This window comes from Nitrospira tepida, assembly GCF_947241125.1.
GTDB classification, from domain to species: Bacteria; Nitrospirota; Nitrospiria; order Nitrospirales; family Nitrospiraceae; genus Nitrospira_G; species Nitrospira_G tepida.
Genome location: NZ_OX365700.1, coordinates 4,513,278 through 4,731,961, shown reverse-complemented (window position 1 = coordinate 4,731,961; position 218,684 = coordinate 4,513,278). Strand labels below are relative to the sequence as shown.

222 protein-coding genes, 2 tRNA genes, 3 pseudogenes and 4 riboswitches (1 of these 231 only partly in view) are annotated in these 218,684 nt (G+C 61.0%); of the genes and pseudogenes, 143 read left to right on the top strand and 84 right to left on the bottom strand.

From position 1 onward, the window contains the following. Positions 1–335: 335 nt before the first annotated feature. From QWI75_RS22530 to hisS, 4 genes are all read right to left on the bottom strand, one after another. Complete coding sequence (locus tag QWI75_RS22530) at positions 336–605, bottom strand: hypothetical protein (RefSeq protein WP_289271622.1); 270 nt, start codon at positions 603–605, stop codon at positions 336–338. Between the two features lie 4 nt (positions 606–609). Beyond that, positions 610–954 (bottom strand): hypothetical protein, encoded by a 345-nt coding sequence (locus QWI75_RS22525; RefSeq protein WP_289271621.1) that lies wholly within the window; start codon positions 952–954, stop codon positions 610–612. A 27-nt stretch (positions 955–981) separates the two neighbouring features. Continuing rightward, positions 982–1,302, bottom strand: a complete 321-nt coding sequence (locus tag QWI75_RS22520; protein ID WP_289271620.1) for a DsrE family protein — start codon at positions 1,300–1,302, stop codon at positions 982–984. 107 nt (positions 1,303–1,409) lie between these two features. Then, the gene (gene hisS / locus QWI75_RS22515) at positions 1,410–2,666 is read right to left on the bottom strand and encodes a histidine--tRNA ligase (protein ID WP_370693662.1); all 1,257 of its coding nucleotides are present in this window, start codon (positions 2,664–2,666) and stop codon (positions 1,410–1,412) included. Positions 2,667–2,961: 295 nt separating this feature from the next. Here hisS and QWI75_RS22510 point away from each other — a divergent pair, with 295 nt between their 5' ends. Beyond that, a complete protein-coding gene (locus QWI75_RS22510) occupies positions 2,962–4,458 on the top strand; it encodes an FAD-dependent thymidylate synthase (protein ID WP_289271618.1) in 1,497 nt (498 codons plus the stop codon). 6 nt (positions 4,459–4,464) lie between these two features. Next, complete coding sequence (locus QWI75_RS22505) at positions 4,465–5,508, top strand: tetratricopeptide repeat protein (RefSeq protein WP_289271617.1); 1,044 nt, start codon at positions 4,465–4,467, stop codon at positions 5,506–5,508. 440 nt (positions 5,509–5,948) lie between these two features. Here QWI75_RS22505 and QWI75_RS22500 read toward each other — a convergent pair whose 3' ends face one another. Further along, positions 5,949–6,320 carry a helix-turn-helix domain-containing protein gene (locus QWI75_RS22500; protein ID WP_502890241.1) on the bottom strand — a complete coding sequence of 124 codons (372 nt, stop codon included), beginning with the start codon at positions 6,318–6,320 and terminating at the stop codon, positions 5,949–5,951. 246 nt (positions 6,321–6,566) lie between these two features. On the opposite strand from QWI75_RS22500, the gene QWI75_RS22495 reads away from it, so the two are divergent. Both QWI75_RS22495 and QWI75_RS22490 read left to right on the top strand, forming a co-directional pair. Continuing rightward, positions 6,567–6,806, top strand: coding sequence for a hypothetical protein (locus tag QWI75_RS22495; protein WP_289271615.1), 240 nt, complete (start codon positions 6,567–6,569; stop codon positions 6,804–6,806). Continuing rightward, positions 6,803–7,195, top strand: coding sequence for a putative toxin-antitoxin system toxin component, PIN family (locus QWI75_RS22490; protein WP_289271614.1), 393 nt, complete (start codon positions 6,803–6,805; stop codon positions 7,193–7,195). Before QWI75_RS22495 ends, QWI75_RS22490 begins: the two co-directional genes overlap by 4 nt. A gap of 223 nt (positions 7,196–7,418) precedes the next feature. On the opposite strand, the gene QWI75_RS22485 is transcribed toward QWI75_RS22490, so the two are convergent. From QWI75_RS22485 to QWI75_RS22465, 5 genes are all read right to left on the bottom strand, one after another. Then, positions 7,419–7,688 (bottom strand): hypothetical protein, encoded by a 270-nt coding sequence (locus QWI75_RS22485; RefSeq protein WP_289271613.1) that lies wholly within the window; start codon positions 7,686–7,688, stop codon positions 7,419–7,421. A gap of 92 nt (positions 7,689–7,780) precedes the next feature. Next, the gene (locus QWI75_RS22480; RefSeq protein ID WP_289271612.1) at positions 7,781–8,122 is read right to left on the bottom strand and encodes a P-II family nitrogen regulator; all 342 of its coding nucleotides are present in this window, start codon (positions 8,120–8,122) and stop codon (positions 7,781–7,783) included. Between the two features lie 49 nt (positions 8,123–8,171). Further along, entirely contained in the window at positions 8,172–11,390 is a 3,219-nt protein-coding gene (locus QWI75_RS22475) for a DUF2309 domain-containing protein (protein WP_289271611.1), read from the bottom strand. Continuing rightward, a complete protein-coding gene (locus QWI75_RS22470; RefSeq protein ID WP_289271610.1) occupies positions 11,378–12,670 on the bottom strand; it encodes a proton-conducting transporter transmembrane domain-containing protein in 1,293 nt (430 codons plus the stop codon). The genes QWI75_RS22475 and QWI75_RS22470 overlap by 13 nt, the downstream gene beginning before the upstream one ends. 29 nt (positions 12,671–12,699) lie before the next feature. Continuing rightward, positions 12,700–14,400, bottom strand: a complete 1,701-nt coding sequence (locus QWI75_RS22465) for an NADH-quinone oxidoreductase subunit 5 family protein (protein WP_289271609.1) — start codon at positions 14,398–14,400, stop codon at positions 12,700–12,702. Positions 14,401–14,842: 442 nt separating this feature from the next. Here QWI75_RS22465 and QWI75_RS22460 point away from each other — a divergent pair, with 442 nt between their 5' ends. From QWI75_RS22460 to QWI75_RS22395, 14 genes are all read left to right on the top strand, one after another. Next, positions 14,843–15,226, top strand: coding sequence for a Na-translocating system protein MpsC family protein (locus QWI75_RS22460; RefSeq protein ID WP_289271608.1), 384 nt, complete (start codon positions 14,843–14,845; stop codon positions 15,224–15,226). A gap of 109 nt (positions 15,227–15,335) precedes the next feature. Beyond that, on the top strand, positions 15,336–16,082 hold the full coding sequence (locus QWI75_RS22455) for a 2OG-Fe(II) oxygenase (protein ID WP_289271607.1): 747 nt from the start codon (positions 15,336–15,338) through the stop codon (positions 16,080–16,082). A 74-nt stretch (positions 16,083–16,156) separates the two neighbouring features. After that, positions 16,157–17,635, top strand: coding sequence for a protein adenylyltransferase SelO (locus QWI75_RS22450; protein WP_289271606.1), 1,479 nt, complete (start codon positions 16,157–16,159; stop codon positions 17,633–17,635). 70 nt (positions 17,636–17,705) lie between these two features. Continuing rightward, entirely contained in the window at positions 17,706–18,428 is a 723-nt protein-coding gene (locus tag QWI75_RS22445; RefSeq protein ID WP_289271605.1) for an alpha/beta hydrolase, read from the top strand. After that, positions 18,425–19,177, top strand: a complete 753-nt coding sequence (locus QWI75_RS22440; protein ID WP_289271604.1) for an alpha/beta hydrolase — start codon at positions 18,425–18,427, stop codon at positions 19,175–19,177. Before QWI75_RS22445 ends, QWI75_RS22440 begins: the two co-directional genes overlap by 4 nt. A gap of 737 nt (positions 19,178–19,914) precedes the next feature. Then, positions 19,915–20,682 carry a tetratricopeptide repeat protein gene (locus QWI75_RS22435; protein ID WP_289271603.1) on the top strand — a complete coding sequence of 256 codons (768 nt, stop codon included), beginning with the start codon at positions 19,915–19,917 and terminating at the stop codon, positions 20,680–20,682. A gap of 15 nt (positions 20,683–20,697) precedes the next feature. Continuing rightward, on the top strand, positions 20,698–21,471 hold the full coding sequence (locus tag QWI75_RS22430) for a hypothetical protein (protein ID WP_289271602.1): 774 nt from the start codon (positions 20,698–20,700) through the stop codon (positions 21,469–21,471). A gap of 110 nt (positions 21,472–21,581) precedes the next feature. Next, positions 21,582–23,264, top strand: coding sequence for an energy-dependent translational throttle protein EttA (gene ettA / locus QWI75_RS22425; protein WP_289271601.1), 1,683 nt, complete (start codon positions 21,582–21,584; stop codon positions 23,262–23,264). A 160-nt stretch (positions 23,265–23,424) separates the two neighbouring features. Beyond that, on the top strand, positions 23,425–24,258 hold the full coding sequence (locus tag QWI75_RS22420) for a hypothetical protein (RefSeq protein ID WP_289271600.1): 834 nt from the start codon (positions 23,425–23,427) through the stop codon (positions 24,256–24,258). A 289-nt stretch (positions 24,259–24,547) separates the two neighbouring features. Continuing rightward, entirely contained in the window at positions 24,548–25,024 is a 477-nt protein-coding gene (locus QWI75_RS22415) for a hypothetical protein (protein WP_289271599.1), read from the top strand. 131 nt (positions 25,025–25,155) lie between these two features. Further along, positions 25,156–26,067: an SDR family oxidoreductase gene (locus QWI75_RS22410; protein WP_289271598.1), complete on the top strand. Its 912-nt coding sequence runs from the start codon at positions 25,156–25,158 to the stop codon at positions 26,065–26,067. After that, complete coding sequence (locus tag QWI75_RS22405; RefSeq protein WP_289271597.1) at positions 26,067–26,861, top strand: DUF1295 domain-containing protein; 795 nt, start codon at positions 26,067–26,069, stop codon at positions 26,859–26,861. The genes QWI75_RS22410 and QWI75_RS22405 overlap by 1 nt, the downstream gene beginning before the upstream one ends. Before the next feature lie 29 nt (positions 26,862–26,890). Continuing rightward, complete coding sequence (locus QWI75_RS22400) at positions 26,891–28,354, top strand: TldD/PmbA family protein (RefSeq protein WP_289271596.1); 1,464 nt, start codon at positions 26,891–26,893, stop codon at positions 28,352–28,354. After that, positions 28,351–29,661 carry a TldD/PmbA family protein gene (locus tag QWI75_RS22395; RefSeq protein ID WP_289271595.1) on the top strand — a complete coding sequence of 437 codons (1,311 nt, stop codon included), beginning with the start codon at positions 28,351–28,353 and terminating at the stop codon, positions 29,659–29,661. Before QWI75_RS22400 ends, QWI75_RS22395 begins: the two co-directional genes overlap by 4 nt. 58 nt (positions 29,662–29,719) lie before the next feature. Here QWI75_RS22395 and QWI75_RS22390 read toward each other — a convergent pair whose 3' ends face one another. Further along, positions 29,720–30,577 (bottom strand): hypothetical protein, encoded by an 858-nt coding sequence (locus tag QWI75_RS22390; protein ID WP_289271594.1) that lies wholly within the window; start codon positions 30,575–30,577, stop codon positions 29,720–29,722. Between the two features lie 331 nt (positions 30,578–30,908). Here QWI75_RS22390 and QWI75_RS22385 point away from each other — a divergent pair, with 331 nt between their 5' ends. Beyond that, positions 30,909–31,226, top strand: a complete 318-nt coding sequence (locus QWI75_RS22385) for a PilZ domain-containing protein (protein ID WP_289271593.1) — start codon at positions 30,909–30,911, stop codon at positions 31,224–31,226. Between the two features lie 146 nt (positions 31,227–31,372). On the opposite strand, the gene QWI75_RS22380 is transcribed toward QWI75_RS22385, so the two are convergent. After that, a complete protein-coding gene (locus tag QWI75_RS22380; RefSeq protein WP_289271592.1) occupies positions 31,373–32,470 on the bottom strand; it encodes an IS5 family transposase in 1,098 nt (365 codons plus the stop codon). Between the two features lie 354 nt (positions 32,471–32,824). Here QWI75_RS22380 and QWI75_RS22375 point away from each other — a divergent pair, with 354 nt between their 5' ends. From QWI75_RS22375 to QWI75_RS22365, 3 genes are all read left to right on the top strand, one after another. Further along, positions 32,825–33,262 (top strand): PilZ domain-containing protein, encoded by a 438-nt coding sequence (locus QWI75_RS22375; RefSeq protein ID WP_289271591.1) that lies wholly within the window; start codon positions 32,825–32,827, stop codon positions 33,260–33,262. A 461-nt stretch (positions 33,263–33,723) separates the two neighbouring features. Then, complete coding sequence (locus tag QWI75_RS22370; RefSeq protein WP_289271590.1) at positions 33,724–34,197, top strand: TIGR00725 family protein; 474 nt, start codon at positions 33,724–33,726, stop codon at positions 34,195–34,197. Between the two features lie 399 nt (positions 34,198–34,596). Continuing rightward, on the top strand, positions 34,597–35,610 hold the full coding sequence (locus QWI75_RS22365) for a zinc-binding alcohol dehydrogenase family protein (protein WP_289271589.1): 1,014 nt from the start codon (positions 34,597–34,599) through the stop codon (positions 35,608–35,610). Between the two features lie 233 nt (positions 35,611–35,843). On the opposite strand, the gene QWI75_RS22360 is transcribed toward QWI75_RS22365, so the two are convergent. From QWI75_RS22360 to QWI75_RS22350, 3 genes are all read right to left on the bottom strand, one after another. After that, on the bottom strand, positions 35,844–37,118 hold the full coding sequence (locus QWI75_RS22360; RefSeq protein WP_289271588.1) for an IS256 family transposase: 1,275 nt from the start codon (positions 37,116–37,118) through the stop codon (positions 35,844–35,846). A 228-nt stretch (positions 37,119–37,346) separates the two neighbouring features. Continuing rightward, positions 37,347–37,796, bottom strand: a complete 450-nt coding sequence (locus QWI75_RS22355; RefSeq protein WP_289271587.1) for a DapH/DapD/GlmU-related protein — start codon at positions 37,794–37,796, stop codon at positions 37,347–37,349. A 409-nt stretch (positions 37,797–38,205) separates the two neighbouring features. Continuing rightward, entirely contained in the window at positions 38,206–38,568 is a 363-nt protein-coding gene (locus tag QWI75_RS22350; protein ID WP_289271586.1) for a hypothetical protein, read from the bottom strand. Positions 38,569–39,056: 488 nt separating this feature from the next. On the opposite strand from QWI75_RS22350, the gene QWI75_RS22345 reads away from it, so the two are divergent. After that, positions 39,057–40,430: a YhjD/YihY/BrkB family envelope integrity protein gene (locus tag QWI75_RS22345; protein WP_289271585.1), complete on the top strand. Its 1,374-nt coding sequence runs from the start codon at positions 39,057–39,059 to the stop codon at positions 40,428–40,430. A 336-nt stretch (positions 40,431–40,766) separates the two neighbouring features. Next, positions 40,767–41,444: a lytic transglycosylase domain-containing protein gene (locus tag QWI75_RS22340; RefSeq protein ID WP_289271584.1), complete on the top strand. Its 678-nt coding sequence runs from the start codon at positions 40,767–40,769 to the stop codon at positions 41,442–41,444. 54 nt (positions 41,445–41,498) lie between these two features. Here the strand turns inward: QWI75_RS22340 and QWI75_RS22335 are convergent, their stop codons facing one another. The 4 genes from QWI75_RS22335 to QWI75_RS23050 all read right to left on the bottom strand — a co-directional run bounded on the left by QWI75_RS22335 (position 41,499) and on the right by QWI75_RS23050 (position 45,375). Next, positions 41,499–42,857, bottom strand: coding sequence for an APC family permease (locus QWI75_RS22335; protein ID WP_289271583.1), 1,359 nt, complete (start codon positions 42,855–42,857; stop codon positions 41,499–41,501). 143 nt (positions 42,858–43,000) lie between these two features. Next, entirely contained in the window at positions 43,001–43,222 is a 222-nt protein-coding gene (locus QWI75_RS22330) for a tetratricopeptide repeat protein (protein ID WP_289271582.1), read from the bottom strand. A gap of 93 nt (positions 43,223–43,315) precedes the next feature. After that, the gene (locus QWI75_RS22325) at positions 43,316–44,878 is read right to left on the bottom strand and encodes a SulP family inorganic anion transporter (protein WP_289271581.1); all 1,563 of its coding nucleotides are present in this window, start codon (positions 44,876–44,878) and stop codon (positions 43,316–43,318) included. 176 nt (positions 44,879–45,054) lie between these two features. Beyond that, positions 45,055–45,375 carry a transcriptional regulator gene (locus tag QWI75_RS23050; protein ID WP_441946978.1) on the bottom strand — a complete coding sequence of 107 codons (321 nt, stop codon included), beginning with the start codon at positions 45,373–45,375 and terminating at the stop codon, positions 45,055–45,057. A 55-nt stretch (positions 45,376–45,430) separates the two neighbouring features. Here QWI75_RS23050 and QWI75_RS22320 point away from each other — a divergent pair, with 55 nt between their 5' ends. After that, positions 45,431–45,931 carry a hypothetical protein gene (locus QWI75_RS22320; protein WP_289271580.1) on the top strand — a complete coding sequence of 167 codons (501 nt, stop codon included), beginning with the start codon at positions 45,431–45,433 and terminating at the stop codon, positions 45,929–45,931. A 47-nt stretch (positions 45,932–45,978) separates the two neighbouring features. Here the strand turns inward: QWI75_RS22320 and QWI75_RS22315 are convergent, their stop codons facing one another. The 5 genes from QWI75_RS22315 to leuC all read right to left on the bottom strand — a co-directional run bounded on the left by QWI75_RS22315 (position 45,979) and on the right by leuC (position 50,121). After that, positions 45,979–46,737 carry a DUF748 domain-containing protein gene (locus QWI75_RS22315; protein ID WP_289271579.1) on the bottom strand — a complete coding sequence of 253 codons (759 nt, stop codon included), beginning with the start codon at positions 46,735–46,737 and terminating at the stop codon, positions 45,979–45,981. Between the two features lie 13 nt (positions 46,738–46,750). Beyond that, entirely contained in the window at positions 46,751–47,533 is a 783-nt protein-coding gene (locus tag QWI75_RS22310; RefSeq protein WP_289271578.1) for an inositol monophosphatase family protein, read from the bottom strand. Positions 47,534–47,633: 100 nt separating this feature from the next. Next, entirely contained in the window at positions 47,634–47,999 is a 366-nt protein-coding gene (locus tag QWI75_RS22305) for a DUF8785 domain-containing protein (protein WP_289271577.1), read from the bottom strand. An 83-nt stretch (positions 48,000–48,082) separates the two neighbouring features. Next, positions 48,083–48,700, bottom strand: coding sequence for a 3-isopropylmalate dehydratase small subunit (gene leuD / locus QWI75_RS22300; protein WP_289271576.1), 618 nt, complete (start codon positions 48,698–48,700; stop codon positions 48,083–48,085). Further along, positions 48,700–50,121, bottom strand: coding sequence for a 3-isopropylmalate dehydratase large subunit (gene leuC, locus QWI75_RS22295; RefSeq protein ID WP_289271575.1), 1,422 nt, complete (start codon positions 50,119–50,121; stop codon positions 48,700–48,702). Before leuC ends, leuD begins: the two co-directional genes overlap by 1 nt. A 148-nt stretch (positions 50,122–50,269) precedes the next feature. On the opposite strand from leuC, the gene QWI75_RS22290 reads away from it, so the two are divergent. From QWI75_RS22290 to QWI75_RS22280, 3 genes are all read left to right on the top strand, one after another. Continuing rightward, on the top strand, positions 50,270–50,497 hold the full coding sequence (locus QWI75_RS22290) for a hypothetical protein (RefSeq protein WP_289271574.1): 228 nt from the start codon (positions 50,270–50,272) through the stop codon (positions 50,495–50,497). Between the two features lie 190 nt (positions 50,498–50,687). Next, entirely contained in the window at positions 50,688–51,164 is a 477-nt protein-coding gene (locus QWI75_RS22285; RefSeq protein WP_289271573.1) for a hypothetical protein, read from the top strand. Positions 51,165–51,237: 73 nt separating this feature from the next. Then, the gene (locus QWI75_RS22280) at positions 51,238–51,741 is read left to right on the top strand and encodes an MEKHLA domain-containing protein (RefSeq protein WP_289271572.1); all 504 of its coding nucleotides are present in this window, start codon (positions 51,238–51,240) and stop codon (positions 51,739–51,741) included. Here QWI75_RS22280 and QWI75_RS22275 read toward each other — a convergent pair. Beyond that, positions 51,723–51,941, bottom strand: a complete 219-nt coding sequence (locus tag QWI75_RS22275; RefSeq protein WP_289271571.1) for a DUF1653 domain-containing protein — start codon at positions 51,939–51,941, stop codon at positions 51,723–51,725. The two genes, QWI75_RS22280 and QWI75_RS22275, sit on opposite strands and share 19 nt — an antisense overlap. Before the next feature lie 524 nt (positions 51,942–52,465). On the opposite strand from QWI75_RS22275, the gene QWI75_RS22270 reads away from it, so the two are divergent. The 6 genes from QWI75_RS22270 to xth all read left to right on the top strand — a co-directional run bounded on the left by QWI75_RS22270 (position 52,466) and on the right by xth (position 57,142). After that, complete coding sequence (locus QWI75_RS22270) at positions 52,466–53,872, top strand: dihydrolipoyl dehydrogenase family protein (protein WP_289271570.1); 1,407 nt, start codon at positions 52,466–52,468, stop codon at positions 53,870–53,872. Beyond that, the gene (locus tag QWI75_RS22265; RefSeq protein WP_289271569.1) at positions 53,869–54,618 is read left to right on the top strand and encodes a tetratricopeptide repeat protein; all 750 of its coding nucleotides are present in this window, start codon (positions 53,869–53,871) and stop codon (positions 54,616–54,618) included. Before QWI75_RS22270 ends, QWI75_RS22265 begins: the two co-directional genes overlap by 4 nt. 57 nt (positions 54,619–54,675) lie before the next feature. Next, complete coding sequence (locus tag QWI75_RS22260; protein WP_289271568.1) at positions 54,676–54,912, top strand: hypothetical protein; 237 nt, start codon at positions 54,676–54,678, stop codon at positions 54,910–54,912. Positions 54,913–54,942: 30 nt separating this feature from the next. Further along, positions 54,943–55,383 carry a hypothetical protein gene (locus QWI75_RS22255; protein ID WP_289271567.1) on the top strand — a complete coding sequence of 147 codons (441 nt, stop codon included), beginning with the start codon at positions 54,943–54,945 and terminating at the stop codon, positions 55,381–55,383. Positions 55,384–55,474: 91 nt separating this feature from the next. Then, complete coding sequence (locus QWI75_RS22250) at positions 55,475–56,326, top strand: mechanosensitive ion channel domain-containing protein (RefSeq protein ID WP_289271566.1); 852 nt, start codon at positions 55,475–55,477, stop codon at positions 56,324–56,326. A gap of 42 nt (positions 56,327–56,368) precedes the next feature. Beyond that, positions 56,369–57,142: an exodeoxyribonuclease III gene (gene xth / locus QWI75_RS22245; protein WP_289271565.1), complete on the top strand. Its 774-nt coding sequence runs from the start codon at positions 56,369–56,371 to the stop codon at positions 57,140–57,142. A gap of 90 nt (positions 57,143–57,232) precedes the next feature. Here xth and QWI75_RS22240 read toward each other — a convergent pair whose 3' ends face one another. After that, positions 57,233–57,403, bottom strand: coding sequence for a hypothetical protein (locus QWI75_RS22240; RefSeq protein ID WP_289271564.1), 171 nt, complete (start codon positions 57,401–57,403; stop codon positions 57,233–57,235). 154 nt (positions 57,404–57,557) lie between these two features. Here QWI75_RS22240 and QWI75_RS22235 point away from each other — a divergent pair, with 154 nt between their 5' ends. Continuing rightward, positions 57,558–58,844 (top strand): BaiN/RdsA family NAD(P)/FAD-dependent oxidoreductase, encoded by a 1,287-nt coding sequence (locus tag QWI75_RS22235; RefSeq protein WP_289271563.1) that lies wholly within the window; start codon positions 57,558–57,560, stop codon positions 58,842–58,844. On the opposite strand, the gene QWI75_RS23035 is transcribed toward QWI75_RS22235, so the two are convergent. Continuing rightward, positions 58,777–59,274 (bottom strand): cupredoxin domain-containing protein, encoded by a 498-nt coding sequence (locus tag QWI75_RS23035; protein ID WP_370693603.1) that lies wholly within the window; start codon positions 59,272–59,274, stop codon positions 58,777–58,779. The two genes, QWI75_RS22235 and QWI75_RS23035, sit on opposite strands and share 68 nt — an antisense overlap. A 48-nt stretch (positions 59,275–59,322) precedes the next feature. On the opposite strand from QWI75_RS23035, the gene QWI75_RS22230 reads away from it, so the two are divergent. From QWI75_RS22230 to QWI75_RS22195, 8 genes are all read left to right on the top strand, one after another. After that, on the top strand, positions 59,323–60,033 hold the full coding sequence (locus QWI75_RS22230) for a DUF429 domain-containing protein (RefSeq protein ID WP_289271562.1): 711 nt from the start codon (positions 59,323–59,325) through the stop codon (positions 60,031–60,033). A 351-nt stretch (positions 60,034–60,384) separates the two neighbouring features. Then, on the top strand, positions 60,385–60,900 hold the full coding sequence (locus QWI75_RS22225) for a PilZ domain-containing protein (protein WP_289271561.1): 516 nt from the start codon (positions 60,385–60,387) through the stop codon (positions 60,898–60,900). A gap of 93 nt (positions 60,901–60,993) precedes the next feature. Then, on the top strand, positions 60,994–62,601 hold the full coding sequence (gene murJ / locus QWI75_RS22220) for a murein biosynthesis integral membrane protein MurJ (protein WP_289271560.1): 1,608 nt from the start codon (positions 60,994–60,996) through the stop codon (positions 62,599–62,601). Next, positions 62,598–63,158, top strand: a complete 561-nt coding sequence (locus tag QWI75_RS22215; protein WP_289271559.1) for a methylated-DNA--[protein]-cysteine S-methyltransferase — start codon at positions 62,598–62,600, stop codon at positions 63,156–63,158. The genes murJ and QWI75_RS22215 overlap by 4 nt, the downstream gene beginning before the upstream one ends. Then, positions 63,155–63,652 carry a D-aminoacyl-tRNA deacylase gene (gene dtd, locus QWI75_RS22210; protein ID WP_289271558.1) on the top strand — a complete coding sequence of 166 codons (498 nt, stop codon included), beginning with the start codon at positions 63,155–63,157 and terminating at the stop codon, positions 63,650–63,652. The genes QWI75_RS22215 and dtd overlap by 4 nt, the downstream gene beginning before the upstream one ends. Positions 63,653–63,727: 75 nt before the next feature. After that, positions 63,728–64,294: a hypothetical protein gene (locus QWI75_RS22205; protein ID WP_289271557.1), complete on the top strand. Its 567-nt coding sequence runs from the start codon at positions 63,728–63,730 to the stop codon at positions 64,292–64,294. Next, positions 64,291–65,232, top strand: a complete 942-nt coding sequence (locus QWI75_RS22200) for an isoaspartyl peptidase/L-asparaginase family protein (RefSeq protein WP_289271556.1) — start codon at positions 64,291–64,293, stop codon at positions 65,230–65,232. The genes QWI75_RS22205 and QWI75_RS22200 overlap by 4 nt, the downstream gene beginning before the upstream one ends. Positions 65,233–65,235: 3 nt before the next feature. After that, positions 65,236–65,667 carry a VOC family protein gene (locus QWI75_RS22195; protein WP_289271555.1) on the top strand — a complete coding sequence of 144 codons (432 nt, stop codon included), beginning with the start codon at positions 65,236–65,238 and terminating at the stop codon, positions 65,665–65,667. 34 nt (positions 65,668–65,701) lie between these two features. Here the strand turns inward: QWI75_RS22195 and mtgA are convergent, their stop codons facing one another. After that, positions 65,702–66,442, bottom strand: coding sequence for a monofunctional biosynthetic peptidoglycan transglycosylase (mtgA, locus tag QWI75_RS22190; protein WP_289271554.1), 741 nt, complete (start codon positions 66,440–66,442; stop codon positions 65,702–65,704). A gap of 40 nt (positions 66,443–66,482) precedes the next feature. Here mtgA and yihA point away from each other — a divergent pair, with 40 nt between their 5' ends. Beyond that, a complete protein-coding gene (gene yihA / locus QWI75_RS22185; protein ID WP_289271553.1) occupies positions 66,483–67,085 on the top strand; it encodes a ribosome biogenesis GTP-binding protein YihA/YsxC in 603 nt (200 codons plus the stop codon). Here the strand turns inward: yihA and QWI75_RS22180 are convergent. The 3 genes from QWI75_RS22180 to mfd all read right to left on the bottom strand — a co-directional run bounded on the left by QWI75_RS22180 (position 67,075) and on the right by mfd (position 72,657). Further along, the gene (locus QWI75_RS22180; RefSeq protein ID WP_289271552.1) at positions 67,075–68,079 is read right to left on the bottom strand and encodes a peptidylprolyl isomerase; all 1,005 of its coding nucleotides are present in this window, start codon (positions 68,077–68,079) and stop codon (positions 67,075–67,077) included. The genes yihA and QWI75_RS22180 overlap by 11 nt on opposite strands. A 115-nt stretch (positions 68,080–68,194) precedes the next feature. After that, complete coding sequence (locus QWI75_RS22175) at positions 68,195–69,157, bottom strand: peptidylprolyl isomerase (RefSeq protein ID WP_289271551.1); 963 nt, start codon at positions 69,155–69,157, stop codon at positions 68,195–68,197. A 32-nt stretch (positions 69,158–69,189) separates the two neighbouring features. Continuing rightward, a complete protein-coding gene (mfd, locus tag QWI75_RS22170; RefSeq protein ID WP_289271550.1) occupies positions 69,190–72,657 on the bottom strand; it encodes a transcription-repair coupling factor in 3,468 nt (1,155 codons plus the stop codon). Between the two features lie 33 nt (positions 72,658–72,690). Here mfd and QWI75_RS23030 point away from each other — a divergent pair, with 33 nt between their 5' ends. Both QWI75_RS23030 and QWI75_RS22165 read left to right on the top strand, forming a co-directional pair. Continuing rightward, a complete protein-coding gene (locus QWI75_RS23030) occupies positions 72,691–73,227 on the top strand; it encodes a winged helix-turn-helix domain-containing protein (protein ID WP_370693602.1) in 537 nt (178 codons plus the stop codon). Next, positions 73,223–73,744, top strand: a pseudogene (locus QWI75_RS22165) (transposase); the annotation flags it as partial. The gene QWI75_RS23030 and the pseudogene QWI75_RS22165, both read left to right, overlap by 5 nt. Positions 73,745–73,768: 24 nt before the next feature. Here the strand turns inward: QWI75_RS22165 and rfaE2 are convergent. Both rfaE2 and QWI75_RS23025 read right to left on the bottom strand, forming a co-directional pair. Further along, positions 73,769–74,254 carry a D-glycero-beta-D-manno-heptose 1-phosphate adenylyltransferase gene (rfaE2, locus tag QWI75_RS22160; RefSeq protein WP_289271549.1) on the bottom strand — a complete coding sequence of 162 codons (486 nt, stop codon included), beginning with the start codon at positions 74,252–74,254 and terminating at the stop codon, positions 73,769–73,771. Then, positions 74,251–75,078, bottom strand: coding sequence for a SprT family zinc-dependent metalloprotease (locus tag QWI75_RS23025; RefSeq protein ID WP_370693601.1), 828 nt, complete (start codon positions 75,076–75,078; stop codon positions 74,251–74,253). Before QWI75_RS23025 ends, rfaE2 begins: the two co-directional genes overlap by 4 nt. Positions 75,079–75,341: 263 nt before the next feature. On the opposite strand from QWI75_RS23025, the gene QWI75_RS22150 reads away from it, so the two are divergent. Both QWI75_RS22150 and QWI75_RS22145 read left to right on the top strand, forming a co-directional pair. After that, positions 75,342–76,973, top strand: coding sequence for a putative Ig domain-containing protein (locus QWI75_RS22150; RefSeq protein ID WP_289271547.1), 1,632 nt, complete (start codon positions 75,342–75,344; stop codon positions 76,971–76,973). Positions 76,974–77,261: 288 nt separating this feature from the next. After that, positions 77,262–78,941, top strand: coding sequence for a putative Ig domain-containing protein (locus QWI75_RS22145; protein WP_289271546.1), 1,680 nt, complete (start codon positions 77,262–77,264; stop codon positions 78,939–78,941). A 71-nt stretch (positions 78,942–79,012) separates the two neighbouring features. On the opposite strand, the gene QWI75_RS22140 is transcribed toward QWI75_RS22145, so the two are convergent. From QWI75_RS22140 to QWI75_RS22125, 4 genes are read right to left on the bottom strand one after another with little or no spacing between them, the layout of a single operon-like run. Beyond that, a complete protein-coding gene (locus tag QWI75_RS22140; protein ID WP_289271545.1) occupies positions 79,013–80,005 on the bottom strand; it encodes a GSU2086 family protein in 993 nt (330 codons plus the stop codon). Next, positions 79,986–80,567, bottom strand: coding sequence for a D-sedoheptulose-7-phosphate isomerase (locus QWI75_RS22135; RefSeq protein WP_289271544.1), 582 nt, complete (start codon positions 80,565–80,567; stop codon positions 79,986–79,988). Before QWI75_RS22135 ends, QWI75_RS22140 begins: the two co-directional genes overlap by 20 nt. A 40-nt stretch (positions 80,568–80,607) precedes the next feature. Further along, the gene (locus QWI75_RS22130) at positions 80,608–81,555 is read right to left on the bottom strand and encodes an SPFH domain-containing protein (RefSeq protein ID WP_289271543.1); all 948 of its coding nucleotides are present in this window, start codon (positions 81,553–81,555) and stop codon (positions 80,608–80,610) included. Positions 81,556–81,589: 34 nt separating this feature from the next. After that, positions 81,590–82,021 carry an NfeD family protein gene (locus tag QWI75_RS22125; RefSeq protein WP_289271542.1) on the bottom strand — a complete coding sequence of 144 codons (432 nt, stop codon included), beginning with the start codon at positions 82,019–82,021 and terminating at the stop codon, positions 81,590–81,592. 74 nt (positions 82,022–82,095) lie between these two features. Here QWI75_RS22125 and QWI75_RS22120 point away from each other — a divergent pair, with 74 nt between their 5' ends. From QWI75_RS22120 to QWI75_RS22110, 3 genes are all read left to right on the top strand, one after another. Beyond that, the gene (locus QWI75_RS22120) at positions 82,096–83,508 is read left to right on the top strand and encodes a TIGR02710 family CRISPR-associated CARF protein (protein ID WP_289271541.1); all 1,413 of its coding nucleotides are present in this window, start codon (positions 82,096–82,098) and stop codon (positions 83,506–83,508) included. Positions 83,509–83,511: 3 nt separating this feature from the next. Then, positions 83,512–83,916, top strand: coding sequence for an acyl-CoA thioesterase (locus tag QWI75_RS22115; protein WP_289271540.1), 405 nt, complete (start codon positions 83,512–83,514; stop codon positions 83,914–83,916). Positions 83,917–84,232: 316 nt separating this feature from the next. Then, positions 84,233–85,792 carry a DEAD/DEAH box helicase gene (locus tag QWI75_RS22110; RefSeq protein WP_289271539.1) on the top strand — a complete coding sequence of 520 codons (1,560 nt, stop codon included), beginning with the start codon at positions 84,233–84,235 and terminating at the stop codon, positions 85,790–85,792. On the opposite strand, the gene QWI75_RS22105 is transcribed toward QWI75_RS22110, so the two are convergent. From QWI75_RS22105 to QWI75_RS22090, 4 genes are all read right to left on the bottom strand, one after another. Further along, positions 85,781–86,200 carry a hypothetical protein gene (locus QWI75_RS22105; protein WP_289271538.1) on the bottom strand — a complete coding sequence of 140 codons (420 nt, stop codon included), beginning with the start codon at positions 86,198–86,200 and terminating at the stop codon, positions 85,781–85,783. The two genes, QWI75_RS22110 and QWI75_RS22105, sit on opposite strands and share 12 nt — an antisense overlap. 50 nt (positions 86,201–86,250) lie before the next feature. After that, positions 86,251–86,676, bottom strand: coding sequence for a hypothetical protein (locus QWI75_RS22100; protein WP_289271537.1), 426 nt, complete (start codon positions 86,674–86,676; stop codon positions 86,251–86,253). A 21-nt stretch (positions 86,677–86,697) separates the two neighbouring features. After that, complete coding sequence (locus tag QWI75_RS22095; protein WP_289271536.1) at positions 86,698–87,126, bottom strand: META domain-containing protein; 429 nt, start codon at positions 87,124–87,126, stop codon at positions 86,698–86,700. Positions 87,127–87,363: 237 nt separating this feature from the next. Beyond that, a complete protein-coding gene (locus tag QWI75_RS22090) occupies positions 87,364–88,113 on the bottom strand; it encodes a methyltransferase domain-containing protein (RefSeq protein ID WP_289271535.1) in 750 nt (249 codons plus the stop codon). Between the two features lie 509 nt (positions 88,114–88,622). Between QWI75_RS22090 and QWI75_RS22085 the strand changes: the two genes are divergently transcribed. Both QWI75_RS22085 and QWI75_RS22080 read left to right on the top strand, forming a co-directional pair. Beyond that, positions 88,623–89,264, top strand: a complete 642-nt coding sequence (locus QWI75_RS22085) for a hypothetical protein (protein WP_289271534.1) — start codon at positions 88,623–88,625, stop codon at positions 89,262–89,264. Between the two features lie 46 nt (positions 89,265–89,310). After that, the gene (locus QWI75_RS22080) at positions 89,311–89,700 is read left to right on the top strand and encodes a hypothetical protein (protein ID WP_289271533.1); all 390 of its coding nucleotides are present in this window, start codon (positions 89,311–89,313) and stop codon (positions 89,698–89,700) included. Positions 89,701–90,006: 306 nt separating this feature from the next. Here the strand turns inward: QWI75_RS22080 and QWI75_RS22075 are convergent, their stop codons facing one another. The 10 genes from QWI75_RS22075 to QWI75_RS22030 form a co-directional block, all read right to left on the bottom strand. Next, a complete protein-coding gene (locus QWI75_RS22075; RefSeq protein WP_289271532.1) occupies positions 90,007–90,825 on the bottom strand; it encodes an alpha/beta fold hydrolase in 819 nt (272 codons plus the stop codon). A gap of 32 nt (positions 90,826–90,857) precedes the next feature. After that, positions 90,858–91,073 carry a hypothetical protein gene (locus QWI75_RS22070; protein ID WP_289271531.1) on the bottom strand — a complete coding sequence of 72 codons (216 nt, stop codon included), beginning with the start codon at positions 91,071–91,073 and terminating at the stop codon, positions 90,858–90,860. A 1-nt stretch (position 91,074) separates the two neighbouring features. After that, positions 91,075–91,575, bottom strand: a complete 501-nt coding sequence (locus QWI75_RS22065) for a nucleotidyltransferase (protein WP_289271530.1) — start codon at positions 91,573–91,575, stop codon at positions 91,075–91,077. Between the two features lie 406 nt (positions 91,576–91,981). Next, the gene (locus tag QWI75_RS22060) at positions 91,982–92,380 is read right to left on the bottom strand and encodes a putative toxin-antitoxin system toxin component, PIN family (RefSeq protein WP_289271529.1); all 399 of its coding nucleotides are present in this window, start codon (positions 92,378–92,380) and stop codon (positions 91,982–91,984) included. After that, a complete protein-coding gene (locus tag QWI75_RS22055) occupies positions 92,377–92,598 on the bottom strand; it encodes a CopG family ribbon-helix-helix protein (RefSeq protein WP_289271528.1) in 222 nt (73 codons plus the stop codon). The genes QWI75_RS22060 and QWI75_RS22055 overlap by 4 nt, the downstream gene beginning before the upstream one ends. Positions 92,599–92,880: 282 nt before the next feature. Beyond that, positions 92,881–93,123 carry a hypothetical protein gene (locus QWI75_RS22050; RefSeq protein ID WP_289271527.1) on the bottom strand — a complete coding sequence of 81 codons (243 nt, stop codon included), beginning with the start codon at positions 93,121–93,123 and terminating at the stop codon, positions 92,881–92,883. 296 nt (positions 93,124–93,419) lie between these two features. Then, positions 93,420–93,692 (bottom strand): BrnT family toxin, encoded by a 273-nt coding sequence (locus tag QWI75_RS22045; RefSeq protein ID WP_289271526.1) that lies wholly within the window; start codon positions 93,690–93,692, stop codon positions 93,420–93,422. A gap of 972 nt (positions 93,693–94,664) precedes the next feature. Continuing rightward, complete coding sequence (locus tag QWI75_RS22040) at positions 94,665–95,441, bottom strand: integron integrase (protein WP_289271525.1); 777 nt, start codon at positions 95,439–95,441, stop codon at positions 94,665–94,667. After that, positions 95,386–95,901, bottom strand: a complete 516-nt coding sequence (locus QWI75_RS22035; protein WP_289271524.1) for a site-specific integrase — start codon at positions 95,899–95,901, stop codon at positions 95,386–95,388. Before QWI75_RS22035 ends, QWI75_RS22040 begins: the two co-directional genes overlap by 56 nt. A gap of 103 nt (positions 95,902–96,004) precedes the next feature. Beyond that, the gene (locus QWI75_RS22030; RefSeq protein WP_289271523.1) at positions 96,005–96,583 is read right to left on the bottom strand and encodes a thermonuclease family protein; all 579 of its coding nucleotides are present in this window, start codon (positions 96,581–96,583) and stop codon (positions 96,005–96,007) included. 260 nt (positions 96,584–96,843) lie between these two features. Here QWI75_RS22030 and QWI75_RS22025 point away from each other — a divergent pair, with 260 nt between their 5' ends. Continuing rightward, positions 96,844–97,074, top strand: a complete 231-nt coding sequence (locus tag QWI75_RS22025; RefSeq protein ID WP_289271522.1) for a hypothetical protein — start codon at positions 96,844–96,846, stop codon at positions 97,072–97,074. 332 nt (positions 97,075–97,406) lie between these two features. Here the strand turns inward: QWI75_RS22025 and hemL are convergent, their stop codons facing one another. After that, positions 97,407–98,690 carry a glutamate-1-semialdehyde 2,1-aminomutase gene (hemL, locus tag QWI75_RS22020; protein WP_289271521.1) on the bottom strand — a complete coding sequence of 428 codons (1,284 nt, stop codon included), beginning with the start codon at positions 98,688–98,690 and terminating at the stop codon, positions 97,407–97,409. Between the two features lie 127 nt (positions 98,691–98,817). Between hemL and QWI75_RS22015 the strand changes: the two genes are divergently transcribed. The 3 genes from QWI75_RS22015 (at position 98,818) to QWI75_RS22005 (ending at position 100,992) form a co-directional block, all read left to right on the top strand. Then, the gene (locus tag QWI75_RS22015; protein WP_289271520.1) at positions 98,818–99,414 is read left to right on the top strand and encodes an endonuclease/exonuclease/phosphatase family protein; all 597 of its coding nucleotides are present in this window, start codon (positions 98,818–98,820) and stop codon (positions 99,412–99,414) included. A gap of 10 nt (positions 99,415–99,424) precedes the next feature. Beyond that, entirely contained in the window at positions 99,425–99,799 is a 375-nt protein-coding gene (locus QWI75_RS22010) for an endonuclease/exonuclease/phosphatase family protein (RefSeq protein ID WP_289271519.1), read from the top strand. Between the two features lie 992 nt (positions 99,800–100,791). Next, positions 100,792–100,992, top strand: coding sequence for a hypothetical protein (locus QWI75_RS22005; RefSeq protein WP_289271518.1), 201 nt, complete (start codon positions 100,792–100,794; stop codon positions 100,990–100,992). Between the two features lie 51 nt (positions 100,993–101,043). Here the strand turns inward: QWI75_RS22005 and QWI75_RS22000 are convergent, their stop codons facing one another. The 3 genes from QWI75_RS22000 to QWI75_RS21990 form a co-directional block, all read right to left on the bottom strand. After that, positions 101,044–101,457: a YidB family protein gene (locus QWI75_RS22000; protein WP_289271517.1), complete on the bottom strand. Its 414-nt coding sequence runs from the start codon at positions 101,455–101,457 to the stop codon at positions 101,044–101,046. Between the two features lie 369 nt (positions 101,458–101,826). Continuing rightward, positions 101,827–102,300 carry a barstar family protein gene (locus tag QWI75_RS21995; protein ID WP_289271516.1) on the bottom strand — a complete coding sequence of 158 codons (474 nt, stop codon included), beginning with the start codon at positions 102,298–102,300 and terminating at the stop codon, positions 101,827–101,829. A gap of 7 nt (positions 102,301–102,307) precedes the next feature. Continuing rightward, complete coding sequence (locus tag QWI75_RS21990; protein ID WP_289271515.1) at positions 102,308–102,823, bottom strand: guanyl-specific ribonuclease; 516 nt, start codon at positions 102,821–102,823, stop codon at positions 102,308–102,310. Positions 102,824–102,977: 154 nt separating this feature from the next. Between QWI75_RS21990 and pyk the strand changes: the two genes are divergently transcribed. The 20 genes and pseudogenes from pyk to QWI75_RS21895 all read left to right on the top strand — a co-directional run bounded on the left by pyk (position 102,978) and on the right by QWI75_RS21895 (position 125,076). Next, on the top strand, positions 102,978–104,429 hold the full coding sequence (gene pyk / locus QWI75_RS21985; RefSeq protein WP_289271514.1) for a pyruvate kinase: 1,452 nt from the start codon (positions 102,978–102,980) through the stop codon (positions 104,427–104,429). Between the two features lie 251 nt (positions 104,430–104,680). Continuing rightward, complete coding sequence (locus QWI75_RS21980; RefSeq protein ID WP_289271513.1) at positions 104,681–105,190, top strand: hypothetical protein; 510 nt, start codon at positions 104,681–104,683, stop codon at positions 105,188–105,190. A 2-nt stretch (positions 105,191–105,192) separates the two neighbouring features. After that, the gene (locus QWI75_RS21975) at positions 105,193–105,837 is read left to right on the top strand and encodes an HAD family hydrolase (RefSeq protein WP_289271512.1); all 645 of its coding nucleotides are present in this window, start codon (positions 105,193–105,195) and stop codon (positions 105,835–105,837) included. A gap of 44 nt (positions 105,838–105,881) precedes the next feature. Next, positions 105,882–107,471: an insulinase family protein gene (locus QWI75_RS21970; RefSeq protein WP_289271511.1), complete on the top strand. Its 1,590-nt coding sequence runs from the start codon at positions 105,882–105,884 to the stop codon at positions 107,469–107,471. Continuing rightward, positions 107,468–108,952 (top strand): M16 family metallopeptidase, encoded by a 1,485-nt coding sequence (locus QWI75_RS21965; RefSeq protein ID WP_289271510.1) that lies wholly within the window; start codon positions 107,468–107,470, stop codon positions 108,950–108,952. Before QWI75_RS21970 ends, QWI75_RS21965 begins: the two co-directional genes overlap by 4 nt. Before the next feature lie 292 nt (positions 108,953–109,244). Continuing rightward, positions 109,245–109,382, top strand: a pseudogene (locus QWI75_RS21960) (type II toxin-antitoxin system HicB family antitoxin); the annotation flags it as partial. A gap of 532 nt (positions 109,383–109,914) precedes the next feature. After that, positions 109,915–110,208, top strand: a complete 294-nt coding sequence (locus QWI75_RS21955) for a GYD domain-containing protein (RefSeq protein ID WP_289271508.1) — start codon at positions 109,915–109,917, stop codon at positions 110,206–110,208. A 35-nt stretch (positions 110,209–110,243) separates the two neighbouring features. Then, a complete protein-coding gene (locus QWI75_RS21950; protein WP_289271507.1) occupies positions 110,244–110,771 on the top strand; it encodes a macro domain-containing protein in 528 nt (175 codons plus the stop codon). Beyond that, positions 110,761–111,603 (top strand): MBL fold metallo-hydrolase, encoded by an 843-nt coding sequence (locus tag QWI75_RS21945; protein ID WP_289271506.1) that lies wholly within the window; start codon positions 110,761–110,763, stop codon positions 111,601–111,603. The genes QWI75_RS21950 and QWI75_RS21945 overlap by 11 nt, the downstream gene beginning before the upstream one ends. A gap of 9 nt (positions 111,604–111,612) precedes the next feature. Next, positions 111,613–112,605, top strand: a complete 993-nt coding sequence (locus QWI75_RS21940; RefSeq protein WP_289271505.1) for a site-2 protease family protein — start codon at positions 111,613–111,615, stop codon at positions 112,603–112,605. Positions 112,606–112,658: 53 nt separating this feature from the next. After that, a complete protein-coding gene (locus QWI75_RS21935; RefSeq protein ID WP_289271504.1) occupies positions 112,659–113,096 on the top strand; it encodes an Lcl C-terminal domain-containing protein in 438 nt (145 codons plus the stop codon). Between the two features lie 12 nt (positions 113,097–113,108). After that, complete coding sequence (locus QWI75_RS21930; RefSeq protein WP_289271503.1) at positions 113,109–113,678, top strand: hypothetical protein; 570 nt, start codon at positions 113,109–113,111, stop codon at positions 113,676–113,678. Between the two features lie 464 nt (positions 113,679–114,142). After that, positions 114,143–115,351, top strand: a complete 1,209-nt coding sequence (locus QWI75_RS21925; RefSeq protein ID WP_289271502.1) for an outer membrane beta-barrel protein — start codon at positions 114,143–114,145, stop codon at positions 115,349–115,351. Between the two features lie 197 nt (positions 115,352–115,548). After that, complete coding sequence (locus tag QWI75_RS23020; RefSeq protein ID WP_370693600.1) at positions 115,549–115,638, top strand: potassium-transporting ATPase subunit F; 90 nt, start codon at positions 115,549–115,551, stop codon at positions 115,636–115,638. Continuing rightward, positions 115,638–117,446, top strand: coding sequence for a potassium-transporting ATPase subunit KdpA (kdpA, locus tag QWI75_RS21920; RefSeq protein ID WP_289271501.1), 1,809 nt, complete (start codon positions 115,638–115,640; stop codon positions 117,444–117,446). The genes QWI75_RS23020 and kdpA overlap by 1 nt, the downstream gene beginning before the upstream one ends. A 19-nt stretch (positions 117,447–117,465) precedes the next feature. Continuing rightward, positions 117,466–119,580 (top strand): potassium-transporting ATPase subunit KdpB, encoded by a 2,115-nt coding sequence (gene kdpB / locus QWI75_RS21915; RefSeq protein ID WP_289271500.1) that lies wholly within the window; start codon positions 117,466–117,468, stop codon positions 119,578–119,580. Between the two features lie 5 nt (positions 119,581–119,585). Next, positions 119,586–120,164 (top strand): potassium-transporting ATPase subunit KdpC, encoded by a 579-nt coding sequence (gene kdpC / locus QWI75_RS21910; RefSeq protein ID WP_289271499.1) that lies wholly within the window; start codon positions 119,586–119,588, stop codon positions 120,162–120,164. 103 nt (positions 120,165–120,267) lie between these two features. After that, positions 120,268–122,970: a DUF4118 domain-containing protein gene (locus tag QWI75_RS21905; protein ID WP_289271498.1), complete on the top strand. Its 2,703-nt coding sequence runs from the start codon at positions 120,268–120,270 to the stop codon at positions 122,968–122,970. A 44-nt stretch (positions 122,971–123,014) separates the two neighbouring features. Then, the gene (locus QWI75_RS21900; RefSeq protein WP_289271497.1) at positions 123,015–123,713 is read left to right on the top strand and encodes a response regulator; all 699 of its coding nucleotides are present in this window, start codon (positions 123,015–123,017) and stop codon (positions 123,711–123,713) included. 145 nt (positions 123,714–123,858) lie between these two features. Further along, the gene (locus tag QWI75_RS21895; protein ID WP_289271496.1) at positions 123,859–125,076 is read left to right on the top strand and encodes an outer membrane beta-barrel protein; all 1,218 of its coding nucleotides are present in this window, start codon (positions 123,859–123,861) and stop codon (positions 125,074–125,076) included. Between the two features lie 22 nt (positions 125,077–125,098). Here the strand turns inward: QWI75_RS21895 and QWI75_RS21890 are convergent, their stop codons facing one another. Continuing rightward, positions 125,099–126,052, bottom strand: a complete 954-nt coding sequence (locus QWI75_RS21890) for an NAD(P)-dependent oxidoreductase (protein WP_289271495.1) — start codon at positions 126,050–126,052, stop codon at positions 125,099–125,101. A 200-nt stretch (positions 126,053–126,252) separates the two neighbouring features. On the opposite strand from QWI75_RS21890, the gene QWI75_RS21885 reads away from it, so the two are divergent. Together QWI75_RS21885 and QWI75_RS21880 are read left to right on the top strand one after the other, a co-directional pair. Further along, positions 126,253–126,765 carry an SET domain-containing protein gene (locus QWI75_RS21885; RefSeq protein WP_289271494.1) on the top strand — a complete coding sequence of 171 codons (513 nt, stop codon included), beginning with the start codon at positions 126,253–126,255 and terminating at the stop codon, positions 126,763–126,765. Between the two features lie 133 nt (positions 126,766–126,898). Further along, complete coding sequence (locus tag QWI75_RS21880; RefSeq protein WP_289271493.1) at positions 126,899–127,786, top strand: hypothetical protein; 888 nt, start codon at positions 126,899–126,901, stop codon at positions 127,784–127,786. 32 nt (positions 127,787–127,818) lie between these two features. On the opposite strand, the gene QWI75_RS21875 is transcribed toward QWI75_RS21880, so the two are convergent. The 3 genes from QWI75_RS21875 to QWI75_RS21865 form a co-directional block, all read right to left on the bottom strand. Continuing rightward, complete coding sequence (locus QWI75_RS21875; RefSeq protein ID WP_289271492.1) at positions 127,819–129,327, bottom strand: TM0106 family RecB-like putative nuclease; 1,509 nt, start codon at positions 129,325–129,327, stop codon at positions 127,819–127,821. Positions 129,328–129,656: 329 nt separating this feature from the next. Next, positions 129,657–130,268 (bottom strand): lytic transglycosylase domain-containing protein, encoded by a 612-nt coding sequence (locus QWI75_RS21870; protein ID WP_289271491.1) that lies wholly within the window; start codon positions 130,266–130,268, stop codon positions 129,657–129,659. Between the two features lie 321 nt (positions 130,269–130,589). Next, the gene (locus QWI75_RS21865) at positions 130,590–131,087 is read right to left on the bottom strand and encodes a hypothetical protein (RefSeq protein ID WP_289271490.1); all 498 of its coding nucleotides are present in this window, start codon (positions 131,085–131,087) and stop codon (positions 130,590–130,592) included. Positions 131,088–131,240: 153 nt separating this feature from the next. On the opposite strand from QWI75_RS21865, the gene QWI75_RS21860 reads away from it, so the two are divergent. From QWI75_RS21860 to QWI75_RS21840, 5 genes are all read left to right on the top strand, one after another. Continuing rightward, on the top strand, positions 131,241–132,614 hold the full coding sequence (locus QWI75_RS21860) for a M20/M25/M40 family metallo-hydrolase (RefSeq protein ID WP_289271489.1): 1,374 nt from the start codon (positions 131,241–131,243) through the stop codon (positions 132,612–132,614). Positions 132,615–132,967: 353 nt separating this feature from the next. Next, positions 132,968–133,201, top strand: a complete 234-nt coding sequence (locus QWI75_RS21855) for a FitA-like ribbon-helix-helix domain-containing protein (RefSeq protein WP_289271488.1) — start codon at positions 132,968–132,970, stop codon at positions 133,199–133,201. After that, positions 133,198–133,629 (top strand): type II toxin-antitoxin system VapC family toxin, encoded by a 432-nt coding sequence (locus QWI75_RS21850; RefSeq protein WP_289271487.1) that lies wholly within the window; start codon positions 133,198–133,200, stop codon positions 133,627–133,629. Before QWI75_RS21855 ends, QWI75_RS21850 begins: the two co-directional genes overlap by 4 nt. An 84-nt stretch (positions 133,630–133,713) precedes the next feature. After that, a complete protein-coding gene (locus QWI75_RS21845) occupies positions 133,714–133,866 on the top strand; it encodes a hypothetical protein (RefSeq protein ID WP_289271486.1) in 153 nt (50 codons plus the stop codon). Between the two features lie 61 nt (positions 133,867–133,927). Next, positions 133,928–134,659, top strand: a complete 732-nt coding sequence (locus QWI75_RS21840; protein ID WP_289271485.1) for a hypothetical protein — start codon at positions 133,928–133,930, stop codon at positions 134,657–134,659. Positions 134,660–134,690: 31 nt separating this feature from the next. Here the strand turns inward: QWI75_RS21840 and QWI75_RS21835 are convergent, their stop codons facing one another. Beyond that, the gene (locus QWI75_RS21835; protein WP_289271484.1) at positions 134,691–134,939 is read right to left on the bottom strand and encodes an AbrB/MazE/SpoVT family DNA-binding domain-containing protein; all 249 of its coding nucleotides are present in this window, start codon (positions 134,937–134,939) and stop codon (positions 134,691–134,693) included. 229 nt (positions 134,940–135,168) lie between these two features. After that, the gene (locus QWI75_RS21830; protein ID WP_289271483.1) at positions 135,169–136,200 is read right to left on the bottom strand and encodes a hypothetical protein; all 1,032 of its coding nucleotides are present in this window, start codon (positions 136,198–136,200) and stop codon (positions 135,169–135,171) included. 223 nt (positions 136,201–136,423) lie between these two features. On the opposite strand from QWI75_RS21830, the gene QWI75_RS21825 reads away from it, so the two are divergent. Further along, on the top strand, positions 136,424–136,978 hold the full coding sequence (locus QWI75_RS21825) for a hypothetical protein (protein WP_289271482.1): 555 nt from the start codon (positions 136,424–136,426) through the stop codon (positions 136,976–136,978). Between the two features lie 76 nt (positions 136,979–137,054). Here the strand turns inward: QWI75_RS21825 and QWI75_RS21820 are convergent, their stop codons facing one another. The 9 genes from QWI75_RS21820 to istA all read right to left on the bottom strand — a co-directional run bounded on the left by QWI75_RS21820 (position 137,055) and on the right by istA (position 146,181). Continuing rightward, positions 137,055–138,755 (bottom strand): ATP-binding cassette domain-containing protein, encoded by a 1,701-nt coding sequence (locus QWI75_RS21820; RefSeq protein WP_289271481.1) that lies wholly within the window; start codon positions 138,753–138,755, stop codon positions 137,055–137,057. Between the two features lie 75 nt (positions 138,756–138,830). Beyond that, a riboswitch (Fluoride riboswitch) is annotated at positions 138,831–138,906 on the bottom strand. Between the two features lie 396 nt (positions 138,907–139,302). Further along, complete coding sequence (locus QWI75_RS21815) at positions 139,303–141,060, bottom strand: tetratricopeptide repeat protein (RefSeq protein ID WP_289271480.1); 1,758 nt, start codon at positions 141,058–141,060, stop codon at positions 139,303–139,305. Between the two features lie 100 nt (positions 141,061–141,160). Further along, positions 141,161–141,592 (bottom strand): c-type cytochrome, encoded by a 432-nt coding sequence (locus tag QWI75_RS21810; RefSeq protein WP_289271479.1) that lies wholly within the window; start codon positions 141,590–141,592, stop codon positions 141,161–141,163. Further along, positions 141,582–142,103 (bottom strand): PH domain-containing protein, encoded by a 522-nt coding sequence (locus QWI75_RS21805; RefSeq protein ID WP_289271478.1) that lies wholly within the window; start codon positions 142,101–142,103, stop codon positions 141,582–141,584. The genes QWI75_RS21810 and QWI75_RS21805 overlap by 11 nt, the downstream gene beginning before the upstream one ends. Then, positions 142,100–142,558, bottom strand: coding sequence for a cupredoxin domain-containing protein (locus QWI75_RS21800; RefSeq protein ID WP_289271477.1), 459 nt, complete (start codon positions 142,556–142,558; stop codon positions 142,100–142,102). The genes QWI75_RS21805 and QWI75_RS21800 overlap by 4 nt, the downstream gene beginning before the upstream one ends. A gap of 99 nt (positions 142,559–142,657) precedes the next feature. Next, entirely contained in the window at positions 142,658–142,969 is a 312-nt protein-coding gene (locus QWI75_RS21795; protein WP_289271476.1) for an anti-sigma factor family protein, read from the bottom strand. A gap of 9 nt (positions 142,970–142,978) precedes the next feature. Beyond that, the gene (locus QWI75_RS21790; protein WP_289271475.1) at positions 142,979–143,638 is read right to left on the bottom strand and encodes an RNA polymerase sigma factor; all 660 of its coding nucleotides are present in this window, start codon (positions 143,636–143,638) and stop codon (positions 142,979–142,981) included. 426 nt (positions 143,639–144,064) lie between these two features. After that, positions 144,065–144,847: an IS21-like element helper ATPase IstB gene (gene istB / locus QWI75_RS21785; protein ID WP_289266911.1), complete on the bottom strand. Its 783-nt coding sequence runs from the start codon at positions 144,845–144,847 to the stop codon at positions 144,065–144,067. After that, positions 144,844–146,181 carry an IS21 family transposase gene (gene istA, locus QWI75_RS21780; protein ID WP_289266912.1) on the bottom strand — a complete coding sequence of 446 codons (1,338 nt, stop codon included), beginning with the start codon at positions 146,179–146,181 and terminating at the stop codon, positions 144,844–144,846. The genes istB and istA overlap by 4 nt, the downstream gene beginning before the upstream one ends. A gap of 62 nt (positions 146,182–146,243) precedes the next feature. Between istA and QWI75_RS21775 the strand changes: the two genes are divergently transcribed. After that, positions 146,244–147,335 carry a hypothetical protein gene (locus tag QWI75_RS21775; RefSeq protein ID WP_289271474.1) on the top strand — a complete coding sequence of 364 codons (1,092 nt, stop codon included), beginning with the start codon at positions 146,244–146,246 and terminating at the stop codon, positions 147,333–147,335. Between the two features lie 216 nt (positions 147,336–147,551). On the opposite strand, the gene QWI75_RS21770 is transcribed toward QWI75_RS21775, so the two are convergent. From QWI75_RS21770 to der, 3 genes are all read right to left on the bottom strand, one after another. Beyond that, complete coding sequence (locus QWI75_RS21770; RefSeq protein ID WP_289271473.1) at positions 147,552–148,595, bottom strand: hypothetical protein; 1,044 nt, start codon at positions 148,593–148,595, stop codon at positions 147,552–147,554. 172 nt (positions 148,596–148,767) lie between these two features. Next, a complete protein-coding gene (locus QWI75_RS21765) occupies positions 148,768–149,127 on the bottom strand; it encodes a hypothetical protein (protein WP_289271472.1) in 360 nt (119 codons plus the stop codon). 475 nt (positions 149,128–149,602) lie between these two features. Further along, the gene (gene der / locus QWI75_RS21760) at positions 149,603–150,964 is read right to left on the bottom strand and encodes a ribosome biogenesis GTPase Der (RefSeq protein ID WP_289271471.1); all 1,362 of its coding nucleotides are present in this window, start codon (positions 150,962–150,964) and stop codon (positions 149,603–149,605) included. 131 nt (positions 150,965–151,095) lie between these two features. Between der and QWI75_RS21755 the strand changes: the two genes are divergently transcribed. Then, positions 151,096–151,743 carry an HAD family hydrolase gene (locus QWI75_RS21755; protein ID WP_289271470.1) on the top strand — a complete coding sequence of 216 codons (648 nt, stop codon included), beginning with the start codon at positions 151,096–151,098 and terminating at the stop codon, positions 151,741–151,743. 20 nt (positions 151,744–151,763) lie between these two features. Here the strand turns inward: QWI75_RS21755 and QWI75_RS21750 are convergent, their stop codons facing one another. Further along, positions 151,764–152,330 carry a class I SAM-dependent methyltransferase gene (locus QWI75_RS21750; protein WP_289271469.1) on the bottom strand — a complete coding sequence of 189 codons (567 nt, stop codon included), beginning with the start codon at positions 152,328–152,330 and terminating at the stop codon, positions 151,764–151,766. Between the two features lie 228 nt (positions 152,331–152,558). Here QWI75_RS21750 and leuS point away from each other — a divergent pair, with 228 nt between their 5' ends. From leuS to holA, 3 genes are read left to right on the top strand one after another with little or no spacing between them, the layout of a single operon-like run. Then, a complete protein-coding gene (gene leuS, locus QWI75_RS21745) occupies positions 152,559–155,000 on the top strand; it encodes a leucine--tRNA ligase (RefSeq protein WP_289271468.1) in 2,442 nt (813 codons plus the stop codon). 59 nt (positions 155,001–155,059) lie between these two features. Then, complete coding sequence (gene lptE, locus QWI75_RS21740) at positions 155,060–155,746, top strand: LPS assembly lipoprotein LptE (protein ID WP_289271467.1); 687 nt, start codon at positions 155,060–155,062, stop codon at positions 155,744–155,746. A 59-nt stretch (positions 155,747–155,805) separates the two neighbouring features. Continuing rightward, positions 155,806–156,801 carry a DNA polymerase III subunit delta gene (gene holA, locus QWI75_RS21735; protein WP_289271466.1) on the top strand — a complete coding sequence of 332 codons (996 nt, stop codon included), beginning with the start codon at positions 155,806–155,808 and terminating at the stop codon, positions 156,799–156,801. 180 nt (positions 156,802–156,981) lie between these two features. Here holA and rpsT read toward each other — a convergent pair whose 3' ends face one another. Then, a complete protein-coding gene (gene rpsT, locus QWI75_RS21730; protein ID WP_289271465.1) occupies positions 156,982–157,257 on the bottom strand; it encodes a 30S ribosomal protein S20 in 276 nt (91 codons plus the stop codon). A 154-nt stretch (positions 157,258–157,411) separates the two neighbouring features. Between rpsT and pyrF the strand changes: the two genes are divergently transcribed. The 3 genes from pyrF (at position 157,412) to QWI75_RS21715 (ending at position 159,106) form a co-directional block, all read left to right on the top strand. Next, positions 157,412–158,158 carry an orotidine-5'-phosphate decarboxylase gene (gene pyrF, locus QWI75_RS21725; protein WP_289271464.1) on the top strand — a complete coding sequence of 249 codons (747 nt, stop codon included), beginning with the start codon at positions 157,412–157,414 and terminating at the stop codon, positions 158,156–158,158. Between the two features lie 214 nt (positions 158,159–158,372). Continuing rightward, positions 158,373–158,449 (top strand) — tRNA-His (locus tag QWI75_RS21720). Positions 158,450–158,662: 213 nt separating this feature from the next. Continuing rightward, positions 158,663–159,106, top strand: a complete 444-nt coding sequence (locus QWI75_RS21715; protein ID WP_289271463.1) for a hypothetical protein — start codon at positions 158,663–158,665, stop codon at positions 159,104–159,106. Here QWI75_RS21715 and QWI75_RS21710 read toward each other — a convergent pair. Then, positions 159,090–159,308: a hypothetical protein gene (locus QWI75_RS21710; RefSeq protein ID WP_289271462.1), complete on the bottom strand. Its 219-nt coding sequence runs from the start codon at positions 159,306–159,308 to the stop codon at positions 159,090–159,092. The genes QWI75_RS21715 and QWI75_RS21710 overlap by 17 nt on opposite strands. Positions 159,309–159,726: 418 nt before the next feature. Here QWI75_RS21710 and QWI75_RS21705 point away from each other — a divergent pair, with 418 nt between their 5' ends. Next, the gene (locus tag QWI75_RS21705) at positions 159,727–160,134 is read left to right on the top strand and encodes a hypothetical protein (RefSeq protein ID WP_289271461.1); all 408 of its coding nucleotides are present in this window, start codon (positions 159,727–159,729) and stop codon (positions 160,132–160,134) included. Between the two features lie 100 nt (positions 160,135–160,234). Here QWI75_RS21705 and QWI75_RS21700 read toward each other — a convergent pair whose 3' ends face one another. After that, positions 160,235–160,852, bottom strand: coding sequence for a Tgt2/MlaC family protein (locus tag QWI75_RS21700; RefSeq protein WP_289271460.1), 618 nt, complete (start codon positions 160,850–160,852; stop codon positions 160,235–160,237). 173 nt (positions 160,853–161,025) lie between these two features. Continuing rightward, entirely contained in the window at positions 161,026–161,238 is a 213-nt protein-coding gene (locus QWI75_RS21695) for a YtxH domain-containing protein (protein WP_289271459.1), read from the bottom strand. A gap of 404 nt (positions 161,239–161,642) precedes the next feature. Between QWI75_RS21695 and QWI75_RS21690 the strand changes: the two genes are divergently transcribed. The 14 genes from QWI75_RS21690 to QWI75_RS21625 all read left to right on the top strand — a co-directional run bounded on the left by QWI75_RS21690 (position 161,643) and on the right by QWI75_RS21625 (position 176,534). Beyond that, entirely contained in the window at positions 161,643–162,209 is a 567-nt protein-coding gene (locus QWI75_RS21690) for an NAD(P)H-dependent oxidoreductase (protein ID WP_306417613.1), read from the top strand. Between the two features lie 171 nt (positions 162,210–162,380). Next, a tRNA-His gene (locus QWI75_RS21685) sits at positions 162,381–162,457 on the top strand. Between the two features lie 444 nt (positions 162,458–162,901). After that, positions 162,902–163,057 carry a hypothetical protein gene (locus QWI75_RS21680; RefSeq protein ID WP_289271458.1) on the top strand — a complete coding sequence of 52 codons (156 nt, stop codon included), beginning with the start codon at positions 162,902–162,904 and terminating at the stop codon, positions 163,055–163,057. Continuing rightward, positions 163,054–164,883: an anti-phage protein ZorA-like protein gene (locus QWI75_RS21675; protein WP_289271457.1), complete on the top strand. Its 1,830-nt coding sequence runs from the start codon at positions 163,054–163,056 to the stop codon at positions 164,881–164,883. Before QWI75_RS21680 ends, QWI75_RS21675 begins: the two co-directional genes overlap by 4 nt. Positions 164,884–164,927: 44 nt before the next feature. Continuing rightward, positions 164,928–165,614, top strand: coding sequence for an OmpA family protein (locus tag QWI75_RS21670; RefSeq protein WP_289271456.1), 687 nt, complete (start codon positions 164,928–164,930; stop codon positions 165,612–165,614). 25 nt (positions 165,615–165,639) lie between these two features. Further along, positions 165,640–167,022, top strand: coding sequence for an EH signature domain-containing protein (locus QWI75_RS21665; RefSeq protein WP_289271455.1), 1,383 nt, complete (start codon positions 165,640–165,642; stop codon positions 167,020–167,022). Between the two features lie 181 nt (positions 167,023–167,203). After that, a complete protein-coding gene (locus tag QWI75_RS21660) occupies positions 167,204–170,482 on the top strand; it encodes an SNF2-related protein (RefSeq protein WP_289271454.1) in 3,279 nt (1,092 codons plus the stop codon). 304 nt (positions 170,483–170,786) lie between these two features. Continuing rightward, on the top strand, positions 170,787–171,485 hold the full coding sequence (locus QWI75_RS21655; RefSeq protein ID WP_289271453.1) for a DUF3644 domain-containing protein: 699 nt from the start codon (positions 170,787–170,789) through the stop codon (positions 171,483–171,485). 185 nt (positions 171,486–171,670) lie between these two features. Beyond that, the gene (locus QWI75_RS21650) at positions 171,671–171,961 is read left to right on the top strand and encodes a hypothetical protein (RefSeq protein ID WP_289271452.1); all 291 of its coding nucleotides are present in this window, start codon (positions 171,671–171,673) and stop codon (positions 171,959–171,961) included. Between the two features lie 94 nt (positions 171,962–172,055). Beyond that, on the top strand, positions 172,056–172,646 hold the full coding sequence (locus tag QWI75_RS21645; RefSeq protein WP_289271451.1) for a DUF4433 domain-containing protein: 591 nt from the start codon (positions 172,056–172,058) through the stop codon (positions 172,644–172,646). A gap of 9 nt (positions 172,647–172,655) precedes the next feature. Then, positions 172,656–173,780 carry a type II toxin-antitoxin system antitoxin DNA ADP-ribosyl glycohydrolase DarG gene (darG, locus tag QWI75_RS21640; protein ID WP_289271450.1) on the top strand — a complete coding sequence of 375 codons (1,125 nt, stop codon included), beginning with the start codon at positions 172,656–172,658 and terminating at the stop codon, positions 173,778–173,780. A 300-nt stretch (positions 173,781–174,080) separates the two neighbouring features. Then, complete coding sequence (locus QWI75_RS21635; protein ID WP_289271449.1) at positions 174,081–174,374, top strand: nucleotidyltransferase family protein; 294 nt, start codon at positions 174,081–174,083, stop codon at positions 174,372–174,374. Continuing rightward, entirely contained in the window at positions 174,375–174,716 is a 342-nt protein-coding gene (locus QWI75_RS21630; RefSeq protein ID WP_306417612.1) for a HepT-like ribonuclease domain-containing protein, read from the top strand. 660 nt (positions 174,717–175,376) lie between these two features. Next, positions 175,377–176,534, top strand: coding sequence for a Fic family protein (locus QWI75_RS21625; RefSeq protein WP_289271448.1), 1,158 nt, complete (start codon positions 175,377–175,379; stop codon positions 176,532–176,534). A 407-nt stretch (positions 176,535–176,941) separates the two neighbouring features. Beyond that, a riboswitch (cobalamin riboswitch) is annotated at positions 176,942–177,039 on the top strand. A gap of 88 nt (positions 177,040–177,127) precedes the next feature. Here QWI75_RS21625 and QWI75_RS21620 read toward each other — a convergent pair. After that, positions 177,128–177,553 carry a type II toxin-antitoxin system VapC family toxin gene (locus QWI75_RS21620; protein ID WP_289271447.1) on the bottom strand — a complete coding sequence of 142 codons (426 nt, stop codon included), beginning with the start codon at positions 177,551–177,553 and terminating at the stop codon, positions 177,128–177,130. Further along, the gene (locus QWI75_RS21615) at positions 177,550–177,783 is read right to left on the bottom strand and encodes a hypothetical protein (RefSeq protein WP_289271446.1); all 234 of its coding nucleotides are present in this window, start codon (positions 177,781–177,783) and stop codon (positions 177,550–177,552) included. Before QWI75_RS21615 ends, QWI75_RS21620 begins: the two co-directional genes overlap by 4 nt. Before the next feature lie 233 nt (positions 177,784–178,016). Continuing rightward, a riboswitch (cobalamin riboswitch) is annotated at positions 178,017–178,206 on the top strand. A 91-nt stretch (positions 178,207–178,297) separates the two neighbouring features. Between QWI75_RS21615 and QWI75_RS21610 the strand changes: the two genes are divergently transcribed. The 16 genes and pseudogenes from QWI75_RS21610 (at position 178,298) to QWI75_RS21535 (ending at position 194,056) form a co-directional block, all read left to right on the top strand. Further along, positions 178,298–179,233 carry an ABC transporter substrate-binding protein gene (locus QWI75_RS21610; protein WP_289271445.1) on the top strand — a complete coding sequence of 312 codons (936 nt, stop codon included), beginning with the start codon at positions 178,298–178,300 and terminating at the stop codon, positions 179,231–179,233. Beyond that, on the top strand, positions 179,230–180,417 hold the full coding sequence (locus QWI75_RS21605; protein WP_289271444.1) for a FecCD family ABC transporter permease: 1,188 nt from the start codon (positions 179,230–179,232) through the stop codon (positions 180,415–180,417). Before QWI75_RS21610 ends, QWI75_RS21605 begins: the two co-directional genes overlap by 4 nt. Then, positions 180,414–181,328, top strand: coding sequence for an ABC transporter ATP-binding protein (locus QWI75_RS21600; RefSeq protein WP_289271443.1), 915 nt, complete (start codon positions 180,414–180,416; stop codon positions 181,326–181,328). The genes QWI75_RS21605 and QWI75_RS21600 overlap by 4 nt, the downstream gene beginning before the upstream one ends. A gap of 157 nt (positions 181,329–181,485) precedes the next feature. Then, positions 181,486–181,761: riboswitch (cobalamin riboswitch) on the top strand. A 27-nt stretch (positions 181,762–181,788) separates the two neighbouring features. Then, entirely contained in the window at positions 181,789–183,717 is a 1,929-nt protein-coding gene (locus QWI75_RS21595) for a TonB-dependent receptor plug domain-containing protein (RefSeq protein WP_289271442.1), read from the top strand. 9 nt (positions 183,718–183,726) lie between these two features. Next, entirely contained in the window at positions 183,727–185,124 is a 1,398-nt protein-coding gene (locus QWI75_RS21590; protein WP_289271441.1) for a cobyrinic acid a,c-diamide synthase CobB, read from the top strand. Next, a complete protein-coding gene (gene cobO / locus QWI75_RS21585) occupies positions 185,121–185,720 on the top strand; it encodes a cob(I)yrinic acid a,c-diamide adenosyltransferase (RefSeq protein ID WP_289271440.1) in 600 nt (199 codons plus the stop codon). The genes QWI75_RS21590 and cobO overlap by 4 nt, the downstream gene beginning before the upstream one ends. Before the next feature lie 35 nt (positions 185,721–185,755). Further along, positions 185,756–185,983 carry a cysteine-rich CWC family protein gene (locus QWI75_RS21580; RefSeq protein ID WP_289271439.1) on the top strand — a complete coding sequence of 76 codons (228 nt, stop codon included), beginning with the start codon at positions 185,756–185,758 and terminating at the stop codon, positions 185,981–185,983. An 84-nt stretch (positions 185,984–186,067) separates the two neighbouring features. Then, positions 186,068–186,661: pseudogene (gene bluB, locus QWI75_RS21575) on the top strand (5,6-dimethylbenzimidazole synthase); the annotation flags it as partial. A 103-nt stretch (positions 186,662–186,764) separates the two neighbouring features. Continuing rightward, positions 186,765–187,301, top strand: coding sequence for a bifunctional adenosylcobinamide kinase/adenosylcobinamide-phosphate guanylyltransferase (gene cobU / locus QWI75_RS21570; protein ID WP_289271438.1), 537 nt, complete (start codon positions 186,765–186,767; stop codon positions 187,299–187,301). 7 nt (positions 187,302–187,308) lie between these two features. Then, on the top strand, positions 187,309–188,373 hold the full coding sequence (gene cobT / locus QWI75_RS21565; protein WP_370693599.1) for a nicotinate-nucleotide--dimethylbenzimidazole phosphoribosyltransferase: 1,065 nt from the start codon (positions 187,309–187,311) through the stop codon (positions 188,371–188,373). Continuing rightward, the gene (locus QWI75_RS21560; protein WP_289271436.1) at positions 188,367–189,221 is read left to right on the top strand and encodes an adenosylcobinamide-GDP ribazoletransferase; all 855 of its coding nucleotides are present in this window, start codon (positions 188,367–188,369) and stop codon (positions 189,219–189,221) included. Before cobT ends, QWI75_RS21560 begins: the two co-directional genes overlap by 7 nt. Beyond that, positions 189,218–190,168, top strand: coding sequence for an adenosylcobinamide-phosphate synthase CbiB (gene cbiB, locus QWI75_RS21555; RefSeq protein ID WP_289271435.1), 951 nt, complete (start codon positions 189,218–189,220; stop codon positions 190,166–190,168). Before QWI75_RS21560 ends, cbiB begins: the two co-directional genes overlap by 4 nt. Continuing rightward, positions 190,165–191,250: a threonine-phosphate decarboxylase CobD gene (gene cobD / locus QWI75_RS21550; protein ID WP_289271434.1), complete on the top strand. Its 1,086-nt coding sequence runs from the start codon at positions 190,165–190,167 to the stop codon at positions 191,248–191,250. Before cbiB ends, cobD begins: the two co-directional genes overlap by 4 nt. Then, positions 191,243–191,983: an adenosylcobinamide amidohydrolase gene (locus tag QWI75_RS21545; RefSeq protein ID WP_289271433.1), complete on the top strand. Its 741-nt coding sequence runs from the start codon at positions 191,243–191,245 to the stop codon at positions 191,981–191,983. Before cobD ends, QWI75_RS21545 begins: the two co-directional genes overlap by 8 nt. A gap of 103 nt (positions 191,984–192,086) precedes the next feature. Further along, positions 192,087–192,410: a PilZ domain-containing protein gene (locus QWI75_RS21540; RefSeq protein WP_289271432.1), complete on the top strand. Its 324-nt coding sequence runs from the start codon at positions 192,087–192,089 to the stop codon at positions 192,408–192,410. Between the two features lie 227 nt (positions 192,411–192,637). Next, a complete protein-coding gene (locus QWI75_RS21535; RefSeq protein ID WP_289271431.1) occupies positions 192,638–194,056 on the top strand; it encodes a glycoside hydrolase family 140 protein in 1,419 nt (472 codons plus the stop codon). Positions 194,057–194,088: 32 nt separating this feature from the next. Here QWI75_RS21535 and QWI75_RS21530 read toward each other — a convergent pair whose 3' ends face one another. After that, complete coding sequence (locus tag QWI75_RS21530; protein WP_289271430.1) at positions 194,089–194,745, bottom strand: outer membrane beta-barrel protein; 657 nt, start codon at positions 194,743–194,745, stop codon at positions 194,089–194,091. A gap of 448 nt (positions 194,746–195,193) precedes the next feature. On the opposite strand from QWI75_RS21530, the gene QWI75_RS21525 reads away from it, so the two are divergent. The 7 genes from QWI75_RS21525 to traT (QWI75_RS21495) all read left to right on the top strand — a co-directional run bounded on the left by QWI75_RS21525 (position 195,194) and on the right by traT (QWI75_RS21495) (position 200,935). Beyond that, positions 195,194–195,811 carry a hypothetical protein gene (locus tag QWI75_RS21525; protein WP_289271429.1) on the top strand — a complete coding sequence of 206 codons (618 nt, stop codon included), beginning with the start codon at positions 195,194–195,196 and terminating at the stop codon, positions 195,809–195,811. Positions 195,812–195,824: 13 nt separating this feature from the next. Next, positions 195,825–196,487 carry an MlaC/ttg2D family ABC transporter substrate-binding protein gene (locus QWI75_RS21520; protein WP_289271428.1) on the top strand — a complete coding sequence of 221 codons (663 nt, stop codon included), beginning with the start codon at positions 195,825–195,827 and terminating at the stop codon, positions 196,485–196,487. Between the two features lie 51 nt (positions 196,488–196,538). Continuing rightward, entirely contained in the window at positions 196,539–197,240 is a 702-nt protein-coding gene (locus QWI75_RS21515) for a phosphoribosyltransferase (RefSeq protein WP_289271427.1), read from the top strand. A gap of 59 nt (positions 197,241–197,299) precedes the next feature. Next, positions 197,300–198,190, top strand: a complete 891-nt coding sequence (locus tag QWI75_RS21510; protein ID WP_289271426.1) for a universal stress protein — start codon at positions 197,300–197,302, stop codon at positions 198,188–198,190. Positions 198,191–198,413: 223 nt separating this feature from the next. After that, positions 198,414–199,409, top strand: a complete 996-nt coding sequence (locus QWI75_RS21505; RefSeq protein ID WP_289271425.1) for a CapA family protein — start codon at positions 198,414–198,416, stop codon at positions 199,407–199,409. A gap of 96 nt (positions 199,410–199,505) precedes the next feature. After that, complete coding sequence (traT, locus tag QWI75_RS21500) at positions 199,506–200,207, top strand: complement resistance protein TraT (protein WP_289271424.1); 702 nt, start codon at positions 199,506–199,508, stop codon at positions 200,205–200,207. Continuing rightward, positions 200,207–200,935 carry a complement resistance protein TraT gene (gene traT, locus QWI75_RS21495; protein ID WP_289271423.1) on the top strand — a complete coding sequence of 243 codons (729 nt, stop codon included), beginning with the start codon at positions 200,207–200,209 and terminating at the stop codon, positions 200,933–200,935. Before traT (QWI75_RS21500) ends, traT (QWI75_RS21495) begins: the two co-directional genes overlap by 1 nt. Before the next feature lie 788 nt (positions 200,936–201,723). Here the strand turns inward: traT (QWI75_RS21495) and QWI75_RS21490 are convergent. The 3 genes from QWI75_RS21490 to QWI75_RS21480 form a co-directional block, all read right to left on the bottom strand. Next, a complete protein-coding gene (locus QWI75_RS21490; RefSeq protein WP_289271422.1) occupies positions 201,724–202,968 on the bottom strand; it encodes an ABC transporter permease in 1,245 nt (414 codons plus the stop codon). A gap of 33 nt (positions 202,969–203,001) precedes the next feature. Next, positions 203,002–204,330, bottom strand: coding sequence for an efflux RND transporter periplasmic adaptor subunit (locus QWI75_RS21485; protein ID WP_289271421.1), 1,329 nt, complete (start codon positions 204,328–204,330; stop codon positions 203,002–203,004). A 217-nt stretch (positions 204,331–204,547) separates the two neighbouring features. Continuing rightward, a complete protein-coding gene (locus tag QWI75_RS21480) occupies positions 204,548–205,201 on the bottom strand; it encodes a dienelactone hydrolase family protein (RefSeq protein ID WP_289271420.1) in 654 nt (217 codons plus the stop codon). Between the two features lie 241 nt (positions 205,202–205,442). Between QWI75_RS21480 and QWI75_RS21475 the strand changes: the two genes are divergently transcribed. The 12 genes from QWI75_RS21475 to QWI75_RS21420 all read left to right on the top strand — a co-directional run. Continuing rightward, entirely contained in the window at positions 205,443–206,633 is a 1,191-nt protein-coding gene (locus QWI75_RS21475) for an SGNH/GDSL hydrolase family protein (protein ID WP_289271419.1), read from the top strand. 40 nt (positions 206,634–206,673) lie between these two features. Further along, positions 206,674–207,429 carry a class I SAM-dependent methyltransferase gene (locus QWI75_RS21470; RefSeq protein ID WP_289271418.1) on the top strand — a complete coding sequence of 252 codons (756 nt, stop codon included), beginning with the start codon at positions 206,674–206,676 and terminating at the stop codon, positions 207,427–207,429. 10 nt (positions 207,430–207,439) lie between these two features. Then, positions 207,440–208,282 (top strand): class I SAM-dependent methyltransferase, encoded by an 843-nt coding sequence (locus QWI75_RS21465; RefSeq protein WP_289271417.1) that lies wholly within the window; start codon positions 207,440–207,442, stop codon positions 208,280–208,282. Beyond that, entirely contained in the window at positions 208,279–209,388 is a 1,110-nt protein-coding gene (locus QWI75_RS21460) for a hypothetical protein (RefSeq protein WP_289271416.1), read from the top strand. The genes QWI75_RS21465 and QWI75_RS21460 overlap by 4 nt, the downstream gene beginning before the upstream one ends. Before the next feature lies 1 nt (position 209,389). Then, positions 209,390–211,279, top strand: coding sequence for an asparagine synthase (glutamine-hydrolyzing) (gene asnB, locus QWI75_RS21455; RefSeq protein ID WP_289271415.1), 1,890 nt, complete (start codon positions 209,390–209,392; stop codon positions 211,277–211,279). Between the two features lie 4 nt (positions 211,280–211,283). Beyond that, positions 211,284–212,642 (top strand): phenylacetate--CoA ligase family protein, encoded by a 1,359-nt coding sequence (locus QWI75_RS21450; protein ID WP_289271414.1) that lies wholly within the window; start codon positions 211,284–211,286, stop codon positions 212,640–212,642. 267 nt (positions 212,643–212,909) lie between these two features. Beyond that, positions 212,910–213,989 (top strand): glycosyltransferase family 2 protein, encoded by a 1,080-nt coding sequence (locus QWI75_RS21445; RefSeq protein ID WP_370693661.1) that lies wholly within the window; start codon positions 212,910–212,912, stop codon positions 213,987–213,989. Next, positions 213,986–215,833 (top strand): NAD(P)/FAD-dependent oxidoreductase, encoded by a 1,848-nt coding sequence (locus QWI75_RS21440; protein ID WP_289271412.1) that lies wholly within the window; start codon positions 213,986–213,988, stop codon positions 215,831–215,833. The genes QWI75_RS21445 and QWI75_RS21440 overlap by 4 nt, the downstream gene beginning before the upstream one ends. Before the next feature lie 24 nt (positions 215,834–215,857). Beyond that, positions 215,858–216,166 (top strand): hypothetical protein, encoded by a 309-nt coding sequence (locus QWI75_RS21435; protein WP_289271411.1) that lies wholly within the window; start codon positions 215,858–215,860, stop codon positions 216,164–216,166. Between the two features lie 199 nt (positions 216,167–216,365). After that, a complete protein-coding gene (locus tag QWI75_RS21430) occupies positions 216,366–217,127 on the top strand; it encodes an O-methyltransferase (RefSeq protein ID WP_289271410.1) in 762 nt (253 codons plus the stop codon). An 84-nt stretch (positions 217,128–217,211) separates the two neighbouring features. Beyond that, a complete protein-coding gene (locus QWI75_RS21425; protein ID WP_289271409.1) occupies positions 217,212–218,198 on the top strand; it encodes a glycosyltransferase family 2 protein in 987 nt (328 codons plus the stop codon). Further along, positions 218,195–218,684 carry the 5' end (the start) of a Gfo/Idh/MocA family protein gene (locus tag QWI75_RS21420; RefSeq protein ID WP_289271408.1) on the top strand. The gene runs 593 nt beyond the window's last position, so the window shows 490 of its 1,083 coding nt (coding positions 1–490); its start codon is at positions 218,195–218,197; the stop codon falls past the right edge of the window. Before QWI75_RS21425 ends, QWI75_RS21420 begins: the two co-directional genes overlap by 4 nt.

Here is a 218,684-nt window from a genome sequence, read left to right as displayed (position 1 = left end):
ATCAACCTGGCTTTCCGTGCTATTCACAGAATTATTCACACCTGTGGATATCTGCCCCAGCTCATCAATCCTGTGTATAGCCTGTAGATAACCTTTCCAGATCTGTTCATGGCCATCGCCGGACAAACTTTCCTCTCATCTCCCACGCTGCGCGTCCCCAAGTTGTCCCGTTGCCTTCCACGACTCGCCCTGATCCGATACAGATTCTCACCCACAGGTCAAATGATTCATAAGAGAGTGTTTTCGTTTTGCCATTTCGCTTTTCACATGATTCACACGACCTACGACTGCTCCTACTTCGACGACGATCTTCTTCTTTCTCTCTAAAAAAACCGTCAGAGCGTGATCACCGTGTCAGCGGAAAAAATCTTCTCCACGAGATCCTCGTACCCAATCGTCTTGCCCGCGAATGTCACATCCCGGCTCCGAAGATCATCTTCAAGCGCCGAGACCGGTATGGAGTTCGGGGACGAGTCGAGGCGGGCGCGAACGCCTTCCTCCAGGAGCACCATCTCCGGTTGGAGATTCGGTTCCGGCTGTGATGGCAACAGAGGATCCCGGCAGAGGTCGATGTTTTTGGTTACAAGATAGAGCACCTTCGGCATGGCGTTAAAAGACCAAGACACGTCGGGAGGCCGTGAGATGTCGCCTCAGCGACTCCATGGCCGCTTCCCGAATGCGAAAGCCAGGCTCGATCGAAAAGTCCTTGATCGCTCCGGGAGGCACAAGGAACTCCGTTTCCAAATGCTGAAACGAAGGAAGGTACTTTTCGAGAATCTCGAGATCCACGACGTCGTCGCGGTCTTCCGAAAGAAGACGTGGCGCATTATCCAAGAGTACAACGCTGATCGGTCGGCTGCCGGCTCCCAGACCGAGGGCGATGCGAAGCGCTTCGACGGCGCGTCCGGATCTCAACGGGTCTTCTCGGATCACCACGGTGGTCGTGTCGGACATGGGAGGTTGTGCCGGGGAGCACGTGGCTCAGTTGAAGGACACGAACTGATCACAACCTTCGACCATGTTCGAGAGAATCACCAATCCACAGAGGGTGATGCGAGGATCAAGCGACTCCGTGGGAACCCCGTGCTGTTGGCATCCGTATGCGCAGACAAAATACTTCATCCCCTGACCGGCCAACGCCAACATGCGGGCGTCCCGGAGGTTCTTTACGCCCTCGTCGATCAGGTAGAGGTAGACATCGGCTCCTTTGCGAGTCGCGGCTTCCGAGAGGGAAAGAACCGTCTCCACATGCGGGTGTCCGGGGGGTGTGGATAACAAGATACCGAGCTTTCGCTTTTCCACAGGGAAGGATACTGATTCCTATAAAATTATCAATCAGTTAGATTGATATTACCCTGGCAAGACTATGCTCTTTAACGCGCAAAGTCAATAAGGACTTTTTTCTGAAATCAGACCTTCAAAAGACGGGCTGCCACGTCGTTAACGAGCGAGGAGAAGGGTATCTCTTCCTGTACCTTCGAGACCATGTTTCGGAGGATGGCCATCCCCTTGGTAGCTTCATCGTCGCCGATAATCAAGGTGTGAGAACAGTGGAGTCGATCGGCCTGACGAAGGTGAGCCTTGAGGGTGGTTGACCGATAATCACAGGTGGCTTCGACTCCGGCTTGGCGGAGCGAGTCGAGCAGGGGATAGGCCGCTCGAGTGCCGTCGCGACCGAACCCGGCGACATATAAGGACGGCGAAGGCTGAGGAACGAGGTCTCCCGGCAGCAAGAGGGCAATGCGCTCGAGCCCCACGGCAAACCCGATTGCAGGAGTGGGCCCTCCTCCGAGCACCTCGACCAGCCCATCGTAGCGCCCGCCCGCCCCCACCGCGTTTTGGGCTCCCAGGTGTGTGCAGGTGACCTCGAAGGTGGTCGACGTGTAGTAATCCAGTCCCCGCACGAGTCGAGGGTTGAGGCTGAAGGGAATGTTGACCGCGGAAAGCCCGGCCTTCACCTCCTCGAAATGCTCGCGAGCCCTGGGTGAAATATGGTCAATGATCGAAGGGGCATCAGCGGTCGCTTCGCGGCAGCCTGGAACCTTGCAATCCAGGACCCGGAGCGGATTGGTCTCTAGACGGCGCTGGCAATTGGCACAGATGGCGGATTTCTTGGTTTCCAGAAAATCTCGGAGGACCTTCTTGTAGCGAGGCCGGTCCTCGGTTTCCCCAAGCGTGTTGAGTTCCAATGTCAGGCCTGGGAGACTCAGAGCGTGGAAAAACCGCCAGAGGAGCGAGAGCACTTCCGCGTCCGCTTCCGGTGCCGCCACCCCTAACAGCTCGACCCCGAATTGGTGAAACTGTCGGAGACGGCCCGCTTGAGGGCGTTCGTGCCGAAACATCGGCCCGAGGTAGAACAGCTTTTGCGGAAGGGGCGAGGCACCCAGATTGTGTTCGATATAGGATCGTACGGCGCCGGCCGTTCCCTCCGGACGCAAGGTCAGGGAGGTCCCGTCACGGTCGGCGAACGTGTACATTTCCTTCTCAACGATGTCGGTCGTCGCGCCGATTGATCGGGCAAACAGGTCGGTCACCTCGAAGATCGGGAGCCGGATCTCGCGGAATCCGTAGAGCCGGGCATACCGGCGCGCGCTGTTCTCGATGAGGAGCCAGCGGTCGATCTGGTCCGGGAGGATGTCTTTGACGCCTTTGATGCCCTTGATCATAGTCGGCTTGCGCGTGGGGCTCGAGGAATGGGTCGCCACGTTCCGGCCCGCGGCATCATAGCGCGCCGAGGGAGGGACAAGTCAACGCAACGGACAGGACCTTGAGTTGTGAAAGCAGGGCTGGTCGTATTGACAAGCGTGACGGCGGTTCTGCATGCTGCGCGATGCATGACATGACCTCGTTGCTCTCCATAAGTCCTGACCTAATGGCCACGGGACCGATTGCTTGCCCGCTGCGGTTTAGTACGAGCCTGGCTTCATGCCCCGTCGGGCCTCCTCGCGCAAGGTCCTCCTCATGATGACCGACGGCCCCAGCCGGCGCGTGGTCGCCGTGGCCCCGATGCCGCCCGAGAAGGCGGCCTATGCGCTTGCGCGGTACAGCCGGTCTCCCGACTCCATCGAAGACAGCATCCGCTGGGTGCACGGGCATTCGTCGGAGAAATTCTGGGACCAGTATTACTTTGCCTACGGGCACGCCTCCATCGCCGACCTCGGCCACGCGATCGTGTGTTTTGAACACATCTCCGAATTGGCCGCTATTCGGATCGAGGACGAGCCGCTCTGGGACGGCCAGGCGAAATCGAGCCGCTACCAGAACTTCGGTCCCGGCGGTTGCTATACCCCCAACAACATTCGGGGATCGGAAGTCGAAGGACTGTACCAGGGCATCATCGGCAGTTTGGCCAATGCCTATCGGCTGCTCCATGATCCGGTGAAGCGGTTTCTTTCCGAGCGAACCACGCGCCCGTCCGAGATGAAAGAAGCGGACTATGAGCGGACGATGGCGGCGCGTTCGTTCGACGTGACCCGGTACCTGTTGCCGCTCGCAGCCCGGACCAATGTCGGTCAGGTCGTGAGCGTGAGGACGTTGGAAAAGCAGATCACCCGGTTCCTGTCGGCCGCCTTGCCGGAGCTTCAGATGATTGGAGACGACCTCAGAGATGCCTGTCTCCGCCCCCCGGTCAACGTCTGGGGGGAACTGTGCGGACAGACGGCCGGGCTCGCCGAACCCCTGGCCCCAACCTTGGCGCGACATGCCAAGGCCAGTGCCTATCAGAGCCAGGTCTACCAAGAGACCGGCCGGTACGCACGGGAGATCCTCAAACGGGCCGGGCTGGATGACCCTTCTTCATGGGGCGATCCGGACGAGGCCTCGTCCGTGGACCTGATCGAGCCGCATGACCCGCTGGATGAACTGGCCGCCACCTGGCTGTACCGCGGGGGGCAGGCTCCCTATCGAAAGATCCTGGAACTCGTTCGAGGCTGGACCGAGAAACAGAAACAGGAAGTCATCGACCTGGCGCTGGTCAAGCGGGATCCGCACGATGAGTTGCCCAAGGAATTCCGGAGCGGCTACGCCTTCATCTTCGACATCCTCATGGACATCGGCGCCTGGCGTGATCTGCATCGCCACCGCCGCTGCCAGCAGATTCAACAGAACTTTACGACGGTCCATGGCTATGACATACCGCCGCTGCTGACGGAAGCCGGATTGGATCGCGAGTACCGGGATGCCATGGACGCCGTCAAACGGGACATCGAGACCATCCGCAAGAGCAGCCAGGAAGCGGCCCTCTACGCCATTCCGTTCGGCTTCAAGGTCCGTTGCCTGTTCAAGATGGATTACGCGGAAGCGGAATACATCTCTCGCCTGCGGTCCGGCGTCAAGGGCCATTGGTCGTACCGGACCGTCGCCTGGCAGATCAAAGAGGCCATGGCCGCCCGCTATCCCTTCCTCGCCGGCCACATTCACGCGACGCCTCCGGATGTCGAGGACCGTCTCACCCGCTGAGCCCCCGTGACTACCCAGGATTTCGCGGCAGAGATCGAGGAGGCCTTCGTCGCCGACGACTGGACGACGGTCGAGCGTGCGGCGTCGGCATGGCAACAGGGCTCCGGCGAGTCGGTCCGCGATCCGAGGCCGGCTTTCGCGCTCAACATCGTCCACCTCCTGCGAGGCGAGATCGCGCAGGCCTGGACTTTTCATGCCGCGTCGCTGGCCGAGCCGGAGGATATTGAACGGGTGCGGGCCTGGCTGAACGAGATTCGTGCCCGCCGGGGCGACAACGGCTCGCTCCATCTGGTGATGGGTCTGTTCCTGTCCCAGTCGGGACAATCGGAGGAGTCAATCGCCAGCTTCAAACAGGCCATGACGTTGCTTCCGGCCTCGCCCCTTCCGCACTTTTTTTATGGCCAGATCATGGAACGGGCCGGCCGCTCCGACATGGCGATCAAGGCCTATCGCGAGGCGGTGCGGCTCGGGCCGGAGTTTACGGCCGCACGAACCAGCCTGGGCGCGCTCTATCAACTGCAAGGCCAACTGGAACAGGCGCTGCCGCATTTCCGCGAGGTGGTGAAACAGCGCCCGAAGGACGCAGTGGCCAGGGCCGCGCTGGCCTGCGCGCTCGCGGCGCAGGGCAAATTCGAGCCGGCGCTCACCGAATACAAGGAAGCCGTGCGGTTGGACCCGACCAACGCCGAATTGCACTGCGGGCTAGGCAAGTTCTACGAAGATCGGGGCCGAACCGAGCTTGCCATGCAGGAGTACCGGGCCGCGGTCCAACAGGACCCGGATTTCGCGCCAGGCCACGTCGCGATCGGGTGGTTGTTGCTCAACAAGCGGAAGTTGAACGACGCCATGGAAGCCTTCAATCGGGCTCTACGGGCCGATCCGAATCAAGGACGGGCCTATCTCGGGATCGGCAAGATCTACGCCGCCCACGGGAAGACGGAAGTCGCCGTGGAAAACTACACCAAGGCGCTCAGACTAGAGAAGGACCCGGACGCCAAGAACCGGATCATGAACGAGCTGTATATGGAAGGGACGACCTGGGACACGTAAGAGAGCGCCGGGACGGGGCTCCCGCTTTTGTCCCTCAGGAAGAGCGCCGCGTCAGGACTGATCGGAAAATCACGGCGACAGACGGGCGTCGGCTTCAGCCGCCCTGGAATGCACTGATGGTCCGCAGCCTTTGGTGTTGTACTCTTGGCCGCCTCTGCCTCTGAAGCTGCGGCTGTTGGCCGCGATGCCAGCAAAGCCGGCATCTCATGTGTCTATCAAACCGGGTACCCGCTCCAGGGCCTGCCTCAGCCGACCACCCATCCCGCCATGAAATGGAGTGTCAAACACGGAGGTAAGAGAGCCAGATGAAATCAATAGGACCTCGTCAGACCTCTGGCCAAAAACAAGAGTCTCGCGCTTGCTTTGCTCGGATTTTGTTGCAAATCGTCACCATGGTTCTGGTTGAATAGACGGCAGTTATGGGCTTGGAGTGAGGTCGGTTACGCGGCTGTGCCGATCAGGCTTTCCAGGGGAATATGCAACGTACGATGAATTCGGCGGATCATTTCGAGGGATAACCCACGCTTCCCGTTCAAAATTTCCGAAACCCTGCCGCGCCCGCCGAGCAGCGCTTCGAGATCCTTTCGAGTCATGCCGAGCTGTTCCATCCGAAATCTGATCGCTTCGACCGGATGGGGAGGGCTCACGGCATGGTGTTTGGACTCATAGGCCTCGACCAGCGTCGTGAGGATATCCAGCTCATCTCCAGCCTTGGTACCCGGCTTTGCGTCCATCAATTGTTCGATGCGGAGCAAAGCGCGTTCATAATCCTGTTTGGTCTTGATGGGGAAAATGTTCATGGCGCTTTCCAGGAACGTACTCGGCTCTTAGCAAATTTTAGAACCCGATCAAGTTCTTCTTCAATATGGCCGCAGGGAGTCTGGACGATGGGAAGGAAACCGCGTCATTGGTCAGAACTCAATTGCCGCGCGGCGTCGCCGCCTGACGAATAACGACTGGCGATTGACGGTCTGAGCACCGGTGTCTGATCGCCATTACATCGAGTTGGGTCATGCCCTCGCAGCATGGTAGGATGTGATACGCAAAGGGGGACGACCATGGCAACCGCAGCCAAACGACAATTGGCGCTTCCTGAAGCGCTCTCGCGGGACCTGAATCGACTGGCTCGACGTAGAGGGAAGAGCCCACTCGCCCTGTTGCAGGATCTGATCGCAGAGACGAAGCAGAACCGGTTCTCACAAGATTATCAGGCCATTCAAGGCTACTGGACGAAGAAGGCAAAGGCCAAAGGCATTGTGACGGCCCGTGATCTTCGACGATACCTTGCGAAGCCGTGAGGGTCGTCTTTGACACCAACATTTATGTCTCCGCCTTGACGTTCCCCGGATCGTCTGCTGATCGGGCGATCCGGCGCATTCTCGACGGTCGCGATACGCTACTGATCTCCAAACCTCTTCTCGATGAACTGCTGACCGTTCTCGCTAGAAAGTTCAGCCGTGACGCTGATGCCCTGAGCCGCACCGCGCTCTTCCTCACCGAACTGGCCGAGGTTGTTCATCCCAAGGACCCCGTCAATGTATTCAAAGATGAGCCGGACAATCGGGTGCTGGAGTGCGCGATTGCAGGTCAGGCAAGGGCTATCGTGACCGGTGATAAGGCCATGCTGGCCGTAGAGATCTCACACGGCGTTCGGATCATGTCGTTGAGCGCGTACCTGCATCGCTAGAAGACAGACAATTCCACAAAACTTTGCTGGGGGATCGTCTGAGGCCCGCGTCAGTCGCGGCGAAGCATCACCGATTGACCAATGACGACTGACGGTTAACTCACAGGTTGCTCAAAAAGGTGAGCCAACGAGGTCGCACGGAGTCTGAACGCCGGGAAGGGAATTGGTCGACCGTGCGCGAGGCTTCGCCGGTTGTCGAATAACGAATGACGTTTAACGTCTTTTAGAGTTCGCGAAGCGCGCCTTGCAGGACGGTGATCTGCGTGATCGGATCGCCCGCGGTCTTGAGTTCGCTTTGGATCTGGTCGCGGAGGTAGGAGGAATACCCGACCTTGTCGAGGAGGACGTGCAAAAACCGCTCGGGCGGCAGCAGGCTCTGGGCCTTCAATTCGTCGATCGTCTCGTCGCTGACCGGCACGTAGGTGCTCCCGACATGGAACACCACGTTGTAGTGCTGGTCTTTCCTGATGCGCTCGAACCGCAGCCCATTCACCGATCTCCCTCCGATTTACGGGAAAGGCGATTGTAGTCAAACACGCCCCGGAAGACAAGGTGGGAATGACGGAGAACGGGGTCCCTTCTGTATCAGGACTCGCTTGATTTCTTTCCGAAATATTCCCGCCGGCTCACGGCGACGTCCGTGACAAACATGACGCCCGAATGTCGCTCGAACAGGGGCCGGAGCCCGGCCAGGATGGGCTCGACCTTTTCTTCCGGCACGACGGTCATGATCATGACCAGGCTTTCCAGCTCGCTGAACATGAAGTGGGCTTCCCGCACCCCATGGTGTCCCTTGCCGGACACATTGCCGATGATGGTGTACCCAGTGGCCTGGACCTTGTCGAGCAACTCGGTCACAAACGGCCGGTTGTCACCCGAGACGATCACGCGAATCTCCTTCATCGGGTGCAGTGTCAATGTGCTCATGTTTCAACTCCTTTCGGCTCGGCCGGCCGCTCCGTCTGAGTGCGCCCGCTCAGACCTGCCGCCAGTCCTTCGTCGGCAGATAACGATAGAGCTTCCCATCGGCCGGCTCGAGCGCCACCAAATGGACCCACTCGTTCAGATAAAAATGCTGCAACAGTTCGTGCCGCGCGATCAACTTGTCCAGCTTGGCCCTCGGCGCCTCGACGACCGTGAGGAGGCGCATCGGCTCGTGATAGGGGACCGTGCCATTCATCACGGTCTGCCAGGCCAGTCCCAACCGAAGGTCGGACCAGGGGCCGGACATGATTCCAAGCCGGCCGACCACATTATGATAGATTTTGCTCCCCGCGCCATACACCTCGTTGTCCACGGTCGAGAAATAATGTTCCATGTTGATCCACTGGGCCACCAACTGCGGCCCCGTCAACAGCACTTCCAGCAGGCGGTCCGTCGGATCTTCCCGATAGTCGTAGGAATGGAGGAACACGCGGCCGCCAAGATTGAGCCCTTTGGTCAGTGCGCGCCGGCCGATGATGAAGGCCGTGTTCCCCGAGAGGCCCCATTCCGGGCGAACCTGGCTCCAATCGGCGCTACGCTCGCGCACGTGAGCCGCCGCCTGCTCAGCCGGGAGCAAGCGGTTCCCATCCGGGAACCGGGCGCACCGTTCCTGGCTGGTCAAACGCGCCGCTTCGCGGAAATCGGCGACCAGCCGCGCGATGTCCTTGCGATGGGTCGGCGGCACGTCTTCGAGGTCGAACAGCGTGACCTCATCCGTGGTCGTATCCATCTGACCGGCCAGAAAATGGGTATCGGACGGAATGTCGATCCCGCGTTTGGCCAGGCGTTCACGGACCGGCGGTTTGTTCGCCATCGCGGCTAAGACGCGGGCATTGGGGTTCCCTTGGTTGCCGCCGCAGGCCCCACAGTCCAACGCGGACTCGAAGGGGTTGTTGTCGGACGTGCTGCCGTGCGCGCAGAAGACGACGAGGCGGGCGAAGTTTCCGGTCAGCCCCATCATCCGGAGCGCCGTTTCCACGGTGACCACCTGCTCCTCGAGCGTGAAGCCGGCGCGGGTGATGCGCTCCTTTTGCCGGGAGGCGGCCCGGGGGTTGATGCGATAGACCCGGCGAAGGTCCTCGATAAAGCCGGCCAACTGCTCCGTGGAGAGGTTCACGGCTCGCGCGGCCTCGCTCAGGAAGGGCTCGACTGGCGCGTCCTGGTCCAGGGCTCGCCTGCGCAAGGCTTCGACGAACTCCTGCTCCACCCGCGACCCGTGAAGGCCGAACCGGTCGCGCAACGCCTTCCAGATGAGCGCCCGCTGCTCGGCGGCGATCATCTCCTCGGTTTCGGACGGAGGCAATTTGTCCACGGTCACGCTGGTCGCGATCGGCGGGACGAAGAGGCGCCGCAGCCATCCGGTCACGCGACGGGACCAGGCGGGGAGCACCGTCTTCATGATGAGCGGAACACTGTAGAACCAGCCGAGCGACTCGACCATGACGTAGGGGGTCACGACGTTTTCCTTGAGGTCGTGCAGGAGCGTATGGCCTGCATGGACCAGCTTGACCCGTGACTCGTGCTTGGCGACGAAATGGTCGAGATAGCTGCGGGGGATCTCCCGCACCTCGTTCTTCGCGCGCATGATGACGGGAAACTGTTCGGTCTCATGCTCCTTGTCCCAGGCGCGATATTTGATGAACACCGCGAAGAACCCGGCGAAGCCGTAGGTCTCATTTGCGCCGGTCGACTCCAAATGACGGCGGAACGGCTCCGACCGCACATCGAGGCAATAGACGGATTGGGAGTGGGGCCGCACGGGCGGGCCGGCCTCTCGGGCGGTCCGATCCGGTTTGGCCGCCGCGCGCACCACCATGCCGAGCAACTGGTCCTGGTAGGAGGCCTCGAACGCTCGAAGCCAGATTGATCCATGGAGGGATTCCGGAAAGGTCTCCATCCAGTCCACGAGCTGCCGAAGATCCGCCGGAGCCGTCTCCAGCAGAGCGCTCGGGACGATCTCCAGCGCCTGGGTGAGCGTGATCAACCGTCTGGCCATCGACCGCCGCGCCGCCCGGTGGTGCAGAGGCCCAACCTCGGTCTGGTAACGGTCGGCCAATTGGTACCACGCCTGCTCAGTTCCGCCGGCCTCGACCAGCCGATGGGCCTGTTCCGCATACAGCGGAGGGAGCCGGCCCGCAACCCGTTCTTTGCGAAGAAAATACTCATAGGGCCGTTGCCGCATGTAGTCGGACACCGACTGAAAATGACCGTCGATACCGAGGCGGTCCCGGCAGGTCTGTTGGACCAGCTCCCGCACGTACCAGAGGCGGACGGCGAGGAACTTGACCAACCCGGCCTCGTAGGCTTCCTGCCAGGCATAGCCGGTGGTTTCCGCGCGCCATTTGATGAAGCCGGCCCAACCCGGGAGGGCGGCGAGCTGGAGAGAGAGGTAGTCCAATCTCAGGGATTCGGGAATCCCCAGGGCTTCCAAACTGCCGAGCACCGCGTCTTCCGGATGATCGGGCAGCGCCGCGATCTTTCTCCGGCTGTCCGCGATGCCGCAGGGGGACCATTCCCTGGCCGCCAACGCCTTCCACGCGGCGTAAAAGCCCGCCTCCCGTCCCGGCATCGGCCAGGTGGCGTGGCCTTCGTCGAGGAAGGCCTCGCACCACTTGATCAGTTCTGCGTTGATCTGCGCCCCGATCTGCGTGCCGAGGGTCTGATCGCACCAGCCCGACAGGGTCAGATAGCGGCCCAGCACCGCCCGGTCCTTCTGGAGGGTGGCTGTCAGGCGATCCTGGAAGGTCGGGGCGGTCCAGAGGGAGAGATGTTCGGCGACGGTCTCGACTTGTTCTTCGCCAGGCCCCTGGTCGAGCAGGGCATCGAGCGGCTCGTCGATCGGCGCCGACAGTCCGTGGGTGAGACAGGCGCGCAACACTTCGTGGTGGGAGATGCGGCAAGGCCCGAGCGTGATGGATTGGCGAAGGGCCAGGGGCGTGAGCGCCTCATCAAGGTGGTGGAGCTGGATTCGGCCTGAACGGAGATAGTCGCGATATTGCTCCCCGGAGAGGTAGCCCGCGCCTCCCAGATACTGCCGGCCTCGTTGGACCGTTTCGTCGAACGGCAGATATTCGAGACTGTGCAGCGGGTTGTGGTGGACGAATGTCCGCATCGGCCAATATTGCCCGATGACCTCGCTTGCGAGCCGGATGGTCCCGCGCAATTCCATCCGGCGGACGTCGAGGTCCGGGGACTTTTTCAGCGGTTCCATGCCGATGACTCCAGCGAAGGCGGCACCGGTACGGCCGTCGTGCCGGCATCGAACCACTTGGACGGCATCACGCCGAGGACCGCCAAGAGGACGAGCAGCAAGGCCAGCGCGGCCGATTCCGTCTCGCGGACATCCTTATAGCGGAGATCGGTCCGGGGCTTGCCGAAGAGCAGGCGCTGCATGAGATCGAGGAAGTACCAGGAAGCGGCCAGCCAGGCGAGGGCCACCAGGGCGAACGAACCAGGGAGCTTCACATCGGGATGGAGCACCATGCCTATGAAGCCCGAGAAGACGCCGAAGGGCGGGAACCCCAAGGCGGCCAGGGCCAGCAGGGAAAACAGGCCGGCGAATCGCGGCATGGGTTGAACCAATCCACCGATCGCCCGGAGATCGAGATCGCCGTGTCGGACCCGAACCGCATACCAGCCGAGGTAGAGCCCGCCAGTGGTCAACCCGACGGCTGAGAGGAACAGGGCAGCTTGGGACGAGAGGATTCCGCTGATCGCCACATACCACCAGAAGACCGAGAAGAAGGCCAGGCTGGCATGGGCGAGGAGGGATAGCGGCCGAGGCTGCGCGAGCGCCCGGACCGACCCGTAGACCATGCTTACGAGCGCCCAACCCCCAATGGCGTCGCGGACCGGTTCCGGGATAGCGGGGAGCACCGTGAGCAAGTGGGTCACTCCGGCCCCCGGCAGCACGAGCATGAGAAGGGCCGGCAGGCTTCCGGGCAGTCTGGTCAGGCAGGCGACATGGCCGGCCTGGAGCGGAAACAACGGGATGAGGATCAGCGAGACGAGCAAGCCGGCCCAGGCCGAGAGCGGCGCCGGGGCGAAAGCACTCACCAGCGCGGCCCCGGCGCCGGCTCCATAGGTCGCCAGGCCCCAGGTGGGAGAGGGAGCAGAACCATGTCGAGATCGAGCCAGCAGACTCAGCAGAAAAATAAGAAGCAAGCTCAGCCACAACGATCTTGACGAATTGGAAGCGCTCACGGCGGCCAATCCGATCCCCAACAACAGGACCGTCGTCAGCCAGGCCTGGCGGTTGTCCCGATGCAGCGGCTGGCCCAGCAGCGAGGCGAACGCCGCCACCGGCAACAGGCAAAGGAGCGCCATGCCCGACGGCAGCCTACCGATCGCCAGAGCCGTCCCGATGACGCTCAGGAAACTCGCGGCGGTGGTCAGGAGGAGACCGGTTTTGAACTCCCTGGGCCTCGACCAAGCCAACAGGCTCAACAACGCCCCGGCAAAGGGAACGGCGAGCAACAACCAGGGTGTCATCCAAGTTTCCATCCGATCCTCACGAGATCCTAGCCCCGCCGCCCCGCCGCGAGCCGTTCAAAGCGGGACGCGACGTGCAGGAGGGCCTGCCCGAGTTTGGCGTAGATCACATCCACATACAGGCGATTCATGAACAGCACATACAGCGTGGCAAACAGGCTCTCGACCCACATCGGCATCCGGATGGTCCGGCCATGCGCGCGCGCGTAGAGGTAGACCCAGCCGAGAATGGTCAACGACGTCATGCCCACCACCATGAGGTCGAAGAGCCGGCCGGGAAGCGCCGCTGCCTTGAAGTAACCCGCGACCTCATCCGGATTCGGATACAGGAAATGGGTGAAGCGTTCCGCCGCAAACAAATAGGTGAAGAGAACCAGCACCAAGGTCATCAGCATGGCCAGCGACACCTTCCAAGACGCAACCTCATGAATGCGGGTCAGCGAGAGGATGGCCTGCGACGAGGTCACCCAGATGAAGAACAGGAAGATGACGGTGCCCTGGGATTCAAGGAGCGGAATGCGCAAGATGCCGTGCGTGCCCAGGAGGATCACCAGGGGAAGGAACAGCGTGGTGAAGAATCCTGTGGACCAGGTCAGGGGCGAGAACGGCCGGTCTTCTTCCTCCCGAGCGGGGTGGGGGAACGACGGCTCTTGCCGGGCCTTATGAATCACGTTGCCGCAGTTGAGAAACACCGTCGCCTTGAAAATCCCGTGGGCGATCAGATGGAACACGGCCAAGGAAAACGCGCCGAGGCCGCATTCCATGATCATGTAGCCCATCTGTCCGATCGTGGAGAATCCCAGCGTCTTCTTGATGTCGTTCTGCGTCAGCATCATGGTGGCGCCTAGGATGGCCGTGAGCGTGCCGATGACAAAGGCCACGTGCAGCGCCGTCGGGCTCAGCCCGTACAGCGGCGCGAGCCGGTTCATCAGGAAGCCGCCCGCATTGATGATCCCGGCATGGAGGAGCGCGTGGACCGGGGTCGGCGCGTAGAGCGAGCTGGGCAGCCAGACATGGATCGGGAACTGCGCCGACTTGCTCATCCCTCCGAAGAAGATGAGCAAAGCCACGGCGGTGGCGCCGTCGATGTCCAGTCCAGGCAGGAACGCAAGAGCGACGGGGGCGGCAGCCGCGCGGGCGAACAGCTCCTGGAACTCGATGGTGCCGTACAGGGAAGAGGCCAGCGCGATCCCCGCCAGGAACGCCACATCGCCGACGCGGAGGAACCAGAAGGTCTTGCAGGCGCCCTCCAGGGTGGCCGCATGCGCATGGTTGTGCGCCAAGAGGAAGAGCAGCCACGAGAGGATCTGCCAGAAGACGAACAGCATGAGGAGATTGGCGCTGGACACCATGCAGAGCAGCACGAAGGTCGTGAAGGCGATCAAGCCCATGTATCGGCGATAGTGGCGATCCTGATACATGTAGCGGCTGGAGTAGAGATAGATGATCGTCGAGACCAGGCTGATCAGCGCCATCATCACGGCACTGAGCCGGTCGATGTGGAAGCCCAGCGGCAGCGTGAACCCCGCGAGCGCCGTCGGGTCATACAATCTAATGGTGAGCGGTCCATCGGCGGAGACCAGTCCCAGGGTCGCGATCGATCCCAGGAAGGCCGCCACGATCGGCAGGGCCCCGAGCCTGACGTGCTGTTCCTCCTGCGCGCGGTCGCCGGCGGCGATCAGCAGGACCGTCAGCAGGGGCAGCAGCGGGACGGCAATCAACCAGACCATCGGCGGTTCCAGCCCCTGTTGCGGCAGAGGACGGTCATGGGGCGGCGGAGGTCCATAGGCTTGAGGGTACTCTCATCGCAGGGCGATTGCCCCATAAACACAACAAGCCAGCCTCCCTTCCGCGAAAGGAAAAGGAGCGGGCTGGCTTGTACTGCGACCGGCCTCTCCTAACTAACGGCAGGAGAACCGGCTGCCCTACAATCTCAGGCGATCGGCCCCGTCGCACGGCTCCCTCTGTCTCGCGCCCTGATCATAGGGCAAGAAACGGATGGCACCGCCGACTCGCGCGGTCACAAACAGGCACCGTTATATTCTTCCGCCTCTTTCAGGGTCAAGGGAGCCGGCTCAACAGTCAGGTCGAGCCGCCGATCGACAGCAGGCACCGTTGTGCTCTCCGGGACGCCTCTGCATAATGCGCCAATCCAGCCGGAAAGGATCGGTCATGCCGAGTCATCAGAAGGGAAGAGTGACCAAAGGCGAGGTAGAGGCGGCCGTCAGGAATGCCATCATTAAATTCGAGCAGGAATTCATGGGACGGGGACCGGACGATGTCCGGGCATTCATCGTCCGAGACATTCTCCTGGTCCGGTTGAAGGGGGTGCTGACGCCGGCGGAACGCCAGCTCGCGAAAACCGTCGAGGGGATCGACATGGTGAAACGGCTCAGACAGAATCTTATCGCCCAAGGACGGGATCGGCTGTGCGAGCAAGTGGGCGAGATCACCGGTGCGAAGGTGATCGCCCTCTTTACGGACATCGACACCTACGTTGGCGAACGGGTCCTGGTCTTCACGCTGGACCGCGATATCGAAACGGCCTTCCAATAGCCCGCCAAGCGCGAGACCTTCGTTTCCTGGACAAGATGGCGGTCTGACAGAGGCCAAGCACCCGCCCCGTACCTGGTTGGAGGGAGGGGCGGCATGGTACAAGGGGTTCATGGTCACCCTTACTGCCCCAGCATCAACCGGGTCACCTCCCAGCATCGCGGACCGGGTCGGAACGATCGAATGGGCACATCTGGCGCGTGAGCTCGACGCGCAAGGAAGCGCGGTCCTGGCCGGCCTCCTTTCACCGGATGAATGTGAGACATTGATCGCGCTCTACTTCCGTGAGGAACTGTTCCGCAGCCGGGTCGTGATGGAACGGCATGGCTTCGGGCGGGGCGAATACAAATATTTCGCGTATCCGCTGCCGGCCATCGTCGCGGACCTCCGGGCGCTGTTGTACCCGCAACTCGTTCCGATCGCGAACCGATGGAACCGAGACCTGGGCCTCGATATCCGCTATCCGGCAAGACACGTGGCCTTCCTTGATCGCTGCCATCGGGCCGGACAAACCAAACCGACGCCGCTCTTGCTTCGGTACGAAGCGGGCGATTACAACTGCCTGCATCAAGACCTTTACGGCGAGCAGGTGTTTCCGCTCCAGGCGACGATTCTCCTCTCCGAGCCGGGACGAGACTTTGAGGGCGGGGAGTTCGTGCTCACCGAGCAGCGCCCGCGCAGGCAGTCCCGGCCGGAGGTGGTGCCGCTTCGCCAAGGGGACGGCGTGCTGTTCGCCGTGCATACCCGTCCCGTGCAGGGGACCCGCGGGTTCTACCGGGTAACCCTGCGGCATGGCGTCAGCCGCGTGCGCTCGGGCCGGCGGTACACGCTCGGCATCATTTTCCACGACGCGCAGTAAAATCGGTACGTGGCAACAACCGTCCTTCGGGGCATATTGGCCAACCGGGAAAGCGGGAACGAAGGATCACTCAGATGACAACGCTCCGAGCGCTTGAAGACCTGCGATTCGACAACACCTACGCGCGGTTGCCGGAGGCCTTCTACGCCAAGCTCACCCCGACCCCGTTTTCGACGCCGCCCCAGCTCGTCAGCTTCAATCCTGCGGCAGCTGCGCTGATCGATCTCGATCCCGAGCAAGCGGCCAGGCCGGAATTCGCCGGCGTCTTCGGTGGGAGTCTGCTCGTGCCGGGTATGGAACCCTTGGCGACGTTGTACGCCGGCCATCAGTTCGGCGTGTACGTGCCGCAGCTCGGCGACGGGCGGGCGATTCTGCTGGGCGAAGCGGTGAGCGACTCCGGCATGCGGTGGGATTTGCAGCTCAAGGGGGCGGGGTTGACGCCGTTTTCCCGCGACGGCGACGGGCGAGCTGTGCTCCGCTCGACCATCCGAGAGTACCTCTGTTGCGAAGCGATGCAGGGGCTGGGCATTCCGACCACGCGGGCCCTCTCGATCGTCGGCAGCGACGACCGTGTCTATCGCGAGCAGATCGAAACCGGCGCGATGCTGCTGCGCATGGCCCCGTCACATGTCCGGTTCGGCACGTTCGAGGTGTTTTACTACCGCCAACAGTATGACCAGCTCAGGATTTTGGCCGACTACGTGATCGAGCAGTTCTATCCACATTTAATGACCCGCTCCGAGAAGTATGCCGAGTTCTTCGCGGAGGTGGTCTCCCGGACCGCGGAGTTGATCGCCCGATGGCAGGCGGTCGGTTGGGCGCACGGCGTCATGAACACCGACAACATGTCGATTCTCGGGATCACGCTCGATTACGGCCCCTACGGGTTCATGGACGACTATGAGCCGGGGTTCATCTGCAACCACTCGGACCACAACGGCCGTTATGCGTTCGACCAGCAGCCCTATATCGGCCTTTGGAATCTCAGTTGCCTGGCGCAGGCACTGCTGCCGCTTGCTCCGAAGGAGGCGCTGAAACAATCGCTCGACAGCTACTCCTCCATCTTCGACCGGCACTGGTTGACGCGCATGCGACGCAAACTGGGCTTTGAACAGGAGCGGGCCGACGACGCGGCGCTCGTTTCCGACCTGTTGAGCTTGATGGCGGCAAGCCGTACCGACTACACGAGGTTGTTCTATTCGCTGTGTGAATGTTCGCTAAGCGACACCGGACGCAATGACTCGATCCGCGACCAGTTCCTGGATCGAGAGGGATTCGACCGCTGGGCGGAGCGGTACCGGGCCCGGTTGCGCGATGAGGAGAGCCGGGATGAGGACCGGCGGCGACGCATGCGACGGGTGAATCCGAAATACGTGCTGCGGAATTATCTGGCGCAGGTGGCGATCGAGAAGGCGCAACAGAAGGAGTATGCCGAGATCGATCGCCTTCTGACGATTCTCCACCATCCCTTCGACGACCATCCAGGCATGGAGTCCTATACACTCCCTCCGCCCCACTGGGGCAAGCACCTCGTCGTGAGTTGCTCGTCCTAGCCATACCGCTGGCCGCGTCAATGCGAGGGCTTCCATGGACCTTGTCGCCAACTCGATGCTAGGCTGACGCATGCTGCGCAAAGAACGACTGGCAGGGGTGACCATCCGCCTAACCGGTGGCACCGACGGCAAGGGCGGAGGAGACGGGCCGCTCGTCATCCTGCTCCACGGCTTCGGCGCGCCCGGGGACGACCTGGTGTCCTTGGCCGGCGCGATAGATCCGCCGGCCGGTACCAGATTTCTTTTCCCTGAAGGACCGCTCTCGTTGAATTTCGGGTTTGGCGACGCCCGCGCCTGGTGGATCATCGATATGAACAAGATTGCCCAGGACCGGGCGGCCGGCCGCTTTCGTGATCCTCGGATGGAAGTTCCCAAGGGGCTCGCGCCGGCCCGCGAGCAGGTCTTGGCGCTGTTGGATGAGGCGGAGCGGAGGCTGGACGTCGATCCGGGCTGGACCGTGATCGGCGGGTTTTCCCAGGGGGCGATGCTGGCCTGCGATGTGGTGTTACGCACGCGCCGGCCCTTTGCCGGCCTGGTCATGCTGTCGGGGACGCTTTTATGCCGGCACGAGTGGGAGCCGCTCATGCCGGCCCGCCGAGGCCTGTCCGTGTTCCAGAGCCATGGGACGCACGACGATCTCCTCGCCCATCGGTTTGCCGAAGAGTTGCGCGACAGCCTCATTGATGCCGGCCTCTCCGTGGAGTGGACATCATTTCGCGGCGGGCATGAAATCCCGGAGCCGGTCGTGAGGCGGGCCGGGTCCTATCTGCGCAAGGTGCTCCCGAAGCTATGAGCGATCTCCAGACGGTTCATCTCGCCGGATCGGACGGCAAGCTAATACGGGGCGATCGGATTGAAGGGGCGGATCGCCAAATCCTGTTCATCACCGGCTTTCTCTCCAAACGTTGGGGCAGCAAGAGCCAGGCGTTGGCTAAGTGGTGTCGGGAGCAGGGGTGGGGCTTTTGTTGTTACGACGTGCGGGGGTTCGGGGACTCTGAGGGCACGTTCTCGGACTATTCGCTTTCCGATTGGATCGCCGATGCACGGACAGTTGTTTCCCTGCTCCAGGGCGGGCCGAGGCTCACGATCGTCGGTAATTCGATCGGCGGCTGGATCGCCTGGTTGATCGCGCAGGACCGTTCGATCGTGGAGAGACTTGTGCTGATCGCGCCGGCCTTCAACATGATGGGTGAACGGGCGAAGGAGATTTCCGTCGAGCGGTGTGACCGATGGAAGACGACCGGCTGGATGCCCTGGGACGACGATCCGCTCCACAAGGACTGGCCGCTCGCCTGGCAATGGGTCGAGGAGAGCGAACGGTATTGGGCTGAGTCGTTCCTGAAGCTCCGGCAGGTCAAGACGACGATTCTCCACGGACTACAGGACCGGGTGATCCGGCCGGCCGGCAGTTGGCGTTTCGTCGAAGAAGTCTTGCGGCGCGATCCGGAATTTCCGATTGAGCTGCTACTCAAGACCGGGGACCATCGGTTGAGCAGCCCGGAGCACTTGGCGACGTTGCGTCGCTTGGTCACCGGCGAATAGTAAGAGAATCATGTTGGTCCTGATCCATAAAGCCAGTGACGGCCCAGCGTTGGAAACCGATTCAACGGTCGGTGAAGTCTGCGCGATGCCTGTCACCGGCTCCCCGTTGCCTGCTTCAGTTGCCTCGAAGGGTTTACCGACGGATTGGAGGTGCGCCTGTCGGAAGAACTGGGGATCTGATTCCGGCTGTCGAGTTGAAGGGGCCGCTGAGTCCGCGCCGGAGCGCCAGGCCGGCGAGGCGACACCCAGTCAGACATCTGACATGTCTGCCCCACCAGCGCCACGACCCTTCGTACGCCACCCTTCCAGCCTCGCATTCCACAGATCGGTGGAATAGAGGGAATACCCCCTCGCTCGTGCCAAGAGACTGGATGTCATGAGCAAGCCACACGAAAGCCGGAAGAGCGATGACCCCTGCTGATCAAGGGTCGACAGGGCCGGCTCGCTCCGGGTGATCTCGGACCTCCTTTTGCTTCCTGGTTGCATGACACCCCTTCCAGGGTTTTCAAAAAGTCTTTATGCCAGTACGCAACTATGTAGAATGTGGCGGTCGGTTCACTTCGTAGGTCTGCGAATCCCGACTGTCGAAATGAGTGTGGTCGGACGCGTTTCCGTGCGTCGGGACGAACTGCTTCTTCGAGAAGACCGTTCCATTGATGAGCCTCTGCGATAGCCCCTCGCTTCGAATAACCCTAGCCCTCGCGCTCCTTGTCATGCCGGTCAGCGGGTGCTCGCCTTTGAAGAAAGTCACAGACAGGAGGGCGCTTCCAAATTCTGATGGATCTATAACCTACGATCAAGATAGACAAGCATTTTGGTATGACCACTCCATCAGGGCATACCGTTATGGACCGAAGAGCACAGAGAAGGCTGCCCTCCAACGGGAGGGGATTGTCAGGGATCGTGGCGGGAAGAAGGTACGGAGTGAGGAAGAACTGATCGCGCTGACCAACGAAGTGCAAAAGCCTCACCTAGGGGCGGGCCAAACAGTTGGCGCGGCGACGGCCATCGTTGCCGGTATAGGCGCACTCATTGCGGAAATCGTGATCCTGTGGCCCTGCTCGTTGGCGTTCGGAGTAGTGGAAGGAGTGCTGGCGATCCCTTTTCTGCCGCTCGCCGCTCACTTGGACAGCACCTATACTCAGGAAGCCGAGCATGCGTACGTGCAAGGGCGGCATCACTACGAGGCCGGCTCATTCGATTCGGCACTGGTAAGCTGGGAGTATGCGCTCTATGTGATGCCGTCTCTTCAAGCATATTCCGATGTGGAATTCTGGCGTGGACGGACCTTCGAGGCGCTGAATCGCCCTGACGACGCGGCGCTGGCGTACGCCACTTTTCTCAGCTATTCGGAATCATCCACGCCATCCTATTTTGTAACGGGTTATCCGAACGATCCGTCCTGGAAATGGAAAGCCGATCAGGCCGAAGCCAAAATCGCCGAGATCCATGAAGCGGGGAGAAGAGGAACTCCGCCGCGCTTCTCCGAGAGTGTCAATCCGTAGCGGGTGCCCGCCAAAATGACGACTCTCCCTGAGCCGAACTCATCTGAGTCTGATCGTAAGGTGAAAGTGCGGGCGGCACTTGCTCAGGTCGGGCTGGTTCTCGTGCTTGCCGGATGCGCGGATTTGCCGACATTTTCCGACCTGAATCGCTTACCGGGGTTTTCTCGGTCTCTTGTCAAAATGGAGACGCACTACGACCCAACCATTCTGGGCTATCGGACCAAAGGAGAAGACGTGTCCGGCAGTCCGGCCTTGCGGAGCGTCACAGGGAAGAAGATTCAAACCGAGCAAGAACTGGACCGGTTGATTGCAGCCTCCGAGCAAGCAGTCATCGGTTCAGGTACAAAGTACACAGCCTACGGCCTCGTCGGCCTCTATGCCCCCATTAATCTTGTCGATACCTTGGTCGCTGTCTTGCCGAACGTCCCTCTCTATTTTGCATCATCCACTCTCAATGAGGCGCACCAAACTGCCTTGGAAGCGGCCTATCTCTCCGGACGTGAGCATTTCGACCGGGGTGAGTTTCGCGAGGCGCTGGCCGATTGGGACAGTGCCAAGGCGGCCGCATCAAATCTCCACTTCTACTCGGATGTGGACTACTGGAGAGGCCGAGCATTGGAAGCAAGTGGAAAAAGCTCCGAGGCGTTCATAGCCTATCGCACATTCCTGAGTTACTCCGAAAGCACTCGACCACCGTACTTTAAACAGCAGGTCACGAGTGACATGACCTGGGCAGAGGTGGCATCCGACATCAAAAAGCGCCTGCACGGCGTCCCGGCAGCCCCCTAGCAGGGTGTAAATAGATGGTCAGGAACCGTCATCGTACGGTTGTGCATGATCGCCGGCTTTTGCTATCGTGAGCTTTCCGTCATCCCCATCGCGATCACAACCGAGGAACCATGGCCACAAACGATAAGCAGGTGATCTTCTCTTTGGTCGGGGTCGGCAAGGTCTACCCGCCGAAGAAGCAGGTGTTGCGAGATATTTATTTGGGCTTTTATCACGGCGCCAAGATCGGCGTGCTGGGCCTGAACGGCGCCGGGAAGAGCAGCCTGCTCCGCATCATTGCAGGCGTGGATCAGAACTACACCGGGGAAGTGGTCCGATCGAAAGGGTACAGCGCCGGGCTGCTCGAACAGGAACCGCAGCTCGACCCCAAGAAAACGGTCAAGGAGGTCGTCGAGGAGGGCAAGGCCGAATTGGTGGCGCTGCTCCATGAATACGAGACGATCAGCAACCGGATGGGCGACGCCTCGCCGGAGGAGATGGAGAAGCTGCTCGACAAGCAGGCGCAGTTGCAGGAAAAGATCGAGGCGGCCAACGGCTGGGAGCTGGAGAATCAGCTCGAGGTCGCGATGGACGCCCTCCGCTGCCCGCCCGCAGACCAGAAGGTCGGCGAGCTCTCCGGCGGCGAGAAGCGCCGGGTGGCGCTCTGCCGGCTGCTCATTCAGGAGCCGGACATTCTGTTGCTGGATGAGCCGACCAACCACTTGGACGCCGAGTCGGTGCAGTGGCTCGAACAGCACCTCCAGCAATACAAGGGCACGGTCATCGCGGTCACGCACGATCGCTACTTCCTGGATAACGTGGCGGGCTGGATTCTCGAGCTCGACCGGGGCCACGGCATTCCGTTCCAAGGCAATTATTCGTCCTGGCTGGAGCAGAAACAGGAACGGTTGGAGAAGGAAGAAAAGGCGGAATCCAAGCGCCGAAAGACCCTGGAGCACGAATTGGAATGGATCCGGATGTCGCCGAAGGCCAGGCAATCGAAAGGCAAGGCGCGGTTGAACCGCTATGAGGAGCTCGTCAATCAGAAGCAGGACGAGCGGGCGGAGGATCTCGAAATCTACATCCCGCCCGGGCCGCGGCTCGGCGATGTGGTCGTGGAAGCCGAAGGCGTCAGCAAGGCGTATGGGGACCGGTTGCTCTACGAAAACGTGAACTTCAGCCTTCCGAAGGGCGGGATCGTCGGCGTGATCGGTCCGAACGGCGCCGGCAAGACCACGATGTTCCGCATGATCATCGGCAAGGAGAAGCCGGACATAGGGACGATCAAGATCGGCGACACAGTCAAGCTCGGCTATGTGGATCAGGATCGCAGCCTCGACGGAAACAAGACCGTATACGAAGTCATTTCCGACGGGCAGGAGACGATCAAGCTGGGCAAGGTCGAAGTCAATGCGCGCGGCTATTGCGCCCGCTTCAATTTCGCCGGGACGGATCAGCAGAAGAAAGTCAAGGAGCTGTCCGGCGGCGAACGCAATCGGGTGCACTTGGCCCGCATGCTGAAAGAAGGCGCCAACCTCATCATTCTCGACGAGCCGACCAACGATCTCGACGTGAACACGCTGCGCGCGTTGGAAGAGGGATTGGAGAATTTCGCCGGCTGCGCGGTGATCAGCAGCCACGACCGCTGGTTTCTCGATCGTATCGCCACGCATATCCTCGCGTTTGAAGGGGAGAGCCGGGTCGTCTGGTTCGAAGGGAACTATAGCGACTACGAGGCCGACCGAAAGAGGCGCCTCGGCAAGGAAGCCGATCAGCCGCACCGAATTCGATACCGGAAGCTGACCCGGGGGTAAGTTGAGCCACCCTCCGCGTAGAAGCGCCGCCCCGCTCGTCCGCGAAGCGAAAGCCGCCTCTGAAACCTACCTACCGAAGAGGGCTTGAATGCCGCAAGGCGACCTTGTTAGCGTGCAGCCGCGCGCATGAGTAAAAGGATCAGGAGGTAGGGTGGTGTCGGTGTCGCTTCCACTGTGGCGCAATCGCTTGTCGATGGAGCCGCCGTTTCGCTTTCTCACCAGGGCTTTGCTGAAGATATTGCCAATCTCTGTCAGGGCCAGGGAACTGTGGGGCATTTCGTCTCGGCCCGGATACCTCTTAGGCCTGCTGAACGGGGCGGACCTCGCCCGTTACCAAGGGATTCCCGAGATCTGCGCGCTGGAATTCGGAGTGGCCGGGGGACAGGGCCTGATTGCACTTCAAGCCGAGGCCGAGGCGGTGGAGCAGGAAACCGGCGTCAGGATCAAAGTATATGGATTCGACCGCGGGACCGGCTTGCCGGACACAACCAACGATTACCGGGACCATCCGGACTATTGGAAACCGGGGGACTTCCCGATGGACGAACACCTGCTCCGGTCGAAGCTTCAACACCGCACCCAACTGATTCTGGGTGATGTGGAGGCTACCACACAACAGTTCGTCGAGCACATCCAGGACTGTCCGATCGGATTCATCTCCTTCGATCTCGACCTCTATTCTTCGACGACCCACGCGTTCACGGTGCTCAGTCACCCGAAAAAGCGGATGCTCAGGCAAGTGCCCCTCTATTTCGACGACGTCGTCGAAAGCTTCGTCAGCCATCGATTCGCCGGAGAGCTTCTGGCTATCGATGAGTTCAATGAACGGAATCAGACCGTCAAGATTGATCAGTGGCGAGGCGTGAAATGCGGGCGGCCGTTCCCCGGCGAAGCCTATCTCGATAAGATGTATATCGCCTATGATCTCGATGCGATCAGTTCGGCCAGGCTGGAGAGGGAGGCCAGGCGGTTGCCGCTCGAAGGCCTCCTGTGATCGAGACGCGCCAGCCGGCTGAGGCAGGAGACATTCCGCTGAGTCGGATGGCCAGCGCGGACCAGCCTGTTATGTTCCCCACTCGATGATCCTCCGCAGTGTGGATGTCTGATATCCACGTTCAAGGTCTGCCTGTTTAAGCGCTCCCTGCCATCTTCGCCGATGAGCCAGGGTTTCTCACAGGTTTGTGTTTCTATTGCATGTTGTACAGAGTCAAGGTAAGTATGCGGGTAGCGACGGCGGGCATAAGAAGAAAGATCGTTATGTGGCCTGCTTGTGTGAGGAGTTCATGAAACGAGACCGGTCCGGACTCTGGATGATGGGCGCGTTCCTGCCGCTGATCAGTTCGTTGCTGACCGGCTGTTCGCAGATCCCCCAACAACCTGTGTTGCCACCAGCCGCTTCCGTCATAGAAGGAGAGCCGGCGTTCTCCGTTCTCGCCGGCTCGTGGGAGTATGAGGAAGGGACGGCTGTTGTTCCGCTGGAGATCGACCGTAGCGGGGTCGGGACCTATCCCTATAAGGGTGGGCGGTTAATCACCGATCGCTTGGACGATCATCACTGGCGCGGGCGCTGGCATCAACCGGAGAATGATCGGGAAGGAGGATTTGAAGTCACCCTCGCGCCGGATTTTTCGGAAGGGGACGGGCGTTGGTGGTACACCCGCATCGGTCACAACCAAACGCCGACTGAGAAGGGTGGCACGTTTCACCTCACGCGATCCGAACCCCCCTCCGGGCCCCTTCCAGCCTTGACCGCCCGATAAACCTTTTCTCCCCACTATTGTTCCGGTATCATCGTGCTGCGCGCTGATCCGTTTATCCAACGCGCATCTCTTCATGACTGGCGGGTAGGACCACACGACAGACGAGCAAAGGTTCGATCCAAGGCTGAGCCATGAGCACCGTATCGTTCAACTCTGTTCGGACCGTGGTGGTAACGGGGGCGGGCGGCTTGATCGGGAGCTATCTGGTCGGCAGTGCGTTCCGATGGGTGGCAGGTTGGCGGGTCGTCGGTCTCACAAGGCACGAGCTTGACCTCACGGACCGATCGGCCGTAGAGGAATTGTGGCAACGGCTCAAGCCCGAGGCGATCGTCCATTGCGCCGCGATCAGCAAGGCCGTCGCCTGTCGGGACAATCCGGAACTGGCGAGGCGTGTGAATGTCGAGGTCACCGGCCATCTGACGGACCTCGCGTCCGCTTCGGGCGCCCGGCTGGTGTTCATCTCGACCGATCATGTGTTCAATGGACAGCAGGGGGCCTATACCGAAACAGATCCGGCGAGTCCGCTGACCGTCTACGGGGAGACCAAGGTGGCCGCAGAGCGCCTGGTCCTTGCGCACGAGCGGCATCTTGTCCTGCGCACCTCGCTCAACGCCGGGCTCTCGCCAACCGGTGATCGAAGCTTCGTGGAGGAACTGATCCTGGCCTGGCGGGCGCGACGGCCTCTTACCCTATTCACAGACGAATATCGATGCCCCATTCCCGCCGCCGTGACAGCGCGGGCCATCTGGGAACTGATCCGCACGGCGCCGTCGGGGCTGTATCACCTCGCCGGCCAAGAACGGTTGTCGCGCTGGGACCTTGGTCAGCTTATGGCATCGTTCTACCCGGAACTGGAACCGTCGCTCAAGCCCGGGACGCTTCGCGATTATGGCGGTCCCGCGCGTGCGCCAGATCTCTCATTGAATTGCGATAAAGTCCGGCGGCATCTGTCGTTTCAACTTCCCGGGTTTCGGGGCTGGTTGCAGCGACAACGTGGAATCCCGGTAAAGGATCTCTGGCGTCCTGACAATGAGGCGATCTGATGACCATGGATCCATTGGCCCTCGTCCTTTGGGCCTATCTGGCTTCCATGGTCGTCATGGCGCTGCTCTGGTGGATACAACGGATCGTGCGGAATGCATCGATCGCGGATGTGGGGTGGTGTATGACCCTGTTCGGTGTGGTGGTGTGGTATGCGGTGCAGGTGCCGGGGGTGCCGGAGCGCCGGTTGTTGCTGGCGCTGTTGGCTGCTGGCTACGGGCTGCGGCTGGGGCTGGCCATCCTATTCACGCGGGTCTTGGGACAGCCCGAAGACCCGCGCTATGCGCGGCTCAGGCAGCAATGGGGAGCGGACAGCGAGCGGAACCTGTTTCTCTATTTTCAGCTCCAAGCTGCGGCCGTGCCATTGTTTTCCCTGCCCTTCCTTGTGGTCATGCAGAATCCTCGGCCGACCTTCAGTCTGTGGGAGTATGCCGGCGTGGGCCTCTGGCTGGTCGGAATCATCGGAGAAACCGTCGCGGACGCGCAGTTGGCCGATTTCAAACGGCAGCCGTGGAATCGCTCCCACGTCTGCCGGACAGGTCTGTGGTACTATTCGCGACATCCCAACTATTTCTTCGAGTGGGTGCACTGGTGGAGCTACGTGGTCATGGCCGTCGGTCTCTCCAACGGATGGCTGACATGGGTCGGGCCCGCCGCCATGGGCTGGGCGCTGCTCAAGGTGACCGGGGTGCCCTATGCGGAGGCTCAGGCGTTGCGCTCTCGGGGTGACGAGTATCGGCACTATCAGCTTACGACTAATGTCTTCATCCCCTGGTTTCCGCGGCGCCACGGATGAAACGGACAAGCGTGAAATAGGAGCGGTGTATGGGGCAGCCGAATTGGGATGAATTGGCCGAGTTGGCGCTTGCGCGTGTTCGAGCCGCCGGGGCCGAGTATGGAGACATTCGCATCGTAGAGAGTCGGACGGAGACGGTCCGGGGCGAAGATCGACGGCTTGCCGAGGTTCGCGATAGTCGCGATGGCGGTTTCGGCGTCCGAGTGCTCTATCACGGCGCCTGGGGGTTCGCCGCCAGCGCGATCCGTTCGCTGGAAGAGGTCCCGCGGGTGGCGGAGCTCGCGGTCGACATCGCCAAAGGCTCGGCCAGCTTGGCGAGGGATCCTGTGAGACTGGCGGAAGAGCCGGTTCATCGTGATACCGTCGTGACGGCCCGGAAAGCCGATCCCTTTGCGGTTCCGCTTGAGCAGAAGACCGCCATGCTGATGGAGACGATGGAGGTGCTGCACCGGCAGTCCGGAGTGGTGAGAAGTCGCGCGCAGTTGTGGGCGCGTCAGGACGTGAAGTTGTTCGTCTCGACGGAAGGTTCACGGATCCATTTCGATTTGTTGGCCGTGCAGGGCGAGATGGAGGTGACCGCGGTCCATGACGGTCGCTTCGCTTCCCGGAGCTACAATACGCCCCATCTTCGGACGGGCTACGAATTGATCAACCAGGCCAACTTCGTCGCCGAAGCCCCGCGGGTGGCAGCTGAGGCTGTCGAAAAGGTAAAGGCTCCGGCGGTCCAAGCGGGAACGTATGACCTGGTGCTCGATCCCGAACATCTGTCGCTGACCATTCACGAATCCTGCGGCCATCCCAGCGAGCTGGACCGGGCGCTCGGCTACGAGGCCAATTATGCGGGCACGAGCTTCTTGACCACCGACAAACTGGGAACCTTTCGCTACGGATCCCCGCACGTCACGCTTGTGGCGGACAATACCGAGCCGGAAACGCTGGCGGCAACCGGATATGACGATGATGGGGTTGCCTGTCAGCGCTGGGACATCGTGCGGGAAGGCCTGTTCGTGGGCTATTGCACCAACCGCGAGGTTGCACCGAAGATCGGAGACCGTCGGTCTCGCGGCTCGAACCGGGCCGAGAGCTGGGCCAGCATTCCGATCGTACGCATTGCCAATGTCGGGCTGCTTCCCGGCCGTGCCTCGCTCGACGATTTGCTGGCGGATGTCCGACGCGGTATCTATATCGAAGGGCATGGCTCCTACAGCATCGACCAGCGTCGCTACAATTTCCAGTTCGGCGGGGACGCGTTTTGGCTGGTTGAGCACGGGAAACGGACCCACATGCTTCGCGATGTGGTCTACCACGACATCACGCCTGAGTTTTGGAATCGTTGCGACGGGGTGGCCAATGAGCGCTTCCGTCGGCGCTACGGGTTCATCACCTGCGGCAAAGGCCAGCCGGGACAATCCGGATGGATGACGCATGCTGCCTCGCCCGCGCGGTTTCGCGGCGTGAGCGTGATCCGGAGTTCGGGAGACAAGACGTCATGAGTTCGGGCCTCACGAGTCGGCAGGAGTTTGAGTTTCTCACCGACCTGGTGCTGAAGCATTCGTCGGGAGACGATACAGTGATGTCCCTCTGGGATTCGATCGGCGGGACGACCCGCTTCGCCAACAACCAGATCATCCAGAATGTCAATGCACGGCGAGTCACATTGACGGTCACGGTGGCGTTCGGGCGCCGGCGGGGAACGGCGAGCACGACCGACCTCACCGCGGGCGCGGTCCAGGATGCCCTGAAGCGGGCGGAACGCATCGCCAGGGTGTCCCCGGAGGATCCCGAATATCTTCCGTCGCTTCCTCTGCAAACCTATCTGGCGCTGCCGTGCTGGCGGGCGGAAACCTCTGCCGCCGGTGCGGCGCGTCGTCTGGCCGACGCGCGGAGGATGATCGGGATGTGTCAAGGGGAAGGTCTGAATGCCGCCGGTATCGTGGCAACCAGTGATGGCATTGCGGCGCTCTCAACGAGCCAGGGGTTACGTGCCTACGAGCCACGGACGGAGGCCCGCTTCAGCGTCACGGTCATGGACGGCGAGGCCAGCGCCTGGGCCTCCAATGCTCATCGTTCCTGTGACCAGCTTGCCATCGAAGAGCGGACCCGCCTCGCCATCGGCAAGGTCAAACGTGCCGGAAGTCCCAAGCCGCTCGCCGCTGGACGCTATACCGTCCTGCTTGAGCCTGCGGCCGTGGCCGGGTTGCTGAGTTGGATGATCTGGCTATTGGATGCCAAGTCATACGAGAAGGGCACCAGCCCGTTCAGCGGCAAGCTGGGACACCCACTGATCGATCCTCGATTGAATCTGCACAATCTGCCGTTGCATCCGGATCTGTTGGGGATGAGTTTCGACTCGGACGGTGTGCCGAGCCGCGAATCGTGGTGGATTCAAGACGGGGTGCTCAGGCAGCTCGCCTACGATCGGTTTACGGCCCACACCAAGGCCGTGCCCCCCATCAGCTTACCGGAGGCGCCCTGTCTCTCTGGAGATGGAATTGGTGACGATCTGATCGCGACGACTGAACAGGGTATCTTAGTCAGTAACCTCTGGTATCTCCGCGTCGTCAGCCATACGGACCTGACCTTGACAGGTATGACGCGGGATGGAACATTCTTGATCGAGAACGGCAAAATTGCCGGGGCGGTTCACAATTTCCGCTTCCACGAAAGCCCGTTGAAGGCCTTTTCAAATCTCGACGAGTGCACCCACCCTGCGGAAACCGTCACGGCTGAGACGGGCAAGATGTTGGTGCCCGCCATGCGGATCCGAGACTTTCATTTTTCCAGTGTGACCCGTTTCTGAAGCGTCCGGTCATCATGTCCGACGAGTCGAAGAGCGAATACCCTCCGCAAGGACCCGCTCATCCCTTGGGGCGCGTGAACAGCGCGGAAAGACTCCGGTTCATAGTTTCGCTGGCTTCGTAGAGAGCGTTTTTGAGCGCGTCGTGAGTTGCGGCAAGGTATTCGCGACCGGGATCCGACTCCAGGAATTCGGCATAGCGCTCGAGCTCCGCGTCGGTCAGGGTTTGATAGGTCAGAAGGAAGGTCGCCGTAGCGACTTGCTGTGACCGCATCCGAAGCTTGGGGCGATCTTGATCAATTTGCACCCGGACCCGATCGACCCCCAACCGCTGGTCAACCGGCCGAGAGGCATCCAAGACCGTCGCGGCTCCAAAGGCCGAGGCCTCAGATAGATCGACCAATGTCTCAGTCGCGTTTGTCGAATGGTCAAGCCGACGGATCAGCCTCAAGCGAACCGCCTGAGGAGCGTCTTTTTCCAATTTCTCGAGATCGATCTTTTCGAGCTGCGCCACAACCGGTTCAATCTGATTCCCAGACGTGGTCCATCCTCCTTCCTCAAGGGCGCTGATCCTTTTGCCCAGATCCGACTGGAGCCAGACTGCGATTTTGCCCGCCGCTTCCTTTGATAGATCCTTCGAAACCTTGGATGTCACCCGGCGCTCGATTTGGTTTGCGTCGAAGGCTTGAGTCAACACCTGCCGCACGACAGCCTGTCGCGTAGTGGCCAGGTTCTTACTGCTTCGGTCAAACCCTGCAAGCACGTAGCCAGGGATAGCGTGGATCTGTTGTTGAACCCCCGTAAAACGTAGGACTTTGCTTGCCCGCCCGTCATTTCCTTTGAGTGTCTCCGCCGAACTTGCATAACCATAGTTGATCAAGAGCACCGAGGAAACACTGAAGATGGCCAAGTACACCATTCTCATAACTCCCACCTCGGATTCGTGGATGACGGGTGATGAGCGCGACCAGCTGCGGACGAATTCCTGCCGGTCCATACAAGTATAGCTGGCCTCCGGGAGGCGGCAACCTGCGCATGCTCGGCTGTTTCTGTACTGAAGCACTGAAGTAGGCGGCTGTTCTTGAGGGCAGGCCCAGTGTCATTTGCTCCACTTTCCAGGTTGACCGCATGCAGAGTCTCAGCACATCATTGGTTTTGCCAATGACCGAGTATCGCAGGAGTCGAACAGAGCCAGGCGCGTCACGATCGACCCTGGGCCGTTGGCCAGGATTCAACGAAGGGAGGAGAACATGCCACGAAGAGCCACGGCTCAGACGTCGCAGCAGAACATCATTCCAACCGGAGCGGAAAAGCGCCGCCACCTACGATATCCGGTTCAGTATCGACTCCGCTACACCGGCAAGATCGGGAGTAGATATGTGCGCGGCGAAGGGGTGCTGGTCGACGTCTCCCTTGAAGGATGTGGAATACAGGGAAGCTGCCCTGTTGAGCAGGGACATGAGTTGACTCTTCAGATTGATCTTCCCCTGAAGAAATTGGCCGTGACTTTGAACCGGGCTGTCGTCCGATGGGCAAGCGGAGGCCGTTTCGGGATCGAATCCTCCTAGCAGGGTGTTGAAAAACTAGCATGCACGGCTCAAATTTTCCCCACCTCGCTCAACCGCCAACAGCTTCTGGCAATCCGAGAGGAGCCTGGCCGTCGTCTTCTGGTCTGTTGCGGCTCGCTGAACATAACCAGTCCCTCTTGGGGAGATCAGGTGGCCGGTGCCGGCGCCTGCAGGCGGCTGATACGGAGCAGGTTGTAGGCGGCGCCGACGAGCAAGGCGGCATGCTGCGTCCGTGCGAGACCTCGGAAGCGGGTCTTGCGCAAGCCGCCCACGGTCTTGAGCCAGCCGAAGATCTCTTCCACCCGTTTGCGAATCCGTTGGCTCAGCGCGTAGCCCACCGTGCGCGTGGTGCGGCCATCGAGGCCGGGTGTGCGCCGGCCTGCCACCCGCGCCAGATGGGGACGAATGTGGCGCCGACGCAATTGGCGCACGAAGTCCCTGCAGTGATAGCCCTTGTCCGCCCCGAGTGTACGGGGGCGAATGCCCCGGCTGGCCTGCCGGCGCAGCATGGCCAGGGCCGTCTCCCGCTCGGCGGTCCCGGTGGCCGGCGCGATCTGCAGATCCACACACAGGCCGTGCCGGTTCTCCATCAAGACATGGCCGGAGAAGCAGAGCTTGGCCTCTTTGCCCTGGCCCTTACGGGCCAACCGAGCTTCCGGGTCCGTCGTGCTCTGATGCGTGGCGTTGGTGCGCCGCTCCCCATGAAAGTCCACGGTAGGATTACCGGGATCGTCCGGCGGTGCCGCCGCCGGGGCGGCCTTGGGCGTGACACTTTTGAGCGAGGCCCAGGCTTCGATCAGCGTGCCGTCCACGGTGAAGTGCTCATCCGAGAGCAGCCCCTCGCGGCGCGCGGCGGTGACCACCGCGTCAAAGAACCGCTGGGCCACCTCGTGCTGGAGCAGCCGCTCACTGTTCTGGCTGAACGTGCTGTGATCGAACCCCGGCTCATCGAGATTCATGTCCAGAAACCAGCGAAACAGGATGTTGTAGTTGAGCTCCTCGCAGAAGAGCCGATGCCCACGGATGGAGAACAGCGCGATCAGCAACTCGCTCTTCAGCAGCCGCTCGGGAGGGATCGACGGCCGTCCCGTCGAGCTGTACATCTCGTCAAAGGTCCGCTCCAGGGTCGCCAAGACTTCGTCAGCCCTCGCCTTGATCGCTCGCAGGGGGTGGGTGGCCGGAACTCGGGCTTCGGGGGACACGTAACTGAACATGGCTTGCTGAGCAGTCACCTCACCGCGCATCGTTCTCCCCCCTGGTTGTGTGAACGGCTGCACGGTGCTAATACTTATTCTGTGAAAGTCAATGGCTTTTTCAACATCCTGCTAGTGTAGTCGACTTGCAGCGCAGCTCGGACTTTTACCCGTAGTGATCGGCTGATCGTCACAATTCTCCCCCTAAGGCTTCCAGCCTTTCTTAGTGCATCACATCATTCGGATCCAACCGCTTCCAAGAATTGTGGTCTTCTGTCGGTCCACTCCCCTGAATTAGGGACTTCTCCTCTCCATAAGGAGGATGGCGCTTTCCAGCCGGTCACATAAGCTTTACATCAGGGATGGATGAAGGGTGCAAGCGAATGGTGAACAAGGAGGAGAACGATGACAAAGCCAGAATCGCTGCAACAGTCCGAAGGTGAAGCTTTCCAGGCTCGTGTTCCGCTCGAACAGCGTCGTGCACAACGTGTCGCTGATCCTTGTTATTTCACCTATTCCGGTGTGTCTGGTGAACGGGTCGTTGTCGGGGAGGGTTCCGTCATCGATCTCTCCACGGAGGGATTCGGGGTTGACGGAAACCGGGAAGTGCAACCTGGCGCCTTGCTGACTCTTTGTCTTTGCCTCCCAGATGAAGAGATGCCGATCCTCATCGAGGAAGTTCGCGTGGCATGGGTGAGCGGGAAACGATTCGGTGTACAGTCTCTTGCGATTGGCCATGAGGAACGCAAGCGGCTGACAGGATATGTTTGGAAATTGCTCGCGAACGATGTCCGGAAGAAGCCAACAAATCTCTTTGCGTCGCAGATCGCAGAGGCAGTGTAGACCGCTCCCATCCTGATCATTGCTGTGAGAGGTCGGCTGCAATCGTACGATTGCAGCCGACCTTGTGTTTATACTACTCTCCGCGCAACCTAGGCCATTTGAAGACTAAGGGCAGATTCCTCCAAGAAAAGAATCGTCATGCGCGGGTACCGGCGAAGTGAGCCCGCGCAGCCAAGCGTGGAACCAGGGTCGTTAGGGCCTCGTATTGAGAGAATGTCTCAACACTGGTTTGGCGAGAAGTTCGTTCAGGATGATTCGGCTGCTGATTGAGCGATCACAGACCCGAGGTAAGGAGGCTATTCGTTTATAACCAGGAATTTTCAAGAGCGGAAGGATTGAGAGAGCGAACCACCTTTATTCTGAGCATGCAGGGACCGATGCTACCCGAGTAAACCGGTCACCCGGTTAGGGAGATGATGGCGACCAGGAGAAGCGGATTACAGAGGGGGACACGGAGGCCGGTGATCGGCGTCATGGGACCTGCCAAGGCCGGAGTTCGCGAACTCGAGGACGCACGTCTCCTTGGCGAGCTCATTGCGCGGCAGGGGTGGATCTTGTTGACTGGGGGACGAGCGAGCGGCGTTATGGAAGCGGCCAGCCAAGGGGCCAAGGCGGTTTCTGGGAGCTTAACCGTCGGAATTCTGCCCGATGAAAAGACGAAAGTATCGCGCTATGTAGACCTCGCCATCCTGACGGATTTGGGGAATGCAAGAAATAATGTCAACGTCATGTCGAGTGATGTCATTGTGGCCTGCGGTCTTGGAGGGGCCGGCACGGTCTCCGAAGTTGCGCTGGCGCTGAAGGCCAAGAAGCACGTGATTCTTCTTGACGCCGAAAAAACAGGAGCGGGATTGTTTCGAAACCTGGCTCCACAATTGGTTTCTACTGCGGCTTCTCCTGAAGAGGCGGTTCAGATGATCAAGGATCTCCTCTAGCGCGCATTATTCATGACGGTTCGTCGCGTTGCACCCGTTGCATCGGGAAGAGCAATGGGTACCCGGCAGTCGTGTGCGAGGCGGGCGCGTGGAGCCGTGAGGGAGGGAGGCATACTTGAAACAGTCTGTTGACCGACGGAGCGGCGAGCTCGCCCGCATGCCTGCCGCAACTCCGCACGCAGGCTGGTCGCAGCAGCAAATCTGCGATTTATCTGCATGATCTTCGTGCAGCAACCTCTGCAGGCAACAAGCCTTCGCCGTCTAGAATTGTGGAGTGTGGGTAGACGTACTGGTTGACCTTCGTCCCGTCGTGTGACCTAATGCACGCCTCATCGTGACCGACGGAATGCGATACGACGAGTATTCTCACCTCGTTTGGGTGGGAAGAGAGGCAGACTTATGAAAGCGGTCGGACTGTTCAAGCATCTCCCGATCAGTGATCCGGAAAGTCTGGTGGATCTTGAACTCCCCATCCCTCAGCCTTCGGGCCGGGACCTGCTGGTACGGGTCGATGCCGTATCTGTCAATCCTGTTGATACCAAAATCCGAGCAGCCAAGGGAACGATCGAATCATCGCCTCGCATCTTGGGATGGGATGCTGCAGGCGTCGTGGAGAGGGTTGGGCCAGGAGTCACACTCTTTCAAAAGGGAGATGCAGTCTACTATGCCGGGGATCTCTCCCGCCCAGGGAGCAATAGCCAGTATCAGCTTGTCGACGAACGAATTGTCGCACATAAGCCCGTTTCGCTCGACGTGGCGCAAGCCGCGGCGGTTCCATTGGTCGCAATCACGGCCTATGAATCGCTGTTCGAACGATTGGGTATTGATCGGAGCGGAGCAGAACACGGCAGGACCATACTGATAATTGGCGGGGCTGGCGGGGTGGGGTCCATGGGGATCCAGCTTGCGAAACTGGCCGGCCTTACGGTCCTGGCAACCGCTTCGAGACCGGAATCCGCGGCTTGGGCCAAGTCTCTGGGGGCCGTTCATGTCTTGGATCACACCAAGCCGATGCGGCCGCAAATTGAACATGCAGGCTGGTCATTTATTGACTACATCGCGGACTTCAACGATACGGATGCCCATTGGGATGCGATGGCGGACCTGATTAAACCGCAAGGCAAACTTTGTACGATCGTCGACAACCGTGGATCGCTGAAACAAGAGTTGCTTAAAGCCAAGAGCATCACGCACGCGTGGGAGTTTATATTCACCCGTGCGAAGTATCAGACCGAAGACATGATCGAGCAGCACCGGCTACTTGCCCGTATCGCTCAATGGTTTGATGAGGGTATGCTCCGGATGATCATGCGAGAAAAGCTCACCCCAATAAATGCGGCCAATCTTCGCCTTGCGCACTCCAAGATTGAGTCGGGGTCGATGATCGGGAAAATGGTACTCGAAGGGTGGTAAGTACAGTGGCCGTCAATCATGGGCCTTCATTGAAGAGTGAAGGAAAGACAGCGGTATGTCTCGCGAGTCAATCCCATTCTTAGTTGAAATTGCGAAGCGGCCTCCCATGTGGGGTGCACGTCGTGTCCGTCGACAGAGGCTTCTTTTGACCTTCGGCCTGACAGCCGGCCTCCGCATTGGCTCCAGGATCAACGATCGTCACGCGGCCCATAGCATTCCCTCGGCTCCTCCGGTCAGGCGATGCGGGTCTCGGTCACGGCTTCGCGCTGGATGTCCCGCTGAAGGGCCTCTTGGAGTTGGGTGAGATGCCGATAGCCTTTGATGCGTCGCAAGCGGGGTTCGATCGCCAGCACGGCACTGGCCACCCAGCGGTGTTTCTGATCCGACGTGCGCCAGCGGTCGACCTTGTCCGTCAGTTGGCCGAGTTGGGCGTTCAGCGACTCCAGACAGTTGGTGGTCTTGAGGCTGCGGCCCAGCGTGCCGAACAGCCCCAGGCGATGCAGCGTCAGGGTTTCCTCCAGCCCTTCGTCCAGGCTGGCCACCGCGGAGAGATTGATGGTCCGCAGCTCCTGCCGGAGACGGAGCAAGGCGGCCCGGGCGTCCGTGTAGGTCGGCCGCTCATAGGCCTGCTGCACCCGCCGCCGCCACGGGGCCTGGTGTCCCTTGGGCAGATACCGCACCACATTCTCCCGCTTATGCCACTGACACCGTTGCACGACGGCCTGGCGGCCGAAGACGGTCTGGATCGCTTTGCGCAGCCCCTTGGCGCCATCGATCACGCAGAGCAGCCCCTGGTCCGTGCGCAAGCCTCGGGTCACCAGGTCTCGCAAGAATGCCGCGCAGACCGGCTCGTTTTCGGTGGCGGTCTGCACGAATCCCAGGATCTTCTTCTCGCCCTGCCGCGTCACCCCCAGCGCGAGCACCATGCTGTCGTCCGCAAAGGTCTTGCCGTCGAGGACGAGCACGACCACCTCGTCCTGCTCCAAGCGGCGTTCGCTCAGCTTCCGCAACTGCCGGGCGCTGGCCCGCATGAAGCGTCGTGAGACGCTGGAGGCACTCAGCCCGAACGCCTCCGGGACCGCTTCCGCACAGGCTTCATATCGGCGGCAACTCAGGCCGTGCAGGACTTTGCGGAACAGCCCCGCATCGGCTGCCCGTGGGTCGCCCAGGGCCTGGTAGGTCGGTAACGCCACCTCCACGTTCCGGAAGCGGTTCCGGACTCGCCTGTAGGTGATCGGCAGTTTCTGATCCAGCAAATACACCGAGCCCCGCTGCTGACACCAGCGCACATAGCCCGGCTGGCCGCCGGTCCGGCTATACCGTTCGCCCGCCAGGTCAGTCACTTCCGCCTCCAGGGCGTCCCCGACAGCGTGCAAGCCCAGCGGGATCAGGGCTTGGATAAGGGCCACGAGGCTCGCCCGCTCGTCCACCGCCGGGATGGCGTCCACCGCCCGCCGGCGGATCGGTCGCACCTTGCCTTCTGTGGTGATTCGGATTACGTTTCTCATGAAGCGGCTCCTTTCGTTGGTGTGGGGTGGTGGTTGTCTGATCCACGGTCACCGCACAGCACCACAAAGGCAGCCGCTTCGTCAATTTTCAACTAATCCTGGCACACCCTCTGTCTCGCGCGTAACAGTCGGAATACGATTCCGGGAAGCAAGGCACGTGAAGTTATGTGACTTCAGTGTGTGGCCAATAAGACCGAAAAGGGCGCCGCCGCATCACGACCAGAAACGCTAACTGACGTAGGCATACCGGCCTTTTATCAGTTTGACCATGTCTGCTTTCATGGCGTCTGAAACATTTCCACGAATGGTATATTCGTCCCCGAATAACGGGCTTGTCTCCATTTCCGATTTCCGCCGAGCGAGAAAATCTTCGAGTGAGCCGATGACTCGTGCCGGATTGCCCGCAACGACCACTCCGGACGGCACATCATGGGTGACAACGCTCCCGGCGCCTACAACGACATCAGAACCAATCGTTACACCGGGTAAAATCAACGTCGAGGCGCCGATGAACACTCGGTTGCCGATCGTGACTTTCCCAAGACGAGTGTAATTTAAGTGGCGTTTTGTGCTGGCGTCGTGCGCCAAAATATGAACCCGGGGGGCCAACGTGACCTCATCCCCTATCGTAACCAGCCAGCAGTGGCTCGGGTCGATGACGACATCTTCCAGCATCATGAAATGCTTTCCGACGACGAGCCCTTGTTTAGTCAGGAAGGGGAGAGGATCTCGGTGAACGTATTGGCGGAGCAAGTTCAAGAGCCAGTGAAGCACGAGCGGCGGTCCTTTTGCGGTGACGAAGCCTGCCGGATCCCCAGAAGCCCGTGTGGAACTCCGTATTGCGAGGCTAGCACAGCCTTGCGTGGCTTGACAACATGAGCCACAGAAGACCATGCGCGTGGTGGTTGGTAGACCGCGCGCACCCATCCACGGTCACGCGCAGGCGATAACGAAACGGGCGCCGCTTTCGCACGGCAAAGGCGGACCGAACGAGAAGATCGAGTATACGAACTGGCAGGTGCTTGCTGCTCAACTGAGTCGTGCAGTTCATTACTGTGGGAGGTCGGTTCTGTCCGAAGCGAACGGTTTAGAGACAACCGATCGGAACGAAACCGGCTCCGAAAATTCTCGCCAATGCAAAATACCGTGCATTGTCCCAAAATGGGTTGGTCGGTAAGTAGTTTCGTCCGGACGGATCGGTGCCGTACGACGGATCGTTCCCAAAGAAGAACCCTCCTCGCGTCCGTTGGACGAGTTGCAGCCATTCGGAATACAGGGAACAAACTTCTGATTGTACGGACGCGTCCGACGTATTGTTCGCATACCAGCCTTTGGCCCAATCAGGCACCGTGCGGCTGTGCGCCGGAGCGGGCGGAGAAATTTGAGGCACCTGGTCGATGTCGAAAGCCGGCACCGTGGGTTGCAGAAGATTGGCGGGCAATTCCGGCATGGGTGGCACAACGGAGAGCGGTTTTAACTCGAGCTTTCGGCATCCCTCTCGTTCGCGATTTGTGTAAAGTGTGACCGCTCCTGTTTGCGAGCACTCCCACATTCCTAGCGGGTCGGCAGGTCGTGGCTCATCGGCGAAAACGGGGATAGCGAGCGTCCCCGTTACAAGCAGAGCAACCATGAGCTGTATGGAGCGCATACCGCACCTCCAGATCAGGAGTGGGACCAACGGACTAGGGAGAAGGACAGATTGAGCATCAGGCTCAGCACCCGGCGCGACGTTGGTGTTGCCGCTTCCCTGCGCCACTTTATCCACCGGAGCGAAGCCGATACCATTCTTCTTTGGAGGGGCGCGACGGCTGACCGGTCGGGGTCTGGAGAGCACGGACCTGTCGATACAGGGTGGTATTCTCACTCAGGAAGGGAGCTGCAGTTTGCGTTGATTTTTCAACAGAATACGGCCTTATGCCGTGACGGTTGGGTAAGCTTGTGAATCTCCAACGCCTTGAACAATTTCTCTCTCATGATCTCTGGACCCTTGATCTGACCCACTTGCCGAAATGGCAACGGGTTGGCCTGTCGGCGCTTCGGCTGATCAGCGCCGTAGCTTGGGAATTCCGCCGCCGCCTATTGGATGCGCGGGCCGCGGGTTTAGTCTACACCACGCTCTTATCGTTGGTTCCGTTCCTCGCCGTGACGGTGTCGGTCTTGAAAGCGTTCGGTGTGCACCAACAGGTCGAACCCTTACTGAGCCAGGCGCTTGAGCCGCTCGGACCGAGCGGGAGAGAGATCACCTCCCGCGTCGTGGGATTCGTCAACAATCTCAAGGTCGGCGTGCTCGGCATCGTCGGGGTGGCGGGCTTGTTCTATACGACTTATTCCTTGATCGACAAAATCGAACAGACGTTCAATGCGATTTGGAACGTGCGACGAGGGCGCTCCTGGACAAGGAAGTTCACGGACTACCTCAGCGTCGTGCTCGTGGGTCCCGTCCTGATTGTCACCGCGTTCGGTTTGTTGGCTTCCATTCAGAATCACGCGCTCATTCAGCGGATTCTGGACCTTCAACCATTGGGCTTTGTGTTGGTGTGGATCGCCGAGTACCTTCCCTTCCTGATCCTGTGGGGGGTCTTTACGTTCTTCTACAAGTTCATTCCATACGCGGATGTCCGAACGTGGTCGGCTTGTGTCGGAGGGGCGGCGGCATCGCTCCTCTGGGGGTTGGCAGGCGAAGGATTCGCGGCGTTTGTGGCTGGCTCTTCCAAATACAGCGCCATTTATTCCGGTTTCGCGATCATGATCCTGTTCTTGTTGTGGTTGTATGTGGGGTGGTTGATCATCCTCATCGGGGCGCAAGTGGCCTATTTCCATCAGCACCCGCGTGCGTATGAAGCGCATTACCTTTGGAGACAGGGGACGCATGCCTTCCGCGAGCGGACAACTCTTCGGCTTCTGGCGACCATGGCCACTCGAGCGATCAGCGGAGTGTCCCCCGCCACGCTCGATGAACTGGCGGCTGACGTGGGCGTCCCTCTCTCGATCGTGGAGGACCTTGTCGAGGAACTACGATCATCGGGATTGGTCGGGCGTCTGGAAGATTCGAAGGCACTCGTCCTCATGCGGCCGCCGGAACTGATCGGCATTCAGACCATCTTGGATATCTTGCGAGAGAAATCAGCCGGGTTGTCCAGAGTCTCGCATTTGGGTGATGCTATCGACGACGTTATTCGACATCGGGACGATGCGGCAGCTCGTGCGCTGTCCGGACTCACCCTCTATAATCTGGCCGGCAAGATTTGTCCCGCCGAATCAGCCCGGGTTCCGTCCAGCCCGCTCGGGCAGACCGTCATTCGTGAACCGTGACGAGACCCCCGACTCGAGCCGGCCTTGAGCGCGTCCAGTTCAGAGGCGGCTTTCATCGAAATAGCGTGGAGCCGTGGACGGTCAGAGGGCCGATGAGGCCTCCCTCCTTTCGAGGGACAGCGCGATTTGCGATCTCACCAAACAAAAGACGTCAGTCCTCTTCCATTCCTCCCTCCTAACAGGGGACGTCGTAACCCTATCTAAGTCCTGGATTTCGTGGCACTGTGTGGATGTGCCAGGTCTCCCATGACCGGCACGAATCCTGTTCTATGACAAGGCTGACCGTGCACACGATGCGGTGAGAATCGCCGGCTCGGCGATCTCCGGGAGGAAGCTATGCGAATCATCCCACATCCAACCGGCTACGCCACGAGAATCCACCATGCGCTGGCTCAGACTCTTTTTCCGATGGCAATGATGGCGCTGGTCATCCTGCTGCCACCGGCTGCCACGAGTGAGGTCTGCGGTTCTCATGACCATCTGGGTTCCAGGCTGACGTCCTCTTTTCCCGAAGAGAATGTCCGGCACGATCGTCATAAAAACGCTAGCCTGCAGAACGGCAGCGTTGGGCGCGGCGGTCGAATGTCCGAGCGGGAACTCAATCAAGCGATTCGGTGGTTCGCGCGCGAGCACCACTTACCCCAAGCGCTTATCCGGGCGGTCATTCAAGCGGAGTCGGGGTTTGACCCGCTCGCGGTTTCTCCCGCCGGCGCCCTCGGTCTGATGCAATTGATGCCTCGGACGGCCGCGGCATTGAACGTGCGGGACCCTTTCAACCCGGTTGAGAACATTCGCGGCGGGGCGAAGCATCTTCGCTATTTAATCGACCGGTTTGACGGCAACCTGTCGCTCGCGCTGGCAGCGTACAATGCCGGAGAACACCGCGTGAAACGAAATCACTATCAAATCCCCGCAATCCAGGAAACTCAGATGTACGTGGAAAAGGTCCTTTTCTATTACCGCACATTCAAAACAGGGAAGCGTCTTTCGGAAGGCGTAAGACGGATGTATTAACCAGCCGTCGTCGATAAGCGGGCCGTGGATGGTGTATAACGCTATGTCTTTTGGTTACTGATAAGAGTCGGCTGACCGCTCGCGTTTCGTCCGTCTCCCCATCAGCCAGTACAATGGCACACCGATCATCACGGTAAGCAAACCCATCAGCGACTCTCCTGGACGGTGAAAGAGACTGTGAGCGATGAGGGTCAGCAAGACCAGGATCACCAGGATTGGGAGGAAGGGATATAGGGGCACTCGGAACGGTCTTGTCAATTCCGGGCGGCGGCGGCGCAGCAACATCACTGCGGCGATGGTCAGCGCGCTGAACCCGGCTAAGACGAGTCCTCCATAGACGACAAGTTGCTCAAACGTGCTCGTAAGGATGAGGAACGAAACCCATGTGCTCTGCAAGACCATCGATCGAACGGGAATCCCCGTCCCCTGGTGCCGCACGCCGAACCAGGGAAGGAGTGCGCCATCGACAGCCATGGCCCAATAGACGCGGGGGCCGGCCCAGACCATGGCGCTGACCGCTCCCGCAATGGAGATGGCCAGCAAGAGCGCCGCGAAGAAGGCTCCCCTGGAGCCCCAGAGGGCTGTAGCTGCCTTTTCCGCCACAGGGAGCAACGGGGGTTCACCGAGCCGATCGACCGGCAGGGCGAAGAAATAGAGGAGATTGAGGCAAAGGTAAACCACCCCTACGAAGAGCGTCCCTCCGATCATGATCCGCGGTAGAGTCCGAACGGGATCGCGGATTTCTCCCGCAATGTATCCGGCCACGTTCCATCCCAGGTAGGTATAGAATACAAAGACAAACGAGGCGACGAGGACGCCGCCGTGTACACCTGGCGCATCCGGTGATGTTTGGAGATGGCCCCAGCTCCCCTTTCCAAAGAGCAATCCACCTAGGATCAGACCGGCAATGGACAGAACCTTTATTGTGGTGAGCGTTTGTTGGAGCCGCCCGCCCGCTTGAAGTCCCACCCCGTGGACTGCAGTCAGGCTCCAGACGAGGGCAAGGGCAAGCCCCGTGATCCACCCGGAATCGAGTCCCGTCAGCGGGAGGGCCCGAACCAGATAGGTCGCGAAGCTGACGGCCGATGCGGCAATCGCCGCCCCGAACCCCACGGTGAACGAGGTCCAGCCGCTGAGAAAGGCGGGTAGAGGCCCATAGGCCTCGCGAAGGTAGACATAGTCGCCGCCTGCCTGTGGAAACACAGTACCCAGCTCGGCATAACAAAGAGCTCCGGCAAGCGAAACCGCTGCTCCCACTATCCACAGGAAGAGGATTGCCGGTGGATCCCCAAGGTCCCGCGCCAAGAACCCGGTCGTGGTAAAGATGCCCCCGCCGATCATATTACTGATCAGGAGGCAAGCAGCCGTGAACCAACCAACTTGTCTCGTGTGAGGGGACTCGGTGACCGGCATGGACAGGCGATTCGCGTGTGTGATCGAAGAATGAGGACAATGCCTTCGCGGAAGTGAGAACAGCGGACTGGTTCCGAACCCGTTTGTGCTGTCATCTCGGAAACAATCGAAGATGACGTTATTCAGAGAGAAGCAAGCTGGGATTATTTGCGGCCATGCAATTCTTCAAGCCGTTGACGCGCTCGTTGAGCCACCTCGCTTTGTGGATGGTCTTTGATGATCTGCTCATACAATTGCATGGCATGCTCCCGATTGTTCTGCCGCTCTTCAAATTGGGCTGTGGCGAAGAGATCGCTTGGATCTTGACTGGAACAGCCTGCTGCCAGCAGGGCCAGCATGCAGAAGAGGAAGCCATACAGCGTCATCGCGACGAACCTCCTGATCAGGCTGCGTCATTGTACTGGCGTAGCCGATTCGCTTCCAGTTGAAAGCCAAGGGCAGGGATCGGCAGTACGGGGTCAGGCGGCCTGGTCCCGGGCTGGTTCCCGGCGGCCAGCGGTCGGCGATCGATGATCGGATTGTTGCCGAAGCTGATCCCAATCGATGCTCACGTGGCCTCCCGTGGTCTCGTGCAATGTCCGCCAGTTCTCGAGCAGGTTGAGGCACGCGTGATCGATGTGGACGAGCGATTCGGTGCGAATGACGACGTCGGCATGGGGAGGAATCATCTCCAAGGAGGAGGCCAGTTTCGGCAGGCTCACGAATGTCGCGACACCTTCCAGATGAAGCGCAAAGCGTCCATCTCGATCATGGGCATAATAGCTGTTCAGATTCTGGGTGGTGTAGATCAGTTTGGCGACGGTCAAGCCGATCCCAACCAGCACGCCCGTCAAGAGATTCGTCGTGACGATCGTGACGAGCGTGCCCATATAGATCAGCACTTCGTCCCGTCCGTGACGGGCCAGATCGCGGATCGCCTGAGGGTTGACCAGCTTATACCCGGTAAAGACGAGGACAGCGCCCAAGCTCGCCGTGGGGATCGACCGCAAGATGAACGGGAGAAAGGCGACGAACAACAGCAACCACAGACCGTGACACACAGTCGAGGCGCGCGTCCGAGCGCCCGCCTGTACGTTGGCTGCGCTCCTGACGATGACGCCGGTCACGGGCAAGGCGCCCAGGAGGCCACAGAGCACGTTCCCGACCCCTTGAGCGAACAGCTCGCGGTTGTAGCGGGTTCGTGGTCCCCTGTGGAGTTGGTCCACCGCGGTCGCCGACAGCAGGGTTTCCACGCTGGCGATGGCGGCGAGCGCCAGGGCCTCCGCCAGCATCGAGGTGTCCAGCATGTGGGCGAATTGAGCGGAGGTCGGGAGATGAATGACCGATAGAAGATCATCGCGAACCTTGACATGGTTGATGTCAAGGCCCAGCACGAGCGTCGTGCCGGTCGCGATGGACACGCCCACGAGCACGGCCGGAAGCGCCAGCAATGGGCCTCGGGCCATGAGATTCCACGCCACCAGGCCGGTGATGGTGAGGACGCCGATGCGGGCCGCCAGGTGATGATTCATGGGCGTGGCGTCGTCGGCCACGAGTCCCTTCCAGACCGCCGATGGGAGGGTGAGGAGATTATCCAGGCCCGATCCCTTTGGGGTATCGTCGATCATGACATGAAACTGGCTCGCAAAGATCAGCACACCGATCCCGGCTAACATGCCGTGAATCACCGACGGGGATACGGCTCGAAACCATTGCCCGAGTTGAAGCCACGCCCATTTGATCTGGATGATTCCCGCCAACATGATGACGATCGCCAATCGCTCCATGCCGTGCTCGTGAATCAGTTCCCACACGATCACGGTCAGGCCGGCGGCCGGGCCGCTGACCTGAAGCGGACTGCCGGCCAGACATCCGACGACCAGACCGCCGACGATGCCCGTGATAATGCCGGCTGCAGGAGGCGCTCCCGACGCGACCGCGATTCCCATGCACAACGGCAGGGCAACCAGGAACACGACGACGGAGGCAACCAGATCCCGTTTCACCTCGGTCCAGGACAGATGAGGCAGGCTGAAGGGCATCGCGGATCGAAAGAAAGGACCTATTCGATAACCGCTTCCAACTATAGCAAACGCCCGGCTTTCTGGCGGTTAGGTTCGGGCAGACCATTCGGAGGGCTGACCCGTTGGAATGATGGGGATCAACGGGAGAGGATCGGTTTATGAGGTCAACCACCGCCTGTGTCTTGGCCAGTGGCTCATGCGTCTGACCGGTTGGTGCGCACCCGTATCCCGTACCGGGGTGGCGAAATGGATTCACTCCGGCAGCGAGGGCAACGGCTTGGTTTCGTGACCTTTCGGCGGTTTCGGAAGATAAATCCGCAATCCAGACATTCGGATGGTTCCAACAGGAAAGCCCGTGCGGGGTCTCGGGCCAGCGATCGGATCACATGCTCAAGGTGTTCCTCTACCTGTCGTTCCGGAAGTCCCAGCCGTTCTGCAAGCTGGCGTGAGGACAGTCGTGCCCCGACCAATAGGTCCATGAGGCGCTGGCGGGGCGTGAGTTCATGAGGAATCATCGTCAACCGAGCAGGCAACTCAGTTCTTGGGCCTCTACGATGCTATAATCAGCCCATGTCTCGCCCAGTGCATCAGATACCCCGCCTTGCTGCTCTGCTCATCTTGCTCGCAGTGGGCTCCGCCGGCTGTGCCAAAGACATCTACCAACAGCGGGCAGACATCATCAAGGGGCACACGGAGGCCTTTTATCAAAGCCTGGAGCAGGGCCGGATCGCGGCCGCCGTCTCGGAAAACGAGCAGATCGAAGGGCTCGCTCGCGAAATGGAACAGGGGCTGGTCAAGCGGGCTTCGTCGATGGACAGCAATCAAAAGGTGCGGGAATGGTCCTTGATCAAGACAGCCAACCAGACAGCGATCGACAATTGGCTCAACCTCGGGCGCTACCTGGCTGCCACCAAGCGGTATGATCAGGCGAAAGGGACCTATCAGCGCGTGATCGATACCTACGGAGACAAAGGGGCGGAATATCGGCCGTGGGTGGACCGGGCGAGGTTGGGGACGAAGGATGTGGACCTGATCCTTGCTCCAAGCCGCCCCGATCAGAAGATCGACTAACCGTTTAAGAGCAGATTGCCATTCGTGACCACGCTGTCTGTCCTTGGTTATTTGAACAGGCCCTTCACCCCCTCGACGGCCTCCGAAAGGGAGCGTCCCGCCTTCTTCCCGGCTTCCTCGATCATGCCGGTCCCGCTCTTTGCCACAGCCCCTGTCACCTCCGCAGCCAAGGCTGCCAGTATCTGAGCCGTGATGTCTTCGAACGAGGTCGTATGGGCCGCGCTTCCCAGGTCTTTCAGCGTGATCTCGCGCAGGGAGACTCCCCGCACGTTCGTTTCAACCGAACCCGCCCGCAGCAGCATATTCAGCCTGGTGTCCACGATCCGGAGCCTGGTGACGATGACGGGAGCCAACTCTGCTTCTCTGGACGGACGACTCCCTTTGGGCGCAGGTCCGGCGGCAGTGCCGTTCGTGGCCGCCTGCACCTGATCGCGAAGGGTCGTCAGATTATTGCGTGTCGAGCTGCCTTCAAGCGTCACCTCCGGTCCCTCGATCACGACCTCACGAATCAGAATGGGACGGTGGAAGAGGCTCGACCAGTCAAGGGAGATGCGAATCGCGCGAACGCTCAGGGCAACCGGCGCCTGGTAGTCCGGCGGATTCCCGACGCTCAAATCTTTCAGAACGAGCTGTCCGGAGAACAGAGACAGATCCACCTCCCGCAACTGAACCGGGGTCTTGGTCAGCCCAGAGCCGATGTCTTCCACGGCTCGACGGAGCAGCGTTTCGCATAACAGCGGCAGCAGGACGGCGAAGGCGGCGATAATCCCGAGTCCGATCAGGGCGAATCTCTTGGTTCGTTGCATGGCGAGATGGGGGCTACGTCGGGCGGTGGAGTTGATGTAGCAGTTCTTGAATGGCCGGGCGAGCTTCCGAGGAGGCGGCGATCGTTCCTTCGAACGTGGGGACAGTTTGATTGAAGCGAAACGCGCGACTATGCAGGTCTGAGATGCTCCCTCCAGCCTCCTCGATCAGGATGGCTCCCGCCGCGACATCCCATTCGTTCTCCCGTTCAAAGGTGATCGTCGCGGCCACAGCGCCCGAGGCCACCAAGGCCAGACTGTAGGCAATCGAACCGAGAGGTCGGCAATCAACGGTGTCGGCGATGGCCTTGAAACGGCCCCGCTCGAACTCATAGGGATTGACGAGCAAGCTGAGACGCGGCGAAGCCGGGGCATCGGCGCGGACCGCGTTGCCGTTGAGACGGGTTCCGTTTCCCCTAGCCGCCGTAAAGAGCTCTCCGGTCGAAGGATTGTAGACGGCCCCCAGGACAACGTGACCCAGTTCGACGAGCGCGACCGAGATCACAAAGTGCGGACGGCCCCTCATGAAAGCCCTGGTTCCGTCGATGGGATCGACGACCCAGACCCGGGGCTTGGAGAGTCGCGTCTGGGGATCGGGCGATTCTTCCGAGAGCCAGCCGTCTTTCGGGAACGCATCCAGCAGCGCCTTTTCCAGCATCCGGTTGACTTCGAGATCGGCCGAGGTGACCGGCGAAGAGTCGGACTTGGTCATGGTCTCGAAGCCGGCGCTGGCCAAATGAAGGGCTCGCTGTCCGGCCTCGATCACGGCTTCGCACAGGACCGCCTGCTCGCGTTCCATTGATCGCCTTTCACGGTAGCGATGAAATCCGCCGGGGGAATCTCTTCTTCTTTTGAGGATACCAGTTCCGGCCGGCGTGAGGAGAGAGAAAAGGGAAAAACTATTCCGGCTGGTCGGGAACGTCCGAGATATGGTCCACGTAATAGTCGGTTTCCCCGAAACAATTCGTCGGTATGCCACGATGCTCTTTGTAATGCACCACCACGCGCTTGCCTAATCGGGCGTTCACATCCTGCGCCACCTTTTCGTCCCAGACGGAGAACGTCCAGAGGACGGGCGCGACGCCCGGTACGGTCGTCATGGCGAGTTCGCCTTCGTAGGTCTTACAGAGCCAGCCCTTGCGGGAAAATTTCTGGAGGTAGCCAGTCCGGTCGCCGTCCGAATAGCTGACATTGAGGACCACGGCCAGGTAAAGGCCTCCCACGACCAGGATGACCAGGAGCAGCGAGGCAATGATTTTCAGCATAGACACGACGGTCGCCAATGGAAGCGTCGAATCATTCGATCGAACTCGATCGGATGAAGAGGAGGCCAGCGTCTCATTCTGTGCTAAAGGTCGGGAAACAACCAGGGGGCTTCCGCTTTTCGCCTGGCTTCATAGGCGGCAATGGCCGGCTCATGTTTGAGACTGAGGCCGATGGCGTCGAGGCCGTTCAGCAGGCAGTCCTTCCGAAAGGAATCGATCTCAAACCGGAACCGGCTGCCGCGAGGGCTCGATACGGACTGGGCAGCCAAATCAACGGTGAGCTGATAACCGGGCGACTCCGCAGCTTCCCGAAACAGTGTCTGCACCTCATCCGGCTTGAGCACGATCGGCAGAATCCCGTTCTGGAAGCAATTGTTAAAGAAGATGTCGGCAAAGCTGGGCGCGATCAGGCACCGGAATCCCTGGTCGAGCAGCGCCCACGGCGCATGTTCGCGGGACGAGCCACAACCGAAATTGTCGCGCGTCAACAGGATCGCGGCGCCCTGATAGCGCGCTTGGTTCAGAAAAAAATCGGGATCGGGTGAACCGTCCGCCTTGCGGCGCCAGTCGTAGAACAGGCCTTCCTTGAGGCCCGTCCGCTTGATGGTCTTGAGAAACTGCTTGGGGATGATCTGATCGGTATCGACATTGACCCGATCGAGCAGGGCGACCAAGCCTGTCAGGGTGGTGAAGGGCTGCATCAATTCCTCATCGGTGACGACGGCCAATAACGAATGTCCACGAAATGGCCTTCCACCGCCGCCGCTACGGCCATGGCCGGGGACACGAGGTGCGTCCGGCCGCCGGCGCCTTGACGGCCTTCGAAGTTTCGGTTGCTGGTGGAGGCGCAGCGCTCACCCGGCTGAAGCACGTCCGCATTCATCGCCAGGCACATGCTGCAGCCCGGCTCCCTCCATTCGAATCCCGCCTCCTTGAAGATCCGGTCCAATCCCTCGTCCTCGGCCTGTTGTTTGACCAAACCGGACCCCGGCACCACCATCGCGCGCACGGTCTTGGCCACCTGCTTGCCCTTGGCGTATTGCGCGGCCAGGCGCAGGTCCTCGATCCGTGAGTTCGTGCATGAGCCGATAAACACCCGGTCGATTGCGATCTCGGAAAACGGAGTGCCGGGTGTGAGTCCCATGTATTCCAGCGCCCGTTCGGTCGAGGCCCGCGATTTCTCGTCCGGCATATCGCGAGGGTCCGGCACCTTCGCATCCACGCCCGCCACCATGCCGGGGCTTGTGCCCCATGTGATCTGAGGAGCAATCTCCTCGGCCCGCAGGTGAACCTGACGGTCGAATGTGGCCTCGGGGTCCGAGGGCAGGTCCATCCAGGCTCGCTGGGCCCGTTCAAAGAGGTCTCCCTTAGGGGCGAGGGGACGTCCTCTGAGATATTCCATGGTCCGGTCGTCCGGAGCCACGAGCCCGGCCCGCGCACCGGCTTCGATCGACATGTTGCAGAGGGTCATCCGGCCTTCCATTGTGAGGGCGCGAATGGCCGCTCCGGTGTATTCGATCACGTAACCTGTGCCCCCGGCCGTGCCGATCTTGCCGATGATGGCCAGAACGATGTCCTTGGCTGAGCAGTGCCGCGACAACTCCCCCTCGACCCGTACCTCCATGGTCTTGGGCCGTTTCTGGATAAGACATTGGGTGGCGAGCACGTGCTCAACCTCGCTCGTGCCGATGCCGAACGCCAGCGCTCCGAAGGCTCCGTGCGTCGACGTATGGGAGTCGCCGCAGACGATGGTCATCCCCGGCAAGGTGAAGCCCTGCTCCGGCCCGATCACGTGGACGATCCCTTGGCGGGGATCGCTCATCTTGTAGAGGGTGATGCCGAAATCGCGGCAGTTCTCTTCAAGCGTCGCAATCTGCTTGGCGCTGATGGGGTCCGCGATACCCAGGCGACGGTCGGTCGTCGGAACATTGTGATCGGGCACGGCCAGCACCGACCCGGGCCGCCGAGGCTTACGGCCCGCCAGCTTGAGGCCTTCAAATGCCTGGGGTGAGGTCACTTCATGCACAAGATGGCGGTCGATGTAGAGGAGCGTCGTCCCGTCCGGTTCCTCGCGAACCACATGGGCATTCCAGATTTTTTCGAACATGGTCTGGCCGGCCATCGAAAATCCTCGGATCCGTCTTGACGTGATGATGAGCGTGCTACACTTAGGCCAAGCATTATACATGTGTCGCGTGCCGGCGAGGCAAGAGGCATCTGCCCGGGACCATCCCTTCAAGTGTCGGGCGCAGGAAACCGAAAGAGCAGGTATGAAATCACGACCGGTCGATGCCGAGCGCATCAGAATTCCGCGCTGGACTATCTGGCGCCAGTCCGACCCGCTGGGCTGCCCCCACTGTGGTTCGATGATCGTGTCGATTAAGGCGGATGCTCGCCAGGTCTCCTTTTGCGAATGCCGGATGATCGAGGATCGGCAGGCGGCCTCGACCCGGAAGCGAACCAGGCAAGCCGATGAGCACCACGACAAGAACGAGTGAGTTGCCGCTCCGCTCCACTGGCCGGCCGATTCATCATGGCGATCACAGGTTCACGCGAATGATGGGCAGGAGTCATCCTCTCTCCGGACATCGAATCATTTCTTGGACCTTCCTTGTTGCCTGCCTTGGGTTCCTGAGTCTCGATACCATGGGCCGGTTTAGTTGGGCGGGAGACCTCTCATCGAAAGCGATGCCGCTCCCTTCAATCGCGGCCTCGCTGGAGATCGACTCTTCCGCGACCCGTTCCTGCCGGAGGATGGATCTGCTAGGCACCTGGCAGTTGGTGACCTACAGCGCCAGGTTTCGTGCCAAAGACCCGACAGCTCCCTACCTCTATCCTCATCAACTCTTTCAATTCTCTATCGATGGGTCGATGAAATCGGCACACTCGCCCAAGGCCTTCATCGAGTCGCCTGGCCACATCCTTGGCAAGGTCCCGTCGGTCCTTCGATACGAGATGGACCCCGACTATCCCGGGTTGGTCATGGTGAAATCGAGCGGGCCAGGGGCCGCCGCAGAGACCTGGCAATGCCTCACGATCACTTCAGACCGACAGAATCCAAACCATCCAGTGTCCGTGGGAACCGGCGACCTTGTGATGACCCTCATGGGCAGGAATGGAGAACCGTTGTTCATCCGCTACCTGCGCAAGCCCTCTCGCCGTTGACGATTGAGCCCCAGCCCTGATCCATGCTAACTAGGCCGGGCAGGCAGCGAGTCCTGTTCCGAGGCCCGGCGAGATGGATACACAGTCAACGCAGACCCCTTGGTTAGAGCCCGGCTTGGTCAGGTGGGCGCAATGGTTGCTGGACAGTTTTCGGGACTGGACCGGAAGGGAATTGCTCCCTCGGGAAGGGTCGGCAGCAGCCCAGGCGTCAGCCCTCTTTTCCGCTCCATTGGTCGTCGTCTCACATGGAATGGAAGAGGATCCGATCCTGAATTATGGGAACCAACAAGCCTTGAACCTGTGGGAGGTGACGTGGGCGGAACTTACCCGCACCCCTTCGCGCCTGACGGCGGAACCGGTCAACCAGGCTGAGCGGGAACGGATGCTGATGCGGGCCGCGGGCCAGGGCTATATCGACGATTACCGCGGCATCCGCATCTCGCGGACCGGGCGTCGATTTCTGGTCGAGGGCGCGACCGTGTGGAATGTGCATGATCCACAGAGACGGCGGCAGGGGCAGGCCGCCACGTTTGTGACCTGGACGTTTCTGGATGGGGGTCAGTGCGCTCCGAGATAGGTAAATCGAGGCACCGTCTTGCCGTTGACCGTGACCGTCTCTACAAACAGGGTCTTGGGCCTCACCCACAGGTCGAAATTTCCGTATAACGCCCGATAGACCACCAATTCTTCGTCCGTTTCGCTGTGTTTCGCACAGGCGATGACGCGATACTCCTTTCCCTTGTAATGGCGATATCGGCCCGGTCGCACGGTGGTCATGGGGGTCGATCCTCCCGGCATGGCTCTTAGTATACCCGATGGGTGACGCCTCCCGGGCAGGAGGACGGCATTTGCCGGATTACGGGAGATTCCAGGGGAGGAGCATGACGGACGCGATCGTAAACGGAAGGAGACGCAAGACCCGTAACGGAAGCGACGAGCGATCACGCCCATACGAGGTCAGGCGCGAGGCCGTTCCGGAGTCCGGCCTACGGCTGTTGCCTCTGGTGCGGGCTCGATTGTCCTGCCTCCTGCCCATCGCATCCACACTCTAGCAAGGGACTTGGACGCTGCACAACGGGCAGTTGTCGGAAACGGGACCAGCCAGGGCCGCTCTGTCAATACTGAAGCGGGACCCTCCTTCGCTGGAGGAGGCCAACGTCACGTCAAAGGAGGCCTGGACAGTTGAGTGGCCCCGTCCTGCGCAGGCCGGAAAGACCTTCGCCAACCGGCGATCGACTTCGCTACAATAGGGCGCGTCGGCAACCTCGCAGGCGGCACTCTGCTTGGGCAGTACGGACCCCATGACTCACGATGTCATCGTCATCGGCGGCGGATCGGCAGGCTACGCGGCGGCGCGAACGGCCCGCGACGCGGGGGCCGACGTCGGGATTGTCGACCAGGGTCCGCTCGGCGGGCTCTGTATCCTGCGGGGCTGCATGCCCAGCAAGGCGATCTTGCGCTCGGCGGAGATCGCCGCGCTGATGAAGCGAGCCAAGGAATTCGGATTAGAGCCGGTCCCGGTGCGCGCGGACTTGAGCGCCATTGTCGATCGAAAAAATCGCCTGGTCCAAGAATTTGCGGAGGACAGGATCAAGGCGCTGAAGGATCCACGCTTTACGCTCTACCAAGCGCGCGCCCGGTTTACATCCCCCCACGAAATTCTGGTCGGAGAAACCGTGCTGACGGCCCGCTCGTTCATCGTCGCGACCGGGTCGATCCCCTGCGACGTCCCCATTCCAGGGTTGAAGGAAGCGGGCTATGAAACCAGCGACAGCATCTTGGACCTCCGTGAGCAGCCGGCCTCGCTGGTTGTCCTTGGAGGCGGCGCCGTCGCCACGGAGTTCGGGCAGTTCTTCGCGCGCATCGGTTCCTGCGTCATGATCCTGCAAAGGGGGGACCATCTCCTGTCCGATTTCGATGACGAGGTCGGACAAACGGTGGAAACGGCGTTTCGGCAGGAAGGCATCGAGGTGCACCTGGACTGTCAAGTGAGGCGCGTGACCTGCCAAGGCGGCGAGAAGGTGGTCGAATTCGAACAGGCCGGTCGGGTTCGAAGCGTGGCCGCCGAGCTGATCCTGCAAGCCTTGGGGCGCAAGGCCAACATCGCCGGGTTGAATCTGGAGGTGGCGGGAGTGGCCGTCAGGGATGGTCGCATGATGCTGAACGAGGAGATGCGGACGTCGCAGCCGCATATTTTTGCCGTCGGCGATGTCAACGATCTGAACCCCATCGTGCATATTGCCATCCAGCAGGGAGAGATCGCCGGCTACAACGCCACCCATCCGACAGCCGTGCCGAAACGGATCGATAACCGGCTTGACTCCGACGTCATCTTTACCGATCCGCAGGTGGCGGCCGTAGGATGGAGTGAAAAGGTATGCCGCCGGCGTGGCGTCCCGTACCTTGCGGCCTCGTACCCCTTTGCCGATCACGGCAAAGCCCTCTGTTCCGGCCAGACCCAGGGATTCGTCAAGCTGCTCTGCCACCCTCGGACCGGCCAGCTCCTCGGCGCCCAGGTCGTGGGACCGGAGGCGGGGGAACTCGTTCACGAACTGGCGGCCGTCATGTATTACCGCGGAACTGTGCAAGATCTGTTACGTATCCCGCACTACCATCCGACCTTGGCGGAGATCGTCACCTATCCTGCCGAAGAACTTGTGGCCAGGCTTCAGGCCGAGGACCATGTTGGGAGCCGGGCGCAACAATGAGATTTGTCCGAACCGTTCCGTCGGGGATTGCGGTCAAGCAACTCATCCTGCCCTGTGCACTGATACTCGCGGTTGGGTCGTTCGGGAATTCGTGCACGAGCCGGTCGTGGGAGGAAACCCTGGCGGCGGGACAGCGCGCATTTGAACAGCGCAACTACACAGAAGCCGAGCGACAGTTCCGGGCCGCCGTGAAGAAGGCCGAGACCTTCGGGCAGGAGGATCGGCGGGTTGCGGTCTCACTCTCGCAATTGGCGGACGTCTACGCCGCCCAACGGCGGTACGTCGAGGCGGAACCGGTCTATGGACGGGCCTTGGCCATCTACCAGGTGGTTCACGGTGAGGACCATCCGGACGTCGCCGCCGTGCTCAATAATTTGGGCGTCGTGCATCGCCTCCATGGGCAGTTCAGCGAAGCGGAGCCGCTATTGAAGCGTGCCTTGGCTATCAAAGAGAAGGTCCACGGGCCCGACCATGTGGAGGTGGCTGTCACTCTTGGCAACCTGGGCCAGCTCTACTCGGCGCAGGGGCGGTACGCCGATGCTGAGCCCTACTATCGACGCGCGCTGGCAGTGCGCGAAAAGGTTCTGGGCGACATGCATCCGGACGTGGCCAAGAGTCTGGAGGATTATGCGGTCCTGCTCCGGACGATGGGGCGCGAGAAAGAGGCGCTGCCGCTTGAATCCCGCGCCCAAGGCATTCGAGTGAGGGGACTCTCGCCGCCCCAACCGGCAAAATCATCCGGTTGAGCCGAAGTCGATGCCATATGGACAGCGGCGAGGCAGTCGGTGTAGCGTGAAGCCATCGTGGATCGAGAACAGGCGGTCAAACAGGCCAAATTCAGCGCGCTGATCGCCCGCACGGCGGGGGTCGTGGCCATTGCCGGAGGCTTCGTGGGAGGGATGTATGGTCTGGAACATCCCGAGACGATCTGGCTGCGCACCTCGCTTGGCCTGATCGTCACCGGGTTGTTGGCCCAAGGCTATGCGCTGGTCTGCACGGCGCGGCGCTTGTGGGGACGTGAGGAATCCGATCGCCGGTAGCCTGCCATGGAACAGACCCGAACAGCTCCCATGCGACGGTCTCATTTTGCCTTGGCGATGATCTGGATTGGGCTCGTCCTGACGGTGTACACGACCGGCTGCAGTCGGCCCTGGCGAGACCAATACTTCGACAAGGGTCTCAACAAGGCGACTCAGGCGGAGGTTGAGCAGATGCTTGGGCCGCCCCATACCGCGAAGACGACGTTTCTCGATGAGGAATCCGTCTGGACCTACCGCTATGCGATGACCGAGGATGAAATCGATCCCTGGGGCCGGTTCGGCCGGACCGCCGCCAGCGCCAAAGATACCGCCGCCTCGGTGGTCGGACAGGGAAAGGATGGCGGCGATCATCCGCGGCTCCACTGCATGAAGTACACGCTCAAGTTCAACAAGGACAAGGTGCTTCAGGATTGGAAACGCCATCCCTGCGTGCCTTCGACTCAGACCGCCAACTCCCCTTCGTCGCCGTGACTTCCCACCCACTCACGTTCCGGCGTCTCGCTGCCATCACTCGGCGGGACGCCTCCGTTCGGCCGATCATCCACAGGGCGGGTCTGGCCCGATGACGGCCTGGCTTCCCTCTCTCGACAGCTCGCTGTTCGTCGATGGCGTGAAATCGCTGACGCTGCTTCTGGGGGTGCTGGTCCTCCGAGCCCTGCTGGTGCGATGGGTGAGCAGCCAGAAGGGCTTGACCGTCGAGGAACGCCGCCGATGGATCATCAACATTCGGAACGGCATGGTGTTCGTCTTCGCGGCGGGGTTGGTCTCGATTTGGGCTCACGAACTCCAGGCCTTCGCGGTGTCGTTGATCGCGCTCGCCGCGGCGCTGGTGCTGGCAACGAAGGAATTGATCCTCTGCATGAGCGGAGCGGCTTTGCGGGCGGGCGCGCGGTTTTTCTCCATCGGCGACCGCATTCAGATCAGCAACCATCGCGGAATCGTCCTGGATCATGATCTGTTCGCGACCACGCTCCTTGAGATCGGTCCCGGCCAGTCCTCGCACCTGACAACGGGTCGGGTCGTGGTGCTCCCGAACAGCCTGTTCTTCACCACCCCGCTCGTAAACGAAACGTTCTCTAAGGATTACGTGTTCCACGTGACGGTCGTCCCCCTGGCGGCGGAGGATGATTGGCGGCGGGCCGAACGGGTCCTGCTGGAAGCCGCCCAGACGGAATGTGCGGACTATATTCAAGGTGCCGCCCAGTACCTCCATGACCTGGAGGAGCGGAATCTCTTGGAAGCGCCCAATCCGGAGCCCAAGGTGACGCTCCAGCTCGACCAGCCGGGGCGGATCAATCTGGTGCTGCGATTCCCGGTTCCGGTGCGCGGCCGCGCCCGAACCGAGCAGGCGATTCTGCGCCGTTATTTAACGGCGATGAGCGACGGGCGATTCAAGGGGGCGACAGGATCATAATCCTGCCGACGCTAGGGCGGGGAAGAAGAGGGTCATCGGGTCATGAAGATCGCCACGTTCAACGTCAATTCCCTCAGAAAGCGGCTGCCGATCGTGCTGGCCTGGCTGGAGGCCCATCGCCCGGATGTCCTGTGTCTGCAGGAGACCAAGGTTCAGGATTCCGAGTTTCCCTTGTTGGCGTTTGAGTCGACAGGGTACCACGTCACATTCCGTGGCATGAAGTCTTACAACGGGGTGGCGGTCCTGAGCCGCGCGAAGCCGGAGCAGGTGTTCTATGGGTTCGATGAAGGGGAGGAGAGGGACGACTCACGCCTGGTGCGCGTCGTCATTGCGGGGCTGCCGATCGTGAATACCTACGTACCCCAGGGGTTCGAAATCGATTCACCCAAATATCAATATAAGCTGATGTGGTATGCGCGGCTCCGGAACTATTTCGACAGACACCTCTCGCCCGACCAACCGGCCGTCTGGTGCGGGGACATGAACGTCGCCCCGAGGCCGATCGACGTCCACAGCCCGGAGAAACACCTGAAACATGTTTGCTACCACGAAGCGGCGCGGAAAGCGTATGAGGATACGGTCGGATGGGGATTTGAGGATGTCTTTTGTAAACTGCACCCGGATGTCAGACAGTATACCTTTTGGGACTATCGGGCACCGAGTTCACTGGAAGCAAACAAAGGATGGAGGATCGATCACATCCTGACAACCAAACCCTTGGCCGAGCGCTGTCGAGCAGTAGAGGTGGACGTCGGGCCGAGGCGAGCGAAAGATCCATCAGATCATACGTTTCTCTGGGCGGAGTTTTCGATCTAACCTCGCGCGCGACGCCCACAGTTTGATCATCACCACGGTCTTCTTCCCCGCATGTCTTCCGAAGCGGAACGGCGGAACCGAAACGGATGATCATGCCGCCTTCCCGACCGGTTCTTTCCCCTGTTCCTGGAGCAAGCGGTTCTGGGTGATCAGCGCATCCTCAATCAAGCCACAATTGATACAACGGGAGATATACGTCTCTGGAGAAAAATCAGGCCGCCACTCCTCCACCATGAATCCTTGGCATTTGCGACAGGTCATCCTCCACCTCCTCTCCATCGTCATTGATCCGATTACTCAGGACCAATTTTGCTGAAGGGATGGTAAGGCGGGGACATTAGCCGCCCATTAAGGCCAGGTTAAAAAGCGTTAATGTTCGCGTATGAGCGAAATAGACGAGCAAAATCAATGTGATATGGTTATCGTTGGGGCCGGGGCTGCAGGGTTGGCCGGAGCCATTTTCGCCGCAGAGACCTTGTCGGGGACCGCTCGCCGGGTCGTGCTGTTGGATGGGGCCACGACGATCGGAGCCAAAATTTTGGTTTCGGGCGGAGGGCGGTGCAACGTCTCCCATTACGAAGTGCGCCCGGAAGACTTTCATGGGCCGCGGGTATTGATCCGAAACGTGCTGGCGGCCTTTCCCGTTCAAGCCACCATTGAGTGGTTTGCCTCGCTTGGCGTGGAGCTCAAGCGGGAAGAGACCGGCAAGTTGTTTCCCGTCACTGACCGAGCCCGGACGGTCTTGGATGCCCTGATCCGTCGATGCAGGGATCTGAATGTCGAGATCCTGACCGGCCATCGCGTGTCTGAAGCGACGATCATCCCCTCCGCATCAAACCAGCCAACTGGGCCGACTTTTCTGATCCGGTATCAACAGGGGACGATGCAGGCTCGATATATCATGTTGGCAACCGGCGGGCGCTCCTTGCCACGAAGCGGAAGCGACGGCTCAGGCTGGGCGATCGCCCGTTCGTTCGGGCACCATGTGACGCCGACCGCTCCGGCCTTGGTGCCGCTGGTCTTGGAAGACACCTTCCCTCACGCGGCCCTATCCGGCGTCTCGATGACGGTCGAACTCTCGACGCTTGTGAATGGACGCCAGATCGACCGGCGAACCGGCAGCCTCCTCTGGACACATGTCGGCGTCAGCGGCCCGGTCGTGATGGATGCAAGCCGGTTCTATTCCCTCGCGAAACAGGCCGGTGATCCGGTGGAGGTGCGCTGCAATTTCGTGCCGGGGTCTGATGCTCAGGCCGTGGACCGCGAGTTGGTGCGACGAATCGGCGCCTCCCCGCATCTGTCGGTCAAGAAGCTTCTCGCCGCCTATGTGACCGAGCGTGTCGCGGAGGCGCTCTGCCGCCTGTGCCGCCTCGATCCCGGGACGCCGAGTGCCCGGTTGACCAGAGATCGTCGGACATCATTGGTGCGGACGCTGACGGGAGTGACGCTGCCGGTGGTGCGGGATCGGGGGTGGAACTATGCAGAAGTCACCGCGGGTGGTGTCCCGCTTGCGGAAGTGAATTTCCGCACGATGGAATCCAAGCTGGTGCCGGGACTGTATCTGGTTGGCGAAATGCTGGACTGTGACGGCCGGATCGGTGGATTCAATTTTCAATGGGCCTGGGCCACGGGATTTATCGCCGGGCGTGCCGCGGCGGGGGCTCTGACCGGCCGGAAGCAGAAGAGGATGGGCGGGGACTGACGCCAGATTTGAGGACCAAGGTGCCGCTCATCCCAGGGTGCCCCTTGCGCGCACAGTAAAACACATAGGTTCCGGGCGGAGCGCTGAAAGTGATGGACAGTCTGTCTCCCGGATTTAGTCGCCAGGGCCGCTGGGTCCGACGCTCAACCGGCTCGATAGTGAGGATGTTGGTCATTGCGGCGGTGAACAGTTGGCTGTCGAACTCGTGGACCTCGCGGCCCTCGTTCATGAGCGTGAGGTTGATCGGCTTCTCGCTGGTGAGGATCAGGTGATCGGGCACAAAACGATTGTCCTGAACGGCGATGTGCACAGATTGGACAGCCGGATCGCAACCGATCGGGAGGCAAGCGATCAACAGGACAAGCGGAGCGAGAGCATGATCGAAGGAGCGGTCGAGCCACCAGAGGATGGAAGCCGTGGAAGATGCCATGGATGATTTCTACTCGCTTCGCCATCCCTTCTCAAGGGGAGGCTCTTGATGTGGGTCGCCGGTGTCGATGGCTGCCGAGGCGGGTGGGTTGCGGTGTTGATCGAGCTTGAGGCCTCGCGCATCGGCCGGGCGGCGATCTACCTGGCTCATCGTGTTGTCGAGATCCTTGATATGGAACCGGCTCTTCATGCGGTGGCCATCGACATCCCCATCGGCCTGTTGGATCGGCCGGAGCCGGGCGGCCGGCTGTGCGACCGGGAGGCGCGGCGTCTGCTTGGTCGGCCCCGCGCCAGCAGTGTATTCAACCCGCCTCTGCGGCAGCAGTTGTCTGCGAAGGTCTATGGTGGAAGTCTGACCAAAGGCATGAGCCGCCAAACGTTCGGCCTGCTTCCCAAGATCCGCGAGGTCGACGAGGCGCTCTTGGGAAGCACCCGCGGACTCTTCTATGAAGCGCATCCGGAGTTAGCGTTTGCGCTGGTTGCCGGCCGGCCCATGACGTTCAACAAGAAGCGCGTCCCGGGCCGCCGGGAACGGGTAGCGGTTCTGCGCAAGTTGCCCGCTCCCTGGGGGGATGTCTTGGGGCGGGTCCTGGCTTGCGGGGAAATCTGTTATCGCCGGAGCAAGATTGGCCGAGACGACCTCGTCGACGCCGCCATTCTCAGTTGGACGGCGTCGAGGATCGCAGCGGGTCAAGCGCGCAGTCTTCCGCCTGCGCCGCCGGTCGATGGATTGGATCGTCCCATGGCCATCTGGTGCTAATCTGGCGGGTTGTTCCGAGCGAAGATCGATTGCCGGATTGGCGGAGTGGCTTTACCTGGAAGGGCGATCTGCTATCTTTACTATCTGGCTCGGGGGACCCGTGAGCGAGCCGAAGGAATGTGCGACGATGATCTGCAAACGTTGCGGCGAGGTCACCGAAACCTTCATGACGAAGGGCATGGAGAATTGTGCGAAGCCTGCCAGCGGGCCGTGCAGGAAGAGTCGCAGCCCAATCCGCCTCGACGGACTGGGAGGGTGGAGGAATCTTGAAATGAGCCCATCGATGGTGTCGAACGGACTGGGGAAGCGGCCACAGATTCGCCGCCGCGCGGGCATGGTCGGGAACGCGTGATGACCAGAACATTGATCTGTCCCCAATGCGGCAAGAACGTGGTTTTGCGGGCCCAGACACGCAGGCTGTCCGAATCGCTCCTGGCCCTGCTCTTTATTGCTCCGTTTCGATGCCAGTCCTGTCACCATCGATTCTTCCGATTCCGATTAGGCCTCACCTATCCGGCGAGCATCATCGATCGGCGAGAGCATCTCCGCATTCCCGTCCGGCTGTTCCTGTCTTTCTCGGGAGGACGTATCAAGGGAGAGGGTTTTGTGACCGACCTGTCCATGGGGGGCTGCATGATCCAAAGTTTCACCCACGTCAAAGTGGACGACATCTTCTATCTCCACATCACCCTGCCCAATCACGATAAGGCTCTGGAACTGGCCGCGATCGTCCGTTCGGTCACTTCGCGCGGGGTGTCCTTTCAATTCCTGCGGCAGGCGCAGGAAAACAAGACTCTCCTCTCCTTCATTCAGGCGCAGGCCCAGGGCGGCGGATCGGGAGTCCACAAGGCGGGCCAGGCCGCCTAGCCCAAACGGCGGCGTGCGAAGTGCTGCAACAGATCCGGCCGGCTGCCGGAAGATCGTGGACGCTCTCCATCCGTTTCGTTAGAATCCGCCTCGATGATTGCCGATCCCGCTCCCGCCGACACAACAACGCCGGTCCGACAAGACAATCATTCAGTGGTGAAAGCCGCCGGGCTTATCGGCGTCGCCACGTTTTCGAGCCGCATCCTGGGCTTTCTTCGCGACATGGTGCTGGCCCGGCTGTTCGGCGCGACCCCCGCCGCCGATGCCTTCTTTGTGGCGTACCGCATCCCCAATCTGCTCCGAGAGCTCTTTGCGGAAGGGAGCATGTCCTCCGCCTTCATTCCCGTCTTCACGGAATATCACTCGCTGAAATCCAAGCGAGACGCCTGGGAATTGGCGAGCGCAACCTTTACGACCTTGCTGACGTTGGTGACGGCCGTGACGCTGGCCGGCATCGCGGCCTCTCCCGTATTGGTCTGGCTGATCGCGCCGGGTTTTCGGGACGATCCCACCGCACTGGCCTTGACCACGCTCCTGACGCGTCTGATGTTTCCGTATTTGATCTTCATTAGTCTGGCGGCGCTGGCGATGGGCATCCTCAATTCCTTGCGCGCGTTCGCCGCGCCCGCGTTCTCGCCGGTGTTTTTCAACATCGTCATCATCACCTGCGCGCTGTTTCTGTCCCCGCTTTTGGAGGAGCCGATTCTGGGCGTGGCGGCCGGCGTCGTGGCCGGCGGCGCGGCGCAGTTCGCGATGCAGATTCCCGGGCTGCGCCGGCGCGGCATGTTGTTCGGTTGGCGGCTTGATCCGGGACATCCAGGGGTGCGCAAGATCGGCTGGCTCATGCTCCCCTCGCTGCTGGGATTGTCGGTCACGCAGATCAACATCACGGTCAGCACAATCCTGGCGTCGTTTTTCCACGGAGGACCGACCTACCTGTTTTATGGCATGCGGTTGATCCAGTTTCCGCTGGGGATTTTCGGCGTCGCGCTGGCCACGGCGATTCTGCCGACACTTTCGGCACAGGCGGCCAAGGGAGCCTTGGACGACTTGCGGGGCACGATGGACTTCGGGTTGCGGTTGATCCTGTTCATCATCATTCCCGCCATGGTCGGCTTGATCCTCTTGCGCGAGCCGATCGTCCATTTGTTTTTCGAGCATGGGACATTCCGACCGGCGGACACGGCGGCCACCGCGACGGCGGTGCTCTGTTACGCGGTGGGGCTGTGGGCCTTCGCCGGCGTGCGGATCATTGTCGCGGCCTTCTATTCGCTCAAGGATACGGCCACGCCGGCTGTCACGGCCGCCGTGGCGGTCGTGGCCAATGTGCTCTTTTCCTTGGTGTTGATGGGACCGCTCGAACATGCGGGCTTGGCCTTGGCGACGGCCCTGGCGTCGATGCTGAACGGAGCCGTGCTGGTCTTCCTATTGAATCGGCGGCTCGGCGGAATGGCCTGGCCGTCGGTGCTCCGATCCGCCGGCCGATCCCTGCTGGCCACGGTCCCGGTGGCGGCCGCCTGTGTCTGGATCGCCGGGTTGGCCGTCTGGCAGCGCCCGGAGGCCTGGATCGCGAAAGCCATCATGCTGGCGGTCGGAATCGGGTTGAGCATCAGCGGCTATCTGGCCGTCCAGGCCTTGTTCCGATCGGCGGAATTAGATGTGCTGTGGGATCTGGTGAAAAAAAAGGTGACGCGAAGATGACCAGGGCCATTCCCGCGGTTACGCGGCTATTCGAGACCAACTGGGGCTGGGCAGGGCTGGCCGCGACGGATCATGGAATTTGTGTCGTCATCCTCCCTCGCCGTTCCAAGCAAGATGTTGAACGCGCCCTAGCGCGGGAGTTGCGCCGCGGAAGATTCGCGGGACCGACATCGGAAGCGGGTGTGCAATTGCCCGACGCCCAGCGTTGGGCGAAGCAAGGGGTGGAACAACTGACCCGGTATTTGGATAGAACCGTTCGAGCCATCGAGCTTCCCCTAGACCTTCGCGGAGGGACGCCGTTTCAGCGCAAGGTCTGGCGCCTGGCCATGAAGATTCCGTACGGGCGGGTCCGGTCATACGGATGGCTCGCGGCCCGGCTCGGGGGGCGGCAGTATGCCAGGGCCGTCGGACTGGCGTTGGGCGCCAACCCCATTCCCCTCGTCGTGCCCTGCCACCGCATCGTCTCGCATGACGGATCCTTGGGAGGCTTTTCCGGAGGCTTGCCGATCAAGCGGAAGCTCCTTGCGCTGGAAGGGTCGCTGGCGCAGTTGAGATGAAAGCGGTCATTCAGCGCGTGACGAGCGCCTCAGTCTCGGTCGAAGGGGAGGTGATCGGATCCATCGGCCATGGGCTGGTTCTGTTGCTCGGTATCGCCAAGGGAGATACCCAGCAGGATCTCGATTATGTGGTCGAGCGGGTCATCAATTTGCGGATCTTCTCCGATCAAGCCGGCAAGATGAACCATTCTCTGTTGGACGTCCAGGGCGCCTTATTGGTGATCTCTCAGTTCACGCTCCTGGGCAGCGTCAGCGGGGGGCGCAGGCCCGGCTTTGAGCAGGCTGCGCCTCCCGAGGAGGCTCGGCTGTTGTACGAGCAGGCAGTGGAACGGTTCCGCACCCTGGTGCGTCAGGTCGAGGTCGGCCGATTCGCCGCGCATATGGTCGTGACGTTGAGCAATGACGGCCCGGTTACCTTGACGCTGGACAGCCGGGACCGACGAGCAGGGACTCAAGTGTCCGCGCAGGAGTCCGATACACAGGACAGAAGATAACGGCACAGGAGCCACTGCCGGCCGATCTTTGCTATACTTCAGACAACGGAACCGGAGGTCACATCGGAGGCTCGCATGGGGCTTCGCATTCCCGACCATCATCCGTTGCGCCGGTTGTTCGGGGCGCTCACCGAACGCAGCTTTGCGGAGAAGCTCGGCTGGACGGATATGACCGTGACCGAGTACGTGTCCAACCTCCTGGTCGATTTCGCCCACGTCGACGGGTTGTATAAGATCCGGAACGCCCGCAACCAGCGTGTGGAAACCGTCGTGGAACTCCTATACGAGTCGGAAGTATTGCTCGAAGCGCAATCCTTCGACCGCGAGCGCGAAGTGCACCGGCAGATCGGCGACTTCACCCTGTTCATGGCCGGCCTATTCCCGGAATATCTCAAGCGGCTCAAGACGGCCGGCCTGATCCACCATCCCGATTTTCTCGTGGATTACGTCAAGACGGGAAAGCGGTCCTACGGAATCGTGGCGCAATCGTTGGCGATCGACTCCGAGCCAACGTCCCCGGTCTTTCGCAGCCTCTCCGAGAATTTCGAATGGTGCGTCACGGGCCTGGGGTTTGTGCGAACCGATCTCGAACGTCTGCAGGATCCATCCTACCGCCGCGCCAAAGACATCCTCCTGAATTGAACCAGCACCGTCCGATTCTGCTGATCCATGGAGGGGCCGGAACCCGCGCCCTGTCGCGCGCGCAGCGGCGCTGGCTCGAACAGGCGCTCGTGGAGGGGCACGGAGCGCTCCGCGAAGGGGCTCAGGCTATCGACGCGGTCGAAGCGAGCATTCGTATCCTCGAAGGGTCCGGCGTCTTCAACGCCGGCCTGGGCTCCAACCGCCAACTGGACGGCGTCACCCGAATGGACGCCTCGATCATGGAGGGGCTGGGGCTTCGCGCCGGAGCGGTCGCTTCCATTGAAGACGTGGCGTATCCCATTACTGCGGCGCATCTCGTCCTCAAAGAGACCGCGCACGTGCTGCTGGCCGGCCCACCTGCGACGGAATTGGCCCGCTATTTCAAGCTGGCCCCGCGGCCGAGCGTAATCAAACAGATTCGCAGGCGGGGGAAGAGGCACCGACTGACCGAACGCGCCCTGCGAACGGCTAAGCTCTTTGAAACAATGTCGAAGGCGAAGTTCGCGTGGCGGGATAGGCATGGCCGCGAGACGGTCGGGGCCGTCGCGCTCGATGGACGAGGCACCCTTGCCGCCGGAGCTTCGACGGGAGGCATCGACGTGATGTTGCCGGGCCGGGTCGGCGATACCCCGCTGATCGGGTGTGGGATCTATGCTGACAATCGGGCCGGGGCCGTCTCGATGACCGGGTGGGGAGAGAGTATTATACGAGTGGCGGTCGCGAAGGAGATCGTAGATCGAATGGTCAGCGGCGCAAGCCCCGGCAAGGCCGCCCGAGCGGTGTTCACCCACTTGATCTCGCGAATAAGAGGAGAGGCCGGCGCTCTCGTGTTGGCGCCGGACGGCAGGTTTGCGATCCGGCATACGACCCCCCGGATGGCCGCCGGCCACTGGGACGGCCGGGGCAAACTCGTGATCCGGGATCGGTTCGAGGAGTAAGCAATGGATCGGGTCCTCTTTCATCTGGCGTTTCCTGTGACGGACCGCGAGGCAGCCAAGCGATTCTATGTTGAGGGTCTGGGCTGTACCTTGGGCCGTGAATCCGCGTCCGCCCTCACCTTGGGACTTTTTGGGCATCAACTGGTCGGGCATCTCGTGAAGGAGCCGCTACCAGTCCAGAAAGGCATTTACCCGCGCCATTTCGGGCTGGTGTTTGCCGATCAATCGGATTGGCAGGCGTTAGCCGACCGAGCGAAGAGCAAGGGTCTCAGGTTCTACCAACAGCCCCGCGTACGCTATCCCGGTAGCAGGATCGAGCACCGGACGTTTTTCCTCGAAGATCCCTCCGCCAATCTGCTCGAATTCAAACACTATACCCACGAATCGGCGATCTTCGGAGAGCAGGACCACGCGAGCGTGGGAGATACGGACTAACGGGCGGTCTGCGAGGTCGTGCGGCGGATGCCGGTCATGGGGAAGAAGTTGACACGCGGGTTCGGACCTTGTCCATGTTGCGGAGGATCGTGCGCTGCCGGGCCGCCACGTGGCGGGTGATTCGGAGCGGATCGTAGCGGCGGGGAGAGGGGAGGATTGCGGCCAAGGTGGCGGCTTCTTCCTCCGTCAATTCCAGCGCGCTCTTGTGAAAGTGGTGCTGGGCCGCGGCTTCCGCGCCGTACACGCCTCGGCCCCATTCGGCGACGTTGAGGTAGAGTTCCAGGATTCGGCGCTTCGACAGATGGTGCTCCAGGCTCCGAGTGATGAGCGCCTCCTGGGCCTTGCGGAGCAGCGATCGTTCCGACGACAGATAGAGATTCTTGGCGAGCTGTTGCGTGATCGTGCTCCCGCCATGGACCACCTTCCCGGCCTCCAGGTTCTTAATCGCCGCCTCTCGGACTCCCTCCCAATCGAACCCTTCGTGAGAAAAGAACTGGGCGTCTTCCGCGGCAATGACCGCGCGCTGAAGATGCGGGGACACGCGTGACAGGGGCACCCAGGTCCAGTGCCGGACAGAGGGCTCTCCGGCCGCCTTGGCCTGCGCCGATCGCGCATCCATGAGCGCGGTGGAATGAGGGTTGGCCGTCTTGAGCGCCGCCACGTCAGGGAACGTGGTCAGCCAATAAAAGCTCAACAGTGTAATTGCGATCAGGGCCACCAGCACTGCCGTGCCGAGAAGGCGACCGATCGACCAGCGTCCCGTTGACTTCGCCATGCCCGGATGTTACGGGGTGAAGGGTTGAGAGAGGGGCACCATGCGCATCGTCGGGGCAGAGTTTACCAGAAGTTGCGTCGCGCCCGAACAGTTTCCCCCGGATCGCGGCATCGAGTTCGCGATCGTCGGCCGGTCCAATGTCGGGAAATCCTCGCTGATCAATCGCCTGGTCCAACAGAAAGGGCTGGCCCATGTCAGCCGGACGCCGGGGAAGACGCAAGCCGTCAACTTCTTCGACCTGCGCACCAACGATCGGGCCCTGTCACCCTTTCGACTGGTGGATCTGCCAGGGTACGGCTACGCTCGGGTGTCGAAAGCCCTGCGCGCCCAATGGGGCCCGCTGATCCAGCGGTATCTCTGCGAACGGCGGTCGCTGGCCTGCGTCCTCTTCCTTATCGACGCGCGCGGCAGCGAGCCGACGGACGTCGCGACTTTCGAATGGCTGCGGAGCTTGAAGCTCCCGGTGATCGTCGTCATGACCAAGAGCGACAAGCTGGGGCGCGGAGAGCGGCGGGCCTGCGAGGAAACTGTCCGTGAGACCTTTTTGTTGACCGAGGCCGATCCGGTGATCCAGTGGTCATCCGTTACGGGAGAAGGGCGGGATCGTCTCTGGCAGGCCATCCGAGAGGCGGTCAGAACTTAATTTCGATGTAGGCCTTATTCTTCAGGTCGGCGATCCAGCTTTGATAGAAATCCTCGTTCTTTTGAGCGTATACGAGGTTCTGAATCTCGGCTTTGACCGCCTCGAACGGACGAAACTGCCGGGGCTTTCGTTCCTCCACTCGAATGATGTGAAACCCCTCCGGGGTTTCAATCGCATCGGTCGTCTCCCCCGGCTTCATGCTGGCGAGGGCCCGCTCGATCGGCGGATGCAGCTCTCCTTGCCGGACGAGCCCCAATAGTCCGCCGCGAGTGGAGTTCTCGCCGTCGGAATACTGGAGCGCCAGCTCTTCGAATTTCCCCCCGGCCTTCAACGCGGCCAGGACCTTTTCCGCCCTGGCGCGGGTTTCCTCGGGCGTTTCGAAGCTGCGCGGCCGGATCAGAATCTGGCTCAACGTATATTCCTCGGGGAGAGCAAACCGGCTTTCGTGTTCCTTGAAGTAACGGCGCATCTCCGTATCGCCGACCGTGATGCCGCTCCGCACCTCGCGCTCGACCACCCGCATGAGGATCAACTGCTCCTTGACGGCCTGGAGATAGCGGGGATTGCTCTCGTCGACTTTCTCCCCTTGCTTCTTCATTTCGGCGAGGGAAAGCCGTACTTCGGCGTCCGCGACTTCCACGCCTTTGGTCTTGGCCTGCTGCAGTTGCAACTTGCGCTCGATCATGCGGGTCAGGCCGATGTGATGGGCCAATTGAAGCCGGCGCTGCCGCTCCTCACCCTGAAACTGTTCTCTGATCCGATCAAGGTCGGGCTGGATCTCATCCAGCACCTCGCTCAAGGTGATGACCTCCGAATTGACGACGGCGACGATCCGGTCGTGCATCCGTGCCGCGAAGCCCGGAACCGCCGAGATGAAAACCATCCAGACCGCGAGCCAGACGGCCAGGACGACCCAATGCCCAGGGGGCCGAGTTGAACTCGGATTAGGTGAGGGAAGCCGGTCAGTGGGCCGGCACCGGTGAGTCAAACGCATCGTGGAGCCGCGAGAAGCAACGCACCCGACCTCGCTCAAATAGAAGATGATACCGGAATTGACACGGTGGAGAAAACAGGGAAAGCCCGGGGGAAGGCTAAAAGTCGGTGGATACTCAGGGGCTGACGGCCGCGGTGGATTCGTGCTGCGGCTCGGTTAAATGATGGGCGGCGGTCGAATACCGGATCGTGGCGGTCTTCTTCAATTCCGCGACCAGATCGTCGAGACGCTGCCGGCGTTTTTCATTCAAGAGTTCTTGCCGAAGCCGCTCGCGAATGGCCAGATCGGCCTGGATCGTCTCCTGATCGAGTCCCTCGACCTTCACAATATAGTAGAGGTCGTCGATTTTCACGGGGTCGCTGATCATCCCAGGCCTGAGCGAGAGGATGACAGATTCCAGTTCCGGACGGGCCGTGCCCTTGCGAAGGGGGCCCAAGTCGCCGCCTTTGGCGCGTGTGGCCTGGTCCACCGAAAAGCGGACGGCCAGTTTTCCGAAATCCACCCCGTCTGCCAACATCCGCCGGATGTCCTTTGACGCGAAGATGTTCGGCGACACAATGATCGCCGCCCGTACTTTGGCCGGCAACAGAAGTTCGTGCGCGTGCTTGGCCAGGTAGGCGTCCACCTCGGGTTTGGACACCTCCACCGAGGTCTTGACCCGCTGCCTGACCAACTCGTCGAGGATGAGCTTCTCCCGATACTGGTGTGTCCGGTCGCGGATCGATTGGCTTTGATCGAGTCCCAGTTTCTTGGCTTCCTGCATGAAGAGTTCGTGGGTGATCAATTCCTCCAGAAACTGGCGCTTGCCGCCCGCCCGTTCGTAACGTGCGCGCGTCGCCTCCGCCAACTCCTTCCAACGGTAGTCGAACTCTTCCTGCGTGATCATGCGGCCGTTGACAATGGCGACAATCGGCGGGTCGCTGGAAGCGGGCTGGCACCCGACGACACCAAGGCCGATCAGGCTCAGCAGACAGCCGAGCACGAAGGGGCGCCGCACAAGCGGCCGTCGCAGGGCGGGTTCTGCGCGCCAATCCGCCTTCGCCGATGTCGTCGAGTTCGCCGACAATGCTCTGTTCATGGAAGATTCAGCCGTCCAAGCGGGAGAGGTGTTCACCGACGAGGTACCGGTTCACTGGTATCACAGCCCTGGAGGGTTTGCAAGGAGAGGCTCAATTCCGGAAACAGGGACGCCCACTCGTCGGTCGGGATCTGAATCTCCACCGAAGTGGGAGACAGGAACCGAAGCCGCCGGTGGTACCGGTCCATCAAGGCCTGGACGCCGCGTTCCGGAGGCGAGGCTTTGGGCAGGAACGACAGGACAACCGCCTGGTGCTTCACCTCAAGCGAGGCGAGCCGGAGCACCTTGGCCAAGGTGCGAACCTGCATGACCTCGAACAGGCGTTCGACGGAGTCCGGCAGCGCGCCGTAGCGATCCTGTACTTCGCTGTGGATCAAGGCCAATTCTCCGACCGTGGAACAGGAGGCGAGACGCTTGTACAACGCCAACCGCTGGTGGGCATCGGCGACGTACTCCTCGGGGATGTAGGCCGAGACGTTGAGGTGCAGGGTCGGATCCGGTTCCTCCTCGACCAGGTCGCCCTTTAATTGGTGGACCGCCTGTTCCACCATGCGCAGATACAGATCGAGGCCGATGGCTGCGATATGGCCGGACTGTTGGCGTCCCAGGAGGTTGCCGGCGCCGCGGATTTCCAGGTCCGCTGCGGCAATCCGGAAGCCGGATCCCAGTTCAGTGAATTGCTGGATGGCGATCAGCCGTTTTTGCGCATCCGACGTCAAGGTGCCTTCGTCGGGGACGAGGAAATAGGCATAGGCCTGCTGGCCTCCTCGTCCCACGCGCCCGCGCAGTTGATAGAGCTGCGCCAAGCCGAACGCATCGGCCCGGTTCACGATGATCGTATTGGCGTTCGGAATATCCAGGCCCGATTGAATGATGGCCGTGGCCAGCAGCACGTCTGCCTCCCGACGCAGAAACTTCAGCATGACGGATTCGAGCAGCCGGCCGTCCATCTGCCCGTGCGCCATGACCACGCGGGCCTGGGGAACGAGCTGCTGGAGCCAGTTGCCGGTCCGCTGCAAGGTTTCGACGCGGTTGTGAACGAAGTAGACCTGGCCTCCACGGCCGAGTTCGCGAACGATGGCGTCGCGCACGGCGGTCTCGTTGAACCGCACGACCTCCGTGCGGATGGCCAGCCGCCCGGCCGGCGGGGTTTCGATGACCGAGAGGTCACGGACCCCTGACATGCCCATCTGCAGCGTGCGCGGGATCGGCGTTGCCGTCAGGGTGAGGACGTCGACCTGCGTGCGAAGCTGCTTCATTCGTTCCTTGTGGCGGACACCGAACCATTGTTCTTCGTCGATGATGACCAGCCCCAGGTTGCGGAATGTCACGTCTTTCTGGAGCAGGCGATGGGTGCCGATGATGACGTCTATGACGCCGGCCGCGAGGTCTCGGAGAATCGATTTCGTCTCTTTGGAACTTTGGAAGCGCGACAGCAGGCCAACGCGGGCCGGAAACGGGGCGAATCGCTGCACGAAGTTGTCGTAATGTTGATGGGCCAGCAGCGTGGTCGGTACGAGCACGGCGACCTGTCGGTTGTGTTCCACAGCCATGAACGCCGCCCGCATTGCGACCTCGGTCTTGCCGTATCCCACGTCGCCGCAGACCAGCCGATCCATCGGTTTCGTGGACACAAGGTCCCGCTTGATGTCCTCGATCGCCCGCAATTGATCGGGCGTCTCTTCATATTCGAATGCCGCCTCGAACTCGTGCAGCAGCGTGGTCTCCCCGTCGTAGGCCCCGCGCTGCACCACCTCTCGGCTGGCATAGAGCTCCACCAACTCGTGCGCCATCTCCTCGATGTCTTTCTTGACGCGCGCCTTGGTCTTCTCCCAGGCCGTCCCTCCCAGACGGTCGAGCCGCGGGAGGCTGCCTTCGGAGGCGATATAGCGTTGGACCTGGTTGAGCCGGTCGAGCGGGACGTAGAGGGTGTCTTTGCGGGCGTATTCCAAGACCAGATAATCGCTCTCGAAATCCTGGACGGACAAACGTTTCAGGCCGCGGTAGCGCCCGATCCCATATTGGACATGGACGACATGGTCGCCTTCGTGCAGTTCCTCCAACGAGGACAGGAATGCGGCGGTCTTGCTCTTGGGCGGCGGCTTGTGGCGGGCGCCCTTGGCGAAGACTTCCTCTTCGGTGACAAGCGACAGCCCCTCGTCCCGTCCGATAAATCCCGCCGACACGTCCCCGGACACGACGTAAAAGGGGAGCTTCTGCCCCGTGTCGAGGGTCCAAGCGGCCGGCGTCCAGGGGGCCGCCGGAAGATCGTGCTCGGCAAAGAGGGCGAGCAGGCGGTCGACTTGGCCGCGGGAGCGAGCCACGAGGATGACGATCCCGGCGCTCCGCAGGCGGTCGAGGAGAGTCAGCGTGTCGGTGAAGGGCGTGCCCCGGAGCCCCAGCCCGGTACTGGCGGGGCTCTGCGCGGGAAACTCCACGACCGGATCGCATGCCGGCCCGGAGGCGACGACGGACTCAAGCATGAGTCTTGGCCAGCCGTGCGCTTGATCCAGCAGCTGTTCCCAGAGGCAATACTGGCGATCAGGGGTGGGATATGGCTCCTGTTGTCCCGACTCGCTGTGGCGAAGATACTCGTCTTCGATCGTCTTCCAAAAGGCTCCCGCAGCGCTCGTGAGGGACGCCGGCTGATCCTGGACGAGGACGGGAGGTCTGTCGAAGTAGTCGAGGAGCGTGTCCATCCGGGGATACCACGAAGGCGCCCGCCATTCGGCATCCAGGTCCAGCGGGCGCAGGAAATCGGAGCCGTCCGCCGGCGGGATGGCTTCGCGCGAGGGAAGAATCCAGGCCTCATGGCGTTTGGCGGCGGAGGTTTGCGATTCGATGTCGAAGCAGCGAATGGACTCGACCGTGTCTCCCAGGAACTCGATCCGCAGCGGATCGTCGTAGGCGGTGGAATAGATATCGACAATGCCGCCGCGAATACTGAACTCTCCGGGAATCTCCACGACCGACGCTTGGCGATAACCCAGTCGAAGGAGGCGGGCGACGAGGTCCTCACGCCCGATCGTCTGGTTGAGTTTCAGCGATACGATGCTGGTGCGGAAGATCTCGCCCGGCAGCAGACGCTGAAGGATCGCCTGGCTGCATGTGACCAGCACCGTAGGGTCGCCGTGCGACAGCCGAAGCAGCGCACGCATCCGCTTCGCGATGACCTGCACGTGCGGGGTCGTGGATTGGTAGGGCAGCAGTTCCCAAGCGGGGAACAACGTCAGCCGCTCGGAAGGCAGATCGAGAAGGGTATGAAAGAATAACAGATCGTCGAACAACTGTTCCGCCGCTTCCTGGCTGGCAGTGACCAGAAGCCAGGAACGAGACGGGGTTGTCTTTCGGTTCTCGGAGCTGGCGAGCAGCGTGAGGAGAAAGGCCGAGCCGGACCCGATCAGGCCGGTGAGGCAGGGAGTCCCTGTTCCGTCGGCCAGCGCCTCTCGGATGGGCCGGAGCAGGTCGTTCCAGTACCGGGTGCGGAATGATTCAGACACGGGAGCAGGGAATTATTGAGATTTGCATAAATAATGGAAAGGCAGAAGCTCTTGTCCTATACTCGGAGGCATGAGGCCTCCAGGAAGCGCCCAGCAACTGGAACGGCGACGCCGACAGGCGATCCGGTTGCTCAGGCGGGTACCACTCTGTCGGCGATCGCACGGGCTGTGGGGGCCTCCGTGAGTTCCGTGTTCCGTTGGGCCGAAGCGTACCGCAAACACGGGCGGCGGGGGCTGCAGTCGCGCCCCACGCCCGGTCGTCCGCCGGGTCTCTCTCCCGCACAGAAGAAGCGTCTGGCGGCTCTGCTCCTGAGAGGGCCCCTGGCCGCTGGCTATCGAACCGATCTCTGGACCCTACGGCGTGTCGCCCAGATGATCCGCAAGCAGTTCGGGGTGCGCTACCATCCCTGTCATGTCTGGAAGCTCCTGACCAGTTTGGGATGGAGTTGTCAGAAACCCGAACGCCGAGCCCTGCAACGGGACGACGCGGCCATCGCCCGGTGGAAAAGAGCGCGCTGGCCCCATATAAAAAAACGCCGCGCGACGTGGTGCCCACCTCGTCTTCCTTGATGAATCGGGCTTCCTGCTCATCCCCAACGTGGCGCGCACCTGGGCCCCGAAAGGCCGCACGCCGATCGTGCGCTACTGCTCTAAGCAAGATCGGGTGTCGGCGATCAGTGCCCTGGCCGTGTCGCCCAAGCGGAGACGGGTGGCGCTCTACCTTAGGCTGCGTCGTCGCAATCTCACCGGCTTGGATGTCCGAGCGTTCCTGCAACACCTGCTCCGGCATCTGCGGGGACCCGTCGTCCTGCTCTGGGATCGGGGCACGATCCATCGCCGTAAAGAAGTCAACCAGTGGATCACCGCCCATCCAAGACTCCACGTGGAAGAGTTCCCGGCCTACGCGCCAGAGCTCAATCCGGCGGAATACGTCTGGGCCCAGGCCGATCGCACCTTGGCCAACAGTACGCCCATGGACGTGGTTCAGCTCAACGGGAGGCTCCGATCCACCGTGCGGCGCCTGCGTCACTCGCAAGGCCTCCTGTGGTCCTGCATCTACGCATCGGATCTTCCCTGGGCACGGTAATGCTTTCCATTATTTATGCAAATGTCAATAAGATGGATGTGAGAGAATCTTCTGAACGAGGGCGGTCGTCGAAACCCCCGGGATAAGAGGAATGGCGAGGACGCGCCCGCCGCGGCCTTCCACTATATCCCGCCCGACGATCTGGTCCGGCCTCCAGTCGCCTCCCTTCACCAGCACGTCGGGCTGCACCGCCCGAATCAACACGTAGGGATCCGGCTCGTCAAACAACACGACATAATCGACGCAGGCCAGGGCGGCGAGCACCTCCGCCCGCTGGGAGTCTGGCACAATCGGACGCTCTGCGCTCTTCTTGAGGCCTCGGACGGAGCGGTCCGTGTTCACCCCGACAACCAGCACATCCCCCAACTTGCGGGCAGCCTGGAGATACCGCGTGTGGCCTACATGGAGAAGATCGAAGCATCCATTCGTAAACACAATGCGCGCGCCGGCCTGCCGCTTGAGGTCGAGTTCCAGCGCCAGCGCCGCTTGTGAGAGGATTTTCCCATTCATGGATCGCATCTTACCGAGAGCCGGCCTGGAATCCTAGTGGCTGCCTGTCCGGAGGGATGGATGGGGGATCTCGGGTCCCGCATTGACGCGATATGGGGAGTCGATGTGGGGTCGGCAGGGATTTCGAAGGGAAGCCACAGTTGGCCAGCAGGGCTCTCTCGATTGCCGACGCCAGGGTCCTGCTGCAGCGGAAGATCGCGATGATTCCCTGTCTGGGACTCGGCCGAGCTTGCATGCCGGTCGAGCTGTTCCGGTGCTTCTTTCAATGGACCATGACAGATGGCGCAGATGTGGAGGCGGGGGCGAATGGTTCGTCTCAGGCGACGATAGACTTCTCCACACCATTGACACCGCCAGGCATGTCGCGCCAGCGCGCGCACTTCGTTGGAGAGGAAATGGTAAATCGTGATGCTGAGGGACCCCTGCCGGTTGATCTCCCGCATTTTCTTTCGAAAATCAGGCCCATGGTCGGGGCGGCGCTTGAGGATGTCGTATTGCCATTGATGGATCATCTCGTGGGCCAAGGTATTTAGGATGAGCTGTCCGCGGATCAAGGGATCCGCCGGCATCTGTCCGATTAAAGGGAGGGATAATCGGATGCAGCGGCGGTCTCTATTGGGCAGTGGGGATTCGGACACGTTGGTTCGGGGTCCTACACGACTCATGAAGAGCCCTAAGGAGGAAGTCAGCCGTCCGCTCCACTGGATGGGGATCGGTGGCAGCCGCCCGGCAAAATATTGCCGATTGAAGCGCTCCCAGGAGGCAAGGACGTCAGTGGATCTAAGAAGGCCCCGTGGCGTCTCTAGATGATGTAGGATCGACATTTACGCAATCCCCGAAGGTAGGAGTGTATGGTCGCCCCTGCGAATCTACACCCATGCGAGTCTCGCAATCATCATTTTTTTGACCCTTTCGAGGGGAAAATAGCATCTCCAGGGGGTTGATAGGTCTCTTCGGACATCAGTACAGTAAGCGCCTACCGAGGGCAATAGGATCCACGTTCCGGCCTCGACGACCGCATTTCTATTTCGTTCGAGAGAAGTGTCGACGCCAGCACCACGGTTTCGCTAGAGGAGGAGAGAAACAGATGAGTAGTCAACGAACCCTGCAACGAATCGCGCACGCGATGGTTGTGATGAGTGTCCTCGGATTCTTGACCGCGTGCGGCGGCGGAGGAGATAGTCCTCTTGCCCCTCCCAACATCAACTCGAATCCGTTGCCGCTCGCAGACGTGAATCAACCGTACAGCGCCGATTTGACCGCGACCGGGTCTGGCCCTTTCACCTGGACGGTTACGGGATTGCCTCAGGGAATTACGGTCGATCCGGCAACGGGTAAGCTAACGGGACCTGCGACCCAGCCAGGGCAGTTCAACCTGGCCATAGAAGTCAAAGGACCTGGCGGAACCGACACCGAAAACTTGTCCATGACGGTACTGGACAAGACCCATCTTGCTTCGGTCAACAGCGATGAGGTGCAAGCAACTGGTGGCGACAGCGGAAACGGTTTCGTGGCTCCTTTTCAAAGGAGTTTGGATCCCGGTATCAGCAATACAGGACGTTTTGTCGTATTTGATTCGGCCGCTACCAACCTCGGTGGGACGAACGGAAGGCGACATGTTTACCTGAGAGACCGCGAAATCGGTGAAACTCAGTTGATCTCGAAGAAATCGGATGGCACGCAAGGGAATAATGACAGCCACGTCGCTGTGGTGAGCGATGACGGTCGTTTCGTGGCCTTTGATTCCTTCGCCAGCAACCTAATCGATGGAGATTCCAATCAAGCCAGGGATATATTTTTGCATGATCGGCAGACCGGGACGACTGTTCGCATTTCCCAGACCCCACAAGGTACTGAGGGAGGATGCCCTTTAGGCGTTGGGGAGAATTGTAATAGCTTTGATCCCTCGATGAGCGCAGATGGCAACCTTATCGCTTTTGGAACCTTTGCGACTCTGTTGCCAGAAGATTTGAACACATCGACACCAGATATCTATGTCCTGAACAAAAGTGCCAACACCCTAGAGTTAGCCACGAAGGGAGTTGGCGGGATGGCGGCGAACGGGGGAAGCGGCAGCCCTCAAATCAGCGCTGACGGCCGGTTTGTCGTGTTTTCCTCAGTCGCCAATAACCTTGTTGCAAACGATCCCGATCTCACCACTCTCATCGATGACGTATTCGCCTATAACGTTGCCTCAAAACAGATTACCAAAATTTCTGTGACCCCCGATCCCGCCGTGGCGGCGGATGGGGCCAGCCAGAATCCCACGATCTCAAACAACGGATCACGGATTGCATTCTCGTCTGTTGCGACGAATCTCGGGACTGGCGATTCGGGAATACGAGACGTGTTTATTGTGGACTGGAACGGGACGTCTGCTCCCACGAACTTCCGTCGTATCGGAGGCAATGCTGAAAGCGATTCCCCATCGCTCAGTCGGGATGGGAATTTCCTAGCTCTTCATTCTCTGGCGACCGATCTTCCAATCGTTCCTCCGATCAGTACGAATGGCCAGCAGCAGATCTATGTGCTTCAGATCGGGACGTCGATAAAACCTGCTTCAGTGAACAGCGCCGGGCAAATGGGAAATGGCGAAAGTCGATTCCCGGCAATCAGTGGAGACGGGCGCTTCATCGCCTACTACTCTGCCGCGTCAGATTTGGTGACGCCTGATAGCAACGGGAACGCGTTTGACGCGTTCGTAAGCCAGCGACCGTAAAATCTACCCTACCCAACTCAGAGCCCTCTCTCGTCCCTAACTCAATCAGGGTCGGAGAGGGCTTCTTCTTTCCAACCCGACTTCGCCCCATCGAGAGGTCTAAATCCTGAGCGATTCTTGTGGTCGCGACAAGCTGGCCAGTTCCTGTTTCCTTCTTCCCTCCTCGCCGGAAGGGAGTTCTGACACCTCCATGGTATAGACGATTGACCGGTCTCATAGGATTGTAGGCTCATGCATCGCGAGAGCCACGGCAATCTACACGTCCTACCTGCTGTACGGAGGGAACATATGGAACAGGGCGGCCGGCGTTCGGGAATGATCCACGGGTTTCTGTTTCTAGCAGTTGCCGGCGTCCTCGCCGGCTGTAGTGGCGGAGGCGCCGGAGGAGGTGGCGGGGAAGGAAAGACGGTTGTGGTTCCGCCGGCCATCACCACGACGAGACTGCCGCTCGCAGATGTCATGTTGCCTTATGATTCGGCCTTAGAGGCGACCGGAAGCCCTGACATTACCTGGTCCCTATCGGGCGGATCGTTACCGGCTGGGGTTTCTCTGTCGGGTGCAGGCACGATCTCCGGGACGCCGACCCTACCGGGACAGTTTCCCGTGACAATTACAGCCGTCGGGCCGGGCGGCAGCGACGTAAAGAGCTTCACCTTCACGGTTCGATCTCGAACAAGTTTGATCTCTGTTGATAGTGCTGGACAACAAGGCAATGCGGAAAGCGGCGCACCTCCGGCCTATGGGGGAGAGGCGGAACTCAGCGGCGACGGGCGGTTTGTCGTGTTCAATTCGTCCGCGGGAAACCTGGTGTCCGGCGATATAAACGGGAAGCGAGACATATTTGTTCATGATCGAGCAACGGGAGAGGTCAGCCTCGCGTCTTCCGGAGTAGCGGGAATTCCAGCGGACGGAGACAGTCCCCTCGGCGCGATCAGCGAAGACGGCCATATCATCGCCTACCATTCCTTTGCGACGAATCTTGTCAACGGCGATCAAAATGGGGCGGGTGATGTGTTCGTGTGGGACCGCAATACCAAGGAGACCACGAGAGTTTCGGTGGTCACGCTCAATGGAGGGGAGGGGATGTGTGACGTTCCACCGGCCGGCGGCTTGGACTGCACGAGCTACGATCCGCATCTAAGCTACGACGGTAATCTTGTGGTGTTCGGCTCAACCTTTTCAAATTTGATCTCGGGGGATACCAACGGCCAAGCAGATATCTTCGTCCACGATCGAACGACCAAAGTGACGGAACGGGTTTCGGTGGGGCCGGCCGGTGTCGAATCCGATGGGTTCAGCGGCAACCCGGGCATCAGCGCGGACGGCCGCTACGTCGTCTTCGAGTCGAAGGCCACCACGCTGATCGGATCTGGACAGGATACCAACGGGTTCTCAGACATTTTCGTGCATGACCGAGTCACCGGACAGACGACGCGCGTGTCAGTCGGAGCGGGCGGGGTACAGGGCAATGATCACAGCTTTACCCCTTCCATCAGCCGCGACGGGCGGATCGTCGCCTTTTGGTCCCTGGCAAGCAATCTCGTGGCCAATGATGCCAATGGCGTTGCGGATGTCTTTGTGGTGGACTGGCAGTCCCCGTCTCCCACGGTACGGCGAGTCTCTGTGGATCAAAATGGTGTCGAAGGCAACGGCGAAAGTCGCGTCCCGATGTTGAGCCGCGATGGAAGATTCGTGGTCTATGAATCCGATGCAAGCAATCTGATCGGCGCCGGACAAGATACCAACGGCCAGACCGATATTTTTGTGGTGGATACCCAACCGGGCGCGGTCAACCCGGTCCGTCGCGTCTCGGTGGATGGAGACGGAACGGAAGCTGTCGGCGGAGCGAGTTTCTTTGCCGCGATCAGCGCCGACGCCCGGTTCGTGTCGTACACCTCACGTGCCACGAACCTCGTCGCGAACGACCTCAACGGCGTCGCCGATGTCTTCGTGACCCAGCGTCCATAGCGATTCTGGACGGGAGCGAGCCCGCCGAGGCATCTGGGACAGTCGCCTCGGCGGACTTCCCGCGCGAGGGCCTACCGGAGCTGTTCGAGGACCGAAGCCATGAGGAGCGGGAACATGATCTCATGGTGGCCGATGAGCGAGTAGCCCGTCCCGCCTTTTTGAGTCGGCCGTTTTACGACGTTGGTCAGTGGGCGGTAGTGCGGGATGAAATCCATGTTGACGGTCGTGATGTTCGTGAGGGAGTGGCCGAGATTCCGGCCTAGCGTGACCGCCTTGAGAAAGACCTCCGGCAAGATCACCGCCGAGCCGAGATTCAGATAGACTCCGCCTTCCATTCCCGCCACGACCGCCGCCAGCTTTCTGAAATCCACCAGCGAGCAGGCGCCGATCGCTGCGCCGTCCGCAGAGGGGTGCATGTGGATGATGTCGGTTCCGATCGCCACGTGAACCGTGACGGGGATACCGAGGCGGGTCGCGGTCGCCAGCACGCTCAGCGAGCGGTGGGGGAACACACGCTTTCTTGAATCGATGTAAGCCCCCACGGCCTCGCCCAACCCAAGGCCGTTACCGGCTCCCAGCGCAATCGCCTCATTGAGCAGACGTCCCGTTTCCTCGGCCATGCCGAAGCGGCCAGAATCGATCTCCGCTTCCACATCCTCGGAGGTCTGACCCAATAACGCGATCTCAAAATCATGGATGATTCCGGCGCCGTTGAGAGCCATGGCTGTGATGATGCCGCGATTCATGAGATCGATGACCAACGGGCTCAACCCCACCTTGATCGGGTGGGCGCCCATTCCGAGAATCACCGGCCGTCGCCGGCGATGAGCCCGGACGATCGCCTGTGCGACGGACCGGAGCGTCTTGACAGCAAGGATGTCTGGCAGCCACTCCAAGAATTGATAGAATCGGCCTCCAGTTTTCCACGGCTTGGCAAAGTCGGCGATGCGCACCTTGCTGTGTCGCCGCTGAAGCGGATAAGTCGTGAGCCGGCTCACATCGATCGGCGTGACGGGCGGGCGCGGGCGGACGGATGCGGGAAGCTTACCGGGGCGTCGTGGCAAAGAGGTCTTCCTCGATCAACTCGCAGAGGACATGCCCGAGCGTGATATGGCACTCCTGGATGCGGGCGGTCACAGTGGAAGGCACGACGAAGCGGTACTCCACGAGCGAGGCCAACTTGCCGCCTTGATGGCCGGTCCAGCCGACGGTGACGAGGCCGCATTCGCGGGCTGCCTCCGCGCCCTTCAGGACATTCGGGGAGTTGCCGCTGGTGCTGATGGCGATGGCGATGTCGCCCTTGTGGCCGTGAGCGCGGACTTGCCGGGCAAATATATCGTCGTAGGTGTAGTCATTGGCGATACAGGTCAGCGCCGCCATGTCCGCTCCCAGGGCGAGCGCGGGCAGCGGGCGGCGATCCTTGTGGTACCGTCCCACGAATTCCGCCGCGAGATGCGAGGCGTCCGTGGCGCTGCCGCCGTTGCCGAAGAGCAAGACTTTATTGCCTTCTCGGAAAGCTCGCGCCATGACCCCGGCGAGTTCCGCGATGCGATCGGCGTGTTCGCGCACGAAACGGCGCTTGACCTCGGCGCTGTCGTCGAACCGTTCGATGATGCGAGTCTTCATCCGGGCGCCATTCTAGGAAAGGCGTTCCACCCTGTCAAATTCAAGGCTTCGTCGTGGGCGGAGCAGGCGATGCGGGTTGCTTGGCGATCACGTTCATCGCCAACGCGATCATGGAACCGACATCGGAGACCGTGGCCGGCAGCACCAATGTATTGCTCGACTTGGCCAATTCGCCGAATCTGGCAATGTATTGTTCGGCGACGCGAAGCTGAAGCGCTTCGAATCCGCCGGGGACCTGGGTGGACTCAGCCACCTTCCGAATCCCTTCCGCCGTCGCCGTGGCAATCGCCAAGATCGCCTGGGCCGCGCCCTCCGCCTCGTTGATCTGCTGTTGCCGCTTCGCCTCGGAGGCCTTGATGACCTGTTGCTTCTCGCCCTCGGCTTCATTGATCGCCGCATCCCGCTGGCCTTCGGAAGTGAGGACCACGGCCCGCTTTTCCCGCTCGGCCCGCATTTGCTTCTCCATGGCGTTGAGGACATCTTTGGGCGGGGTGATGTTCTTAATCTCATACCGCAGCACCTTCACGCCCCAGGGCTCGGAAGCCTTGTCGAGTTCATTCACCACCTGCACGTTGATGTTGGTCCGTTCCTCGAAGGTGCGGTCCAGATCGATTTTCCCGATTTCGCTGCGCAGGGTGGTTTGCGCGAGCTGCGTCAGCGCGAACTGATAATCGGAAATGCCGTAGGACGCCCGTTCAGCGTTCAAGACCTTGAGATACAACACCCCATCGACGCCGACCTGCACGTTGTCCCGGGTGATGCAGACCTGCTCGGGAATGTCGATGGCGGTTTCCTTCAGGGAATGTTTGTAGCGCACCGTGTCGATGAACGGCACCAGAATGTGAAAGCCTGCGTTTAGGGTCTTATGGTACTTGCCCAATCGCTCGACCACGAACGCGCTCTGTTGCGGCACGACACGGGCGGTCTTGGCGATAGTGACGACCACGAGAATCGCCAGGATGAACATGACGAACAATCCACCGGACATGGCCGAGTCCTCCATGATAACGAAGCCTCTCCGTTCAGCCGGCCGTGACCCAGAGGGTCAGGCCGTCCACCCGTTCAACCCGACAACGCTGGCCCTTGGTGATCTCCATCGAGCCGCCGTTTTTCGCGGACCATGCAGAGCCGCGAAGCTCCACCTTCCCGACTCCCCCGGTCTCGATCGCTTCCAGAGCGATCGCCTGTTCTCCGATGAGGGTATCCACTTCGCTGGACGGGGCCGCGCGTTTCATCATTCCAAGCAGCCGGCCTCGGAACAGGACCAGCGAGAGCACCGCCAGGACCGAAAAGAGCAGCCACTGCGCCCAGTCGGGGAGAGCCAGCCCCAGACCGAGCACCGATCCCACCACAAGCGCGGAAAGACCAAAGAACAGGATATAGAACCCGCCCGGTGTGACCAGCTCGGCTCCCAGGAGCGCGAGTCCCACGAACATCCAGTGCCACCACAACATTGTCGTCTCAAGGAATCATGATGGGCCGGGAGAAACGAAGGGGTGCCGGAATCGGCGACCTGTGGACGGGTGCGGTGCGTTCAACAACGGTCAGTCTAGTCACGTCCGGCGAAACGGTCAAGGCGCAGGAAGTTTTCAGCGCCGGCCGCGACCACAGGCAGCACCGGCAGGGCCGGGCAGTCGTTGATCGATGGAAGGGCCGGTGCTATAGTCCGCCCTCCATGGCCGCGGAGTCTCCCGTCAAAGCGCTCCTGTGCGGTTTCGGCAGCGATGTCGAAGCTGCCGCGCATCTGATTAACCGTTTGAAACCTGACGTCCTCTGCTTTTTTGCCCCTGCCTCCGCCAAGCCCCTGGTCCAACAGCAGGTTCAGCCAAAGCTGGCGCAAATGCCCCGCCGCTGGGACATCATCGTGACGCCCGATTCGCAGGAGTTTCTCGCCTCCTATCACGTGCTCGTCCATGCCCTTCCGGCGCTGCTTCAGACCTGGGAGGTCCAGAGAGGGGAATTGGTCATCGCCTGGGCTGATGCCACGCCGCCCATGGTCGGGGCGCTGGTCCTGGCCGGGCTCGATAAAGCGTCGCGCATTGTCCAACTGTTGGAACCACCGTCATCGGCCGAACTTCCCGACGGCTCACCGAGTGGCACACCGGAGGAGCGATGGAAGTGGATACAGGGAAATCCGTGGGACGAGGGAGCGGCTGGGGTCCGCAAGGAGGCGAGTGGGCTGTTCAACCGAGGCTCGTACGAAGCGGCGGCCTATCTGTTCAAGCAACTCGAACTGCGGGTGAGCGGCGGGCAGAAGCCGCTCTATCGCGCGTTCGCCGATTTGGCGGAAGGCTATGGGTTGTGGCATCGGTTTCAGTACCGTCAGGCTTGGGACAAGTTGAAAACCTCGCACAAGGCGCTGGAGATGGCCTCGGTCTGGGGCGGTCCTCCCGGGCTCAAGGAGCTGATTCCGGCCGTCAAAGCCAATGCGGGCTTTCTCGAACGGCTGGTGCTCGATCCGCAAGAGGTGAAGGAGCAGGTCGCCTTGGACCTGCTGGCACAGGCGCGGCGCCGGGCCGATCAGCACGGGGACAGCGAGGGAGCCGTGGTCGCGCTGGTTCGCTCGCTGGAAGCTTTCGCGCAGCGGCAACTGTTCAAGCAGCACAGGATCAAAACCTGGGACGTGCAACCCGAGCAATTGCCGGACGCGCTCCGCGAAACCTGCCGCGCCTGTTATCTCGATGACCTGGACGGCAAGTACAAGCTGCCGCCCCAGGCGCAATTCCGCGTGCTCGCCGGGTTGGGCGATCAGATGGGGCAGGCGTTTCTTGCGCAGTGGCCCAAGATGAAGCCGTTGCTGGATGCGGCGAACCAGGGAGTGCTCGGCCATGGGTTCGAGCCGGTGAAGCCGGAGCGATTCCACCAGCTCTATGAGATCGTCATGAAACTGGTCGGCGTCCCGGAGACCTCGCTGCCGAAATTTCCCGTGCTGAACGTGTGACGCGTGACACGCACCCACACGATCGATATTCGCATCTATTATGAGGATACCGATTGCGGCGGGGTGGTGTATTATGCGAACTACCTCAAGTACTTCGAGCGGGCGCGGACACACTATCTCGAATCGAGAGGGATATCCGTCACCGAGCAATTGCAACAGGGCACGCAGTTCGTGGTGGTCCATGCCGAGCTGGATTGCCGGGCGCCGGCCCGGTATGGGGAGACCTTGACGATTGACACGCGCCTGGCCGAAGTGACGAGGGCCTCACTGACCTTTGCCCATGTCGTCCGCGAACGGACGAGCCAGCGGGTCGTGGTCGAAGGAGCAGCCAAGCTCGCGGCGACCGATCTTGCGGGTAAGGTCAAACGGATGGACCAGGTGCTGGTCGACCGACTTCAGGACCGATAGGAACGACGCACCAATGGAAAAACTGGGAACATGGTTGGCCATCGCCGGTGTCGCGGTTGGATTCGTCGTGCTGGCCTGGTTGTTGTTTTCCGAGGGGCCGAAAGACAAGAAGGGCAAGAAGCCGTAAGTTCCCCTTCGGCATCCGTCAGCTCTCAGCCGAGCCGTGCGGGCATTTCGTCAATGGTCCCTTCCATGGCCCGTTCGCTCCGCATCACGATCACAACAATTCGGCCTGTCATCGCCATCAGTGCTTGTACTTCCGCTCGGCCTTCCTTATCTTGAGCGACTGTGTCTTGAAACCGGAAAAAAGGTCGTCGTGAATCTGTCCGCTTGGAACGCCAAGCTGCGCGATTGGCAGAGCCGCGCGGTGGCGGCGGTCTTGACCCATCACAGCCCGGACTTTCTCGCGACCGCGACGCCCGCGGCGGGAAAAACGCGGTTCGCCCTGCGGATCGCCCATCAATTTCTGGCAGACCGGGCGGCCGGCCGCGTGCTCGTCGTCTGTCCGACGAATCACCTGCGCGGGCAATGGGCGGCCGCAGCCGGCCAGGTGGGAATTCAACTGGACCCGGCGCTCACGAACGACCAGGCCTGCGAGGCGCGCGACTACCATGGCGCGGTCGTGACCTATCAGCAGGTCTGTCTCGCGCCGGCCTTGTTCCAACGGGCCTGCCGGAGCCGGCGGACGTTGCTGATCTTCGATGAGCTGCACCATGCGGGCGACGGCAAGGATTGGGGCCGGGCCTTGCGGGAGGCGTTCAGCGAGGCGGCGTTTCGCCTCGCGCTCTCCGGCACGCCCTTTCGCTCCGACAACAATCCGATTCCCTTCGTCCGATACGAGCAGGGAGAGAGCCAGGCCGACTTCGCCTACGGCTATGCCGAGGCGATCCGCGAAGGCGTCTGCCGTCCGATTCTGTTTCCGAGCTATGAGGGCGAACTGACCTGGCTGTCGGACGGCCGCGAGCACCGGGCCACGTTTGAGGATGGATTGACGGCCGAACGACGGCGAGAGCGGCTCAAGACCGCCCTGTTGCAGGAGACCTGGTTGGGGCCGGTGATCGCCGACGCCCATGCCGAATTGACCAGGCTTAGGAAGCACGAGCAGCCGGACGCGGGCGGCCTGATTATCGCCATGAATCAGGACCATGCCAGGCAGGTGGCGGAATTAGTCGGCCGCGTTACGGGAAGCCGCGCCTTGGTGGCCGTATCCGACGATCCGGCCGCCTCCAGGACGATCGAAACCTTTGCGCAACATCCGAAGCAACAATGGCTCGTTGCCGTGAACATGGTCAGCGAAGGCGTGGACATTCCACGGCTTCGCGTCGGCCTCTACGCCACGAACGTGTTGACGGAGATGTATTTCCGCCAAGTTGTCGGGCGATTTGTCAGGATGCAGGAGGGGATTCCGCGCCCGCAGCGGGCCTGGCTCTACCTGCCGAAGGACGAGACGCTCGTGCACTATGCCAAACGGATCAAGGCCGAGCGGGACCATGTCTTGGAAGAGGTCATGCCGTCCGTGCAACGGACCCTGTTCGGCACCGTCGCCACCTCGCTGAAAGAATATGTGCCGTTGAACGCGGTGGCCCGACTGGATGCCTTGATCGGCGAGGACGAGGCGGAGCCAGAGAAAAGCACGGGAACCACGGAAACGGACGTCTCGCTGTATGACCGGAAGATCCACCTTCGGGATCTCCACCGGGATTTGGTCGGAACGGTCGCGCGCAAGACGGGGATCGATCATCGCCGGCTCAATGCGGAACTCATCAAACGCACCGGCGGGCGGGTTGATCAGGCGACCGTCAGGCAACTGGAGCGGCGGATCGCCCTCTTGGAACGGTGGCGGGATTCCGGCTTTGACGGGGCGTTACGATCCTGATTTCTTCCGATCCGCCTTTCCGCGCGACCGCTCTTTGATCAACCGGAAAAGTACCTGATCGTCGCTCAGGCGCACTGAAGAACCGCCCTCTGCGGGCAGCGCGACCCGTCCCCGCGCCGCCTCCTTCATAATCCTGGCCGGACAGCCGATCTCCTTGCATCGCCTCTGCGTGAAGCGGGACGGAAGCTCGCCGTCGAACAGCACGCGCTGCTTCGGGTTGCTCTGCCTGATCAGGACCGGAGCCAGCGGCACGATACCGTCAATGGTCTTCACCGAAAGGTCGATCGTCCGCCTCCCCTCCACAGTCGGAGAGCCGGAAACCATGAGCCTTTCCTGCATCAGGGTCTGACCATTCCGGTCGATGAATCGGATCAGCACCTCGCCTTCTCCGATGATCGCGATCTCCATGACAGGCTCCTCTACTCTCTAAATGGTCGGGGCGAGAGCTTCTTTAAGTCTCAGAGTGGAAGCTCTTCGTCCAAATAGGCGTGCGAGCCGACGCGACGGCCAAGCACGAACTTGGCCGGCGCATCGAAACCATACCCGAAGTCCCGGACCCGCAGCAGCGCCAGCCGCGCGCCGTCGATGGGCGGAGACGGGACGTGCGACGGTGCATGCAGGATCGCCGGCGGACGGCGGAGGTCGGGGAACGCCAGCCACAGATCCGTCAGCGCGTTGGCCGTGAACTGCAGCTCGCCGAACTCGTGCCCTTCATCGGTCCATCCGTAGAACTGGTGGCTCTTCTCGGTCGCGATCTCCCGGACCGTCGTCCGGTCGCCGTCGAGCGAGTCGAACGCCACGGCCCAGATCTCAGGGGCATGGGTGACGGCCGGGGAGAGCAGTTGTTCCACCGCGATCTGAAGCATGATGTTCCCCTTTGCCATGGGTCCAACCTCCTTTCCGCGTTACCGCTCCCGATACCGCTCCAATGGGCGACGATAAAACTCAAGCGGCGGGGCCCCTCCGCTCTCGAACAAGAGACGCTCACCCTCGACGCGATACCCTGTCGAGGCTTCAAATGGCCGGATGAACGAAGCTTCGAACTCCATGCGTCGCGGCTCGCAGGCCAAGCGCGTGGTCATGCCGGGCGACACGGTTACCTGTCTCTCACCCGGCCCGAACGTGACGCGAGTGTGGTACCGATTGCAGCCTGTGTGGCCCGAGGCCCTGCCGTCTTTGAATTCGAGGATGACGGGCTCGCCGTTATCGCCATGCGGGACCGTGCGATCGCCCCAGCGGACCAACTCCCACCGAGTGCCCTCGGCCAGCCGGCGCCTGTCTTCCGACGAGGGAGCGGAAGCGCAGGATATCAGCATCACTGTGATTGCGATCATGAGGGGATGGGCTGTGCGCATCTCAAAATGGTCCGGCGAGAGGGTGACCCTCGGTGATATCCTCGCCGGGATCAGCCGTCGGGTCATCCGCATGGGGCGACGCGCTGTGCCGGTATCTTGCCAAGATTGCCGCGCCCTGCCAAGTGATTCGTGTCAGTGGCTGACCGCGATCCTCGCTTGCGCAAAGAAGAAGCAATGGATTCGCTAGGCAAGGCATGCCGAAGGTCTCGGGTTCGATCATTTCCTTCCGATGGCCGACACCCACGTTTGGGCAAACAGTCCACTTGGACTGCGACTCCACGCGAGCCAGGTCGAAGCGTGCTCCTGCTGTCCGTCCCGAGCCAACTGGCGAGCAAGATACTCGCCGATCAGGTTCAAAGAAGGGTAACACTCATAGCGAGCCTGCATGCTCATGGTATGAAACCCGGCCTCGTGCAAATAGGTTCCAAATTTACGGCCTATCAACACGTCTCCTCCGTTCTTGGTCTGAAGTGCCATATAGGCCTGCATCGCGTCGGACAATGCCGGCGAGGGCGGAGAGACGATAAACCCGCCCCAATCCGGAGAGCAGATGCCGATACTGCCACCGGGCTTAAGGATTCGGTAGAACTCTGCCAAGGCCCTCGATGGTTCCGCCAAGTGCTCAAGCAGCGCATGACTGAATATGCAGTCGAATGAGGCATCGTCAAAAGGCAGGGCATAACAGGTGGCGGTCAGATAATCGAGGTTCGCGGTGCCATGCTCGACAGCCCGTTGTCGGGCCAATTCAATTTGCGAGCGGGCGTAATCCACTCCGGTCACCCTGCCGGGGAAGACTGCTTCGGCAATTCCTATCGTGATCGAGCCAGGACCACAGCCGCAATCGAGAACGGTTGATCCAGGCTTGAGATGCGCATGAAAAAACATGCCGTGAGATTGGAGAGTGCGTCGCGCCATGAAATCGCTCGCGTGCACCGTGTATCCGGGGGTGTATGATTCGGTCGCCATGGCTCAATCCGTTGACAAGTCGCAAATGGCTATCGAAGGCAAGCGGATGAAGCAGTTCATCAATGGGGATTCGGCAACAGCCTGATGCATAGGCGGTGAAGGCGTCAAGTCAGGGGGGCCAGCATGGTCGAGCAATCACCCAGCACTCCGATCGGTTGGGTTCCCACAGCGGCCTGCCGCCGGGAAGTGAAGGCCGATCAGGTATCGTCGCCGTGGGAAGGGGACGTGGTTTCGCGTGAGACTGCCTGATCGGCCCTGGGTCGGCGTTCGGCATAGCGGCTCATGAGGAGAAACCGCATGGCGCGCGCCTTGGGCGCGCGGGACGTACAAGTTCCAGCCTGCGACGTGTGGATGCCCCACTCCTACTTTTCTTGGTGACCCGAATTTGCACGCGATCGACAGGACCCATGAGGACAACGCGGTCGCTCACTCCGTAGTTCTCCCACTTGGCACCCGCTCTCAAACGGTGAGTAGGATGATCTATATCGCTTTACCAGGGGAGGTGGGTTATGAAACAACGATCCCGAAGTGCTCTCCTGTTGGTCGGAACCGGCGTTGTTCTGTCGTGGCTGGCGGCAGGCTGTGCCACGTCCTCGGATCTGGAGATGCTGAATCTGGAACTGAGCAAGAAGTTGGACGCCCAGACCAGGACCATGCGGGCGGAGACCGGTAGCCTGCGCGAGCAGGTCAAATCCTTCAAGGGTGAGTTGGAAAATCTCCGCGCCCAGGTCGGCACCTTCCAACTCGATACGAGATCGGCGCTGGAATTGCTGAAGGAGCAGGAGGTGATGAATGGGCAAATTTTGCATGAACTCAGCACCGTCACCACCAGCACGAGGAAGACCATCGAGGGCTACGCGACCAAAATGCAAGACCAGTCCGGCAAGATTGAGTCGATGACTGGAGAGATCACGACACAGCTCCAGAGCGTCCAGCAGGCCGTCTCCGGCGTCAAGGGACGAATTGAGCAATTTCCGCCGCTGGTTACGGCGCTGGGGACGGAGGTGCGGTCGCTCACGGAGACGCTGATGGGAAATTATGAACTGGAGGAGGCGGCGCTCAAGGACCGCCTCCGGGTCGTCGAGGAAATGAAGAAGCGGTTCAGGCCGCTTCAAGCCCACGAGGCGAGTGGGGCAGGCGCGATGAAATAGCGGCGGAGATTATGTGGTGACCTGTCCGATCTGAGGAGGGTGGACCATGGATACAATGTCTCGGGCCGTATGGCTCCTGTCGCTGTTGGTCCTGCTGGGGTTTGCCGCCGTGTCTGTCTCCGGCTGCGTGAGCAGTAGCACCTATCAGGCCGCCAAGAAGGAGGCTGAGACCCTCAAGCATGAACTCGAACAGGAGCGATTAAAGCTGGGGGCGATTGAGAAGACGTATGCCGAACGGATGAAGCAGATGGAAACCTTGGCAAGCCGCTTGGGTTCGTCGGCTGAACAATTTGATCGTATTGCAAAGGTCTGGAACGATCTTCGCATCGAGCTCATGGCGCTCAGGATCAATCGGGAGCTCGAGCGTCAGAAAGGCGGCGGTGGGGTCGGCATCGTCTTACAAAGCGATGTGCCGAGCGTGATGCCAGCTCAATAAAGTTGGTACGCGAGCCGACGCCCGTTGTTGGTCACGGCAGAGATGGCATCATAGCCGCCAAGACGTTCAGAGAGTGTTTTTGTGCTCATGGCAGGATTTCCTTCTGGCGAGAAGTGGCAGAACAGTCCGCGTGAGCCCCGCGCTGCTTCTGGCCTGTCCGCTGCAGGTACTGGAAAGGGTCGAAGGAGCAGGATTCGGTCTCGACAAATCCGGTCGGTGGCGTTTGCCTCGTCCGGCACACCGCACAATCATTCGCCACCCTTTTCGAGACCCTATGAGGCAGAAGTGACTCTTACTGGTAGACGATCATGAGTATTTGCGGACAAAGGCAAGAATGGCCTCGGCATAGGCGTCCGGGTGGGTGACATGTGGGATGTGGCCAGCCCCCGGAAACGTCCGGACCTCGGCGTGAGGCATTGCCTGAGCCAGCTTGCGAACGACCGGCCCGAAGGTGGGCGGGCTCTGGTCGCCCATCGTGAGAAGAACGGGCCGGGAAAACTCCTGTACCCACTCGAGATCGAAAACGATCTGCTCGGGATCTTGTGCCTCATCGAGAAAGGTCGGTGCGTTGTCGGTCATGGTCTGCCGGACCTCACGCGGCAGTCGAGCCCACGTACCTGGTCCGAGCGCGACCGTGTCGGCGAACTGTTCGGCGGCGCCGGCATGATCGCCCAAGGCGATCCGCTCGACCACGGCCCCAACCCTCTGCCTGATCTCCTCTAGCATCGGCGCAACGGCGGCGTCACCGCCGAGCAGCGAAAAGAGCGGTGGCTCGTGTGCGATGAGGCCCCGCAAGAGATCGGGGCGTTCACCAGCCAACCGCAGCGTGATGGAGGCGCCGAAAGAGTTTCCGGCTATCCAGGCCGGCGCGAGTCGCAACTCCTCGATCAACGCAGCGAGGTCGGCCACGTCTTCGCGCACGCTGCCCTGTCCCGGGAGACGCTCGCTCTGGCTGTGACCACGCCGATCGTAGGTGAGCACGCGACAGGACTTGGTCAAATGGGGAACGAGAAGGTCCCAATCGTGGTGAGAGTCCCACGACCCATGCACCAGGACGAGCGGAATCTCCCCACCACCGGTGAGTTCGTAGAACAGCCGCACGCCGTTTATGCTTGCAATGGCCATGTCTTCTTGCCTTTCAGCACGGCCCCGCACGATTACCGAGGCGATGAGCCCATCGCCTCCCATTCTTCTTGGCTGATCGGCTTTCTTGGCTTCAACGCGCCACTCGCATAGGCCAGATGAAGCGCCTCTTCCAACCACGCCAGACGTTGAGCCGGTGTTGCCGTCAATGTGGCCGCAAGCAGGCTTTGATCGCTGGCTTGCCAATCCGCCTGCGCTTCTCCTGACAAACCCCCGGACTTGTCGGCCATGTCAGCGATTGCCTTTCTGTCTGCGGATCGCCTCCAACTGCTCAAGGTCGGTCAAATCCTGTGGCCGACCAGCGTGCCGTTTTAATAGAATCAGATCGTCCAGCGAGGCAATTCTGACTTTTGTCGTGCCCACGAGGGCTTCCTGTGAGCGGGCCAGGAGTTCATCAAAGGGCACCTCCGGCTTCAGCAAGAGGTCCACGACCCTCATGGGATTGGTCGGATCGACGAGTGAAAAAGCGCGCATGTGCTTCTCAGCGAACCATTCTTCACGCACGGCCGGATCGGCAAATCTTTCCGCCGACACCGGAACCTGCGGTCGAAACCCCTTCTCACCCAACGCCCGAATCGTTTTTCTGACTTCTTCCGGAGCGAGATCGACGGCCAAATCGACATCCGCCGTCAGCCTAGCATATCCATGCAACAGCGTGGCAAGGCCACCGACCACGACGTACCGTGCACCCGCCGCATTCAGGATTTGAAATATGGGTTCGAAGACGGACACGAGGCTATTCTAGCGAATGCGCGGGGAAATACCAGCCGTTCGAGTCGGTGTGACATAGAATCGTCGATTCATCGAGGAACCAGGTCGACGTTTCGCCGTTGTTCCGATAAGGCCGCAGCTCGGGAATGATCAGAATCGCGCGTTTCGCCAGAGAGCCTTTGTGCGCCCTCATCGCCGGAACTCGACAGGAGCGCCCGCAGGACCCCAGCCTCTTTCGGACGCGCAATCGCTTCTTTAGCCGAGACCGACTCCCAGGCGTCATGGTTGTCGTGGATGTGGACGTCAAAGAGGGGAAGGTCGGCGGCAGAGACGGCGGTTATCGTGGCAAGGAATAGAGCGGAGGCGTATGGAAAGAGGCAACGAGACCGCGCGTGTCTCGGTGCTGGTTTCATCCGATGGGCCATTCCTACTTGCGGAGACGATCCCAACAACCGCGCGGATCGACAATGGCGAGTGGAGATTGAGGTGCGACGGCCAACAAGTCTTGGTCTCCAGTGACCAGGAGATCTGCTCGGCCCGCGATTGCCGATGCAAGCACCCACTGGTCATCCTGATCACGAATGGGAAGCAAGGATGGCGTTCCGGGCTTGGGGACGATCGTCGTATCGCGCAACTCCGCCTCGATGGTGGCCGTCAGTTCCGGCGATGCGTGGAACCGATCCCTCAACACTCGACGAAGCTCAACCAGATTCACCTCACCGGTGAGTAACTCATGCTCAGCCAGGATATAGCGGAGCAGGTCGGCGCAGATACCGCGTGTCGTGTACGCGCTCACCAACACATTGGTATCGAGGAAGACTCTCACGACACGATGCGGAACACGTCCTCATCGGTGAGAATGCCCTGCGCCTCGGCGAGGGGAAGGAGCTTCCGGCGAGACCGTTCGAACCGCAGTAGGGCGATTTGACGCCTTACCGCATCGCGAACGATGTCGCTGCGACTGCGGCCCAGTTGGCGGCTCAGGCGATCCAGTTCGCGCTGGATCTTGGCATCGAGACGGATCGTAACCGTAGAGGCCTTCATGTGTTACTATGTAACACATCCAAAGGGATCGCGCAAGCGTGGGTCGATGTTGACGGCGGGAGGGCTTGAGGGTCCAACAATGGTCCAACGCTGCTTTTCCGGCTCCAACATCAGAGGAGTCGGTCACGAAAATCCAGAATGTCCCCTTTTCTTCAATCCACAGAGGTTGTGGCTTGGCAGGAAGATGACAAAGACAAGACCTGATTAAGAAAAAGGCTGGACTTGCGGGGCTGAGGTAGAATGCGGGCTCAATGGACCCACGTGCGTCATCCGCTCCATAAGTCAATACTCATGCCTGACCCCAACGTTGATGCAGCGTCCCCGGAAATGCAAGGCGAGGCGGACGCACCATGTCACCGAATCTAGCTCATCGACACGCACAAAACAAGATCTGACCCCGCTTGTTCCGCCGGTCGGCTCAAGGCGGATGTTGGCCGGGCCGCTGCCATCACGGAAGAAGCGCCAGCCCGCTGCTTCGAGCAGCTTGTTGATCTTGATTCGGGCTGTGGCCTCCTTCTCGGACACTCAGGCTCCTCGTTCAGCGGCGATGGTGGTCAAGCGGCATAACGCGGAGTTAGCCGGCGCGGCGCCGTTGGCCGCGTCCGATTGAACGACGTGTTAGACCCGATGCCTTCTGCGCAACTTCGACGAGGGAATGCAGCGCCTTGTTGACCGACGCTGAGTTGGGAAAGACCTTCGCCACGTCAGCATCCAGAACCACTACGTTGGAGCTCGACTTGACACGCTCATAATACTTGCCACGCTCCAGCTTCCCGAAGTCGGATCGCTTGTACTCAGACCGAAGCTCATGGGCTTTGGAACTACCCTTCTTCATAAATGCGCCTTTCCTGTTGGGTTACCACACGGGCACTAATGATGCGGATCGCATTCCTGCGCTCGGTGTGGGCAACGACTAAGAGCCGGCCGGCTGATGACATGCCAAAGGTGACCATCCGTTCTTCACTTTCGGAGTGATCAGGGTCGGCGCCTGTCGCCGCGAGTGGATCGTGAAACACGCTGGCAGCTTCGTCAAATGAAACCCCGTGTTTAACCAGATTCTTTCTCGCCTTGATGGGGTCCCATGCGAACTGCATAGTCGAATTCTACGCGTACTCCCCTGGTGAGGTCTAACGCTCGCGCTCAGCGGCTGCCGTCCCTGATACCACAGCTCCTGAAACGGCGCCACGCTCCCGCGGCAGTCCGCTGCAACGCGCTGTTAGACGGCGATACATTAAGCGCATGTCTTAGAACCCTCTTCGTCAAGAAAGCGATGCAGCCTGCGTGCGATGACGATGCGCTCACCGATGCTGGCGTGAAGCAGATACCGTGAGACGAAGAATCGCGGTGCGTTGGCTACCCTGCATGGATACGGTGCCTCGGTGATGCCGCAGCGGTCCCGCGGAAATTCACGGCATAGAGCGGCGACGGCGTTCCGAGCGATGTAGCCCATGACCCATACCTTGGTCGCGACGGATAGGAGGGGCTGAAGGTGTGTCGCTGCCTCAGCGCGCTTGGATGAATACGTTTTCGCCCGGCGCCATTCCTGCTTAACCACAGGCTGTGGGAGCAAGCAGCGGATGGCATGGTCGAAGAGGAATCCAGCATCGCGGAACGCGGGGAGGTCGGGTTGTGCGATGAGCTCATGCGAGTGCAGATCTTCCAGCAGCATGGTTTGGATAGCCGCCCGTCGGTGCGCGTCGTAGAAGTACGGTTCGCTCGGGCTTTCCCCGACGATGAGGCATCGCAGGCCGCTTGGACACCATGTCTTGGACATCGCAAAGGTATCCCACGGATGCGCGTGGCTTGAGCAGCAAATCATTGCAGGTACCAGAACATGGTTCTGCCCCGCTCGCCGTCTAACTATTAAGTGAGCCGACAAGGCACTGCGCGTTCTGGCGGCCTATCTCGCGTCGTTCCTCATCCCGAACCGCGCGAAATCTGCCGGATTCTCCGTGAAATACATGAGGGTGTCAATTTGAGCCGTTCCAGAGAACCCCGCCTGCCCGGCGGCCTATCACCCTATTGGCCCGTAGCCTATCTCCGTCTGACCAGCGGCTCAGGGAGGCTCAACCGAGCCGATCTGCGGGGCTGCACACACCGCGCCCACCTCGATTCAGGACATGCGTATAGATCATGGTGGTGCTCACGTCCCTGTGTCCCAGTAGCTCTTGTACGGTCCGAATGTCGTACCCATCTTCAAGGAGGTGCGTCGCAAAGGAATGACGGAACGTATGGCAACTGGCCGGCTTGGCGATTCCAGCCTTGCGGGCGGCTTCTTTGACGGCCTTCTGAATGACGGATTCATGCAGGTGATGTCTGTACTGCTCGCGGGTCACGGGATCGGTGTAATATTTTGAAGCCGGGAACACCCACTGCCAACTCCACTCTTTGCCCGCCCTGGGATATTTGCGATCCAACGCATTCGGGAGGACGACACGGCCTAATCCCAGTTCGAGGTCATGCTGATGTTGCTGTCTGATCTCCTCAAGGTGTCTGGCGAGGGATTCTTTCACTGCTAGAGGAAGCCTCGTATAGCGGTCTTTGTTCCCCTTGCCAGCTCGAACCACGATTTGATTTCGGGTGAAGTCGAGGTCCTTCACTCTGAGGCGGCAACACTCCATGAGGCGAAGGCCAGCGCCGTAGAGCAACGTCGCCATCAGCCATGCCGTCCCATCAAGCTGGCGGAGCAGTGCCTTCACTTCTTCGCGTGTTAAGACCATCGGTAGCCGGTGTGGCCTTTTGGCACGCACCACCCCATTCACATAGCCGATCTCCTTACTCAGGACCTCACGGTAGAGGAACAGCACGGCGTTCAAGGCTTGATTCTGTGTTGACGCGCTCACGTGGGAGTGTGTGGCCAAGCTCGAAAGGTACCCGGCCGATTTCTTGTTCGGCGATCTCTGCAGGGTGACGCTGATGGTGAAAGAGGAGAAAGCGTTTGATCCACCCGACGTAGGCCTCTTCGGTCTTATGACTATAGTGCCTCCGTCGAATGGCTTGCCGAACTTGGTCAAGAAGTGCCAGATTCGATGCAATGTCTTCACGGACCTCTGGCTTGTGCCCTGGATTCTGGCCGGTAGTTGAACGGAGTGACGCCTCGACTTCGACCGGCTCTCCCGCAAAGAGCGTGAGCAGGTGTGAGATAGTCTCGTCGGTTCTTGGGACGGTCCAATAGCGGCCGTCGGCATGCCAGCAGCGACCCTTGACGCCCCTGATCTTCGCGATCCGGTCCGGCCGGTAGGGGAGCACAACCTTGAGCCGTCCGGCTTCCGTTGGCGTGATCTGGATTGGAAAGTGTTCCATGGCAGTGTGCTGGTTCCTCAGCGAAGAAAGGGCTCGATTTCATCGCCCTGTTGATTCACGGTTGACGAGTGGCCCTTGACGATTGACGGTGCTTGTATTCGCCCTACTCCCTCCGTGCATACCCTTCCGCGATCAGGACATCCGCGAGGTTCTGTCCGTTGAGAAAGACATCGGCCACCGTGCGGCCGTAGACATCGTGGGAAACCGGGACGATCTTGATAGCCCCCTCGCGCAGGATTGCTGCGAACCGCTGCGCGGCTTCCAATCCGCCGGGCGTGCCGATCTCCGGCGCATCGATCCCACGCACCCGCACCTTGATCCCGTTATAACTGAACGTGTCCCCGTCGATCGGCCGGAGGAATCGTCCATCGACTTCCACCGGGCTTCGAAGGTTCGAGAGCACGTTCGAGCGCGGGAGGGTGCGGAGACCCGGTATTCGGCCGGACCGATGAGAGGCAGATGCTCCGTGCTTTCGCCAGCGGTAGGGTCTCACAGCCGAGCGCGGCCGCTTGTGAGGCTTGTGCGTCAGCTTCGGGTGCGACGGAGCGGGCGTCCAGCAGGTCGGGCAGATCTGCGGTTGCGGGATTTGCCCATTGGAGTCGGTGCCGCCGAGAAGCGGGGATGCCGGAAAGAGGGTAGAGGCAAGCATCATGATGAGGACCAGGCGGCGTGAGGTGATCATGGGTGACCTTGGTTCTGAGTTGATTCCAGGCAAATCGGCTCTGCAAGCCACTTTGCAAGACACATGCGCGGTCTGGAAGGGCGACCGGCGGTTTAGCGCATTGCGCCGTTGACAAGCCGAAAAACCGCATGATCAAATGCCGCAAGATACGGTATGCAGCAGCCGACGAAACAAACGTGTTATGCGGCGGATGGAGACGAAGGGTATCTCGCGATTCACAATTGACCAATGACGACTGACGAATGACGGAGGATTAAGCCATGGATATGTTTGGCAAAGTGGGCCTGGTGGAGATTCCGGTCTTGATCGCGCCGGATCAGAAGGCCTGGATGGATAGGATGATCAAAGAGGGCCGGATCGCCGTGCCGCCGGGCGGCACTCTGGAGAAGGGGTCGCTCTACTCGATGTTCATCCGCATGTTGCTCCACAATGCGATGGAGGAGCAGAAGCGGCAGGAGGCGCTTGAGATGGCCGACGAGGACGACGAGTAAGACGGAACGTTGAAAAACGCTTCCAGCCTTGTTGGGGTACCCATTGCTCCCCGCCTGCAATGGGTCTTACGCTCAAGGCCTCGACGTACCAAGCGAAAAGTACGACTCGGCCTCTCGCTCGCTGCGGCCTCGCTGGAAGGCGTTTTTGAACGTCCCGCAGGCGTTGAACCCCATCCCCACCTTTCGCACTGTATCGAATCGGGTCGGACTTGTATCTGAAGGGATACAGATCGAGTGAGGCGTCCCAACGATACGTCTCACAAGTCCAGTGGCCCGCTCTCTCACCGTCTTCCCCCCGTGCGGGGAGAGGGCAAGGGACCGGGACGCAAACACTAGAGAGACCTCAAAGCCGATTGAGCGGCTTTGACGGTCTTCGTGATGTCCGCCGGGGTATGGGCGGTTGAAATGAAGGCCGCTTCGAACTGGGATGGGGCCAGATAGACGCCCCGCTCCAGCATGGCGTGAAAGAACTTGGCATAGCGTGCCGTATCCGACTGTTTGGCTGTTGCCCAGTCCACCACCGGTCCCCTGGTAAAAAACGCGCCCATCATCGACCCGACCCGCGTTTGATAGAGTTCCACGCCGGCCTTTTTGGCTGCCTCGCCGAGCTGGGCCGCCAGGGCGGCGGCCTGCTTCTCCAGCTTGCTATAGACCCCGCGAGTCTTGAGTTCCGTCAACGTTGCGATGCCCGCCGTCACGGCCAGTGGATTGCCCGACAAGGTGCCGGCCTGATAGACCGGCCCGGCCGGCGCGATCAAGTTCATGATGTCGGCCCGCCCTCCGTAGGCGCCCACCGGCAACCCTCCTCCTATGATTTTGCCGAGAATCGTCAGGTCCGGCTTGATGCCATAGAGCGTTTGCGCCCCGCCATACTGCACCCGAAATCCCGAAATGACCTCGTCGAAGATCAACAGGATGTCGTGGGCGCGTGTCAGCTCGCGCAGCGCGGGAAGAAAATCCGGCGCCGGCGGCACGACCCCCATGTTGCCGGCGATCGGTTCGACGATCACGCAGGCCAGTTGCTTGGCCTGTTGCCGGATCACCTGCGCCGCCGTGCGGAGATCGTTATAGGGAACCGTGAGCGTGTGTTTGGTGAAGTCGGACGGCACGCCGGGGCACTCCGGGATGCCGAGCGTCGCGAGTCCGGAGCCGGCTTTGGCCAGCAGATAGTCGCTGTGGCCGTGGTAGCAGCCTTCGAACTTCAGCACGCCGTCTCGTTTGGTGAAGGCGCGGGCCACGCGAATCGCGCTCATCACCGCCTCCGTGCCCGAGCTGACCAGCCGGACCTTTTCCATCGACGGAAGCGCATCATGAATCATCCGGGCCAGCCGGACTTCCAATTCGGTCGGAGCTCCATAGCTCGTGCCCTGCTTGGCGGCGCGCGTGAGGGCGACTACGACGGGCCTGGGCGCATGGCCGAGAATCATCGGCCCCCAGGAGAGCACGTAGTCGATGTAGCGGTTGCCGTCGGCATCGTAGAGATAGGCGCCCTTCGCGCGGACGATAAACCGTGGCTGCCCGCCGACGGAACGGAAGGCGCGCACGGGGCTGTTCACTCCGCCGGGAATGAGCTGTTGCGCCGCCTCGAAGAGGGTTTGTGATTTAGTGGTTTTCATAAGGGCGCGGCAACCTAACATGGGTGAAATCGCTGAATCAAGGAGGTGAAGTACCCGAGGGCATGGTCCTTGCGCATCAGGAGCGCGCATTGCACTGCCGCACTGATTCCTGCGGAAGGAGCCCTCCATGCCGACTTCACTGCGCCTCGCGACCTTCAACCTCGAAAATCTCGATGACAAGCCCACGGAGAAACCGGCGCTTGCCGTTCGCCTTCCGTACCTGCGGCAGGCGCTGGTGCGGCTGCGGGCCGACGTGTTGTGCTTGCAGGAAGTGAACGGGCAGGAACCGGCCACCGGCCCCAGAACCTTGGCGGCTCTCGGGACGCTGGTCGCCGGCACTCCCTATGAGTTCTTCCACCTGACCCACACCAAGACTGTCACGGGCGTTCCCTATGATGCGCGCAACCTCGTGGTCCTCAGTCGGTTTCCGATTCTGCAGACGCAGCAGATCCGTTCCACCGAGGGCATGCCGCTCTACCGCAAGGTCACGGCGCAGCCGCTGGAGCTGGAGGCCAAACGCGTGGAATGGGAGCGGCCCCTGCTGGTTGTGCAACTCGACCAGGGCGGAGGCCTGGTCCTGCATGTCATCAACGTGCACCTCAAATCCAAGCTGCCGAGCGATATTCCAGGACAGCAAAAGGACCAATATACCTGGCGAAGCGCGTCCGGATGGGCTGAAGGCTATTTCCTTTCCTCGATGAAGCGGGTGGGGCAGGCCCATTGAGATCCGCCGGGTGATCGACGGCCTCTTTGCTGGGACACCCGAACCCTGGATCGCCTGCTGCGGCGACTTCAATGCGGATTTGGACGATGTGCCGATGATGGCGATTCGAGGGCGGATTGAGGAGACCGGCAATCCCGACCTCTGCCCCAGCGTCATGATTCCCTGCGAACAGAGCATTCCCGAACTGGCCCGCTATTCACTGCTCCACTTGGGGCGAGGGCACATGTTGGACCATATCCTGGTCTCGCGGGCACTTCTCCCTTGGTATCGCGGCACGGAGGTTCACAACGAGATCCTGCCGGACGAGTCCGGGGCCTTCCGAGACGACACCCAGTTTCCCGAGTCGGACCATGCGCCGGTCGTGGCAGATTTTCAGATTCCGTGACGACCGTACTGGTAGTGGACAAAGCGGCCGCCTCTACCTCTGGGACGAAACCGAAGTGTCCGGGGCGCTGGGTGAGGCTCTAAATTGACCGAATCATGCTGGACACCATGGCCTAGCCCACATTATTCATGACGGTTCGTCACGAAACCACTGAGACGCCAAGCGAGACGGGCACGCGGAGCCCCTTGCGGCGGAGGCGTACTTGAAACAGTACGTTGAGGCCGTGAGGGGCGAGCCTGCCCGCCCGCATGCCCCAGAGGCGCATGCGGGCTTGTCGCAGCGGCGTATCGGCGGTTGCAGTAGAAGCGTTCATGAATAATGTGGGCTAGGGAAGTTACCAGGGGGGCCGCGCGAAATCGTGCGATTTCGCGCGGCGGAACCATACATTCCTTCACCCGCTTATCAGGCCCATTCACATTCCCCAACTCCTCCTGGAAACCAAAGTCCGCGAAAAGCGCACGAAAATAGCTGTGGCATCCGTCCGGCCCGGGACTTGCTGAGAGTCGTAAGCAAGGCAAACCGGGAGCACCGACCATGTTGCTTGTTTGTGCCTGGTGTGAGCGGGAAGGGCGGATGGGACTAATTGGGGAAACCAGTCCGTTCGACGACCCACGAACCACTCATGGCATCTGTTGGACGCACGTCAGGACCTACCTGAAGAACTGTGACCACGAGACCGAGCTTGCTTGTCCGCTGGTCCCTGTTGGAGTCGGTGAAGGGCTGACCAGACAGGACACCGAATCCAGGACAGGACGCGAAGACCGCTGGTCTCAGCCGTAGACGGGTTGTCCAACCGAAAAGATACAGTCGTCCATCGGATCAGATACAGTTCTGTGGTCTGGCCGGAGTTCAGACAGACAAGTCATTGAAAACTCTTGGAGTTCTCAATGTACGCCAGGCGGTCTGAAATTTGCTCCATTCGAGAGTGTGGGCGGTACGATGAGGAGATCGTTCACGGGATGATTGAAGCGACAGGATATTGGAGCCTTTTCATGAAGATCGTGTGCGCCTGGTGTCAGAGAGAAGGGAAGCCCGGGTTCATAAGGGAGATCCATCCCACCGTGGATCAGCGGGTGTCCCATGGGATTTGTCAGGCGCATTCGGAGGTCTATCATGCCCGCCTCAGAGCCGGGCTGAAGCGCGTGTATCCGGTCGAGGGGCAACTACGGTCCGACCCTGCCGGCGTCGGATGACCCAACCCAACGGATGACGAGTATCGCAGGTTCCGGTCAACCACTCTCCCATTATCCAAGCTTCCCGCGCAGCAGGCTCAAACCCTGCTCCAGCAAATTGGACTCAGGCACTTTTCCTTCAGGCGTCAGGCTGTCCACCAGGGTCGGGAGCAAGCTCGACAATTGACTGCTGCAGGCCTCCGGGGAGAGCCCTGTGCCGGCGGATAACTGTTGAAGGAGCTGACCGCCCAAGCCCTGCTTGACTTGCTCGGGGCTAATGGGAAGATTGGCGCCCGTGCTCACCCAGGAATTGACGATCTCCGAGAGCCCGCTCTTCTGAAAGGCTTGGATCAGCCCGTTCAAGCCGCCGATGCCGCTGTCCTTCCCCAGCAGTTGCGTCATCACCTGCACGAGTTGATCCGGTTTCCCGTCGCCTTGACCGAGCATGGATGTCGCGGTCTGCGCCAGTTGATCAAACAGTCCCATGGGACCCTCCATACCAAGCTTCGCTAGACCCGGCGGCTCATCGGGCGCAACCCCTCTATGCCAAGCTTCGCTTGAACCGCGGGCTCTTTATCGCTTTTGAGAACATGATGCCCGCGGAGAAACTCCTCCAGTTCGCCTTTCTTCGTTTATACCAAGCTACGCTTGAACCGCCGGCTATTCGTTATTTGTAACTGAACCGGCGGAGAGGCCCCTTAGCACATGGTTCTTAGCACATGGTTCCATTCCTCTGCCTTCAAGAGGACGCCGGAGAAACACCTCACGTGATTGTCCACCCAGTCTCCTTTTCAGTCTTGTGGCCTCGTCGGACTTGCTGGGGCATCTGACTCTATCAAGGTGAGCTGCCTCCTGTCATCGGCCCTTCCAGAGAGGCAAGCCCCAGCGTCGGCGGGCCGATTTTCTCTCCTCCGTCACTACGCAGACAGTATGGAACGGCTTAGGAGAGCGGCCCGCCTCCTCTGAAGCCCAGTAGGCGCCGGCCGCGCGCAGGATGCTGATGAAGGTCCGATAGTCCTTGTCCGCCCCCGCGAGCAGCGCCTCCGCCTGCTCGATCAACAACAGATGGCCGGTTCCGGCTACCCACGAGAGGTCGCAGAGGCATTCTTCCAGCGCGTCCCAGTTTTCGCCGAAGTAATCGGGGAAGGCCAGGGTGACGGCGAGTTCCTTGAGCAGCCCGTCCTTTGTGCGACAGGCGCGGCCGTCCAGCGTCTTGACCGCGAGATCGCCCGGCGGCGTGAGCCGCGCCATCGCGGTCTCATCCGGCTTCAGCACCAGCAGATAGACCCAGGGAGATGTGAGAGACTGCAATCGATGATGTGCCGGCATCAGGTCCTCAGTTCATAGGAATAAAAGTTCGGTAATGGTCGCTTGTGTAGTAGGCCTTGCCGCTGCGCTGATCCACCACAATGCGCTCGGCCCCTCGATTTCTGCCCGGCACGAGCGGATAGATATCGTACTCGCGATATCGGCCCGAAGGGAGGCGCCGCTCACGGTTCATGAATGTCCGGCCTCCGACATAGCCGGGCGGCGGCTTCCCGCTGTTCCGCTGAATCGCCGCCAAGACTTCGTAGGCCGTGGCCGGCACTCCCTCCACGCGCCGGTCGCTTTCAGACTCTGGAGCAACATCGACATGTGTGCCGGTGCCATCCGCGGCGCGATCCAGCGGATCAGCCAGAACGGATCGATCAGCGGGCGAAGCGGCAACCTCAACCGATGTCTGTTGTTCCGAAAGCGGCGGGACAGCGCGCGCGTGATCAACGTCCCATCCGGCGATCAACAGAATCGCCGCCAAGCTCGATCGGAGCAGCGCCGCCCTCGCGAGATAGCTGCGTGGTTCTATCGTCCGCATGGCCGGGAACACCGTAACACTTCTCTGCGAACCGGCACAATAAACCGAGGACGCGCTCCGCCGTGCTTTCATTGCGACCCCCGGACCCCTCTGTTACAATCTCCGCGAACGTCAAGAGCTCTCGCCCGCCCGGCTAGGCCGGCTCTTCAATCTCATGCGAAAAGCCAAAATCGTCTGCACGATCGGTCCGGCGAGCCGCTCGCTCGACAGCCTGCAACAGTTGCTCGACTGCGGAATGGACGTGGCGCGGCTGAACTTCTCGCACGGCACGCTCGACGAACATGCCAAGACCATCGATCTGATCCGGCAGGCGGCCGACCGGCGGGCACGGGCGATCGCCATTCTTCAAGATCTGCAAGGGCCGCGCATCAGGCTGGGCCTGCTGGCTCCGGAGGGGATTCACCTTCAGCCTGGCCAGCGGGTACGGTTAGTGGGCTCGGCCCTGCGCTCCGGCGGGCAACATGGCTATCACGCGGGCCGAACCGTCTCCGAGACGGAGATGCCGGTGACCTATCCCCACCTGAGCCGGGATGTGAAGCCGGGCGCGCGGATTCTCATCGACGACGGGCTGATCGAGCTGCGCGTGGTGACGATTGAAGCGTCCGATGTGCTCTGCACGGTGGTCACGCCGGGGCTGGTGCGCTCCAACAAAGGAATGAATCTTCCGGGCACCGCCATCAGCGCGCCGACGCTCACCGACCGGGATCGGGAGCACATTCGATTCGGGGTGCGGCAAGGCGTAGATTACCTCGCGCTGTCGTTCGTGCGGGGCCCGGCCGATATCGTGGAGGCCCGCAAGCTGCTGAAGGACTGCGGCGGGGATCAGCCGATCATCGCCAAGATCGAACGGGCCGAAGCCGTGGAAAAGCTCGATGCGATCCTGGAGGAGGCGGACGGGGTCATGATCGCCCGAGGCGACCTGGGGGTCGAGATGGGGCCCGAAGTCGTCCCGGTCCTGCAAAAGCGCATCATCAGCCAGGCCAACCGTCGCCGCCGGCTCGTCATCACGGCCACGCAGATGTTGGAGTCGATGACGCGGAGCCCGAGGCCGACCAGGGCCGAGGCCTCGGACGTGGCGAATGCGGTCTTCGACGGGACGGACGCGGTGATGCTCTCGGCCGAAACGGCGATCGGGCACTATCCGGTCGAGGCCGTGCAGGTGATGGATCGTATCGTACAGGCGGCGGAAGTGGAGACCGGGCCGAAGTTCGTGCGACGCGCCCAGCCGGACCAGGGCCGCATGTCCTTTCCCGAAGCCATTTCCACCTCGGCCTCCACGGCCGCCGCGGCGATCGGCGCCGGCGCGATCGTGGTCTTCAGCGAGAAGGGCATGACGGCGCGGCTCATGTCGAAGCAGCGCCCGGCCGCTCCGATCATCGCGTTCACGCCGTTTGAGTCGGTCCGGCAGCGGATGGCGCTCTACTGGGGGGTACTGCCCCACACGATGGCCCAGATCGCGCAAACCGACGAACGCATCACCGAGGCCGAGCGCCGCCTGAAGGCCGAGGGGTTGGCGAAGGCTGGCCAGCGCATCGTGATCCTGTCCGGGACGAGGATCGGATGGCCGGGGGGAACGAATTTGATGAAGCTGCACGAGGTGGGATGAGACGCGCCTGTGGCCGGATCGAGGCTCCAGCGCCGCCGAGGGACCAGATGCTCGTATCCGCCAGGGGGAAGCCTTCGGGAATTCCCTCGCGGACTCCCCACCCGCCAGGCGGGTACCCGGTTCCCGCTTTCCTCCCCGGCGAGTGGACAGGTTCGGCGGCAAGGTCGCCTCATGTCCTGTCGCAGGCTCGACATTTGGAAGACAGGAGGAAACGAATCCTGCGGGCGTGGCAGCTCCTGCTGGCTCTATCGATGTCCTTGTTGATGGTGGCGGAAGTACAAGCGCAGTCGGGCGGCCTCACGCATGATCCAACGGAGATCCTGAAGCGCTATTTCACGCTCGATTCGAAAGGCGCCCGGTTGGAATCCCTCTCGTACGAAACGGTGGCTCCCTATGTGGCCTGGAAGGACGAGCCGGTCTGGGGCCATGCCGTCGTCATCGAGGACTTCAAGGTCATCAACGAAACGAGCCAATGGGAGATCGTGAACAATCTGGAGGTGGTGATCCCGGTGGAGTTCAAGGTGCTCGGCTTGGTGTACTATGAGAAAGCAATTTTCATCCCGGAGCCGGGGCCGGAGGTGGTCCGGGTGCGGGTCAAGGCCGTGCGGAATCGCTGGCGTATCGTCGAGCCCGTGCTGCCGCCGCACATCGGCCACAAGCGGATGATCAACCACGTCCGGCAGGCCTGGCTCGATGAAACGGACTTGGCCAAACGAGAACAATTGGATGCGCTCCGAGAGGCGATCCGGAAGGCCAAATAACCATGCGCGTTCCCGTCAAGCTGTTGATCTTTGACCTCGACGGCACGTTGGTCGAATCCAAGTGGGATATCGCGGACGCCGTCAACCTGACCCTGCGGGATCTCGGCTTGCCCGAACGGCCGCAGGAGGAGATCTTTGGATTCGTCGGGGACGGGGTCAAGCGCCTGCTGCGGCTCGCGGTCGGCGAGATGGACGAGATCCGCTACGCGGAGGCGCTGCGAGTCTTTCGCGTCCATTATCTGGCACATTGCCTGGATCGGACGAGGTTCTATCCCGGCGTCGAGCCCGTGCTGACGCATTTCGCGCGGAAATCGAAGGCGGTCGCGACGAACAAGGCGCTGGAGTACACCAAGGTGATTCTTAAGGGGCTGGGCGACCACCACTTCGATTACATCGTCGGGGGCGACAATGGCTTCGGGCTCAAGCCCGAGCCTGGCATGTTGCTCCACATCCTCGATCAGTTGGGCGTGGACAGGGAGCAGGCCGTCTTGATCGGAGACAGCACCAATGACATCAACGGCGGACACAATGCGGGAATTCGTGTCTGCGCGGTCGGCTACGGCATGGGCAACCGAGAACGGATGCAGGCCTGCCGTCCGGATTGGTTTATCGAACGGCCGGAAGAACTGATGGAGATTTTCGAATGACACAACACTCAAGATGCAGGCTGAGGCTAAGGTCGAGGCAACATGTGAGACGGACAACCGGCCGGATTGTGATCACATGCCTCGGCCTTTTGCTCACCCTTAACCTCAACCTCGACCTTGTTTTTGCCTCGACCGGCCTGATCGACCGCGTGATCGAACATCGGCTGGCGAACGGCCTCACGCTGCTCATGGTCGAGCGGCACCATGCGCCGGTCGTGTCCATCAACGTGACATTCGGCGTCGGCGGCGTCAACGAGCTGACCGGCCAGACCGGCGTGGCGCATCTGTATGAACACATGGCCTTCAAGGGGACGCGCCGCCTCGGGACGACGAACTACGAGCAGGAGCGCCCGTTGTTGGATGAGTTGGACCGTCTGAACGCCGAGCTGGAGCAGGCGCGCCGGGAGGTCGCCGCGCTGAAGGACAAAGGCGCGCCGGAAGAACCGTCGCTGCAGGCGAAGGTGGCCGAGTTGGAAGCGCGCTTTGCGCAGCTTCAAGAGAAGGCCGGGGCCTACGTCGTCGAGAATGAGATCCCGTTGCTCTACCAGCGGCACGGGGGCGTCGGGATGAATGCCTCGACCGGGAAGGATGTCACGCGCTACGTGGTCAGCCTGCCGTCCAACCGCCTGCCCCTCTGGGCCGCGATCGAAGCCGACCGCATGGCCCATCCCGTGATGCGGGAATTCTATAAAGAGCGCGCCGTGGTCATGGAAGAGCGGCGGCTCAGGACCGACGACAGCCCGGCCGGCCTCCTGTACGAGGCCTTTTCGGCCACGGCTTTTCATGCGCATCCCTACCACGCGCCGACCATCGGCTGGGGCTCGGACATTCAAACCCTCACGCCTGCCGTGACGGAGGACTTTTTCAGGCGCTATTATGCGCCGAACAACGCCGTGATCGCGATCGTGGGCGACATCAACCCGCCCGAGGTCATCGACCTGGTGGAGCGGACGTTCGGCAAGATACCACGGGGGCCGGTGCCGCCGTCCGTCGTGACGGTCGAACCGGTTCAGCGGGGCGAGCGGCGGGTGGAGGTGGAGTTCGATGCGGAGCCGGTCGTGCTGATCGGCTATCACAAGCCGGCCATCGGCCATCCCGACGACTATGTGTTCGACGTGATCGAGGCGGTGCTTTCCGACGGCGTCACCTCCCGGCTCTATGAGCGGTTGGTGCGGGAGAAGAAGCTCGCGGTGTCGGTGGACAGCGATACGACGTTCCCCGGCGCGCAGTTTCCGAACCTGTTTGCGATCAGTGCGGTCCCGCGGGCGCCCCATACGACGGCCGAGGTCGAGGCGGCGATCTATGCCGAGTTGGAGCGGCTGAAGACCGAGCTGGTCTCAAAGAGTGAATTGGAGAAGGTGCTCAACAATCTGGATGCCTATCTCCTCCGATCGTTGCGGTCGAGCAGCGGGCTGGCCGGGTCGCTTGCCTATTACCAGACGGTCACGGGCGATTGGCGATACCTCGTGAAGGGGCGGGACCGGATCGCCTCGGTGACCCCGGAGGACATCCAACGGGTGGCGAACACCTACTTCACCAAGAACAATCGCACGGTCGCCACCTTGGTCAAGGTCCCGGCCGCGAACGCGATGGCCAGGACAAAGCCGGTGAAGGAGACGGAGGTCAGACCATGAGCCGCAGGATCGGAAGGCCCATTGACGCAGGACCCCGGCTGCTCGTGCGGATCGTCCTCCTCTTCGGCCTGATGGCCATGCTGCCGTTGAGTCACGCGGCGGGGGAGACCGCCTCGTTGCCCGATCCACGCCAGATGAAGTTCGAGCCGGTGACCTTCACGCCGCCCGATGTCGAACGGTTGGTGCTGGACAACGGCCTGGTCGTGTTTCTGCTGGAGGACCACGAGCTGCCACTCGTGACCGTCTCGGCCATGATGCGGACCGGCTCATGGCTCGATCCCGCCGAGAAGACCGGCCTGGCCGGGTTGACCGGCAACCTGATGCGGACCGGCGGATCCGCCAAGATGTCGGCCAAGCAGGTGGATGAGGAGCTGGAACGGATCGCCGCCGGCATTTCCTTTAGCATCGGGGAGGAATCGGGCTCGGCCACCCTCGATGTGTTGAAGAAGGACCTCCGCACCGGCCTGCGGATCTTTGCGGACCTGCTGCGGACGCCGGCGTTTGAGTCCGAACGGGTCGAGTTGGCGAAGCTGCAAGCGATCGAGGGAATCCGACGCCGGCAGGATCAGCCCGGCTCGATCGCCGCGCGCGAGTTCGCCAAGCTCATGTACGGCCCGACGCATCCCTATGCGCGCGAGAGCACGGTCGAATCGGTGACTAAAATCACGCGTGACGACCTGGCGGAGTTTCATCGGCGGACGATCCATCCCAACGGGTTGATCGTCGGCGTCAGCGGGGATTTCGACAAGCAGGAGCTGCTCGCGCTGCTGCGGGAGACCTTCGGCGATTGGGCGAAGGGGGATGTGCCGACCTTGACCTTGCCGCCGGTTCAGCCGGCATCGACAAACCAATCGAAGATGCTGGTGCACTATGTGGGAAAGGAAACCTCGCAGGCCCACCTGCGGGCCGGCTCGTTGACGATCAAGGAAACCCATCCGGACTATCCGGCGCTCGCCATCGTGAACGATATCCTGGGCGGGTCAGGGTTCCGCAGCCGGTTGTTTAAAGACGTGCGGACCAATCGTGGATTGGCCTATTCCGTCGGCAGCCGGTTGCAGGCCAACGTCTACGAACAGGGGCTCTGGTACATGCGCGCGGAAACCAAATTGGCCTCCGCGCAGGAGGTGATCGGCCGGTTCGTGGATCACGTGGAACGGATGCGCCGGGAGCCCGTGACGGCCGAGGAGTTGGAAGAGGCCAAGGAGTCCTTCGTCAACTCGTTCGTGTTCTCGTTCGCCAGCAGCGCCAGCATCGTCGCCCGGCAGGTGGATCTGGAATATGACGGCCTTCCCAAGGACTGGCTCCAGCAACTTCGCGACAAGGTCGTCAAGCTGACCAAAGAGGATCTGCTCCGCGCCGCGCAGACGCACCTGCATCCCGAGCGGTTGAAAGTCTTGGCCGTGGGATCGCCGGCAGCCCTTTCCAAGGCGCTGGCGGGATTCGGGGACGTGAGGGAGATCAAGCTGCCTCCGGAGGGGTAAATGGGCGGGCCCGCGGGCAGTTCTTCCGGTGCTCGCAGAGCCCGCACGATCGGAAGTGATGGAAGGGCGACTCGTGCCGATCCCTTGCTCCCAGAGCCCGCGCGCTATGAAGCACGCTCGCTCGATGGCCGCAGTGGGACCAGCACGAGTGCCCTTCCGGGAAAAGAAGCAACGAGCAAGCTTTGAGGGATTAATTTGATGGTTGCTCGATGCGCGCAGGGGGAAGACCAGCCCGCGTGTCCCGGAAGAGGAAAGCGAGGAGTTGGGCTAACAGCAGACAAGAGGATATGCAATGGGACAGAATTACACCGCAGTGATCAAGCAAGATGCAGGATGGTGGATCGGCTGGATTGAGGAAGTCCCCGGTGTGAACTGCCAGGAGCAGACGCGAGAAGCGCTGATCGAAAGTTTGCGCCTGACCCTCAAGGAAGGACGGCGAGACCTGATCAGGTGAAGCAAGGTCAAGCGTGACGGGGTAAGCACCTGTCGCATGGCTTCCACGCTGACAAAATAGACCCCCGTTCGCTTGGGCACGGTCTTGCCAGCCTGAAGGGCCTTGAGCGTCGCACGGAACTCCTGCAATCCCTCTTCTAATGGGCGAACTCCCACTTTCAGCCGTTTGATTTTCATGGCTTGCCCCCCTCCGCAATTGCAACCATATCTTGGTGAAGAATCTCATCCTTAAGAGCCCCGTGGACTCTCCCGCCTCTCTTGTGTGAGACTAGATTCCCCTGAGTTCCGGTCTGCGTCCTTTGGCAAGAAGACAATCGACACGAATCCCTTGAGGTGCTTCTCCGCCGGCGACAATCAAGAGAGGCTGCGCCTGAATAGCCGGCGGCTCAAGCATAGCTTGGTATGAATAATAGGGAGAAGAATCCCTTGAGGTGTCTCTCCCGTGGCAAAGTAACGATAAAACTCAAAAGAGCCACGGGTTCAAGCGAAGCTTGGTATGGAGGGATGTCATGGTGACCTATGTCATGCTCCTCAACTGGACGGATCAAGGCATCAAGAACGTCAAGGATTCGCCGAAGCGGCTGGACGCGGTAAAAAAACTCGCGAAGGACATGGGCGGAGAGGTCAAATCCTTCTTCATGACGCTGGGGGCCTACGACCTGGTCCTCATCGTCGAGATGTCGAACAACGACAAGCTGGCGAGTTTTGCGTTGAAGTTGGGCTCGCTCGGCAATGTCCGTTCGACGACGCTGAAGGCCTACTCCGAAGAGGAGTACCGGCGGATCATCGGGAGCCTGAGCTGACGCCACCGCTTCGCCCGTACAAGGATCGTCGTACCATGAGCCTGCACATCACCGTGATCCAAGGCAGCATCTTGGACGCGAATGCCGAGGTCATCGTCAACGCGGCCAACAGCCATGGCTTCATGGGCGGCGGGGTCGCGGGAGTGATCAAACGGGCCGCGGGCATCGAGGTCGAACAGGAGGCCGTGAAGCAGGCGCCGATCGCGGTCGGACGGGCCGTGCTCACGTCCGGCGGCAAGACCCTCTTCAAGGGCATCATCCATGCGCCGACCATGCCGGAGCCGGGCATGCGCATCCCGGCCGAGAACGTCTCGCGTGCGACCAAGGCGGCGCTGGATCTGGCGGACGAAAAGGGGTTCGTCTCGATCGCGATTCCCGGCATGGGCACCGGCGTGGGAGGAGTCGAGCCGGAGGACGCGGCCCGGCACATGATCCGGGCGATCCGGTTGGTGTCCCCGCGATCGCTTCAAAACGTGATCCTGGTCGATATCGATGCGGCGATGGTTGCGGCCTGGCGCAACGAACTTATGCAGCCAGGCAAGAGGCCGGCATATGACGCTTGAAGACGAGTGGTGGGATATTGTCAGCAAGGCCCGGGTCGGCCAGGGCTTGAGCGAGGTGCAGCTCGCGCACAAGAGCGACATCTCCCTAGCCGAATTGCATGCCCTGAAAACCGGCAAGCCCGAGCAACATGTGGAAGAAGTCGGCGCGATTGCGCGGGCCTTGAAGCTGCGCCCGGACCAGCTCAGGCAAATCGCTCTCCAGCAATGGCGCCCGTTGCCCACTCCGCCGCTGATGCAGGTGGAAACCATTCGCGGCGACATCGGCGGATACGAGGTGAAGGGATACATCGTTCACAACGGCGGCGAGGCGGTGCTGATCGATACCGGGTACAATGCGCCGGCGATGTTGGCGTTTCTGGAGCGGCGTCGGTTGAAACTGGTCGGCATCTGTCTCACCCACGGTCATGTGGACCATGCGGGAGGGATTGATCAGATTCTGGCGAAGTGGCCGGTGCCGGTCTATCTGGGGACCGGCGACGAGCCGTTGTTGGAATGGTCTCCGCCCCGAAACCTGCTGGTGACGCCGTTCGACGGCAAGACGATCCGCGTCGGCGACCTGACGATCGAATGTCTGACCACGCCGGGCCATACACCGGGCGGTCTCTGCTACAAACTGACCCATCGAGGCCAGCCGATCTGTTTCGTGGGAGACACGTTGTTTGCCGGCTCGATCGGCCGGTCCAACCCCGCCACCCTCTACGATACCCACCTGGAATCGGTGCGACGGCGCGTGTTAACGTTAGCGACGGAGACGGTGCTGTTTCCCGGACACGGGCCGGCGACGACGGTTCGGGAGGAGCGTGCGCAGAATCCCTTCGCCGGAGGGACGTGATGCGTTGCCATGGAGCCGGAATCGAGACCGGAGCCTCAGGATCCCCTCTCGAACGGGTCACTGTTCCGCGATCCCAATGGCTGGCGGACCATCGAACCGGCCGCTGCCGGTACGGCGGTGGAGGATGACGAAGAGGAAGAGGAGCCTTCGCGAACGAGATTGCTCCTGCCCCTCGGCCTGTTCGCTCTGACGGTCTTCACGACCCTGTGGGCCGGCGCCTACCAAACCAACAGCAATCCGTTTCAAGGACCTTGGCAGTTTCTCAAACAGGACCCGAGCGCCCTGTGGAAAGGGATTCCTTTTGCCGCGACCCTGCTCGGTATTTTAGTAACCCACGAGTTCGGCCACTACCTGTTTTCTCGCATTCATAGGGTTCCCGCGACCCTGCCGCTGTTTATTCCAGGGCCGCCGCATTTCATCGGCACCTTCGGCGCGATCATCCGCATGAAGCCGATCTTGAACCGCAAGGCGCTCTTCGACATCGGCGTGGCCGGCCCGATCGCCGGGTTCCTCGTGGCGCTGGTCATGTTGGCGATCGGACTCAAATGGTCGAAGGTGGTGACGGTCGATGAGACATTTGGCCTGCATCTCGGCGAGCCGCTGCTCCTGCAATTCATGTCGTCCCTCATTATCGGCGACATTCCGCCCCGGGCCGATGTGATCTTGCATCCGGTGGGATTCGCCGCCTGGTTCGGCCTCTTCGTGACCTCGCTCAATTTGATCCCGATCGGGCAACTCGACGGCGGGCACGTCGCCTATGCCCTGTGGGGAAAGAAACAGCGCACGATTGCGATGGTGGCGGTGCCGATCTTGATCGTGCTGGGATTTCAGGGCTGGCCCGGTTGGTTCCTGTGGGTCGGCATGGCGGGGCTGTTGGGGTTATCCCATCCTCCTGTGCTTGATCCGTCGGATGAGCTGGGCGTGACCAGAACCGTCATTGGCTGGCTCGCGCTGGCGATTTTCATCCTCACCTTCGCGCCGGTTCCGTTTTCGGTGCATTGATTGTCACGAGAGGTCGTATGATGGCGAGATTGGAATTAAAGCGTGGCAGAGTAATGTCGGTCGTCCTGCTCGCCGCCGTTCTGTTGAGCGGGACCGACCCAGCCCGGGGCGCCGAGCGGTTCGTGCTGGAGTTCAACGGCGAAGCGGTCCGCGATACGAAAACCGGCCTGATCTGGGAACGGGAACCGGACCGGGAACATGACATCTGGAGCCGCTCTCTCGAACGCTGCGCCACGAAAGAAGTCGGCGGCCAGAAGGGTTGGCGGCCTCCGACGATCGAGGAAATCAAGACCTTGGTCGACCCCGATCAGAACGATCCGTCGCTCCCCCCGGATCATCCATTCATCGGCATTCGTTCGGAGATCTACTGGACCTCCACGCCCCACCCGACGGACGACATCGTGGCCTGGCAGCAGAGTTTTCTTACCGGCCAGGCCGTGACCGATCAGAAATCCGGCATGCGCCGGCTCTGGTGCGTGCTGGGCAAATGATCTCGTAAGTTTGTGGCGACCATCCGCGATATCCTCGCCTGCGCCCTTCGAATCAGCCGCACTCCATGGAAACCTGTCCCTAACTGGCAGATGGTGACAGGCTCCATCGTCCTGGCCTGGTTCTTCTTCTTTCTCAAGGCCGATGAGGACGGATTTCTCTTTCTCGACCATGTCAATCTTGTCTTCCATGAAGCGGGACACGTGATCTTCGGTCTGTTGGGTTCGACGCTGGAACTGTACGGAGGCACCATGGGGCAGCTTGCCATGCCGGCGATCGTGTGGATGGCTGTTTGGCGGCAGCGGGATACGGTGGCCTGTGCAATCGCAGGCGTCTGGTTTTTTGAAAACTTCGTGAACATCGCGAGGTACGTGGCCGATGCACGCGAGCAGGTCCTGCCTCTGGCCGGCGGTGGAGCACATGACTGGGCCGAGATTCTTGCGCGCTGGGGCCTGCTTATGTCCGACCAACTGATTGCACAGCGAGTGGCTCTGGTGGGCTGGGTCGGGATGGTCGCGTCTTGGGGCTGGCTCGGATGGCACTGGTGGTCCCGAAGCAGAAGCGACGACACATCCGTTTCCTGATCGCGATACCTTCCTCTGACGACGCCTCACCCGTTCCACCGGCCATTCTTTCATTCATATACGGCGAGGGGACTGCGCGGGGACGACATATTCTTATGCCGTTTTTATGCGGGTAGCATCCGTATTAACACTGTTCTGACATCTCGCTTGGTAGAGTCATGAGCGAAATGACACGTGGGACCAACAGCTCACTCGGCCAATGGGCGGTCCCACGGGGGAGCATGATGACGTGGATAGCATTGGGTCCACTGCTGGGTATGGCCGGACTGCTGTGGATTCTGCACGTCACGATCTTGGGAGCGGACGATCGGCAGGGCGAACGGAGCCGGCCAAGCCCCGGGAAGACGATATCAGCCAAGAGACTTCAGGGATCACGAGCGGCTTGATCCGGCGATAGGGTGTCAGGAAGGGAGCGGCGACTTACTTACATGGAACGGAGGGTTTTGCAGCTTATTAGGTGGATCATGGTGCTGACGATGTGGATCGTGGTGACGCCGGTCTTGGGTGAGGAAATCCTGGGCCCACTCTCAAACGATCAGCGACGGCAGCAAAACGGCGCCATGGAAGAGCCGTCTAAGCAGGGCGGGTTGCCGCAGCAGGATCTTGCGGTTTCGCCGTTGTGGCACTACGGCGGGTTTGTGGATCTGGGGTATCTCCTGAACTTCAATTATCCGGAGAATCATTTGTTTCGCAATCGCAGCACGACGACGCGGGTCAATGAGCTGGATCTCAATATGGGAGCCGTTTACATCCGCAAGGATGCGACGGTCCAATCCCGCTGGGGGATGGAGCTCTTGGCCCAGGGAGGACAGGATGCGAAGGACTTCGGATTTGGGGTCAACCTGCCCAAGTTGGACCATTCCGATGCGTTGCGGCACTTGGGGCTAGCCAATGTGTCCTATCTGGCTCCGGTCGGAAACGGCTTGGTCCTGCAAGGGGGGATCTTTAACAGTCTTATCGGCTACGAATCACTCTACGCGAAGAATAATTTCAACTACACGCGCGCCTGGATCGCCGACTATTCTCCCTACCTGATGATGGGCGCCAATGCCCAATATTCCTTTAATGATCAATGGGCCGGCGCCGTCTTCGTGATCAATGACTATTTTCACCTGCAGAATGCGAACAGCCTTCCCAGCTACGGCGCGCAGGTGGCGTATAAGCCCACGACGCAATGGACATGGAAGGAAACGGTGTATTACGGGCCTGACCAAGCCGACACATCCGTGGAGTTTTGGCGCCTGTTCGCGGACAGTATTGTCGAATGGAAGGGCGAGGATGCCACGGTTGCCTTGGATTATCAGATAGGGACGCAGAAGAGTGCGACCGCGCCGGGGAATCCCCGGCAATTTTATACGGGCGCTTCGCTGTCCGCCCGATGGCACATTGCCGGGCCGTGGGCGGTCGCCGTCCGTCCGGAAGTCTACTGGGATCGGAACGGCGTTATGACGGGTTTCGAGCAGTTCATTCGGGCGGTCACGACGACCGCGGAATACAAGCTCCCGTATCGATGGATGAACACGATCCTGCGGGTCGAATATCGCTATGACGAGTCCACCGGCGCGGGTGGGGGGTTCTTCAAGGGGAACGAAATTGCGCCGGGTGTCATCGGCCTGACTCCGGCTCAACATATGCTGATCGTCGGGGCGATCTGGACCTTTGATTCGCCGTGAACCGATGCGGCTGGGCGGGGGGGATGTGGTGTCAATAAATTGACGCCGTTTTTACGCCCGATTTGATAGGGTGACACCATCGGCGATTGCCTTTGGAGATGCGGCACATGGACCTTCTTCTGATCGCACTGGCCGTCGGCTTCTTCGTTCTGTCCGGTTGTCTGATCTCGGCGCTGGATCGGCTGTAGGACGCCTCGATGGACATGACGTACCTGCTCGGCCTCCTCCTCTCATTGGGCTTGCTCGTCTATCTGATGGTCGACCTGCTCAAGGCGGAGTGGTTCTGATGACCGCGAACGGGCTGGGTCAGATCGGATTGTTCTTCCTCGTACTGCTGGCGTTGGTCAAGCCGCTCGGCTGGTACATGGCGTTGGTCTATGAGGGCCGACCCTGCGCGGTGGACCGGATACTCGGCCCGGTTGAACGTGGGTTCTATCGGCTGTGTGGCGTGCGTGCCGACGAAGAAATGGATTGGAGAACCTATGCCCTCGCGATGCTGCTCTTCAATGCAGCAGGGCTGTTGGTCCTATATGGATTGCAACGGCTGCAAGGGGTCTTGCCGGTGAATCCCGAGGGCGTGGGAGGCGTGGCCCCTGATCTTGCGTTCAACACCGCGGTCAGCTTTGTCACGAACACGAACTGGCAGGCCTACGGGGGAGAGACGACGCTCAGCTATCTGACACAGATGCTGGGTCTCACCGTGCAGAATTTTGTGTCGGCCGCGACCGGCATGGCGGTGCTCATCGCCTTGATCCGCGGCTTGGCGCGACGCAGCGCGCAGACCATCGGCAATTTTTGGACGGACCTGGTGCGGAGCCTACTCTACATTCTTCTGCCGCTCGCCACGCTGTTCGCGCTCCTCTTGGTGTCCCAAGGTGTCGTGCAGACTATGAATTCGTACCAGACCGTCACGTTGCTGCAACCCGTCAACTCTGCCAAGCCTGTGATGGATGCCTTGGGCCGGCCGGTCCTCGATGACCGGGGCCAACCCCAGACAGAGCCGGCGGTGACAGCCGAACAGATCCTTGCCGTCGGCCCGTCGGCCTCGCAGATCGCGATCAAGCAACTCGGCACCAACGGCGGCGGGTTCTTCAACGTCAACTCGGCCCATCCGTTCGAGAACCCGACCCCGTTGTCGAATGTGTTGGAACTGCTCGGCATTCTGCTGATCCCTGCCGCCCTCTGTTACACCTTCGGGATGATGGTCGGGGAGACGCGACAGGGGTGGGCCTTGCTTTCCGCGATGACCATTCTCTTGCTCTGTTTCATTCCGCTTGGGTTGTGGGCCGAGCAAAGCGGGAACCCGGTCTTCACGGCGCTGGGAATTGACCAGCAGCCCGGGACCGAACAGGCCGGCGGCAACATGGAAGGGAAGGAAACCCGATTCGGGATCGTCAATTCCGTTCTGTGGTCGGCCGCCACCACGGCTGCGTCCAACGGGTCGGTGAACTCGATGCACGATTCCTACACGCCGGTGGGCGGGCTCGTGCCGTTGCTGCTCATGCAATTCGGAGAGGTGGTTTTCGGCGGGGTGGGGTCCGGGCTCTACGGGATGATCGTGTTTGCCCTGATCGCCGTCTTCATCGCGGGCTTGATGGTCGGCCGGACGCCCGAATATCTGGGGAAGAAGATCGAACCCTACGAGATGAAGATGGCCGCTCTGCTCGTGCTGATCATGCCCATCGTGGTGCTCGGATTCACCGCCATCGCGACCGCCACCACGACAGGCCGCTCCTCGATCTTGAACCCCGGCGCGCACGGGTTCAGCGAGATCCTCTACGCGTATACGTCCCAGGGCAATAACAACGGCAGCGCCTTTGCCGGACTCAACGTGAATACGCCCTTCTACAACCTGACCGGCGGCGTGGCGATGTTGATCTCCCGGTTCTGGCTGGCCCTGCCGACGCTGGCTTTGGCCGGCTCCCTGGCGCGAAAGAAGCTCGTGCCCCCGGGCCCCGGCACATTACCGACTCATACCCCGCTGTTTGTGGTGCTCCTGATCGGAGTCGTGATCATGGTCGGCGCCTTGACCTTCCTCCCGGCTCTGGCGCTCGGACCGATCGTCGAGCATCTGGCCATGGCCGCGCGGCCGTGACGCTGCGGAGCATCGACCGATGACCGCCCAGACCAAAGGACGCTCGCTCTTTGAAGCCGCCATCGTTCGACCGGCGTTGTGCGACGCATTTCGGAAGCTGGATCCACGCCATCAGCTCAAGAACCCCGTCATGTTCGTGGTTTGGGTGGGCGGCCTCGTAACGACCGGCTTGTTCGTCCAGGCCATGGTTGGGACCGGAGAAGCGCCGGCCGGCTTTATCCTGTCCATTGCCCTGTGGCTCTGGTTCACCGTCCTCTTTGCCAACTTCGCCGAAGCGATGGCCGAAGGGCGAGGCAAGGCGCAAGCGAATTCGTTGCGGAAGGCCCGGCAGGAATTAACGGCCAGGAAACTGGTCAGAAACGAGTCCGGCTCCGATGGTCCTGCGGGCCTGCGCCGGTTATTCCAACAGAACGGCGCGTTCAGCGCAATCTCCGCCGATCGGCTCGTCAGGGGCGACGTGGTGCTCGTCGAGGCCGGGGAACTCATCCCGGCCGACGGCGAGGTGATCGAGGGGGTCGCCTCGGTGAACGAAAGCGCGATCACCGGCGAGAGCGCGCCGGTCATTCGGGAAAGCGGGGGTGATCGCAGCGCGGTGACGGGCGGCACGAAAGTACTGTCCGACTGGCTCGTCATTCGCGTGACGGCCGGCACGGGCGAGAGCTTTCTCGACCGGATGATCGCCATGGTGGAGGGCGCCAGGCGTCAGAAGACGCCGAACGAGATCGCGCTCAACATTCTGCTGGCGGCGTTGACCATCGTGTTTCTCCTCGCCACCGTCACCCTGCTGCCGTTCTCGCTCTACAGCGTCGCCGCGGCGCGGCAGGGGAGCCCCGTCTCCGTCACGGTGCTGATCGCGCTGCTCGTCTGCCTCATCCCCACCACCATCGGCGCCCTGTTGTCCGCCATCGGCATTGCCGGGATGGACCGGATGGTGCAAGCGAACGTCATTGCCATGTCGGGCAAGGCGGTGGAAGCGGCCGGCGACGTCGATGTGCTGTTGTTGGACAAGACCGGCACCATCACGCTGGGCAATCGCCAGGCGACGGGCTTCATTCCGGCCGACGATGTCAGCCAACGGACCTTGGCCGATGCCTGCCAACTGGCGTCGTTGGCGGACGAAACCCCCGAGGGGCGGAGCATCGTCATCCTGGCCAAGGAGCAGTACGGGCTTCGCGCCCGCGACATTCACGAGTTGGGCGCCACCTTCGTCCCGTTCACGGCCCAGACGCGCATGAGCGGCGTGAACTTGAACGGACGGGAAATCCGCAAAGGCTCGGCCGACGCCATCGAAGCCTATGTCACGGCCAGAGGGGGGCGGTTTTCCACGGCCATCCGGTCGCAGGTGGAGGCCATCGCCACGCAGGGCGGCACGCCGCTGGTCGTGGCGGAGGGCGGGACCGTGCTCGGCGTGATCGCGCTGAAAGATATCGTGAAGGGCGGGATCAAAGATCGATTCGGGGAACTGCGGCGAATGGGCATCAAGACCGTGATGATCACCGGCGACAATCCTCAAACCGCCGCCGCGGTTGCGGCCGAGGCCGGCGTGGACGATTTTCTGGCGCAGGCCACGCCCGAAGCCAAGTTGAAATTGATTCGGGACTTGCAGGCGGGAGGCCGCCTCGTCGCCATGACCGGGGATGGGACCAACGACGCGCCGGCGTTGGCGCAGGCCGATGTGGCGGTCGCCATGAACAGCGGGACGCAGGCCGCGAAGGAGGCCGGGAATCTGGTGGATCTGGATTCCAATCCGACCAAGCTGATTGAGATCGTGGAAATCGGCAAACAGTTGCTCATGACCCGCGGGGCTCTGACCACCTTCAGCATCGCGAACGATATCGCGAAGTACTTTGCCATTATCCCGGCGGCCTTCGCGACGACCTATCCGGCGTTGAACGCGCTCAACCTGATGAACCTCGCGACCCCGCACAGCGCCGTCCTGTCCGCGGTCATCTTCAACGCCCTCATCATCATCGCCCTCATCCCGCTGGCCTTGAGGGGCATTCGCTATCGTCCGATCGGCGCCGGGCCGTTGTTGCGGCGCCACCTGCTGATCTACGGATTGGGCGGCGTCGTGGCGCCGTTTGCCGGCATCAAGCTGATTGACATGCTCCTGGTCGCTCTCCATTTGGCGTGATCACCATGTCTGTCACGGCCCAACTCCGACCCGCGCTGATGACGCTTTTGCTGTTGACGATCATCACGGGCCTGCTCTATCCATTGGCCGTCACGGGAGTCGCCCAGGCGCTCTTCCCACGTCAGGCCAACGGCAGCCTCATCGTCCAGAACGGCCAAGTCCTCGGGTCGTCGCTGATCGGTCAGCCGTTTGACGACCTGAAATATTTCTGGAGCCGTCCCTCCGCGACATCGCCCTTTCCATACAATGCCGCTGCGTCCGGCGGATCGAATCTCGGGCCAACCAACCCGGCGCTCATCAAGGCGGTGCAGGACCGTGTCGCAACCCTGACGGCCGCCGATCCGGACAATCCCTTGCCCATTCCCGTCGACCTCATCACTGCCTCCGGAAGCGGCCTCGATCCTCACCTCAGCCCGGCGGCGGCCGACTATCAAGTCCGGCGCGTGGCCCGTGCCCGCGGTATGGACGAGGACGTTGTCCGCCGTCTCGTGGCTGAGCATACCGAAGGCCGGCAATGGGGGGTGCTCGGCGAACCGCGGGTCAATGTCCTGCTGGTGAATCTCGCGTTGGATCGCCACCGATAGGGCTGCGCCGGATGGCCAGACCCTGGTTGAAGGTTCCGGCGGCCTTTCCTACAATCATCCGTTGAATCTGATCCGACCCAGCGGCCCTGACCGTCTCATACTCATGACCGACACACGACCAGATCCCGATGCCCTGCTGAAAAAGGCGCAGGAGGAAGAGCGGCAGCGGCATCGAGGCCGGCTGAAGGTCTTCTTTGGCGCCAATCCCGGCGTCGGAAAGACCTATGCGATGTTGGAAGCGGCGCACGAGCAACGGCGCGACGGCGTCGATGTCGTGATCGGCGTGGTCGAGACCCACGGCCGGGCCGAGACCGAATCGCTGGTCAAGGATCTGGAGATCATCCCGCGCCGGCGCGTCGAATACCTGGGCACGACGCTGTCGGAGTTCGATCTCGACGCCGCCCTCGCCCGGCGCCCGACGATCATGCTGGTCGACGAGCTGGCTCATACGAACGTGCCGGGGTCTCGCCATGCCAAACGGTGGCAGGACGTGCAGGAACTGCTCCGCGCCGGCATTCATGTCTACACCACGCTCAACGTGCAGCATCTGGAGAGCCTCAACGACGTGGTCGCCAAGATCACGAACGTCCGCGTGCGGGAGACGGTGCCGGATTCCATCCTGGAACAGGCCGAGGATGTCGAGCTGATCGATCTCCCGCCGGACGATCTGCTCCAACGGCTCAAAGACGGCAAGGTCTACCTGTCAGACCAGATCCGGCAGGCGGCCCAACACTTCTTCCGGAAGGGCAATCTGCTGGCCCTGCGGGAACTTGCCCTTCGTCGCACCGCCGAACGGGTGGACCAACAGATGGAGGTTTACCGCCGGGATCATGCGGTGGTGCAGACCTGGCCCGCCGCGGAGACCATTCTGGTCTGCGTGAACATGAAACCGCGCGGGCCCCGTCTGGTTCGCGCCGCCCGGCAGATGGCGGCGGGATTCCATGCCAAGTGGATCGCGGCCTACGTGCAGATCCCGCGCCACCTGACCCTGCCGCAAGCCGAGCGCGACCGCGTCGTCCACACGCTTCGGCTGGCCGAGCAACTGGGCGCCGAGACGGTGACGCTGACCGGGGAGGATGTCGCGCAGGAAGTCCTGGCCTATGCGCGCAGCCGCAACGTCACCAAGATCATCGTCGGCAAACCCGTGCGGGCTTGGTGGAAGGAATGGCTCTTCGGGTCCGTCGTGTCCGATCTGGTCCATCGCAGCGGCGACATCGACATTTACGTCATCACCGGGGAGGCGGGTGAAGGACGCCCGCTGGCCGCGCAGGCCCTCCAGCGATCCAGTCCGACCTCGGGGTACAGGCTGGCTGCCTTCGTGGTCTGTCTCTCCACGGCAGTCGCTTGGCTGATGAACCCCTACTTCGGATCGGCCAATCTGATCATGGTCTATCTGATCGGCGTCATGGTGACCGCGATTCGCTATGGTCGAGGCCCCTCCGTGCTGGCCTCGCTGCTGAGCGTGGCGGCCTTCGATTTCTTCTTCGTGCCGCCCTACTTCACCTTTGCGGTATCCGACCTCCAATACCTCTTGACCTTTGGGGTCATGTTGGCCGTTGCCCTGACGATCAGCGGGCTGGCCGTGCGGATCCGGCGGCAGGCGGAAATGGCGCGCTATCGCGAAAAGCGAACCTCGGTGCTCTATGCGATGAGCCGTGATCTCGCCACCCACCGGGGCGCGGCGACCCTGGCCAATCTGGCCGCGAAGCATCTGCGCGAAGTGTTCGACAGCCAGGTGGCCGTCTTCCTGGCGGACTCCGACAAGCGACTCCAGCTCCAACGGGGCGAGCAGCTCTTCTTCGAATTCGATCCCAAGGAGGCCGGCGTGGCGCAGTGGGTGTTCGACCACAATGAACGGGCCGGTCTGGGCAGCGATACGCTGCCCGGCTCCAGCGCGCTCTATCTCCCCCTGGTCGGCTCCGACGGTCCGATTGGGGTCGTGGCCGTTCGGCCCGAGCAGGCGAGCCGCGTCCTCGATCCCGATCAATTGCACCTGCTGGAATCGCTGGCCGGTCAGGTTGCGCTGGCGATCGAGCGGACCCGGCTCTCCGAGGAGGCGCAGCGGGCTCATGTTCAGGCCGAAACCGAACGGATGCGGAATGCCATCCTCAGCTCCGTGTCGCACGACCTGCGCACGCCGCTGGCCTCGATCACCGGCGCGGCCGGCAGCCTGCTCGATGAATCAAACCGGCTTGATCCCGCCGGCCGGCAGGAGTTGATCCGGTCGATTCATCACGAAGCCGATCGGCTCGATCAGTTGCTGAAAAACCTGCTCGACATGATGCGTCTGGAAGCCGGGGCCCTCCACCTCAACAAGGATTGGCACCCCATGGAGGAAGTGGCCGGTTCCGCGCTGGCCCGCATGGAGCGACGCTTATCGGGTCATCGCGTCGTCGTCTTGTTTCCTGAAGACTTGCCGCTCCTGTTCGTGGACGGGGTCCTCCTTCAGCAAGTGGTGATCAATCTGCTGGAGAACGCCGCCAAGTATGCCCCTGCCGGGAGCACGATCGAGCTGTCTGCGTCGGCCAAGGAGGGGGAAGTCATCGTTGAGGTCGCGGACCGTGGGGCGGGCCTGCCGCCCGGCGAAGAGGACCGGATCTTCGACAAGTTTTACCGCGCCAAACCGACGGGGGAAGGAGGGGTCGGACTGGGCTTGACCATTTGCCGAGGCATTGTTGAAGCCCACGGCGGGCGGATCTGGGCGGAGCATCGCGAGGGAGGCGGCGCGCGGTTCCGTTTTGCGATCCCGCTGCCCAAACAGCAGCCTGCCGTGCCTGCGGAACAGATGGAACCTCAATCGGCGTGACTCAGACAGGGCAGGCCGATGGTGAGGGGAAGGCAGAGGACCCCATGTCCGGGCATGAGGCGACGCTGCTCGTGATCGAGGACGAGCCGGAGATTCGCCGGTTCCTGCGCGCCTCGCTGCCGGCGCACGGTTATCGGCTGTTCGAAGCGACCACCGGACGGGACGGTCTGGCGGAGGCGAAGGCGCGAAACCCCGATCTGATCCTGCTCGACCTGGGCCTGCCTGACATGGACGGGGCGGAGGTGATCCGGCAGGTCCGCGAGTGGACCGCGACCCCGATCATCGTCCTCTCGGCCCGCGACCAAGAACGCGTCAAGGTCGCCGCGCTCGATCTCGGCGCGGACGACTATGTCACCAAGCCGTTCGGCCTCAATGAATTGCTGGCCCGTCTCCGAACGGCGCTGCGACATGCGCGCCGCCCCGACGATGGGAGCACAGCCGCGTTGTTCACGGCCGGTGATGTGACGGTCGATCTGGAACGACGCCTGGTGCGGAGGAAGGACCAGGCGATTCGGTTGACGGCGACCGAATACAAACTCCTCGCGGCGCTGATCAAGCATGCCGGAAAAGTGCTGACGCATCGTCAGTTGCTGAAAGAAGTCTGGGGGCCGTTGCACGTCGAGGAAGCGCATTATCTGCGCGTGTACATGCGGCAACTACGCAACAAGTTGGAGGCCAATCCCGCGCACCCGCGGCATCTTGTGACGGAGGTGGGCGTCGGCTATCGGCTCCGCGTCGATTGACCTGTTCCTCCGCTGCCGAGCGCCGGTCTTTTCTTGATCCAGCCCCCTGACCTTGGTACCCTCCTCACCCGCGGTCCGAACCGACGGCGGCCGAGATCATGAGGCAGCAGAGGAGACGCGGCTGGTCTTGTAGCGAAAGGCGGGCATGATCGGGCCGAGTGGTTCCTGTTCCGTGATCGTCACCCTGCTCTTGCTTGGCCTCTTCGGGACGATGGCTCGGGCCGGCGACACCCCCGATCTCAACTGCGCGAGTCCCGCGTCCGTCCGGCACGAAACCGACGACAAGTCCCGGCTCTGGCGTTACGGCGCCTGCGTCGATCTCAGTTACGCCCTCGACTTCAATTTTCCGCAAAACCATCTCTGGCGCAGCAAAGGCACGACTCCCAGGGTGAATGAGTTCGCCCCAAATCTGGGGCTGATCTATGTCAGGAAGGATATGACGACGAGTTCCCCTTGGGGCATGGAGTTCGGCCTCCAGGGCGGCTATGACACACAGGGCCTGGTGCCTCCCACCAGACCGGAGATCGATCGCCCGATCGGCGGAGCCGACACGCTTCGTCACCTCTCCAGGGCCAATGTCTCCTACCTGGCGCCTGTCGGAACGGGACTCACCATTACGGCCGGCCTGTTCAACAGTTTCATCGGTTACGAGTCCTTCTATGCCATGAACAACCATACCTCTACGAGGACCTACATCGCCGACTACTCTCCCTATTTCATGCTGGGGATCAGCGCGCAGTATCGGATCAGCGACCGGATCAAGGCGGCGATCTATGTCGTGAACGGCTACAACTATCTCTCGAAACCCAATGACCAGCCGAGTTACGGCGCACAAGTCGTCTGGTCAGCGTCCGCGCGCATGACCGTAACCCAGAATCTCTATGCGGGACCGGACCAATTCAAGACCAGTACCGAGTTCTGGCGGGTTTTTTCCGACAGTATCATTGAATACAAATTTGAGACGGTGACCTTGGCCCTGGCCTACGATATCGGCACGGAGCAGATCGCGCAGGCTGTCGGAGCGCCCCGGACATTTTGGACGGGCGGCATGGCCGTCGCGCGCTGGCAGTTCTCGCCCCAATGGGCCGTGGCCCTGCGTCCGGAATTCTATTGGGACCGTACCGGCCAATTGACCGGTACGGAGCAACTTATCAAGGCGGTGACGTCGACCCTGGAATACAAGCTACCCTATCGTCGGTGCACGAAGACGATTGTCCGGCTGGAGTATCGCTACGACGAGTCCACGGGGTCAGGCGGCGGATTCTTCAAAGATGGAGAGATTCGTCCCGGCGTGGTGGGGCTCACGTCCGGGCAGCACCTGCTGATCGCCGCCCTGCTTTGGTCGTTCGATTCACCCCGCTAATGAAATTGGCTGATCTCGCCATCTAAGCCGACGTATCAAAGGACAGGGGCGACTTGTCCGGTTCAGGCAGTGGGGCGTGGAGCGTCGTGTTGGACAAGTTCTCAAGCGCCAGCAGCAGCGCCTGTGTCCCGCAACGGCCGTGGCCTTGCGCTTGGACTGATTGATAGAGCCGATGCGACAGCGCAAGGCCCGGCAGGTCGAGACCCATTCTTCGGCTTTCCTCCAAGGCGATCCCCATGTCTTTCACAAAGTGCTCGACGAAGAAGCCCGGGTCGAAGTCGCGCGCGAGCATGCGAGGCGCCAGGTGGTCGAGCGTCCAGCAGGCGGCGGCTCCGCCGCGAACAGATTCGAGCATGCGCGGGAGGTCCAGCCCCGCCTGATAGCCGTACAGGAGGCTTTCGCAGACGCCAATCATGGTTGAAGCGATCACGATCTGGTTGCTGAGTTTCGTGTGCTGCCCGGCACCGGGTCCTCCCTGATGTCGGATCTTGTTGCCCATCAGCATGAAGAGCGGCATCACCCGGTCCAGGGCTGCCTGATCGCCGCCGACCATGATCGAGAGGGTTGCTTGGCGGGCTCCCACATCCCCGCCGGACACGGGGGCGTCCAACGACATTGCGCCTCTGGCCTGCGCGGCCGCGGCGATCTCTTGCGAGAGGCTGGGGTCGGTCGTCGTCATGTCCACCAGGATCATGCCGGATCGCGTGCCGGCGAGGATTCCGTCTGGGCCACAGTACACATCACGCACGTCCTGCGGGAACCCGACCATGGTAACGAGCACCTCCGCCTGCTCGGCCACGGCCCTCGGAGAATCGGCCCAACGGGCTCCCCGCTCGATCAATCCCTGGGCCTTGGCTTTGGTCCTGGTGAACAGTACGACCTTGTGGCCGTTCGCCAAGAGATGGCTGCACATCGAGGTTCCCATGACACCCGTGCCGATCCAACCGATGTTGGTGGGGCAGTTGTGCCTCTTCATGACCGATCCTTTCGTACGGAACTAGAAGGACCTACGCAGCCGGCCGGCCACCACGAGGACGAAAGTGAGATTTTTCTCCGAGCCGGTCGGCCAGCGTCGTACAATACAGCCTTCCGGTGGCGCGGTGCTATGGCAAAAACTCTTCAATTCCGCGCGACGATCTTGCCGTCCTAACTCGTCGGTCAGGCAGAAGGGAGCCTATGGAGGCGCGGGACTTGTATATCGGAAACGGACCGAAGGGACTTGGAGTCTATGCTGGTCGGACGATCCTGCCGGGCGAGCGGATTCTCACCTTCACCGGCCCGCTGATCGACTTCGTCGGGACTTTGGCGCTGGGGGAGCGCGAGGGTGATGCGCTCCAGATCGGTCTGGATCTATACATCTATCTCGACCAACCGGGCCGCTATGTGAATCACTCCTGCCGCCCCAACGCGGGGATCGTCGAGGACCGCATCCTCGTGGCCCTGTCGCCGATTTTCCCCGACGACGAAATCTGCTACGACTATTCCACCACGATGAAGGAAGACCATTGGACCATGGCCTGTCTGTGCGGCAGCCCTGCCTGCCGGCGGGAGATCCGCGACTTCACGACCCTGTCGCCGGACCTTCAGCAATGGTATCTTGGGCAGGGGATTGTCCAGCGATTCTTGACGCCGCAGCCAGCGACCGTGCCCCATGTCCAGCCCCTGTCCCTCCCAGAAGTATCGATCTGATTGTCCTGCCGCCCGTATCTCTGTCCCGCCCATCATAGTCGTTCCCATATCGCGCAGCCTGTATTGGGCGCCGCTCATCCTGGCGGTTGCCTTGATCTTGCCGTGCGCTGTCCAGGCAGCGGGGCTTCTTTCCTTGGACCGGGGGATCCCGATTAACGCGGAGAGCCGGCCGAACGGCAGCCGGGAAGTCGAAGCCAAGGCGAAGAATGATCTCGGCGTCGGACTTCAGCAACAGGCTGAGCAGGGGCTCGATCCTGTTCGCAATTTGGAGCGGGCATTGACGCTGTTCCAGGAGGCGCTCGAATTGCTGGGCGACCGGCGGGAATCGACGGTCTATGCGGGCGTGCTGGTCAACCTGGGAACGACGGCGCGGTTGCTGGCCGAGCAGGACATCGACAGGCAGCTCAACCTGCTGAAGGCCGGCAGCGCATTGCAAGAAGCCGCCGGGATTCACCAGCGGATGGGGAACGGAGCGGGCGTTGCGACGTCATTAAACAGCTTGGGCCTGACCTACCGGCTCCTGGCCGAACAGGAGGAGGACCCGGCCGGCCACCTGCGCAAGTCCGAGGAGGCGCTTCGGATCGCGGCGGAACAATGGCACCGGCTGGGACAGGAAGGAGGCCGCGCGGCGGCCATGAATAACCTGGCGCTCACCTATCAGGTCATGGCGCAGCGGGGGATGGAGCCGGAGCGACACCTGCAACAGGCGGTCGAAACCCTGCGTGAAGCGGCGCGACTCCGTGAGGCACAAGGGCTATGGCTGGGCTACGGGAGGGCGCAAGCAAACCTCGGCACGACCTATCGTATGCTCGCGGAGCGGGGTCAGGATGCTCCGGTCCATTGGGAATCGGCGCGTGTGGCCTACGAGGAGGCCTGGCGGATTTTTCACGCGCTCGACCGGACCAGTTACTTAGTCCCGCTCCGTGCCGAGTTACGACAGGTGCTGGAGGCGCTGGTCAAGGCTGGGGTGGAGGTCGATCGCAACCGATCGCGGCTTGAGGAGCTGGAAGGCCTGCGATAAGTTGTTGGCCGGGAATCGGGCTGCTCTCACCTTCAAGCTCCTCGCACCGCCGCGGGCGGCTCCTCGGTGATCATGTCGTCCGCTTCCGGCTCGGCCTGTTGGAAATAGTCCTTCACCGCCACCATCGCCCAGCAGTCGTCTTCGTTGTACTGGAGGATTCTCGTCAGCGCCGCCTCGTTGGACTGGTTGGCCAGGTATTCGTTGTACCAGGCGATCGAGTTGGCCCCGGAGGGGTCCGGGTCGCGCCATTTGAAGCCGATCAGCTTGGCGATCTGCTTGATGCCGTAGGAATAGGTCGGCCAGTCCGAATATTCCACGATCAGGTCGTGATAGAGATCGAATTCTCTGGCTTCATAGGCGGCGAACGGGCCAGGGTCGAGTTGATACTTCTCCATTAAATGCTTGAGCGTGGTCCGCTCTTTCGGCGAATAGACGTAATACACGTCGTCCTCGGCGGCGGCGAGAAAATTCCAAAACGCCCGCACGGTCGCCTCTTCCTCTTCCGGTCTCCTCGCCACGAAGTACTGAAACTTCGGGCGCCCCGTGCCTTCCTTGACCAGGAGCCCGAACAGATACGTGAGCCCCTGCGTGGGATCGTCCTCGATGTCGAAGTACACTTCGCGCCTGCGCTGTGGGAACGTATAGCCTGGCCTGATCAACGGCAGGCCTGAAAGGCGAACCTGCGCCCGGACCTTCATCCGTTGCAAGGTGGCGGCGCCCATGCGCGGGATCTTCTTGGGCGGCTTCGTATAGGCGGCCACATCCATGACGGCAATGTCTTCGATCGTGCGGAGCCCGGCCGCTTTGAGCGCGAACTTCTGCTTGCCGATGAAAAACAATCCGGTAGGATCCGACGTCTGGGTCACCCATCGTTCGCAACGTTTGAACCAGGGACACAACTGGCAGTGGCTGCCCAGGACCGGCTCGGAGGTGTCCTGTCCCAAGACCAGCCGGCGGGCCTGCTGGAGCGCCGCATCGAAGTCCTGCTGAAAGTCCTCCGGGTCGAACTCTTCGGTTTCCTTGTCCACGTTGATGATGTGGGCAAGGGGAGTCAGGGTGCCCTGAATCTTTTGGAGCAGCAGGCGATAGAAGAGCATCTGATAGGCGTAGTGCACTTTAAACTTCGTCTTCTTCTCGTCGCGCTCCTCCCAGCCCTTGCCGGCCTTGATGTCGATGGGTTCATAGAGGTATGGGCCGAGGCGCGACGCGCCGTCGCGTTTGACCAAGAGATCGGGCCGGCCGACCAAGTCTTCATCCTTCAAGCAGCCCTGATAGATGAGCGGAACTCCGTCGCGCATCAGGCGCAGGGTTTCCTCGGCGGCGACCTCCAACGGAAGGGCCTGTAAATCGGCGATCTGACCTTCGCCCAGCATGTCGATGTACTGGCGCTCGGTCTGCAAGCCCAGTTCCCAGAGCAGCTTCACGAACGGGCTGACCTCGCTCTTCTCCTTCGGATCGCCGTTCGCGTCGAGGTACACCCGGTGCGCGCACTTGGTGAGGTTATAGAGATCGTTGGCGGTGATGGTGCCGGAACTGCTCATGGTCGGATGGCGAGCACCCTAGCACAGAACGGGGATAGGCTCCTAGCCTGCATTATTCATGACGGTTCGTCGCGAAATCGCGCAGTCGCCAAGCGAGACGGGCGCGTGGAGCCGCGAGGGAATGAGGCGTACTTGAAACAGTACGTCGAACCGACCGAGTGGCGAGCCCGCCCGCTGGCAGACCGTGAAACTGCATGCCAGCTTGTCGCAGCGGCGAATCCGCGATTGCAGCAGAAGCGTTCATGAATAATGCAGGCTAGAGTTGGAGATCGGCGGCAATCGCCCCGGCAGGGCAAGCTATGTCCGGCATCCGCCCGGAATGCCGCCTGCTAGAGATCGCGCTCGGCGGAAACCTGAAGCCCTCGATAGATGTCAAGGACTCTGTCCACGTATTGCTGTGTGGAGGCCAAGGGGGGAATGCCCTCGTGACGGCTGACTCTTGTTTCGCCCGCATGGTAGGCGGCCAGGGCGAGCTCAAGATCGTCATTGAAGCGAACGAGCAGATAGCGCAACTGCAACGCGCCGCCGCGAATATTCTGGCTGGGATTCATCGGATCGGCGACCTGCCAGGAGAGCGCGGTTTCCGGCATCAGTTGCATGAGACCGAGCGCCCCCTTTGGCGAAACGGCAAAAGGATTGAAGCTCGATTCGACTTGGATGACAGCGGCCAGCAGAGCCGGGTCGAGGCCGTACCACCGGGCATAATGTTCGATGATCGATTCAAACCGCGCGCGGAGGTCGGACGGCCTGAGTCCCGAGGGGGCTCCCCAGAAGCTCAGACGGGCCTGGTCGGTGATCGGCAGCACGACGAGGAGGGCCGTGGAGCAGAGGAGCATGACAGCCAGCCCCCTCAGCCAAGGGTTCCGCCGACGGCGAGGAGCCCTCCGGCGGGCTCGGGGCTCTCGCAATTCGATGCCGTATGGCGTGAGATCGAACGGCATGGGGAGTTTCCATCAACAGGAGCAAAAAAAGAAGCAAAACGCAGGCGGGTGATCACGACCATCCGCCCCTGTGGTCCCATTACCCTACTTCCAGACGAAGATTCTTTCAAGTCATGGCAAATCTCGTTCCGCTATTCCGCACCGCCTCCCCAGGATGGCTCAGAGCCTCTGATCCTCATCCAGTTCGCATTCGTCATCAATGTCGTTGCAGCGGCACACGGTTGAACGGGGGCGGGCGTTCAAGGCCAGGCCAGCTTGAAAGGAGAGGGCGCCATTCTTTCAAAACCCAGATCGTCTTGTAAGGACACTTTCAAAACAGGCTTACGGCAGCGGAGGACGGGGTGGCAGGTCAGGCGTCTCCTCCGGCGATGGCTCGGGCGGGAGCGGCCAGATGCGCACCGCCATCGCCTGTACCTCGTTCGCGTTCATCACCGGAATCCGCCGGCCGTCCAGCGCCATGAAAAAGAGATCGCGCCCCGGTTGCTGGATCGTCACCTCGACGAGGACGGTTTCGCCGTCGGCCACATCCGGGTCTTTGACCAGCGGAATCTGACACCGTCCCATGACGAGCACCGGCAAGGCCCCCGTCTGATCCACCACGCGGAAGGAATAGGCTGCATAGCAAATCGTGCCGTTGTTCAGTTGATAGGGATCGAAGGGGCGCACGTTCTCGACGGTGCCGCGGACCAGGACTTGATGGAGATGGTATCGGTCGGGCGCCGCCAGCAACTCTTCGATCGGGACCGGCTCGCCGTTCTGGGCCCACGCAGACCAGGGCCAGAGGTACATCAGCAGGATCAGCCATCGAGGATCGATCATTGTGAGAGAGAAGCAACGAGCCAAGAGACATCCGCCTTTCGAACCGGCGTCATTCTCGCATTGTGTACCAATGTTCACTGATCCGTCATGCATTCCGTCCTCTTCTGCATCCGGCTATAATGCTCGACCATCACTACCCAGGAGCCCTTCCCGATGAGCGAGTTCAACCGACGCCTGCTCCAGTACCTGGCCGACAACCGATCCCGTTTTGAAGACCTGCTTGGGAGCATGGTGGAAGTGCCATCCGTCAGCATGGACCCTGAACGGGTCAAGGATGTCCGCCGGATGGCCGAGCTGGGAGCGCAGATCTTGAAGGACTTCGGCGCGGAGGCGCAGGTGATCGAGACCGGCGGCCATCCGCTGGTCTCCGGTGGATGGACGACCGGAGCCAAACATCCGACGGTCACGATCTATAACCACCTGGACGTGCAGCCGGCCCAGGAGCCGGAGTGGAAGCAGGACCCCTTTGCCTTTCTGAAGGACGACGGCATCTATCACGGCCGGGGGACGACCGACGACAAGGGGCCGGCGCTCACCGCCCTGCTTGCCGCCAAATTCGCGATCGATCAAGGCCTGCCCCTCAACATTCGGTTCCTCTGGGAGCTGGAAGAGGAAATCGGGAGCCCGCATTTCGCCAAGACCTTGCGCAACCGCGACGCCATTCCCAAACCCGATTCGGTGGTGATCTCGGATACGATCTGGATCTCCAACGATCAACCGGCCATCGCCGTCGGCTTGCGGGGCCTGCTCGCGGTGCGGTGCTCCCTGGTCACCGGGTCAAAGGACGCCCACTCGGGCGTCACAGGCGGAGCGGCGCGAAACCCGCTCGTCGAGCTGGCGGAGGTCGTGGCCGCCTGCGTGGATGCCAAATCGGGACGGGTGAAGATCCCCGGATTCTATCGGGACGTCCTGCCGTTCTCGGCGACCGAGCGAAAGAGTTTTTTGCGGTCGGGCTTCGACGTGCCTCGCTTCATGAAGGCCTATGGCTTTCAGTCGCTCCGCACGAAGAACGCGGCGGAAGTCATGGAACGGATCTGGGCGAAACCGACGTTTGAAGTGCACGGGCTCACGGGCGGCTACCAGGGACCTGGCGTGAAGACCGTGGTGCCCTGGAAGGGCGAGCTTAAGGCCAGCATGAGGCTGGTGCCGAACCAGAGGCCCGAGAAGGTGTTCGAGCTGTTCACGCGCCACGTGGCCAAGGTCAATCCCTCGGTCAAGGTCGAGTGCGACGGCATGTTGCACCCCTTCAAGGGCTGGTCAACGGGACCCTATGTCGAGGCGATTCAACAGGCCATCCGCGCCGGATTCGGCAAGGACCCGGCCTTCACGCGGGAGGGCGGCTCGATCGGCGCAGTAGTCAGCATGGAGAAGGCCTGGAAGGTGCCGATTCTCTTTCTGGGGCTCAGCCTGCCGGAACATGGCTACCATGCGCCGAACGAGCGGTTCGATTGGCGGCAGGCATCCGGCGGCATGAAGGCTTTTGCAACGTATTTTGCAGAGCTGGCGAGGATGGGGCGTCTCGGCTGACAAACGGTGCGCGGGCTCGCTCGTGCCACGATGCGCTGTGCTGTGACCAGCCATCGCTGTCTTACCGTTGGCCGCGTGCTCCTCTGAAACTGCGGCGAGACGTCGCCATGCCATCGCAGCGCGGCACCTCCCCGGCAGGCAAAAGGGCCATGCCCGCCATGGCGCGTGCTTCGCCGCGCAGCCGTTCCATCCGAGACTGGGAAAAGGAAGAGGCTGACAAGCAGAGACTGGACACATGCGCTAGCTGGGTGCGTGTGGCCGAGGCATGAACACATTGTCCATTGGCCCTTCCCCTCGGATCTGCTATCATTCCGCTATCAACCAGGCAGACGAGAAGGATTACGGAGGAGCCCATGGCACAAGTCCTTGTGCGGCAACTGGACGAGCAGGTTGTGGAACGATTGAAAAAACGGGCGAAAGAGCACGGTCGATCGCTGCAAGCTGAAGTGAAGACAATTCTTGAAGAAGCCGCCCCCGACTATGAAGCGGCTTGGAAGCGGATCGAGCGATTTCGTAAGCGCCTGAAGCGTTCAGGTCGCAAATTTGGTGACAGCGCCGGCCTCATTCGTAAGGATCGCGACCGGTGAGTCGCTATGTGATCGACGCGAGCGTCGCGATCAAGTGGTTCCTTCCTGAGCCGTATGCGGAGGCGGCTGAACGACTCAGACCCCCAAGCCACCAACTCCATGCCCCTACGTTCTTCTGGCTGGAAATAGGCAATGTTCTCTGCAAGAAAATTCGGCGCGCTGAACTCAGGCCCGAAGAAGCAGAGTTTATTCTCGGTGAGCTCCGTCATATCCCGTTGCGACTGCATCCCGATGAACGACTGTTTGGTGCGGCCTATGACCTCGCGCTCTGCACCCGGCGAAGCCTGTACGATTGTCTCTATCTCGCATTAGCCGAAGCCATCGAAGGCACACTCGTGACGGCGGATCGGAAGTTCTTTGTTGCCCTGGCGGACGGGCAGTACGGCCGACGAATGCTGTGGGTAGAAGATCTTGCACAGCCATCATGACCTTTGTCATCGGATGACCCTCTTCCGCAGCGCTGTTCTCGGCCGGACAAACAACTTTAGCAAGGTCTCAGCGCGGTGGTCGGCATGGAGAAGGCCTGGAAGGCGCCGATTCTCTTTCTGGGGCTCAGTCTCCCGGAACATGGCTACAACGCGCCGAACGAGCGGTTCGATTGGCGACAGGCATCCGGCGGGGGCCTTCGCGACGTATTTTCAGCAACTGGCTGTGATAGGGAATAAGAGGTGGGTTGGGCCAGATTGAGTCGCTTAGCTATTCTGCAAGATTCTTCATCAATTCAAGATGGGTAAGCGCATACAGGTTGAACTTGTCGCTCGTTCGGGGTTTGGGTTTGGAGACCTGGAAGCTCCGTATTGGTTCATTGGCTTGGAGCCAGGATTAGGTCGGAAAGAACACAACGAACTCAAAGATCGAATAGACCTGCGTATCTCCGCATGGGAAGAGAAGGAAATTCAGGATCTGTACGAGTATCACTATAGAATTGGCGTCGACTGGTGGTTTCGCCCAAAGGCCAAGTTGCAGAAAACATGGGCAAAGCTTATCAGAATGCTGTTCGTACTCGATGGAAAGCCGGTCGATGTGGACTCTATTAGGGAATTTCAAAGTGATAAGTGGGGACGGACGAAGAGCAAGACATGTCTTTTAGAGCTGTTCCCGCTCCCTTGCCCATCTACCAAGGCTGAACACTGGAAATCCTGCTACGATATCGAACGTCGATTCTATGAGGAACGCTGCCGTAAGATACGATTACCACGCTTTCACCAATTAATAACGGAATATCGCCCTGCTGCTGTTATTTTCTATGGGCTCAAAAAAATGGAAGACTGGAAGTTGATTGCAGGGATCGATTCTAAATGTTTCATGAGCGAGGGTTCCATGGGAGTCAAGAATGGAACTCTTTACTACGTGGTCAAGCACCCTGCGGCCAAGGGCGTTTCAAATATGTACTTTGAGGATGCCGGAACAGATGTTCGTCGCCTGCTGAATGGATTGATTCACAATCGAAACAACTAGCGATAAGGTGCGGACAATTTGTCGCCTCTCTCTACGAACCCACACGAAAACCCATAGATCCATCCTTTCTTCGTTCTCTCAGTAATTCCTCGGTGACGGATGTCCTGCTCTTCAGTATCCCACACACGCTTCTGATGTATGCCTTTGTGATCGGTTGGAAGACGATCTCGTTGCCTCGTTCGATGAAGCACACCTTGGTGCCGGGCTTGATGCCGAACTTGCGGCGAATGCGTGCCGGGATGACGAGCCGTCCTTTGGTTGTCACATAGGCCGTTTCCATGGAATCCCCTTCAAACGGTCCATGCCGCTGAGGACAGCCGCGGCATATTCAGTACCCGTGAAAGCCGCCACAGCGAGCGATCACGGACGATCTCAGATCCCCATGCAGGATGGTCAAAAAGACCGTCCAGCGCGGGCGCAGCGAGCGAAGAGGCGAAGCGTACTTTTTTCCGTACGTTGAGCCTCTGAGCGATGCGAGAACAAAGCTGGCGGACTTTTTCAACATCCTGCTACCCCGTCGGAGTCAGCGGTGCGAGCAACAGCGAACTCAGCGGGCTGGCGAGCAGCGGAGCGAGCATCAGGCCAAACTGAGGGAAATGATCTTGCAGCGACAAAAACAACCCATGGTCCTTCAGCCATTGGTCTTGTTCCGGCGCCGTCTGTTTGTGGGGGCTCTCCTGCAACAGGGCTTGGGCCCGCCTTGCGAGCAAGACCGCGGCGGGCAGGTAGGTGGCCACGAGCATCAAGGTGAAGGTGACGCCCCAGAACAGGGTAATGGCCAGGGCCGCCCCCAATATCGCTTCATGCGCATGGTTGTCGCCGACCAATGCCGCCGGCCACCGCAGCCAGGCGCCCATGTGCAGGATGCCGGCCACGAGGATCGCCGAGGCCGCGCTCAAGACCTCCTTCAACCGCCGCATCTGCAAAGCGCAGTACTCCGAATCGATCGCACGGCCGGTGACCGGCGGCGCCAGCGTGCTGCAGGCCGCGAGCAAGGCCACCACCGGAACCACGATGGCCTGTACGTTGACGATGGAGACCACCGTCATGGTATAGCGCAGGAGGCCTTCGCTGATCCGCTGCGGCCCGGCCTGGCGCAGGTTCTCGTAGCTGAAGCTGAAGACCGCCCGATAAAGCGCATGCGTCTCATCGAGCGCCCAGATGAAGGCCAGCCCGATCGAAGCCAGGACGATTCCGACCGCGGTCACCACGAGGAGCCTCGGTCGGGGATGAGATTGGTAGATGAGCGCGGCGCAGAGGATCAAGGCATAGAGCCCGGCCACCAACGCCACCACCACGGTCGTGAGCCAGATGTAGCGGGCCTTGACCTCGACGAGAAAGTGGGTGGCGTGAAAGTGGGGATCGGCGGGTTCTGACGAGGGGTGCATCAGCCGACTCGTGAGATCATGAAAATTGTCCACCGTGATGTTGGCGCTGAATTCAAACAGGCCGGTCGCGAGCAGCAGGATGAAGACTGAAGGGATGATCAGGAGCAAAAAGCGATACTCGGAAGCCGGTGAGGCGGCCGGAGGCGTCGTCATGTTGTCCAGACCGGTGTGGTGCTGAGCCGATTCGGTAGGAGCAAGGTAGGGCATCCTAGCACAATGGCTCGATGGGGACGAGGGAGGAATCAGCCTTCCAAAGCCGCTCTGGTCGCAACCGATCGAGGCCAACGCTCAACCCCGGCCCCTGTGCATTGACAAGCCGGCCGGCAATCGCTAGCGTGGAGCCGGTCGAGGAATTCCTGATCGGAACGAAGCCCGCATGGATGGGAAACAGACATGGGGTCCGCGCCTCGCCTCTCTCCGTCTCCATGGCACCGCCCTTGTCCTGCTCGTCCCCCTGGTCGCGATCGGCTGGTGGGGCGGATCGAAGCCGGTCCCGGGGATGGCGGAGGTGACAGCCATGTCGAGAATCCTGCCAACCGGCGATGCGCTCGAACTGACCTATCACGCCGCTGGAGAGACCTGGACGGACCTCATTCCGATCCATCGAGCGGGACCGGCTCGCTATTTCAGCGCCGGGGTCGGCATGGCCGAGCGTGCGGCCGAGTATCCCGCGTTTCCGCTCAAGCTCGTCTTGACCGCCGGGGGGAAACCTTTTCTGGCTCGCGTGGGACTGGAAGTCACGAGTCACGATGGGACGATCCACCTGTCGATTCCACCTGACCATGTGACGGGGCCGTGGCTCTTTCTCGATCTGCCGGCTGGAACTTACGACCTCACCGGGACGAGAGGGGAGGAGAGGCCCCGGCTTCGCCGCGTGACCGTACAGCCCGGATCGTCGCAAACCCTCTATCTCCGGTTCTCCGGAGAGTAAGTCCTAACCCACATTCCTTTTCCAAGTCGAAAGCCGCCGCCGGTTCACACATTGCCGGACCGGCTGCATGCGCTCGTCACAGCAGCGGCGTTCGCGCAGACCGATCGGGCAGGCGGATGTGCCGATCGACATGGGCGATGAAGGACGGGTCGTTCGAGGCGAAGACCACGGACCAGGGCTCGTCCTTGGCGCAGAGGCGGCGCAGCAGGACCTCTCTGGTCGGAAGCGGCATGCTGTGCAACGTTCCGTCGAAGATCAGGAGTTGCGGCCTGGTCACGATGGCCCGAGCCAGCAGAATCCGCAGGGTCTGGCTGAGGGTAAAGGTCTTGCCGTGGCCGGACACGACGGTCTTGATCCCCTGCGGCAGAGCATCGACCTCCTCCTCAAGCTCCGCAAACGCAATGGCCCAGGTCAGGTCCTGATAGGTGATGCCAGGCCGGCCGACCGTGATGTTGTCTTCGAGGGTGCCGTCGAGGAGCGTGGGAAGGGAGTCCAACATCAATGCGCGGCAGCGATTGATCGAGTCCTGGTCGGTCTCGACCAGATTGACGTCATTGTAGCGAACGGTCCCGGCCGTCGGTTGATAAAGGCCGGCCAGGACCTTGGCGAGGGCCGTCTTGGCCGTGCTCGTCTGGCAGAGGATCGCCATCTTTTCTCCGGGCGCGACGTCGAAATCCAACTCCTCGAACAACGGGGCCGATCCCGGGTAGGCGAAGGATACCTGGCGGCAGGTGAGCCGCACTCCTCTCGCGCCCGTGAGCAGAGAGGGGGACAGGAGGTGCGCCTCGCCGGTCGCTTTCGGCAGCGCAAAGAAGCCGGCGAGCTCCCGCATCGAGGTGAACATGAAGAAGATCGCCACCATGCGGCGGGCGAAGGTATCCATATGCAGCAGGAGATTGCCGACGAGGACCTCGGCCCCCGCGAACTGGCCGACGGTAATCTGGCCGTCCACGACCAGGAGCCCGGCCGTCACGATCATGCCGCTGTGGCCGAACGCCTGCCAGACGGCCGTGGCCTTGTACTGCCGCCCGGTCAAGGCATCCGATCGCGCCTGTCTCGTGCGGACGTAGGGCAGGAGCAGGTCGTCCGTGCGGGCCATGACAAAGTCCTGGCTGGCGACGGCCCGCAGGTGCGGCAGGTTCAACGCGAGGTTCTGCATCCAGTTGAAGAGCTGGTAGTTGAGCTGCGACATCTTGAGCGTGACTTGGAAACCGCCCCGTCCGAACAGCACGAGCAGCGCGACGAAACCGACCAGCAGCACGCCGAGGTAGACCAAGAAGAACGGGCTGAAGAACGTCAGCATGCCGACCGCGATCGTGCCTGCGACCGCCACGTTGAAGAGGTCCGCGACCATGGCCACCAGGGCGCGCGTGAGCAGCTCCGCTTCAAAGAATCGGTTCGCATGTTGGGGGACGAAGGTGTCGTCGTTGATCAGCGGGAGCTGCTCGGCGAAGGCCAACGTGATCCTGGCATAGACCCGCTGTTGCAAGGTCTCGACCGCGCGGGCCTGGCGCTCCCGGAAATAGGCCACGCCGAGCAGCGCGACCAGGACCATCGCCGCCAAGGTCAAGACCATCCGCGGTTCCATGGCGAACGAAAAGGTGCTGACCAATTCCTGCACCGCGATCGGGACGCAGAGAAACAGGAGGCCGATGGCCACGGCGTAGCTGCCGATGATCCAGAGAATGCGGCGCTCGAGCGACACCAGCCGGCTCAGGTGCTGCCACATGTCCCGGATGACGTGGGTCAGGGCATACTGCGGTTCCATCATCGACATCGACCGGCCCGCCTCAAAAAAAAACTCCTACCGGCCTGCGCCGGTAGGAGTTGATTGCCGAGACACACCTCCTACCGAGCGGTAGGAGTTATCAGTCCCCGATCCCGACGGACCAAGGACGGTTCCGGTGAACTCCATCACCTGTACGAGCGAATGTGCCCTCAGTCTAGCGGCGAGCGGCGCGCCCGTCAACACTTCGGGCGGAAGCGGAAGCCAGGCCGGATGCGTTTTGATGAAACCGTAATCGGGGGTGGAAGGGCTTAAGGTTTGGGACAGCGACAAGGGTGAACGGCTGTCGGACCGTCAATCGTGGGGCACGAGAGAGACGGAGAAGGAGCGTCGCGTCTGAAGCCTGTTGTCTTATCTCCGAGGTTCAAAAATCGATGACGAACTGACAGGTCCGCCGCAGCGGATGCGGATCGGCACATCGCGAGACTCAACCGATCGTCCGGCGAATGAGAAGGGTTTCAGCGGAGAAGTCGGACTTGTGGCCGCGTAGTCGCTGGTTGGCAACATTCTCGATCCTCGTCGTTGGCTTGCGCGGCCGTCAGTCTTTTTTGGGCTCCGGTTTCGCCTCCATGGCCGTCAGCAGGGGCAGGAAGGTCGGGTCTGCGTCAAGCAGGGCCCTCAGGCTGTCACGGTTCAGCAGATAGCTCCAGACTTGCGGCGTGGCGCCGGGCGTGAGCTCAAAGAACTGCTTGGCCTGGGTGAGGTTCGCCAGCATCAGCTTGGGATCGCGCTCCGCCATGTAGAGTTGGCTGTAAGCCATCGTATAGGCGGCCGTGAACTTGTCCAGCGGGTCGTCGGTGAGCCGGAACGCCTCCTCGGCTTCGCGGTAGGCCTGATTGATGTCGGGGTCGTTGAGAAACCGATTCCACGACACTTTGTGGATGCGCGACCAGGCCAACTCGATCAGCGCGCGCGCGCGCTGGCCGGGGCGGGCTTGAGCCAGGTCGTTCACCAGCGCTTCATGCGTCTGGATGGCGCGCAGTTGGTCGTTGTTCCACCGGTAGGCGATCCCGAGGTGAAGGCGGTTATCCAAGTCCTTGGGCCGGACTTTGGAAAGGGTCTCCATCGCGGGAATCATGCGGTAGAGAAAATCCCCGGCGGTCGGCTCCGCGAGGCCGCCCATTTCCATGTTGTTGGACAGGTCCAGACGGAAGTTTTGCGCATACCAGTTCCAGGACAGCTCGCTCACCCGTTTCGCGAGCATGGCATCCTTGAACGGCACGGAAGGCACGGCATCGCCCGTGGTCAAGACCCGGCCGTAAAGATCGTTCGTCATTGCGGTGAGCGCTTCCGGTTGTGCTTCGTCGATCAGGAGGACGCGATTCAGGAGCGCAATCCGATCCCGCAAGTCCGGGAAATGCCGCGATCTGGCCACGGCGGCGATCAACAGGCCGGAGCCGTCGGACGGCTGCCAGATGGTGGCGGAGTCCGCCAACACATGGCTGGTCTCGGTCGAGAAGGGGATGGCCTCGCTCGGAAGCTCGCCGGTCTGCGGGAGGTCGCCCGCGTCCGAGAGCACGGACACGGGCACGCTGAGGACCGCGGCGTCGCTTGGATAGCCCAGGCGCTTGAGGCCCGTCATCACCACGAACTGCACGGCCACGGATTTGACGGGGACGCGGGGGCGGTGGATCGTCGATCGGAACCGATAGGCCCCTTTGGCGAAGGTCACCGGCGAGGTGAGCATGTCCTTATAGGCCACGCGCAGTTGAACGAGGGAGGTCGGGACGCCGGCCAGCTTGCGGTTCTTCCCGGCTGGAAACGACGCGTTCGGGATCGTCTGCTGCCGCTCGATCGACAACGTGAGGCCGGTGCCGGGCGGCGATTGGCCGAGCAGATCCATCACGGCCGCGGCGGCCTGATAGGATTCGAGCGGTTCGGTAAAGAAGACCAGCCGTCCGGGACCGGGCCAGATCGTATCCATGCCCTCATCGGTCTTCCAGATCGCCGGCTCGACGGCCTCCTTGAGGCGCTTCCAACAGTCGGCATAGATCCCATCTGTTGCCGGAGGGAACTTCTTCAATGTCCCCTGCTGCTCGACCATGCGGTATTGGCAGGCAAAGTCGAGTTGGCCAAATTTCGTCTGATCCCCGGATGAAATGGCGAGGGCGTAGTCCATCGCGGCCTTGCCGGCTGCCGAGGGGGCCGGAGGTTTGCGGGTTTTCTTCTGGCTTGCAGGGGCGGACCAGGCCGGGCTCGCGGCCGCGCCCACCATCATCAAGCCCAGCAGAATCGCGGTCAGAAGCCGGCAGCCACGAAATACACCATCATGAACAACGTCGGGTCTGTAAGTCATGATGCACCTATGGAATGTCGAGGAGATGACAAAGATGTTGACACCAAAGACCACACTCTAGCATGCGGTCCCTTGCATGTGGAAGGGGCGGATGCCGCGATCAGCGGCCGGGCTCGGCCGGAGGCGGTCGGTCGGGGGAAGGGGGACGGAACTGGATCAGGGATCGGATATAGGCCAAGACATCGCGCTGTTCTTCGTCGGTCAGCAGGCCATTCCAGGCGCGCATGGCCGTATGCGGCTTGCCCTGGTCGATGATCTGGAGCAGTTCCTTGTCGGACTTGGCCGAGGTGCCGGCGGAAATCAGGCTCGCGGGGCGGGGCGAGAGGTAGGGCGCCTCGACTCCGTCGCCGTTTCCGGTGAGTCCGTGGCAGGACAGGCAGTGCGTGAGATAAATGGCGCGGCCTCGATCCGGAGAGCCGAGCGGAGCCGAAACGGAATGGGACGCGATGCTCGGCAGCGCCAATCCAGCCAGGCCCACGAGGAAGACGATGATGAAGGTCGGTCCGCCCGGGACCCTGCCGTTACCGAGCATGGTCGGGTGTACCCTGGGCTGGCACCGGACCCCATGGGTTGCGTTGCGCGCGCACCCACCGGTCGAGCTGCGCTTTGAGGTCCTCCGGGTTCGGGACGCCGCGGATCACCAGATAGTCCTCGGTGAGGCTATTGGTGATTTCGAGCTTGCCGAGATCGAACCAGCGGTTGAGCAGCTCGTACCGGACGTAAATGTCGGTCACGTCCTTCAAATGGAATTCCTTCACCACCCGTCGGTTCAATCCGAAGTGGGCGAAGGGGCCGAACAGAACGAGGATGCGGGACGAGGTGATGCGATAGTAATGTGCGTAGTGAAACCAGGCGGCAATGCCGAGAAACAACCCGACGGCCGAGCAATACAGCGCGGCCGTGCCCCACTGCTGAGCTTGGAGGGCGACGGCGGCCCGGACGGCCGCGGCGGCCATGAAGATGAACAGGATCGCCTGGTCCATCCAGGAGGTATGGCCTTCCCACAATATCCGTTCCGGTTGAGAGGGGACGTCACCGTTCATGGTTCCTGCTCCACAACAATTTGCGCACGCATCTGATGCCCCGGCATGTCGCAGATATAGCCGAACTCGCCTGGACGCAGGGGCGTGAAGCGAATCTCCGCCCGGCCTTCCGGCGGAATGATCACCCGTTTAAAGCCTTCCTCCCCGAATTCAGGGGCGCCGTTGCCGCCCACATTCAGGTTCACGCCGCGCAGGAGATCTTTCGGGACGAACGAATGGAGTTCCGTGTCGAGATTTTCGAACACGAGCGTAGCCGGCTGCCCGACTCGGAGCGTGACGAGGGGAGGATGAAATTGACGGGCCTTGATCGTAATCACCACGGGGGTCTGGTCGACGGAGGCGGACACGTTCAGGGGCGTTCGTGTGAGCACGGCCCCTGCCAAAACGGCGACACTCCATCCCGCAGCGAGAAAGACCATGTGTGCCCGGGCGGTTGGACGATGGAAGGAAAACATCCGTCCCTCATCTTAACATGTTCCGAGGAGAGCGGTGGAGAGCGGTTCACCGCATCGAGGCCGGGAAGCGGGGGCAGGAACGAGCGGATGGACGGGACTCTACCGAATGCCGGCCGCCTGCATGATCTGGTGGCGGAGGTGGGCCTTGGCGGAGACGGACAGGGGTTTTGGGGCGACCTGGCGGCAGAGGGAAATGGTCTGGCGCAACGAGGTGACGAAGATTTCGCAGTTGGGACAGGCGCCGAGATGCCGGCGGATTTCAGTGCACACGTCCTGCGCCAGCTCGTCGTCGAGATAATCGGATAACTGCCGCAGGATGTGGAGACAATGGGCCTTGTTTTTTCGGGACCGGCTCGCCCGCCCGGACCGCCGCGAAGCAGAAGAATGGTTGCGTGCTCGTGCCTGTGCCATGGAAAACCTCTACATTATACCCGAGTCCGGCTCCTCTGTGTGGTCGTGATGATGTTCCGGTGTCAGGGGCGCCCCGACGCCCCGCGCGCTCAGCTCGCGCCGGACGAACAGGCGCGCGCGATGGAGGCGGGATTTCACGGCCCGCTCGTTGAGGCCCATCACGGCCCCCACTTCCTTGGCGCTGAGCCCTTCCATGTCCCGCAGGACCAGGACCATGCGATATTTCGGAGGCAGCCGGCCGATCGCCTGGTCCAACGCGCGGCGAAGCTGCTTGTTGGCCAGCGCCTCTTCGGGGGTGAGGCCCTCCACCGGGATCTGAAGACGGAGTTCCCCATCGGTGCTTGGAATGAATTCCTCCAGGGACAACTCGTGATCGGGCTGGCCTTTGCGCTTGCGGCGCAGCCGCTGGCAGGCGCGGGACGCAATCGTGTAGAGCCAGGTGGAGACCTGGGATTCTCCGCGAAAATCCTTGTAGCCGCGATAGGCGTTCAGAAACGTGTCCTGGACGAGATCCTTGGCCGCCTCCGGCTCGCCGCACAGGCGCTGGGCATAGCGGAAGATGCGATCGACATGGTCTCGGTAGAGGTCGTCGAAGGACAGGCGTGCATGGCCGTCCCGTTGGGTCTCGGGCGAGCCGGTCTGAGGCTGAGTCGCGGCTTGGCGGGCCATGAGGGGGTCGAGTCTAAAGAGCCGATTTCGCGAGTGTCAAGCCGCCGTATTGAGTCATCTAAAATCTTACCGAGCGACCGATCGTTGCGTCATTTGTCAATCTTACCCTCCGAGTCCGCATGGGGCGGGCCAGAAGGAGGGGGAGGATGGAGGCAGCGGGGATGGCGCGACGGTCGAAGCACGAGTATCTGCGGGTGATGTGGCAGCGGTATCAGCGGGCGGGGCGCCGCGAGCGATCGGCCCTCCTGGACGAAGTGACACGAGTCTGTCGATATCATCGCAAGTATGCGATTGGGTTGCTGAGCCGAGCGGCCCCACCTCGGCCGCCCGTGCGCCGGGTGATCCGGCGACGGCCGACGTATGGGGAGCCTGTCAAGGGTCACCCAAATTTCCCCAGTTATGGTCATCGAAAACTCCCCACCCTGGTTACGTGGTCGTGGCGGCTTCTTCGACGCGCACCAAACCGGCTTTAAGTTTCTCCTTGAGCCGGTACGAATGACCACGGATATTGATGGTGATGGCGTGGTGCAGGACCCGATCCAGGATCGCGGTCGCCAGCACCCGGTCCCCGAAGACCTCCCCCCAGGCCCCGAAACTCTGGTTACTGGTGAGAATCATCGGCCCCTTCTCGTAGCGACGCGAGATGAGTTGGAAAAACAAGTTGGCCCCGGTGCGGTCAATGGGCAGATAGCCGATCTCATCGATGATCAGTAACCGCGGGATCGTGTAGAGCTTCAGCTTGTCCTCCAGCCGATTCTCCGTCAGGGCTCGAGTCAGTGTGGCGATCATGGCGGCGGCCGTCGTGAACAACACCCGATAGCCTCGCTCGATCGCTTTGAGCCCCAGCCCGATGGCCAGGTGGCTTTTGCCGACCCCGGGCGGCCCCAAGATCACGAGATTCTCGCCGTGCTCGATGAAGTGGCAGGTGGCCACTTGCTGGATCTGCTTCTTATCCAGCGACGGCTGGTAGGCGAAGTCGAAGACCTCCAGACTCTTCACAAACGGAAACCGCGCGAGACTGGTGCGCATCGTAATGTTCTTCTCCGCTTTGGCGGTCACTTCTTCACTGAGGACCTGATCGAGGAAGTCCGCATACGACAGGTCCTTGGCCGCCGCCTCCTGTAAGAGGGCGTCGAGCCGCTCGCGGCTCTTCAGGAGCCGCAGCCGCGTCAGCTGTTCACGGAGCCGTTCCAGTTGCGCCGGGTTCATGGCTGCACCTCGTGCGCCGCCGCGCTCCCGCACACCGCCTCGTAGCACGCCAGATCCCGCACTTCGACCTCCGGGACCGCACCGGGGTGAGTGGCCAGTTCGCTCAGGGTTGACCGGCGCTGGCGCGCAATGCGGGCACTGGCGCCGGGGCCGTGCTCCGGCAGAATGCGGAATTGGTGGCGGCCGGGTAACACGGGATGGGTGGCCACCTCGCGGTCGCGATGGAAGATATGGATGGTGTCGCCCCGCCGTTGCGCCTCAACCCGTTGCCCAATCAGGCGGAAGGGCACGGAATACCGATTCGTGTCGAAGCTGACCAGATAGTCTTCAGCCACGATCCGCGAGACCCGCGCCTCCTGCTGGAAGCCGCGCTGGCCCGCCAGTGGCACGAGGTGCTCGCGTTCTCGCTCAAACCGCGCGATCGGTCGCTCATGAGTCGTGCCGTGCAGGCGCTGGTCGGCGATCGTCACGTTCCATTCGTCGAGCTGGGCCTGGAAGTCCACCACGTCGACAAACGTCCGCCCGGGCAGAAAGTTCCGCTTCACATACTTCACGCCCGATTCCACTTTGCCTTTGGTCTGCGCCCGGTAGGGCCGACACACGCGGGGCTCAAAGCCCCAATAGTCGGCAAAGGCTTTGAACGTGGGATTCCAGAGGCGTCGGCCGGTCTCATCCGCATAGCACACGGTGCGCGGACGATCATAGAGATGCTCGCGGGTGTGCCCGCCGAAATGGGCAAAGGCCCGTTCATGGGCCTCCAGAAATTGCGCCAGGCGCTCATCGGCACACGCGTGATAGAAGCCGCGGCGACTGAACCCTAAGGTGAGCACGAACACGTGCACCACGACGGGACCGGTGCGGAAGGGCACGGTGGCCTGGCCCCAATCAATCTGACTTTGCTGCCCCGGCGGGGTCTCAAAGCGGAGGAGGGCCCGCTCCGCTTGCAGCTGGACCTCGCGCAGCGGCGCCACACACCGCTTCACCGTCTCATAACTGCCGGTGTAGCTCCGGCTCGCCCGCAGTTCCTGGTAGAGAATCCGCGCCGAGTACCCCACCTGCGGGGCGCGGGTCCGCACAAAGTCGGCATGGGCGGTGAGCAGCGTCTCCGCCACCGCTGCCCGGCGATAGGGGTGCCACGTCGTCTGCCGCAGACTGCGCCGGACCGTCTTGCGATCCAGATCCAACCGCCGCCCAATCGCTGAAATGGACACCCGCTCCTCGTGAAACAACCGTCGAATCTCCGCCCATCGCTCCTGATCCACCATGCATGCCTCCCCAGATTGGTCCCCCTGGGCACGCATGATCGCCGACGCTCCCGTCTCGTCAAGTCCCATCTCCCTCCTCCTTCAGTTAGGAGGGTGGGGAAAATTCAATGACCACACCTGGGGATTATTGGATGACCGCTGACAGGGAGCCCGTGATTCGCCTGCTGGCAGAAATCTGGGCGGCCTCGGGCTATCTGTGTGGTCAGCGACTGAAGGCGGCGCTGCCGCACTGGCTGCCCTGGCTGACGCGGCGCACCGCGGTCACGCCGGCGGTGGAAGCCCAACTCCGGCGGATCAGTGCCCGGCAGATCGACCGCCGGCTGCGGGACCGGAAGCGACGGCTCAAGCGGCGGCTGTATGGCACGACGCGCCCGGGGTCCTTGTTGAAGCAGCAGATCCCGATCAAGACGGAGCACTGGGACGTCCGCACGCCCGGCTATCTGGAGATCGATCTGGTGTCGCACGCGGGCGCCTCGGCCGCCGGCGAGTTCCTGCACACCGTGGACGGTGTGGACATCCACACGACCTGGGTGGAGCGCCAGGCCGTGATGGGCAAGAGCCGTCACGGGGTCGTGCAGGCGATGACGACCATCGAGTCGCAGCTCCCGTTCCCCCTGCGGGGCGTGGATTCCGACAACGGGAGCGAGTTCATCCATGACCACCTGCTGGCGTGGTGTCAGCAGCGGCCTGTTGGTCGACAGGTCCAGTTCACGCGCTCGCGCCCGTATAAGAAGGATGACAACGCGCATGTGGAGCAGAAGAACTGGACGCATGTCCGCAAGCTAGTGGGTTGGGAGCGGTACGACACCGAGGCGGCGCGCACCGCGCTCAACGCGCTGTATGCGGACCTGCGGCTCTTCCAGAACCTCTTTCAGCCCGCGATGAAACTCGTCCGCAAGGTCCGGGTGGGCTCGCGGTTGATCCGGCGCTATGAGGCGCCGCAGACGCCGTTCGAGCGGGTGCGGGCCTGCGCCGACGCCGATCCGCAGAAGGTGGCCGCCCTGGAGCAAGTCCTGAAGACGACCGATCCGTTTGCGCTCTCGCAGCGGATTGACCGGCACCTGGAGCGACTCTGGGCGCTGGCCACCCGAGCCACGCGCACCCCGCGCGAAGCGGCGCCTCGGCCGCCGCAGCTGCGGGCGAGCACGCCCTGGCGTGGGTGGACCTTCAGCCCGAGGGTCCAGCGCCAGACACCGGCGCTGCCCCGGACAGGACGCTCATAAGGGGGGATCTCCAGTATGGACCGAGCGGCGATCGTTGATCCTAGGCCAAATACGGAAGCCGGTTTTCCGACCGAGCGCCCGAAGAATCCCAACTCCAGGCTCAGGGGATGCGTCGCTCGGTAAGATTCACAAATGACTCAACGATCCCCCGCTGGGTAAGATTTTTAAATGGCTTGATAGGCCGCACAGACGGCGGGCTGCACGGAGGGAAACGCATCAGTGGCCTTTGCGGATCTCGACGACGGACCCCTTGCCGTTCAGTTCAACGATCACCGGCGATCCTTCCTTGAGTCCGGCGAGCGTCCCCCTGGCCTGATCAGCCGGGAATTGCTGCTCGCCTTCCGGAGTCCAGAGCGTCAACTCGCGCTTCTCCGGCGTGGCATAGGCGAGTTTGCCTGTGAGGAGCCGGACAGTGGGCTGCTCCTCTCCATTAGGCCGAAGCTCCACGGCCATGTTCGTGTCATGGATCCACAGCGTGAGGTCCTGTCCCACCTTGGCCTGTTTCAAACCGGTCTTCGAACTGATGGGGAGTATCCCGACCGGCGTGCGCAGAAAGGTGTAGCCGGCCTTCAGCTTGGCGACCGAGCCGCTGATCTTCATCTCCGTTCGATTGGATTGGTTCGGCACTTGGCTGATCTGCAGATCGTATTGCAGATTGTGCAGGCCCACCACCGTGCCGGCGGCGTTGACTTCGACCGTGACCGGTTTGCCGGCCGGCTGGGAGGCGAGCTTCGCAGCCAAGGCTCCGGTGGCGAAGGCACGTTCGCCCTCGGGCGTCCACAGCAGCACTTCCTTCTTATCGGGCGAGGGAAAGACCGGCGGTCCCCACAGATAGCGGCGCACAGACTTGTCCTGTCCCTTCGCCGCGATATCGACGGCTCCGTGCGAACCGTGAATCCAGAGGGTGACGTGATGGGCGCCGCGCAGGTCCCGCAAACAGGTCTGGCAGGTCAAGGTCAGCAGCCCCACCGGCGTTCTCAGAAAGACGAATCCCGGTTTCATGCGCCAGACGGTCCCGCTGACCTGGATCCAGGGATCAACGTCCTCCGCCACCGCGGTCGTGGCCGAGGTCTCCGATGAAGTCTGGTCGGTGGCCTCTTCCGGCTGGCCAGGCAGCGCGTCGGGCGCCGGCTCCTGAATGGAAGCCGGCTCCTCCGCTGCCGGTAACGCCTGTGCGGAAGCAGCCGACAGGATCAATCCGATTCCGAATGCGAGCATGAGCAGAGCAGAGCCACAACAGAGCAAGAATCGATGGTTCATAACAGACCTATGGATGGTGAATGAATAGGTTCAGTGGGCTAGAAGAGCCTGGGGCGACGCGACCTGCATGCGAGCACACGTCCGTTGTCTGTTCGCGAATAACACGCAGGTGGGAGGCTGTCAAGCGGATTGCCGGATACGGCGGTCGGGAGGATGCCGGCGCGGGACGCGGCTAAGCTTTCTGGAGCGTGACGAGAATTCTCGTCTGTGCGGCAGAGGATCGGGACGGAAAGACAAAGGCTCGGAGCATCATCGCTTGGGGAGACTGTCCGACAGATCGCGTCACCTCGAACGGCCGCCAGTCGTCCGCCTCTTCCCGATCGGACAAAACGTCCTGGATCTCGGAACAAAATGTTTCGACCGAGGGGGGGAGTCCGGTTGCGCCCGCCCGCTGTTCCTGGCGATGGAGGTCTCCCAGGAGCTGGGAGGCCTGTTCGTCGAGATGCAGGACGCGGCTCGACGAGGAGAGGACCAGGAGTCCGACTTTCGATGCGGGGAACGGCACATAGCCCTGGGACATGTTTGATGCCATCAACTGTTCTTCCATGAGCCCCGCCATGTGAGAAGTTGTGAAAAGTTGTGAATCAGTAGGTGGCTGCCTACAGGCGCAGGGACGGATCGGATCTGTCGAATTCCGGTTGTCGCACAATGCATCGGTATCATCTCTGGTGAAGCGTCAAACGAAAGGATGAGTGCCCGCAGGCTAGCCTTCCTACGTCCCGATGCGGTTACTTGGATGTGAAGGTCCGGTTACATTCCACTGAAAACGACTCGAACAGAAATTCACGGCCACAAGAACAAGCAAATTTCACGCCATCCTTTGAATGATTCGCGAATGGTTGGGGAGGCAATGGACTGGCCGGCGGTTTCGCAGGTTCGTCAAAATGCGACAAGGTCATGGCCTGCCTGTTCGACCATCGGGCGTATCCAAATGTCTACAACTGTATCCTTCTGGTTCTGGAGGAACTGGCCTACAGTGAGTGCGGCGCCGGCTTCGATCTACGCGGTCACTTCTTTCTGACCAAGATGCGAACGGGAGTGCCGATCAACGGGAATTGCTCGCGCAGCCGGTTCTCCAGAAAACGGAGATAAGCGGCGGTGATCCCTTCCGGATGGCCGACGAATAGGGCAAACACGGGCGGCTTGGTGGCGACCTGGGTGATAAAGGCCGAGCGGGCCGTCTTCGTGATGCGGCCCTTGCGCATCGGCAGTGGATGGCTTTCCAGCACCGATTGGAAAAACTGATTCAGCGGGCCGGTCGGAATCCGGTTGGTGAACGAGGCCACGACCTGCTCGATCAACGGAAACAGCGGACGCAACGAATCCGGCTTCAGGGCGGAGGCATAGAGCACAGGCGCCCAGGTCAGGAAGGAAAACCGGCGGTGCAGGTCGGCCTCGTAGGCTTGCTTGGCCCCGGCCTCGTGCGCCCGCAGATCCCATTTGTTGACCAGCAGAATGCAGGCGCGGCCCTGCCGGAGGACCAATCCGGCAATTTTCGTGTCCTGTTCCGTCAGCCCTTCCTCCGCATCCAGCAGCAGCACGGCGACATCCGAACGCCCCAGCGCGCGCAAGGACCGGGCTACGCTGTACCCTTCGACTCCCCGTTCGATGCGGCCGCGCCGTCTGATGCCGGCCGTGTCCGTGAAGATGTACTGCCGGCCGTCCAAGGTCGCGAGGCTGTCGATGGGATCGCGCGTCGTGCCGGGAATGTCGCTGACCACGCAACGGTCTTGTCCGAGGACGGCGTTGACCAACGTCGATTTTCCGACGTTGGGTCGCCCGACGATCGCGACGCGCGGCACATCGGCCAACGATCCTTCGGGAGGTTCTTGGGGGAGGTGGGGGTAGACTGCCTCCAGCACATCATCCACCCCGATCCCGTGCTCGGCGGAGACCGGATAGAGGTGGTCCAGTCCCAAGCGGTAGAAATCGGCGACCAGCGGCTCGGCCTTGGCCGTGTCGATCTTATTGACCGCGTAGTAGACGGGTTTCTTGATCCCGCGCAGCAACGAGACCACCGCTTCGTCGGTCGGCGTGACCCCGTCCCGCCCGTCCATCACGAAGATCAGCACGTCGGCCTCCGCGATCGCCACTTGCGTCTGGTGCCGGATCAGGGCCAACATCCCTTCGTTGGCGCTCGGGTCGAGCCCGCCCGTATCCACCAATCTGAACGGACGTCCCCGAAAGGAGGCCTCGGCGTAGTTGCGATCGCGCGTGACCCCGGGCACGTCGTCCACGATGGCGGAGCGATGGCCGAGAATCCGGTTGAACAGCGTGGACTTCCCCACGTTCGGCCGGCCGATAATGGCGACGGTCGGAAGAAGTGCTGAGTGCTGGGTACTGGGTGCTGAGCGGGCAGTCATGGACATGAATGAGAACGGGATGGCCGGACCGTAACACAGGAATTTTGGCAAACACAATGCGCCTCGTCTTCCGGCGGGACCTTCGCTATACTTTCTTTATGCCTCAGCCCTCAGCACCCAGCACTCAGCACTCTCTCGTGTGGGACGAAATCGACGATGTCCTGCTCGACATGGACGGCACCCTGCTCGATCGGCATTTCGACAATTATTTCTTCGAGGAGGAGCTGCCGCGCCGCTATGCCGCCCTGCACCGGCTCTCCTTCGAGGAGGCCCGGAACAGGCTCATGGCGATGTATCGGTCGGTGGAGGGTGAATTGGCCTGGACCGATCTCCACTACTGGACCGGCCGGGTGGGGCTGGATGTTGTCGCCCTGCACCGGGAGCTGGATCACTTGATCGACTTTCTTCCGGATGCCCTGCCGTTTCTCAGGGCGCTGCGGCGACGCGGCAAGCGCGTGACGATCGTGACCAACGCGCATGAGGCCGGGGTGGCCGTCAAGGTCGCGAAGACGGGGTTGGATCGGCATGTCGATCGGATCGTCAATGCGTTCGAGGTCGGCTGCTTGAAGATGCGGCCGGAATACTGGCCGGCCTGCCAACAGCTCGTCGGCTTCGATCCAGCCCGCTCCTTATATATAGACGATGACGAGGGGTGCCTCAGGGCCGCGCACGGCTTTGGCGTGGCCTACCTGTACCATCGGTCCAAATCCAGCTCCCAGCTCGCCCCTGAGCCATCCGCCACCTTCCATTCGATCGAGCATTTCTCGACGCTCACGGACATCTGAGCGGCTCGGCCGTTCGCCCGTCACGCGCGCGCCTGCCCCCGATACATCGTGCCGGCGATCCGTGGCACGCCCGGCAGCTCGAACCGATCGAGCCGGTCGAGGGTCAAGCCTGCGTCGAGGATCAGGCGGTCGATGCGCCGGTTCAGATTGCAGCCGCAGCCGACGACATTCTGGATCGGGTTGAGCCGATCCTGCCAGGCCGCCACCCGCGGATGGTCGCTGCGGCCATGTTCCGCAAAGAGAAACAGCCCGCCCGGTTTCAGGACGCGCTTCACCTCGCGCAACGCGGCGACAGGATCGGGGATCGTACAGAGGGTCCAGGTGCTCACGGCGCAATCGAACCGCGCGTGGTCGAAGGGCAGGGTCTCCGCCGTCATCGGCACAACCTGCACGGGAAAGGAGACGGCGCGGCACCGTTCGGTCACGCGGGCCGGGAGGGCCTGCATCGGATCGACCCCCGTGAGGCGCGCGATCGACGGCGGATAATGTGGCAGGTTCAGGCCCGTGCCGAAGCCGATTTCCAGCACGTCTCCATGAGCAGGCGCAAGCGCCGCTTCCCGTTCCTGTTGAAAGAGCCCGCGCCTCATCCCCCAGTCCATGAGGCGAGGAAAGATCTGTCGCGCGTAGAAGCCCATCCGCCGCGGGAGTATAACAGACGAACGCCCGCCGGTCCTTGCCGAGGCCCTTGCGTGAAGCCCAGCGAGCGATCGAGCGTGGTCTCGCTCTGCTTGAGGGGCCTCCTGCCGTATGTTATTGTCCGACGTTTGAATCAACGGTAGGGTTCCTCCAACCGATTAACCTTCTTAACCTCCACCATGAGCCGTCCGTACAATTTTCACTCCATCGAAGCCAAGTGGCAGGCCTATTGGGAAGAGCACCGCTCGTTCCGGGCGAGCGAGGATCGCGGGAAGCCCAAGTTCTACTGCCTGGACATGTTTCCCTATCCTTCCGGATCAGGGCTCCACGTCGGCCATCTGGAAGGCTATACCGCGACCGACATCGTCTCGCGCTACAAGCGCATGCGTGGGTTCAACGTCCTGCACCCGATGGGGTGGGACGCCTTCGGCCTTCCGGCCGAGCAATATGCGGTGAAGACCGGCATCCATCCCGCCATCACCACGGCGCAAAACATCGCCACGTTCAAGCGCCAGATGAAGCGGGTCGGACTCTCGTACGACTGGGAGCGCGAGCTGAGCACGACCGATCCGGATTACTATCGCTGGACGCAGTGGATCTTTCTCCAGCTCTACAAGCGCGGGTTGGCCTATGTGGCCGAAGTGCCGGTCAACTGGTGCCCGGGGCTGGGCACGGTGCTCGCGAACGAGGAAGTGATCGACGGGAAGAGCGAGGTCGGCGGGTTCGAGGTGGTCCGCAAACCCATGCGGCAGTGGATCTTGAAGATCACCGCTTACGCGGACCGGCTGTTGGACGATCTGAAGCTGGTCGAATGGCCGACCTCCACGTTGGAGATGCAAAAGAATTGGATCGGGCGGTCCATCGGGGCGGAGGTCGAATTCGCGCTGGCACAGGTTCACGGCAATCTGAGGATCTTCACGACCAGGCCCGATACCCTGTTCGGCGCTACCTATATGGTGCTGGCCCCGGAACATCCGCTCGTGGAGGCGGTGACGACGCCGGACCGACGGGCCGAGGTGCGTTCCTACCAAGAGGCGGCGGCGCGCAAGAGCGATCTCCAGCGCCAGGAGCTGGAGAAAGAAAAAAGCGGGGTCTTCACCGGCGGCTATGCGATCAACCCGGTGAACGGCGAGCGGTTGCCGATCTGGATCGCCGATTATGTGATGATGGGCTACGGCACCGGGGCCATCATGGCGGTGCCGGCGCACGATGAGCGGGACTGGGCCTTCGCGCGCAAGTATGCCCTTCCGATCCGCGAGGTCGTGTCCGGCGGCGACATCGAAAAGGGCGCGTTCGTCGAGATCGACCAGGGCACCGTCGTCAACTCGACCACGCCCGACGGCTCCTTCTCAATCGACGGCTTCAAGCCGGCTGACGCGATCCCGAACATCACCGCCTGGCTGGAGGCTCAGGGCAAGGGCCGGAAGACGATCAACTACAAGCTTCGCGATTGGCTCTTCGCGCGGCAGCGCTATTGGGGAGAGCCCTTCCCCATCATTTGGGTGGAAGGCGAGCATCAGGCCTTGCCCGAAGAACAGTTGCCGCTGACGCTGCCCGAAACGACCAACTTCACGCCTTCGGGAACCGGCGAGAGCCCGCTCGCCAATCTGGAAGACTGGCTTGTGACCGTCGATCCGGCAACCGGCCGGCCCGCGCGCCGCGAAACGAACACCATGCCGCAGTGGGCCGGGTCCTGTTGGTATTTTCTTCGGTTCATCGACCCGCGCAACGAGCGGCACCTCGTCGATCCGGACAAGGAACGGTACTGGATGCCGGTGGACCTCTACATCGGCGGCTCCGAGCATGCCGTGTTGCATCTCCTCTACGCCCGCTTTTGGCACAAGGTGCTCTACGACATCGGCGTCGTGCACACGCCCGAGCCGTTCATGAAACTCGTGCACCAGGGCATCGTGCTCGGCGAGGACAATCAGAAGATGTCCAAATCGCGCGGCAACGTCGTGAATCCCGACGACATGATCGAGCGGTTCGGCGCCGACGCCGTGCGGCTTTACGAGATGTTCATGGGGCCGCTCGAAGCGATGAAGCCCTGGAGCACCCGCGGGGTCGAGGGCGTCACCCGGTTTCTCGATCGGGTGTGGCGGCTGATGGTCGAGGAGGACGGCCGACTGAGCCAATCGGTCGTCGAGGCCGAGCCCTCCCTGGAAACCGCGCGCCTGCTCCATCAGACGATCAAGAAGGTTACGGAGGATCTCGAATCGCTCCGGTTCAACACGGCCATCTCGCAGATGATGGTCTTGACGAACGAGCTGACGAAGCTCGACCGGCGGCCGCGATCGGTTGTGGAATCGCTTGTGCTGCTCTTGTCGCCCTTTGCGCCCCATCTGTCCGAAGAACTCTGGGAGCGCCTCGGCCACAAAGCCAGCGTCGGGCAACAGCCTTGGCCGACTTACGATCCCGCCCTCACCGTCAGCGACCGGATGGAGCTGCCCATTCAAGTCAATGGGAAACTCCGCGGGAGGATCAGCGTGGCCGCCGAGGCCGGACGCGAGGAGGTCCTGCGTCTGGCACAGCAAGAGCCCAAGATCCAGGAGGCGCTCCAGGGAAAGAACCCGAAGAAAATCGTTTACGTCGAGAAGAAGCTCATCAATTTCGTCATCTAAAAAAGTGCTAAGTGCTGGGTTCTGAGTGCTGAGTGATGCAGCACATAAGGAGAAAATAATTGAAGGTCTCCGGGCTGAAACCCTTTTGTTCGTACTCAGCACTGAGCACTGAGCACTCAGCACTCTTGGCTGGCACCGCGCTGGCCGTCGCGTTGGCGCTGCTCGCCGGCTGCGGCTACCAGTTCGGCGTGGAGGGACCGGGGCCGACGATCGGCGGCACGGCCCAGCCTGCCGCGCAGGTCAAACCGGGCGAGCATGTGCCGCGGCTCAGCATCGTGAATCTCCGCAACGGGAGCTTCGAGCCCAATCTCGAAATCAAGTACTCCAACTATCTCCGTCAGGAGTTTGCGACCAGCAGCGGGGCCCAAGTGGTCGGAGGAACGGAAACGGCGGATTATGTCCTCAAAGGGACCATTCTTTCCATCCTGATCCCGACGTTAAGCTTTACACAATCCACCACCTTGGAAAGCCGCGTGGAGGCCCTGGTCATGGTGCAGGCCGAGGATGTGCGCAGCCACAAGGTCGTCTGGGTGCAAACCGCAAAGGGAATGTCGGAATTCTTCGTCACGGGCGATCTCCAGTTCAATCGCGTGCTGCAAAACCGCGCGGTCGAACAGGCGGGCAGGATGGTGGCGGCCGACCTCTCGGCACGCTTTCAGCTCTTCATCGACGATGTGCGGGAGGGCAGGATCAAGCCCACCGAGGCCCCGCCCGAGTTTGTCCCGATGCTGCCGGGCGCGCGATGACATGATGGGGTTCCATCCATGTCCCGCCTGACCTTCTCCGGAAAGAGATCGTTGCCGCCATGATCGTGAAGGCCCTGACCCTCGCTCACTATCTCCAACGCGAAGCCATCCCCCCGCTCTGTCTGGTCGAAGGCGAAGAAGAGGAGCTCAGGCGAACAGCGGTCGTGACGCTCAAGGACCAGCTCTTGGGCGCCGGCACGGACGACGTGTTCAATTGTGCGCAGCTCTATGCCGACGAAGACGGCGCCTCCTCAATCTTGACCGCCGCGCGGGAAATCCCGGTGTTCGCCCCCCGCCGCCTGGTCATCGTCAAACAGGCGGACAAGATCACGGCACGGGACAATGAAGCCTGGCTTGCCTACCTGGCCGACCCCTGCGAGACCACCGCGCTGATCCTGGTGGCGGAGAAGCTCGACAAGCGATTGAAGTGGACGCAGGCATTGGTGAAGCGCGCCTTGGTCGTGGACTGTGGTCCGTTGAACGGCGCGGCGCTCACGGAATGGATTCGAAGTGAAGCCGCGCGGTTGAACTTGAAGATCACCGATGAGGGGATCGCGGTGCTCCGCGAATCAGCCGGTCACTCGCTGGCATTGATCAAACGGGACTTGGAAAAGCTGGCCTTGACCACGTCGGCTGGAGCGGCGGCGGGGGCGGCGGAGGTGGAGGCGGCGCGCGGGATCGAGCCGGGCGCCTCGGTGTTCGACCTCACCAAAGCCATCGAAGCACGGGATTGCCGCCGGGCGTTGGAGATTTTGGCGCGGAACCTGGAGGCGGGGGAAGCCCCGTTGCGGATTCTCGGCGCGTTGGTCTGGCAATACCGGCGTCTCTGGAAGACGAAGGATCTGTTCGCCCAGGGCAAAAGCGCGGGCGAAGTCTCCAGACCGCTCGGGATCGAGCCCTACCGGGTGAAGAGCTTTTTCGGCCGCTTTTCCGACCCGCACCTGCGCCGGGCGTTCGAGCTGTTTGTGGATACGGATTCGAAACTGAAGGGCGGAAGCGCCGGGTCGGGCAGGCGCGTCATGGAAACGCTGCTGCTCTCCCTCTGCCGCGGATGACGCCTTCGAGGCTGTAGCGAGCAAAAGGACGGAAATCCGTCACTCGTCAAACGTATTGACGGTACGTCTTCGCATCCTGTCTTCTTCATCGTTAGTCGATTGACGACTGACGCTTGACGCATGACGACCAAACCAAGATCCGAGAACAAAGCTGGCGGGTTTGTTCAATGCCCTGCTGGCTTATTTGGCGGCGGTCAGGCCGTTGACGCGAAGCGTGAGTCGCGAAATCCGGCGGGACGCCGTGTTCCGCTTGATCACTCCCTTGGCCGCGGCTCGGCCGATGGCCGAGCTGGCCTCGCGAAGCGCGGTCGCCGCTTCATCCGCCTTTTTTTCCTCCACCGCGGCGAGGGTCTTCTTGATGAAGGCCTTGACCGTGTTGAGGGTGGTGCGGTTTCGAGCGCGGCGGGTTTCCGCTTGACGGGCGCGCCTGATCGTCGATTTGTGAACCTGTGGCATGATTCGCGACTCCTTCTGAGAAAAAGAATCACCCTTTTACCACAGCCTTGATTGATGGGTCAAGAAAGGGTACTCTGCCCGCCTCGCCATTCTGTCTGTGTTGGCCTGCGGTGGGTTGATTCTCTATCTGTCACCAAGAAGGAAACGTGGACTCATGACTGCTCAATTCCAGGTTCGCGATCGGCTCATTCTGGCGCTCGACGTGCCGTCCGCCGAGGCGGGGATCCGCCTGGTGGAGAAAATCGGCGAATCGGTCTCGTTCGTCAAGGTCGGCCTTGAGCTGTTCACGGCCGCTGGACCCGAGTTCGTCCACCGGCTTCGCCAACAGGGCAAGCGGGTGTTCCTCGACTTGAAGTTCCTGGACATCGAAGAAACCGTCCGGCGGGCCACCGCGCAAGTCGCCATGATGGGGGTGGATTTTCTGACGGTCCACGCCAATCGCAAGGCCCTGACCGCCGCCGTGCGGGGGCGCAGCCAGGTGCCGAACTCCGCGCTGAAGATCCTGGCCGTCACCGTGCTGACCAACTATGACTCGCAGGACCTGCGTGAGATGGGCATCCAGCACAGCGTGGCGGAACTCGTCACGGCCCGGGCGGCCTTGGCGGCCGAGGTCGGCTGCGAAGGGGTGGTGGCGTCGGGCGAGGAGCCGCAGGCGATCCGCCAGCGGGTGGGAGACAAGTTAGTGATCGTCACGCCCGGCATCCGTCCGGCGGGAGTCGAGACCGGCGACCATGCCAGGGCCACGACGCCGGCCCAGGCGATCGCGGCCGGGTCGGATTATCTCGTGGTCGGCCGTCCGATCAGGGATGCGTCCGATCCGCGGGCCGCCGCCGAAGCCATCCTCGCCGAAATGCAGCGGGCCTTCGACGCGCGTAGTGCGCGGAAAGGTGCTGAGTGCTGAGGACTGAGTGCCGTCCCTTCAGTGCTGAGCGATGAGTGCTGAGTGCTCAGTGCTGAGCACGAACAGGAGGTTTTCAGCCTGGAGACCTTCAATTTCTTGCTCCCTGCGTTCTGCATCACTCAGCACTTCCGCGCTCGGTGGCTTGCGAGTCTCATGGCGGTTTGTGTACGATAAGCGTTCACGTGACGGCCTGCCACAAAACACATCTCGGGTGGTGAGTGTAGCTCAGTTGGTTAGAGCGCCGGATTGTGGATCCGGAGGTCGCGGGTTCGACACCCGTCACTCACCCCAATTTTTCTAAGCCAATACAGTCACTTAGTCCGTCGCTCGGTTGCAGTGACGGCCGCATTCCCCTTCTCGGTTGCGCAGCGGCTGTCACGTCAATGGAATAGGCTGTTGAAGGTTAGTCGGATATTGAAGCGGGATGAATTGAGCGGCCCGACCGGTCGGACAGCATGCGAATGCAGGCCGGTCGGACAGCATGCGAACGCAGGCAGGCATGTCATGATAAGAGCCCTCATAGTGGCCGTTATGCTGGCTTCGCTGGGCGGGTGCCTGGCGGATGATAGTTCGCGGGCTGTAAGGACGATCGGCGAGATTCAAAAATCTGAATATCGCGCCGAGTACAATTCCGCCAAATCGGTGGATGTCGTGAGTCGCTGCATGATGCAAACCCTGGACGGGTATAGGACCGAGCAAAACACGCATCCCTACGCAGGGGTCGAACTGCTCAAGGCCGGACCCAATCAGGAGATGACGCTGATCATGCCCTCCCGGCCGGTGGCAGGCAAGTCCCGGCCTGAGGCGGAACTTCTGTTCCTGATAGAAAACCTCCGTGTCGAGACGGGAGGAACCCGTTCAAGGATCTGGGTCAATCCCACGATTCATTCCCCCGCCCCGCAAGTATCCCTGAATATGCTTTCGAACATTGTCAAGGCCTGTTTGTAAGGGTGCGCGCCTGCCCGCGGGCAGCCGCACACCCGTTCCCCTCCGCGCGATTGTTCACCAGTACGTAGCTCTTGACCGCTCCACTGACCGCTTTCTTGACGAGATCAACTGTCTCCCGTCGCATCTGCAGTTGCACCTCGACAATCCTCGTATAGGGTTCTGCCCGCTTCTTGGCTGCCTCATCCAGCCCTATAGGCGACATTCATCGTTTTGAGAGTTTGCTAGCGGTAACAAGATGGGGAATCTAAGCTGATGGAGGCCTGGTATGCGGATCGGGGTCGTCCGGAATATCGGGATACTTGCCGGGGAGGCTCAGCCCCCTAGCGAACACAGTCCGTCGAACTCGGGACGCTCCTAGCCTCGCTTCAGAGGACCTCTATGGCAAGAATAACAAGGGGGAGGATGGGTTATCGACTCAGACAACTCAGAAGGCGCTAGGAGCCTGTCCGACATTGCGGTTCGCTGACCCATTGCAAGTCGAAGAGCAATGGGTGCCCAGGATTTTGCGGGCCGAGAACGACGCAGATGGCTGCAGATCGTTCGTCGCAGTAGAAAAGTCAATGTCGGACAGGCTCCTAGGAAGTCGGCAACCAAAACCCTGGACCGGAGGGAGGCCCGTGATGGAACGAGTCTCAAACAGCGAATCGTACGTACGGCGTTGTGGCGATGGGGGCGGTTGGGCCCTGTTCGTGATTCTTGCCATGGGGCTTTGTTGTTTAATTGCCGCGCCAACGTGGGCCGCCTTTGCGGATGATCTGACGGCCTGCACCGTCCAAGGATACCTGTACCACATGGAGGGGTTGCTGACGTTCGAGCGTGTCGATCACTGTACGGAGGTGCGTGCAGAGGTGATGGACAATGCGCTGATTCTCACTTCGCTGCGCCGGCAGGTGGCGGTGGTCCCCCCATCGACACACGGACAGGTCCGGTTTTGGTACCGGTGGGGACGAGGCGAGGCTCACCTCTCGACAGAAAGCATCCCGGCCGCCTCTTGGCCGATCAGGAAGCCGGCCGTCTCTTCACGCTGATTTCATTCATCGAACGCTGGCGTCGCACCGTCGATCACCACATGTATGTGGTGTGCCAGCAGTGGGCAGGAAGGAACGCGACGCTCGGAGGCAGGATGGATCAGTCAGGCTTATCCAAACCGTCGTGGATGGTTCTCGTTCGTAATCTCTCCAGGAGCGTTTCATAGGAGGAGGTCTGCAGGATCTTGGAAAATTGCCCTCTGTAATTGCTCACCATGCTGATGCCGTCGACCACCACATCGTACACCTGCCACAGACCCGATTGGTTGATCAGCCGGTAATTCACAGGGATATTCACTTTACTCCCCTTCACATTCGTTCTGACTTCGGCATAGGATCCATCCAACCGCTCATTCAGATATTCGACTTGCTCATCGGTGTATCGCAGGATCCGGTTCGCATAGGTATCCCTCAGGAGGTGAGCAAAAAGAACAACAAATTCCTGCCTGTCCTTTTCGCTCAACTCCTTCCATTTGGCGCCTAAGGACCGTTTCGCCAATTCCCTATAACTGACCCGGTCCCCGATGGTCTGTTCAAGCCGGTCCAGCCGTTCCTGTTGGCGACCCGGCTTCTTGAGTTCCTGATCCTGTAGAACATGGACCGCCTTCTCGAAGGTGGTGCGAACCGCATCCGTCGGCGTTTCGGCCGCCATGAGCAGATTCGCTCCGGTCAACAACACCACAGCCAATAGCCCGCTGCGGAGAGCCCGACTGTTCATGCGGGCCAAGGTTGAGTCTGGGCAACTGAGTTTGAATGAGCCTGCAGGAGACAATCGATGGCCCATATTCAGTTCATCCGGACAACAGGCCCATGTCCGGTCGGGACGCTCTTGATCTGTCGCGGTCCACTGGTCCATGGAACACCTCTGTAATAGCGCCGCCTCGATTCCGTTCATGCGGTTATCAAGCGCTTCCCACGTTCAATGACCTCATCCACGGCTTCTGCCGTGTCTTCAACCATGTCTTCTGCAAAACTTTTGAGTCGTCGCCGCGTCCGCGCTCCAGATTGTGGAGCAAAGAGAACACCGGTGCCCACACCAATACCCAGTCCGGTTACAAAAGCTGTTGCACCCAGGAAAAGGGACCGTGCGTTGCCGTTCATCATCGTGATGTCTCCTTTCATCTTGTGACAGCTAGGGTAATCACCAGGGGCCAACGCCCTGCATTTGTCTAGTACAAGAGCAACGCAACCTATGTGCCAAGCAGGCGGGGACTCCATATTCGGCTGCCAGGCCTGGAATGCCGCAGGGTTATGACTCGGCCCGGAGGGAACGAAGAAAAGCAATTCGGGACATCTGGTCCCCTCAAGGAATTGGTTGTCCTTCTTGTTCCAAACCGATTCCTGCATTTCGCTGCTTCTGAGACCTCCCACCGCTGAGCGCTCACTCGGCACTTCCGGATTGGGTGTCCGCGACGGGTTGACAGCATGATGGTGCGACAGTAGCCTCGTCTCATCTATAGAGCTTCACGGCTTGCCTCTGTCGAGGGCACGGTGGCCAGACGGTCACGATCATTCAAGGACATCCCGATCCTCACCCGGACCATTTCGGGCATGCCCTGGCGGATGCCTACGCCAGCGGCGCGGAACAGGCCGGCCATGCCTGCAAGCGGATCGACGTGGCCGCGCTCGACTTTCCACTCCTCAGGCGCAAGGAAGATTTCGAGAAAGGAACCCCGCCGGAGTCGATTCGTGAGGCGCAAGAGGCCATCCGGTGGGCGGACCATCTCGTGATTCTCTTTCCCCTGTGGCATGGGACGATGCCCGCCCTGCTCAAGGCCTTCTTCGAGCAGGTGTTCCGCCCAGGCTTCGCCCTCGCCTACGAGTCCGGCAGGATGCCCAAGAAATTGCTCACCGGCCGGACGGCCCGCGTCGTCGTGACGATGGGGATGCCCGCGTTCATCTATCGGTGGTATTTCGGTGCCCACGGACTGAAAGGCCTGACCGGCGGCATTCTGTCGTTCTCGGGCATCGGGCCGATCAAACAAAACCTCATCGGGATGGTCGAAGGGATGGACGGCGCAAAGCGAGCACGATGGCTTGAGAAAATGCGCCGGCTCGGCAGCGACGGAAAGTAGTCGGCGCAGGCGTGAAGGTGGGGATCGTTCTCCAACACGAACGCGCCTCTTCTCCATTCATCAGCACCCAGCACTGAGCACTCAGCACTTCCCACGTGGTTTGCAGCCCGTCCTTCCGTCTGTGTAACATGTCTTTTCCGCACAGGTGTCTTCCGCCGCAACATCTGGGTGGTGAGTGTAGCTCAGTTGGTCAGAGCGCCGGATTGTGGATCCGGAGGTCGCGGGTTCGACACCCGTCACTCACCCCAAGACTTCCCTCCTCCTAACCTGCTGGAATAAGGTAATCGACCTGACCAGACAGCCATGAGAGATAGTCATCGGCTTGTTTCGTGAGTGAATCTCCCGAGTCCTCAAATCTGTGCCTCAACTCTCCTGGTTTCGCATTTCCAGGGAACCCCAAATTGAGTAAGTCTGCCGAGTACAAGCGACAGAAGACAACATTGGAGGTTACTTACCCGTTCCATTGTCACATAAGCTAAAAAGCAGTATCCTCGTGCCACCATGCCTCGTATTTTCGACAACATTGAACAATCACTCCTTCCCGCGCTTCGCGAGACCATCCAAGTAGCAAACCGCGCCGACTTCTGCATGGGCTATTCAATGTTCGCGGATGGAAGCAACTCGACTCGTATATTGAGAAGTGGTCCGGGGGAGAGGGGCATTGCTGCCGGCTTCTCGTTTGAATGCAAAGGATGCCGCAAGAAGAACTGGCGGCCGCACTTAACCTAATCAAACACGATAGCGAGATAGACAACCAGACCGCGATTCGCCTTAAAAAGAAGCTGGCCGAAGAATTTCGCGATCAGTTGAGCGTCGGCATTCTGCCGAACGGAGCGTGCCAGGCATGAGTACGATGATCGATCTGCTTCTCCATCCCTTCACTGATGCCAATCCCATAGGGCTTGTTACCGCTCCTGGTCTAAGTTGGGCAGGTTCAGCACTCATTCTTTTCTTCACGCTTGCCGTCCTTACTTGGATGGCGGTGAAAGTATGGTGGGTCAGGCGACCTCTCACGATGGTCGCCACAGAACTCCAAAAGCTCCGGCATCAGCATTCTGTGCTGGACGCGGAAGGTCTCAACCGCCTCGATGGTCTTTTTGGCAAAGCTCACTCGCTCACCCAGGCCTGGGAAGAGTTCCGAGAAACAGTCCTCGTTAACGAAGACTCACCAGGCAGAATCAGTGTCTACAATACCCGTGCAGCGGAGGAGTTTTTCACTGAAGACAATCTGATCAATCAACGTATCAATCTTTCCTTCTACTCCAGCTTCCCCGGAATCGTGACAGGGATCGGCTTGCTACTGACCTTTTTGGCCATTTTCGTAGGGCTATTGCAGGTCAACATTGATGAGGAAGCCTCTCGTATTCAGGGAATTTCTGGTCTTATCAATGGACTAGCGGGAAAGTTCCTTACCTCCATCGTAGCGTTATCTTGTGCAACCATTTACCTCTTTCTTGAGAAACCGCTGGTCCATGGCCTAAGCAACAGTTACTATCGATTCGTCCATGCCCTCAACAGGTTGCTCACTCGGAGGACAATCGAACACATTCTCGAAGACATGCATCGCAATCTCGCAGAGCAGACCACGGCATTTCGTCATTTTGGCGTCGACCTTTCAACCCGCCTGAAAGAAGAGCTTTCTGAAAGCCTCGGCCCCACTCTTAACCGCATGGTGGAGGTCGTGGAGCGGTTGGCTACTCAACAGCGCCAAGACACTACTGAAGCAATTAAAGGACTGATCGCGCAGTTCTTGAAGGGGCTAGAAGGAACGACCAATACACAGTTCAGTGAATTACAACAGGTTCTCAATTCTGCTGGAAACCGCCTTGAGGAGATCAGCCGAGCGGGTGAACAGAGCCGAGTTGGCTTAGCCACGTTCATCCAACGCTTGGACGATTCCATGGCTGCCCAAAATCGAGCCGTGAGTGACCAGATAGGGCAATTGCGTGAAACCGTGGGGTCCGTGCTTGCTCGACTGGAGAACGTGGGATCTGAACATGAACGTCGAGTCCATGAACTCTTGGCATCTGTAACATCGACAATCCGCGATACACAGGAACGCTCGCAAGCCAATCTCTCAGAGACTGTCGAGAACGTACTTCAGCGGACGGCTAAATGGACTGAGCAGGGTGCCATGAACCTTATGGCTGCACTCGATGAGCATCGATCAGCCAGCCAACAGCTTGCGCAGGCTAAGTCTGTCCTCAACGAAGCTTTGGAGTCGTTCCGCGCCATGACAACTGAAGGCCGACAGGCTCTCAAGCAAGTCGAACAGGCAGCTTATACGCTCCTGGAGAGCCAACGTTCGTTCGCAGTTACTGCACAGGGAATGCAGCAGCTTCAGGAGCAAGCAGGCCAGAACGCCGTGGCGTTAGCCCAACAGCTGACCCGCTTAGCAGAAATCCACTCTGTTCAGACAGAAACTCTCAAACAGTTCCAAACTGTGTTCCATACCGTCGAGACAGGCCTCAGCAAAGTCCTCACGGAGCTCACCCATAGCATGCAACAGTATTCGTCAGTGGTTCGAGAGTATACAGAAAAACAACTCACCCAATTTGATCACTCATTTTCTCAGGCGGCGCAAGAGCTGAAGGCCAGTAGCGATATGGTACGCGATGGACTTCAACAGGTCACTGGACCTCTTGAAGAGCTAGTCAAACGTATTGGGCGATGATCGGAGTGACTCGGGACAAAGCTGCTAAGGATCAAACGATTGTCATGGGGATCACAGACCTCATGACGTCTTTGGCTGTGATTTTCATCTTGCTGCTGACGCTATTCATCCGCGCGCAGTTTGCGTCTCGTCAGGTCAGCCAGGACATCAGACAAGACGTCATTGATGCCCTTATTGCAAAGCTCACGAGTTCACAGGATGAGTCGCTAAGTCAGGTGAAGGTGGCCAAGGACCCCAATGATCCTCTTGGAATCGAAGTCGTGATAAGAGATCCCCTCCTAAGGTTTGAGCCCGACAAATCAAACCTCAGCGAGGGGGCGAAAGAATTCCTCAGTGGGTTCGTGCCACTACTTGCGTCAGTCATTTGCCAGGACCAATTAGAAAACATTCAGACCATCGTGATTGAGGGCCACACTGATCGCACAGCCCCACTCGGAAAGGACCCCGACGAACATAATATCCCCCTTAGCCAGAATCGTGCGCGGTCAGTGATGGAACACGCGTTGTTTGTGTTGCAAGGAACACATGAGGAGGGGAGAGACTGCTTCCTCAATATGACCTCTGTCAATGGAAGAGGGCTCCGCGAGCCTCCTCCGGAACTCATCGACAAACCTGAGCGGGAGCTTACTGCCCAGGAACGTGAAGCCATGCGTCGAGTCGTCTTCAAGATTCGTATCAAGTCGACCGAGCAGCGGCAGGGTGTGGCTCGGTTGCAGACAAGCGTGGAGTGATATCCATGTTCTTTACGGCTTAACCATGTCTGAGACAGTAAACCTTGCCGATGCCTTCGCCGCTTTGCAACAACTCGAAAAGCATGTAAAGCGATCTGCCCACCAACCGCCGGACTGGGTACCGAGGTTTCCGCCAAAACTAAGTCGGCTAGTCCAGTCTTGGGGCAACATTCCTCCATTCAAGAGACTTCTGGCCCCAGCCGACGAAGTGATCCTTCAAAAGTGGCAGCGTTGCAGGGAGAGCAACGACACGCCTGAACTCTCTTCTCATGAGATCAGTCGCTTGTGCCAGCACCCAACAAGCGCAACCGACCCGGTCTTCTATCGCTATCTCGCAAGGAGGCACTATTCGCCACCAACTTATGCGTTACTGGGATTGGTCTATACCTACCATGCGAGGTGGTGTTCTCTCGCATCCGGGAATCGTCGTTCCCTTGAGGAAGCGCTTGAAGCTTTCCTTCGAACTTATCGTGGGTTCTCCAAAGCACTCCGTAGGTGGCAAGAATGTCTCGATCACATCATAGGGTCCGAAGCGCCTCTTCGTCTGGGCAGGAATTTAGCCGACGAGCGTTCGACTCCTGAGCCCTTTGCTGCTGCCTACGCTTTACATACCAACACGGAGTTCTGGGCCGAGGCGCTAGCGCAAGCGGCAGAGCACATCGTTCATAGGATTGAACGAGTGCCCATTTCTCAGCTCGAATATTTGACCCAGACGTTGTTTGGCGATTCGGGAATGCCGAAATCCCGTGTGAAAGAGCTATTGGCGAAGGCCATTCTCAGCGGGCGCTGCGATGCAGATGAGGCAGCAAGAAGCCAGATCATCAGCTTTGCCCTTGGTTCCACGGAATTTGGCGACCCTCGTGTTCATCAAGCTGGCTGGGTAGGGGTAGAAGCTGCTAGGGAACGTTTTATCTCGTGGCTTTCGCGTGAAGACATCAAATTGTTCTTCGATCTAGTTATTGACCGCTCAAGCGATCGTCAAGGACGAAAACCATACTGGTTGACGTGGTTACCACAATTGAAGCGGACCAGGGTATTGCTCAGCCGTTACGATCAGGATCGTGTTCGATTGTGGCTACGGAGCCGGAATGAACAGATTCCCTCTTATGGACTCCTCGATGCGCCTGATACAAGTGCATTCCTTCTCGATTTTGGCAGTGTCGTAATCGTGGAATTCAGCAAGAGCCCGAACGCTTCGTACCTTTATCCACGAGCCATTGCTAACGATTTGTTCCGTGACTTCTATCAACAGAATCACCGATGGACCGTTCAGGAACTGAAGCGCCGAGACCTTGTAGAACAAGAGGCTGCCCGACGCCTAGTACATCGGCGTTATCACCACAACCAGTGGCAGGACGAAATGACGGGTCTTTTAACTCGCCACTATCGCCTGCTCAGGCCAGAGTGAACCTATGCCGGTAGACTCGTTGCTCCTCCAAGATTTTGGCCCGGACATTCACCTGAAAGCAGAACGCGATGGGTTGTGGCTGCGATATAGCGGATCTGATCCACATGTGTGCCTCGCACGGAGCGACTGCTGGCCTGGATATCAGGATGAATCAGCCCGTGTCCGAACCTGGCGGACCGTGGTGGAACAACTAGTCGACCAGGAACTCGCCATTCCTGATGGACAACACCTCAAAATTTCTTATGAACATCTAGACTCTATTGAAGACCAGGGACTCACTCTATTCAGCGATCTGACTAAATGGTCACCGTTCTCCGTCCACATCCGTGCACACAGCATCTTTGGCGCCCCAGATTTTGGCTATATCGCTCAAATAAAAGTCGGAACACGAGTGTTCACGCCTTTGAGGTTCGGATGCTTTCTATTGGTCGGGGAAACGCTTTATCGACTTCCTCAAGCCACGTACCATCTGTTGAACGCAATCGAGGCTTTTAATGCCTTACCACCAGAGCGCAAGAGCACAGCTGGTGCTCTCAAAGAATTTGCTTCAATCAAGGCTTTGATCGAAGAATCGGATGCTGAGGCTGATTCACTGCTAGCTACAACTCATGTTGTGATTCCCTCTAAAGTCTCCCTCGATGTGGACTTCGATGAGAATGGCCACGTAAGTCTATTCCCGTCGTTCGACGGAATTCCACGAGATGCTTTCAAGAAGGTCTACTACCAACTGAGCGATGTGGATGCAGTCTACGTCTTGCCGTCTGATGATGGAGGTCGGGTGCGAGTGGTGCTACACGAAGATCTCCAGAAAGCTCTTAAGGTCATGCAAACCGTTCGACACGTGGGAGGTGCAGCAAAACTCGAAATCCTTGGCAATCCTGCTTCGCTCTTCGAAGGCGTATGTGACCTCGACCTTATTGATGTCTCACTCTACGGCCCACGTGTCCGTGGAATCGGCAAGTACCCAGCACGAGTTGCCCCGTATGTGCGAAAAGATGGGCGTCGTCTTTTCAATCAGGAGGAAACGCCTGAGGTAGGACTCGTCTATGAGTTTGCCGATGGCGGGTCCCAGCAAGTGCAGTTTGAATCACGCGATGAACTTCGCAATTTTGCGGAACAAGTTGGCGCAGCCCATGCTGCCGGCCAGAACTTTGTCGGGTTTAAGAATGCAAGTGTGCCTGTTACTGATTCCCTTGTCCGCGCGCTTACCAGTCTCGTTAAACGATTTGACCGACAGGACAATCGCCAAAAGTCAGCATCGTCAGATGCAGCGAATCTCCTCATTTATGCCAATGAGGAGGTTCTCGAGTACGATGAGGCAGCACAGTCCATCCCCGGCTCACCCGTGCCTGAGTTACCCAAGAGCCTTACCCGTTGTGACAGGTTGATGCCCCATCAGGCTGAAGGCATCGCTTGGCTTCAACATTTGTACCGTCACAGTCCTATTCGTCGCGGCGGGCTACTAGCTGACGAGATGGGGCTTGGTAAGACGCTCCAGATACTTGCCTTTGTTGCCGCACACCTAGAGTCTGCTCGGCCCACGGACTCTGGCCTGTCTTCCGGGCAAGGTCCTGTCCTCATCATTGCGCCTCTCATGCTGCTTCCCACATGGGAGGAGGAGATGCGACGGCACTTCATGAACCGTGGCGAAATTTTCGAGCCCCTGCTGGTACTACATGGTGCCACGCTGAATCAGTTTCGTTGTGTCACCAATACTCTTCGCGAGGCCCAGGCTCAGACCTCAGTTCTCGATCTCGACCGGATCCAAGCCCATCGTGTGGTGCTCACCAATTACGAGACGGTGCGAAACTATCAATACTCCCTCGCCCGTATCCGTTGGCGCATGGTGATCACCGATGAAGCGCAAGAGTTCAAGGACCGTTCGACCGGTATTTCTCATGCTGTCAAAGCCTTATATCCCAAGTTTCGCATCGCGCTCACCGGTACACCGGTCGAGAACAGACTTTCGGATATTTGGAACATCATGGATTTCGTGCAACCAGGTGTGCTGCTGGGGAGTTACCGCGAGTTCGTAAAGGCCTATGAGGAGCCGGCCATGACCGGCACGTCGGATGAGCGCCTGCGGCACCTACAGACGCTGCGCGACCGGCTACGTTACAGAAAGGCGGACGCATTCTTGCTTCGACGTGAGAAGCAACTCCTGTCGGGTTTGCCAGTCAAGCATCCGCCCCATGTACTCGAAGCAGACCTTACACCTGAGCAGCGTCTCTTACACCTTGAGTGCCTGGCTCGGATGCGGAACCCTGGCGCCGAAGAGCACCGCTTTAAACTTCTTGATCGGCTAGCGAAACTATCACAGCACCCTTCGCTACTGGACACAACCAGGCGCTTGGAACTGCAGGACCCGCTTTCTTACCTTCAATCGTCCCCAAAGCTAAAAAAAGTTGTCAAAACGCTGCACATGATCCGTCAACAAGGTGAAAAGACAATTGTCTTCACCCGGTCTCGCCCCATGCAAGACATCCTCAAACTTGTCTTCGAACACGAGTTTAAGCTTGCCGTCGGTGTGGTCAATGGGTCACCAATCACGAGCCGCCGCTACATCGTCAAAGATCGGACGAATCGGATCAAAGACTTTGAAGCACTCCCCGGCTTCAATGTCTTGATCCTCTCGCCCGATGTTGCTGGTGTAGGCCTAACGATCACTGCAGCTAACCACGTGATCCACTATGGCCGATGGTGGAATCCTGCAAGAGAAGCGCAGGCAACTGACCGAGTTTACCGCATCGGACAAGAACGAGATGTTCATGTTTACTTACCCATTGAGCGCGATCCGCGGGGTGAGTTTCACACGTTTGACCAATGCCTCCATCAACTGTTGCTAACCAAGGAGCAGGATGCTCGCGATTTCCTGATCCCATTACCATCTGAGGAAAACTTGGAAGCGGAATTATTCGAACACCTTCGGCAGGAGCGTCCGCAATCCACTGGGCAGGTGCGGCCTATCCGGGATAAGGAAGAACTCCAGCTCATGACACCAGAGATGTTCGAAGCACTGGTCGCAAGACTTTTCGAACAAGAGGGATTAAAGGTCGTCCTTACACCAGTTAGTGGAGATCGAGGAGTAGACGTTATTGCCGTGTCACATCGGGCAGTAACCCTTATTGAGTGTAAGCATTCAGCCGTCGGATCCTCTCTCGGTAGCGAGGTTGTAGATCACTTCGTCAACGGGATTGAATATTACGTTCATAACATTCTCCCAGCAAGGCTTCTAAACCTTCCACGTGAGTGTTTCCTGGTCACTAACACCTCCCTCGACCGACACCTGATGGCCTCGGCTCGTGCCCACGACATTCGTGTAGTATCCAATGCCGACCTCATCACAAAGCTCGCACAATTCACGATAACTTGTCTCGATGTTGAGGAACAGCACTTAGCACGCCAGCGCTCCATGAACGACGTTCGCGCGGCATTGCACAGGCTTCAAAGACTTTTGTAAGCGAATGTTGTCGAGAAAACAAAGAGCAACAGTCTTTTTCAAACGTTGCACACTCCACCACACGTGCACAGTCTATGAATTGGGATCATCACCGGCTAAGAAACGACTCCCGATAATGATCTCGAAGGCTCCTTCACTGGAGTGTACAGTGGGCACCATACGTGCTGGCGATGCACTACGGCTTCACGGATGAGGAACTCGACTTCATCATCAACTACGATATCAAGCACCGTATGGGCCAGTATACGGACAGCGAAGACGAGAAATAGAAATGAGGGGGTTGCCGAGGGCAGTTAGATCAGCCTTGGATAAAGCGCACGACTCCGCGTTGCTGGCCGTTGAGGTTTATAACAAGCCAGCTGTGAAGTTCAAATCAGGTGGTTACATCGCATTGATGGTGATCGCCTGGACGGCGTTGTTTCATGCCATCTTCTTCAAGAAGAAACGGAAGCCCTTTTACAAGAAACCAAGCGGACGGTACGTCAAGACAGGCGGAGATTACCGATATTGGGAGTTGGACGAGTGTCTGCGGCAGTACTACGGCAGCGACACAATGAATGCGGTGCGCAAGAATCTAGAGTTTTTCATTCCCTTGCGGAACAAGATCGAGCATCGTTCGATGCCAGAACTGGACGCCAACATCTTTGGCGAATGTCAGGCGATGCTCCTAAATTTCGACGAGATGCTGGAAAAGGAATTCGGCAGCAAACATTGCCTGCGCGAAAGCCTCTCATTCTCCCTGCAGATGTTCCCTTCGGCCGAAGGGCTGATAGATGCGGTCACTCGCAATCCCGCAGCGAAACCGATCGCCGATTTTATCCAGCGTTATCGCTCGACCGTCTCCCCCGAGACTCTGGCCAGCGGCAAGTACTCATTCAAGGCGTTTCTGATACAAGTGACCAACCACCCCGGCTCCAGCGCACCCTCTATTCAGTTTTTGCACTACGACAAACTAACAGAAGAACAGAAGAAACAGGCTAGAAGTTATTTCAAAACCTTATGACCGTGCTTCGACAAGCTCAGCACGAACGGACAACTATCGATGTTTGCGAGAGAATTTCCGTTCGCCCTGAGCCCGTCGAAGGGGGAACAGAGGGTTTTGAAACAACTTCTAGCCATTTAGTAGCCATGGTCAAGACGAAGGCGGTGCCAGTACTAAACCCTGACACGATGAAAGCAGGGGAGGTCGTGAAAAAGGTCCAGCAAGGACTGGGCAATCCTACAGTGTTGCGGGCCGGGAAACAGGGTGAAAAGTTTACCATGGATACCCACATCCGTTGCTGGAGGCGATACAAAGTCCGTCCTCCCAAGGGCAGCCAAACCCCATGGGAGACTGACCCGAAGTACTGTGTATATGACAAGCTGCACAATGACTACGGTTACACTCAAGAATGGGTTGATTTTCTTATCGAGGAGCTGAAGGACGACGCCAAATTCGATGCTATCTGCAAGACAGTGTCATCAACGCCGGCAAAATGATCTAGCTCGACCGAGAAAAAGGAAAGATCTTGGACTTCATCATTGGCTTCTATATCAAGTGCCGTATAAGTCAGGTTGCGAATGAGGACGAGAGGTGAACCGGGAAGACGTTACCGAGCTCCACTTCATCACAGCAATCGACAACGTGCCATCAATCTTAGATCACGGCATTCTGTCGAATCGACGGGCGACTCAGTTAGCCCACACGTCCGTAGCTATGGAGGAGGTGCAGGACAGGCGTCGAGAGAAAAGGATCCCTGGCGCCGGTCTCTTGCACGAGTATGCCAATCTATATTTCGACGCACATAATCCTATGCTCAGCAGGCGACGCGACCGAAACGATACGATCTGCGTTTTAAGAATCGACCATGCCGTGCTCGATGAGCCGGGAGTGATTGTCGCCGACCGCAATGCGGCCAGCGATTATGTGCGTTTCTATACGGCGTCGGCAGGAATAGACGCTTTAGACAGAGACCTGGTGTTTGCCAGATTCTGGACCAATGCTGACGATCCGTATGAGGCGATGAGGCGCAAATCGATCAAGTGTGCAGAGGTTCTGGTGCCTAACTCCGTCAGCTCAGACTTAATAATCGGTGCTTATGTGGCGAACCAGCGGGCGTTGGAGGTCTTTGAAGCACTGGGGACCCGATTGCCGGTCGTGATCAACAGTGCTATGTTCTTCTAACAGATAGCCATGCGAATCCTTGTCGGCGACATTCTCAAGTCGAAAGCCCAGACGCTGATCAACACGGTCAATTGCGTCGGCGTCATGGGGAAAGGGATTGCGCTGGAATTCAAGAATCGATTCCCGGATATGTATGATGACTACGTGCAACGATGTCAGCGGGGGGAAGTGAAGCCCGGCGTTCCTTACCTTTTCAAAACGCTGTTCCCGCCCCAGATCATCAACTTCCCAACCAAAGATCATTGGAAGTCAATTTCCAAGGTCAGTGACATTGAGCGTGGATTGCAACATCTGCTCAATCAGTATCAAGCGTGGGGTGTCACCTCCTTGGCGATTCCCCCGCTCGGTTGTGGTAACGGGCAGTTGGAATGGCGAGTGATCGGCCCCTTAATTTATCGTTTTATAAAGGACATGCCGATTCCTGTTGAGCTGTACGCTCCGTATGGCACGCATCCGAAAGAACTGACCGTGGAATTCCTGGGGCAAGGTGCTGATCAGCATGTCGAGGCGACGACCAAGAATGACCACTCGGTTCTCAATCCAGGTTGGGTGGCGCTCGTTGAGATTTTGGCCCGCATCGAACAGCAGCCTTACCATTGGCCTGTAGGACGAACTCTGTTTCAGAAAATTGCCTATGTTGCTACTAATGAGGGTTTGCCGACCGGTTTGCAGTATCAACGAGGCAGTTTCGGGCCGTTCTCAGGCGAGTTGAAAGGACTCGAAGCCAAGCTCATCAATAACGGTCTATTACAAGAAGAACGTCGCGGAAAGATGTTCATGGTTACTGTGGGACCGAACTTCACTCGCATTCGACAGAAGTATGCATCCTTCTTCGAGCAGTGGAATACAATTCTCGACAAAACAGTCGATCTGTTCACGAGAGTCAACACCGATCAAGCTGAACTCATCGCAACCGTCTTGTTCGCGGCAAGTGAACTGGCGGGAGAAAAGCGCGAGCTGCCTTCCGAGACCGAGGTGTTAGATACGGTTCTGCATTGGAAGCAGAAGCGTCGTCCGCCTCTTGATCAAAAGACGGTCGCCTCAACCATTCGTAATCTCGCCACATTACGTTGGCTGTCTGTCACAGCCGACCCCAACCTTCCAGTAGCTGACGAAGAAGCAATCCTGACGTAAGAATCTCCGTGACAATTGGGACCACCTCCGCACCATGCCACTGTTCGTCGTGGACGGGTCGTCGCCGGGGCATGGGTTCCGAAGGCCGGTCTGACTCAAGAGGAGTTCCAACTCTACGTGCGCGCGGTGGCTGTGGAGGGTGCCCGCTTCGAGTACACGCTGACCGGTAGAGACAACGAGTAAGGAGCGGTATCCATTGGATGCCGGCCTTCGCGGCGCTTGACAAAGTGCCGCCGATGATCCTTCATTGAGCCGAGGCACGTGGATTTGACGGCCACTGCTCCCAGGAGGAAAACTCCCATGACGCGCAACCAGGTGCTATCCACCTTGCATGCACATCTTCCGGAGATTCAGTCTCGCTTCGGCGTGAAGCGGCTGACCCTGTTCGGGTCTGCCGCCCGCGATGAAATGCGAAACGGCAGCGACGTGGATGTACTCGTCGAATTCGAGGGGCACCCCACGTTCGACGGCTACATGGATTTGAAGGCCCATCTGGAAACTCTTCTGGGGGCCAACGTCGATCTCGTGACCGAAGAGGCTCTGAAGCCGCGCATGCGGCCGATCGTCGAGAAGGACCGGGTGCATGTCGCGTAACTGGCTCTTTTACCTCGAAGACATCTGGAGAGCTGCGGGAAAATCCGCCGCTACACCCAGGGCGTTACCTTCGAGGCGTTTCGGGCGAACGACATGATGATCGATGCGGTGATCCGGAACCTGGAGATCATCGGCGAGGCTGCGAAGCATCTCCCCCCAGAGGCCAGGACCCTGATGCCCGAGGCGGACTGGTCGAAGGCAGCCGGGTTCCGGGATGTGATCGCGCATGGGTACTTTGGGTTGGACCTCTATGTCGTCTGGGATGTGGTCCAGGCCAAGGTGCCCGGCCTGGGGCAATCGGCAGAGAGAGTACTGCAGCAACTGCGGGATGAGCCGGTCTAGCGCGGATGTTCCCTCCTCGTGACCACTGGAGAAACTCCCGTATTGCTCGTGTAGGGAATTGCCGTCCGTTCCTTGCCACGACTGTTGAAGTAAGCGAGGCTTTGCTCCGATGAGCTTGCCCCAGACCTTGACATCCCCTCTAGGCCCGTCTAGCAGGCTGCGGAAAACCTCTCCGTTCATCCTTCGAGAGCCTCAGGACGAACGAAGCGGTCGTTGAATATGCTGGGGTTTCCCGATCGTGCTGAGCCTGTCGAAGCACACAAATCGAGTTTTTCCGCAGCCTGCTAGAGCCCCGCTCGACATAGCGTCCGGTTGAAGGGAAGAGGGTGCGACTCCCTCACGGTCCCCCAGCTTGTTACTGTTCGCCGCAGGGGGCAATGAGCCGTGAGTCAGAGATTTATTGTTAGCCTTCGAAGGATCGGTATAGAGAACACGAGACCTTGCGGGCATACTACTCTTCCCGTTGGAGGATCGTGCGAGGGCATGTCGCATGGAGTCGCGAAGCATGACCTCTTGATCTCTTCCAGGCCTTCATCATCGATCCGGCCTGACAACCTCCTCCGCAAATTGACACAGTGGATGGTCAATGATACTTTCAAGCCTCAAAGTATCATTGATGGCAAGGAAGGGAATGAAAGTATCATACTGCCAGAATGATCGATGAATCCTACTGATTTTACAGATGAAAAGAACGGACGGCTCGTCAAGACAGAGCGCGACTATTGGGCCTTTGTCCCGAACCCCCTTCCGCCCAAGCTGACGTTGAGCTGGGATCTGGTGAACCAGCTTTCTGACGCTGATAGAGCCCTCAGCGAACTCGCAGGAACAGCTCGCACCTTACCGAACCCCCACTTGCTCATCGGACCCTTTATCAGACGCGAGGCGGTGCTCTCCAGTCGCATCGAGGGAACCCAGGCTTCGCTGTCCGATCTCCTGTTTTTCGAAGCATCGGGGGCGGTCGATCCCAAAGTGCCCGATGCCCGCGAGGTGGGGAATTATGTGAAGGCGATGGAATATGGACTCGCGCGTCTGAACAAGTTTCCGCTGAGCCTCCGCTTTATCAGGGAACTGCACGAACGTCTCATGGAGGGCACACGCGGGGAACACCTGACTCCCGGTGGGTTTCGTCGCTCCCAGAATTGGATTGGCCCTGCCGGCTGTACTCTGATGGAGGCCCTGTATGTCCCGCCTCCGGTCGAAGAGATGGAACAGGCCCTCGCCCGGTTCGAAACCTATCTTCATGCGTCCTCCACGCTGCCGCTCCTTGTTCGACTCGCAGCCATCCACTACCAGTTTGAGGCGATTCATCCGTTCTTGGATGGGAATGGCAGGATCGGACGACTTCTCATCACGCTCCTGCTCTGCAAAGAGGGAGCGTTATCGGAGCCGCTCCTTTATTTGAGCGCGTACTTTGAGCGTCACCGCGACGAGTACTATCGGCTCCTTCTGGCCGTGAGTCAGAGAGGCCAATGGGCGGAGTGGATCTTGTTCTTTCTTCGCGGTGTCACGGAGCAGTCGCGGGATGCACTGATCCGTTCTGCTCGATTGCGTGAGTTGTGGCAGGGCTACCGTCAGGAATTCCAGTCGGCTCGCTCGTCGGCGCTCCAGCTTCGCTTGATCGACCAGTTGTTTGCCTATCCCGCGATTACGGCGAGTCAGGCGGCAAAGCTCTTACAGGTGACGCATCGCTCGGCGCAGTTGAACATTGAGAAGTTGATCCACAAGGGCATTCTGAAGGAAGCCACCGGGAAGCAACGGAACCGAATTTTTGTCGCGCCGCAAATCATTCACGTCATCGAAGCGCCGCACGCAAGCTAGTCCGCATTATTCATGAACGCTTCTACTGCAACCGCCGATACGCTGCTGCGACGAGCCAGCATGCGGCATGCAGCGTATGCTGGCGGGCAGGCTCGCCCCTCAAGGCCTCGACATACTGTTTCAAGTATGCCTCGGCCTCTTGGGGCTCCGCGTGCCCGTCTCGCCTGGCGTCTTGTCGGTTTCGTCACGAACCGTCATGAATAATGCGGGCTAGAGCATTCGGCGATCAAAACCAAGTCGGTGTATTCGAGCATCGAGTCGCGAAAGGACGGTCTGTGCGTCCTCCTGCTCTCCGCTGCGAGGCTCGACCGTGCTGCCCCGATGGCGTTCCCGTCGCCCCTGACCTTGACAGCCCCCTTCCCGCCCGACTAGGAGTTCCGGCCGACATAGCGTCCCGTTCAAAGAAAGAGGGTGCGACTCCCTCACGGTCCCGCCGCTGTAACTGGGGACGACTCCCGCACATTGTCACTGTTCATCGCGGGCGGGCGGTGCCCCGTGAGTCAGAGGTTCATTGTCAGCCTTCGAAGGGTCGGTATACAGAACACGAGACCTTGCGGGGAGCGTACTCTTCCCGGTTGAGGGCCGTACGCAGATTACGGTTCTCGCCATTCCCGTAGCAGCGCCACATGGCCCTTTCGTCTTGCCCGCTTTTCGTAGGCCGTATCGGCCGTGAGATACAGTCCTTTGGTGCGCAACGCGAGGACATGATAAGCGGAATCATAGAAAGTGACGCCCTTGACCTCATGCATATGTTCGAGCACCGCCAGGCTGTACTCGGTCCTGAGCGGAACCTCTTCGAATTCATAGGCAAGAAGGGCGCTCATTAATTCCGTAGCCAAGGCCGACTGCTTCAGGCCCAATACATTTCCGACTTCGTATCGCCACAGAGTCGGCAATCGAATCTCGACCTCCTGAGCGAGGAGCGCTTGTTGAAGCTGCAAGGCCTGAGGATAATCGGATTCGTCCTCTTTCTCCAACACCCACTTCAAAATGACAGACGCGTCAGGGACGATAATCATTGATCCGATCGAGTTCGCTCCTTCCGCACTGCCGCCACGATATCTTTTCCACTGAAGGTCGCACTTCGCTTTCTGAGATGCTTGATGACTTCCGTGGCGTGTTGTCGTTTTCGTTTGAGCAGTTCGTTGCGTAACGCTTCACTCACGACTTGACTGCGCCGACGCGGAGGAACGAGCTTGAAAAGTTCTTCTCTGAGCTGATCATCGATGGATACATTCAATTTCGCCATGGTCTGCCATCCTTCTCTGTAACAGAAGTAGCCTGGGTGTCAATAGTATGCGCCTTCCATGGGCGTCTAATCAAGGTTCACCATAAAAACTGTATGCTTCTCGCGCTGCTGGCGGACATCCAGAGGACCCCAAGATGGGTTGCCCTCTTTCTCTAGCGGTCGCTTCCTCCCGCTGAAGGAACTCCAACACCCGTTCGTCTGGCTCGGATCTCCCGACCTTGACAACCCCCTTCCTGCCCGTCTAGAGTCCCGGCCGACATAGCGTCCGGTTCAAGGGAAGAGGGTGCGACTCCCTCACGGTCCCGCCGCTGTAACTGGGGACGACTCCCGCACGATGTCACTGTTCGCCACAGGCGAATGGGAAGACGCGGGCAGTCGGGTGATCCAGAAGTCAGAAGACCTAACCGGTATACCAGACCAGGGTTCCCCCGTGGGGTGGGGAATGCGGTGAGGATGAAGAAGCAGGGTGCAGTCCTCCGGGTCTATTGCTTTGGCAGGCCCCGAGGGCTTTTTTGTGTCCTGTGTCCGGCTTCACCAACGGTCAGTTCGCTCGCTCCTCGCATGGCTGCTCCTCACGAGCACCCTCCTCCTTGCGGTTCGATCGGCTGATGCGGCTGAACGGATCTTCGTCGATGATCTCCGTCGTTCCGTTTCTGTCCCGGACCAGGCTGCGCGCATCGTCTCCCTCGCTCCCAGTTTGACCGAGCTGCTCTTCTCGATCGGCCTGGACCGGGAGATCGTCGCGGTCACGCCGTTTTGCGACTATCCTCCGCAAGCGGCCACGAAACCCAAAGTCGGGTATACGAATCCCAGCCTTGAGGCGCTTCTCGGCCATGATCCCGATCTGATCCTGGCGCCGCGGGAGTTCATGAGGGCGGACCTGCTCGGCACACTCGAGCAGTTGCGCATCCCGGTGCTCGTGTTCTCGGCCGGTTCCGTCGCGGATATCATCGCGCATCTCCAGACCCTCGGGCGGATCTTTCATCGTGAGTCTCAGGCTGACATCGTCGCGACCGCCATCAGGCAGCAGATCGCTGCGATCAAGTCCAAAGTCCGTGCCCTTCCGCCGCGGCGTGTCCTCTATGTCCTGAACAGCCATCCGCTCATCACGGTCGGGCCGGGCAGTTTCATCCATGAATTGATCGGTCTGGCCGGCGGGCTCAATGCCGCAGCCGACGCGGCGATGCCATACCCTCGCCTCAGCATGGAGGTGGTGTTGAAGGAAGACCCGGAGGTGTTGCTTTTTCCGGTCGGGAAGGCGGAAGGGATCTCGCCCGGCGAGCAACAGGTCTGGAAGCGATGGCCCGATCTTTCTGCCGTGCAGCAGGGCCGGCTCCGTTCCGTTCCGTCCGATCTGTTGAACCGTCCCGGCCCCAGAATCGGCGACGGATTGGAAGCCCTGGCTCGGGCGATCCATCCGGAGGCCTTTGCCGGGGAGCCACAACCGTGAGGCAGACAGACGGCATGATGCCGCGCCCGTCCGTCCATCGAGACGTGGCGCAGGAGATGGCGGAGCTGGAGCAGCATTCCCGACCACAGTCCGGACCAGCGAATCGGCCTGCGCCGCGGACCATGGACGGCAGCCACCGGATCGCGGGCAGCCGGAGCAGGAGAGCGTTCAGGGTTCTCGGCCTGCTCACGACCGGACTGATCCTGCTGATGATCCTTTGTCTCCAATTCGGGACCGAATATATCGGGCTCCAGCGGATGGCGGATCTCATCCTACACGCACTCAGGCGGGGCGACTGGGGCCGCGAGTCGATCGGGACGAGCGGCATGATCCTGTTTCACGTGCGGCTGCCGCGCGTCCTGTTGAGCGTGATCGTCGGGGCGTCGCTGGCCTGCGTCGGCGTCGTGCTTCAAGCCTTGCTCCGCAACCCCCTGGCCGATCCCTATGTCGTCGGGGTATCGAGCGGCGCCGCGTTCGGGGCGGCGCTGGCGATCCTCTTCGGCATTGGGACCTCGTTCCTGGCCCTCACGGCGCTTCCGCTCTGCGCTTTCGCCGGAGGGTTGCTGTCGCTGCTGCTCGTGTATCGATTGGGCGCGACCCAAGGCCGCCTCTCGATCCACAGCCTCCTGTTGGCCGGCGTGATTCTGAACGCGATCTTCTCGGCGCTGATCATGTTCTCCACCCTCCTCATGGACCCGAACCGATCGTTCGGCTTGATGGCCTGGTTGATGGGCACCCTGACGTTGCAGGTCTCTCCCGGGCTCACCGTGCTGCTGGGCTACATCCTGGTCGGGCTTGCGCTGCTCTTGACCCAACTGCGCTCACTCAACCTCATGACCCTTGGAGAAGAGGCGGCGCGCTCCTGCGGCGTCGATACGGAGCGGGTGAAGAAGCGGCTCTTCGTGACCTCGGCCCTTGTGACCGGCGCCGTCGTGTCCGTGAGCGGGATGATCGGCTTCGTCGGCATGGTGGTCCCGCATGCCGTGCGGTTGTTGTTCGGCGCGGACCACCGGCTCCTGTTTCCGGCCTCTGCGCTGGTCGGGGGCATGGCCCTGCTGGTTGCGGACACAGCGGCAAGGACGCTGCTCGCACCCACCGAGATTCCGGTGGGGATTGTCACGGCGCTCGCCGGTGGACCCCTCTTTCTCTATCTCCTGCTCTGGCGAAGGGATCGGCTGGCGTGAACGATGGGCAACACAACGGGGATGCGGTTGCCGATGAACGGCACTCATTGTTTGCGACCGCGGGCGTTCAGACCATGACCTCGACACCGATGTATGAAGTTCGGTCCTTGAGCCTTTGTTATCCGGCGGACAATCCAGACAGGCTGCTGTGGGCTGTGCGAGAGCTGACCTTCGACATCCGAGCCGGTGAATTTGTCGGGATCGTCGGCCCGAACGGGTCTGGCAAGACCTCGCTGCTGAAACTGCTGGGCAAAGTCCTCCGCCCGAAGGCCGGTACCATCCGCTTGCGCGGACGCGATCTGGCGACGATCCCGCAGGACGAGGTCGCCCGCACGGTGGCAATGGTGCCACAGGAGAGTCATCAGGTCTTTCCCTTCACCGTTCTCGAAACGGTTCTCATGGGCCGGCATCCGCATCATGGATCGACGTGGCGCGCCGGGTTCAGGTGGGAAGATGAGGAGGACCTCGACATCGCAAGGGAGGCGATGGAGGCCACGGATGTCGCCCACCTGCAGGATCGCGCCGTGACGGACCTCTCGGGAGGGGAACGGCAGCGCTGCTGGATCGCCCGCGCGCTGGCGCAGGCGCCGCAGGTCCTGCTGCTGGATGAGCCGACCGCGTTTCTGGACCTGCCGCACCAGATCGACATCAGCGCGCTCCTGCGCCGACTGGCAGATCGACAGGGGCTGACCCTGCTGATGATCTCTCACGATCTAAACATGGCCGGTCAGTATGCCGATCGAATGTTGATGATGAAGGAGGGAGCGCTAGTCGCCGCCGGCACGCCGGAGGAGGTGATCCGGCCGGACGTGCTCAAGGCCGTCTATGGATGCGACGTGCTGGTCGACCGCCATCCTGAGTCCGGACGGCCGCGGGTGACGTTGCCGGCGTGGATGCGACGACCGACGTAAGAACGTCAACCGGCATTCGTCAACCGTGCGAGACGGGGAGGGAAATGCGACGCACAGGGGTGTTCTCAACAAATGACGAATGACGGTTCACGAATGACGCGTTGCTGAGGCGCATGTACCCGCGCCTCAACGTCAAAGATAGGGGTACGGTCACTGGGTCAATCTTCAAGGAGGGGGTCAGGAAGAAGTCGTCGGGGACGGGGAAGAGGGTGCAAAGCCCTCACGGTGCCGCCACTGTAAGCGAGGAGTGGTCCCGCACAAGAGCCACTGGTTTAGGCGTCAACCGTCAGCCGTCACTCGTCAATCGAATGGGGAAGATCTCTCACTTCCCGCGAATGACGAATGACCAATGACGAATGACGTCCAAGCCGGGAAGGCGCGGGATCGCGACGATCCGCGAGTCAGGAGACCCAGCCGACGGACAGATCTGCTCAGCCCTTCGAGCATGGGGGAGGAGTGTATGAAGTCATGGGGATGGTGTGTCGTGATTCCAAGTCTGGTTTGGGCCGGAGGCAGCATGGGAACGGCGGCGTGGGCGGAGCCGGCGGACGAGCCGCTCGAAGTGAGCGAGGTCGTCGTGAGTGCGACGAAAACGCCGCTTCCGATCACGCAGGTGACGAGCGCGGTCGAGGTCATCAAGGGCGAGGAATTGGAGCAGAAGAGGATCAAGACGGTCGTGGACGCCTTGCGCCTCTCTCAAGGCACCACCGTCTTCTCGAACGGAGGGCCCGGCACCAACGCCACGGTGCGCATCCGCGGAGCCAACTCGGCCCACACCCTCGTCCTGATCGACGGGGCCATCGTCAACAGCCCGACCAGCGGCGACTTCAATTTTGCCAATCTCACGGCCGAGAACATCGAGCGGATTGAAATTTTGCGCGGCGCGCAAAGCATGTTGTACGGGTCAGACGCCATCGGGGGCGTGATCAACATCATCACCAAGCGGGGAACGGGGCCGCTCACCGGCAGCGCATTTATGGAGTACGGCTCGTTCGCCACGTTGCGGGAAGGCGGGCAGGTCTCGGGGACCAAAGGCCCGGTGGACTATGCGCTCTCGCTGTCCCGTTGGGATACGAGCAACTTCTCCGTGGCCAACTATCGGCGTGGCGCGACGGAACGGGATGCGTTTCATAACTGGCAGGGTTCGGGACGGGTCGGGGTGACGTTGCCGAAAGACGGTCGGCTCGACGTGACGGCGCGCTGGTGGAACTCGGATGTGTTTCTCGACAATGTCACCACGACCTCGAAATTCGATGTGCTCGGATCGAAGTTCACGACTAACACGCTCATCTTGAGTGCCGCCTATGAACAGCCGCTGACTTCCTGGTGGTCGCAGAAGCTGACCGTTGGGCAAAACCATGAGCGGCTGTCGTTCGACGGCGGGTCGGTGCGGCGGAACATTGAGACGGGTGTCGTCAACCAGCTCTCGCCGCGGACCCTGTCCGACATCGAGATCCTCAATCGTCGAATCGAATGGCAGCATAACTTCCAGATTGGGAAACCACTCCTGTTGTCAGCAGGCTATCAATATCGCGACGAGCAGGGTGACAACCCCAGCTTCCAACCGGCCACGTCCCCGACGAAAATTCTTTCATCCCATGCGGGATTTGCCCAGGCGCAGGTGAATCTTCAGGACCGAGTGCTGTTTACAGCCGGAGTCAGGCAAGACAGTTTCAATACCTTCGGCGACGCCACGACCTACCGCATCACCGGCGGCTACCGGATTCCGGAAACGGGGACCAAGTTCCGCGGCTCGTACGCCACAGGATTTCGCGCGCCCACGATCAACCAATTGTTTTTTCCCGGTTTCGGCAATCCGGACCTTAAGCCGGAAGAGAGCCACGGCTGGGACGTGGGAGTCGATCAGTCTCTCTGGCAGGACAAACTGTTCCTCTCCGTCACCTACTTTCACAACGACTTCGAGAACCTGATCCAGAACGTCGTGGCCGGGGCCCTGTTGAGGCCGGAGAACATAGGGGAAGCCAGGACGCAGGGATGGGAGGCCTCGTTCAAGGTCGATGTGACACAGCAGCTCAGTTTTCGCGGGCAGTACACCTATACGTCGAATCGGGATCTCACGAACGGACGCAGGCTGGCCCGTGTGCCGATCGATCAGGCCAGCTTGGGCGTGAGCTACAAGCCGATTCCAGCGCTGCAATTACACGTGGACTATCGGTTCGTGGGCGCGCGCAACAACGATGCGAACAATGCCCCGGCGGGCAGGTTGGGGTCGTTCGGGGTGGTGAATGCGTCGGCCACCTACGACATCAACAGGACCGTGCAACTCTTCGGTCGGGTCGAGAATCTGGGCGATCAGCAATATGAAGAAATCATCGGCTTCGGCACGCCCATTCGGTCGGTCTTTGGCGGGGTTAAACTGACTTTCTGAGGAGTGATCGTGAAGGCGCCGCGGATCATTATCGCCGGCACCGGCAGCAACGTCGGGAAAACGACGGTGACCTTGGCCTTGCTGGCTGCCTTCACAGCCAGAGGTCGGATGGTTCAATCGTTCAAGGCCGGGCCGGACTTCATCGACCCAGGCCACCACCAGGCGGCGACCGGCCGTCCGTCGCGCAATCTGGACGGGTGGATGCTGGGGAGAGAAGTCAATCGAGCGATCTTCACCCGCGCGGCGGCCGGCGCGGACCTCTCGATCGTGGAAGGCATGATGGGGCTGTTCGACAGCAGCTCGCCGGTGAACGAGCTTGGCAGCACGGCGGAATTGGCGAAACAGCTCGACGCGCCGGTGCTGCTCGTGATCGACGGCAGCGCCATGGCTCGCTCCGCCGCGGCGATGGTCGAAGGCTTTGTCCGGTTCGATCCGCTGCTCAACATTGCCGGCGTGCTCTTCAATCGGGTCAACAGCGACGGCCATTACCGTCTCCTGAAAGCAGCGGTCGACCAGCGAACGAACGTTGCCGTCGTGGGGTACCTGCGGACCGATCCATCGGCGTCGATTCCCGATCGCCATCTCGGGTTGATGACGGCGATCGAACGGGGATCGGCCGATCTCTACGAGCGGCTGGGCCGAGCCGCGGCGGAGACGGTCGATCTGGATCTGATCGAGCATCTGGCCGGCTCAAGCGTTGAATTGCCTGCCGCGCCGATCGTTCCGGTGAAGCAGCACACCGGCCGCGACATCCGGATCGGCATCGCCTACGATCAAGCCTTCTGCTTTTACTATCAGGACAACCTCGATTTGCTCGAGGCGGAAGGAGCGCGGTTGATCCGCTTCTCGCCGATGAGCGACCACACGTTGCCCGACGTCGATCTGTTGTATCTGGGCGGGGGCTATCCGGAACTCCACGGGGAAGCACTGGCTGCGAACGTGGCGATGAAGCGGGCCATCCGATCCTTCGCGGAGCGAGGCGGCGTTATCTACGCCGAATGCGGTGGGCTGATGTATCTGACCAAGGCGATCCGCGATTTCAAGGGCCGGTCGCACGAGATGGTCGGCCTGTTCGCCGCGGAAGCGGGCATGAGACGATCGGGGCTCACGCTCGGATACCGGACGGTCGAATTCTCGCGGCCCTGCATCCTGGGTGAGCTGGGCACGGTCGTGCGCGGGCATGAATTCCATTACTCCGCCTTGAGCGCGACGGGACCGCTCGACTATGCCTGCCGATTGACCGATGCGCGAGGTGAAACCAAGGGACCGGACGGGCTGGTCACGAAGAAGACCCTGGCCCTGTACACGCACCTGCATTTTGCCAGCCGGCCGCAGGTGGCGGAGGCGCTGGTCGAAGCGGCCAGGCAGAGCAGGTTAAACGCCTCGGGGGGGAGGCAGGCCGGATGACGGACGATGAAGAGCACAAGGCCAGGATGGCCCGGTTGAAGGCCTCGGTGGATCGCCGCATCGAACGGGCGCAGGAGGAAAAGGGCCTGCTCATCGTCTACACGGGAGCGGGCAAGGGCAAGACGACCGCCGCGCTGGGGATGGTGCTCCGCTGTGTCGGCCATGGGAAGAAGGTGGCGGTCGTGCAGTTCATCAAGGGCGCAATCGACACGGCGGAGGAGCGGGTGCTCAAGAGTTTTGGTCCGCTCGTGACGTTCCTTCGCATGGGAGAAGGCTATACCTGGGAAACGCAGGACCGGGAACGGGACACGGCCTTCGCGCAGCGAGCTTGGGAGAAGGCCTGCGAGTTCCTCCGCGATCCCTCCTACGCGATGGTGATCCTCGACGAGTTCAATATCGTCCTGCAGCACGAATACGTCCACCTGTCCGAGGTGCTTCCCGTCCTGTCCGAACGGCCGCCGATGCAGCACGTGGTCGTCACGGGCCGGAGCGCCAAGGCCGAGTTGATCGAGGCTGCGGACCTGGTGACGGAGATGAAGCAGGTGAAGCATCCCTTCCGAAAGGGCGTCAGGGCGCAAGCGGGAGTGGAGTTCTGACTGGCGAGCCGGAGTCGGCTTGGCGAGGAGCGCGGATGAAAGGGCCGGTCACAAAGACCTGCGAAGCCTGCGGCCGGACCTTCGAGTGCGGGCAATGGGGCTGTTGGTGCGGGCAGGTCGGGGTGACGGAACGCCAGATGGATTGGATCGCGGCCCGCTTCCAGGATTGTCTCTGCCCCGATTGCCTCAAGAAAGTCAGTGCGGGGGATGTGAGTCTTGTTCAGAAGCCGGTCGATGATCCCCCTGCGACGAGCGGGAACTAAGAACAGGGAGGTCCGGTGTTTGATCCACCATCCATTATTCGGCTCGGTGAAGAAGCCCTCGCTGCCGATGCCGGGTTTTCTCCCATGGAGCGAAGCGCCGTGTACCGGGCCATCTTCGAGCGGCGCGATGTGCGCCGGGGATTCCTGCCGGCGCCGATCCCTGATGACGTGCTGGGAAGGCTGCTGACTGCCGCGCACCATGCCGGGTCGGTCGGCTTCATGCAGCCCTGGGACTTCGTGGTGGTGCGTCACCGAACGACGAAGCGCGCCGTAAAGAGAATCTTTCGCCGGATCAATAATGAGGCGGCGAGGCAGTATGACGGGATGCGCGCCGATCTCTATCGGAGTCTCAAGCTCGAAGGCATCGAAGAAGCGCCGGTGAATCTCTGCGTGACCTGCAACCGCCGGCGCGGAGGCCGAGCGGTCCTCGGACGGTCCACCGTGAGGGACACCGACCTCTACAGCACCTGTTGCGCGATTCAAAATCTGTGGCTGGCGGCGAGGGCCGAAGGAATCGGAGTCGGGTGGGTCAGCATCATGGATCATACCGCCTTGAAGCGCCTGCTCGGCATTCCCAAATCGGTCACGGTGCTCGCCTACCTCTGTCTCGGTTATGTGTCCGAGTTTGCGCGAAGGCCTGACCTTGAAACGGTTGGGTGGCGGGTCAGGCTGCCGCTGGATCGGCTCGTGCACTATGAATCGTGGGGAAACCACGTCGAGCTGCAGAGGAAGAGTCGGAATGCCCGTTCCAACGCGTTCCACGAAAATCGTGAAGAGGGGTATGAAGAAGACAAGCAGAAGGCGAGCCAAACTGGTTCTCGTGTTGGGAGGAGCCTCATCGGGGAAAAGTCAGGCGGCGCTCGAATTGGCGGGAAACGCGGCGCCCAAGGCCTTCGTGGCCACGGGACAGGCGCTGGATCGGGAAATGGCCGAGCGGATCAGACGCCATCAACGTATGAGGTCGCCAGATTGGGAGACGATGGAGGTCCCCGTCGATCTTGCCGGGTGGTTTCGAAAACAGGGACAGGAGTACCGCGCGATCGTCGTGGATTGCCTGACCCTGTGGCTGAGCAACCTGGGCGCGACGGGGGTGCGCGATGACGCGGTGAACGATCATGTCACCGATCTGCTGCGGGCCATTCGTAGGACCCAAGCCCTGGTCCTGCTCGTCAGCAATGAACTCGGCCTCGGGTTGGTGCCGCTGGGTCGATCAGCCCGGCGGTTTCGTGATGTGGCCGGGAGGGTCAATCAACGAATAGCCGCCGAAGCGGATGAGGTCCACTTCATCGTGAGCGGCCAGACGTTGAGACTGAAGTAGAGGAGGAGTGATGACCATCGATGATCTGTTGTCGCTCATTCAGCCGCCCGATCATGGCCTGTTGGAGCAGGCGCAGCGCCGTCTTGACCGTCTGACCAAACCACCCGGCAGTCTTGGGCGTTTGGAGGAATTGGCCGCCTGCTATGTCATGCTCACCGGGAAACTCATGCCGAACATCCCAAGAGCGGCCGTCTATACGTTTGCGGCCGATCATGGGATCGTGCAGGAGGGGGTGAGCGCCTATCCCATCGAGGTGACGGCGCAGATGGTGCTGAATTTCCTGCGCGGCGGCGCTGGGGTGAACGTCTTGGCGCGACATGCCGATGCGGAGGTCCGGGTCGTCGATATCGGGGTGGCAGTGGAGTTTCCCGCCCTTCCCCATTTGATCCGACGAAAGATCGCGCCCGGCACGAAAAATTTTCTGCACGAGCCGGCCATGACCCGCGAACAGGCCATCCGGGCCTTGGAAGCCGGCGCCACGTTGGCGCAGGAGGCGGCCAGGGAAGGCATCGGCCTGCTCGGGACCGGCGACATGGGGATCGGCAATACGACCGCGAGCGCCGCGATCGCCGCCCTGATGACCAGCGAGCCGGTGGAGGCTGTGACGGGACGAGGGACCGGGATCGATGATCGCAGGCTGTCAGACAAGATCCGCGTGATCGAGGCCGCGCTGGCGTTCCATCGGCCCAACCCGGACGACGCGCTCGACGTGCTGGCCAAAGTGGGTGGCTTCGAGATTGCGGGCATCGCGGGCCTCATAGTCGGCGGCGCGGCGGCCCGCATCCCGGTGGTCTTGGATGGCTTCATCTCCGGAGCGGCCGCGCTGATCGCGGTGGGCGTGGCTCCTGCTTGCCGTGACTATCTCATCGCGTCCCACCGATCGGTCGAATGTGGACATGGGGCTGTGTTGAAACGGCTGGGCCTCGCGCCTCTGCTGGACCTCTACCTTCGGCTCGGTGAAGGGACAGGCGCCTGTCTCGGCATCGGGTTGGTGCAGGCGGCGCTCAAGATTTACTCGCAGATGGCCACCTTCGACGAAGCGGGCGTGTCCGAACGAGGGACTCAGTGCTGAGTGCTGAGGTGAAATTCAAATGGAATGCTTTTCAGGAGGCCAAGAAATCGGTGCTCAGTCCTGAGTCCTCAGTCCCCGGTCCTGGGCTTCGGTTTCTTCATCCTATGATCGTCGCCTGGGAATTCCTGACCGCGATTCCGGTGAGCCGGGGGCACCAACCAATCATCTCGGGCCAATTGGCCAGGTCAATGATGTGGTTCCCTACCGTCGGCCTGATCTTGGGAGGCATCCTCGCCGGCGCCATGGTCCTCTGTGAAATGGCCATCCCCCGATCCGTGAGCGATGGGCTGGTGATACTCCTGCTTATTCTATTGACGCGCTGCCTCCATTTGGACGGGTTGGCCGACACGGTGGACGGATGGGCTGGTGGACGGACGCCGGAGCAGCGGTTGGCGATCATGCGCGATTCCAGCGTCGGCGCCATGGGTGCCGTGGCTCTGATCATGTCGCTCGGGCTCCGCTACCTCGGCCTCTCGGCCTTGCCTGATGCAGGCCGGTGGCTCGCCGTAGCCAGCATGCCGCTGGTGGGCCGATGGGCCATGACGGTCGGTGGATTGCGGATGCCCTATGCCCGAGCCGATGGGGGCTTGGGGCAACCCTTTCTCGCTGCTCTGAGAACCGAGCATGTCGTCGTTGCCACGATCTCAGCCGCCGCCTGGCTGATCTGGGGCTATGGATTGACAGGCGGGCTGATCATCCTGGCACTGGCCGGGCTCCTCGCGAGAGGAATCGCGTGGCTGTCCTGGCGGCTCTGTCGGGGGATGACCGGCGATGTGTTCGGCCTCATCAATGAGGTGACGGAGGTGGCGTTTCTCATCCTTGTGCCAGCTTTCTTGGATCGCCGATGACCATGACCGTCCTCCTCGGGGCCTGCGCCTTGGATCTCGCGATCGGCGATCCTCGATGGCTGCCGCATCCGGTCCGGTGGATCGGCTGCCTCATCGACAGGCTCGAACGACCCCTGCTGTCTACGGTTGGGCACCGGATTGTCGCAACCTCCGCCGGAGTCGCGGTCACGCTGGTGGTTCCAGGTCTTGTGTTTGGCTTCGTCTGGGGCTTGGTGCAGGGGGCCCATCAGCTCCATCCGCAGCTTGGGCTGATGGTGGAGATGGTCTTTTCGTTCTTGGCGCTCGCGGCCCGCGATCTCCAGGACCATGCCAAGGCTGTGTGGCATGCGCTTGTCGGCGGGTCGTTGGACGAAGCCAGACGGGCGGTCGGCCGGATCGTTGGGCGGGATACGGCTTCGCTTTCCGAAAGCGAGATCGTGAGGGCCACGGTCGAAACGGTGGCGGAAAGTACCAGCGACGGCATTGTCGCGCCGTTGTTCTTTTTGGCCGTCGGGGGAGCACCGCTGGCCTGGACCTACAAGGCCGTCAACACGCTCGATTCGATGATCGGCCATCCCGAACCTCCCTTTCGCCACATCGGCTGGGCCTCGGCCCGGTTGGATGATGTGATGAACTGGCTGCCGGCGCGAGTGACCGGTCTGTTGATCGCTGTCGCGGCGGGCCTGCGCTATCGGAGCCTCGCTCGATTGCATCAAGCCTGGGTCGTGCTGAGTCGAGACGGAGGACACCATCCAAGTCCCAACAGCGGCAGGCCGGAAGCGGCCATGGCCGGCGCCTTGCTGGTTCAACTGGGCGGTGCGAACGTCTATGACGGGATCGTCAAGGCGAGGCCGATGATCGGCACGGCCGTCCGGCCTCTGACACCGGAATTGATTCCCGAAGCCCTGTCGCTGATGTGGATTGCCTCAGCCCTTGCGGCGGGCCTGGCCTGTTTGGTGCTGTGGTGAAGGAGGACATCCACGGGGGGAACCTCTATCGCGCGGCCCGCGAACGAGGCTGCCGTCCGTCCGATCTGGTGGATTTCAGCGCCAGCATCAACCCGCTGGGGCCGTCTCTCTCGGTCCTGCGGGCGTTGCGAAAAAGCCAGTGGATGCTGCGCCATTATCCGGACCCGGAAGCCCACGACCTAGTCCAGGCTCTGAGCAGACGATCCGGTCTCACTCCGGCCCATTATCTGATCGGCAACGGATCGATGGAACTGTTGTACCTGCTGCCCATCGCCCTCTCGATCACCAAGGCTCTGATCATCGGGCCCACGTTTTCGGAATATGAACGGGCCGTGCACCGAGCGGGAGGCCATTGTACGCATGTCTCGGCATCGCGCGCCGATGACTATCGACCTCCGATTGAAGAAGCACTGGATCTGATGCGGACGGGGAAGGGGCGATTCGACACGGTCTTTCTCTGCAATCCCAACAACCCAACGGGCCGAGTGATTGGGAAGGGTGATCTGCTCAAGCTCGTTGCGGCGCTGGGTGATGGGCACATCTGGACGATCGTCGATGAATCCTTCATTGAGTTTGCGCCGGAGCATTCGATGCTTCAGGAGGTCTCAAAGCATCCGCGGCTCCTGGTCCTCCGAAGCTTCACCAAGTTTTACGCCATCCCCGGGCTTCGGATCGGCTACCTGGCCGGGCAACCGGACGTCGTCGAACAGGTGCGGCGGCGACAGCCTCCCTGGTCGGTCAATGTCTTGGCTCAAGCCGCAGCCCTGGCCGGTCTGAAGGATACGGCCTATCGAAAAAAGACTCTGGCATTGATCTCGGACGAACGAACGAGGCTCGGCCGGGCCTTGCGCGAAATACCAGACCTCCAGGTCTTTCCCTCCGAGGCCAACTTTCTTCTGATCGAGCTGCCGGCTTCCCTCCGCGCCTCTGATGTGGCCGAGCGGCTCCGCGATCGCGGCCTGCTGGTTCGGGACTGTTCGACGATCGCCGGGCTCACCGAACGCATGGTTCGGGTCGCAATCAGGACGCCGAGGGAGAACGACCTGCTGCTGCGCGCGATCGAGGCCGCTCTGCATGGGTAGAGGAGCAGACAGGCCATCCGAGAGGGTGCCGGCCAAGTGGATGGTGAAAGACCGTACCTTGCTCATCGATCTGGGCCGGGCTCGGCGCGTCTTGTCTTCTGCGCCGCGGGGCGGAGGCCTGGTCCAGGCCCGCTCCATCATCAACCATCAGGTCCCGGACAACCCGATTCAAGGCGCGTCGCCCTCTCCTCAAATCGCCGATGTCTCTGTCTTGCGGCGATGGGGTGATCCGTCCCGATACCTTGGGCGCGTGGCAGCGGCGCTCCAGGCTCCTCCACCGACCGTTGGGCTCATGACGGCGGTGCTGTTGGACCGATTGGTGGTTTGTCGCGAGGAGGAAAACAATCTCTGGGTCGAAGGGTTCGTGACGGTGGGCGTGACGAATGCCGTCAGGGCCGGCGAGCCGACCGATCTGGCCGGGCGGCGCTGGGTGACGCAGGGCGCCGGGACCATCAATATCATCCTGATCACCAATGCCGCCCTCACGATGTCGGCGATGGTCACGGCGGTGCAGGTAGCGACGGAAAGCAAGACCGCGGTTCTGTTGGAGGCGGGAGTTCCCAGTTGGACCGGCCGGCCGGGGGCTACGGGGACCGGGACGGACGCGGTCGTCATCGCCGGAGGCGACGGACCGTCGATTCGCTACAGCGGAACCCATACGACGATCGGTGAATTGATCGGGCGGCTCGTCGGCCGTGCGGTGGCCAAGGGATTGCGCAATGATCGGACATGATCGCCCGGTCCGTTTTCGTTGGCCGATCGGCCGGATTCGCTGTAGAGTCGCTCCAAGCGCAACGGTCATCGGCCGGCCGTTTCCATCGAGAAAGGCGGAGTCGATGCAGGAACTCCGAGCCCATCCGCGCCACATGGTCGATCTTCCCGTCCTGTTTGTCACGCCCGACAGCCAGGGCGTCGGACTCAAGCAGGGGAGCCTCTATAACCTCTCCATCGGCGGCTGTGCGGTGGAAAGCCCGACGCCCGTCACGGTGGGCGAAGGGTTGGCCCTGTTCATCCACCTTCCTGACGATCGGAGCGCCATCAAGATCGATCGGGCGCTGGTGCGTTGGGCTTCGCGCGGCGAGTTCGGCGTCCAGTTTCAGTCGCTCCGCCCGGAAGAACAGGAACGGCTCCATCTGTTTCTCTACGCGAAACCGGCGTAGCCGGCGATCTTTCGTTCGCAGAGCCGCCTCTCCCCGGCAATCAGCTCACTGCGTGCAGGGTTCTCTTTCACTGCCGACTGTTTGACCGCTTCACGCTTGCGGCGCCATTCGCCTGCCCAAGCCCCCGACATTGGACCGGGGATGTCCCTGGAGTTGTGCAGGGTCCGGCCCGTTTGTATCATGGGATCGTCTGCCTGGTTCATCATCCCGGGATCGGCGAACTCATCATGACGCGAAGGATCGGCCTGCTCGCCTATGGAGTCTTGTCGGCGCTGCTCTGTCTGGGCGCCGCGCCGCTGTCCCCGCTGCGGGTCAGCGACAACGGGCATTTCCTGGTCACGCAGGACGGGACCCCTTTTTTCTGGTTGGGCGACACCGCCTGGTCCCTGACGAAACTCAGCAACGACGACATTCGCCTCTACCTGACGGATCGCGCGGCCAAAGGATTCACAGGGATTCAGGTGACCGGCGGGTTTAACGAGGACTGGATGGGATTTCGGGAGTCTCCGTTCCTCGACGGCGACACCGATCGCCCTCGCGAATCCTACTGGCGGCACGTCGATTTCATCGTGGACGAAGCGGCGCGGCAGGGACTCTACGTCGATCTCGTGGTGATGTGGGGCCAGGCCTACAAGCAGGCATTTGACGGGGATGCGGAGAAGGCAAGGCGGTTGGGACTGTGGCTCGGTACCCGCTATCGGGATCGATCCAACGTCATCTGGGTCGTCAGCGGCGAGTATGACTCAATCAACGACTATGTTCCGACCCTCTCCGACGAACAACGTGCCCTGTTTGTGGCCATGGCCGAAGGGTTGCGATTGGGGCATGGCGGGCGGCAGCTCATGTCGATTCATCCCGGCGCCCCGGCCAGCTCCGCACCAGAATTTCATCAAGAGCCCTGGCTCGATTTCAACATGCTCCAGTCCGGCCATATGGATGATGCGCAAGCCTGGCAATGCCATTGGTCGGGAGGACGCTGCGGGGAGGCCTATGAGCTGGTCGCGATGGAGTACGACCGCCGGCCTGTCAAGCCTGTGATCGATGCCGAGCCGATCTATGACACCAAACCAGACGGGTTTTATATGGGGGCGCCCGGCCCTGGTCCGCGTGTGGGCGAGGACGTGATGCGAAGGAAAGCCTATTGGGCGGTCTTTGCCGGCGCGTTCGGCCATGTCTATGGTCACAACGATATCGAGATTTTCTATGTGCCGGGCGAGCCCACCAGCAACGGGCAACGCGGACATTGGCAAAAGGCTCTGGATGCGCCGGCCGCCGGACAGCTTCGGCATCTACGAACGCTGGTGGAGTCACGCCCCATGCTCACGCGTATTCCGGATCAATCCCTCATCGCGTCCGATCCTGGACGTGGCATCCACCACGCTCAAGCGACCCGCGCGTCGGACGGCACCTATGCCTGGATCTATCTTCCCACCGGCGGCTCGGTGGTCGCGAACCTGGAACGGTTAGCGGCTCCAGGGACGGCATCCTGGTTCGATCCGCGAACCGGGCAAACGATACCCGTGGGCGGGTTTGTGAACAGGGGAACCCGCGAATTCGACGCGCCGGGAGAGGTCCGGAGCGGAAATGACTGGGTGCTTGTGTTGGACGTGCAGATTGCTCGATCGGCAGACGGGAAGGGGGAATGACGGGAGCGGGCAAGGCCCGCTCCCGCGCTCGCTCAAAAGAAGAAGAGGCGCACGCCGACGAGAAACCCAAACGAGGAGGCGTTCCAATCATCCGACCGCACGTTGCCGATCGTGACATGGCCGTCGTTGCGCTTGTAGGCCATTTCCACGTTCAGGGCCAGTTGTTCCGTGAGCGCGTAGTCCGCGCCCCAGCCAAGCCGCCAGGCGAAATTGTTGCTGGGGCTGATCGTGGTGTTGCCGATGTTGCCGCGGTCCTCTCCAAACCCGTTCACGTTGACGCCGAAGCTCATGTTGGCATAAGGACTGATCGGCCCGACCCGAAAGGGCCGGAGTTCCAGCGTGGGCAGCACCGACACGGTATCCAAATGGCCGAGATTCAGGCTCGGCCGTTCCTGGTCCACCGAGTGCCGCTCCCACTCGATCATCATGCCGAGGAACAGCCATTTATTGACGGCATACATCGCTTGGAAGTTCAGCAGGTGGCCCACGTCCGTATCCGTGTTCCGTCTCAACTCTTGCGTCAAGGGGGTGAAACCGGCCCGTACGCCCAAATACCAGGTGCCTGGCTTCACGCCTTCATAGGTCTGTTTCCATTTTTCTTCCGCCTGGACGGCGGAGGGAACGAGCAGGGCCGGCAGAGACCAACCCAGCAGGACCAGCAGAATCAGCGCAACACGAGACAGCCGCATTCGAAACCTCCTTCATCGATGTCTATCTTCCATGCTGAGGCAGAATCCGCACGGCGGCGCCGAAATCATCACCGCTCGATTCGTCGGCGCCAAGACTTCGCCGCCACAGCCCTCTACGGACCACCTTCCTATAGCCGGAGCGGTGAAAAAACTCCAGGGTTTTTTCCTCCCATGGCCGCGCCGATCGAAGGGTGACCCATAGAGTTGAGGACTCCAACGGTCGAACCGGATCCATGAATGGGACTATTCGCTACAGCGGAGGGCGCTCGCGATGTAGCAGTTTGCTTCGCTGGAGCGGGGTCTCGGCTCGCCGGCCATCCAAAATCAACAGGTTGCGCGTGATCCTGAGGGAATAGCGCCGTCGGCGTAGTGGCCTCCCTCTTGCTCACCGGTATCACTGTCTATTGATGAGGGGACCGTATATTTTTCACGCCGGTCAAGCAATGGCATGCTGCGCACAGTCACAACCTCGGTCGGCAAGGCGAAGGTGAAAAATCCGGTGAGCCTGATTGGATGGGTCATGGGGGTTGTGATCCTTTGGTCGTGGTTCGGCAGTCAATCGTGGGCTGCGATGTATCTGGTCCCCAACGCCTCCGTGGAGGTCGAGACGCAGACGATACCCTATGACCCGAAGGCGACGCTCCACCCCATGGTGGCTGAAGCGCTGGGCGACTTTGAGCGGATGGAGCAGGCGGTGGAGGCACAACGTCTGGATGAACTCATGGGTTTTTATTCGGCAGACTATAACTATCATGGGTTGAAGCTGCCGGATGTCCGCCGCGTATGGGGAGAGGTGTTTACGCACTACGATGCGCTGTCCTCGACCCATCTCTTCTCCCAGGTGAAACTCTTCCGGACCGGCGCCAGATGGAACGCCGAATTCACCTGCACCGGCGGGCTCTACGGAACCGAGCGTGAGAGCGGCAAGCGAATCACGATCGACAGCTGGTTTCGCGAAGTGCATTATCTCGTCAAAGACGCCGGCGTCTGGCGCTTCGTCGGCAATGCCGGCGATGCGCCCAAGAACGCCCCGTTTACCTCGGCTCCCCATCATCCGTTGTTCTGACCGGATGCCGCTGATGAAAGGAGTTGCGCAATCCTGGTGTGGTCGCCTCGGCGCCGCCGCCCTGTTCGCAGTCGGCGTCGCCCAGGCGGCGGTGCCTCCGACGGAGGCCGTACGGGGCACGGTCACCGAGGTGCTGCGCATATTGGGGGATGAGACCCTGAAGCGCCCCGAACGGTTGGCACAGCGCCGGCGCATGCTGAAAGAAGCGGTCGGGGCTCGGTTCAGCTACGAGGAAATGTCCAAGCGCACGTTGGCAGGACAATGGAAACAACTCAGCGAGTCCGAGCGAACGGAGTTCGTCGATCTCTTTCGATCCTTCTTGACGGATACCTATGCGGACAGGATCGAAGGCTATGCCGGCGAAGACATCCGTTATGTCGGCGAGCGGCTGGACGGGCCCTATGCGGAGGTCAGAACCAAGGTCGTATCGAACAAGGCGGATTTTCCAATGGACTATCGACTCCTCAATCGATCGGGCGAGTGGTTGGTGTACGATATCGTGATCGACGGCGTCAGTCTCGTGCGCAACTACCGCGGGCAGTTTGAGAAGATCATCCGCGACTCGTCATATCAGGGACTCCTGGAGCGGCTGAGACAAAGAGTCAAGGAGTTCACATGGGCCGTGGAGACCGGCGGAATCACGGCGGCGACCGTGTCCGAACGAGTTGTATTCTGATCGGCCGATCGATTGGATCGGCGGGATCGAAGAGATCGGAAAGGGCAACCTATGCCGTGGGGACAAGATTATCTGTTCAAGGATCGGCGCGATGCGGGCCGGCAACTGGCCCAGGCGCTTGTGCGATATCGAGATGCCCCGCAGACAATCGTGCTGGGGCTGCCGCGGGGCGGGGTCGTCGTGGCCTATGAGATCAGCCTGGCGCTCCATCTTCCGCTTGATGTCCTGGTGACCCGGAAGCTCGGAACGCCGGGCAATCCCGAACTGGCGATGGGAGCCTTGGCCGAAACCGGCTATCGATACCTGAACCGCGACGTGCTGGACTCTTACGACGTGCCGGCCCGCGAGTTGGAGGAAGAGATCGGCCGCCAGCAGCGGGAGATTGCGCGGCGGATCGAGCGGTATCGGCAGGGACGCGCGCTGCCGGCGTTGGCGGGCGACACGGTCATTCTCGTGGATGACGGGATCGCCACGGGCGCGACGTTCTATGCCTCCTTGGCGGCCTTGCGTGAGATGAAAGTCGGGCGGCTTGTGGCGGCGGTGCCGGTAGGGCCGGACCGGGCTCGGGAAGATTTGCGCGAACTGGTCGACGAGGTCGTCATCCTGCACACACCCTCGTCGTTTTATGGCATCGGACAATTCTATGCGGACTTTCATCAGATCGACGACGAGGAAGTGCTGGCGTGCCTGGAAGGCATGCGCGCCGCATTGAAACGGACGCCGCCTCCACAGGAGCCCGGTCGCAGTGGCTGACCGAGGCCGGCGCGACGAGTCGCTGAACGCTCACCAACTCGGACAGGGAGACTGGCACGATGCAAATATTGCTGGCCGTGGATCAATCCTCTTACGCAAATACCGTGCTCGCCTGGATGAGAGACTTTCCCCATCCACCCGGAACGCGCATCACGATCGCGCATGTGATCGAACCGTTCGACGTGCTCGACACGTTGCCGGGAGAGCCGCGGTCCGGCGTCGAGCGAAGGCGGGCGGATGAAGCCCAAGCCGTCCTGGAGCGGGCCACCCTGGTCCTGCGCACACGCTATCGCGACATCAAATGCGCTCTCCGTCAGGGGCCGGCCATCTACGAACTGCTCAAGCTGATTCGGGAGACCCAGCCGGACCTCATCGTGACCGGCACGCGAGGACTCCAGGCCGCGAGGGGGTTGGTCCTCGGCAGCGTGTCGCAACGGCTGCTGAGTTACGCACCCTGTTCCGTGTTGCTCATTCCGGCTCAGACCAAGCTCAAGGTTCCGCTGACGGTGCTCCTGGCGAGCGATGGCTCGCGAGGGGCCAAGACCGCCGCCGGGATCGTGGCGAACCTGCCCAAGATCGGGCGCATCGGCCTGGTGTCCGTCGTTCCGCCGGTAGACCAGCAAGAGGTCAGGCTCTATCAGCGAGAGACGAAGCAACCCCCCGGCCTGATCAAGCGCCAGATTCAATTGGCGCGCTATGATCTGGCGAAACGGGCCATGGATGCGACGAGGACCGTTTTGGACGGGGTGAAGGCTGAGGTGAAGACGAAAGTCCTGGTCGGGCGTCCGGGAGACGCGCTGCCCCGCGAAGCCAAGCGGCAGAACAGCGGGTTGCTCGTCCTCGGTTCCCGTGGCTTGACCGGCCGGATGGCCGAGGTGTTGGGCAGCGTGTCCTTGACCGTCGCGCAGCGGGCGACCTGTCCCGTGTTGGTGGTCAAGCGCCCGCTGTAGCAGGATGCGAAAAAGTCCGCTGGCCGGGGGCCTGTGGCTCTTGAATGCAATGGGTGATCGCCTCTTGGTCTGGTCGTCATGCGTCGAACGTCATCCGTCAATCGTTCGGGGACGAAGAGGCCGTATCGGACTTCGAGCGCCTTCACGGTTGACGATCGGCGCATCACGATCAGCCTTCCCATCCTTTCGATACCGCTGATGTTGTCGAGCCGATGAGAACCAGATGCAGCCCATGACGCTGGCGCTGACCGGGGATGTCATGTTGGGGCGGTTGGTGGACGAATCGGTCATCCGCAACCACGCCCTGCCTCCTGAAACCGTCTGGGGCGACGTGTGTCCGCTGCTGTTGGGAGCCGATCTGCTCCTCATCAACCTCGAGTGCGTCATCAGCGACCGAGGCCGCGAATGGAGACCGGACAGCAAGGCCTTTCACTTTCGCGCCGATCCCAGGGCCATCGAGGTCCTGCGCGCCGCAGAGATCGACGGGGTGACCCTGGCCAATAATCACGTGCTCGATTACGGACCGGAGGCCCTGCGAGATTGTCTGGAGAGGCTCGATGCCGCGGGAATCCAACATACGGGCGCCGGAACCACGCTGGCTCAGGCGCTCGAGCCGATGTATCTGGCGACGTCCTCCGGCACCGTGACTGTGATCGGTCTGACGGACAACGAGCCGGAATGGGAGGCGACGGATCGGACGGCCGGCGTGCACTTCATTCGGTACGGAACCGGTGGGCTGATCGAGCCCTATCGGGAGCGGCTGTCACGGCTGATTCGATCGGCAAGGCAGCGCGCGCAGCTTGTCATCCTGAGCGCCCATGTGGGGCCGAACTGGGGATCGCCCAGCCGGGCTATGCAGGCGCTGGCCCACGATCTCATCGACCTGGGAGCCGATCTCTACTGGGGCCATTCCAACCATACGCCCCAGGGGATTGAACTCTACCGGCATCGCGCCATCCTCTATGCCGCCGGCGACTTTGTAGACGACTATGCCGTGGACCCCGCCGAGCGGAACGATCTCTCGTTTCTGTTCGTGGCGGAGTTGGAGCAGGGGCGGGTGGCGCAGATCCGGCTCGTCCCGGTCGCGATCGACGAGTTCCGGGTGCGGCTTGCGAAGGGAACAGAACGGACGTTTCTCGAGCGGACGATGGAGCGGAAGTGCGCGGCCTTCGGCACCCCCGTGCGCTGGCGGCAAGGACAAGGCACGATCCTGGTGTAAGAACAGGGAGACGGGGTTCTTCCGGCCTGTTGTCAGCGTGGTAACTCATGACCTAGAATGCAGGGCCGACTTCTTCGCCGCCTACATCGAGGCGTCATGCGATACCGTGCGTGGTGGCTTTTGCTGGCTAGCTTTCTGCCTGCCTGTGCCGGCAACATCAAAGATACCGATCTGATTTCCAGCAGCACCTTCTTCCTCCAACCGAGCATCCAGCACACCGTCTTCGTCCAGGCGCGCAATTCGTCGGACAATCAGGCGGCGACGCTCACCGACCTTGGCGCTCGATTGGCGGCGAAGGGTTATCAAGTCGTCCAAGATCCGGATGCGGCCAACTATCTCGTGCTCGCCAACATCGTCTACTGCAACGTCACGAAACCGGAGTTGTCGGTGGAGGCGATGGTCGCCAGCGGCTACGGAACCGGCTTTGGATCCTCGATGATGGGCGGCCTCAACAGCCTAGCCGGCTTGGCGAGCATGGCGGGGCCGCAGGGCGCCATGGCGGGCGCGGCGGCCTCCATGGGACTCGGGGCGATCGAGGGCATCGGCAGCGCGGTGGGCAGCCTGTTCGGAGGGCCGTCCGGTCGAGCGGGCACCGACGAAGTCATCTATGCCTGCGTGACCGATCTGCAGATTGCCGATCGCTCCGCGGTCTCCGGCCATGTGGCCGCTTCCGGTGAGCCGTCAGGGGTCTATCAAACGCGACTTGCGGCCAGCGTGCATCAGAAGAAAATGAAAGAAGAGGAGGCCACATCGCTGCTCCAACAGAAACTCAGCGCGGCGGTGGCGGGAAACTTCTGATGGCCGACTCGTCTGATCGTCTTGCGTTTCACGTGTTTCGTTTCATAAGCCCATTCTTTCTCATCATCTTGTCCGTTCTGACCGTCGGCTGCTCGAACGTCATCCGCTCGGGACTCGTGAACAGCAACACGATCTTCCTTGAGCCGAGCACGAGCCGCACTGTCTATCTCCAGCCGCGCAACGTCTCTGAAAACCAGCAGGTCAATCTGGGGGTCGTCGGCCAGAAGCTTGCCGCCAAAGGCTATCAGCTTGCCGCCGATCCCGAGCAGGCCAACTACTGGATCCAAGCCAAGGTGGCCTATTGCCACAAGTCCGGCCAAGGGGTGAAGCCGGAAACCGTGGCACAAAGCGGATTCGGTTCCGGAATCAGCACCGGCGGGAGCGCCGTGACCTCCGTGACGAAGGGAGAAGACCTGTCCGCCATGATGGGCGGCATGGATATGAACGCGATCATGCGCATGGCCATGAGCGGCCGAGGCGGGTTTGGGATGGAGCCGCCTCCGGAAGAAGGGGTAACCTATCTCTGCGCGGCCGATGTCCCGATCACCGACCGCAGGCTGGGCAAGCCGCTCGGCCGACCGGCCGGAATGCCGGCAACGGGCGGTGCCGCTCCCAAGGTCCAGCAGATGAGGATGGTCGGCCACGTGTTGCAGAAGGATCTGGATGTTCCTGAAGCGACCCCGATCGTTCAGGAGAAGATCAGCACCGGCATCGCCGGCCTGTTCTGAGACGAATGATAGGGAGACAAGGCAGAAAGACGGAAGGATGAATGCGTTGACCTCACAAAAAAACGGCCCGCTCTTACTGGATACCGGGCCTGCCCACTAGCCGGGATTGGTTCGGACGACCCTCCAGCAACCCAACCGTCCCAGATCGTCCCGCGCCACCCTCATCGGACTCGCATCAGACGGTCGTGCCTACTGGCACCGAACTCATGGCGCGTACCCTCGAATCTCAACCCCGCAACACCCACAGGAGCGACATCCTCTCCCCTCGCACTGCGTAAGAGCGGGTCACCAACCCAGGATGCCGACCTTTGACTTCTTAGGCGTTCCTCGCCCCCTTTCTCTCTGGAGACTGATTAGCCACTTTTTCACGAGAATCAATCGGTGAGTCCGACAATAAATGGGATTCCGTTAGAAGGGACTTCAGGGCTTGAATCGCCGGCAGAAGGACTTACCTATGAGTAGGCGGAGGGGTGGTGAGAGGTACAGCGAGATGAAGAGGGGTCAGGTGTAGAGGTGGTGTGCAGGCCCGGCAAGGTCGGGAAGCCTAAAGCCTCTCCAAGATCCCACAAGTGAAAGCCGAGCTCTCCGAACCAACCTCCGCCGGTTTTTTTGTGTGCTCCAGCCAACCGCGATGTGATCCAGTCCTAACAGATCATCCGTCGATCTCGTCTACGCTAGACCGCCAATCGTCATTCGTCATCCGTTGGGAAAAGCGCGGCTCCTTCTCATTCCGTTTCCTTACGTTCTGACGCTTGTCGGTTGACGCATGACGCTTGACGGGGCCTTCGTCATTCATAGTGCAGCGCTTCGATCGGATTGAGGCGAGAGGCTCGGTTCGCCGGGTAGAGACCGAAAAAGATGCCGACCGCCACCGAAAACAGCACGGCGACAACGATCGCGTCCAGGGAGATGGTGACCGGCCAGCCGGCGAGCCCGGACAAGACCCGTGCTCCGCCGATGCCGACCAAGACGCCGAGCAATCCGCCGACCGAACTAAGCACCACCGCCTCCATGAGAAACTGGAGCAGGATATCCTGCCGCTTGGCCCCGAGGGCCATCCGAATCCCGATCTCGCGTGTCCGTTCGGTCACTGAAACCAGCAGGATGTTCATGATCCCGATCCCACCGACCAACAACGCGATCGAGGCGATCCCCAGCAACAGCAGCATCATCGTTCGGCTTGTCCCGGCCGACATCTTGGCCACGTCTTCCATCGTACGGACCGTAAAGTCGTCTTCTTCCGTTTGGTGCAGTCGATGGCGCGCTCTCAACAACTCGCGGACATCCTGGACCATCTCCGACATGCGAGCCTCCGGACCGGCCTTCACGAAGATGGCCCCCACCGTGCCCAACAGTTTTGTTCCCAGGACCTTCCGCTCGGCCGTTGAAAAGGGCAGGAAGACAATGTCGTCCTGATCCTGGCCAGTGAAGGACTGGCCCTTCGGCTTCAAGACCCCCAGCACGCGCAGCGGCACGTTCTTGATGCGGATCTGCGCCCCGACGATCTCTTCTCCCCGCTCAAACAGGTTCTGGGCCACTGTCCGCCCCAACACCGCGACCTTGGCAGCCACGTCCTCGTCCGATTGGGAAAAGAACGTGCCCGCTTCCACCGGCCAGTCCCGAATGTCCGGCAGCGAGGCGGTCACGCCGGTCACGACCGTATTCCAGTTCTTGTTTTCGCGGACGACTTGAAGCACACCTCTCGTCGCATAGGTCATGAGCGATACGCCGCGCACGCGCTTCTGGATCTCCCTGGCATCGTCCACGGTGAGCGTGGACACCCCCCCCAAGCCGGATCGGACGCCCCCCACCGTCGTGGCGCCTGGCACGATAATCACCGCGTTCAGGCCCAGACTTGAGATTTCGGATTGGATGAGGGCACTGGCGCCCTCGCCGACGCTGACCATGGTCACGACGGCGCCGATGCCGATGACGATCCCGAGCATCGTGAGCCCGGTGCGAAGCGGATTACGCGCCAGCACGCGAATCGCCAACTGACCGGTCATCCGCAATGAAAGGAGTGAACGTGGCATACAGGGCGGGGCCTTTCCCCGGGCGCCTCGCTCTTATCGCATCCTCGGTCCGACGCCGAATCCAGGCGGCAAGGTCTTGCGATCTGTTTCCTCGTCAGACCCCATGCCCACGATCACGCGGTCTCCCACGCGGAGGTCCCCGCCTGCCACTTCCGTGATGTTGCCATCGGTGATACCGGGTATCAGAGAACGGGTTTGCGGGCGATCCTGAGTGTCGAGCGACCAGACGATCGGGCGTTTCGACTCGACCGACGCATCCGGCATCTTGAAGCGGAGCGCGGCATTCGGCACCCGTAGCACATTGTCTTTATAGGCCCGAACGATCGACACGTTTGCCGTCATGCCCGGTTTCAACTTGAGCGCATGGTTGTCGACTTCGATGATGACGTCATAGGTGATCACGTTCTGGACATTGATCGGCGCGTTCCTCACTTGCACCACGGCCCCGGTGAAGGTCTCGGCCGGATAGGCATCCACCATGAACTCCGCCTCGTGGCCTTCGGCAAGGCCTCCGATATCGGCTTCGCTGACGCTCGCGTTGACCTGCATCTTGGTCAAGTCCTGGGCGATCACAAACAGAGTGGGGGTCTGCAAGGTGGCCGCGACGGTCTGTCCGACATCGACGTTGCGGGAGATGACGGTCCCGTCCACGGGTGAATAGATCGTGGTGAGAGACAAATCCAGGTCCGCGACCGCATAAGCCGCTTGCGCCTGTTCCACCTGGGCCTGGGCCACTTGCACCTGCGCAAGCGCGTCGCGGAAATTGGTCCTCGCCAGATCCAGATCGGCCTGCGGAATGAACTGCTGTCGCCTCAGATTGGTGGCGCGATCCAACTCGAGCTTGCGCTGGGCCAATGCGGCACGGGCTTTGGCGAGGGCGCCGAACGCGGTCTTGACCGCGGCGGAGGCCTGGGCGGCGCGCGCCGCAAATAGCGCCGGTTCGATCTGGGCGATCTTCTGGCCCTGCTTCACCTCCGAGTTGTAATCCGCATAGAGCGTCTTGATCCTGCCGCTGACTTGGCTGCCGACCAGCACCGAGGTCACCGGATTGACCGACCCGGTCGCGGTGACGGTTGCGACAATCGGACCTCGATCGACGAGGGCGGTCTTGTAGGTTCGCGCAGACCCTCCCCGTGATCCCCATTGCCAATAGACGACCGCCCCTATGGCAAGGATCAGGAGGAGCGGCAACAGCCATCTCCGGCGGGTCCGCGCGCCCTGGGGGATCATCTCAACTGGAGCAGCCTCCACCGGAATGAGCCTGGACGTGAAGGGGATGGGGGTGGTCTTGCCACTGCCTGAAAGAGGCTGGACTCGATCCAGTGTGCTTTGCCGGTCCTGTTCTGTGGCAGCGTCGTCCATTGTTTATCAGCCATATCGAACTTGATCACTTCTTGAGTGGAGCAAGAGGAGTGCCGCCCAGGGAGAGTCGGGAAGACCGCAATCGGTGCCAGGTGCCGATATTTTCGAATGAGAGGGATTTCTCACTGGGGAGATTCTCCCCAGGATTGAAGTTCACATTGCGGCGCGAAGGGGCAATGTGGGGAAAGTCGAAAAGTGAGGAATGAGGAATGAGGAATTAGGAAGAAGGAGACAGGTATCGTTGAAACCAGTCGAGCGCGAGCGTGGCCACCTGCTCCAATGTCCCTGGTTCTTCGAAGAGGTGGGAGGCGCCTGGGACGATGATGAGTTGTTTGGGACAGGTGAGCAGGGAAAGGGCCTCGCGATTCAGCTCGATGACCGGCCGATCGTCTCCTCCGACAATAAGCAATGTCGGCGCCGTCACCTCCGGCAGGTAGGTCGCGGCCAGATCCGGTCGCCCGCCGCGCGATACCACCGCCGCCACCTGGTCCGGCGCCTGGGCTGCGGCCTGTAAGGCCGCTCCCGCTCCGGTGCTGGCCCCGAAATAGCCGACGCGGAGTCGTTCAGTTGTGGATTGCCCGCCAAGCCACTCGGTTGCCCCGCGCACTCTCCCGGCGAGCAGGGGAATATCGAAGACGTTTCGACGATCCTCGGCTTCCCACTCCTCCAACAGATCCATCAATAACGTCGCCATCTGTCCCTGCTGAAGGTGCCGGGCCACGAATTGGTTGCGAGGGCTCAACCGTCCGCTCCCGCTCCCATGTGCAAAGAGAACGATTCCTCTTGGGTGGTCAGGGACACAGAGAATACCCTGGAGCCGGTGCGTACCGACCACGATTTCCACAGGCTGTTCATCGGGACGCAATTTCATGCGTTCAACCTGTTGGGGAACAGACTGCATGTTTGGTGCCGGAAACTCAAGATTGCAAGCGGAGGTCGGGGTGACACGAGTGCGAGGAGCCTTAGGCCGGGTCGCGCCTGCGCACCTGCGATGCCGGCACTCACTCTATGGGTCTATTCCTGGTGCTTTGAAGCGGCATCGTGCGTCGAGAGAGATGTTGAGCCGGACTGACCGCGCTCCTATGATGTGGGAACGCCATCGGAGGCCGAGCGTGGTGAAACAATGGGCGAGCCACATCGCATTGGTCTTGAGCGGCTGTTGCGTGGCATTCGTCCTCGCGGAAATCGGTCTTCGTGTGCTCGGCGTGTCCTACCCCTATTTCTACCTCCCTGATGATCTGACCGGATATGCTCACAAGCCTGGGGCACGGGGGTTCTGGCACAAGGAGGGCGAGGCCTATGTCACGATCAACCGCGCAGGCCTGCGCGACCGTGAACACAGCCTGGAGAAACCGCCGGGGACCTTTCGGATCGCGGTCCTGGGCGACTCCTACACGGAGGCGCTCCAGCTTCCCATGGACCAGACCTATTGGGCCAGACTCGAACAGGAGTTGCGAGGCTGCCCCGCGCTCGCCGGACGGTCGGTCGAAGCCGTGAATTTCGGCGTGTCCGGGTACAGTACGGCCCAAGAGCTGCTCGTGCTGCGTCATAAGGTCCGCCCGTATCATCCGGATCTCGTCCTGCTGGCGCTGTTCACGGGCAACGACATTCGCGGGAATTCGCGAGAATTGGACGGAGACTCGGTCCGGCCCTACTACGCCTTCAAGGACGGGCGATTGGTCCTGGATGATGCGTTTCGCCGGTCGGTCGCGTTTCGACTCCAGCAGCTCCCGTTCAGTTCCGAAGCCTTTGAGTTCTCCCGCGTGCTCCAACTCATCCGCGAAGCCAAGTACAGATTGAAGGGCGCCCTGAACGAAGCCGTCCATCAACGGCGGATGAAAGCCGAAGCCGGCCCGGAGATCGATCTTGATGCCACGGTCTATCTTGAACCGACCGATCCGCTCTGGACGGAGGCCTGGACGATCACCGAAGCCTTGGTGGTGCTGGCGAAGCGGGCGGCGGAAGCCGGAGGGAGCCGATTCCTTCTGGTGAGCCTTTCGAATCCCGACCAGGTTCACCCCGACCTTCAACATCGAGAGGCGGTCGCCCGACGACTCGGGGTGCCGGATCTCTACTACCCGGATCGACGCATTCAGGCCTTGGCGAGGCGGGAGGGCATCGCATCGTTGAGTCTGGCCGAGCCTCTGGCCGCCTACGCCGCGCAACAGGGTGTCTTTCTGCACGGGTTTCCGAACGCCAAGCTGGGCGATGGGCACTGGAACGCCACGGCCCATCGGCTGGCGGGCGATCTGATCTCCGAACGAATCTGCGCGATGCTGCAATCCCATAATGTAGGTGTTTGAACGCGACCGCGATTGATCGACGCGCGGAGGTGAGGCCCCCATGTCGGACTACGAATATATTTTCAACACCCGCGGCGGTTCCTACAATGAAGCGTGCCGCGCCCTTCCATCCGTGCGGGAAACAGAGCGGTCGCTGTTGATCAACCTCTTGGATGCGGCCCCCGGTCATCAGTGTTGCGATGCGCCGGCCGGGGGCGGATATCTGGCCGAGGGTCTGGAGCAGCGGCGCGGACACCATCGGGGAATCATTTGTCTTGAGCCGGCCGAAGGGTTTCTTCACGGGGTCGCCCCGCGGTTTGATCGCGTGCTCGGTTCGCTCACCGTCATGCCGCTCGCATCGGAAACGATGGATCGGATCGGGAGCCTTGCCGGCTTGCACCATATCGAATCCAAGCTCGATGTGTTCCGGGAAGCGTTTCGCGTGCTGATTCCCGGCGGAAAACTTGCCGTGGCGGATGTCCAGGAAGGCACGCCCGTCGGATGGTTCCTGAATGATGCGGTGGATCGGTTCAGCCTGACCGGCCACAAGGGGCTGTTCTTTCGTCCCGGCGAGCTCACGGCCCTCATGGCTCACGCGGGATTTCGGGAGGTCTCGGAGCGGCATGAGCGCTTCACCTGGGATTTTCCCGATCTTCCCTCCCTGGTCTGGTACTGCCGGCATCTCTTCGGGATGGTCAAAGCGGAGCTGCCTCAGGTTGAGCAGGAGCTGCGAGCGCGGTTCACGATCGATTGCGCCGATTCTCTCGTTCGGCTTCCATGGTCGTTGGCGTATGCGGTGGGGACCAAACCTTTTTGACGGGAACCTCATGAAAGGAGCCGAGCAGAGGAACCGACCGGCGGCCGGCTCGACCTCCGCTGAACAGCGGTATTGGGATGACGTGGCCCGCGCGTGGACCAAGGGCGGGCCGGATCGGCTCTGGCGCGCCCACAGCGACGCCGTCAATCTCGGGCTCTGCGCGCGATGGTTGACGAGGGCGCCGATCCGACGATTGCTGAAAACGGATCTCTTCGACGAAGCGGTGGGCGAAGGATTGTGGACGTTTTTGATGAGCCGTGCGGAGGTCGTGGTCGGGATGGATGTCTCGATCACGGCGCTCCGCGGGGCCGCCTCCGCGCGGCCCCACGCGGCGATGGCCTGCGCGGATGTGCGCCGGCTCCCGTTTGCGGACGACTCGTTCGATGCGGTCGTGTCCAATTCTACGCTCGATCACTTTCACTCGCTGACCGAGATGGCGGCCAGCCTCAGGGAGCTTTCGCGGACCGTCCGACCAGGCGGGCAGTTGGTCATCACCATCGATAATTTGGCGAATCCGATCATCGCCTTGAGGAACAGTCTGCCGTTCCGCTGGCTCAATCGGCTCGGCGTGGTGCCGTACTATGTAGGCGCCACCTGCGGGCCTGGGCCGTTCGGGCGGATGATCGAGGAGGCGGGGTTGGAGATTCTTGAGTCCACGGCGATTCTGCATTGTCCCCGCGTCATGGGGGTGCGAGTGGCCCGATGGCTCCAGGCCCACGCGACGACGACCCTGCAGGCGCGATTCGGCCGATGGTTGATGACGTGGGAATGCCTGGCCCGCTTCCCGACACGCTACCTCACGGGGAATTTTGTCGCCATGCGTTGCCGGAAGCCCAGCCGGGAAGCGGCATGAGTACCGTCATGCGCGACATGGCCGAATGGGCCGGCGCTCGCCTGCCTGATCGGCTGCGCGAGGGAATCACGCGCGTCGGTCTGGCCCTGCTGGGATGGTCGGGACTCAGGAAGACGCCGGTCGCCCGGTTGCGAGGCCCGACGCGAGGAAGCGGACGGCCCGGCGTCCTCCTGGTCGCAGGGCACGAGCCATGGGTCGGGTATGTCGCGCAACGATTTTTCCAAGGCGAGCCGGCGCGCGAAGCTGTCGGGGAGTTCACCCTCTCGGCCCTGCCTCACGTTCTCGACCGGCTTTGCGGAGAGGCCGACCTGACGGTGGCGCGCGTGGATCGGCGGTCGGCCGGGAGATGGACCGGTCTCGGTTACCTGCCGGTGCCCGAGTGGGTCGGAACCAGACTGCGCGTTCCCGAGGATCTCGAACAATTGGTGCGAAGCGGCGGCAGCATCAAGCGGGACATGGTCCTTGTCCGGCGCCATCAGTACCGCCCGGTCGTCACGCAGGGGGCCCAGGACTGCGATGCCTTTTACGGATCCATGTACCTGCCGTTTGCTCGGAAGCGTCATGGAGAATCGGCGTTTTTGCGGAGCAGGCAGGATCTCCGGCGCCGGGTCGCCCGGGGAGGCATTCTCTGGGTGCAGCGGGACGGACGACGCGTCGCCGCGGTTCTCTTCGAGCGAAAGGCCGAAACGCTCGACCTGTTGGCGCTTGGGACGGCCGATGGGGACCTGAGTCTGGAGCGGGAAGGGGCCGTCGCGGCCCTCTATTACTTCATCGTGAAGTGGGCGCGCGAGATGGGCTGCCGCACGGTGGATTTCAGGGGCAGCCGTCCGTCTCTGACCGACGGACTCTTGCGATACAAGAGCAAATGGGGGGTCACCCTCTACGACAAGCCCGACAGCTATCACGACCTTCTGCTGCGGTGGCGCCAGGGGAATTCCGTGGTCACGGAGTTCCTGTCTCATACGCCGTTGATTTTTCGCGACGGGGGAGGGTTTTCCGCCCTCCTGGGAAACGAGCATCAGCGGGAAGACGAGTTGTGGGTGGACGGGCTCCGGCGATGCTATCGCCTTGCCGAGTGCGCAGCCACCGCTCTGCCGGGAGCCTGACATGTGCGGAATCGCGGGCATCGCCTACCGAGATTCTCGTCAACCGGTTGACGAGCACCGGCTCCGTCGCATGACGGATCTGGTTCGGCACCGAGGGCCCGATGGCGAAGGTTTTCATCTCAGTCCGGGAGTCGGCCTGGGTTTTCGCCGTCTGAGCATCATCGATCTCAAGCGAGGCGACCAACCGATCTCCAATGAGGATGAAACCGTGACCCTGGTGTGCAACGGGGAAATCTACAATTATCTCGAATTGAGGGAACGCCTGCTTGCCGCCGGCCATCGGTTCCGCACGGATTCGGACGCCGAGGCAATCGTGCATCTGTACGAGGACTATGGGTATCGTTGCGTCGAGTTCCTGAGAGGCATGTTTGCCTTTGCCTTGTGGGACAGCCGGCATCGCCGGCTCTTGCTGGCGCGAGACCGTTTCGGCATCAAGCCGCTGAGCTATGCCGTGACCGGCGACGCGCTGTTCTTCGGATCGGAAATCAAATCCATCCTCGCGGGCGGAGCGATGGAGCGAACGGTCCACGCCCATGCCATGCAGGAGCTGTTCGCGGTCGGGTTCATCTCGGCGCCCCATACACTGTTGCGCGGGGTCCTGCGGCTCCCCCCGGCCCACTTTCTCCTCTATCAGGCCGGGACGTTCACGGTGCAACGCTACTGGGACCTCGATTTTCCGGCTCAAGGGCAGGCTGTGCCCCAGCGCCGGGAAGAGGAATGGGCCGAAGCGGTCCAGGCAAAACTCGACGAATCCGTTCGATTTCATCTACGCAGCGACGTGCCCGTCGGGGCCTACCTCAGCAGCGGGCTCGACTCAAGCGGCGTGGCGGCCGTGATGAGCCGGCAGGTCGGCCGTCCGATCCAGACGTTTTCCGTCTCGTTCGACGATCCGCGCTTCGATGAAATCGGCTCGACCCGCATCCTGTCTGATCTCCACCCCGATCGCTTTCGCAAGAGCGTCACGGCCTGCGGGATCAAGGATTTTGATCTCTGGCCCAAGGCAATCTGGCACCGCGAGGATCCCAGCCTCTCCGGCGGCATCATCCCGCATCTGCTCCTGGCGCAGCGGGCCTCCCAAGAGGTCAAAGTCGTGCTGGCCGGCGAGGGGGCGGACGAGGTGTTCGGGGGATATGCCTGGTATCGCGTGGAGAAGCTGCTGCAGCCGTTTCTTCATCTGCCAAGCGGGCTGCGGCGGCTCGTTTCCCGGATTCCCGCGCTTCGAAGGCTATGGTCTCGATCCTGCCGAGCTTTGGGCGCCCCGGCGGCGATGAGCCGCTCGCGCTATCTGCAGGTCATCGACAATGCGACCGATGCAGTGGATCCGCGCCTCTTTTCGGAGGCGCTGAGAGCACAATGGCATCAGGAGGGAGAGTCGTCCTGGTCGCCTGACCTGCCCTCTCAGTTCGAGCGATGGGCGAGGTTTTCTCGATTGCAGTATTTTGACCTCAATCTGCGCCTGTCGGACTACATTACGCGAAGCCTTGATGCCGCCTCCATGGCCCACGGGCTGGAAGTCCGCGTGCCGTTTCTGGACCACGAATTCGTCGAGTTGTGCAGCCAGATCCCGCCGCATCTGAAATTGCGGCAGCTCACGGAAAAATACATCCTGCGCCGGGCCCTGAACGGCCTGTTGCCCAAGGAGATTGCGTATCGAAAGAAACGCGGGCTGGCCGCTCCCGATTGGCCCTGGGACCGGTCGATGCCGTCGTTCGTGCAGGATGCGCTGTCCGAGCGGGAGCTTCGGACGCGCGGGCATTTTGAACCGCGGGCGGTGAGGGAGCTGTTGGCCCGGCAACAGGCCGGTGCGGGAGATCATGGCCGGGAATTGATCGGAGTGCTGGGAGTCCAACTCTGGGATGAGTGGTTTCTCCGCGGCGCGAAGGCGGATTGAATCCATGCTCTCCGCCGTTCAGGCTGCGACCGCGCTCGGCTCGTTGCTCCGTCACCCTCGCGCCTCGCGGGACCAGGTCGTGTCGTTCCAAAATCAACGGTTGCGCCGGCTGATCCACCATGCCTACGAATCGGTGCCCTACTATCGGCGGCTTTTCGACCGGCATGGCGTGAAGCCGGACCGGATTCGGACGATCGAAGATCTGGCGCTGGTGCCCATTACCTCGCGGGCGGAGCTTCAGGATCTCCCGATTGCGGATATCGTGACGAGGGGCGTGGATCCCTCGTCGCTGATTCCCAGCCGATCCAGCGGGTCATCAGGTCGCCCGTTGACCGTGCGGCGCAGTTGGCTCGAAGAGCGGCTGCATAACGCTTATCGATGGCGTGCCCTGCGGTCGTATGGGCTGCGCCCCACCGACCTGCATGCCTATGTGATGCTGGCCCGGACTCAGTCCGCGGAAGACAACCGGTTGCTTCACCGCGCCGCCGAGGCGGTCGGGCTTGGCCGATATGTGATGGTCAGTTGCTTTCAATCGTCCGAGGACATTGCGAAGGAACTGAAGACCATTCGGCCCGATGTGCTCTCGGGCTATGCCAGCGCGCTGGCCCGACTGGCCCAACAGGTGGATCCGGTCGAACTGCAATCCCTCCGCCTGCGCTTCGTCGGAACGGGAGGAGAGGTGTTGACGCCTCCGATGCGCGAATCGATTGAACAGGGGTTCGGCGCCCCGGTCTATGATACCTATGCCAGCATCGAGTTCAACATCCTTGCGTGGCAATGCCGCCAGACGGGAGATCTGCACGCCTGCGACGACGGGGTGGTCATCGAGATTCTGGACGGCGCTCGGGCCGTCATGGAAGGGGAGGAGGGTGAAGTCGTGGGAACGGATCTGCATGCCTACGCCATGCCCATGATTCGGTATCGGCTGGGGGATGTCGTGATCAGGGGAAGCCTCTCGTGTTCCTGCGGACAACCCTTCTCGACCATCCGATCCGTCCAAGGTCGAACGGTCGATTACTTTCGTCTTCCGGATGGCCGTACGATGCATCCCTATGAACTCGGTATGATCCACTATTCCTGGATTCGGGCGTTTCAGGTGACCCAAGAGCGGCTGGATCGGATCGTCCTGCGCATTGTGCCCGGGGCAGACGCGCCGACACAGGAGATCGCGGCGCTGAAACGATCGGTCTCGGCCAAGGTGGGGTCGGGCGTGGCGGTCGAGATCGAACTGGCGGAGACGATCCCGGTTGACCCGAGCGGAAAATTCAGACCCTTCCGCTCCCTGCTGCGTCCCTCCGAACAGGGCATGCCCGGGGATGACCGGAGGGGATGGCGCGCGGAAGATCCTGCCCGTCCATGTTGAGGGGCTCAACCACGGCCCGAATGTTCCTGCACGAGGCGGCCGCGCTCGTCAGTCGTGCCCAGATGGTTCCCGCGCTCGTTGCCGTGAGTCAGACGATCGGCGGTCGCTCCCGGGGGCTCGCTCGCAAGGCAAGAGATGTTCGGGAGCTTGAGCCTGAGGCCGCCTCCCTATACTCTTAGACCTTGTCTGCCCAAGGCGGGGGATCCGAGGACGCGCCTCATAAGTAAAGTAGAAGGCTATGGCACATTGCCGCCATCCAACCAGCCGATGATGGACCGGTTTGAATCCGCTCAAGCCGTCACCGTTTCGGTCGTGGTCCCGGTCCATAACGGGGGGCCGCACTTTCGCCGGTGCCTGGAGAGCTTGCAGGCCTCGTCGCCGCCTCCTCTTGAGATCATCGTGGTGGCGGATGGGGACACGGACGGGTCGGGGGACTATGCCGAGCGACTCGGGCTACGGGTCCTGCGGATTCCGACTGCCGGAGGACCAGCGAGGGCGCGGAATCTGGGGGCTGCCAAGGCCCAGGGGGAGATTCTGTTCTTCGTCGATGCCGATGTCACGGTCAGGGTCGAGACGATCGGCCGAATCGCCGAATTATTTCGGCAAGAACCGGATGTCGCGGCAGTGATGGGGTCCTATGATGATGAGCCGGGCGATCCCGGCTTTCTCTCGCAATACAGAAATCTCCTGCACCATTGGGTTCATCAGGAGGGCTGCGAGGAGGCCTCGACCTTCTGGGGCGCCTGCGGAGCCATCCGGCGGACCGTGTTCGAGGCCGTCGGCGGGTTCGATGAAACCTATCGGACGCCTTCCATCGAAGATATTGAAATCGGGTATCGCCTTAAAGACGCGGGCCATCGGATCAGGCTGGTGAAGAGCTTGCAGGTCACCCATTGGAAGCGCTGGACTGTTTCTTCGATCGTGCTGACCGATGTGTTCCGCCGGGCGCTGCCCTGGACGCACCTGATCCTCTCGCGTCGGGCGGTCCTGAATGACTTGAACTTGCAGATGGCCGGACGCATCAGCACGCTGTTGGCCGGGACCCTGGTCGCGGGGTTGGCCGTCGCCTGGTGGTGGCGTTGGGCGATCGTTGTGGTGGGCCTGGCCACGGCGGGGCTGCTTGCGCTGAATCAGCGACTCTATCGGTTGTTCGTCAGGAAGCGCGGATGGCTCTTCGCCTTCCGGGCCATCCCGTTGCACTGGGCCTACTTTCTCTACAGCGGCTTGGCCTTTGGGATCGGCCTGCTTCGATTCCTGACGAAGTCCTGGACCAGGCCGGCGTTCCGGGATTCGGATCTGAAGGGCAGGCTTTCCGTGAAGTCCGTGCCGTCGGAGAAGGCCAAGTGACCCGGCGTCCCGTCGTGATCATCGGGGCCGGTCCCGCCGGATTGACGTCCGCCTATGAACTCTCCAAGCGCGGAGTGCTTTCGACCGTGCTGGAAAGCGGCACCCAGGTCGGCGGGATTTCCAAAACCGTGAATTACGGCGGCTATCGGTTCGATATCGGCGGGCATCGGTTTTTCTCGAAGGTGCCGTTGATCAATGAGTTGTGGCAGGAGATCCTGGGAGAGGAGTTCCTGCTGCGTGCCCGCAAGTCCCGGATCTATTACAAGCAGCATTTCTTCGACTATCCCTTGAAGCCGGTCAACGCCTTGATCGGCCTGGGGCCGGTCGAGTCACTTCTGGTGGCGCTCAGCTATCTCAAGGCGAGGTTCGCGCATATCCATGACGAAAAAACCTTCGAAGACTGGGTGTCGAATCGATTCGGGTCCCGGCTGTACCACATCTTCTTCAAGACCTATACGGAGAAGGTGTGGGGGATTCCCTGCACGGAAATCTCGGCGGATTGGGCGGCGCAGCGGATCAAGAACCTTTCCCTCAAGCAGGCCCTCCGCAACGCGCTGCTGCGCGCGTCTCGCGGCATGGACGGCCAGACGATCACCTCCTTGATCGAGCGGTTCCACTACCCGAGATTCGGGCCCGGCATGATGTGGGAACGCTGTGAGTCGGTGATCGGCGAACGGGGCGTCCGGACGGTCCGCGGCACCCACGTCCAGAGGGTCCGTCATCGAGGGGGACGGGTCGAGTCCGTCTCCGGGACGATGTTGACCGGGGAGCGGGCGGAATTCGACGGATCCGACTTTGTCTCGACCATGCCGCTCCGGGAACTCATGTTCGCGCTGAGCCCTGCGCCGCCCGCCAAGGTGCTGGATGCCGCGGCGCGTCTCCGTTACCGGGATTATTTGACCGTGGTCCTAGTCGTCAACCGCGAAGAGGTCTTCCCAGACAACTGGATCTATATCCATTCTCCGGACGTCAAGGTCGGGAGGATCCAGAACTACAAGAACTGGAGTCCCTACATGGTCCCGGATCCGGCCACCACGTCGTTGGGGTTGGAATATTTCCTGTGGGACAAAGATGAGGAATGGTCCTGGCCGGATGAGCAGCTCATCCAATTGGGCATCCGAGAGTGTTGTCAATTGGGCTTGGTCGATCCGAAGGACGTGGTCGACGGCACGGTCGTCCGAATGGAAAAGGCCTATCCCGTGTACGACCAAACCTACCAAGCCAATGTGACGGTCATCCGCGACTATCTGGCGACCTTTGCCAATTTGCAGACCATCGGGCGGAACGGGCTTCACCGCTACAACAACCAGGACCATTCGATGCTGACTGGGATCTACGCGGCTCGCAACATCACGGGGGAGCGTTGGGACGTCTGGGCCGTGAACACCGAGATGGAATATCACGAGGAGGGCCGCGTGGCCGAGTTGAGGGGCGGAGACCGGATGGTGCCCAGGCGGGTGGCCGTTCCGGTCAACGAGGTGTCCGAGGTGCCGGCCGCGCTGGATCTTGTGCTCGACCGGGCCTTTGCGCGGCTGGATCCTGTCGCGATGGGGGTGGCGACGGGAGCGGTCGGCGGACTGGGACTCTTCCTGGCCACGGCGATCCTGTTGGTCAAGGGCGGCAGGGTTGTGGGGCCGAATCTGTCTCTCCTCGGAGAGTTTCTCCCCGGCTTCAGCGTGACATGGGCCGGCGCCACGATCGGCCTGGTCGAGGCGGGACTGTGGGGATTCCTGACCGGATACGCGGGGGCCTGGCTGTGCAATCGCGGCGTCATGCTGTACGCGTCGCTGGCGCGTTCCCGCGCAGAGGCGGAGGAGCGCCGCGATCTGCTGGACAAGGTGTAACGGTTCGAGACCGGTAGGTGACAGATGGACAGACCGAATCAAGATGAGCGGGAACTCAGTCGGGCTGTGGCCAGGATTCAGGCCTGGCTGCTCGCGGCCGGTTTCGGGATAGTGGGTGGCGCCGGGTTGTTTCTCATGACCGTTTGGCTGCTGATCAGAGGCGGCGAGCATGTCGGAAGCCATCTCCAGTTGCTGTCCAATTACTTCGTCGGCTACTCGGTCACCTGGACCGGCAGCCTCATCGGTTTTCTCTACGGCGCCGTCACGGGAGGGCTGATCGGCTGGTCGATCGCGACCATCTATAACCGGGTCGCCGACCTGCGATCGAAGTGAGGACTGTCTTTGAGGGTCGAAGGGGTGTCGATGGGTGGCCAGTCGATGGCCGGGCGGTTCGTCCTGGAAGGACGGTGGACGCTTCCGCTGACCTCAACAATCGGCCGGCGACGGCTGCGGAACATGAAACGGAACGGGCTCCCGGAGGCGCTTTGCCGGCCGCTTCAATTTCTGTTGGACAGGACGATCAGCGAGGAAGATGCCGGAGTCGTCGAGCGGGATCGAAGCCCTCCGGGCCAAGATGGCCGAGCGGAGTGGGGATTCGGTGGGAGTGTTTCGGGAGGGCGGGGATGGGCCTTCGGTTGGGGCTGGGTCAGCGGGACAGTCCTCCGGCCCTGCTCAAGGCAGGCGATCCTTGACCGAAGTGGCGCATGTGACCAGCGTCTCGCCTCTCTGGGAGACCTTCTTGTATCTCTGCGCCAAGGAGGCCGGATCGAAAACGATCCTGGAATTGGGAACCGCCGCCGGCATCTCGGGCTGTTATTTGGCGTCGGCGCCGAGCTGCCGACGATTTATTACCGTGGAGGGCAGTCCGGAACGAGCGAGGCTGGCGCAGGCGCACCTTCGTCAGGTCGTCGGCTGCTTCGAATTGATCACGGCCTCCTTCGACGCGGCGCTGGACCGGATCTTGCCGGGCCTTCGCGACGGCATCGACCTCGCCTTCATCGACGGAAGCAAGAAGAAGGGGGAGAACCTCCGGCTCTTTGATCGTCTCTCCGCGCGGTTGAATCCGGGCTCCGTGATCATATTCGACGACATCCACTGGTCGACGGACCTGTGGAACGATTGGAACGTCCTGGGCCGCCGTGCGGGGCTCACCCACGCGATCGGGGCCGGCCGGTTCGGCCTCTGTCTATGGGGCGGCGGCGGGGTGCGGCCACGGACTGATACGTTGTATGGGATCGCGGGCCTGGACCTCTATGGGGTAAAGCAGCGCCTGAGCCGCTGGCGGCCCGGATGATCCGGTGGCAGATCCCCGCCCGACGCATCGTCGCAGCCAAACCGGTATCGCCCGAGGTGCCGGACTGAAAGGAGTCTCCGACAGGTGAGCGAGCCGAACAGCCCGTTGATGTCGATCGTGATCGCGACGCCGGACGATTTCGACGTCATTCGTCACACGATCTCGTACCTTCTCCGCCAGACGGTCCGGGCTTCGCTCGAAATGGTGATCGTGGCTCCGTCCCGCGCCCAACTGAATCTGGACCAGACCAGGCTGTCCGCGCTCCTTGCAGAGTTTGCACAGGTGCAGATCGTGGAAGTGGGGGCGATCCGCTCCATCGGCCGAGCCAACGCCGCGGGCATTCGCCGCGCCATGGCTCCGCTGGTCGCGCTGGCGGAGGACCATTGCTTCCCCGACCCGCAATGGGCGGAGAGCCTGATCAGGGCGCATCGCGGCCCTTGGGCGGCGGTCGGCCCGGCGGTCCGCAACGCGAATCCCAACAGCGCCGTGAGTTGGGCGGATCTTTTTATCGGCTACGGCCCCTGGCTCTGGCCGACGACTGCGCGGGAGGCGGATTTTCTCCCCGGTCACAACACCAGCTACAAACGGGATCTGTTGCTGGGGTACGGGCCGCAGTTGGAGCCGATGATGGAGGCGGAGACGCTGCTGCATTGGGATCTGCGCCAGAAGGGGCACCGCCTCTATCTCGATCCGTCCGCGCAGGTCGCGCATACGAATTTTTCGCTGTGGCGGTCGTGGCTGCCCGTGCAATTCTACAATGGTCGTCTCTTCGCCGGTGCACGGGTGCGGGAGACGGCGCTCTGGCGGCGCGCGCTGTTCGTGGCCGGCTCCCCGGTGATTCCAGCGTTGCGGCTCTGGCGGATCTGGAGGGGGCTTGAGCCCGGCGAGCAGCGGCGCCGGTTCCGTTCATGCGTCCACGCGCTGGCGATCGGGCTGATTCTGGACGGAGCCGGACAATTGGTCGGCTATGCCGCGGGAATCGGTCGGGCCGTCGATCAGGTGGCCCGGTTCGAATTTCATCGGTTCCGGCATATCCGGGACGAAGACCGTCGGGATCTGTCCCTGGCGTGAACCACAGACAGGGTGTCATGGAAGCCGGCTTGCAGCGGGCGGTTCGAATCGGATTCATCGGGTGCGGGCGCGCTACGGACCAACTGCACCTGCCGGCCCTGAAGTCGCTCCAGGGGCTGGAGGTCGTGGGACTGGCCGATCCGGACCCCGACGCGCTGCGCCGGGCGTCGCGGCACGTCCGAGCCGAGCATCTGGTCGCCGACTATCAGGACCTGCTCAAGCTCGATTCTGTCGATGCCGTCGCCGTCTGCATGCCGGCCCAGCGGCATGTGGAGATCGCGCTGGCTGCATTGGAGGCGGGGAAGCATCTCTTCATCGAAAAGCCCCTCGCGCTCACGCTGGAGGATTGCGATCGACTGATCGCGCGGGCGTCCGGCACGACCCGCACTGTGATGATGGGATTCAATGCACGCTGGCATCGGTTGACCGGTCAGGCGCGAGCGGTGATCCAACGGGGCCGATTGGGACCGCTGGATCTGATCCGCA

Bases quoted from the DNA above. Each gene is read 5' to 3' on its own strand.
- QWI75_RS22530 (WP_289271622.1), bottom strand. From the start codon at position 605: ATGCCGAAGGTGCTCTATCTTGTAACCAAAAACATCGACCTCTGCCGG.
- QWI75_RS22525 (WP_289271621.1), bottom strand. From the start codon at position 954: ATGTCCGACACGACCACCGTGGTGATCCGAGAAGACCCGTTGAGATCC.
- hisS (WP_370693662.1), bottom strand. From the start codon at position 2,666: ATGATCAAGGGCATCAAAGGCGTCAAAGACATCCTCCCGGACCAGATC.
- QWI75_RS22510 (WP_289271618.1), top strand. From the start codon at position 2,962: ATGATGACCGACGGCCCCAGCCGGCGCGTGGTCGCCGTGGCCCCGATG.
- QWI75_RS22495 (WP_289271615.1), top strand. From the start codon at position 6,567: ATGGCAACCGCAGCCAAACGACAATTGGCGCTTCCTGAAGCGCTCTCG.
- QWI75_RS22480 (WP_289271612.1), bottom strand. From the start codon at position 8,122: ATGAGCACATTGACACTGCACCCGATGAAGGAGATTCGCGTGATCGTC.
- QWI75_RS22475 (WP_289271611.1), bottom strand. From the start codon at position 11,390: ATGGAACCGCTGAAAAAGTCCCCGGACCTCGACGTCCGCCGGATGGAA.
- QWI75_RS22470 (WP_289271610.1), bottom strand. From the start codon at position 12,670: ATGACACCCTGGTTGTTGCTCGCCGTTCCCTTTGCCGGGGCGTTGTTG.
- QWI75_RS22465 (WP_289271609.1), bottom strand. From the start codon at position 14,400: ATGGTCTGGTTGATTGCCGTCCCGCTGCTGCCCCTGCTGACGGTCCTG.
- QWI75_RS22460 (WP_289271608.1), top strand. From the start codon at position 14,843: ATGCCGAGTCATCAGAAGGGAAGAGTGACCAAAGGCGAGGTAGAGGCG.
- QWI75_RS22455 (WP_289271607.1), top strand. From the start codon at position 15,336: ATGGTCACCCTTACTGCCCCAGCATCAACCGGGTCACCTCCCAGCATC.
- QWI75_RS22450 (WP_289271606.1), top strand. From the start codon at position 16,157: ATGACAACGCTCCGAGCGCTTGAAGACCTGCGATTCGACAACACCTAC.
- QWI75_RS22445 (WP_289271605.1), top strand. From the start codon at position 17,706: ATGCTGCGCAAAGAACGACTGGCAGGGGTGACCATCCGCCTAACCGGT.
- QWI75_RS22440 (WP_289271604.1), top strand. From the start codon at position 18,425: ATGAGCGATCTCCAGACGGTTCATCTCGCCGGATCGGACGGCAAGCTA.
- QWI75_RS22430 (WP_289271602.1), top strand. From the start codon at position 20,698: ATGACGACTCTCCCTGAGCCGAACTCATCTGAGTCTGATCGTAAGGTG.
- ettA (WP_289271601.1), top strand. From the start codon at position 21,582: ATGGCCACAAACGATAAGCAGGTGATCTTCTCTTTGGTCGGGGTCGGC.
- QWI75_RS22415 (WP_289271599.1), top strand. From the start codon at position 24,548: ATGAAACGAGACCGGTCCGGACTCTGGATGATGGGCGCGTTCCTGCCG.
- QWI75_RS22410 (WP_289271598.1), top strand. From the start codon at position 25,156: ATGAGCACCGTATCGTTCAACTCTGTTCGGACCGTGGTGGTAACGGGG.
- QWI75_RS22405 (WP_289271597.1), top strand. From the start codon at position 26,067: ATGACCATGGATCCATTGGCCCTCGTCCTTTGGGCCTATCTGGCTTCC.
- QWI75_RS22400 (WP_289271596.1), top strand. From the start codon at position 26,891: ATGGGGCAGCCGAATTGGGATGAATTGGCCGAGTTGGCGCTTGCGCGT.
- QWI75_RS22395 (WP_289271595.1), top strand. From the start codon at position 28,351: ATGAGTTCGGGCCTCACGAGTCGGCAGGAGTTTGAGTTTCTCACCGAC.
- QWI75_RS22390 (WP_289271594.1), bottom strand. From the start codon at position 30,577: ATGGTGTACTTGGCCATCTTCAGTGTTTCCTCGGTGCTCTTGATCAAC.
- QWI75_RS22385 (WP_289271593.1), top strand. From the start codon at position 30,909: ATGCCACGAAGAGCCACGGCTCAGACGTCGCAGCAGAACATCATTCCA.
- QWI75_RS22380 (WP_289271592.1), bottom strand. From the start codon at position 32,470: ATGCGCGGTGAGGTGACTGCTCAGCAAGCCATGTTCAGTTACGTGTCC.
- QWI75_RS22375 (WP_289271591.1), top strand. From the start codon at position 32,825: ATGACAAAGCCAGAATCGCTGCAACAGTCCGAAGGTGAAGCTTTCCAG.
- QWI75_RS22365 (WP_289271589.1), top strand. From the start codon at position 34,597: ATGAAAGCGGTCGGACTGTTCAAGCATCTCCCGATCAGTGATCCGGAA.
- QWI75_RS22360 (WP_289271588.1), bottom strand. From the start codon at position 37,118: ATGAGAAACGTAATCCGAATCACCACAGAAGGCAAGGTGCGACCGATC.
- QWI75_RS22355 (WP_289271587.1), bottom strand. From the start codon at position 37,796: ATGATGCTGGAAGATGTCGTCATCGACCCGAGCCACTGCTGGCTGGTT.
- QWI75_RS22350 (WP_289271586.1), bottom strand. From the start codon at position 38,568: ATGCCGGAATTGCCCGCCAATCTTCTGCAACCCACGGTGCCGGCTTTC.
- QWI75_RS22340 (WP_289271584.1), top strand. From the start codon at position 40,767: ATGCGAATCATCCCACATCCAACCGGCTACGCCACGAGAATCCACCAT.
- QWI75_RS22335 (WP_289271583.1), bottom strand. From the start codon at position 42,857: ATGCCGGTCACCGAGTCCCCTCACACGAGACAAGTTGGTTGGTTCACG.
- QWI75_RS22330 (WP_289271582.1), bottom strand. From the start codon at position 43,222: ATGACGCTGTATGGCTTCCTCTTCTGCATGCTGGCCCTGCTGGCAGCA.
- QWI75_RS22325 (WP_289271581.1), bottom strand. From the start codon at position 44,878: ATGCCCTTCAGCCTGCCTCATCTGTCCTGGACCGAGGTGAAACGGGAT.
- QWI75_RS23050 (WP_441946978.1), bottom strand. From the start codon at position 45,375: ATGATTCCTCATGAACTCACGCCCCGCCAGCGCCTCATGGACCTATTG.
- QWI75_RS22320 (WP_289271580.1), top strand. From the start codon at position 45,431: ATGTCTCGCCCAGTGCATCAGATACCCCGCCTTGCTGCTCTGCTCATC.
- QWI75_RS22315 (WP_289271579.1), bottom strand. From the start codon at position 46,737: ATGCAACGAACCAAGAGATTCGCCCTGATCGGACTCGGGATTATCGCC.
- QWI75_RS22310 (WP_289271578.1), bottom strand. From the start codon at position 47,533: ATGGAACGCGAGCAGGCGGTCCTGTGCGAAGCCGTGATCGAGGCCGGA.
- QWI75_RS22305 (WP_289271577.1), bottom strand. From the start codon at position 47,999: ATGCTGAAAATCATTGCCTCGCTGCTCCTGGTCATCCTGGTCGTGGGA.
- leuD (WP_289271576.1), bottom strand. From the start codon at position 48,700: ATGCAGCCCTTCACCACCCTGACAGGCTTGGTCGCCCTGCTCGATCGG.
- leuC (WP_289271575.1), bottom strand. From the start codon at position 50,121: ATGGCCGGCCAGACCATGTTCGAAAAAATCTGGAATGCCCATGTGGTT.
- QWI75_RS22290 (WP_289271574.1), top strand. From the start codon at position 50,270: ATGAAATCACGACCGGTCGATGCCGAGCGCATCAGAATTCCGCGCTGG.
- QWI75_RS22285 (WP_289271573.1), top strand. From the start codon at position 50,688: ATGCCGCTCCCTTCAATCGCGGCCTCGCTGGAGATCGACTCTTCCGCG.
- QWI75_RS22280 (WP_289271572.1), top strand. From the start codon at position 51,238: ATGGATACACAGTCAACGCAGACCCCTTGGTTAGAGCCCGGCTTGGTC.
- QWI75_RS22275 (WP_289271571.1), bottom strand. From the start codon at position 51,941: ATGACCACCGTGCGACCGGGCCGATATCGCCATTACAAGGGAAAGGAG.
- QWI75_RS22270 (WP_289271570.1), top strand. From the start codon at position 52,466: ATGACTCACGATGTCATCGTCATCGGCGGCGGATCGGCAGGCTACGCG.
- QWI75_RS22265 (WP_289271569.1), top strand. From the start codon at position 53,869: ATGAGATTTGTCCGAACCGTTCCGTCGGGGATTGCGGTCAAGCAACTC.
- QWI75_RS22255 (WP_289271567.1), top strand. From the start codon at position 54,943: ATGCGACGGTCTCATTTTGCCTTGGCGATGATCTGGATTGGGCTCGTC.
- QWI75_RS22250 (WP_289271566.1), top strand. From the start codon at position 55,475: ATGACGGCCTGGCTTCCCTCTCTCGACAGCTCGCTGTTCGTCGATGGC.
- xth (WP_289271565.1), top strand. From the start codon at position 56,369: ATGAAGATCGCCACGTTCAACGTCAATTCCCTCAGAAAGCGGCTGCCG.
- QWI75_RS22240 (WP_289271564.1), bottom strand. From the start codon at position 57,403: ATGACCTGTCGCAAATGCCAAGGATTCATGGTGGAGGAGTGGCGGCCT.
- QWI75_RS22235 (WP_289271563.1), top strand. From the start codon at position 57,558: ATGGTTATCGTTGGGGCCGGGGCTGCAGGGTTGGCCGGAGCCATTTTC.
- QWI75_RS23035 (WP_370693603.1), bottom strand. From the start codon at position 59,274: ATGGCATCTTCCACGGCTTCCATCCTCTGGTGGCTCGACCGCTCCTTC.
- QWI75_RS22230 (WP_289271562.1), top strand. From the start codon at position 59,323: ATGTGGGTCGCCGGTGTCGATGGCTGCCGAGGCGGGTGGGTTGCGGTG.
- QWI75_RS22225 (WP_289271561.1), top strand. From the start codon at position 60,385: ATGACCAGAACATTGATCTGTCCCCAATGCGGCAAGAACGTGGTTTTG.
- murJ (WP_289271560.1), top strand. From the start codon at position 60,994: ATGATTGCCGATCCCGCTCCCGCCGACACAACAACGCCGGTCCGACAA.
- QWI75_RS22215 (WP_289271559.1), top strand. From the start codon at position 62,598: ATGACCAGGGCCATTCCCGCGGTTACGCGGCTATTCGAGACCAACTGG.
- dtd (WP_289271558.1), top strand. From the start codon at position 63,155: ATGAAAGCGGTCATTCAGCGCGTGACGAGCGCCTCAGTCTCGGTCGAA.
- QWI75_RS22205 (WP_289271557.1), top strand. From the start codon at position 63,728: ATGGGGCTTCGCATTCCCGACCATCATCCGTTGCGCCGGTTGTTCGGG.
- QWI75_RS22195 (WP_289271555.1), top strand. From the start codon at position 65,236: ATGGATCGGGTCCTCTTTCATCTGGCGTTTCCTGTGACGGACCGCGAG.
- mtgA (WP_289271554.1), bottom strand. From the start codon at position 66,442: ATGGCGAAGTCAACGGGACGCTGGTCGATCGGTCGCCTTCTCGGCACG.
- yihA (WP_289271553.1), top strand. From the start codon at position 66,483: ATGCGCATCGTCGGGGCAGAGTTTACCAGAAGTTGCGTCGCGCCCGAA.
- QWI75_RS22180 (WP_289271552.1), bottom strand. From the start codon at position 68,079: ATGCGTTTGACTCACCGGTGCCGGCCCACTGACCGGCTTCCCTCACCT.
- QWI75_RS22175 (WP_289271551.1), bottom strand. From the start codon at position 69,157: ATGAACAGAGCATTGTCGGCGAACTCGACGACATCGGCGAAGGCGGAT.
- QWI75_RS23030 (WP_370693602.1), top strand. From the start codon at position 72,691: ATGGAAAGGCAGAAGCTCTTGTCCTATACTCGGAGGCATGAGGCCTCC.
- rfaE2 (WP_289271549.1), bottom strand. From the start codon at position 74,254: ATGAATGGGAAAATCCTCTCACAAGCGGCGCTGGCGCTGGAACTCGAC.
- QWI75_RS23025 (WP_370693601.1), bottom strand. From the start codon at position 75,078: ATGTCGATCCTACATCATCTAGAGACGCCACGGGGCCTTCTTAGATCC.
- QWI75_RS22150 (WP_289271547.1), top strand. From the start codon at position 75,342: ATGAGTAGTCAACGAACCCTGCAACGAATCGCGCACGCGATGGTTGTG.
- QWI75_RS22145 (WP_289271546.1), top strand. From the start codon at position 77,262: ATGGAACAGGGCGGCCGGCGTTCGGGAATGATCCACGGGTTTCTGTTT.
- QWI75_RS22135 (WP_289271544.1), bottom strand. From the start codon at position 80,567: ATGAAGACTCGCATCATCGAACGGTTCGACGACAGCGCCGAGGTCAAG.
- QWI75_RS22130 (WP_289271543.1), bottom strand. From the start codon at position 81,555: ATGTCCGGTGGATTGTTCGTCATGTTCATCCTGGCGATTCTCGTGGTC.
- QWI75_RS22125 (WP_289271542.1), bottom strand. From the start codon at position 82,021: ATGTTGTGGTGGCACTGGATGTTCGTGGGACTCGCGCTCCTGGGAGCC.
- QWI75_RS22105 (WP_289271538.1), bottom strand. From the start codon at position 86,200: ATGGAGATCGCGATCATCGGAGAAGGCGAGGTGCTGATCCGATTCATC.
- QWI75_RS22100 (WP_289271537.1), bottom strand. From the start codon at position 86,676: ATGGCAAAGGGGAACATCATGCTTCAGATCGCGGTGGAACAACTGCTC.
- QWI75_RS22095 (WP_289271536.1), bottom strand. From the start codon at position 87,126: ATGATCGCAATCACAGTGATGCTGATATCCTGCGCTTCCGCTCCCTCG.
- QWI75_RS22090 (WP_289271535.1), bottom strand. From the start codon at position 88,113: ATGGCGACCGAATCATACACCCCCGGATACACGGTGCACGCGAGCGAT.
- QWI75_RS22085 (WP_289271534.1), top strand. From the start codon at position 88,623: ATGAAACAACGATCCCGAAGTGCTCTCCTGTTGGTCGGAACCGGCGTT.
- QWI75_RS22080 (WP_289271533.1), top strand. From the start codon at position 89,311: ATGGATACAATGTCTCGGGCCGTATGGCTCCTGTCGCTGTTGGTCCTG.
- QWI75_RS22075 (WP_289271532.1), bottom strand. From the start codon at position 90,825: ATGGCCATTGCAAGCATAAACGGCGTGCGGCTGTTCTACGAACTCACC.
- QWI75_RS22070 (WP_289271531.1), bottom strand. From the start codon at position 91,073: ATGGCCGACAAGTCCGGGGGTTTGTCAGGAGAAGCGCAGGCGGATTGG.
- QWI75_RS22055 (WP_289271528.1), bottom strand. From the start codon at position 92,598: ATGAAGGCCTCTACGGTTACGATCCGTCTCGATGCCAAGATCCAGCGC.
- QWI75_RS22045 (WP_289271526.1), bottom strand. From the start codon at position 93,692: ATGCAGTTCGCATGGGACCCCATCAAGGCGAGAAAGAATCTGGTTAAA.
- QWI75_RS22035 (WP_289271524.1), bottom strand. From the start codon at position 95,901: ATGGAACACTTTCCAATCCAGATCACGCCAACGGAAGCCGGACGGCTC.
- QWI75_RS22030 (WP_289271523.1), bottom strand. From the start codon at position 96,583: ATGATCACCTCACGCCGCCTGGTCCTCATCATGATGCTTGCCTCTACC.
- QWI75_RS22025 (WP_289271522.1), top strand. From the start codon at position 96,844: ATGGATATGTTTGGCAAAGTGGGCCTGGTGGAGATTCCGGTCTTGATC.
- hemL (WP_289271521.1), bottom strand. From the start codon at position 98,690: ATGAAAACCACTAAATCACAAACCCTCTTCGAGGCGGCGCAACAGCTC.
- QWI75_RS22015 (WP_289271520.1), top strand. From the start codon at position 98,818: ATGCCGACTTCACTGCGCCTCGCGACCTTCAACCTCGAAAATCTCGAT.
- QWI75_RS22005 (WP_289271518.1), top strand. From the start codon at position 100,792: ATGAAGATCGTGTGCGCCTGGTGTCAGAGAGAAGGGAAGCCCGGGTTC.
- QWI75_RS22000 (WP_289271517.1), bottom strand. From the start codon at position 101,457: ATGGGACTGTTTGATCAACTGGCGCAGACCGCGACATCCATGCTCGGT.
- QWI75_RS21995 (WP_289271516.1), bottom strand. From the start codon at position 102,300: ATGCCGGCACATCATCGATTGCAGTCTCTCACATCTCCCTGGGTCTAT.
- QWI75_RS21990 (WP_289271515.1), bottom strand. From the start codon at position 102,823: ATGCGGACGATAGAACCACGCAGCTATCTCGCGAGGGCGGCGCTGCTC.
- pyk (WP_289271514.1), top strand. From the start codon at position 102,978: ATGCGAAAAGCCAAAATCGTCTGCACGATCGGTCCGGCGAGCCGCTCG.
- QWI75_RS21980 (WP_289271513.1), top strand. From the start codon at position 104,681: ATGTCCTTGTTGATGGTGGCGGAAGTACAAGCGCAGTCGGGCGGCCTC.
- QWI75_RS21975 (WP_289271512.1), top strand. From the start codon at position 105,193: ATGCGCGTTCCCGTCAAGCTGTTGATCTTTGACCTCGACGGCACGTTG.
- QWI75_RS21965 (WP_289271510.1), top strand. From the start codon at position 107,468: ATGAGCCGCAGGATCGGAAGGCCCATTGACGCAGGACCCCGGCTGCTC.
- QWI75_RS21955 (WP_289271508.1), top strand. From the start codon at position 109,915: ATGGTGACCTATGTCATGCTCCTCAACTGGACGGATCAAGGCATCAAG.
- QWI75_RS21950 (WP_289271507.1), top strand. From the start codon at position 110,244: ATGAGCCTGCACATCACCGTGATCCAAGGCAGCATCTTGGACGCGAAT.
- QWI75_RS21945 (WP_289271506.1), top strand. From the start codon at position 110,761: ATGACGCTTGAAGACGAGTGGTGGGATATTGTCAGCAAGGCCCGGGTC.
- QWI75_RS21940 (WP_289271505.1), top strand. From the start codon at position 111,613: ATGGAGCCGGAATCGAGACCGGAGCCTCAGGATCCCCTCTCGAACGGG.
- QWI75_RS21935 (WP_289271504.1), top strand. From the start codon at position 112,659: ATGTCGGTCGTCCTGCTCGCCGCCGTTCTGTTGAGCGGGACCGACCCA.
- QWI75_RS21925 (WP_289271502.1), top strand. From the start codon at position 114,143: ATGGTGCTGACGATGTGGATCGTGGTGACGCCGGTCTTGGGTGAGGAA.
- QWI75_RS23020 (WP_370693600.1), top strand. From the start codon at position 115,549: ATGGACATGACGTACCTGCTCGGCCTCCTCCTCTCATTGGGCTTGCTC.
- kdpA (WP_289271501.1), top strand. From the start codon at position 115,638: ATGACCGCGAACGGGCTGGGTCAGATCGGATTGTTCTTCCTCGTACTG.
- kdpB (WP_289271500.1), top strand. From the start codon at position 117,466: ATGACCGCCCAGACCAAAGGACGCTCGCTCTTTGAAGCCGCCATCGTT.
- kdpC (WP_289271499.1), top strand. From the start codon at position 119,586: ATGTCTGTCACGGCCCAACTCCGACCCGCGCTGATGACGCTTTTGCTG.
- QWI75_RS21905 (WP_289271498.1), top strand. From the start codon at position 120,268: ATGACCGACACACGACCAGATCCCGATGCCCTGCTGAAAAAGGCGCAG.
- QWI75_RS21900 (WP_289271497.1), top strand. From the start codon at position 123,015: ATGTCCGGGCATGAGGCGACGCTGCTCGTGATCGAGGACGAGCCGGAG.
- QWI75_RS21895 (WP_289271496.1), top strand. From the start codon at position 123,859: ATGATCGGGCCGAGTGGTTCCTGTTCCGTGATCGTCACCCTGCTCTTG.
- QWI75_RS21890 (WP_289271495.1), bottom strand. From the start codon at position 126,052: ATGAAGAGGCACAACTGCCCCACCAACATCGGTTGGATCGGCACGGGT.
- QWI75_RS21885 (WP_289271494.1), top strand. From the start codon at position 126,253: ATGGAGGCGCGGGACTTGTATATCGGAAACGGACCGAAGGGACTTGGA.
- QWI75_RS21875 (WP_289271492.1), bottom strand. From the start codon at position 129,327: ATGAGCAGTTCCGGCACCATCACCGCCAACGATCTCTATAACCTCACC.
- QWI75_RS21870 (WP_289271491.1), bottom strand. From the start codon at position 130,268: ATGCCGTTCGATCTCACGCCATACGGCATCGAATTGCGAGAGCCCCGA.
- QWI75_RS21865 (WP_289271490.1), bottom strand. From the start codon at position 131,087: ATGATCGATCCTCGATGGCTGATCCTGCTGATGTACCTCTGGCCCTGG.
- QWI75_RS21860 (WP_289271489.1), top strand. From the start codon at position 131,241: ATGAGCGAGTTCAACCGACGCCTGCTCCAGTACCTGGCCGACAACCGA.
- QWI75_RS21855 (WP_289271488.1), top strand. From the start codon at position 132,968: ATGGCACAAGTCCTTGTGCGGCAACTGGACGAGCAGGTTGTGGAACGA.
- QWI75_RS21845 (WP_289271486.1), top strand. From the start codon at position 133,714: ATGGAGAAGGCCTGGAAGGCGCCGATTCTCTTTCTGGGGCTCAGTCTC.
- QWI75_RS21840 (WP_289271485.1), top strand. From the start codon at position 133,928: ATGGGTAAGCGCATACAGGTTGAACTTGTCGCTCGTTCGGGGTTTGGG.
- QWI75_RS21835 (WP_289271484.1), bottom strand. From the start codon at position 134,939: ATGGAAACGGCCTATGTGACAACCAAAGGACGGCTCGTCATCCCGGCA.
- QWI75_RS21830 (WP_289271483.1), bottom strand. From the start codon at position 136,200: ATGACGACGCCTCCGGCCGCCTCACCGGCTTCCGAGTATCGCTTTTTG.
- QWI75_RS21825 (WP_289271482.1), top strand. From the start codon at position 136,424: ATGGATGGGAAACAGACATGGGGTCCGCGCCTCGCCTCTCTCCGTCTC.
- QWI75_RS21820 (WP_289271481.1), bottom strand. From the start codon at position 138,755: ATGTCGATGATGGAACCGCAGTATGCCCTGACCCACGTCATCCGGGAC.
- QWI75_RS21815 (WP_289271480.1), bottom strand. From the start codon at position 141,060: ATGACTTACAGACCCGACGTTGTTCATGATGGTGTATTTCGTGGCTGC.
- QWI75_RS21810 (WP_289271479.1), bottom strand. From the start codon at position 141,592: ATGCTCGGTAACGGCAGGGTCCCGGGCGGACCGACCTTCATCATCGTC.
- QWI75_RS21805 (WP_289271478.1), bottom strand. From the start codon at position 142,103: ATGAACGGTGACGTCCCCTCTCAACCGGAACGGATATTGTGGGAAGGC.
- QWI75_RS21800 (WP_289271477.1), bottom strand. From the start codon at position 142,558: ATGTTTTCCTTCCATCGTCCAACCGCCCGGGCACACATGGTCTTTCTC.
- QWI75_RS21795 (WP_289271476.1), bottom strand. From the start codon at position 142,969: ATGGCACAGGCACGAGCACGCAACCATTCTTCTGCTTCGCGGCGGTCC.
- QWI75_RS21790 (WP_289271475.1), bottom strand. From the start codon at position 143,638: ATGGCCCGCCAAGCCGCGACTCAGCCTCAGACCGGCTCGCCCGAGACC.
- istB (WP_289266911.1), bottom strand. From the start codon at position 144,847: ATGAACCCGGCGCAACTGGAACGGCTCCGTGAACAGCTGACGCGGCTG.
- istA (WP_289266912.1), bottom strand. From the start codon at position 146,181: ATGGGACTTGACGAGACGGGAGCGTCGGCGATCATGCGTGCCCAGGGG.
- QWI75_RS21775 (WP_289271474.1), top strand. From the start codon at position 146,244: ATGACCGCTGACAGGGAGCCCGTGATTCGCCTGCTGGCAGAAATCTGG.
- QWI75_RS21770 (WP_289271473.1), bottom strand. From the start codon at position 148,595: ATGAACCATCGATTCTTGCTCTGTTGTGGCTCTGCTCTGCTCATGCTC.
- QWI75_RS21765 (WP_289271472.1), bottom strand. From the start codon at position 149,127: ATGGCATCAAACATGTCCCAGGGCTATGTGCCGTTCCCCGCATCGAAA.
- der (WP_289271471.1), bottom strand. From the start codon at position 150,964: ATGTCCATGACTGCCCGCTCAGCACCCAGTACCCAGCACTCAGCACTT.
- QWI75_RS21750 (WP_289271469.1), bottom strand. From the start codon at position 152,330: ATGAGGCGCGGGCTCTTTCAACAGGAACGGGAAGCGGCGCTTGCGCCT.
- leuS (WP_289271468.1), top strand. From the start codon at position 152,559: ATGAGCCGTCCGTACAATTTTCACTCCATCGAAGCCAAGTGGCAGGCC.
- holA (WP_289271466.1), top strand. From the start codon at position 155,806: ATGATCGTGAAGGCCCTGACCCTCGCTCACTATCTCCAACGCGAAGCC.
- rpsT (WP_289271465.1), bottom strand. From the start codon at position 157,257: ATGCCACAGGTTCACAAATCGACGATCAGGCGCGCCCGTCAAGCGGAA.
- pyrF (WP_289271464.1), top strand. From the start codon at position 157,412: ATGACTGCTCAATTCCAGGTTCGCGATCGGCTCATTCTGGCGCTCGAC.
- QWI75_RS21715 (WP_289271463.1), top strand. From the start codon at position 158,663: ATGATAAGAGCCCTCATAGTGGCCGTTATGCTGGCTTCGCTGGGCGGG.
- QWI75_RS21710 (WP_289271462.1), bottom strand. From the start codon at position 159,308: ATGTCGCCTATAGGGCTGGATGAGGCAGCCAAGAAGCGGGCAGAACCC.
- QWI75_RS21705 (WP_289271461.1), top strand. From the start codon at position 159,727: ATGGAACGAGTCTCAAACAGCGAATCGTACGTACGGCGTTGTGGCGAT.
- QWI75_RS21700 (WP_289271460.1), bottom strand. From the start codon at position 160,852: ATGAACAGTCGGGCTCTCCGCAGCGGGCTATTGGCTGTGGTGTTGTTG.
- QWI75_RS21695 (WP_289271459.1), bottom strand. From the start codon at position 161,238: ATGATGAACGGCAACGCACGGTCCCTTTTCCTGGGTGCAACAGCTTTT.
- QWI75_RS21680 (WP_289271458.1), top strand. From the start codon at position 162,902: ATGCCGCAAGAAGAACTGGCGGCCGCACTTAACCTAATCAAACACGAT.
- QWI75_RS21675 (WP_289271457.1), top strand. From the start codon at position 163,054: ATGAGTACGATGATCGATCTGCTTCTCCATCCCTTCACTGATGCCAAT.
- QWI75_RS21670 (WP_289271456.1), top strand. From the start codon at position 164,928: ATGGGGATCACAGACCTCATGACGTCTTTGGCTGTGATTTTCATCTTG.
- QWI75_RS21665 (WP_289271455.1), top strand. From the start codon at position 165,640: ATGTCTGAGACAGTAAACCTTGCCGATGCCTTCGCCGCTTTGCAACAA.
- darG (WP_289271450.1), top strand. From the start codon at position 172,656: ATGCGAATCCTTGTCGGCGACATTCTCAAGTCGAAAGCCCAGACGCTG.
- QWI75_RS21635 (WP_289271449.1), top strand. From the start codon at position 174,081: ATGACGCGCAACCAGGTGCTATCCACCTTGCATGCACATCTTCCGGAG.
- QWI75_RS21625 (WP_289271448.1), top strand. From the start codon at position 175,377: ATGAATCCTACTGATTTTACAGATGAAAAGAACGGACGGCTCGTCAAG.
- QWI75_RS21620 (WP_289271447.1), bottom strand. From the start codon at position 177,553: ATGATTATCGTCCCTGACGCGTCTGTCATTTTGAAGTGGGTGTTGGAG.
- QWI75_RS21615 (WP_289271446.1), bottom strand. From the start codon at position 177,783: ATGGCGAAATTGAATGTATCCATCGATGATCAGCTCAGAGAAGAACTT.
- QWI75_RS21595 (WP_289271442.1), top strand. From the start codon at position 181,789: ATGAAGTCATGGGGATGGTGTGTCGTGATTCCAAGTCTGGTTTGGGCC.
- cobO (WP_289271440.1), top strand. From the start codon at position 185,121: ATGACGGACGATGAAGAGCACAAGGCCAGGATGGCCCGGTTGAAGGCC.
- QWI75_RS21580 (WP_289271439.1), top strand. From the start codon at position 185,756: ATGAAAGGGCCGGTCACAAAGACCTGCGAAGCCTGCGGCCGGACCTTC.
- cobU (WP_289271438.1), top strand. From the start codon at position 186,765: ATGAAGAAGACAAGCAGAAGGCGAGCCAAACTGGTTCTCGTGTTGGGA.
- cbiB (WP_289271435.1), top strand. From the start codon at position 189,218: ATGACCATGACCGTCCTCCTCGGGGCCTGCGCCTTGGATCTCGCGATC.
- QWI75_RS21545 (WP_289271433.1), top strand. From the start codon at position 191,243: ATGGGTAGAGGAGCAGACAGGCCATCCGAGAGGGTGCCGGCCAAGTGG.
- QWI75_RS21540 (WP_289271432.1), top strand. From the start codon at position 192,087: ATGCAGGAACTCCGAGCCCATCCGCGCCACATGGTCGATCTTCCCGTC.
- QWI75_RS21535 (WP_289271431.1), top strand. From the start codon at position 192,638: ATGACGCGAAGGATCGGCCTGCTCGCCTATGGAGTCTTGTCGGCGCTG.
- QWI75_RS21530 (WP_289271430.1), bottom strand. From the start codon at position 194,745: ATGCGGCTGTCTCGTGTTGCGCTGATTCTGCTGGTCCTGCTGGGTTGG.
- QWI75_RS21525 (WP_289271429.1), top strand. From the start codon at position 195,194: ATGCTGCGCACAGTCACAACCTCGGTCGGCAAGGCGAAGGTGAAAAAT.
- QWI75_RS21520 (WP_289271428.1), top strand. From the start codon at position 195,825: ATGAAAGGAGTTGCGCAATCCTGGTGTGGTCGCCTCGGCGCCGCCGCC.
- QWI75_RS21515 (WP_289271427.1), top strand. From the start codon at position 196,539: ATGCCGTGGGGACAAGATTATCTGTTCAAGGATCGGCGCGATGCGGGC.
- QWI75_RS21510 (WP_289271426.1), top strand. From the start codon at position 197,300: ATGCAAATATTGCTGGCCGTGGATCAATCCTCTTACGCAAATACCGTG.
- QWI75_RS21505 (WP_289271425.1), top strand. From the start codon at position 198,414: ATGCAGCCCATGACGCTGGCGCTGACCGGGGATGTCATGTTGGGGCGG.
- traT (WP_289271424.1), top strand. From the start codon at position 199,506: ATGCGATACCGTGCGTGGTGGCTTTTGCTGGCTAGCTTTCTGCCTGCC.
- traT (WP_289271423.1), top strand. From the start codon at position 200,207: ATGGCCGACTCGTCTGATCGTCTTGCGTTTCACGTGTTTCGTTTCATA.
- QWI75_RS21490 (WP_289271422.1), bottom strand. From the start codon at position 202,968: ATGCCACGTTCACTCCTTTCATTGCGGATGACCGGTCAGTTGGCGATT.
- QWI75_RS21485 (WP_289271421.1), bottom strand. From the start codon at position 204,330: ATGGACGACGCTGCCACAGAACAGGACCGGCAAAGCACACTGGATCGA.
- QWI75_RS21480 (WP_289271420.1), bottom strand. From the start codon at position 205,201: ATGAAATTGCGTCCCGATGAACAGCCTGTGGAAATCGTGGTCGGTACG.
- QWI75_RS21470 (WP_289271418.1), top strand. From the start codon at position 206,674: ATGTCGGACTACGAATATATTTTCAACACCCGCGGCGGTTCCTACAAT.
- QWI75_RS21465 (WP_289271417.1), top strand. From the start codon at position 207,440: ATGAAAGGAGCCGAGCAGAGGAACCGACCGGCGGCCGGCTCGACCTCC.
- QWI75_RS21460 (WP_289271416.1), top strand. From the start codon at position 208,279: ATGAGTACCGTCATGCGCGACATGGCCGAATGGGCCGGCGCTCGCCTG.
- asnB (WP_289271415.1), top strand. From the start codon at position 209,390: ATGTGCGGAATCGCGGGCATCGCCTACCGAGATTCTCGTCAACCGGTT.
- QWI75_RS21450 (WP_289271414.1), top strand. From the start codon at position 211,284: ATGCTCTCCGCCGTTCAGGCTGCGACCGCGCTCGGCTCGTTGCTCCGT.
- QWI75_RS21445 (WP_370693661.1), top strand. From the start codon at position 212,910: ATGATGGACCGGTTTGAATCCGCTCAAGCCGTCACCGTTTCGGTCGTG.
- QWI75_RS21435 (WP_289271411.1), top strand. From the start codon at position 215,858: ATGGACAGACCGAATCAAGATGAGCGGGAACTCAGTCGGGCTGTGGCC.
- QWI75_RS21430 (WP_289271410.1), top strand. From the start codon at position 216,366: ATGCCGGAGTCGTCGAGCGGGATCGAAGCCCTCCGGGCCAAGATGGCC.